The organism is Streptomyces sp. ME19-01-6, from assembly GCF_033793745.1.
In the GTDB taxonomy this organism is placed as follows: Bacteria; Actinomycetota; Actinomycetes; order Streptomycetales; family Streptomycetaceae; genus Streptomyces.
In genome coordinates this window covers 116,080-342,318 of sequence record NZ_JARAXF010000005.1, presented here as the reverse complement: position 1 = coordinate 342,318, position 226,239 = coordinate 116,080, and the positions used below count along the sequence as shown (strand labels likewise).

Below are 226,239 nucleotides of genomic sequence, written 5' to 3'. Positions count from 1 at the left end.
GTCCACTGCCGTCGCCCACAGGCCCGGTGGACAAAAAACTGATGCTGACCTGCGAGAAGGCAGTTGTCCACGGTTTCCACAGGGCCTACTACTACGACCACTCAGTTAGAGCGAGAAATTCGTTTCGAAGTGGGGCCTGTGCACAACCGGGCTCCGAGCCGCCCGACACCTCGGGCGCCGATTTGACCCCGAGCCGCACCGACTGTCGGCGGCGTACGTCAGACTGGTCTCCGGCGATTGCGCCGACGACGAAGGCCAGCAGGGCGAGCCAGCAACAGCAGGAGGCGGTTCCGGTGAAGATCCGGGTGGAGCGCGATGTACTCGCGGAGGCAGTGGCCTGGGCGGCCCGCAGCCTTCCGGCCCGTCCGCCGGTGCCCGTCCTCGCAGGGCTGCTGCTGAAGGCGGAAGACAGCAGCCTCAGCCTCTCCGGCTTCGACTACGAGGTCTCGGCCCGTGTGTCGGTGGAAGCCGATGTGGAGGACGACGGCACGGTCCTGGTCTCCGGCCGCCTCCTCGCCGACATCTGCCGCGCCCTCCCCAACCGCCCTGTGGAGATCTCCAGCGACGGTGTGCGGGTGACCGTCATCTGCGGCTCCTCGCGATTCACACTCCACACCCTGCCTGTGGAGGAGTACCCCGCCCTGCCGCAGATGCCGACGGCGACCGGCACCGTGCCCGGCGACGTCTTCGCCTCCGCCGCGGCCCAGGTGGCCATCGCCGCCGGCCGCGACGACACCCTGCCGGTGCTCACCGGTGTGCGGATCGAGATCGAGGGCGACACGGTCACGCTGGCCTCCACCGACCGCTACCGCTTCGCGGTCCGCGAGTTCCTGTGGAAGCCCGAGACGCCCGACATCTCCGCGGTCGCCCTGGTGCCCGCCAAGACGCTCCTGGACACCGCCAAGTCGCTGACCAGCGGTGACACCGTGGCCCTCGCGCTGTCCGGCTCGGGCGCCGGGGAGGGGCTGATCGGCTTCGAGGGCGCCGGACGCCGCACCACGACCCGGCTGCTCGAAGGTGACCTCCCGAAGTACCGGACGCTCTTCCCGACCGAGTTCAACTCCGTCGCCGTGATCGAGACCGCTCCGTTCGTGGAGGCCGTCAAGCGCGTCGCCCTGGTCGCCGAGCGCAACACCCCGGTCCGGCTCACCTTCGAGCAGGGCGTGCTGATCCTGGAGGCCGGGTCGAGTGACGACGCACAGGCTGTGGAGCGTGTCGACGCCCAACTCGACGGCGACGACATCTCGATCGCCTTCAACCCGACCTTCCTGCTGGACGGGCTGAGCGCGATCGACTCCCCGGTCGCCCAGCTGTCCTTCACCACGTCGACCAAGCCCGCTCTGCTCAGCGGCAAGCCGGCCATGGACGCCGAGGCGGACGAGGCGTACAAGTACCTGATCATGCCGGTGCGGCTCAGCGGATGAGCGGGAGTGGCCCACGGCTGAGCGGCAACCCCTGGGCGTAGGCTCGGACTCAGGTGCGAAACGCAATGACTACGGCATAGAGGATCACTGATGGAGCTCGGTCTCGTCGGTCTCGGCAAGATGGGCGGCAATATGCGCGAGCGCATCCGCCGCGCAGGTCACACCGTCATCGGATACGACCGCAATCCGGAGGTCGCCGACGTCCACAGCCTCGGCGACCTTGTGGACAAGCTCAAGGGACCGCGCGTGGTGTGGGTCATGGTGCCGGCGGGCATCGCGACCCAGACCACCATCGACGAGCTGGCCGAACTGCTGTCACCCGGCGACATCGTGGTCGACGGCGGCAACTCCCGCTGGACCGACGACGAGAAGCACGCCGAGCAGCTGAACGCCAAGGGCATCGGCTTCGTCGACTGCGGCGTCTCCGGCGGCGTCTGGGGCCTGCAGAATGGTTATGCGCTGATGTACGGCGGCGCAGCCGAGCATGTGGCGAAGGTCCAGCCGATCTTCGACGCGCTCAAGCCGGAGGGCGACTTCGGCTCGGTCCACGCCGGGAAGGTCGGCGCCGGCCACTTCGCGAAGATGGTCCACAACGGCATCGAGTACGCGATGATGCAGGCCTACGCCGAGGGCTGGGAGCTGCTGGAGGCCGTGGACTCGGTCACCGACGTCCGCGAGGTCTTCCGCTCCTGGCGGGAGGGCACCGTGATCCGCTCCTGGCTGCTGGACCTCGCGGTCAATGCCCTGGACGACGACGAGCACCTGGAGAAGCTGCGGGGCTACGCGCAGGACTCCGGCGAGGGCCGCTGGACCGTCGAGGCGGCCATCGACAACGCCGTGCCGTTGCCCGCCATCACGGCCTCGCTCTTCGCCCGGTTCGCGTCCCGCCAGGACGACTCCCCGCAGATGAAGATGATCGCCGCACTGCGCAACCAGTTCGGCGGCCACGCGGTCGAGAACAAGAAGTAACCAGCCCCCGTAAGGGAGCCGCCGGGGGAGGTCGGCGCGCCACCATGCATGTCACGCATCTGTCGCTCGCCGACTTCCGCTCGTACGCCCGTGCCGAGGTCGCCCTCGGGCCGGGCGTCACGGCCTTCGTGGGCCCCAACGGCCAGGGGAAGACCAACCTCGTCGAGGCCGTCGGCTATGTGGCCACGCTCGGCAGCCACCGCGTCTCCGCCGACGCCCCGCTGGTGCGGATGGGCGCGGACCGGGCGATCGTGCGGGCCGCGATCGTCGAGGGCGACCGGCAGCAGCTGGTCGAGCTGGAGCTGAACCCCGGTAAGGCCAACCGGGCCAGAATCAATAGATCTTCGCAGGTCAGACCGCGCGATGTGCTCGGCATCCTGCGCACGGTCCTGTTCGCGCCCGAGGACCTGGCCCTGGTCAAGGGGGATCCGGGCGAGCGCCGGCGCTTCCTGGACGAGCTGGTCACCGCGCGCTCGCCGCGCATGGCCGGGGTCCGCGCCGACTACGAGCGGGTGCTCAAGCAGCGCAACACCCTGCTCAAGACGGCCGCGCTGGCGCGGCGTCACGGCGGCGGCCGCGGTGCCGGGGGCGACGGGGCGCTGTCCACTCTCGACGTATGGGACCAGCATCTGGCGCGGGCGGGTGCCGAGCTGCTCGCCCATCGCCTCGATCTGATCGCCGCGTTGCGGCCGCTGACCGACAAGGCGTACGAGCAACTGGCCCCAGGAGGCGGTCCGGTCGGGTTCGACTACCGCAGCTCCGTCGGCGACGGCCTGGCGGCCACGGGCACCCGCGAGGAGCTGTACGAGCAGCTCTCGGCCGCGCTCACCGCCGCCCGCAAGCAGGAGATCGAGCGCGGGGTCACGCTGGTCGGCCCGCACCGCGACGATCTGATCCTGCGGCTCGGGGACCTTCCGGCGAAGGGCTATGCGAGCCACGGCGAGTCCTGGTCGTATGCGCTGGCCCTGCGGCTGGCCTCGTACGACCTGCTGCGTGCCGAGGTCCCTTGGGCGCCGGGCGGGCCTACCGCCGAGGCCGGAGGGGCCGGCGGGGCCGAGGCGGGGAGGCGGGCGGGCGAGCCGGTGCTGGTGCTCGACGACGTCTTCGCGGAGCTCGACGAGCGGCGCCGGGAGCGGCTGGCCGAGTTGGTCGCCCCGGGCGAGCAGGTGCTGGTGACGGCGGCTGTGGAGGACGACGTCCCCGGGGTGCTGGCGGGCGCCCGCTACGCGGTGTCCGAAGGGGAGGTGCGGCCCCTGTGACCGAAAAGCCCGCACAGCCGCCCACCCCGCCGGAGCCCTCGGGAGTCGACCTGGCGCGGGTGGCGCTGCGCGCCGCCAAGGAGCAGGCGCGCGCCCGTGGTGCGGCGGCGCAGCAGAAGAAGCAGGCGCGCCGCGGGGGCTTGCGCTCCGGCGCGCGCGCCGATGGGCGCGATCCGCTGCCGCTCGGTGCCGCGATCAGCCGGTTGATCACCGAGCGGGGCTGGGAGACCCCGGCCGCGGTCGGCGGGGTGATGGGCCGCTGGCCCCAGATGGTGGGGCCGGAGGTGGCGCAGCACTGCGAGCCGCAGCGGTACGACGAGGAGGCGCGGGTGCTGACGGTGCGGTGCGACTCGACGGCGTGGGCGACCCAGCTGCGGCTGCTGGCCCCGCAGCTGGTGGCCCGGCTCAACGCGGATCTCGGCCAGGGCACGGTCAAGCTGATCAAGGTCTTGGGCCCGGGCGGCCCGGCCCGCCGTTATGGATCGCTGCGCGCCCCCGGCAGCACGGGCCCCGGAGACACCTACGGCTGACGCGCCCCCTTCGCGCGCCCCATCCTGCGCCCCCAGGGCCACCGGGCGCGCGGGGGGTGGGGGCGGCCGTGAAGGGGGTGGCAGCTGTGGCGTCTGTCATGGTTGCCGGTGGTTGACGGCTCGAAGCGCTGAGTGGCGGTGTGAGCCTCTTGGACCCCGTCCCCAGATATGGGGAGTCGGTGGTGACCGGTTCAGGGCGGCACATGCGGACTCAGGCACCGGCAAGCCCCCATTCTTGTCGGCGCTACCGGTAGACTGAGCGAGTACGCCGTCGCCGCTTGCGCACCGAGCGCTTGCGGAAACATGTTGAACGACGCAGCCGCTCCCGCCTGCCCCGGAGACGGCTCGTGCTGTGCCAGAAAGGGCGCTTCGTGGCCGATTCCGGCAACCCCAACGAGAACATCCCGTCCGAGATCCCGTCCGAGATCCCGTCCGAGGACGGCGATGAGGCCCTGGCCTCGCCGTCCTATGACGCCAGTGCGATCACCGTCCTGGAGGGCCTGGACGCGGTCCGCAAGCGACCCGGTATGTACATCGGTTCCACCGGTGAGCGCGGCCTCCACCACCTCGTCCAAGAGGTGGTGGACAACTCCGTGGACGAGGCCCTGGCCGGTCACGCGGACACCATTGAGGTGACGATCCTGGCCGACGGCGGGGTCCGCGTGATCGACAACGGCCGCGGTATCCCGGTCGACCTGCACCCGGTGGAGAAGAAGCCGGCCGTCGAGGTCGTGCTGACCGTGCTGCACGCGGGCGGCAAGTTCGGCGGCGGCGGCTACGCCGTCTCCGGCGGTCTGCACGGCGTCGGCGTCTCTGTGGTCAACGCGCTGTCGACGAAGGTCTCGGTCGAGGTCAAGCAGCTCGGCTACCGCTGGACCCAGGACTACAAGCTGGGCGTGCCCACCGCGCCGCTGGCCAAGAACGAGCAGGTCACGGACACCGGTACGACGGTCACCTTCTGGGCCGACCCGGATATCTTCGAGACCACCGAGTACTCCTTCGAGACGCTGTCGCGGCGCTTCCAGGAGATGGCGTTCCTGAACAAGGGCCTGGCCATCTCGCTGACGGACGAGCGCGAGGCCCATGTGGACGAGGAGGGCAAGCCGCTCTCCGTGAAGTACTGCTACGAGGGCGGCATCGTCGACTTCGTGCAGTACCTGAACTCCCGCAAGGGGGAGCTGGTCCACCCCACGATCATCGGCTTCGAGGCCGAGGACAAGGAGCGGACGCTCGCGGTCGAGATCGCGATGCAGTGGAACACCCAGTACACCGAGGGTGTCTACAGCTTCGCGAACACCATCCACACCCATGAGGGCGGTACCCACGAGGAGGGCTTCCGCGCCGCGCTGACCTACTTGATCAACAAGTACGCGCGGGACAAGAAGCTACTCCGGGAAAAGGATGACAATCTCACCGGTGAGGACATCCGCGAGGGTCTGACCGCGATCATTTCGGTCAAGCTCGGCGAGCCTCAGTTCGAGGGCCAGACGAAGACGAAGCTGGGCAACACGGAGGTGAAGACCTTCGTCCAGAAGATCGTCCATGAGCACCTGGCCGACTGGCTGGACCGCTACCCCAACGAGGCGTCGGACATCGTCCGCAAGTCCATCCAGGCGGCCACGGCCCGGGTCGCGGCCCGCAAGGCCCGCGATCTGACCCGCCGCAAGGGGCTGCTGGAGAGCGCGTCACTGCCGGGCAAGCTGGCCGACTGCCAGTCCAACGACCCCGCCAAGTGCGAGATCTTCATCGTCGAGGGTGACTCCGCCGGCGGCTCGGCCAAGGCCGGCCGTAACCCGCAGTACCAGGCGATCCTGCCCATCCGAGGCAAGATCCTCAACGTCGAGAAGGCGCGGGTCGACAAGATCCTCCAGAACAACGAGGTCCAGGCGCTGATCTCGGCGTTCGGCACCGGTGTGCACGAGGACTTCGACATCGGCAAACTCCGCTATCACAAGATCATTCTGATGGCGGACGCCGACGTCGACGGCCAGCACATCAACACCCTGCTGCTCACCTTCCTCTTCCGCTTTATGCGTCCGCTGGTCGAGGCGGGCCATGTCTACCTGTCCCGCCCGCCGCTCTACAAGATCAAGTGGGGCCGGGACGACTTCGAGTACGCGTACTCGGACCGCGAGCGGGACGCGCTGATCCAGGTCGGCCGCGAGCAGGGCAAGCGCATCAGGGAGGACTCGGTCCAGCGCTTCAAGGGTCTGGGCGAGATGAACGCCGAGGAGCTGCGCGTGACCACCATGGACGTCGACCACCGCGTCCTGGGCCAGGTCACCTTGGACGACGCGGCGCAGGCCGACGACCTGTTCTCGGTCCTGATGGGCGAGGACGTCGAGGCCCGGCGCTCGTTCATCCAGCGCAACGCCAAGGACGTCCGCTTCCTCGACATCTGAGTCGGCCCCGAGCAGCCGCAGACGACAGAAGGACTTTGACCAGCAATGGCCGACGAGAACACCCCGAACACGCCCGAAGACCCCACCCAGGCGGCCGCCACCCTCCGCGTCGAGCCGGTGGGCCTCGAGACGGAGATGCAGCGCTCGTATCTCGACTACGCGATGAGCGTGATCGTGAGCCGTGCGCTGCCCGACGTCCGGGACGGCCTCAAGCCGGTGCACCGACGTGTGCTGTACGCGATGTACGACGGCGGGTACCGCCCTGAGAAGGGCTTCTACAAGTGCGCCCGCGTCGTCGGCGACGTGATGGGCACGTACCACCCGCACGGCGACTCGTCCATCTACGACGCCCTGGTGCGGCTGGCCCAGCCGTGGTCCATGCGGATGCCTCTGGTCGACTCCAACGGCAACTTCGGCTCTCCGGGCAACGACCCGGCGGCGGCCATGCGCTACACCGAGTGCAAGATGGCGCCGCTGTCCATGGAGATGATCCGGGACATCGACGAGGACACCGTCGACTTCCAGGACAACTACGACGGGCGCAACCAGGAGCCGACGGTTCTGCCGGCCCGCTTCCCGAACCTGCTGATCAACGGCTCGGCGGGGATCGCGGTCGGCATGGCCACCAACATCCCGCCGCACAACCTGCGCGAGGTGGCCGAGGGCGCCCAGTGGTTCCTGGCCAACCCGGAGGCCACGCCGGAGGAGCTGCTCGACGCGCTCATCGACCGGATCAAGGGCCCGGACTTCCCCACCGGCGCCCTGGTCGTCGGCCGTAAGGGCATCGAGGAGGCGTACCGCACCGGCCGCGGCTCGATCACGATGCGCGCGGTCGTGGAGGTCGAGGAGATCCAGGGCCGTCAGTGCCTGGTGGTCACCGAGCTGCCGTACCAGGTCAACCCGGACAACCTGGCGCAGAAGATCGCCGACCTGGTGAAGGAAGCCAGGATCGGCGGCATCGCCGACGTCCGCGACGAGACGTCCTCGCGGACCGGCCAGCGCCTGGTCATCGTGTTGAAGCGGGATGCGGTCGCCAAGGTCGTGCTCAACAACCTCTACAAGCACACCGACCTGCAGACGAACTTCGGCGCGAACATGCTGGCGCTGGTCGACGGGGTGCCGCGCACCCTCTCGCTGGACGCCTTCATCCGCAACTGGGTCACCCACCAGATCGAGGTCATCGTCCGCCGGACGCGCTTCAGGCTGCGCAAGGCCGAGGAGCGGGCCCACATCCTGCGCGGTCTGCTCAAGGCGCTGGACGCGATCGACGAGGTCATCGCGCTGATCCGGCGCAGTGACACGGTGGAGATCGCGCGCACGGGCCTGATGGACCTGCTGACGATCGACGAGATCCAGGCCAACGCGATCCTGGAGATGCAGCTGCGGCGGCTCGCCGCCCTGGAGCGTCAGAAGATCATCCAGGAGCACGACGAGCTCCAGGCCAAGATCAACGAGTACAACGCGATCCTGGCCTCGCCCGAGCGGCAGCGGCAGATCATCAGCGAGGAGCTGACCGCGATCGTCGAGAAGTACGGCGACGACCGGCGCACCAAGCTGATTCCCTTCGACGGCGACATGTCCATCGAGGACCTGATCGCCGAGGAGGACATCGTCGTCACGATCTCCCGCGGCGGCTATGTGAAGCGCACGAAGACCGAGGACTACCGCTCGCAGAAGCGCGGCGGCAAGGGCGTGCGCGGCACCAAGCTCAAGCAGGACGACATCGTCGACCACTTCTTCGTCTCGACCACCCACCACTGGCTGCTGTTCTTCACCAACAAGGGCCGGGTCTACCGGGCGAAGGCGTACGAGCTGCCGGACGCGGGCCGGGAGGCGCGCGGCCAGCACGTCGCCAACCTGCTGGCGTTCCAGCCGGACGAGCAGATCGCGCAGATCCTGGCGATCCGGGACTACGAGGCGGTGCCGTACCTGGTGCTGGCCACGAAGTCGGGTCTGGTGAAGAAGACCCCGCTCAAGGACTACGACTCGCCGCGGTCGGGTGGTGTGATCGCCATCAACCTCCGGGAGACGTACGACGGCGGGGAGGACGAGCTGATCGGGGCCGAGCTGGTTTCGGCTGAGGACGATCTGCTGCTGATCAGCAGGAAGGCACAGTCGATCAGGTTCACGGCCACGGACGAGTCCCTGCGGCCGATGGGGCGGGCGACCTCCGGAGTCAAGGGCATGAGCTTCCGCGAGGGCGACGAGCTCCTGTCGATGAATGTCGTCCGGCCCGGTACGTTTGTGTTCACCGCCACCGACGGCGGGTACGCGAAGCGGACGAATGTCGACGAGTACCGCGTCCAGGGCCGCGGCGGTCTCGGGATCAAGGCCGCCAAGATCGTGGAGGACCGCGGTTCTCTCGTCGGGGCACTGGTGGTCGAGGAGAGTGATGAGATCCTTGCCATCACGCTCAGCGGTGGCGTGATCCGTACCCGTGTGAACGAGGTCAGGGAGACGGGCCGTGACACCATGGGCGTCCAACTGATCAACCTGGGCAAGCGCGATGCCGTCGTCGGTATCGCCCGGAACGCCGAGGCCGGTCGTGAGGCTGAAGAGGTCGAGGACGAGTCCGAGACCGCGAGCGAGGCAGCCGAGGGGGCCGCGTCCGAGGCGGCCGAGGGCACACAGTCCCCGGCCGACGAGACCGAGGAGTAAGTCGTGAGTGGAGCCACGGGTGCCGCGGCGGGCGGCGGCGGAGCGGATGCCGGCCAAGGGCCGGTGCCGGGAGCCGCACCCGCCGGGAGCGGATCATCCGCTTCGGCAGGCGCCCGTGGCCCCGCCGCCGACTCCCATGGGGGGACAGTGACGGACATCAGGCAGCCGCAGCCGCCGTACGAGGGCTACCCGGGCAGCCCGCTGCCCGGTGAGCGGCCGGGCCAGGCACAGCCCGCTCAGCCGTACCACCCGCCGCAGGCGTACGCCCCGCCGAGTGGCCCGCCGAGCACCGGTGCGGCCGCCCGCGGCGCCTCAGGACAGCAGCAGACCGCGGTGCGCCGCCCGCGTACCGAGTCGGGCGCCCGTCCGGCCCCGCGCACCCGCAAGGCGCGGCTGCGGGTCTCCAGGGCGGACCCGTGGTCGGTGATGAAGGTCAGCTTCCTGCTCGCGATCGCGCTGGGCATCTGCACCGTGGTCGCCGCGGCGGTGCTGTGGATGGTCATGGACGGGATGGGCGTCTTCAGCGCCGTGGGCGGGACGATCAGTGAGGCCACGGAGTCGAAGAAGGACACCGGCTTCGACTTGGAGTCGTTCCTGTCGCTGCCGCGCGTGCTGATCTTCACCTCGGTCATTGCCGCGATCAACGTGGTGCTGGCGACGGCGCTGGCCACCCTGGGGGCCTTCATCTACAACCTGTCGGCGGGGTTCGTCGGCGGGGTGGAGGTCACGCTCGCCGAGGACGAGTAGCGGCCGTCCGTAACCGATTTTGGGACAGGGCTGGTCGTGCGCTAATCTTTCGGTGCAGCGCGGGGCTATAGCTCAGACGGTTAGAGCGCTTCCCTGATAAGGAAGAGGCCACAGGTTCAAGTCCTGTTAGCCCCACCGGCGCGATCAGCCCGGGCGGAGATCTTCTCTCCGCCCGGGCTGATTCCGTAGCGGCGCCCGGCCAGTTGGTGAAACGGTCATCAGCCGATCAATGCCGGGCATAGGTCACCGAACGGTATCGGCCGGTGTGTATCATCGGGCGCCAGAGGTCCCCTACGTCAAGGAAAGAGACGAGGTAGCGCGGTGAAGAAGCTTCTCCTGGTCGCACTGGCCGCCATCGGCGGGCTCCTCGTGTACCGCCAGATCCAGGCGGATCGCGCCGAGCAGGATCTGTGGACGGAGGCGACCGACTCCGTGCCCGCAGGTTCGGGTGTGTGAGACCAACAGCTCTGTACAGGGCCCTGACCGCTGGAGCGGTCAGGGCCCTGTCGGCTTTACTGGCGGCCGTCGCGGCAAACGCGGCAACCGCCTCCCTTGTTCACTCTTGCAAATGAAACGCTTGCATAAGCAAAGTTGAACGGGCTGTGCGGCCGGTACGACGAGGAGTGACCCGCGATGGATGACCGCAGCAAGGTCAGGACCGGCCTCGCCGCGGTGGCGGCGCTGTGCGTGGTGGCCACGACGCCAGGATCGGCCGGTCAGGCCTGGGCCGCGCCCGCGGACGGGGCCGCCGGGGCGCGGCCGTACCGGACCGAGGGGACCTCGGTCCAGGGCACCAGCGACGCCGCGGGAGCCCCGCTGCTGAAGCCGGGGCTCGGCTACGTCGACAGCATCGGCCGGGGCGAGAAGCGGCACTACAGCGTCCGGCTGGACGCCACGTCCGGCGCGTATGTCTCGGCGGTCGCGGCGCCCCGGCCGGGGGCGGGCGTGGTCTCGTACCAGGACGGCGTCAAAGTGACGCTGGAGAGCCCCGACGGCGCCACCTGCGGCAGCTCCGACCGGAAGATCGAGGCGAACGGCGTGGCCTATCCGCTCGCCGACTACGTGGCGCGCCAGGCCACGTCGGGCTCGGTGGCCTCCTGCCGCAAGGCGGGCCGGTATCTCGTCACGGTGGAACGCGGACCCGGCTCCCAGGACCCCGGCAGCTGGCCGCTGGAGCTCCGGCTGATGGTGGAGCCGCCGGTGAAGGGCGGGGACACGGGGCAGGCCCCCGAGGAGAGTTGGCGCACCACGCCGCCCGAGCTGCCCAAGGGGAAGGCACGGTCGCGGCAGGGCGGCACGGGGTTCAATGACGCGCGCCCGTTGTCCACAGGGGTGTGGGCGGATCAGATCAGGCCGGGCGAAACCCACTTCTACCGGGTGCCGGTCGACTGGGGACAGCGGCTCGGCGCCACCGCCGAACTGCCCGCCGCGAAGACCGAAGAGACGGCCGGTGTGAACGACGCACTGGGGCTTCGGGTCTTCAACCCGGCGCGCGGCCTGACGAAGAAGAGCTCCTTCGTCGCCTACGAGGGCCGGGAGACACCGGCGGAGGCGGACACCGTCCCCGTGGCGTACGGCAACCGGACGGCGCGCGCGGAGTACTCGGTGCGCACGATGAGCTTCTCCGGGTGGTACTACCTGGCGGTCACGGTGAATCCAAACGTCTCGCGGTTCTTCAAGGGCACGGTGCCGCTCACCCTGCGGGTGCGGATCTCGGGTACCGCGAAGGACGGGCCGACGTACGACGGGGACGCGGTCCGGGCGGGCTTCGGCCTCACGGACGCCGACCGGCGGGAGGCCGCCCGGGCGCCGGCCACCCGGGATGACGCCGTGGCGGTGGCCGCCGGCACGGACAAGGACCAGCTGCGGCTGGTGGGCTATGTGAGCTATGCGGTCGGCGCGCTGCTGCTGCTCGGGCTCGGGGGGTGGACGCTGGCGGCCCGGCGCCGCGCTCCGGGCGCGGCGGGCCCGGTACCCGGGCCGGGCAGGCACCGGCGGTACGGGCCGCCGCCCGCCTGGTAGTCAGCCCGCGGCCAGTAACGCCCATGTGCCGACCGCGAAGCACACGGCCGCGGCGATCAGGATCGCGATCGCCGTCTTCCGTGACGGTCCGGGACGGCGTCGGGCGGTGGGGGGAACCTGCGGCTGCGGAGCGGTGTATGGACGAGTACGAGGGTATTCGTGCTGCGCCGCCGGAGCGGGAGCGGTGGCCGGAGTGGGAGTGGGGGTAGGCGTATGCGAGGGCGGAGGACCTGGCCGCCGGCCTGGCTGTCGTGGATCGAGCGGGTTCTGCGGCGGCTGTGCGGGCCGTACGGGCCGTGGGGGCGGCGTGGGCTGTGCGGGCGCCGGCTGGGGGGTCTGAGGCTGCGGAAGGCCGGAGTACGGGGTGTGGGGGGCGTGCGGGGGGTACGGGGCGTGGGGCTGCCCGCTCGGGTTCTGCCCGCTCGGGATCTGGCCGGTGTGCGGCTGCCCGGTGTGCGGCTCGGGCGCCTGCGGTTGAGGAGCCGAGGGCGGCGGCGGGGCCAGGTGCGGCGGTACCCCGGTGTGCGGCGTCTGAGGCTGGGGCGGGGGCAGTGGGAAGCTGCCGGTGTCCGACATCGACGGCTGCGAGACGGACGGCTGCGAGGCGGACGACTCGGATGGCTGCGACAGGGACGGCGGCTGTGTCGTGGTGGGCCCCTGGGGGCCCGAGGGCTGGGGCGTCGGGCCGCTGTGCACCCCGGCCGTGTCGGTGTGGGTGTCGGTGTTGGCGGCGGTGTCTGCGTCCACCCGCCGGTTCGTCCGGAAGGGGCCCTCGGGCCCGAACTCCGCGGGGAGTGGCCCGAGATGGTCGAAGACCTCGATCACCTCGTCGTCGATGCCGGGTTCTGGCAGCATCTCGGCGGCCGTGAGAAGCGCCTTGCGCGCCCCTGTGGCCGTGCGGAACCGGTCGTCGGGATCGGGCTGCAGCAGATTCGCTATCACCTGCCACAGCGGCTCGGGCACCCCCGCGGGCGCGTTCGGCACGCCCTGCTCGAACAGCTTGATCAGGGCGTCCGCGTCCGGCTTGTGCCCGCTGAGCAGATACAGCGCCACCAGCCCGACCGCGAAGAGGTCCGCGGGGAAGTCCGGCTCCTCGCCCATCATCTGCTCGGGCGCGAAGTAACCGGGCGTCCCCATCACGAAGTTGGCCTCGGTGAGCCGGGGCTCCCCCTTCGTCAGCGCGATGCCGAAGTCGGACAGCCGCACATGCGGGCGGCCGGTCCCGGTGGCCTCCAGCAGGATGTTCGCGGGCTTGATGTCGCGGTGCACCACGCCTTCCGCGTGCACCGCCGCCAGTCCGGAGAGCAACTGGTCCAGCAGCGTGCACACATAGCGCGGCGGCAGCGGGCCGTAGTCGCCGATGAGGTGGGCGAACGAGCCGCCGCCCACCAGGTCCATGGTGAACAGCACTTTGTCGTCGTCCGCGGCCCAGCTGGCCGGTGCCAGCACATAGGGGTGGTCGATGCGCAGCGCCTGTTCCCGTACGAACCGCAGCAGGGTGTGCGCGTCGCGCTGCTGCAGCACCTTCGCCGCGACGTAGCGGCGGCGCCGGTGGTCCCAGACCCGCCATACGGCGCCCACGCCACCGCGCCCGATCGGGTCGACCAGTTCGTACCGGCCCGCGAAGATTTCACCCATCGCGCGGCCCCCGCCCACTCATCGGCTCGTCAGCAGTCCGTCAGCCCATCAGTTCTGGTGCGCCTCGTAGTGGGCGACCGCTTCGGCGGTCCGCCCGGCGCCGTACACCCGGAGAAACTCTGCCAGCTCCGGGTGGGTGGGGGCGAGGGTGTCGGCGGCGTCGATGATGTCGCCCGCGGCGGAGACCGAGCGCAGCAGCGACTGGATCTCACGGACCACGCGCCGCACGGTGGGGGCGCCGGTGCTCGCCGTGGCCTGTGTGGTGTTCAGCACGGAGCCCCCCGCGGACTTCTTGATCTCTTCCATGCGCTCGGCGGCCTCGGCGGCGCTGACCCGCCCGTCCGCCGCCTGGCTCGACAGCTCCTGCAGGGCCTGTACCCGCTGGACGACGGCCGGGTTGCCGATCTTGGCTCGCTGGCCGCTCATCAGCTGCGAGAGCATGGGCGCGGACAGACCGAGGACGGCGGCGAGGCGGGCCTGGTTGAGGCCGAGGTCGTCAATGAGACGGCGGAAGAGCGCCCCCAGGGGTTCCCCGTACCAGCTGCGCTGCAGCTCCCGTGCGCGGGCGGTGGCATCCTGCTGTGCTGCGTCCATTCGCTCTCCCCTTCGCTTCGCTGCAGCGAATCTTGCGTGGCATCCTACGGAGGGCGGTACGCGCGAGCGATACCCGGTCGGGAAAGGTGGCCACAACCAGGTATCCTGATCGGCGACGGGGCCTTAGCTCAGTTGGTAGAGCGCCGTCTTTGCATGGCGGATGTCAGGAGTTCGACTCTCCTAGGCTCCACTTCCGTCACCGGCCAGGACACCAGAGCGTGTCCTGGCCGGTTTGCCTTGCCGCCGTCCTGCCGCCGATGTCCCGCGCGGATCCCTTGGCGCGGTTGGCTCGGCGCGGGCCCCGCAGCAGCGTTCGGGGGCATTGTCCTCCCGCATGTTGCCCGGTGTTGCCGCTCTCGCAGTTGTCGCGCGCAACACCTTCCGTATGCCCCACGCTGGCCTCAACTCGGGCAAGTCGTCCGGGAGTCGTCTGGTCGGCGCGATCCGCCGTGCGGGGAGACAAGATGCGTGAGCTGCGGCCATTGGGCGAGGGTCTGAGTGACGAATGCCGGGATTTCGCCTTGGCGCTGCGCGATCTGTTCAAGGGGCTGGACGTCTCGGTGCGCAGATATGCCGCGCGCAGGTACCGCGATCCGGGCACGCTCTCGCGCTATCTGAGCGGGACGCGCATCCCGCCGTGGGAATTCGTGCAGGACCTGTTCACCGACCTCGCAGAGCGGCGGGGCACCGCGGCGACCCCGGCCGCCATCGAGCTGGTGCGGGAGCTGCACCGGGCCGCGGTGCACACGAGCGGGTCGCCCGGTCACGCGATGGAGATCCTCCAGCATCAGCTGGCGGACGCCGACCGGGAGGCCCGGACGTCCAGTGTGAAGGAGGACGTGCTGGGCGAGGCGCTGCTCGAGCGCCAGCACCGCATCGCCGATCTCGAGGTGCGGCTGAACCAGCTGGAAGCGGCATGGGCGACGGAGCGCACACGGGCGGACACGCTGGAGCTGGGCCTCCCCGATCACGCGGAGCTGATCAAGGAACGGGACATGCTCCAGCGCGAGGTGAAGCGCCTCACCGAGGAGCTGGAGGATGTGCGGTTGCGCGGGTTACTGGCGGAGGACCGCTGTCAGATGCTGGAGCGGCAGCTGGCCATGGTGGAGTCCCAGCGGCCCGCCGCGGCCCCGGAGCCGGAGGGGGTGACCGAAGCCGCCGCGGGGCCCGCGATGTCCAAGACCTGCTCGGGGCCTCGTCCGAAGATCCTCGTGGTCGACGACCAGCACAACAACCTGCTGGCCATGGAGGCCGTGCTGGCCACGCTGAACCAGGAGTTGGTGACCGCGTCCTCGGGGCAGGAGGCCCTCAAGGCCTTGCTCGACCACGACGACTTCGCGGTGATCCTGCTGGATGTGCAGATGCCGGAGATGGACGGCTATGAGACCGCGGCCCATATCCAGCGGCGGCACCGCAACCGGGACATCCCGATCATCTTCCTGACCGCGATGGGCGCCGACCCGGAGCACTCCTCCCGGGGATACGCGGCCGGTGCGGTGGACTACATCGCCAAGCCGTTCGACCCCTGGGCGCTGCGTGCCAAGGTCTCCGTCTTCACGGAGATCTTTTTGGAGAGGCGCCGGTACAGCGAGCGCGTCGCTGCTTACTGAGGGAACAGCGAAGGGCGAGGGAAGCGGTCTCCCGCCCCTCGAGGGCGTGCCGCCGGGGCCGGCGGCCGGGTGCACCGACCGGCCTCCGGCCCGGGCTCTGCGCTTGCGCCCCCGGCCCGGCTCAGCGCTCCTTCTCGTCCGTCTGCTTGTCGTCCGTCTGCTTGGCCTGGGCCTCCGGGTCGAGCGCGGACTGGTCGCTGCCGTCCACCGACGTCAGCGGTTCGCGCTCGCTCAGCTCGGTCGCCGCCGGGGGTTCGACCAGCCAGTCGGGGTTGGCCTGCCGGTCCCACCACTTCCACGCGGTGAAGACACCGGCGCCCACGAGGCCGACGAAGGCCGTGCGCTTGGCGATGCGCCCGGTCCGGTCCCTCCTGCGGCGGCGCTTGGCGAGCTTGTGGATGTCGGCCGCGGTCACATGGTCACGCAGGGCGGCCAGGGCCGCGGCGCTGCGGGTGACGGCCTCCTCGCACACCGGCCCGGCCGTGGCGCGCGCCTCGGCCACCGCGTGCTGGACGCGCGGCGCGGTGTACCGCGCGGCCCGGCGGGCCGTCTTGCGGGTGCGGGCGGCGGCCCGGGTGGCGGCGGTGTCGACCCCTCGCGGCAGGGTGCCGCGGGCCTGGGTCAGTCGCGGCGCGATATGCACGTGGTACTGGCTGCCGGCGGCGTGGCGGGCCTGGTGCGCGGCGTGTGACACCTTCGGCCCCAGCTGTACGCGAGCCGTGTGCGCGTAGCGCGCGGCGGCGTCCTTGGCCGTATCGGCGTAGGGCGCCACCACTTCCGCTGCGTGCAGAACGCTGCCCTTGGCGGTGCCGGTCGCGGCTCGCACGCTCTCCATGCGGGTCACGGGATCCTCCCCTTTCCGTCTCATGGAAGATCATGCCTATTTGTGAAGATCATGCCTGTTCCCGGGACGCCGGGCACGTGCGGCCGGGCATCCGGGGCATATACGGGTTCCCGTCCGGGCCGACCTGAATCGTGTGTGCCGCGCGCGGCTTCGTGGGTACGCGTCGTCGCGGCGTCCGTGCGAGGATCAAGGGACCGCAATGAAAACTATGGAAGGTAGATCGTGGCTGAGCAGCTCTACGCCACCCTGAAGACGAACAATGGCGACATCGTGATCCGGCTGCTGCCGAACCACGCCCCCAAGACGGTCAAGAACTTCGTGGAGCTCGCCGAGGGCACCCGTGAGTGGACCCACCCGGCGACCGGTAAGCGGGCCAAGGAGAAGCTGTACGACGGCACCGTCTTCCACCGCGTGATCAGCGGCTTCATGATCCAGGGCGGTGACCCGCTGGGCAACGGCACCGGTGGCCCCGGCTACGAGTTCGGCGACGAGTTCCACCCGGATCTGGCGTTCAACAAGCCGTACCTGTTGGCGATGGCCAACGCCGGCCCGGGTACCAACGGCTCGCAGTTCTTCATCACCGTCGCGCCGACCGCGTGGCTGACCGGCAAGCACACCATCTTCGGCGAGGTCGTCGACGAGGCGAGCAAGAAGGTCGTCGACGCGATCGTGGGCACCTCGACCAACCCGCGCACCGACCGCCCGCTCAACGACGTCGTCATCGAGTCGGTCGTCGTGGAGACCCGCGAGGGCTGATCCGAGGGCCGACCTCGTACCACGGGCCCGCACGGGGCCTTGTGGGACCGGTGGCGGGAACTCCGCGCCCCGCCTGTCCGTCTTGACGGCAGGCAGGCGGGCACGTGGGCCCGGTGCGAGCATGGAGTGCAGGGCAAGGGGAGACGATGGAGGACCAGGCGGTCTGCTGCTATCGGCACCCGCAGCGCGAGACCGGCATCAGCTGTGTCCGCTGCGAGCGGCCGATCTGCCCTGAGTGCATGATCAACGCCTCGGTCGGCTTCCAGTGCCCCGAGTGCGTGCGCGGTGGCGCGCAGGGCTCTTCCTCAGGGCCCGTCCCGGCGGGGCACCCGGTGCGGGACGCCCGGCCGCGCACCATAGCGGGCGGCGCGCTCACCGCCGACCCGCGGCTGGTCACCAAGATCCTCATCGGTCTCAATCTCGCCGTGTGGTTCGTGGCGCTGGCGATCGGCGACCGGTTTGTGAACGCCCTGGATCTGGTGGGCCGGGCATACGACCCCGGCGCGGCCGACCTGGTGGGGGTCGCCGAGGGCCAGTGGTACCGGCTGATCACCGCGACGTTCCTGCACCAGGAGCCGTACCACATCGCCTTCAACATGCTCTCGCTGTGGTGGCTCGGCGGGCCGCTGGAGGCGGCGCTCGGCCGGGCCCGCTATCTCACGCTGTATCTGCTGGCCGGCCTGGGCGGCAGCGCGCTGTCGTATCTGCTCGCCGCGCAGAATCAGCCCTCGCTCGGCGCCTCCGGGGCGATCTTCGGCCTGCTCGGCGCGACAGCGGTCCTGATGCGCCGCCTCAACTACGACATGCGGCCGGTCATCGCGCTGCTCGTGCTCAACCTGATCTTCACGTTCGCCTGGTCCGGCATCGCCTGGCAGGCCCACGTCGGCGGCCTGGTCGTGGGCACGGCGGTGGCGTACGGGATGGTGCACGCGCCGCGCGAGAAGCGCGCGCTGGTGCAGCGGGTCACCTGCACGCTGGTGCTGCTCGCGATCGTCGCGGTGGTGTGGCTGCGGACGGTGCAGCTCACCGGCTGACCGGCCGCGTCCGGTGACCGCCGGGCGCCGCGTTCGCGCCTATCGGGGATATCCACAGCGAAGTTGTCCACAGCGAGTGCCCAATCTTGTGCAAGCTGTGGAGAACATCAGTGCGGACCCGTACTCATCTGCGTTTTCGCAGGCAGAAGCAGGTGTGAGCGGTCGAACGGACGTGCCCGGCCGATCACACCGGCGTCAATGCGGCGGAAGTTATCCACAGATCTTCTGAGTTTTCCCCGGCTGTGGATAACTCTGTGGACGACCGGGGCGCGGCGGATCGGGGGAGCCGATCCTACTTCCACTGAGTGGAGACCACGAACCCGGCGGCGATGAAGCCGAAGCCGACCACGATGTTCCAGTTGCCCAGGGACTCGACGGGCATGTCCCCAGTGGTCACGTAGAAGATCACGATCCAGGCCAGGCCGATGAGGAACATCGCCAGCATCAACGGAGCCACCCACCGGCGGCCGCTGTTCAGGTTGATGCTAGCGGCCTGCTTCGCCGGCGGCGGCGTGAAGTCGTCCTTCTTGCGGATCCGTGACTTCGGCACGAGGAACTCTCCTGTCGATGCGCTGCGTGACCGCGCTGGATTGGTACGGACGGCACCGGGTCGGGGCTGGGACGGGGGACCACGCCCTTCACTCGGGGCGTCCGTTAGCGTAGTCCTTCCGCGGCGTCGTAAGGAGTAAGGGTACGTTGAGCAATTCCGCCGGCACCCCCAACCCGGGCTCCCGCCGCCCCGCCTTCCGCCCCGTCCGGCTGCTGACCGCCGCGGTCTTCGCGCTCGCCGGACTGATCTTCTGGACCAGTTTCGACACCGCCCAGGGCACCAATCTCCGCAGCGACGAGTCGATGCTGCGGCTGTCCGACCTCATCCAGGAACGCAGCCGCAAGAACGCCGGGCTCGACGACAGCACCGCCCAGCTGCGCTCGCGGGTCGACGCCCTCGCCCGCCGCGACAACGGCGCCACGGACGCCGAGCGCCGCAGGTTCGCGGCGCTGGAGCGGGACGCGGGCACCGAGAAGCTCACCGGCACGGGGCTCTCCGTCACCCTCACCGACGCCCCGCCGAACGCGACGGCGAAGATCCCCGGAGTGCCCGAGCCACAGCCCAACGACCTCGTCATCCACCAGCAGGACCTGCAGGCCGTGGTCAACGCGCTGTGGCAGGGCGACGCGCGGGGGATCAAGGTCATGGACCAGCGGCTGATCTCGACCAGCGCGGTGCGCTGCGTCGGCAACACCCTGATCCTGCAGGGCCGGGTCTACTCCCCGCCGTACACCATCACCGCCGTCGGCGACCGGGGCAAGCTGCGCGCCGCGCTGGCCGCCTCCCCCACCATCGAGAACTACCGCAGCTATGTCGAGGCGTACGGGCTCGGCTGGAAAGTCGCCCAGCACGACAGGGTGACTCTTCCCGGCTACTCCGGCACAGTGGACCTGCACTACGCCCAGCCCCGGTGAGGCGGATCCCCGCGAGGGGGTCCCGGTGAACGCGGTGAACACGGTGAACACGGTCGATGTGGACAGGTGTGCGGCCGATGAGGGTGCGACTGGTCGTCAGGACGCTCAGCGAGGTGTGCCTCACCGTCGGCACCCTGATCGTCCTCTTCGTCGTCTACGTCCTGTACTGGACCGGCGTTCGCGCGGACCGCGCGATGGACGGGGAGATCGACCGGCTGCGGGACCGATGGGCGACCGGGCCGGCCGCCGGCGCCGCGGCGACGCCGCGCCAGACCGGGCCGGAGCCGTACCGGGACGGCGCGTCCTTCGCCATCATGTACATCCCGCGCTTCGGCGCCGACTGGGTCAAGCCGGTCCTTGAGGGCACCGCGAGCGACACCCTGAAGAAGGGGCTGGGTCACTACCCGCGCACCGCCCGCCTCGGCGCCCGGGGCAACTTCGCCGTCGCCGGGCACCGCCGCACCTACGGCGACCCGTTCAAGGACTTCCCCCGGCTGCGCCCCGGCGACGCCGTGGTGCTCACCGACGGCTCGACCTGGTACACGTACCGCATCGACAAGCGGCCCTACCGCACGCTGCCCACCGACGTCGGTGTCATCGACCCGGTGCCGCGCGCGTCCGGATTTCAGGGGCCGGGCCGCTATCTGACCCTCACGACCTGCGAGCCGGAGTGGGGGCACAGCCACCGGCTGATCGCATGGGCACATCTGGACGCCACCCGTCCAGTGACCGAAGGCAAGCCGGAAGCTTTGCTCGGCTGACCCACCGGCCCCAGGCCCGGCCCTTTACTCTGGTGCTGCAGTCGACTTCTTCGTCGTGAGTAGGGATGGCATGTACGGCTGGATCTGGCGGCATCTGCCGGGCAACGCATGGGTACGGGCGCTGATTTCGCTCGTGCTCGTGCTGGCGATCGTCTTCGTGCTCTTCCAGTACGTCTTCCCGTGGGCGGAGCCCCTGCTTCCGTTCAACGACGTGACGGTTGACGAGGGAATGGCGGGCCCCCGGTGAGCGCACGCATCCTGGTCGTCGACAACTACGACAGCTTCGTCTTCAACCTGGTCCAGTACCTCTACCAGCTCGGCGCCGAGTGCGAGGTCCTGCGCAACGACGAGGTGGCCCTCGGCCACGCCCAGGACGGCTTCGACGGCGTCCTGCTGTCCCCGGGTCCCGGCACCCCCGAGGAGGCGGGCGTCTGCGTCGACATGGTGCGGCACTGCGCGCGCACCGGCGTGCCGGTCTTCGGCGTCTGCCTGGGGATGCAGTCCATGGCCGTCGCGTACGGCGGAGTCGTCGGGCGCGCCCCCGAGCTGCTGCACGGCAAGACCTCGCTCGTGACGCACGAGGGCTCCGGCGTCTTCAAGGGCCTTCCGTCGCCCTTCACCGCCACCCGCTACCACTCGCTGGCCGTCGAACGGGACACCGTCCCGGACGAGTTGGAGATCACGGCCTGGACGGAGACGGGCATCGCGATGGGGCTGCGCCACCGTCGGCTGCCCGTCGAGGGCGTGCAGTTCCATCCCGAGTCGGTGCTCACCGAGTGGGGTCACCGCATGCTCGCCAACTGGCTTGAGGAGTGCGGCGACGCGGGGGCGGTGGGGCGGTCGGCGGGCCTGGCCCCCGTGGTGGGGACGGTCGGCGGCAAGGCCGGCGAGTGACCGCACTGCGCCCCGAGCGCGAGGGCGCACACCAAGGCGCCCCGGAGCCCGACCCATACGCGCCGTACGAGCCGAGTGAGCCGCACGACGCCTATGAGGGCACGGACGCGTTCGCGGCGGCTGTGGAGCGGCTGGACGACCCCCTGACCGATCCACTGCCGAGACCCTCCCCCGGGCTCGTCCCGGGGACCGTGACCGGGCCCGCCGCCGGGCCTCCGGCGGCGCCCATGACGGGGCGTACCACGGGGCCCATGACGGGGCCTATGGCAGGGCCTCTGCCAGGGGCCGCCAGAACGCCCGCTGCCGGGCCTGTGGCGGGGCGGGCGGCGCCGTCCGTGCCGGAGGCCGCCCCGGCCTCCGAGAGGCCCCCTGGAGGCCCGTCCCGGGCCCGCCACCGCCGTGCCGCCCCCGCGGCACCCACCGGGCCCGTCCCGCCCGTCGACGCGGACGCGACGACCGTGCTGCCGCCGGTGTCCGTGGCGGGGGCTCCGGCGCAGGCGCCGGCCGGGCAGGCTTCAGGCGGTCAGGTGCCCGGCGGGCGGCGGACGGCGGGCGACGACGAGACCGTGGCGTTGCGCGCGGTCCGGGCGGGGACGGCCGACGGGCTCAAGGCCGCCGCCGCTCCCCCTCCGGGCGACGACCAGACGGTGCTGCTGCGGAAGGTCGGGGCCGGCCCCGCCGAGGCGGAGGCCGCGGACGGCCCGCAGGGGCCGCCGGCGGCGTCGTCTGGGGGTAGGGCCGCCCGGCGGCGCGCGGCTCAGGCGGCGGCCAGGCGCGGCGGCAGACGGGGCACCCGCGCGGGTGGTGATACGGGCACCGTCACCGCGGCCGGGAGCGGGCCGCGGTCGACGACGGCGCCCCGCACCCGTATGGAGGCCAAGCGCGCCGCCCGGGCGCGCAAGGACAGCCCGGCCGCCGTGGTGAGCCGTCTCGTCGGTGAGCTGTTCATCACGGTCGGCGTGCTGATGCTGCTCTTCGTGACCTACCAGCTGTGGTGGACCAACATCGTGGCCCATCAGCAGGCGAACGGCGCCGCAAACAGTCTCCAGAAGAAGTGGGATCAGGACGGCGGGGCGAACCGCGATCCCGGCACGTTCTCGCCGGGCGAGGGGTTCGCGATCCTCTACATCCCCAAGCTGGACGTCAAGGCCCCGATCGCCGAAGGGATCAGCAAGCAGAAGGTCCTCGACCACGGCATGGTCGGCCACTACGGCAGCGGCAAGCTGAAGACCGCGATGCCCTGGGACAAGAAGGGCAACTTCGCGCTGGCCGGGCACCGCAACACCCACGGTGAGCCGTTCCGGTACATCAACCACCTCAAGCCCGGCGACAAGATCGTCGTCGAGACTCAGAACGCGTACTTCACGTACGAGATGACCAGCATCCTGCCGCAGACCCAGCCCTCGAACACGGGTGTGATCGGTCCCGTGCCGCCCGGCTCGGGCTTCACGGAACCGGGCCGCTACATCACCCTGACGACCTGCACCCCCGAGTTCACCAGCAAATACCGCATGATCGTCTGGGGCAAGATGGTCGACGAGCGGCCGCGGAGCAAGGGCAAGCCGGACGCGTTGGTCCAGTGAGCGAGCACGAAGGCCGGGGAAGCCAGAAAGACCGGGAAGTCAGGAAGACCCGGACGACCGGGAAAAGGGGTATGACGCGGTGGCACGGACCGACCAAGACGAGCGGCCGGGCGAGCGGCCCGCCGCGGCCGGGCGGCAGCGCCGCCCCCGCCGGGGGCGGATAGCCACGGCCGTCGGCCTGCTGGGCGAGCTGCTGATCACCGCGGGGGTGCTACTCGCCCTCTTCGTCGTCTACTCGCTGTGGTGGACGAATGTGCTGGCCGACCGCGAGGCGAAGAAGCAGGGCGACCGGGTGCGCCGACAATGGGCGCAGCAGCAGAAGCAGGGGCCCGGCCGGCTCGACACCAAGGACGGCATCGGCTTCCTGCATGTGCCGGCGATGGACAACGGTGAGGTGCTGGTCAAGAAGGGCACCTCGACCGAGACGCTCAACGACGGTGTCGCGGGCTACTACACCAAGCCGGTGAAGTCGGCGATGCCCTGGGACAAGAAGGGCAACTTCACCCTGGCGGCACACCGGGACGGGCACGGAGCCAAGTTCCACAACATCGACAAGCTCGACGAGGGCGACCCGATCGTCTTCGAGACGCGGGACACCTGGTACATCTACAAGGTCTACGCGGAGCTGTCCGAGACCTCGAAGTTCAACGTGCGGGTGCTCAGCCCGGTCCCGAAGGAGTCGGGGAAGAAGAAGCCGGGCCGCTACATCACGCTCTCGACGTGCACGCCGGTCTACACCTCGCTCCACCGCTACATCGTGTGGGGCGAGCTGGAGCGTACGGAGAAGGTCGACGCGGACCGTACGCCGCCCAAGGAGCTGCGCTGACCACTCAGCTTCGCAGCAAGGCCCTGGATACGGGGAAGCCCCGGCCGCCCGATTCCCGGGCGCCGGGGCTTCTCGCTGAGGCGGCTGCTGCCGCGCGGGGCGCCTCCTATGTGGCGGGCCCGCCGGAGGGGCCGCCGAACGGGATGGTGCCGCCGTCGCCGTTCCCGCCGTTGTCACCGCCCCCGTTGTTGCCCTGACCACTGTCGAAGGTGGTCAGGTTGATGACCTGGCCCTTGGCCACCTGACTGCCCTCCGTCGGGTCGGAGAACAGCACTGTGGAGTCCTCGTTCTCGGATCCGGTGACGGTGCCGACGGTGAGGCCGGCGCCCTCGATGGCCTTCTTGGCGTCCTTGAGCTTCTTGCCGCGCAGCTGGGGCACCGTGACGTTGTCCTGCTGTGCGGGGGCCTTGGCGACGGTCAGGGTGATGGTCGAGTTGGGCAGGACCTCCTGGCCGCCCGGGGGGTTCTGGCTGATGACCGTGCCCGCCTCGACGTCGGCGTTCTCGACCTCCGTGGTCTGCACCTTCAGGCCCTTGCCCTCGAGCGTGGACGTGGCGTCCGCGACCTTCTGAGTGGTGACGTCCGGGACGATGACCTTCGACTGCTCCCGGGCGACCGTCAGGGTGATCTCGGTGCCCCGCGCGACCTTCTTGCCGCCCTTGGGGTCCTGGTCGGTGACCTTGCCGGGGGTCTGGTCGGACTCCTCGGTCTTCTGGGTGACCTTGAAGCCCTTGGCCTCGAGCTGCTGCTTGGCGCTCTCGTACTGGACGTTGATGACGTCGGGGACTTCGACCTTCTCGGCGGGCTTGGGGCCCTTGGACATGGTCAGCTGGACCGTGCCGCCGCGCTCGATGGTCTTGCCGCCCTCCGGGCTCTGCCTGCAGACCGTGTTCTTGGCCTCCTTGCAGAAGACGGGGTCGCCGCTCACCGCGACTTCGAGGTCCACGTTCTTGCCCTGTTGCCTGGCCTCGGAGAGGGTAAGACCGGCCAGCGACGGCACATCGACGCGGTCGCTGTTCTTACCGCCCCCGAAGATCGCCTTGCCGATGAAGATCGCCCCGACCAGCACCAGGATTCCGGCCAGGACCAGCAGGACCGTCGAGAGCCTGCCCTTCTTCTCGGGTCCGCGCCTGCGGTCGGGGCGCTCGTCGTAGCCGAATCCCCCGTCGTCGTCGCGCACCGGCGGCAGCATCGAGGTCTGGGCGCCGACGTCCTGCGACCGCAGCATGGTCGTGGGCTGGTCCTCGCCGCCGTAGCCGACCGCGCCCAGCGCGGCGGTGGCGGCGACCGGCTGGCCCTCCAGGGCCGCTTCGATGTCGGCGCGCATCTCGTCGGCGGACTGGTAGCGGTAGTCCGGGTCCTTGACCAGGGCCCGCAGGACGATCGCGTCCATCTCCGGGGTGATCTCCGGATCGAACGAGCTCGGTGGCTGCGGCTCCTCCCGTACGTGCTGATAGGCGACGGCGACCGGCGAGTCGCCGATGAACGGCGGGCGCACGGTCAGCAGCTCGTACAGCAGGCAGCCGGTGGAGTAGAGGTCGCTGCGCGCGTCGACGCTCTCGCCCTTGGCCTGCTCGGGGGAGAGGTACTGGGCGGTGCCGATCACGGCGGCGGTCTGCGTCATGGTCATGCCGGCGTCGCCCATGGCCCGGGCGATGCCGAAGTCCATCACCTTGACCTGGCCGCTCCTGGTGAGCATGACGTTCGCCGGCTTGATGTCGCGGTGGACGATGCCGTTGCGGTGCGAGTACTCGAGGGCCTGGAGGATCCCGGTGGTCATCTCCATGGACCGCTCGGGGAGCAGCTTTCTGCCGGAGTGCAGCAGCTCCCGCAGGGTGGACCCGTCGACGTACTCCATCACGATGTACGGGATCGAGACACCGTCGACGTAGTCCTCGCCGGTGTCGTAGACCGCGACGATCGCGGGATGGTTGAGCGAGGCGGCCGACTGGGCCTCTCGGCGGAACCGGGCCTGGAAGGACGGGTCACGGGCCAGATCCACCCGGAGCGTCTTCACGGCGACAGTGCGGCCGAGGCGGGTGTCATGCGCGAGGTACACCTCGGCCATGCCACCGCGGCCGAGCACAGAGCCCAGCTCGTACCGGCCGCCGAGGCGACGCGGCTCTTCCATAGCTACTCCAGCCCTCTTCCGTCATTCCCGGCCGCACCCGTGGGGGCCCGGCGGTGTGCTGCTCGGGCATACCGTACCCGGGACGCCGTGCCGGACCCGGCCTCAGTCGCTACTTGATACGTGACCGGTACGACGACGTGCGGGATCGGCACCAGGGCGTGACCGGGGTCACTTCTCGCCGGCGAGCACCGCCTGCATCACGCGCTTGGCGATCGGCGCGGCAAGCTTGCCGCCGGCGATGTCGTCGCGGACGGTGTCGGAACCCTCGACGACGACCGCGACCGCGACCGGCGAGGAGCCGTCCTTGCCCTTGGCGTAGGAGATGAACCACGCGTAGGGGTTCTTGCTGTTGGCGACGCCGTGCTGGGCGGTGCCGGTCTTGCCACCGACCGTGACGCCCGGGATCTTCGCGGCGGTTCCGGTGCCGACCTGGACCACCGTCTCCATGATGTCCTGCAGCTTGCGGGCGTTGTCCTCGGAGAGCGGCTCGCTCATCTCCTCGGGCGAGGTCTGGTCGATGACGTTCAGGTTCGGGGCGCGCAGCCTGTCGACCATGTACGGCTTCATGAGCTTGCCGTCATTGGCGACCGCGGCGGCGACCATGGCCATCTGGAGCGGGGTGGCGCGGGTGTCGAACTGGCCGATGGCGGACATGGCGTTGGACGACCGCGCGATGTCCTTGGGGTAGACGCTGGCGTCGGCGCGGACGGGGGTGAACACCTCGCTGTTGAAGCCGAACTTCTCGGCCTCCTCGCGCATCTTGTCCTCGCGGAGATCGTCACCGATCTTGCCGAAGACGGTGTTGCAGGAGTAGCGCAGGGCGACGCGGAGGCTGGCGTTCTTGCAGGGGATGTTCCCCTCGTTCGGCAAGGGCGTGTTGTCGACGGGCATTCGCCACGGCAGCGGCGAGTCGGTGGGCTCGTCGACGTCCTTGTACAGGCCGTTCTCCAGCGCCGCGGCCGCGGTGACGACCTTGAAGGTGGAGCCAGGCGGGTAGGTCTGACGCAGCGCCCGGTTGAGCATCGGGTCGTCCGGGTTCTTCTTCTTGTCGAGCGCCTTCCAGGCGGCCTCGTCCTTGTCGCCGGCCCCCGCGATGGTGGAGGGGTCGTAGCTGGGGGTGCTGGCGAGCGCGAGGATCTTGCCGGTGCGCGGGTCGATCGCGGCGACGGCGCCCTTCTTGTTGCCCAGGCCCTTGAACGCGGCTTCCTGCGCCTTGGGGTTCAGGGTGGTGATGACGTCACCACCCTTCTTCTCCTTGCCGGTGATCATGTCGATGGTCCGGTTGAAGAAGAGGCGGTCGTCGTCGCCGGTGAGGATGGAGTCCTCGACGCCCTCGATGAAGTTGGTGCCGTAGACCTGCGAGGCGTAACCGGTGACCGGCGCCCACATCTTGCCGTTCTTGTAAGTGCGCTTGTACTTGTAGTCGATGCCGTTGGTCTCGACGGAGCCCGTTATGGCGTCGCCGCCCTCGACGATGATGTTGCCGCGCGGCTGGCTGTAGCGGGCGATGTCGACACGGTGGTTGTGCTTGTGGTTCTTGAGCGAGTCGGCCTGGACGTACTGGATCCAGTTGTCCCGCAGCAGCAGGGCGAAGACGAGGAGGCCGCAGAAGATCGCGATTCGGCGCAGGGGCTTGTTCACGGTCGGACCACCTGGGTCATCTCGGCATCGGTGGAGGGGGCGGGGGCCGGCGCCGGGCGGCGGGCGGTGTCGCTGATCCTGATCAGGATCGCGATGAGCGCCCAGTTGGCGAGGACGGACGATCCGCCGTAGGCGACGAACGGCATGGTCATACCGGTCAGCGGGATCAGGCCCATCACACCGCCGGCGACGACGAAGACCTGGATGGCGAAGGCCGCGGACAGGCCGATGGACAGCAGCTTGCCGAACGGGTCGCGGGCGGCGAGGGCGGTACGTACGCCACGCTCCACGATCAGGCCGTACAGCAGCAGGATCGCCATGGTGCCGGCCAGACCCAGCTCCTCGCCGACGGTGGCGAGGATGAAGTCGGAGTTGGCGGCGAAGCCGATGAGGTCGGAGGCGCCCTGGCCGAGGCCGGTGCCGAAGACGCCGCCGGAGCCGAAGGACATCAGGGCCTGGGCGATCTGGTCGGTGGTGGCCCAGCTGGGGGGGTGTTCCTGATAGACGGCGAAGGGGTGCAGCCACGCCATCACACGGATCTTGACGTGCGGTTCGAAGGACGCCACGCCGACCGCGCCGGCCGCCGACATCAGCAGACCGAAGACGATCCAGCTGGTGCGCTCGGTGGCCACGTACAGCATGACGACGAACATGCCGAAGAACAGCAGCGAGGTGCCCAGGTCGGTCTCGAAGACGAGGATGAGGATGCTCATCGCCCAGACGACGAGGATCGGGCCCAGGTCGCGGCCGCGCGGCAGGTACAGGCCCATGAAGCGGCGGCTGGCCAGGGCCAGGGCGTCCCGCTTGACCATCAGGTAGCCGGAGAAGAACACCGCGATGATGATCTTCGCGAACTCGGCGGGCTGGATGGAGAAGCTGCCGACCCGGACCCAGATGCGGGCGCCGAAGACCGGCGGGAAGAAGACCGGGAGGATCAGCAGGATCAGCGCGCCGGCCATGGAGATGTAGGTGTAGCGCTGCAGGATCCGGTGGTCCTTGAGGAAGATCAGCACGCCCACGAACAGCGCCACGGCCATCGCCGAGTAGATCAGCTGGTTGGGGGCCGCGGCCGAGAAGACCTGGTCGGCGTTCTTGGCGCGCTGGGCCAGCCGCCGGGACTGGTCGAGCCGCCAGATGATCACCAGGCCGAGGCCGTTGAGCAGGGTCGCGATCGGCAGCAGCAGCGGGTCGGCGTAGGGCGCGAACTTACGCACCACCAAGTGGCCCACCCCGGCGAGCAGGCCGAGGCCCAGACCGTAGCTGAGCATGCCCGAGGGCAGTTCGTCGCTGAGGGCCAGGCCCGCGTTGGCGTACGCGAAAACCGGGACGATCACCGCGAAGACCAGCAGCGCCAGTTCGGTGTTGCGCCTGCTCGGCGGACCGACCGTGCTGATGGTGGTCGTATTGGTGGTACTGCTCATGGATCAACGGCCCCCTACGGCTTCACTGCTGGGTGCTGCTGCACTGCGGGACCAACTTCTGCTCTTCCTCGGAGAGGGTGGGGCCGGGCTTGGGCGTAGCGGTGGCCGAGGGCGAGGACGAGGACGAGGGCGACTTTGAACCCTTGTCGTTCGTGTTCGGCTGCTGTTGCTGTCCCGGCGCCGGCGGCGTCGTGGCCTCGCCCGCGCGGGTCGTGATCTCGTTGTCGGTCTGGGCCTTGCCGCCGGAGGCCCCGCTGGACGACTTGTTCTTGTCCTTGGTCAGGTCCTGCTGCTTCTCCTCGGCCTGGCGCTGCGCGTCCGACTTCTTGCAGGCGCTGGCGAGGGTGGCCAGGTCCTCGGTCTTGGTCTTGGCCTGGCTCAGGCTGCTGACCGCGATGGTGTCCTCGACCCGGCTGCGCTGGTCCACCGGGAGGTACTTGAGTTCGATCTCACGGTGGTCCTCATGGACCTTGTTGAGCTTGATCCAGGCGAGGTCCTGGCTGATGCCCTGGTAGATCGCCACGTGGTCGCCGTTGGCGCCGACGTAGTACTGGGTCTGCGTCCAGCGGTAGCCGCCGTAGAGGCCGCCGCCGACCACCGCCAGCCCCAGGGCGATGTACAGCGACCGCTTGACCCACTTCTTGCGGCCGCCCTTCTTGGTGGCGAAGTCGCCGTCCGCGTACGCCCCGTAGCTGCCCTCGGGGGGGCCGCCGAGCGACGGGTCGCCGCTTCCCGGCGGGCCGAAGCCCCCCTGCGCTTCCCCCGGGTGGGCCACACCCCGGTTGCGCCCGAGCTCCGCGGCGCGGCCTGCGGGGGTGTGCGCGGCGCCGCCGTCCCCGAGGGGGGTCTGGTTCTCGGCGACCGCGCCCACGATGACCGGGGTGTCGTTGAGCTGCCCGGCGAGGGTGTCGCCGCCGTCGACGTCGAGGACGTCGGCGACGATGCAGGTGATGTTGTCGGGGCCGCCGCCGCGCAGCGCGAGCTGGATGAGCTCCTGAATGGTCTCGTGCGGGCCGTGATAGCTGGCGAGGGTGTCCTCGAGGGTCTGGTGGCTGACCACGCCGGACAGGCCGTCGGAGCAGATCAGATAGCGGTCCCCGGCCCGGACCTCACGGATGGACAGGTCGGGCTCGACGTGGTCGCCGCTGCCCAGGGCGCGCATCAGCAGGGAGCGCTGCGGGTGGGTGCCCGCCTCCTCCTCGGTGATGCGCCCCTCGTCGACGAGGCGCTGCACCCAGGTGTGGTCCTGGGTGATCTGGGTGAGCACGCCGTCGCGCAGCAGATACGCGCGCGAGTCGCCGACGTGGACGAGGCCGAGCCGCTGGCCGGTCCACAGCAGGGCGGTGAGCGTGGTGCCCATGCCCTCGAGCTGCGGGTCCTCCTCGACCATGATGCGCAGCTGCTCATTGGCGCGCTGCACCGCGGTGCCCAGGGAGGTCAGGATGTCCGAGCCCGGGACGTCGTCGTCGAGCTGGACGAGAGTGGAGATCACTTCCGAGCTGGCGACCTCACCGGCGGCCTGGCCGCCCATGCCGTCGGCGATGGCGAGCAGCCGGGGGCCGGCGTAGCCGGAGTCCTCGTTGCCCTCCCGGATCATGCCTTTGTGCGATCCGGCGGCGAAACGCAGTGACAGACTCATGCGCACCTCGCCCGTCGGCTCCGGGTACAGCCCCTTGCCAACCACGCTGCCCACCCTCCGGTCGTCATGGTCGTACTACTTCCGCAGCTCGATGACGGTCTTGCCGATACGGATCGGCGCGCCCAGCGGAATCGGTGTCGGTGTGGTGAGTCGGGTCCGGTCGAGATACGTGCCGTTGGTGGACCCGAGGTCCTCGACGATCCACTGACCGTCGCGGTCCGGGTAGATCCTGGCATGCCGGCTGGAGGCGTAGTCGTCGTCCAGCACGATGGTCGAGTCATGGGCCCGGCCAAGGCTGATGGTCTGTCCCTGAAGGGCGACCGTGGTGCCCGCGAGCGTGCCCTCGGAGACGACCAGCTTGGTGGGGGCGCCGCGGCGGCCGCGGCCCGCGCCCCGGCCGGTCGGCTGCTGGCGCTGCGGCGGAGGCGTCGCCTGCCGCTGCTGCGGCCGGTCGGGGGCGCCGCGCCGCGCCGAACCGCGCTGGGTCACGCGGGTCCCGAACAGGTCGCTGCGGATGACCTGGACGGCCACGATGACGAACAGCCACAGTACGGCGAGGAAACCCAACCGCATGACCGTGAGGGTCAGCTCTGACATTGCCCCCGCTTCACCCTTCGGCTTGCCGGTAAACGATGGTGGTGCTGCCCACGACAATGCGTGAGCCGTCGCGGAGCGTAGCGCGTGTGGTGTGCTGTCCGTCTACCACGATGCCGTTGGTCGACCCCAGATCCTGGATGGTCGGGGGCGTTCCGACCCGGATCTCGCAGTGTCTGCGCGAGACGCCGGGGTCGTCGATCCGTACGTCGGCGTCGGTGCTGCGGCCCAGGACCAGGGTGGGCCGGGAGATCTGGTGGCGGGTGCCGTTGATCTCGATCCACCGGCGGGTCTGCCCGTACGGCTGCGCACCGACGCCGGGACCGCCCGCGCGGGGCGCGGAGCGGGCGCCGGGCGGCGGTGCGGAGGGCATGGGGGGCGCGCCCGCGGGCTGCGGGGGGTAGCCGTAGCCGCCGCCGGGACGCTGCTGGGGCGCGGCGGCGCCGCGGGCCCCCTGCGGGGTCTGGGACTCGCTGGACGCCAGGGTGCGGCTGCGCACACGGTACAGGCCGGTGTCGAGGTCGTCGGCCTTTTGCAGGCTGACCTTGATGGAGCCCATGAACGTGTAGCGCTGCTGCTTGGCGTAGTCGCGCACCATGCCCGCGAGCTCATCGCCGAGCTGGCCCGAGTACGGGCTGAGTCGCTCGTAGTCGGGCGCGCTCAGTTCGACGATGAAGTCGTTGGGGACGACGGTCCGGTCGCGGTTCCAGATGCTGGCGTTGTTGTCGCACTCACGCTGGAGCGCGCCCGCGATCTCGACGGGCTGGACCTCTGACTTGAACACCTTGGCGAAGGTGCCGTTCACGAGACCCTCGAGACGCTGCTCGAAGCGCTTCAGTACTCCCACGGGGCACCTCCTTCCTCAGTCGTGCTCAGTGTCGTCCTCATACTGCTTACTGATCGTATCCACGCGTCGGGAAATCGGGTGGTTCCCCTTCCTGGCCCTGCGGAGCAGTGTCACCTCTCACAAGGATCGTAGAGGTGCCTTCATGACAGTGTCCCGCAACCGGGTCGCTATCCGGTCGGGCGGGTGCGGGGGCGTCGGGAACGTGTGTGAATCCACCCTGGACGGCGTGCTAATGTTCTGGATGTCGGAAGGCACACCGCGGACAGCGACCAAACCGGAGTGATCGGTTCGGAAGTCGGCGGTGGTTCGGTCGACAGCACCCATGCGCGGGTGGCGGAATAGGCAGACGCGCTGGATTCAGGTTCCAGTGCCCGAAAGGGCGTGGGGGTTCAACTCCCCCCTCGCGCACCAGTCGGAGCGGGCCTCTCTTGTGTGACGAAAGTCGCGCCGGAGGGGCCCGCTTCGCGTTTTGGGCGCGCGGTTTCGGATGCGTGGGCTTCGACGCGTGGGCGGGGCCTCCCCCGTTGCGCGCCGACGCGGTCCTCGCTGTGCGGGGCGGCGCCAGGGTGCGGGGGAGGCCCTCGGGATCCGCTGGGCGGATGTCGCGACAGTGGTGGTCAGGTACAGGTAGGGGTCAGGCGGCGAGGGCCTTGGCCTTGGCGGCCGCTTCCTCGTGGGCCTTGGCCTTGGAGGCGTCGGAAAGTTCGACCAGATCGGCCATGGCCGGGTTGGTACGGGCCAGGGTCAGCTCCGGGACGATGAACTCGACATCGAGGGAGAGCGCCTCGGTCAGCGTCTTGCCCAGGTAGTTGAGGACGAACTCGAAGCTCTCGCGCGGGGTGCCGGGGCCGTAGCCGCCGCCGCGGCTGGCGACGACGACCGTCGGGGTGCCCGCCGTGGTGGACGGCTGGGCCATCGAGGTGCGGCCCGCGATGATCACGTGGTCCAGCCAGGCCTTGAGAGAGGAGGGGATCGTGAAGTTGTACATGGGGGCGCCGAGTACGACCGCGTCGGCCCGCTCCAGCTCGGAGGCCAGGGTGTCCCGCAGGGCGAAGGCAGCCTCGAGCTCCGGCGTGCGCTGGTCGGCGGGTGTGAAGCCCGCGGCGGCGGCGAGGCCGTCCAGGTGTGGCAGGGGTTCGGCGGCCAGGTCGCGGTAGATGACCGTGCCGCCGGGGTTCTGGGCCTCCCACTCCTTGCGGAAGGTGGCGGTGACGGCGCGTGAGGCGGAGGTGTCGGTAGGGAAGAGGGAGCTGTCGATGTGCAGAAGCGTGGGCATGGGGACCTTCCGATAACGGGGCTCGGTGCCGGGGTGGCTTGGTGGCCGGCCCGGACGGTAAGCCCGAAGAATTTCTACGTAGCCATGAATAGCATAGGAGCTTACTTTTCCGCAGTACGGGTTGAGGTGGCAGTACGCTGTGCTTCATGGCGGGAGGCGGCGGGCGCGCGGAGCACGACGAGAAGACGTGCATGAAGGTCGACGGGGGGATGACTCGCGTCTTCGAACTGCTCGGCAAGCGGTGGACCGGGCTCATCGTGACCGTCCTGATGGAGCGGCCCGCGTACTTCGCCGAGCTGCGGCGGGCCATTCCGAAGATCAGCGAGCGCATGCTGACCGACCGGCTCACGGAGTTGGTGGCGGCGGGGCTGGCGCTGCGGGAGGTCGATCCGGGGCCGCCGCTGCGGGTCACCTACCGGCTGACCGAGAGCGGCAGGGCGCTGGAGCCCGCCCTGGAGGAACTGGCTCGGTGGGCGGGGCGGTACATGCCCGAGGACGGGAAGTGCCCATAGCCAGCCCTCGCCTTCTGAGCAGGGCATTCGCGTCGGTCGGCGAGGTTATCCACAGGCCGTGACGGGTTTTCGCGGCGGGCTGTACGGTCATGGCAGTCGAAGTCTTCGGCGGCCTTCGTTCGGGTTCGGTTGTCTTCGACGTCTGCGATATCCGCGACATGGCCGGTGCCTGTGCCGGCGGGGAAACGGGGCGTGTGATGAACGGGGGGCGCTTGATGACGGACGGCGGGAGCGGTGAGGAGACGGTGCGGCGGCTGCCCCATGTCCCGGGGTTCGCCCGGTGGCCGGGGAGCGGCGCGGCCCGGCCGGAGGGGAAGGCGCTGCGGGAGCGGGTGCCCCGCTCGGCCCACCGCGAGCTGCCGCGGGGCGCGGGGCGGCCGGACGCCGTGGAGGCGGTCGAGCGGTCCAACGCCGGGCGGTTGCCGGAGCTCACGCCGATCCGGGTCGGGCGGATGGCCGCCTCCCCCTTTTCCTTCCTGCGCGGGGTGGCCGGGCTGATGGCCCACGATCTGGCGGCCACGCCGGTGACCGGCGTCGGCGCGCAGATCTGCGGGGACGCGCACGGCGCCAACTTCGGTCTGTACGGGGACGCCCGCGGCGGCCTGGTCATCGATCTCAATGACTTCGACGAGACCATCCACGGCCCGTGGGAGTGGGACGTGAAGCGGCTCGCCGCCTCGCTGGTGCTGGCCGGGCGGGAGGCGGGCGCGGACGAGGACACCTGCCGGTCGGCGGCCCATGACACGGTGGGCTCCTACCGGCGCACGCTGCGGCTGCTGTCGAAACTGCCCGCCGCCGACGCGTGGAACGCGATCGCGGACGAGGAGCTGGTCTCGCACGCGGACGCCAAGGACCTGGCCGGCACGCTGCGGCGGGTCTCGGAGAAGGCGCGGCGGAACACGAGCGCGCGGTTCGCGGCCAGGTCGACGGAGGCCGTGCCGGACGAGCGGAATCCGTCCGGGCGACCGGTGGCGCGGCGCTTCGTGGACGCGCCGCCGGTGCTGCGGCGGGTGCCGGACGCCGAGGCGGCGGCCGTGGCATCGGCGCTGGGCGAGTATCTGGCCACGCTGCCGGAGGACCGGCTGCCGCTGCTGGCCCGTTACGCGGTGCACGACGTGGCGTTCCGGGTGGTGGGCACCGGAAGCGTGGGGACGCGGTCGTATGTGGTGCTGCTGCTCGACCACCGGGGTGAGCCGTTGGTACTGCAGATCAAGGAGGCGCGGCCGTCCGCGCTGCTGCCGTATGTGCGGCAGGCCGGCTTCGAGGTGCCCGCCGTCGAGCACGAGGGACGGCGGGTGGTGCTCGGCCAGAAGCGGATGCAGGTGGTCAGCGACATTTTGCTGGGCTGGGCCACGGTCCAGGGGCGCCCCTATCAGGTGCGGCAGTTCCGCAACCGCAAGGGCAGTGTGGACCCCGTGGCGCTGGCGGCCGATCAGATGGACGACTACGGGCGGATGACGGGCGCGCTGCTGGCGCGGGCGCATGCGCACAGCGTGGACCCGCGGCTGCTGTCCGGGTACTGCGGAAAGGGGGAGGAGCTGGACGAGGCGGTCGCCGAGTTCGCGATGGCGTACGCGGACCGCACGGAGGAGGACCATGCCCGGCTTCTCGCCGCCGTGCGGGGCGGGCGGATAGCGGCCGAGTTGGGGGTGTGACACCTCCCCGGCCGGGCCGCCGCCGGACGTAGGCTGAGCGGGTGACGAACCCGGAAGCGCAGCAGCAGGCCCGGCCGCCGGTGCCGGAAGCAGAGCCCCAGGCTGAATCGCAGGAGCGATCACACACCCGGCCCGAAGCTCGATCAGAGGAGTCGTCGGAGGCGGCGGGTGTGCCGTCGGACGCGGGCACGGCCGAGGAGGCCGCGCATGCGGAGGCGGACAGGGAGGCGGAGGCCACCGCGCGGCTTGACCGGGCCGTGCGGGCGGCGGAGCAGGCGCTGATCGAGTTCGAGATCGCGGTGGAGACCTTCCGCATCGAGGTGGAGAACTTCTCCCGGCTGCACCACCAGCGGCTCGGGCCGATGTACTCGCGCCTCGACGAGCTGGACGCGCTGATCGCCGAGGCGGTGGCGGCGCGTACCGGAGACCCCGAGGACATCCGCAAGGCTCGGGAGGCGCGGGGGCTGGTGCTGCCGATGCCGGGGGTGGAGGAGCTGTTCCACGGCTGGCTCGACTCCGACGGGCTGTCGCCCGAGGGGGCCGCGATGCTCACCGAGCAGCCGGTGCAGCCGCCGCCGCGGGTGCGGCCGAGCGAGGAGGCGCGCCGTATCTACCGGGAGCTCGCCCGCAAGGCGCATCCGGACCTGGCGGAGGAGGAGGCCGAGCGGGAGCGGCGGGGGGAGTTCATCGTGCGGGTCAACGCGGCGTACGCGTCCGGGGACGAGGAGCGGCTGCGGGCGCTGGCCGAGGAGTGGGCGGCCGGTCCGCCGCCACCCGAGCGCCGGTGGAGCCGCAGCGAGGAGCTGTACGCCCGGCTGGAGTGGCTGGCCGCGCGGAAGGAGATGCTGGCCGAGGTCGCCGCCGAGCTGGAGTCCGGAGCGATCGGCGCGATGATCAAGATGGCGCCGGAGGACCCCGACGGGCTGCTCGACGAGATCGCCGAGCAGCTGCTGGCCAAGGTCGCCGAGAAGGAGAATCAGCTGGCGGAGCTGGTGCGGTAGTAGGTTTCCCTCAGCTGTCATGTCGTGTGAGAGGTGTGTGTGATGGGTTTTGCCCCGCTTCCCGAGGTGGAGGCCGCGGCGGTGCCGGCCGATGGGTTCCTGCTGGATGTGCGGGAGGACGACGAGTGGGCCGCGGGGCACGCCGAGGGCGCCCTGCATATCCCCATGGGGCAGATCGTGGCCCGGTACGGCGAGCTGACCGAGGCGCTGGGCGACGGCGCACGGGTGCATGTGGTGTGCCGGGTCGGCGGGCGGTCGGCGCAGGTGACGCAGTATCTGGTCGCCCAGGGTCTGGACGCGGTGAATGTGGACGGCGGCATGCTCGCCTGGCAGGCGGCGGGCCGCCCGCTGGTGAGCGGGCAGGCCGCCGCGGCCGACGGGGCCTTCGTGCTCTGAGCAGGCTCTAGCCGAGCGGATGGGCGGCGAGGAGGTCGCCCAGTGCCTCCTCGTGCGCGGCGGCGGGGCCGAGGGACAGCTCCAGCTGTTTGGCCCAGGCGTGGTAGCGGTGCAGCGGATAGTCGGTCGCCGCACCGAAGCCGCCGTGCAGATGCTGTGCGGTCTGGACGACGCGGCGCACCCCCTCCGCGGCCCAGATCTTGGCGACGGCGACATCCCCCGCGACGGGCAGCGCCCCGGGCGCGGCCGGTGCGTCCTCGTGGTCCGCGGCCAGCCGCCAGGCGGCCTGCCAGAGCGTGGCCTCCATCGCGCGCAGATCGATATAGCGGTCGGCGGCTTGGACGGCGACCGCTTGGAAGGTGGCGAGTGGGAAGCCGAACTGCTCGCGCTTGCTGGTGTAGGAGCTGGTCAGGGCGAGCACCGCTTCGCCGAGGCCCAGCGCGAGCGCGCAGGTGCCGGTAGTGAGGAGGTGGCGCAGCCACTCCCAGGCGCCGTCCGCCGTCAGCATCTCAAAGCCGTCCAGCCGTACGGCGTCCAGGCGGATTTCGGCGAGCCGCTCGCCGCTGGTGGAGATCTGCGGTGTGAGGGTGACGCCGGCGAGGTCGCGGGGGACGAGCGCGAGAACCGCCTTGCCCGCTCCGGTGTGGGCGGGGACCAGGACGCGGTCGGCGCTGTGCGCCCAGGGCACGGCGGTCTGAGTGCCGTCGAGGACCCAGGCGCCGCCGTCGCCGTCGGCGCCCCCGTCCTGGCGGGCCTGGACGGCGAGTTCGGCCGGGTCGTGGCCGGTGCGGCCGTGGGGCGCGACGGTCAGCACCAGCTCGCCCCGGCCGGCCCCGGGCAGTACGGCGGAGCGCAGCTCCTCCCCGCCGTATCGCTGGACGGCGAGCGCGGCCGCGGTGGACTCCAGCAGCGGCACGCGGGCCAGGACCCGGCCGGCCTCGCGCAGCACCAGGCACAGGGCGATGGGGTCGAGACCGGCCCCGCCGTACCGCGGGTCCAGGAGGAGTCCGAGCAGATCGGCGTCGGCGGCCTTGCCCCACAGCCGGCGGTCGAGGTCGTCGGCGACGGCGCCGGGCGTGAGCGCGGGGCTGGGCACCCCGTCCGGCGGGGCGGAGGAGAAGACCGCCTTCGCCGCCTCGGCGGCCGCCTGCTGCTCCTCGGTGAAGGTGAAGTCCACTGTCCGTCCTCCCGCGCCGTGGCTTGGTCTGACGGGCCGTCAAGATAGAACAGGTTCTACAAGAAGGGAACGCCTGCGCGCCCGCCCTTGCGGGCCGCGCCTTCGGCGGTCCGGCGGGGCAGCAGTTCTGAGGGGTCAGCGGTCGAAGTCCAGCTCCACGCGCTCGCCGACGGGGTGCGACTGACAGGCCAGCACATAACCGGCCGCCACCTCGTCCGGCTCCAGCGCGAAGTTCCGGTCCATCCGCACCTCGCCCGAGACCAGGAACGCCCGGCAGGTCCCGCAGACCCCGCCCTTGCAGGCGTATGGCGCGTCCGGGCGGTTGCGCTCCACGGCGTCCAGCAGCGATTCGCCCTCCCGCACCGGCCAGGTGCCCGACCGGCCGTCCAGCGTCGCCGTCACCATGCCGCGGGACGGGGCGGCGGACGGTCCCGGCCCCACGGGGATGCCCTCGCTGTCCCCGGCGTCCACATGGAAGATCTCCTGGTGGATGCGGGGGCGGGCGACCCCGAGGGCGCGCAGCGCCCGCTCGGCGCCGCGCACCATGCCGTACGGCCCGCACAGGAACCAGCCGTCCACCGACTCCACCGGCAGCAGCGCCGGCAGCAGCCCGGTCAGCCGCTCCTCGTCGAGCCGCCCGGAGACCGGCCCGGCCTGTCGCTCCTCCCGGGAGAGGACGCTCACCAGCTGGAACCGGCCTGGCCAGCGGTCCTTCAGATCGGCGGCCTCCTCCAGGAACATCGTGGAGGCGGTGGTGCGGTCAGCGCGGACCAGGCAGAAGCGGGCCTCGGGCTCGCGGGCGAGCAGCGTCGCGGCGATGGACAGGACGGGGGTGATGCCGCTGCCGCCGACCACGGCGGCGAAGTGGCCGGGCCTGGGGTCCAGTACGAACCGGCCGGCCGGGGCCATCACCTCCATGACCTCGCCGACCGCCAGCTCCTTCAGGGCATAGGTCGAGAACTCGCCGCCCTCGACCAGCCGCACCCCGACCCGCAGGGCCGAGGGCCCCTCGGACGCCAGGGCCGGTGTGCAGATCGAGTATGTCCGCCGTATCTGGGTGCCCTCGGCGAACCGCCGCACCGCGATGTGCTGCCCCGGAGAGAAGCGGAAGGTCTCGCGCAGCGCGGGCGGGACCCGCAGGGTGACGGCCACCGAGTCGTCGGTGAGCCGGTCGACCGCGATCACCCGCAGCGGATGGAAGGCGCCGTGGCGGGGCACGGGCGCCGCCACGCCTTCGGCGGCCATCACAACTCCTTGAAGTGGTCGAAGGGTTCGCGGCAGGTCTCGCAGCGGCGCAGCGCCTTGCAGGCGGTGGAGGAGAAGCGGCTGAGCAGCTTGGTGTCGGTCGATCCGCAGTGCGGGCAGCGCACCGCCAGGTCGACGGCGACCGGTCCGCCCGCGGCGCGGGCACCCGGCGGCGCGATGCCGGACTCGGCCAGCTTGCGGCGGCCCTCCGCGCTGATCTCGTCCGTCGACCAGGGCGGGGAGAGGACGGTGTGGACCGTCACCTCGGGTACGCCGTGGTCGTGCAGCACCCGCTCGACGTCCGCGGCCATCGACTCCAGCGCGGGACAGCCGGTGTAGGTGGGGGTCAGCTCGACCTCGACCCGGCCCGGCGCCATGACGCGCAGCGCGCGCAGTACGCCGAGCTCGGCCAGGGTCACCATGGGCAGCTCGGGGTCCGGCACGGCACCCGCCAGCTCGCGCAGCCGGGTCTCGAGCGGGGTCGCGGGTGCGGGCGTCACCATGACGCCCCCGGGTGGCTGCGGTGCAGATGCTGCATCTCGGCCAGCATCCGGCCGAACGGCTCGGTGTGGACGCCCTGCCGGCCGGCGCCGGCCGACCAGGTGCCGCGCCGCGGCCCCTCGGGCACGGCCAGGGTGGCCCGGTCCAGGACGGACGTCACCCGCGCCAGCCATTCGTCGTGCAGGGCGGTCCAGTCGACCTCGCACCCCTCGACCGGCTCGAACAGCTCGCCGGTGAACCGCCACAGCGCCTCCAGGCCGCGCCGCATCCGCTGATGGCTCTCGGCGGTGCCGTCGCCCAGCCGCAGGGTCCAGTGCTCGGCGTGGTCGCGATGGTAGGCGACCTCCTTGACCGCCTTGGCGGCCAGCGGGGCGAAGGGGCTCTCGCCGCGCGCCAGCCGGTCGTACAACAGCTCTTGATAGGTGGAGAAGTACAGCTGGCGGGCGATGGTGTGCGCGAAGTCGCCGTTGGGCTGCTCGACGAGCTGGACATTGCGGAAGGCGCGCTCCTCCCGCAGATAGGCCAGCTCGTCCTCGTCGCCCACCAGGGAGAGCAGCACCCGCGCCTGCCCGAGCAGGTCCAGGGCGATGTTGGCGAGGGCGACCTCCTCCTCCAGGACCGGGGCGTGTCCCGCCCACTCCCCCAGCCGGTGGGAGAGCACCAGGGCGTCGTCGCCGAGGGCGAGTGCGGCGGTCACAGGTGGCGCACCCCCTCGGGGATCTCGTAAAAGGTCGGATGGCGGTAGGGCTTGTCGGCGGCCGGTTCGAAGAACGGGTCCTTCTCGTCCGGCGAGGAGGCGGTGATCCGGTCGGACGGCACGACCCAGATGGAGACGCCCTCGGAGCGGCGGGTGTACAGATCGCGGGCGCTGCGCAGGGCCATCTCGGCGTCCGGCGCGTGCAGGCTGCCGGCGTGGGTGTGGGACAGGCCGCGCCTGCCGCGCACGAACACTTCCCACAGGGGCCACTCACCGCTGGTGCCGCCGCCGCTCATGCTCCGGCCTTTCCGCGCTTGGCCGCATACGCCGCGGCCGCCTCGCGCACCCAGGCGCCTTCCTCATGGGCCTTGCGCCGCTGGGACATGCGCTGGGTGTTGCACGGCCCGTTTCCCCGGAGCACTTCGCGGAACTCCTCCCAGTCGATCGGCCCGAAGTCGTGGTGGCCCCGGTCCTCGTTCCACCTCAGGTCGGGGTCGGGGAGGGTCAGGCCGAGCGCCTCGGCCTGCGGGACGCAGATATCGACGAAGCGCTGGCGGAGCTCGTCGTTCGAATGGCGCTTGATCTTCCAGGCCATGGACTGGGCGGAGTGGGCCGATGCCTCGTCCGGCGGGCCGAACATCATCAGCGAGGGCCACCACCAGCGGTCCACGGCGTCCTGAGCCATCGCGCGCTGGGCCTTCGTGCCCCGGCTCAGGCTCAGCAGCAGCTCGTATCCCTGGCGCTGGTGGAAGGACTCCTCCTTGCAGATCCGGACCATCGCCCGGGCGTACGGCCCGTAGGAGCAGCGGCACAGCGGCACCTGGTTGGTGATCGCCGCGCCGTCCACCAGCCAGCCGATGGCGCCCACATCGGCCCAGGTGAGCGTGGGGTAGTTGAAGATCGAGGAGTACTTCTGGCGGCCGGAGTGGAGCTTGTCGAGCAACTCGTCGCGGCTGGTGCCCAGGGTCTCGGCGGCGCTGTAGAGATACAGGCCGTGTCCCGCCTCGTCCTGGACCTTGGCCATGAGGATGGCCTTGCGGCGCAGCGAGGGCGCCCGGCTGATCCAGTTGGCTTCCGGCTGCATGCCGATGATCTCGGAGTGCGCGTGCTGGGCTATCTGTCTCACCAGCGAGGCGCGGTATTCGTCGGGCATCCAGTCGCGGGGCTCGATGCGCTCGTCAGCGGCCAGAGCGGCGTCGAACACCGTCTGATACGCCCGCGCGTCAGCCGCCATCGTCGTCATGCGAAGCCCCTTCGCCGTCTCGCCGGGGCTGCCGCCCGGCCCGACCGACCGATCGTTCGGTCCAATGGTGTGCCGGGGGAACGTAGGGTGTCAAGCCTGTGGATAACTACGGGGCCTGTGCCCCGCACGCGCTCATCGGTACCGTTCCGGGGCGTAAGGGCCGAGGGAAGCGCGGAAGGCGCGGAGAACGCGGCGGCATGGTGCGCGGCCGGGACCACGGGATCGGGGCGGGAATGGCGGATACGGGGCGAGCCATTACGGGGCGAGCCATGGAGAAAGGGGCGGAAGGCGAGGAAGGGGAGGGGGAGGCGGGAGTGGGGAGGCCGCCGTCGTTGCCCTCGCAGCTCGTCGTGGCGGTGGGCCTCGCGGTGACCGTGGCCGCCGTGGCCGTCCACCTCGGGATGGCCTTCCTGAACGTCTCGCCGCCCAACACTGTCAGCAAGCAGCACGGCCAGGCGATAGACGACTACATATATCCAGAATTCGAACGGAACTGGAAGCTCTTCGCCCCGAACCCCCTGCAGCAGAACATCGCCGTGCAGGTGCGCGCCGAGATCCGCACCCCCGAGGGCGGCACCGCGACCACCAAGTGGCGCGACCTGTCGGCCCAGGACGGCGCGGCCATCAGGCACAACCCGCTGCCCAGCCACACCCAGCAGAACCAGCTGCGCCGCGCCTGGGACTTCTACCTTCTCTCGCATGACGCCCAGGAGCGGCCGAACGGGCTGCGGGGACAGCTCTCGGCGCAGTATCTGCGGCGGCTCGCGATCCTCCGCCTGGGCCTGAAGCAGGACGGCGGCACCGTGCAGCGGATCCAGCTGCGCTCGCTCACCCGGCAGCTGGCCGCGCCGCCGTGGAGCGAGGAGAAGATCGACACCCGGCCCATCCGCCGGGAGCTGCCCTGGTGGACGGTCACCGCCGACGACCTGCCGGAGGCGAAGCGCCGGTGACGACCCCCGCCCTCCCGCCGCAGCCGCCGCAGCCGCCGCTGCCCCCGCACCCTCCCCGCCCTTTCCTGCCCCCGGCGCCGCCCCGCGCCAAGGCCGCCGCCCGCCTCGAGGCCGCCGTCATCCGCGCCCACGCCCGCGTCACCGGATCGGCGCTCGGCCCGTACCAGACCGCCGTCGTGCGCATCGGCTTCTCCTTCACCTGGCTGCTGTTCCTGCTGCGCGAATGGCCCCACCGCCAGGAGCTGTACGGGCCCGAGGGGCCATGGAGCTGGGAGATGGCACACCAGCTCATCGACGGCAACGGCGCCTTCAGCGCGCTCATGTGGTCAAACAGCGGCCTGTGGTTCGAGACCGTCTACGGCCTCGCCATCGTCTCCAGCGCGCTGCTCCTGCTCGGCTGGCGCACCCGCACGATGTCCGTGCTGTTCATGCTCGGGGTGATCTCCCTGCAGAACCGCAGCGTCTTCGTGGGGGACGGCGGCGACAACGTCATCCACCTGATGGCGATGTATCTGACGCTGACCCGGTGCGGGCAGGTGTGGTCCCTGGACGCCCGCCGCGCGGCGCGGCGCGGGCCCGGCGCACCGGTGCCGCGGGACGCTACCGGGATCGTGCTGTGGGCGCTGACCGGGTCGGCCCTGCTCTGGGCGCAGCTGTTCACCGAGGCCCGCCTCGACTGGACGGCCTACGGCCCGCTTCCCGGGGTCGGCTGGGCCACGGCGCTGTGGGGGGTGTGGGCGGTCCACGGCGTCTGGTGGCTCGTCCGGCGCCATGCCCCGGGTGAGCCGCGCACCCTCCTGGGCATCCTCGCCAACCTCGCGCACAACGGCGCGGTGGTGGTGATCATGGGCGAGGTCTGTCTGCTGTATGCCTCAGCCGGCTGGTACAAGGTCCAGGGTTCGCGCTGGCAGGACGGCACCGCGCTCTACTACCCGCTGCACCTGGACTACTTCTCGCCCTGGCCCGCGCTGGCCGATGTGCTCGCCGGCAGCGGCCTCCTGGTCATGGTGCTCACCTACGGCACCGTCATCGTGCAGGTCGCCTTCCCCTTCACGTTGCTGAACCGGCGGGTCAAGAATGTGATGCTCGTCGTGCTGGTGCTGGAGCACCTCGGGATCGCGGTCCTGCTGGGGCTGCCCTTCTTCTCCCTGGCCATGATCGCGGCGGACTCGATCTTCCTCCCGACGAACTTCCTGCGCTGGGTCGGGAGGCGGGCGGACCGGACGCGTAACCGCGTCCGCCGGGCGGGGGAGACCGTCGCGGGCCGACCGTAGGCTGTTGGACATGGGTGACGACGAGGCCGTGACGGCCGTGCGGCGGTGGCGCGAGGCCGCTGGCGGGACCGTGCTGCTGGATGGCTTCCATGCGCTGAAGCACGCGCTCCGGTTCGGCGCCGAGGTGCGGATCGCGGTCACGAGTGACAAGGCCGCCGCGCTCGCTCTCGCGGACGACCTGGCCGAGGACCTGACCGAGGTGGTCGAGGAGCGTCTCGTCGAGGTGTCGGCGAAGACGCTGCGCGACCTTGTGCCGAGGGTCCATCCGACGGGGGTCGCCGCGCTGGCGGTCAGGCGCGATCGGCGGGGGAATCTGGACGAGCTGGCGGGGCCGTCCAGATCGGCGCCGGTCGTGGTGCTGGACAACCCGCGCAACCTGGGGAACGTGGGGGCCGTGGTGCGGCTCGCCGCCGGGTTCGGGGTCGCGGGGGTGGTGACCACGGGCGATATCGACCCCTGGCATCCGAACGCCGTCCGGTCGGGTGCTGGGCTGCACTTCGCCACCGCCGTGGAGCGGCTGGCGAGCGATGACCTTCCGCCGGGGCCGCTGTACGCCCTGGACCCGGAGGGGGAGGACATCCGGTCCGTGGCCATCCCCGATGACGCGCTGCTCGCGTTCGGGTCCGAGCGGCACGGGATCTCGCCGGAGGTGCGCAAGCGGGCCACCAGGCTGGTGGCCCTCCCCATGCGGCCTCAGGTGTCCAGCTACAACCTGGCCACCAGCGTGGCCATGGCGCTGTTCCACTGGGGAGGGCCGGCCCAGCTGTAGCACTACAGCGGGCGGCGGACCTCGACCATGCGGAAGCGGGAGGCCACGAACGCCCCGTCGCACAAGGCGGCGTTGGCCGAAGCGTTGCCACCCGTGCCGTGGAAGTCCGAGAAGGCCGCGGTCTGGTTGACATAGACCCCGCCGGTCAGGTTCAGCGACAGCTGCGCGCACTCCTCCAGACACGCCTCCTCGACCAGCCGCTCGGCGTCCGGGGAGGTGGTGTACGCGCCGACGGTCATCGCGCCCTTGTCCCGGATGGTGCGGCGCAGCAGGTCGACCGCGTCCGCCGTGGAGTCCATGGCCACGGCGAAGGACACCGGGCCGAAACACTCCGATAGGTAAGGCGCCTCCGCGTCGGCCGCCTCCCAGAACTTCCGGGCGCCGTCGGCCTTGACGATCACGGGGGTGCGGACCGTGGCGTCGGGGAAGTCGGGGTGGGCCACCGGGCGGGAGGCGAGGGCGGTCCCGCCGAGGCCGGGGGCGGCCTCCAGCCGCTCCTTGACCCCGGCGTTCACGATCGCGCCGAGCAGGGCGCTCGCCCGCGCGTCGTCGCCCAGCAGCCGCTCGACGGCCGCCGCCAGGTCGGCGACCACCTCGTCGTACGACTTGGGGCCGGTGTCCGTGGCGATGCCGTCGCGGGGGATGAGCAGGTTCTGCGGGGTGGTGCACATCTGGCCGCAGTACAGGGACAAGGAGAAGGCCAGATTGCCCAGCAGGCCCTGGTAGTCGTCGGTGGAGTCGATCACGACCGTGTTGACGCCGGCCTTCTCGGTGAAGACCTGGGCCTGGCGGGCGTGGGTCTCCAGCCAGTCGCCGAAGGCGGTGGAGCCCGTGTAGTCGATGATGCGGATCTCGGGGCGCACCGCGAGGACCTTGGCCAGCCCCTCGTCCGGGTGCTCCGCGGCCAGGGCCACCAGATTCGGGTCGAAGCCGGACTCCCGCAGCACCTCGCGCGCCACCCGGACGGTCAGGGCCAGCGGCAGCACGGCCCGGGGGTGCGGCTTGACCAACACCGGGTTTCCCGTCGCCAGGGAGGCGAACAGGCCCGGGTAGCCATTCCAGGTCGGGAACGTGTTGCACCCGATGACCAGGGCGACGCCGCGGGGGACGGCCGTGAATGCCTTGCGCATCCGCAGCGGGTCGCGCTTGCCCTGCGGCTTGGTCCACTCGGCCGCGGCGGGGGTGCGCGTTTGCTCCGCGAAGGCATAGGCCACCGCCTCCAGGCCGCGGTCCTGGGCATGCGGCCCGCCGGCCTGGAACGCCATCAGATACGCCTGCCCGCTGGTGTGCATGACGGCATGGGCGAACTCGTGCGAGCGGGCGCTGATCCGGGCCAGGATCTCCAGGCAGACCATGGCGCGCGCCTCGGGACCCGCGTCCCGCCAGGCCGGCATCCCGGCCCGCATCGCCGGGAGCAGCACCTCGATGTCCGGGTGCGGATACTCCACCCCCAGCTCGATGCCGTACGGCGAGGTCTCGGTGGCGGTCCAGCCGTCCGCGCCGGGCTGGTCCAGCTCGAAGCGCCGACCGCGGAGGGCGTCGAAGGCCGCCTGGCCCTCGGCGGGGCTCAGGCTTTCCCGCCCGCTCTCGTCGGCCCCTCCGTAAGCCTTCGGGTGCTCGGGGTGCGGCGACCAGTACGCGCGGGTACGGATGGCCTCCAGGGCCTGGTCGAGGGTGGGGCGGTGCTGCTCGGTCAACTGCGCTGTGGTGAGTCCGGCGGTCACGACTGACCAACTCCTCGTCGAGCTGGGATTGAGCTGAGCGGGAGACGACGGCCCGGCCGTCAGAGTTAGAGTAACCGAACGATCGGTCGGGACAAGAGGGCCTGGCGCACCTGTGGATAACTTCGTCCGAGAGGATCAGCGGCATGACTGCGATCGACCGGAGGATCGACCCCGCCGGCACCGTCGCCGTGGTCGGCACCGGCACCATGGGCCAGGGAATCGCGCAGGTCGCGCTGGTCGCCGGGCATCCCGTACGGCTCTATGACGCCGCCCCCGGCCGCGCCGCGCAGGCCGCCGACGCCATCGCCGCCCGCCTGGAGCGGCTGGTCGCCAAGGACCGGCTCGCCCCCGCCGCCCGGGACGCCGCCCTGGGCCGGCTCGCCCCGGTCGCCGGGCTCGCCGGGCTCGCGGACGCCGAGCTGGCGATCGAGGCGATCCTGGAGGACCTGGGCGCCAAGCAGCAGCTGTTCACCGCCCTCGAATCGGTCGTCTCCGACAGCGCTCTGCTCGCCACCAACACCTCCTCCCTGTCCGTCACCGCCGTCGCGGGCGCCCTGCGGCGCCCCGGCCGCCTCCTGGGTCTGCACTTCTTCAACCCCGCGCCCCTGCTGCCGCTGGTCGAGGTGGTCCGCGGCTTCGCCACGGACCAGGCCGCCGCCGACCGGGCGTACGAGACCGTCGCGGCCTGGGGCAAGACCCCGGTGCGCTGCGCCGACACCCCCGGCTTCATCGTCAACCGGATCGCCCGCCCCTTCTACGCCGAGGCCCTCCGCGTCCACGAGGAGGGCGCCGCCGACCCGGCCACCGTCGACGCCGTGCTGCGCGAGTGCGGCGGGTTCGTGATGGGCCCCTTCGAGCTGACCGACCTGATCGGACAGGACGTGAACGAGGCCGTGACCCGCTCCGTGTGGGAGGCGGTGTTCCACGACCCGAAGTTCACCCCGTCCCTCGCCCAGCGGCGGCTCGTCGACGCGGGCCTGTACGGGCGCAAGTCGGGCCGGGGCTGGTACGACCACGCCGAGGGCGCGCCGCCCCCCGAGCCGCACACCGCCGAGCCGTGCCGGGCCCCTTCGACGGTCGTGGTCCACGCGGGATTCGGGCCGGGGTCAGGATCCGGACCGGCGCGGGAACTGCCGCGGCTGATCGAGGAGGCGGGCATCACGGTCACCCGGGAGGACCCGGTCGGCGACGCCCCGTCCGGAGGCTTCATCGCCCTGCCCGACGGCACCCGCCTGACCCTCACCGACGGCTCGTCGGCCACCGCGGGCTCCCCGGTCCCGTGCATCCGGTTCGACCTGGCGCTGGACTACCGCACCGCCACCCGGATCGCCCTCGCCCCCGGCGAGACCGTCTCCCCCGAGGCTCTGCGGGCCGCGATCGGGCTCTTCCAGGCGCTCGGGAAGAAGGTCAGTGTCATCCAGGACGTCCCCGGCATGATCGTGGCCCGCACGGTCGCGATGCTCGCCGACTTCGCCATGGACGCCGCCGCGCGCGGTGTGGCGAGCCCGGAGGACATCGACACCGCGATGCGGCTGGGAGTGAACTACCCACTCGGGCCGCTGCGTTGGGGGAGCGAGCTCGGTGCGCGCTGGGTGCGCGACGTAATGTTGAACCTTCATCAGGCCTATCCCACCGGCCGCTACGCCCCGTCCCAACCGCTGATGCGACGCGCGGTCGCCGAAGAAGAACAGTTCTCATCATGACCATGCCGAAGCGCGACACCTACACCCCCGAATCGCTGCTCGCGGTCGCCGTGGAGGTGTTCAACGAGCGTGGCTACGACGGCACCTCCATGGAGCATCTCTCGCGCGCCGCGGGGATCTCCAAGTCGTCGATCTACCACCACGTCAAAGGCAAGGAAGAGCTGCTGCGGCTGGCCATAAGCCGCGCCCTCGACGGGCTGTTCGGCATCCTCCGGGAGCCGGGCGCGCGCGACGGGCGGGCGGTCGAGCGGCTTGAGCATGTGACCCGGCGCACCACCGAGGTGCTGATGGCGGAGCTGCCGTACGTCACCCTGCTGCTGCGCGTGCGCGGGAACACGGACACCGAGCGGTGGGCCATGGCCCGGCGGCGGGATTTCGACCACGAGGTCGCCGAACTGCTCAAGCAGGCCGTGGCGGACGGGGACCTGCGGCCGGATGTGGACGCCCGGCTGGCGACCCGGCTGCTCTTCGGCATGATCAATTCGATTGTGGAGTGGTACCGGCCGGGCCGGGGCGGGGCCGCGACCACGGACGAGGTGGCCGACGCGGTGGTCCGCACGGCCTTCGCCGGCCTGCGTGTCTGAGGCCCCCTTTTTTTGCGGGCTGGGTTCGCCCGGTCGTCAGAACGCGGAGTCGAGGTCGGTTTCCTCGAAGACCAGCAGCGTCCGCGTGCTCAGCACCTCCGGTATGGCCTGGATGCGGGTGAGGACCAGCTCGCGCAGTGAGCGGTTGTCCTCGGTGTGGACCAGCAGCAGCACATCGAAGTCCCCGCTGACCAGGGCGATGTGAGCGGCCCCCGGAAGCTGTCTGAGTTGTTCGCGGACCGTGCGCCACGAGTTCTGCACGATCTTCAAGGTGATGTACGCCGACGCGCCCTGACCGGCCCGTTCCTGGTCCACCCGGGCGCTGAAGCCGCGGATCACCCCGTCGTCGATGAGGCGGTTGATACGGGCGTAGGCATTGGCGCGCGAGACGTGCACCCGCTCGGCGATAGAGCGTATCGAGGCGCGGCCGTCCGCCCGGAGCATGCGCAGGATGTCGCGGTCGATCGGGTCCAGGGGACGGGCGGGGGGCTTGTCGCCCGGATTGGCCATCTGTTCGCCCCGCATACCGCCCCGCCTCCCCTTCATGGACGTCCTGGCCACATCTCATGCTGTGCCGAACCGTTTGTCCACAGGCTGAGGCCGCCTGTAGCCAAAATGCGTCATCGACCGAACAATCGGTAGGGAGGGGCCTGCCCGCCCCGTCAGCTCTCTGCCCGCAGGAGGTCGCACCATGACGGTCCTTGAGCAGCCCGGTGCCTATCGGCCCACTCCCCCGCCCGCCTGGCAGCCGCGGGTCGACGCCGCGCCGCTGCTGCCCGACGCGGAGCCGTACCGCCTGCTGGGCACCGATGCCGCGGCCGATATCGACCCCGCCCTGCTGACCCGGCTCTACGGAGAGCTGGTGCGCGGCCGCCGGTACAACACGCAGGCCACCGCCCTGACCCGGCAGGGCCGGCTCGCCGTCTACCCCTCCTCCACCGGTCAGGAGGCCTGCCAGGTCGCGGCCGGGCTGGTGCTGCGCGAGCAGGACTGGCTCTTCCCCAGCTACCGCGACACCCTGGCCGCCGTCGTCCGCGGGCTCGACCCGGTGCGGGCCCTCACCCTGCTGCGCGGCGACTGGCACTCCGGCTACGACCCGCGCGACCACCGGGTGGCCCCGCTGTGCACCCCGCTGGCCACCCAGCTGCCGCACGCGGTCGGCCTGGCGCACGCCGCCCACCTCAAGGGGGACGACGTGGTGGCGCTCGCCCTGGTCGGCGACGGCGGCACCAGCGAGGGCGACTTCCACGAGGCGCTCAATTTCGCGGCGGTGTGGCGGGCCCCCGTCGTCTTCCTCATCCAGAACAACGGCTTCGCGATCTCCGTCCCGCTCGCCAAGCAGACCGCCGCCCCCTCCCTCGCCCACAAGGCCGTCGGATACGGCATGCCCGGCCGGCTGGTCGACGGCAATGACGCGGTGGCCGTGCACCAGGTCCTGGGCGAGGCCGTCCGCCGGGCGCGCACGGGCGGCGGCCCCACTTTGGTGGAAGCCGTCACCTACCGCATCGAGGCCCACACCAACGCCGACGACGCCACCCGATACCGCTCGGACGCCGAGGTGGAGGCCTGGCGCGCGCACGACCCCATCACCCTCCTGGAGGAGGCGATGCGCGACCGCGGCCTGCTCGACGACCAGGCCGTACGGGCCGCGCGCGACGCCGCCGAGCGGCTGGCCGCCGATCTGCGCGAGCGGATGCACCAGGACCCGGCCCCGGACCCGATGGACCTCTTCGAGGACGTCTACGCAGAGAAGACCGGCCAGCTGCGCGAGCAGGCGGACTTCCTGCGCGCGGAGCTCGCCGCGGAGGAGGGCGAGCGATGACGACGACCGCGGTCAAGCCCGCCACCATGGCCCAGGCCCTGGGCCGCGCGCTGCGCGACGCGATGGCCGCCGACCCGGCCGTGCACGTCCTCGGCGAGGACGTGGGCACGCTGGGCGGCGTCTTCCGGATCACCGACGGGCTCGCCAAGGAGTTCGGCGACGACCGCTGTACGGACACGCCGCTCGCGGAGGCGGGCATCCTCGGCACCGCCGTCGGCATGGCCATGTACGGGCTGCGGCCCGTCGTCGAGATGCAGTTCGACGCCTTCGCCTACCCGTCCTTCGAGCAGCTCGTCAGCCATGTCTCCCGGATGCGCAACCGCACCCGCGGCGCCCTGCCGATGCCCATCACCGTGCGGGTGCCCTACGGCGGCGGCATCGGCGGCGTGGAGCACCACAGCGACTCCTCCGAGGCGTACTACATGGCGACGCCCGGCCTCCATGTGGTCGCCCCGGCCACCGTCGCCGACGCGTACGGGCTGCTGCGCGCCGCCATCGCCTCCGACGACCCGATCGTCTTCCTCGAACCCAAGCGGCTCTACTGGTCCAAGGCCGAATGGTCCCCCGACCACCCCGAGGAGGTCGCCCCCATCGGCCGCGCCGTGGTGCGGCGCCCGGCCGCCGGCGGGCGGACCGCCACCCTCATCTCGTACGGGCCCTCGGTGCCCGTCTGTCTGGAGGCCGCCGAAGCGGCCTCGGCCGAGGGCTGGGACCTGGAGGTCGTCGACCTGCGGTCGCTGGTGCCCTTCGACGACGAGACGGTGTGCGCCTCCGTCCGCCGGACCGGGCGGGCCGTCGTCGTCCACGAGTCCACGGGCTTCGGCGGCCCCGGCGGGGAGATCGCCGCCCGGATCACCGAGCGCTGCTTCCACCACCTGGAGGCGCCGGTGCTGCGCGTCGCCGGATTCGACATCCCCTATCCGCCGCCGATGCTGGAGCGGCACCATCTGCCCGGCGTGGACCGGGTGCTGGACGCGGTGGCCCGGCTGCAGTGGGAGTCGGAGTGGACCGAGGGGAGGGCGGTGTGATGGCGGAGGTGCGCGAGTTCACCCTGCCCGATCTGGGTGAGGGGCTCACCGGGGCCGAGATCGTGCGCTGGCTGGTGGAGGTCGGCGATGTCGTCGCGGTCGACCAGCCGGTCGTGGAGGTCGAGACCGCCAAGGCGATGGTGGATGTGCCCTGCCCGTACGGCGGGGTGGTGACCGCCCGCTTCGGCGAGGAGGGCACCGAACTGCCGGTCGGGGCGCCGCTGCTGACGGTCGCCGTGCCGACTGCCGGGGGTGGGACGCCGATCGCCGGGGGCGGGTCTGCGGCTGCCGAGGGCGGGTCCGGCAATGTGCTGGTCGGCTATGGCACCTCGGCCCCGGCCGGCCGGCGCCGCCGCGTCCGCCCGGCGCCGCCGACCCCGGCCTCCGGCCCGGCCGACGCGCACCCCGTGCCGCCGGCGGGGCCCGGCTCGGGCGCCGCCGGCGCGGCACGGCCCGCGCCCCGCCCGGTCCCCGTCATCTCGCCGCTCGTCCGGCGGCTGGCCCGGGAGCACGGCCTGGACCTGTGCGAGCTGCGGGGCTCCGGGCCCGACGGGCTGATCCTGCGCGCAGACGTAGAAGAGGCCGTGCGTGCCGCGCGCACCGCACCGGCCGCACAAGCCACACAGGCCCCGCCGGCCGCCGTCGGCGTCGCGCGGACGGCCGCGCGGGAGGCCGACGGGAAGCGCGTCCCGGCGCGGGGCGTGCGCGGCGCCGAGAAGCTGGCCCGCAGCCGGCGGGAGATCCCCGACGCGACGTGCTGGGTGGACGCCGACGCGACCGAGCTGCTCGCCGCCCGAGCGGCCATGAACGCGGCGGGGCCCAAGATCTCCCTGCTCGCCCTCCTGGCCCGCATCTGCACGGCGGCCCTCGCGCGCCACCCCGAGCTGAACTCGACCGTCAGCGAGGGCGAGATCACCCGCTGCTCCGACATCCACCTCGGCTTCGCCGCACAGACCGACCGCGGCCTTGTGGTCCCCGTGGTGCACGACGCGCACGCGCGGGACACGGCCGGGCTGTCCGCCGAGATGACCCGCCTGACCGAGGCCGCCCGCTCCGGCACCCTCACCCCCGCCGAGCTGACCGGAGGCACCTTCACGCTCAACAACTACGGCGTCTTCGGGGTCGACGGCTCGACGCCGATCATCAACCACCCGGAGGCCGCGATGCTCGGCGTCGGCCGGATAGCGGCGAAGCCATGGGTGCACCAGGACCAACTGGCCATACGGCAGGTGGTGCAGCTGTCGCTGACCTTCGACCACCGGGTCTGCGACGGAGGCACCGCGGGCGGCTTCCTGCGCTATGTGGCCGACTGCGTGGAACACCCGGCAGTCCTGCTGCGGTCGGTGTAGTCGCCGCGGCGTGCGGTCGCAGCGGCAAAGGCAGTACTCGGCTGTCACGGGGACATACTCATGGGGTGACCTATGACGCTGTGATCCTGGCCGGAGGCGCCGCCCGGCGGCTGGGCGGCGCCGACAAGCCGGCGCTGCGGGTGGGCGCCCGGCCGCTGCTGGACCGGGTGCTCGACGCCTGCCGGGACGCCGACCGGACCGTCGTCGTCGGCCCGCGCAGACCGACCGCGCGGCCCGTGCACTGGACCCGCGAGGAGCCGCCGGGCGGCGGGCCCCTCACGGCCGTCGACGCCGGGCTGCGCCGGACCACGGCGCCTGTCGTCCTTCTGCTCTCCGCGGATCTGCCGTTCCTCACGGGCGAGACCGTCGGGGCGCTGGTCAAGGGCCTCGGGGAGGCCGAAGGGGTGCTGCTCACCGACTCCGACGGCCGAGAGCAGCCCCTGGTCGCGGCGTACCGGGCCGAGCCGCTGCGCCGGGAGATCGCCGTGCTCGCGGCCGAGCACGGCGGCCTGACCGGGCTGCCCCTGCGGCTGCTCACCGCCGACTTGAAGCTCGGCCGCCTGCACCACCCCACCGCCTCCTTCGACTGCGACACCTGGGAGGACATCACCACCGCCCGCGCACGGATCAGGGAGCATGGACACGTGTTGGACGAATGGATCGCCGCAGTCAAGGCGGAGCTGGGCATCGACCTCGATGTCGACACCGCCGCCCTTCTCGACCTCGCCCGGGACGCCGCGCACGGCGTCGCCAGGCCCGCCGCGCCGCTGACGACCTTCCTCGTCGGCTACGCGGCCGCCCAGCAGGGAGGCGGCCCCGAGGCGCTGGCCGCCGCCACCGGCAAGGCGGCCGCGCTGGCCGCCCGGTGGGCCGAAGAGGCCGAGTCGGCGGGATGACGGACCGGGACCCCCGCGGCGGCGACGCGCTGGACCGCGAGTTCGACGAGGCGCTGGCGCTGGCGAAGGACCAGGGCACGTATCAGCGCCGCCCTGAGGCATGGTCCGAGGGGTCTGAGCCATGGTGGGACCCGGCACCGCAGGACCCGGCCTCCCAGGACCCGGCATCTCCGGGCCGGGCAGCACCGCAGGACCCGGCATCCCGGGACCGGGCACGGGCACGGGCACCCCAGGACCCGGCACCCCAGGACCCGGCACCCCAGGACCCGACACCGCGGCGCGAACGACCCTCCGAAGCCCCCGCCCACCACCGGCCCGCCCACCACCGGCCCGGCACCCCCTGGCCCGACGCCCGCGCGATCGCGGCCCGCGCCCCCCTGAGGGCCGCGGCCAAGGCCGCCCCCGTCCCCCGGCCGCTCCCCGAGGCCCTCGGCCACGTCCTGGCCGCCCCCCTCACCGCCCTCACCGATCTGCCGTCCTTCGACACCTCCGCCATGGACGGCTGGGCCCTCGCCGGCCCCGGCCCCTGGCGGCTCCCCGCCACCGGCCACTCGATCCTGGCCGGCCACGCCGAGACCGACCCGCTCCCCGACGGCCATGCGATCCGCATCGCCACCGGCGCCCGCGTCCCGCCCGGCGCCACCGCCGTGCTGCGCACCGAGCACGGCACCGCCGAGCACGGCACCCCCGGCGACGGCTGGCTGTACGCCGCCCCCGCCCACCCCGTCACCCCCGGCCAGGACATCCGCCCCCGCGGCCAGGAGTGCCGCAGCGGCGATCTGCTGCTCCCCGCGGGCGCCCTGATCACCCCGGTGATACTGGGTCTGGCCGCCGCCGCCGGGTACGACGAGTTGCCGACCGTGCCCCGGCCCCGCGTCGAGATCCTCGTCCTCGGCGACGAGCTGCTGCGGCAGGGCCTCCCCCACGACGGCCGTATCCGCGACGCGCTCGGCCCGATGCTCGCCCCCTGGCTGCGCGCGCTCGGCGCCGAGCCGCTGGCGACCCGCCGTCTGGCCGACGACGCGGAGGCGCTGTACGAGGCCGTGGCCGGATCCACCGCCGATGTCGTCCTGACCACCGGCGGTACGGCCGCCGGCCCCGTCGACCACGTCCACCCCACGCTGCGCCGGCTGGACGCCGAGCTGCTGGTCGACGGGGTGGCGGTGCGCCCCGGCCACCCGATGCTGCTGGCCCGTCTGGCCCCGGACAAGCACCTGGTGGGGCTGCCCGGCAATCCGCTGGCCGCCGTGTCCGGCCTGCTGACCCTCGCCGAGCCGCTGCTGCGGACGCTGACGGGCCGTCCGGTGCCCACCCCCTGCCCGGCCCCGCTGTCCGCCGCCGTCCACGGCCACCCGCGCGACACCCGCCTGGTCCCGGTGGTCTTCCGGGACGACGAGGCGCGTCCGCTCCGCTTCAACGGCCCGGCCATGCTGCGCGGCATCGCCGTCGCGGACGGTCTGGCCGTCATCCCGCCCGGGGGCGCGGACCGGGGCGGCGAGGTCGAGGTCCTGGACCTGCCCTGGGCCACGGCGTGGCCCGGGCCTCAGGAGTAGCCTCGCCGCCATGCATGCGATCACCATCCCCGAACCCGGCGGCCCCGACGCCCTCGTGTGGGCGGAGGTCCCCGACCCCGTACCCGGCGAGGGCGAAGCCCTGATCGAGGTCGTGGCCGGCGGCGTGAACCGCGCCGATCTGCTGCAGCGCCAGGGCCACTACCCCCCGCCCCCGGGCGCCCCCGACTACCCCGGCCTGGAGTGCTCGGGCCGGATCGCGGCGCTGGGCCCCGGCGTCAGCGGCTGGGCGGTGGGCGACGAGGTGTGCGCGCTGCTCGCGGGCGGCGGTTACGCCGAGAAGGTGGCGGTGCCCGCGGGGCAGCTGCTGCCCGTGCCGTCCGGCCTCGACCTGGTCACCGCGGCCGCCCTCCCCGAAGTGACCGCGACCGTCTGGTCGAACGTCTTCATGGTCTCCCACCTGCGGCCGGGCGAGACCCTGCTGGTGCACGGCGGCTCCAGCGGCATCGGCACCATGGCGATCCAGCTCGCGAAGGCGGTCGGCGCGCGGGTCGCGGTCACGGCGGGCAGCGCGGAGAAGCTGGCGGCCTGCCGTGAGCTGGGCGCCGACATCCTGATCGACTACCACGAGCAGGACTTCGCCGAGGAGGTGCGCGCGGCCACCGAGGGCGCCGGAGCGGATGTGATCCTGGACATCGTCGGCGCGAAGTACCTCGCCCGGAACGTGGCCGCGCTCGCCACCAACGGACGGCTGGCGATCATCGGCCTGCAGGGCGGCGCGAAGGCCGAGCTGAACCTCGGCGCGCTGCTGGCCAAGCGCGGCGCCGTCACGGCCACCAGCCTGCGCGCCCGCCCCCTCACCGAAAAGGCGGCGATCGTCGCGGCGGTGCGCGAGCACGTCTGGCCCCTCGTCGAGAGCGGCCGGGTGCGCCCGATCGTCGACCGTACGATCCCGCTGCGCGAGGCGGCCGAGGCCCACCGCGTGCTCGAGCGGAGCGGCCACGTCGGCAAGGTGCTGCTGACGGTCTGAGGCGGCTGGATGGTCTAAGCCCTGGGCGGCCCCGGGTGCCGTGCCCATGCCGTCGTGTGACGCTGAATCCGTCATGCGACGGCTCGGCACGGGAGGGTGACGACCGTGAGACCTGCGCTGCGTACGCTGCGTACGCTGCCGGCGGTGCTGGTGATGGCCGGTGTGGGGCTGCTGGCCGCCCCCGCCGTGGCGCGCGGCGACGACAACGACGAGCTGGCGGGGACCCGGGCCGGAGAGGGCCGGGCGCACCCCGGGCGCACCGAGAAGCCCGGTGCCGTACCGCCCGCCGGGTCGGTCGGGCCCGCGCCCTCGCGGCGGGCCCGCGAGGACACGGGACAGCGGCGGGAGGGGCAGCGGCGGGAGGGGCAGCGCAAGGGGGGCCAGAGGACGCAGACGCAGCGGCCGCAGGACTCGTACGGCGACGCGTACGACTCCACCGACTCCGCCGACCCCGCCGACTCCGCGCAGACCGACGCCGTGCCCACCGGACGGGCGCTGCGCGTGCTGCCGCTGGGCACCGGCCTGGCCCTGATGGGGCTCGGCCTCGGGCTGGCGTTCCTCGGCCTGCGGCTGCGCCGCCCCTGAGGCCGCAACCCGAGAGTCGACGAAGGCGTCCGAGAACGGAGCCGAATCCTGACCACCCTCCCCCTCCCTACGGTCGCGCGTGCGGAACAATGGGGGTTATGAACCAGCCGATGAACGAACGATCGCAGGAGAGCCCGCACGTCCTCATCGTCGGTCCGGACGGCATGGCCCTCGGGAGCGCCATTTCTGGCGACAGCGGTGACGACGAGTCGCGCGAGGTTCCCGTGACGGACATGGTCGAACAGCCCGCCAAGGTCATGCGCATCGGCAGCATGATCAAGCAGCTTCTGGAGGAAGTCCGCGCGGCGCCTCTCGACGAGGCCAGCCGGGTCCGCCTCAAGGAGATCCACTCCAGCTCGGTGAAGGAGCTGGAGGACGGCCTCGCGCCCGAGCTGATCGGCGAGCTGGAGCGCCTCTCCCTCCCCTTCACCGACGAGGCGGTCCCGACCGAGGCCGAGCTGCGGATCGCCCAGGCCCAGCTGGTCGGCTGGCTCGAGGGCTTGTTCCACGGCATTCAGACGACGCTGTTCGCCCAGCAGATGGCGGCGCGCGCGCAGCTGGAGCAGATGCGCCGGGCCCTGCCGCCGGGCATCGGCGGCGAGGACGGGGAGGGCGGGCCGCAGCACGGCGGCGCCCGTTCGGGCCCGTACCTTTAGCCGCCGGCTTTACTTCTCCTTCCCTTGCCTACGGCGGGCCGTCCCTTACCTACGGCGGGCCGTCCCCGGGATTCATGAGTCTTTGGGGGCGGCCCGCCGCCGTCTTGCCCCGGCACCCGCGAAATGGCCCATCGCCTCGCCCCCGGATTGTCCCCTGACAGTGGTCCGGTCGCTGCCTAACCTGGCCTGGTCGTTGATCAGCCCAGAGCAGAGAGAGGTCTGCCACCATGCGCATCTTCGTCGCGGGAGCCACGGGCGCCGTCGGCCGCCGCCTCGTCCCGATTCTCGTCGCGGCGGGGCACGAGGTCACCGGTGGTACGCGCACCCCGGAAGGAGCGGAGCGGCTGCGCGCGCTGGGGGCCTCGGCCGCACGCGCCGACGTCTTCGACGCCGACAGCGTGTACCGGGCCGTCGCGGCCGCCGCCCCCGAGGCGGTCATCCACCAGCTGACCGACCTGGCGAACGGCGACCGCGCCGCGAACGGGCGGATCCGCAGGGAGGGCACCCGCCATCTCGTCGACGCCGCCAAGCGCGCCGGGGTCACGCGCATCGTCGCCCAGTCCATCTCCTGGGCCTACGCACCCGGCGACGTCCCGGCCGACGAGTCCACCCCGCTCGACGTGGCGGCGGAGCCGCCGCGGGCCGGGATGGTCGGCAGTCTGCGGGCGCTGGAGGAGGCGGCCGCGGAGATCGAGACGCATGTCGTACTGCGCTACGGGACCTTCTACGGCCCCGGGACCTGGTACGCGCGGGGCGGGCCGCTGGAGGCCGCGCTGCGCGGCGAGCAGGCGGCGGGGGATCCGGTGGCGGCGCTGATCGGTCCGGTCGTGGCGGGCGACGCGGTCAGCTCGTTCGTCCATGTCGAGGACGCCGCCCGCGCAGCGGCGGCCGCGCTGGACTGGCCGAGCGGCCCGGTCAACATCGTGGACGACGAACCCGCGCCGGCCCGCGTGTGGCTGCCGGCGTTCGCGGCCGCGGTGGGCGCGCCGGCGCCCGTCCCCGCCGCGCACGGCGGCCGGGAGGGCTGGGAGCGGGGGGCCGACAACACCTTCGCCCGTCGCCGACTCGGCTGGCGGCCGCTCCACCCGACCTGGCGGACGGGCTTCACGGCGCTGTGAGCCGGCGCAACGCAAAAGGCCGGGGCCCGGCGGATGCCGGGCCCCGGCCTGAGCACAGAACCTGGGATACAGAACCTGAGATGAGGAAGGGCTCAGCCCGGCAGCCCGGTGGAGACCGTCAGCTCGATGGTGTCGGTCTTCGGGTCGTACGGCTCGTAGTTGCGGTACGTGTAGTTGAGGACGGTGCCCTTGCCCCACAGGTTCTCGTCCTCGGTGGTCACGCTGTACTTCCAGCCCGCATCCCGGATGCACTTCTTCACCGAGTCGATGTAGATGTTCTGGAAGTCGGGCACGTTGTAGGCGCCCTTCTGCTCGTACGACTCCGACGCGTCGGTGCACTTCTCCGGGTCGATGATCTTGGTCTTGTCGCCCATGCGGAACCCGGACGGAGTCGAGGACGCCGTGGCGGTCTTGGTGTCCTTGCCGTCGCCGCCCGCCTGCTCGTCCGTGGACCCGCCGCTGAGGGCGATCACCAGGATCACGGCGACGACCGCGATCGCCGCGACGACCGCCGAGCCGATGATCACGCGCTTGTTGCCGTTGTCGCCGCCCTGGCCGCCGCCCGAGGGCGGGGCCGAGGCGGGCGAGACGGTGTACGGCGGCGGGGTGTTGGCGCCGCCCTGCGCCGCGTACGGCGCGGGGGTCGGCGCCGGGGTGTGGTAGCCCTGCTGGGCCACCGGCTGGGTGGGCGGCGGCGGGGTGGAGGGGCCGAACCCGCCGAACCCGCCGGAGTTCTGCGGCTGGTACGGGGTCTGGACGCTCCCGAGGCCGGGCCCGGGGGGCTGCTGGTTGACCGGCGGGAAGACCGCCGCGCCCACGCCGGAGCCGCTGCGGGCCGGCGGGCCGCCGCTGATGATGATGGGGGAGGCGCCGGTCTGGCCGGTGCGCGAGACGCGGGCGCACTCGTCGCGCATCGCCTCGGCGGTGGGGAACCGCTCGTTCGGATTCTTCTTCAGGGTGCGGGCGACCAGCGCGTCCACCGCCGGGGGGATGGACTGGTTGATCGAGGAGGGAGCGACCGGCTCCTCCTGGACGTGCGCGTACGCGATGGCGAGCGGCGAGTCCGCGTCGAACGGCAGCCGGCCCGTCAGCAGCTCGAAGAGCATGATGCCGACGGAGTACAGGTCGCTGCGGGCGTCCACGCCGCGGCCGAGGGCCTGCTCGGGCGAGAGGTACTGCGGGGTGCCGACGACCATGCCGGTCTGGGTCATGGAGGTGACCCCGGACTGCATGGCGCGGGCGATGCCGAAGTCCATGACTTTGACCACATTACGCTTGGTCATCATCACGTTACCGGGCTTGATGTCGCGGTGGACCAGCCCCATCTCGTGGCTGATCTCCAGCGCGGCCAGCACGTCGGCGGTGATTTTCAGCGCTTTTTCCGTGGGCATCGCGCCGTACTGCCGCACATCGGCGTCGAGGACGGCGCGCAGCGGCAGCCCCTCGACGTACTCCATGACGATGTACGGCATCACGGCGCCGTCGATCGTGTCCTCGCCGGTGTCGAAGACGGAGACGATGTTGGTGTGGGTCAGCTTGGCGACCGACTGGGCCTCGCGGCGGAAGCGCTCGCGAAAGGACTGCTCGCGGCCCAGTTCGGAGTGCAGGGTCTTGATCGCTACCTGGCGGTCGAGGACGCTGTCGTAGGCCAGGTGAACGGAGGCCATGCCTCCCTCGCCGAGCAGGTCCCGCAGTTGATAGCGGCCGCCGGCGAGCGACTTCCCCTCGTAGCGGCCCGGTGCGCCCTGCTGGCTCATTTCTTACGTCCCCCTCGGCGCACTCACTATCTTGACGCGCACGATCTGACCCATTGATCTTCTTGTCGATACCCTGGCCCAGTCTGCCCCAGGCCGGGGGCACGTCAAGCGACGTGCCCGTTCCGTGACCGGATGCGCAAGAACCCGTCACGCGATTTGCATGCCCTCCACTACAACAGGTTGGATGGCCGGTCCATCAGGAACCGATGCGCGGCACGAACCCTGTAGCGTGCCCTAGCAGGAAACCGTACCGCCCGCGAGCGGGGCGATCACGACAGACCCCCACCCAGATGAGACGGCGAGGACCGATGGCACCGACCCAGAGCGCCCAGGGGCCCTCCGAACCTGACGCCACCGGGTCCGGATTGTCGGACTCTCCGGAGGCGTGGGGTAACGGCGGGCTGGTCGGCGACGGCCGCTACCGGCTCACCGGCCGCCTCGGCCGCGGCGGTATGGCCGAGGTGTTCGCCGCCGAGGACGTGCGGCTCGGCCGTACGGTCGCGGTGAAGCTGCTCCGCGCCGACCTGGCGGAGGACCCGGTCTCCAAGGCCCGCTTCACCCGCGAGGCCCAGTCGGTCGCCGGGCTCAACCACCACGCCGTCGTCGCGGTCTACGACTCCGGCGAGGACGTCGTCGGCCATGCCGGGTCCATGCAGAGCACCGTGCCGTACATCGTCATGGAGCTGGTCGAGGGCCGTACGATCCGCGATCTTCTGGTCAACGCCGAGGCGCCGCCGCCCGACCAGGCGATGATCATCGTCTCGGGGGTGCTGGAGGCGCTGGCCTACAGCCACCAGCACGGCATCGTGCACCGTGACATCAAGCCGGCGAACGTGATCATCACCCACAGCGGCGCCGTCAAGGTGATGGACTTCGGCATCGCCCGCGCCCTGCACGGGGCCGCCTCCACGATGACCCAGACCGGCATGGTCATGGGCACCCCGCAGTACCTCTCGCCGGAGCAGGCCCTCGGCAAGGCCGTCGACCACCGCTCCGACCTGTACGCCACCGGCTGTCTGCTCTACGAGCTGCTCGCGCTGCGCCCGCCGTTCGTCGGCGAGACCCCGCTGTCGGTGGTCTACCAGCACGTTCAGGACATGCCGGTGCCGCCGTCTGAGGTCTCCGGCGGCGTGGTGCCGCCGGAGCTCGACGGGCTGGTGATGCGCTCGCTGGCCAAGGACCCGGACGACCGGTTCCAGAGCGCCGAGGAGATGCGCGGCCTGGTTCAGTACGCCCTGCAGATGCTGATCGACGCGGGCGGCCACACCGGCACCTGGAACACCGGCCCGGTCATCCAGCACCTGGGCGGTTCCACGGGTGCCATGGGCATGGCCGGCACCACCGCCCTGCCCCACCCCGGGCACGGCGACACCAGCCAGCAGCCGATCCTGGGGGGCCGGCACCACGACGATGCTGCCGGCGGCTACGACGGCGGGTACGACAACGGTTCCGGCGGCCGCGGCAAGCTGTGGCTGCTCGCCGTGCTCGCGATGATCGCCATCGCGGCCGGGGTCGCGTTCGCGTTGAACTACGGCGGCGGAAACGACGACAAGAAGCAGCCGGCCACGGTGGAGACGTCGACCACGCAGTCGCCCACCGAAGAGCCGACCGAGAAGCCGACGGACACGCCGACGGAGACCAGCTCGCCCACGGAGACCTCCGGGGACACGGGCGGCGTGACCGGCTCCGCGGAGCCTTCGTCGCCCACGTACACCGAGCCCACGACGACGCCCCCGACGGACACGCAGACCGACGAGCCGACCGACGAGCCGACCGACGAGCCGACCACCCCGGGTGGCGGCGGGGAGACCACCCCGCCGACGACTCCGCCGACGACGCCCCCGGCCACCGGCCCCACGGAACCGACCGGTGGGGGTGACGGGCTGACCGGCTGACCGGGACGTTCGGAGATTCAAGCGGGGCGCGCCTTTGCGAAGGCGCGCCCCGTCGCGTACGCCCGTGCCAGGGGTGAGTGCCAGGAGTCAGCGGTGTCAGCCGCAGAAGGCGTCGCGGACCGCCTCGTACTCCCGCGTCCACCACACCGCCAGGGCCGCCGCCGCGGGGAACAGCGGATCGGCGCGCCGGTCCCCGTCCTGGTAGCGCCAGCGCAGCATCCAGAAGTCGTTGAGCCGCTCCCACCACACCCGGTGCACGGCCGCCGCCATCTCGGCGGGCCCGGCGCCCGTCGCATCGCGGTAGGCCCGGGCGTACGGCCGCACCTTGTCCAGCTCCAGCGGGCCGCCCGGCCGTACGAAGAAGATCGCGGCGGCGCGGACCGCCTCCTCGGCGCGGGGCTGCACTCCGAGCCGGTCCCAGTCGACGATCGCGGCGGGTTCCGTGTCGCGGTAGAGAAGGTTCAGCGGGTGGAAGTCGCCGTGGACCCAGCCGGTGGCCGGAATGGCGTCGGCCTCCGGGCGGCGGTGCGCGTGCCGCTCCAGCAGTGCGCGCCGTTCGACCAGGCGGTGCTCGGCGAGTTCGTCGAAGGGGTCGCGCCGGCGGCGGCCGCGGGCGAGGGTGAGCAGCCGGTCGATGAGCGCGAAGGTGTACTCGGGGTCGGCCGAGGCCTCGGGGGGCCGGCGGTCGGCCGCGCGGGCCACCACGACTTGCTCCAGACAGGTGTGGACGAGCCCGAGCAGCCCGCCGAGCCGCCACGACTGGGGGGCGGTCAGCTCGCCGCCGACCCGGTGCCGCCCGTCGACCCAGGGGTGCAGGGCGTAGCAGCGGCCGCCGATGACCGCGACGGTGCGGCCGTCGGCGTCGGGGACGGGCGGGGCGACGGGCACCCCGAGCCCCTCCAGCTCCTTGGTCACACGGTGCTGGCGGTCGATGGCGGCGCGGTCCCCGTCCAGGTGGTGTTTGAGGAAGAACCGGCCGCGGGTGGTGGCCAGGCGGTAGCCGCGGTTGAGCAGGCCCTCGGCGACGCGCTCGCAGGACACCGCCTCGCCGGGGCCGTCGTAGCGGCGCAACAGCGCGCTCAGGGTTTCCCCGTCGGGAGCGGTCTCGGCGGAGGTTACATGTGAGCGCGGCACGCGCCAGATGTTAGATCAACGAGCGCGGGCGGCACGGCGCGAGTTGACGCGAGGGTCCGCTCAATGCTTCCGGGGCTGTGCTTCCGGCCAGTGCTTCGGCTCAGTGCTTCGGTTCAGTGCTTCGGTTCAGTGCTTCTGCGGCTGGGTCTTCCGGTCCCCGGCCGGGGACCGGTCCCGCGCGTGGTCCCGCGCCTGGTCCCGCGCCGGGGGCTGGGCGGGGGCGGGGGCCGGGGCCTGCGCCTGGGCCTGCAGCCGGGCCACGTACGCGGCGGCCTGCGAGCGGCGCTCCATGCCGAGCTTGGCCAGCAGCCCGGAGACATAATTCTTGATCGTCTTCTCGGCCAGATGCAGCCGCTCGCCGATCGCGCGGTTGGTCAGCCCCTCCCCGATCAGCACGAGGATCCGGCGCTCCTGCTCGGTGAGGCCGGCGCTCCGGTCGTCGGCCGACGTGCCCGTGCCGGTGCCCACGCCCGCCCCGGCGCCGGTGCGCAGCCGCGCCGGCATGCGGGCCGTGGCGGCCGGGTCGAGCAGGGAGCGGCCCGCGGCCACGTCCCGTACGGCCGCGAGCAGTTCGCCGCTTCCGACATCCTTGAGGACATAGCCGAAGGCGCCCGCCATGATCGCGTCGATGAGGGCCGCGTCGTCGGCGAAGGAGGAGAGCATCAGGCACCGGATGTCCGGGTGGCGGGCGCGGAGCGCGCGGCAGACCTCGACGCCGCTGCCGTCCGGCAGCCGTAGGTCCAAAAGGGCGACATCGGGGTGCGCCGCGGGGATGCCGGCCAGGGCCTCGGCCACGGTGCCCGCCTCGCCGACCACCACCATGTCCGGCTCACCCGAGAGGAGGTCATGAACACCGCGTCGTAGGATTTCATGGTCGTCGAGTAGGAAAATACTGATTTTTCCTTCTTCGCGCACGAATCCAGTTTCACACACCACGTCTTCCCGGGTCTTCGCGTGTCTTCCCGCGTCCATCAATGTCTTTTCGCGCCGTTGGCCGGGGAGATAACGTGCCGTTGTTCCGGCGGGCTGCGGGGCTGTGACCAGTGGTTGTTCCACTTCTGCGTGATTTACTTGGAAATCCAAGCAAAATTGCAGGTCAGAAGGGGTTTCGCAGAGATGCCAACCACTGGGTAACGTGCCCTTTGCAGGGCCAGCCGCCGGGATACCTGTCACGCCCGGTCGGTCTTCGGCGCACCCACCCCGTGCGCTGTCGCCGAGCGAGCGAGCCGCAACTGGCCGCCGGCGGATCCCGGGGGCCGGACAGACGGAGGAGCACACGTGACCGTGGAGAGCACTGCAGCGCGCAAACCGCGCCGTAGCGGAGCCAAGCGCACCAGCGGGAAGCGCGGCGCCAACCAGCCCGAGCTCGTCCAGCTGCTGACCCCCGAGGGCGAACGGGTCGAACACCCCGAGTACTCCCTGGACCCCACCCCCGAACAGCTGCGCGCCCTGTACCGGGACATGGTGCTGACCCGGCGCTTCGACGGTGAGGCCACCACGCTGCAGCGCCAGGGCGAGCTGGGGCTCTGGGCCTCGCTGCTGGGCCAGGAGGCCGCCCAGATCGGTTCCGGTCGCGCCCTGCGGGACGACGACTACGTCTTCCCCACCTACCGCGAGCACGGCGTGGCCTGGTGCCGCGGCGTGGACCCGGTGAACCTGCTGGGCATGTTCCGCGGCGTGAACCACGGCGGCTGGGACCCCAACAGCAACAACTTCCACCTCTACACCATCGTCATCGGCTCCCAGACGCTGCACGCGACCGGCTATGCGATGGGCGTGGCCAAGGACGGCGCCGACAGCGCGGTCCTGGCCTACTTCGGGGACGGGGCCTCCAGCCAGGGCGACGTCGCCGAGGCCTTCACCTTCGCCGCGGTCTACAACGCCCCGGTGGTCTTCTTCTGCCAGAACAACCAGTGGGCGATCTCCGAGCCCACCGAGCGGCAGACCCGCGTCCCGCTCTACCAGCGCGCCCAGGGCTTCGGCTTCCCGGGCGTACGGGTCGACGGCAATGACGTCCTGGCCTGCCTCGCGGTCACCAAGGCCGCGCTGGAGCGGGCCCGCACCGGCCAGGGCCCCATGCTCATCGAGGCCTTCACCTACCGGATGGGCGCCCACACCACCTCCGACGACCCGACCCGCTACCGCCGGGCCGAGGAGCGGGAGCTGTGGGAGACCAAGGACCCGATCCTGCGGCTGCGCACCCACCTGACCGCCCAGGGCCTGGCGGACGACGCGTTCTTCGCCGGGCTGGAGGAGGAGAGCGACGCGCTCGCCAAGCGGGTGCGCGACGTCGTACGGGCCATGCCCGACCCCGACGACATGGCGCTCTTCGAGCACATCTACGCCGACGGGCACCCGCTGGTCGACGAGGAGCGGGCGCAGTTCGCCGAGTACCAGGCTTCGTTCGCTTCCGCCGAGGAGGGCAACTGACATGGCCGCCCAGAAGATGTCGCTCTCCAAAGCGATCAACGCGTCGCTGCGCAAGGCGCTGGAGACCGACCCCAAAGTCTTGATCATGGGCGAGGACGTCGGCAAGCTCGGCGGGGTCTTCCGCATCACCGACGGCCTGCAGAAGGACTTCGGCGAGGACCGGGTCATCGACACCCCGCTCGCCGAGTCCGGCATCGTCGGCACCGCGATCGGGCTCGCGCTGCGCGGCTACCGCCCGGTGGCGGAGATCCAGTTCGACGGGTTCGTCTTCCCCGCGTACGACCAGATCGTCACGCAGCTCGCCAAGATGCACGCCCGGTCGCTGGGCAAGGTCAAGATGCCGGTCGTCATCCGCATCCCGTACGGCGGCGGCATCGGCGCGGTCGAGCACCACAGCGAGTCGCCCGAGGCGCTGTTCGCGCATGTCGCCGGGTTGAAGGTGGTCTCGCCCTCCAACGCGTCCGACGCCTACTGGATGCTGCAGCAGGCCATCGACAGCGACGACCCGGTGATCTACTTCGAGCCGAAGCGCCGCTACCACGACAAGTCCGAGGTCGACACGGCCGCGATCCCCGACCCGCTGCACGCCGCCCGGGTGGCCCGGGCCGGGACCGACCTGACGCTCGCGGCGTACGGCCCCATGGTCAAGGTCGCGCTCGACGCCGCCGGCGCGGCCGCCGAGGAGGGCAAGTCGCTGGAGGTCGTGGACCTGCGGTCGATGTCGCCGATCGACTTCGACACCCTCCAGCGGTCCGTCGAGAAGACCCGTCGCCTGGTCGTCGTCCACGAGGCACCGGTCTTTTTGGGCACTGGCGCGGAGATCGCCGCACGGATCACCGAGAGGTGCTTCTATCACCTTGAGGCCCCGGTGCTGCGGGTCGGCGGTTTCCACGCCCCGTACCCGCCGTCGCGGCTGGAGGACGAATACCTCCCGGGCCTCGACCGGGTGCTCGACGCCGTAGACCGCGCGATGGCGTACTGAAGGGCTTGAGGAGAGTCGTGACCATGGCTGCAACCGATCAGCGCTTCCGTGAGTTCAAGATGCCCGATGTGGGCGAGGGCCTCACCGAGGCGGAGATCCTCAAGTGGTACGTGGCGCCGGGCGACAGGGTCGCCGACGGCCAGGTGGTCTGTGAGGTAGAGACCGCGAAGGCGGCGGTCGAGCTGCCGATCCCGTTCGACGGCGTGGTGCACGAGCTGCGCTTCGGCGAGGGCACGACGGTGGACGTGGGCACCGCGATCATCTCGGTGGACACCCAACCGGGCGCGGGGGACACGCTTGGGGAGCCCGCCGCCGCGCAGGCCGCCCCTGCCGAACCCGCCGAGCCCGTTGAAGCCACCGAAGCCGGCGAGGCTGCCCGGGCTGCCGAGCCGGGGGGGCGCCAGGCCAACCTGGTCGGCTACGGCGCGGCGCCCTCGTCCACCAAGCGCCGCCCGCGCAAGCCGCGGCCCGGCGTCGGGGCGGCGCCGCCCGCCGGGGGCGTCCCGGCCCAGCCCGCCCCCGCCCCCGCTGCCGCCGCCCCGGCCCCGGCGGCCCCTGCCCCCGCCCCCGCCCCCGCGCCGCCGCGGGCCGAGCTGAACGGCCACGCCAAGGCCGCGCGCCCGCTGGCCAAGCCCCCGGTCCGCAAGCTCGCCAAGGACCTGGGCGTCGACCTGGAGACGGTCACCCCGACCGGCCCCGAGGGCACCATCACCCGCGAGGACGTCCACGCGGCCGCGGCCCCCGCGCCCGCCGCCGTGGCCGAGCCCGTGGCGGGCCCCGCCGTGGCGGCCGAGGCGGAGGCGGCCCCGGCCTCCTTCGCCGGCCGGGAGCGCCGGGTGCCGGTCAAGGGCGTACGGAAGGCCACCGCCCAGGCGATGGTCAGCAGCGCCTTCACGGCCCCGCATGTGACCGAGTTCATCACCGTCGACGTCACGCGCACGATGAAGCTCGTCGCCGACCTCAAGCAGGACCCGGACCTGGCCGGGCTGCGGGTGAACCCGCTGCTGCTGGTCGCCAAGGCCTTCCTGGTGGCCATCCGGCGCAACCCGGACATCAACGCGGCCTGGGACGAGGACGCCCAGGAGATCGTCTACAAGGACTACGTCAATCTCGGCATCGCGGCCGCCACGCCCCGGGGGCTGATCGTCCCCAACATCAAGGACGCGGGCTCGCTCACCCTGCCCGAACTGGCGGCCGCCCTCGGCGAGCTGGTCTCCACCGCCCGCGAGGGCCGGACCAGCCCGGCGGCGATGTCCGGCGGCACGGTCACCATCACCAACGTCGGCGTCTTCGGCGTCGACACCGGCACCCCGATCCTCAACCCCGGCGAGTCCGCGATCCTCGCCTTCGGCGCGGTCAAGCTCCAGCCGTGGGTCCACAAGGGCAAGGTCAAGCCGCGCCAGGTGACCACCCTCGCGCTGTCCTTCGACCACCGCCTGATCGACGGCGAGCTGGGCTCCAAGCTGCTCGCGGACATCGCGGCCATCCTGGAGAACCCCAAGCGCCTCATCACCTGGAGCTGATTCCCGACCGATCCTTTATTCCGGTTTATTCCGGTTCATCCCGGCTCGTTATCCAGGCTCGCGCCTTTATCCCGGCTCGCGGCCCGGCTGCTTCCCGCAGCCGGGCCGCGAGCGTGACGGCCGCATTCCACATCCCGGACGGTCCATGCCACGCATACCTGTTGTATCTATGATGTGCGCATGCCTCCCGCCCCCGTCCCCGTCAGCCCGACCGCCAAACAGCCGCCCGCCGCCGAACGCGTCTACGCGTATGTCAAACAAGCCGTCCTCGGCCGCCGCTACGAGGGCGGCACCCTGCTGACCGAGGGCGATCTGGCCGAGGCCGTCGGCGTCTCGCGCACGCCCGTGCGCGAGGCCCTGCTCCGGCTCGAGGCCGAAGGGCTGCTCAAGCTCTATCCGAAGAAGGGCGCCCTGGTGCTGCCCGTGTCCGCGCAGGAGATCACGGACGTCGTCGAGACCCGGCTGCTGGTCGAACAGCACGCCGTCGCCAAGGTCGTCCCGGCCGGTCCGAGGCTGATCGCCCGGCTCGAGGAGCTGCTGGAGGAGCAGAAGGGGCACGCGGCGGCAGGGGACCTGGGCGCCTTCGCGGTCGCCGACAGGTGCTTCCACGCCGAGATCGTCCGGGCCGCGGGGAACGGCATCCTGGCGCAGCTGTACGACCAGCTGAGGGACCGCCAGCTGCGGATGGGCGTGGCCACCATGCACGCCGAGCCCGGCCGCATCGCCAAGAACATCACCGAGCACACCGAGATCCTGACCGCCCTGCGCTCCGGAGACGCCACGGCCGCCGCCGGGCTCGTCGAGCGCCACATCAGCTGGGTGAACAACCTCGCCCGGGGTGAGGAGCGATGACCTCCATCCGGCTGCCCGGCGATCCGCCCGGCGGACGGCGTGCCGCCGCCGTCTGGGGCATCGGGGTCGCCGTCTACTTCATGGCCATCACCTACCGCACCAGCCTGGGCGTGGCCGGCCTGGACGCCGCCGAGCGGTTCCACATCAGCGCCTCGGCGCTGTCGACGTTCTCGATCCTGCAGGTGCTCGTCTACGCGGGCATGCAGATACCCGTGGGCCTGATGGTCGACCGGCTGGGCACCAAGAAGGTGCTCACGCTCGGCGTCGTGCTGTTCACCAGCGGCCAGCTCGGCTTCGCGCTCTCCCACTCGTACGGCTTCGCGCTGGCATCCCGCGCGCTGCTCGGCTGCGGTGACGCCATGACGTTCATCAGCGTGCTGCGGCTGGGCTCGCGCTGGTTCCCGGCCCGCCGCGGGCCGCTGATCGGGCAGGTCGCCGCGCTGTTCGGGATGGCGGGCAACCTGATCTCGACCCTGGTGATCGCCCAGACGCTGCACACCCTCGGCTGGACGCCGACCTTCGCGGGCAGCGCGATCGGCGGCGCGCTCGTCCTGGTCCTGGTGCTGGCCTTCCTGAAGGACCACCCGGAGGGGTACGAGCCCGTCCCGGCCACCCACTCCGGGGCCGGCTTCGTGCGCCGGCAGATCGCGGCGGCCTGGCGCGAGCCCGGCACCCGCCTCGGCATGTGGGTGCACTTCACCACCCAGTTCCCCGCGATGGTCTTCCTGCTGCTGTGGGGGCTGCCCTTCCTGGTGGAGGCCGAGGGGCTCTCCCGCGCGTCCGCCGGCGAGCTGCTGACCCTGGTGGTGCTCTCCAACATGGCGGTCGGCCTGGTCTACGGACAGGTCATCGCCCGGCACCACGCCGCCCGTGCGCCGCTCGCCCTCGGCACGGTCGGGGCCACCGCGCTGCTGTGGGGCGCCGTGCTGGCCTGGCCCGGCGACCACGCGCCCATGTGGCTGCTGATCACGCTGTGCGTCGTACTCGGCGCCTGCGGTCCCGCCTCGATGATCGGCTTCGACTTCGCCCGGCCCGCGAACCCGCCGGAGCGGCTCGGGACCGCCTCGGGCATCGTCAACATGGGCGGCTTCACCGCCTCGATGACCACCCTGCTGGCCATCGGCGTGCTGCTCGACGCGACCGGGGGCAACTACCGTGCCGCCTTCGCCTCGGTGTTCGTCCTGCAGGTCCTCGGCGTCACCCAGGTGCTGCGGCTGCGCGGGCGGGCGCACCGCCGGGAGCGCGAGCGCGTCGTCGCGAGCCGCGTCGAGGCGGTGCACGTACCGGCGTGAGCGGCCTCGGGGTGCCTCGGGCGGGCGCCTCAGGCCGTGACCGCGAAGTGGGCCAGGATCGCCTCGGCCAGCTGCTGGTCGCCCTCGATCTTCACCTTGTCGGCGACCGCTTCCGGCCGCACCCGCCCGCACGCCAGGCGCAGATACGTCTCCCAGTCCACCGCGAGCGTCACGCTCGGCCCCAGCGAGACGCTGCCGTCGATGGTGGCCCGGCCCTCCGCGTCGACCCGGACCGTCCGCATGAACTCCAGCGGGCCGTGCACATCGAAGACCACCGCCGACCCGGGCGCCGCGCCCGCGTCCTCGGTGACCACCTTCGGAAGCGCGGCCAGCAGGCGGTCCCGGGCGATGACCGCACCCGGCGAGTCCAGATTGCCCGGCTGCCCGAGCGCCCGCCGCAGGTCCTGCTCATGCACCCATACGTCGAAGGCCCGCGCGACCAGGGCCCTCTCCAGCGCCATCTCGCCCCCGCCGGGCCAGCGCACCATGGCGTCCGGCTGGCGCTTCTCGTTCCGCAGCTGCCGCGTGCGGCGGATGATCGTGTACTCCAGCTCGGAGGTCATCTCCGGCGCGGTGTGGCAGCGCCGTACATCGACCTGGACCTCCATGTAGCGCGCGTGCTCGCTGGTGACGTGGAACAGGTCGCGCGGCAGCGAGTGGATCGGGCGCGGATCGCCCAGCATCTCGCATTCGAGGCCGATGACGTGCGAGACCACGTCGCGCACCGACCATCCCGGGCACTCGGTGGCCCGGTTCCACTCCCCTTCGACGAGCGGATTCACCAACTCGAATATCGCTTCGACGGAATGGGTCCAGGCGTCGATGGAAGTCTGCAGGCTGGGATGGACGGTCACGGGACCCCTCGGGCGGTTCGTACGCGGGCTGGGTGCTTGTGTGTGCGTTTAAGTTACGCTGCGCACGAGCACCCCGGGAGTGCTTTCGGGTCTGATCGTAGGCCCGGATGGGCCGCTGGGTCGCTGAGAGCGGTGGTAGGGTGCGCGCCTCGCCGCCGCAGATCCGGATGAATTCGGACGGGCCGGTCGAAATCCCTGGGATGTCACCTCAGCCGGCGATATGGCGGTAGCCGGTGACCCTTTCGGGCGCGGGCAGGGGGGCCACCTGGACGGTGCGGCCGGTGCCCGGGGCGTGGATGACCTTGCCGCCTTTGATGTAGAAGGCGACGTGGCCGTGTCGTCGGTGTTGTGCTCACTGTCGGCCGACGCCCCGCGAGGACGGTCAGCACCGCCCGGGCGGCGGTGCGCACCGCCGCCCGGGCCGCCACGGCCGGCGGCCCTTGCCGCGCGGCGCGCGGCTTGGCGTTGGGCGGCCGATGACGACCCGGTACGGCGCTTGGCGGCCCGTAGGTCAGAGCTGGTCACCGCCGATGACGATCGGTCCTGTGGTGTCCGTCGAGGAAGGGTCCGGGGCTGGGCGCGACGGGCTGGAAGGGCCCGCTGCGCCTGCGCCCTTGGGGAAGCGAATCTTCTGGCTGGAGGTGTAGTACCGCGTGCGTACCCCGGTGATGTTGCCGAGGTGGGTGATGCGCTCCTTGCAGTTGGACCAGCGCTGGTACCGCGTGACGGCGTGGGTCTCCTGATAGATGCCCCGCTTGGCGATGAACCTGCTGCGTGCCGGAACGTTGTACTCGATGGCCTCGCTCGCGGAGGTGCTGGCCATGAGTCCCAGCTCGTAGCCGAGGTGGTCGCCGAGACCCTTCAGCGCCTTCTTCTGCTTGGCGGCGGTGAGGCTCAGCTCACCGGTGATGAGCCCCGATGCCTGATCGGCTCGGGTGAAGGTGAACGTGTGCTTCTGGGCGGCATCGGCCCTGTTCTCCCAGTCGACCGTCTCCGCGCTCACCCATCCGCCGCGGACCTTGGCGTAGCGCCGCTTGTCCATCGGGGTGCAGGGCTCGTCCCCGAGAGAGCTGTTGGCGTTCTGCCCGGCGAGGGCGACCTGGTCGGCAGAGCCGTTGCCGGCCGGCGGGGCGGCGGTGGTGGCGAGGAGGTTGGTGGTGGCGCCGAGGGCGAGGCCGCCCGCGAGCACGCTGGACGCTACAGCGCCGATCACCACGGCGCGGGTCTTGCTGATACGTGAAGTGCGCATGCTGATGCTCCCTTGGGTTGCGCAGATCGAGTGGAGTGCGGATGCGGACAAAGGCACGGACCAGACGTGCAGGGGTCCGGTGGCCTGGCGTTGCTTGCCTGCCGTCGTCGACATCGGTGGATGGCATGGCGGGCCCGGCAGCATGGGGCGGCGCCTTCGACGGGGCGCTGCTTGGTGGTGCGGGGCGGTGAGCAAAAGCCTCGGGGTCTGGGACGCGCTCGGCAACGGTTTTGGGCGTCCGGGACAGTCCAGGCGCGTCCATCCAGGTCAGCGGGGTGTCCGGCCCAGTCCACCGCCGCCTGCGACTCTGGACAGCCGGGGCAGCACGCCGCGAGCGAGCAGCCGCATCCATCCTCCGCGAAGGTGACAGCCGAATCTGCTGGGGCGCCCTGCGTTCTTCGACACAGCAAGGGATGGGCCTCGTACGCGAGCCCTGCACGGACCAGGCCCGGAACACGCCACCCAACCAGAGACTCCGCCTGGAACGGATGGACAGCGGAAACTATCGGCTGCGCCTCCTCCACATCGGTCTGTGTGCCGGGCTCGCCGGTTATGGCGAAGGGTCCTCATTGAGGCAGGCCAAGTGCGACGGTCTGGGGCGGCAGGTGTTCGAGTTCAGCAAGACCTGAGGAGTCAGCGTCCAGAACCGGCGACAGGCCAGGCCGATGGTCCGCGGCACGCAGTGTCCGTAGGGGCTTGACCTGGGCAGACAGGGCCGGACTGTCCCGGACGGCCCAGGCGTTGCCGGACGCCCTCGCACGGCAGCAGCCTCCCTCTCGTGCCCCGCGCCAGGGGCCCGCAGGAGGAGGTTGTGATGGGAAAGCACATACGGACCGCTCGGTCCCGGCCGGCATCACGCCCCGCCCACTCCGAGGAATCCACCGGGTGGCGGGAGCAGTTGGCCACCGTGGCCCGGGCGGCGGTGGGCACCGGCGCCGTAGTGGTCCTGGCCGTGCTGGCCATCCTCGCGGGCGCTTTGCTGGCCGTCCACGGCCCGGGCAGTGGCGGCGCCGCCCAGTCGCCTTCCCGGCAGGTCACCTTGGGCCCGCCGCCGAAGGCCAAGGCCCCGGCTGCCCAGCCGAAGCACAAGACGGACAACCGGACTCCCAAGGCACGCCCCGGGGCCGCCAAGACCGCCAAGCCGAAGACCGTGGTCCTGGTTCCTGGCGACACCCTGTACGGGCTCGCCAACAAGCACCACACCACCGTCAAGACGCTGCAGCGCCTGAACAAGCTGGGCTCCTCGACCCTCATCTACGCGGGTGACACCCTGCGCCTGCCCGGGACGGTCGCGGGCGCCGCCGAGGAACCGGCCTCGGCCGGCGGCAAGACCGGCCCGCCCGCCCCCAAGCACACCACCCACGACACCGACGACGACAGCGGCGAGAAGCCCGCCGAAAAGCCTTCCATGAAGCACAGCAAAGGCCGGGCGGCGAAGGCCATCGCCTACGCACGGGCTCAGCTCGGCAAGCCCTACGTCTGGGGCGGCACCGGCCCCCGCGGCTACGACTGCTCGGGCCTGACCATGCGGGCCTGGCAGGCCGCCGGGATCACGCTCCCCCGCACCACCTGGTCCCAGCGATACGCCGGGAAGGCCACCACCCGGGCCGCGCTGGTCCCCGGCGACCTGGTCCTGGCCTACGGCGACGGCCACGTCGCCCTCTACATCGGAGGCGGCAAGGTCATCCACGCCCCCCGCCCCGGCAGCACCGTCACCATCGCGCTCCTGCCGCCAGCCGCGCAGACCACCGGCTACCGCCACATCGCCGGAGGCATCCCCAGCTGACCGTCCCGGACGCCCGGGACCGTTGCCGAGCGCCCACCGAAGACAGGACCTCGTCAGCAAACGGGAGTTGAGAGAATTCCGGCATGGAATTCGACGACCCTGCCGAGATGCGCCGGGAGTGCACCGAACGGCTCGGCGAGAAGGCCGGCCGACAGTTCGCGGCCATGGCCCGCCGCGGCTTCCGGCTGGACCCGACGACGGACGACGCCCAGGCCACCGGCCGCTGCCGGCTCGGCGGCCCCGCCCTGCTCGAACCGGGCACCCCCTGGCCCGAGGTCGGCGGCATCCCGCTGTCCCTGCACGCCGTCCTCGACACCGACGCCCTCGCCCCCTGGCTCGGGGACGAACTGCCCACGCGGCCGGGCCTGCTCAACTTCTTCTATCTCGATCCGGACCTGCCGTACGAGAAGTACTCGAGGCTGCACGACGAGCCCGAGGCGTGCCGCGTCATTCCTGCCGATCCGGCACGGGCGGTCGAGACCGCCGCCCCCGCACCGGCGCGGAGCTATCCGGCCACCCCCGTCCACGCGGCCGGGGTCACCATGCTGCCGGACTCCTGGGACGTCAACGACCGCGACGTCGAGTACGACCGGGACGAGCACTGGGGCGCGAGCTCGCTCATCCTCGACGCGATGGGCGACCTCGACGGGAACACCTCCGGTCACCACTGCGCCTTCGGCTGGCCCGACACCTCGTACGCGTTCTGGGTGACCTCTCGTGATGCCGACGGTCCGGCGGTCCATCTGCTCCAGCTCCCGGAGGACTCGGAGCTCGGATGGGGCTGGGGCGACGCCGGGACGATGTACTTCACGATCCCGGCGAAGGCGTTCGCGACAGGGGATTTCAGCAAGGCCCAGGCGGACATGCGCTGCTGCTGAGCCCCGCCCCACACGGCGGAGCAGACCCCGCCGTCGCCGCCGAGATTCCGTCCGGTCAAGGCGACCGGACGGGATCTCGGCTTTCCGGGGCTTGTCCCACGTCGGCGGCACAAGCCCGGAGACTCACGCTGACCTGCGCAGACGATCCTGGACGGGCCGGACGCCCTGAACCGTTGCCGGACGTGCCGGACACCCCGAGGCTTTTGCCCATCGCCCCGCACCGCCGGCCAGCGCCCCCGTCGAAGGCGCCGCCCCGCGTACTGCCGGGCCCGCCCTGCCGCTCACCGGTGTCGACGACCGCAGGCAGGCACGACAGGAGCCGGGGATCGTCCGCGAGAGGGCGCTCGGTTCCCAGAACCCACTCATTCTTCACCGAATCCATCGGCGACCACCGCGGCTGGACCGCCAATCCCGTGGCCTCCTCCAAGGTCACGATCGCCTGGAACACCGGCACCGGCGAAGTCGCCGTCTATGTCCACAAGTCCTGCGTCGCCGGCACCTCCCTCCCCAACGGGGGCTCGGTGCAGGCCGGGTGCCAGGACGCCAAGCCCGTCGCGTTCGTCGCGGGCGCGGCCTCCGTGGGCGACTCCTCCTCGGACGCGCGCAATCTCATCAGCGTCTCCCGCACCGGCTCGGGCGGCCTGTCCGTCGGCTTCTCCGCGGTCAATTTCATAGCGAGCAAGCTCGGCCGGATCAACGGACAGCTGACCCTGTCCCCGTACGAGGACACCTTCCGCGTCACGCTCAAGGCCGACAGGTTCCCGGCGTGGGAGTTCATCCGCTACCCCCACTTCGTCCAGGGCGCGCCGATCGGCGAGGCCAAGGTCATCGCCATCCGCGACCAGACGCAGATCGGCGACCTCACCAGCGGACGGCAGTCCACCTGCACCAGCACAGGAAGCGAGACCCTGCGCTCCGAGAACCCCATGTCCTGCTGACCCGGCCGGGGTACACCGGCACAAGCCGCAGCGCCAACCCGTTGTGGCAGCCTGGGGGCCTTTTAAAAGATTAAAACATAATCCCGGATTCTTGGATTTCCTGAACCAATGTGCACACTTCCTATTAGCGTGGAAACGTGCACCAACACACCACAGCTGACCTGTACTTGCGCCTTTCCCTTGACCGGGAGGGCAAGACCGCGATCGACCGCCAGGAAGTCGACTGCCGGGCTTGGGCGCAGCACAATGGACTGACTGTCCGCAAGGTTCATATTGACCGTGGGCGTTCCGGCTACAAGAACGTCAGCCGCAAGGGGTTCGACGCAGCGATCACAGCCGTCACGGCCGGAGTCGTGGGCGTTCTGGTCGTCTGGAAGCTCGACCGTCTGTCCCGCAAGGGTATCGGCGAGGTCGGCAAGGCGCTGGACGACATAGGCCGGGTCGGCGGACGGCTGGTCTCCGTCATGGACGGCCTCGACACTAAGAACGACGGTGCCCGGGTCACCATCGCGATGCTGGCGGAACTGGCGTGCAGCGAGTCGCGCAATCTCGGTATGCGTGTCGGCAGCGCCAAGCGGTACCTGCGTCAGCGGGGGCAGTGGATCGGCGGTCAGCCACCTTACGGACTCCTGGTGGACCCCAAGAGGAAGAAACTCGTCCACGATCCCGAGACCGCCGTCTACGCCCGCCTGATCGCTGATGAAGCGCTGTCAGGGAAGGCCCTCGTCCATATCGCCCGGCTGCTGAACGAGCACGGGGTGGAGTCGGCTCGCGGAGGTGAATGGAACTCGTCCAGCGTCATGCAGCTCCTTCGCTCGCCGGCCTTCGCCGGTCTCATGCCGCAGACCGAGTACGAGGAGCAGGCGGACGGGACACGCAAATACATGAATCGGGTCTTTCCCTATCGAGACCCGGAGACGCTGGAAACCGTGAGTATCGGCGAGGGGATCATCACGGTCGGGGAACGTGAACTCATCCTCCGCCAACTCGAAGCGCGCACATTTCCGTTGGCGGGGAAGCGGCATGGTCACAAGCAAGGCAAGTCCCTGCTCACCGGCATAGCGCGCTGCGGGCTCTGCGGCGCCCGGATGAGCAAGGCCGGCACGTCATACCAGTGCTCCAGCCATCGGATGGGGCGAGGATGCTCCGGCGTCTCGGCTCGGGTGGAGAGCATCGACGACTACGTGACCCGGGCCTTCCTGTCACGCTTGCCGTCCCTGGAGCCTCAGGACCCACTGCTCGCCGTGATCGCCGATCGCTGGGTGCAGAGGGAGGACCCGGAGGTGTTCGCGAAGCGTGAAGCCATCGAGGCGGAAATCGTGGACGAAGAGGCCCGCCTGGCGGACCTGGAAGACGCTCGGTACGTCCGGGGCGAGTTCGATGGCGCAGACGCCATCGTCCGGTACCACCGGCTCGCCGGACGACTGCGTACCCGAATCCAAGGGTTGCGCGCAGATCTGCTGCGGATGCCAAACCCTTCCGCTGACATCTCCCCGCTTCTGGATGCGGGCCTGCTGCGTGAAGCCTGGGAAGCCGACGATGCGGCCGGAAGGCGTGAGCGCCTTGGCCTTGCGATCGATCGCGTGGAAGTCCGGAGAGGGAGGGTGGGGGTGAGGTTCGACGGAGACGAGCGCTGCCGGATCGTCTGGGCGACGAGGGACGGCGCTGGGGCGGAGTCAGCAGGTGGCGAAGTGACGGAATGACGGTCGGACCTTCTTCCGGGAGTTCTCGGAAGTCGCCGTGGAGGGGTCGCGGTGAGCGGGCGGCTGACTGTGTCGTGCCGGCGTGATCCTGCGTTCATGACCGGATGGCAAGCTGGAAGCGTGAACGATGCCGCCCCGGTGCCCACCCCTACGCCCGCGCCCCGCCGACGTGCCCGTGTCCGTGCCCCTGAGCTGATCGGCAATGGAGGCTGGATCAACACTGGCGGCAAGGATCTGAAGCTTGCCGACTTCCGAGGTCGCACATTGATCTTGGATTTTTGGACGTTCTGCTGTGTGAACTGCCTGCACGTCCTGGACGAGCTGCGCGAGCTGGAGGAGAAGCACCGCGACACCGTCGTGATCGTCGGTGTGCACTCGCCGAAGTTCGTCCACGAGGCCGAGCACCAGGCGGTCGTCGACGCCGTCGAGCGCTATGAGGTGCACCACCCCGTGCTCGACGACCCCGAGCTGGCCACCTGGAAGCAGTACGCGGTGCGGGCCTGGCCGACGCTGGTCGTCATCGACCCCGAGGGGTACGTCGTCGCCCAGCACGCGGGCGAGGGGCACGCACACGCGCTGGAGACGCTGGTGGCCGAGCTGGAGGCCGAGCACGGGGCGAAGGGCACGCTGCGGCGCGGCGACGGGCCGTATGTGCCGCCGGAGCCGGTCGCCACCGAGCTGCGCTTCCCCGGCAAGGCGCTGCTGCTGCCCGGCGGCACCTTCCTCGTCTCGGACACCACCCGGCACCAGCTGGTGGAGCTGGCGGCGGACGGCGAGAGCGTGCTGCGGCGGATCGGGGCCGGTGAGCGGGGGTTCGCCGACGGGCCCGCCGATCAGGCGCGGTTCAGCGAGCCGCAGGGTCTCGCGCTGCTGCCGGACGGCACGGTGATCGCCGCCGACACGGTCAACCACGCGCTGCGCTCCCTGGACCTCGCGACCGGCGAGGTGCGGACCGTCGCCGGGACCGGGCGCCAGTGGTGGCAGGGCTCCCCGGCCGCCGGGCCCGCCCGCGAGGTCGATCTGTCCTCGCCGTGGGACGTGGCCTGGTTCGCCGGCCGGCTGTGGATCGCCATGGCGGGCGTCCACCAGCTGTGGACGTACGACCCGGCGGACGGGATGGTGCGCGCGGCCGCCGGGACGACGAACGAGGGCCTGGTCGACGGGCCGGCCGCCGAGGCGTGGTTCGCCCAGCCGTCCGGGCTGGCCGCGGCCGGGGACCGGCTGTGGATCGCGGACTCCGAGACCTCGGCGGTGCGGTACGTCGAGCGGGACGGTCGGGACGGTGAGGACGGCTTCGTGGTGCGTACGGCCGTGGGCACCGGGCTGTTCGACTTCGGCCACCGCGACGGCCCCGCCGAACAGGCACTGTTCCAGCACCCCCTCGGCGTGACCGCGCTGCCCGACGGCTCGGTCGCCGTCTCGGACACCTACAACCACGCGCTGCGCCGCTTCGACCCGGCCTCCGGCGAGGTCAGCACCCTCGCCACGGATCTGCGCGAGCCGTCCGACGCCGTGCTGGTGGACGGCGACATCGTGGTCGTCGAGTCGGCGCGGCACCGGCTGACCCGGCTGCGGCTGCCGGAGGAGGCCGTACGCGTGGCGGCGGTGGCCCACCGCACCCGGCGCGCCGCCACCGAGATCGCCCCGGGGACGCTCCGGCTCGACGTCGTCTTCCAGGCCCCCGCCGGGCAGAAGCTCGACACCCGCTACGGCCCCTCCACCCGCCTGCTGGTCAGCTCCACCCCGCCCGAGCTGCTGGCCCAGGGCGAGGGGGCCGGTACGGAGCTGAGCCGCGAGCTGGTGCTGGCGGACGGGGTGACCGAGGGCGTGCTGCACGTCTCCGCGATGGCCGCCTCCTGCGACGACGACCCATTGAACGAATACCCGGCCTGCCATGTGCACCAGCAGGACTGGGGCGTCCCGGTCCGGGTCACCGACGGCGGGGCGACCCGGCTGCCGCTGGTGCTGGCGGGGATGGACGAGCCGTCCTGACGGGGTACGGGTCAGTCGGGACAGTTGGGGAGCTTGGTGTACTGCACTTGCTCCGGGCGGATCCGGATGCCCGGGATCCACATCCGCTTGCCGTCCTTGGAGACGCGGAACCACATGCTGCTGTGTCCGCCCGCCTCGTCGGTGACCGTGACGCCGTTGGCGATGCGGCAGTCGGCGCGCAGGACGTCGCCGTGCCACGCTCGGCCTGCGATGTTCGCCGGGCGGTAGGCCATGTACGGATCCTGGGCCAGGCCCAGCGCACAGTCGCGGGTGCGCTTGTTCTGGCAGGCCCGCTCGGTGTTGTACACGGTGATCCCGGCGTCACCCAGGTGCGAGGGGGCGGCCGCGGGCGGCTCCTCATCGGACGACCGGAGGGCGATGAGCATGGTCGTGGCTCCGGCGATGACCACGGCCGTGCCCATCGCCGCGAGCGTGAGCCGCAGTCGGCGCCGTGACGTCCGGTCCTCCGGGGATGGCGGCGAGGCGGCCGCCCCGGACGCGCCGTCCGTTTCCACGAGAGGCTCGGCCTTGTTGGCGGAGGCGGCCTCGTTGGCCCGGTGCAGCAGTTCCACCAGTGCGGGTAAGCGGTCCTCGGCGGTGAAGGAGAGCTTGCCCCACTGGACCAAGAGCCGCTCGTCGGGGAGGCTCTGGCCGCGCAGATAGCGGGAGAGGGAGGAGCGGCTGGCGGGCAGCCGACCCTCCAGTTCCTTGAGGCTCAAGCCCAGTTCGCCATGCATGTGGCGCAGTGCGGTCACGAATTTCCGTACTGGGTCGGCGAGGTCCTCGGGAAGCGGGGCGAGTGGCTTTCGTCGTGGGTTCTCGGAGGGATTCGGATGTGCTGCCATGCCCTCATTGGAGCATCTTGAACATGAACATGCCGAGCGACACGTCCGCCCCCCCCCGCGGCGGACGTGTCGCTCGTTACAGGAACGGGATCAGGAATGCATCAGTCCGCGAACTTCAGCGGCCGGTAGGGCTTGTACTCGCTGCCCGGCTCCAGTCCGTACCTCCGGGTCGTGTGATCCGTCCCGAAGTCGCCGCGCTGCTCGTACGACGTGTACGAGGTGTGGGCGGCGTCGTTCCACTTCTCGAACATCACGACATGACGGGTGTTGTTGTCACCGGACGCGTCGATGAGCAGATCGCCGGGCTGGAGGTCGTTGAGGGCGATCGGCTTGGTGATGCTGGAGCTGGCGAGGCCCACGGTGTTGGTGCCGGGCGCCTTCAGGCCCAGCGCCATGGAGACGTAGCCCGAGCAGTCCTGGCGGTAGCCGTCCTTCCACATCTTGGCCTGGCTGTACGGGACCCGAGTACCGTTGTTCGCCGTGAGCCAGGTGGACGCGCGCTGCAGCGTCTCGGCGCGGGTGCCGCCGGTCTGCGGCGGCTTCGGCGGCTCAGCACCGTTCTGCACGGGGACTCCGGGCAGCGAGTCCTCCGGGATGTCCACCGCGACGACGGTCAGGAAGCCGTTGACCGGCTTGGTGATGTGCGCCATGTAGGTCGAGCAGGCCCCGTCCTCGCACACCCTCTTCCCGGTGTTCACCTGATAGTCGGCGCTGATGCGGTCCTGGCCCGGGGCTCCCTGGTTGATCATGCCGACGGAAGGGGAGCCAAGATCGGCGGTCTGATGGACCACCCAGCGCGTGCCCCAGGTGGGGAAGTCGGCGGCGGCGGCCGCCTTGGTGCCGAACTCCCCGGTCGTCGTCTTCAGCTTGATGCCGGTGCCCTTGGCCTCGGTGTCGCGGCTGGCTTTCGTATCGCTGCTCACGGCGCTCTTATCGGCCGACTTGCCCGCCTTCGCGTCCTGGCCGCCGCTGTCCTCACCGCTCGAGCAGCCCACGAGTCCGGCGGCGCCGATGCCCGCCGCGGCGATCGTGGGGAGGAGCTTGTGCAGGAGGGTCCGGCGTCGGCCGGGGCCTGTGGAGTGCGTCATGTCTGGATTCCCCCTTCGCGGAGCGCCGACTGGCCGTCGGAGCCGCTCGGTCGAGACTGCCGCGCCGGTCGGCCGCGGCGACGGAAACCACTCTCGGCCGAGCTGGAGGGAACTTTGGCGATCACGCCGTCTTATGGGACGTCCCATCCCGTCGCACCCTTCTGACCTGCTGGGACGTGGCAGGGGGCGGCCGGGAACGGGACACGGACGGCGGTGATGTGGGACATGACGAGACGTCCTCCACCGCGCCGGGGGACGTCCGGGGCGCGCAGCCGGGGAAGACGGCTACCCGTTCTGCGGGGTGGCGGCGCGCCATGGCAGGACGGCCCCGCCGGAGTGGGGCCTCCTGTCGGGGAGCCGGGGGAGGCGGCTTCCCGGGCCAGTGGGCCGATGTCGCGCTGCTCACCGTGTCGGGGGCCGCGGTCGGAGCCGGGGCCGGACGCGCCGCCGTTCTTGGGCGCGACCAGGCTGCCGCTGGTGCTGGCGGGTATGGACGAGGACGACGCCGTCAGGGCGTGAGCACCAGACGCCCGCGCAGGCCGCCCGCCGCCAAGCGGCGGTGGGCGGCCGCGGCCTGATCGAGTGGGAGGGCGCCGGCCACGCGCAGGGTCAGGCGGCCGGCGGCGGCCAGCGCGGACAGCTGGGCCAGCGCGGTGCCGTCCGCCGCGATCCAGTGGTTGGCCGACCGAATGCCCCGCAGCCCGACGGGCGCGTCGGCCGCCACCGCGGCGAACGCCCCCGCGTTCCGTACGGCCGCGAGCGCCGGCACCCCGACGCCCGCCGCGTCCAGGGCCCCCGCCACGCCGCCCGGGACGACCGCCCGTACCGCCGCCGCCAGGTCCGGCGCGTCCCGCGCGACGAACCACTCCGCGCCCAGCTCTCGCACCAGCTCCTCATCCGCCGCGCCCGCGACGGCCACCACCCGCAGCCCGCGCAGGGCGGCCAGTTCGACCGCGAACCCGCCGACCGCACCGGCCGCGCCCGTCACCAGCAGCGTCGCTCCGTGGGGCAAGTCCAGTGCGTCCAGCGACTGCCAGGCCGTCAGGCCGTTCAACGGCAGTGTCGCCGCCGCCGCGGTCGGCAGGCCCTGGGGCGCCGGGGCCACCGCCGTCGCGTCCAGGACGACGTACTCGGCGTAGGTGCCCAGCGAGACGTCCAGCAGGTCCCGCAGCCCGATCACCGGGTCGCCCGGGGCGAACACCCGCACTCCGGGCCCGATGGCATCCACCACACCCGCGACGTCCCAGCCCAGCCCGGTCTCCGCGCGCGGCGCCATCCGTCCGGCCGCGACCAGCGTCCCGGCGCGGGTCAGCAGGTCCACGGGGTTGACGGTCGCCGCCGCCACCCGGATCCGCACCTGTCCGGGGCCCGGCTCGGGCAGGGGCACCTCGGCGATCTCCACCGCCTCCGGCCCGCCGTACGCCCGTACCAGGGCGGCACGCATCATGTTCGGCTCGGTCATTGTTCCCAGCTCCTCACCTCGGTCGGGGGTTGACCACGCCCGCCCAACCTAGGGAGAGTTGCTCTCCAGAGGTAAGTACGCACTTGGAAGTGCCTAACCCACGTCGAGGAGAGTGACCGTGGCCACCCGGACCGTCGCCCAGCGCAGGGCCGAGGCCCGCGCCGCCTACGACGCCTTCATCGCCGAATGCCCCACCCGGCACCTGCTGGACCGCATCGCCGACAAGTGGGTCAGCCTCGCCCTCGCCGCCCTGGCCGACGGCTCCCTGCGCTACGGCGAGTTGTCCCGCCGACTGGCCGGAGTCAGCCAGAAGATGCTCACCCAGACCCTTCGCAATCTGGAACGCGACGGTCTGGTCACGCGAACGGTCACCCCTTCGGTGCCGGTCCGGGTGGACTACGCCCTCACCCCGCTCGGCGAGAGCCTGGCCGGGCTGATGCGGTCGGTCAAGGAGTGGGCAGAGGCGCACATGGACGAGGTCCTGACCGCCCGAGCCGCCTACGACACCGACGTCGGCACCGACACCGACACCGACGTCGGCACCGGCACCGGCACCGGAGCGCCTGGTAGCGGATGACACGGCGGCTCCGCCGTCACTAGTCGTAGTACCGCTGTTCCTCGACGACCGGTGCGGCTGGGCTCGGTGCCCGGGTGCGCCGGTGTTTGAGGACGCTGACGTAGGCCGTCATCCCGATGAAGCCGACGGCCATGAGGATCAGTCCGATGAGGTGGACGTTGAAGCCGTCGGTCTTCACGTCCACGGCGAAGGTGAGGATGGCCCCCACCGCGATCATTCCTATGCAACCGCCCAAGCCCATGGGTCGTGCCTCCGAACTGCGTTGACTACTTCGGGCTGGTCTCGCGCGGGTACCCGGGTCGGCGACGGCCAATCCGCCCGAAGCCGACGGCCCCCGCCGCAGGGCAGCGGCGGGGGCCATCGGGACGGGAAGCCGGGGGGAGGCGGCTCCCCGGGTCTGTGGGCCGGGGCGGTCGGCCGGGCGCGTCAGTCGAGCGCGTTGGCCAGGTCGCTCTGCCAGTACGTCACCTGGGCGCTGCTGTCGATGTAGACGGAGCCGCCGGGCAGTTCGACCGACTTGGAGTCATCGGAGCCTTCGAGGAACACCTCCAGGGAGGTGGCCTTGTACCCGTTCTGGCCCGAGCCGTCGGCGGACGAGGTGCGGATCCCGGCGTATGCGGTCTCGCCGGGGGCGAGGGTGACGACGGCCTGCGGCTTGCTGTCCTCGTACACCGGGGTTGCGGCCTGGGCGTCCGCGCCGAACTTCAGGCGGGGGAAGCCGAGCATGTTGCAGTCCACGCCCGCGTGGTTGTTGACCTCGAGCACCATGTAGTTGACCGGCCGCTGGACGGACTTGACGCCAATCGTCAGCTTGTTGATGTCGCAGGGGCCGATCTCCTGCTCGGAGTTGTCCGAGCTGTTCGAGCCACCCTTGGAGGCCCCGCTCTGCTGGGCGTCGCCGCCCTTCTTCGCGCCGCTCGTGGCGTCGGAGCCGCCGGAGCCGTTGGAGCCGTTGGAGCCGCCGGAGCCGTTGGAGCCGCCGGAGCCGTTGGAGCTGCCGGAGCCGCTGGAGTCCGACGTCTGGTCGGCCGGGGCGGAGGTCGAGGCGTCCGACTTCCCCTCGGTCTTGGTGCCGGTGCCCTCGCTGCTGTTGCAGGCGGTGAGGGTGAGGGCGGCGACGGCGGTCAGGCCGGCGGCGGCGAGGCGCAGGGTGCGGGCGCGGCGGGCGGTGAAGGCGGTGAGCGACATGGTGGGTTCCCCCCAGTGGGACTTGGCCGTTTCCGGTGTGGCTCTCTCGGTACGGCTCAAGCCTCTCGTCCCCCGCTGTCGTTCGGCTGCCGCGCCACTGCCGCGCGGCTGCCGCCCGCTAACGCCCCACTAACGCCCCGCTGCTCCCCCGCTTTCACCGCTTTCCGTCGCCATCCCGCCCGTCCTCGCTGTCCTGGGCGAAAAGTTTCACCAGGTCGCTCATCACGTAGCGATTGGTGGCCTCCTCGTCCAGCAGATGCATCTCCGCCAGCCGCTCCAGACCGTCCTGGATCAGCTCGGGGTCCGCCCCGGCCAGGGCGGCGGCCTCTGCGGTGTTGACCTCCCGGGCGAAGCCGGTGCCCAGGGTCCGCAGCAGCCGGGCGTCGTCAGCGGAGAGGCGCGCCACCGAGTTCCGCAGCGCCGCGGCGACCCCGGCGTCCTCCGCCGACAGCAGCGCGAGCCGCCGCCGCTCGTCGCGGAGCGCCGTGGCCAGCCGGACCAGCCGCCAGCGCGGCCGGGACAGCAGCTGGGCCGAGGCGGCGCGCAGCGCCAGCGGCAGCCCGTCGCACAGGGCCACCAGCTCATGCGCGGCCTCCGGGTCCTCGGCGACCCGGTCGGGCCCGAGCAGGGTGCCGAGCAGGGCCACCCCGTCGTCGGGCCCGAGCGCGTGCAGGCGTACGGGGCGGGCGGCGTCGGTGGCGATCAGCCCGTCGAGCCGGCTGCGACTGGTGACCAGGGTGGCGCAGCCGGGCCCGCCGGGCAGCAGCGGCCGCACCTGCGCCGAGCTGCTGGCGTTGTCGAGCACGACCAGCAGCCGGCGGTCCGCGACGAGCGACCGGTACAGCGCGCCGGCCGCCTCCGGGGAGGGCGGAATGCGGTCCGCGGGTGTCCCCAGGGCGAGCAGGAATTCGCGAAGCACCTCGGCGGGCGCCGCCTCCTCGCCGCCGCTGAACCCGCGCAGATCCGTGAACAGCCGCCCGTCGGGGAACGCGTCCGCGTGGACGTGGCCCCAGTGGACGACCAGGCCCGTCTTGCCGACCCCGGCGGGCCCGGTGACGACCGTGATGCCGCCCTCCGGGAGGAGGCCGGTGGGGGCCGCGCCGTAGGCCGGGCCGCCGGGCTCGGCGGCGGGCAGGGTGAGCCGGGTCAGGCCGGTCAGCTCGCGGTCGCGGCCGAGGAAGCCTGCCGGAGGGCGGGGGAGCAGCTGCGGTCCGGTCGTGGAGGGCCGGTGGGCGGCCTGGGCCTGGCCCTGGGCGGGGATTTGGGCCTGAGGCTGGGCCTGGGCCTGAGGCTGCGCCTGGGCCGGGAGGGGGTGCGGCGCGGTGGGCTCGGCGGCGGCGCGCGGGGGCCCGGCCGTGGGGGCGGCGCGCAGGATCTCCTCGTACGCGGCGCGCAGCCGCTCCCCCGGGTCGACCCCCAGGTCGTCGGCGAGGAGCTCCCGGGTGCGGTGGTACCAGGCGATCGCGTCCGACTGCCGTCCGATGCGGTACAGCGCCAGCATCAGGGCCGCGATGAGCCCTTCGCGCAACGGGTTGGCCCCGGCCGCCGGGTGCAGTACGTCGGCCGCCTTCTCGTACTGGCCGAGTACTCCGTGGGCGCGCGCCAGGGCCTCGACGGCGGCCAGCCGCCGCTCCTCCAGGGCGTGTGCCGCGGCGGCGAACGGCGGACTGGCCACGGTGCCGGTAAGGGCCGGGCCGCGCCACAGGTCCAGTCCCTGGCGCAGCAGATCCACGGCCTGTTCGGGGGCGGTCTCGGGGCGGGCGAGGGAGACCAGTTGGGAGAAGCGCTGGCTGTCGACGAGCTGTTCGGGCATCCGCAGCTGGTAGGCGGAGCCGTGGGTGGTCAGCTCGACGCCGTGGGCGTCGGCGCCCGCCTCGGCGAGCGTCGCGCGCAGCCGCGAGACATGGCCCTGGATGACGGTGCGGGCGTGTTCGGGCGGCTCCTCCTCCCACAGGCAGGTGATCAGCTGCTCGACGGGGACGGTGGCGTTGGGCCGCAGAAGCAGCATGGCGAGCATGCTGCGCCGCTTGATCGGGCCCAGCATGACCTCTCCGGTTCCGGTGGTCACGGCCACCGGACCGAGTAGAGAGAAGTCCAATTCAGTTCTCCAGGAAGGCGGTCATCGCCTTGGTGAGCAGCTGTGGGTCGCGGGCGCCGCACAGCTCGCGGGCCGAGTGCATGGACAGGATGGCCACACCTACGTCGACGGTGGTGATGCCGTGCCGGGCCGCGGTGATGGGGCCGATGGTGGTGCCGCACGGCATGGCGTTGTGCGAGACGAAGGTCTGCCAGGGCACGCCCGCGCGCTCGCAGGCGGCGGCGAAGACGGCCCGGCCGCCGCCGTCGGTGGCGTACCGCTGGTTGACGTTGACCTTGAGGATCGGGCCGCCGTTGGGCAGCGGGTGGTGGCCGGGTTCGTGCCGTTCGGCGTAGTTGGGGTGGACGGCGTGCCCGGTGTCGGAGGACAGGCAGACCGTTCCGGCGAGGGCGCGGGCCTTGTCCTCGTACGCGCCGCCGCGGGCGAAGACCGAGCGCTCCAGCACATTGCCGAGCAGCGGGCCCTCGGCGCCGGTGTCGGACTGGCTGCCGTTCTCCTCGTGGTCGAAGGCGGCGAGGACGGGGATGTACGGCAGTTCGGGGCGGGCGGCGACGGCGGCGAGCGCGGCCGTGGCGGAGTGTACGGACAGGAGGTTGTCCATCCGGGGTCCGGCGATCAGGTCCTCGTCCCGGCCGAGGTAGGCGGGCGGGTCGACGCTGTGCGCCATCAGGTCCCAGCCGCCCACCTCGGCGGCCGGAACCCCGGCGGCCTCGGCGACGAAGCGGATCAGAGCGCCCTCCTCGACGTCGCCGAGGCCCCAAATGGGCGTCATATGACGCTGCTTGTCGAGCTTGAGTCCCTCGGTGTTGACGCCCCGGTCGAGGTGGACGGCGAGCTGGGGAACGCGCAGCAGCGGCCGGTCGACGGCCACCAGGTGGTGCGAGCCGTCCTTGAGGGTGAGCCGGCCGGAGATGCCGAGGTCGCGGTCGAGCCAGGTGTTCAGCAGCGCGCCGCCGTAGATCTCGACGGCGATCTGCCGCCAGCCGTGCGCGCCGGTGTCGGGAATCGGCTTGACCCGCAGATTGGGGGAGTCGGTGTGGGCCCCCACGATCCGGTACGGCGTCGAAGGTCTCGCTCCGTCGGGCACGTACCACGCGATGATCGCGCCGCCCCGCAGGACGTATGTGCCGCCCGTCCCGCCGTCCCAGGGCGCGGTCTCCTCGACCTGCCGGAATCCCGCCTTCTCCAGCCGCGCGGCGACACTCGCCACCGCGTGGTACGGCGATGGGGCGGCGGCGAGGAAGGACATCAGGTCGTCGGTATGGCCGCGATCGAAGTCGGAGTGCGCGCTCATGTGTCCAGCATAGATACGGGATCCGCCCAAGGCCCGCGTTGCTCGGGCAACTGTGCGACCGGTCGGCGGCCGACGGGTGCTCACGCTGCGCCTTTCGCGGGATCCCGCTGAGCCGATCAGATGAAGGAAGGCCTTCCGGCGATACGGAGAACGCCAATCATTCCATATCCCTCATAGCTGTGCAAAACCGCACTCAAGGGGATACCGGATGCGCGCCCTTCGTCAGTTTCTCGTCGTCCTCGGAGCGTTGCTCCTGCTTTCCGCCGGGGCCCCGGTCATGGCGATGCCCGGCACGCCGGCCGCGACCGCCCTCAGGGCCCCGGAGGACCCGAAGGACCAGAGGGGTACGGAGCCCGCACCCTGCCCCATCACGGATCGGGTCGGGGCTCATACTCTCCCGCCCCCTGAGTGGCAGAGGTACTACCGGGACGACTGGCGGCTGGGCCCGGCGGAACTTCCCCGCAGCGGGCCGATCGGCAAGATGCTCAAGGGCTACCAGCGGCTCGACCACCTGACGTCCGCCAACTTCCTCGCCTGCTACTGGGACGACGCGACCTCCGGCTGGTGGTTTCCCTCCCCGGACGGCTGGGTCCTCATCAACGGGACGCCGCTGCACGTCACCGTCACCCTGCAGCCGGGGCAGAAGGTCGACCTCTTCGGCAGCGGCTTCGGCCACTTCCTCGCCCCGGCCGGGACGCCCTACGCCGAGCGCGCGCTGCCGCCCAGCAACCTCAACACCCTTGATCCGGCGTACCCCTTCGGCTACCACCTCTACGAGGTCGTGGAGCCCTTCACGGTGGAGGCGGGTCCCATCAGGCCCTGGTTCGGCCAGCCGGGAGGCGGCCTGCAGTACCTCACGACTCCCTCGATCCCCCAGCTCGTCGCGACCGGCAAACTCCGTACCCTCAACTGACCGGCCCCAGCGCGGTGAACAGGCGGGAACTCGTCCGGGCCCTCCGTGCAGACCGGGTCCCCGACGCCCTGTACGACATCCCGGGTGTGCACGACATCCCGGTCCAGCCGGACGCGTACTACTTCCTGCGGCCCGCGACGGGCGACGGGTGGGTGGTGGGACTGCGCGAGCGCTCGCGGGAGCGCGATATGAGCTGGTTCCGCTCGGAGGACGCGGCCTGCCGCGACCTGCGCGCGAAGCTCACCGCGCTCCCGCCGCCGCCCGCCGGGGCGCGGGAGCAGGTCGAGGACGTGCTCGGGCAGGGCGCGGAGATCCGGCGGCAGGCCTGGCAGGACTTCGAGCGCGCCCTGCGCGAGCGGGACGGGCGAAGCGAGGACGGCGAGCATGGGCGCGGTGGGAACGGGCCCGGCGGTAACGGGCGCGGTGGCGCGGGGCCGTGACGCGCCGGGCACCCCGCGCGGGGCGCCCGGCTCGATCGGAGGAACCAGAGAGGAACCAGACGGGGAGTCAGGGACGGAACGGCGTGCTCAGAAGGCCGCCTCGGCCAGGTCCATCAGGGAGCCGTCGACGGACTCGGCCACGGCCCGCTGGACCGCGACGCCCGGCAGCACCTCCTGGGCGAAGAACTTCGCGGCCGCGATCTTGCCCGCGTAGAAGGACGCGTCCTTGGCGGAGGCGCCGGGCAGCTTGTCGGCGGCGATCGCCGCGCCCTTGATCAGCAGATAGCCGATGATCACATCGCCGGAGGCGAGCAGCAGCCGGGTGGCGTTCAGACCGACCTTGTAGATGGAGGTGACGTCCTGCTCGGTGCCGGCGAGGTCGGTGAGCATGGTGCCCACCAGCCCCTCCAGGTCCCCGGCGGCCTTGGCGAGCGCGTCGCGGGTGGCGGCGAGCTCCTCCCCGCCGTCGGCCTCGGCCAGGAACTTCTTGATCTCCTCCGAGATGACGGTCAGCGCCTGACCCTGGTCCCGGACGATCTTTCGGAAGAAGTAGTCCTGGCCCTGGATGGCGGTGGTGCCCTCGTAGAGGGTGTCGATCTTGGCGTCCCGGATGTACTGCTCCAGCGGGTACTCCTGGAGGTAGCCGGAGCCGCCGATGGTCTGCAGGGACTGCGCCAGCTGCTCGTACGCCTTCTCCGAGCCGTAGCCCTTGACGATGGGCAGCAGCAGGTCGTTGAGGGCGTGCGCGGCGGAGGTGTCCTCGCCGGCCGCCTCCAGGGCCTGGATCTCGTCCTGGACGGAGGCGGTGTAGAGGACGAGCGAGCGCAGGCCCTCCGCGTACGCCTTCTGCGCCATCAGCGAGCGGCGCACATCGGGGTGGTGGGTGATGGTGACGCGCGGGGCGCTCTTGTCGGTGAAGGCGGCCAGGTCCGGGCCCTGGACGCGCTCCTTGGCGTACTCCAGCGCGTTCAGATAGCCGGTGGACAGCGTCGCCATCGCCTTGGTGCCGACCATCATCCGGGCGAACTCGATGATCTTGAACATCTGGCGTATGCCGTCGTGCTTCTCACCGAGCAGCCACCCCTTGGCCGGGTGGTCCGCGCCGAAGGTCAGCTCGCAGGTGTTGGAGACCCGCAGGCCCATCTTGTGCTCGACGTTGGTCGCGTAGGCGCCGTTGCGCTCGCCGAGCTCGCCGCTCTCCCAGTCGAAGTCGTACTTCGGGACGATGAAGAGGGACAGCCCCTTGGTGCCCGGGCCCGCCCCCTCAGGGCGCGCCAGCACGAAGTGGATGATGTTCTCCGAGAGGTCGTGCTCACCGGAGGTGATGAACCGCTTCACGCCCTCGATGTGCCAGGTGCCGTCCTCCTGCCGGACCGCCTTGGTGCGGCCCGCGCCGACGTCCGAGCCCGCGTCGGGCTCGGTGAGCACCATGGTCGCGCCCCACTGCTTGTCCACGATGTGCCGGGCGATGGCCAGCTGCTCCTCGGTGCCCTCGTCATAGAGCACTCCGGCGAAGGAGGGGCCGCAGGCGTACATCCAGATCGGGGTGTTGGAGCCGAGGATCTGCTCGGCGCAGGCCCACAGCAGCGAGCGCGGGCAGGCGCTGCCGCCGAGGTCCTCCGGGACGCCCAGGCGCCACCACTCGGCGTCCATGTACGCCTGGTAGCTCTTCTTGAAGGACTCGGGCACCGGCGCGGTGTGGGTCTTCGGGTCGAAGACCGGCGGGTTCCGGTCGGAGTCCGCGTAGCTTTCGGCCAGTTCGTTCTCGGAAAGGCGGGAGATCTCGGAGAGCACGCTCTTGGCGGTCTCGACGTCCATCTCCTCGAACGGGCCCGTGCCGTACAGCTTGTCGCGCCCGAGCACCTCGAAGAGGTTGAACTCGATGTCGCGGAGATTCGACTTGTAGTGCCCCATGGCGAACAGCTCCGTAAGGCTCGGGAGGCGGCGGACCTCTTCATTGGCATCGCGTGATCGATCGTCGATCGCCATAATGCTACCCGCGGGTAATAAAGGGCAACCCCCAATCGGGCAACTGTGACGCACTGCGCTTCGGCGACTCAGTACGCTTCTGCGCATGTACGGCTATGACCAGAACGCGAGCGCAGGGCAGGGTTACGCGGCGCCGCCGCCTCCGCCGCAACAGCAGCCGCCTCTGTCACACCACCCACAGCCGGGTGCCGGCTATGGCGAGCAGCCGCTGTACCCGGAGCCCTCCCCGCCGTCCCTGGCCGACGCGGTGCGCGCCTTCACCACCGGCTCGATGGCGGCCGAGGACTTCCAGCAGATCTTCGCGAGCTCCAAGGTGTACTGCCCGCGCGGTGACAACCCCGGGTTCCTCGCGCTGCACAACACCCAGCAGCCGGTGATCCCCATGTTCACCTCGCTCAAGGAGCTGCGCCGCTACGCCGGCAAGGAGTCCAAGTACTTCGTGATCACCGGCGCCGAGGTGATCGACCTGCTGCCCACGGGCTACGGCTTCGTCCTCGACATGGAGGGCGATCACCGGATGGTCTTCGACGCGAAGGCGGTGGAGCAGATGGTCGACTTCGCGATGCGGCGGATGTATGGCTGAGCGTCGCCAGGCGCTCACGCCGTGTGCCCGGCCGGCGCGGGGAGGCGGCCGGGAAATAAAGGACCTCTTGCGGGTCGTTCACCTTTCAACTAAGTTGAATCCTGAACGACCGAGGAGGCCGTCATGCCAGCTGTGACTGTAGACAACCCGTTGACCCTGCCCCGCGTCGCGGCACCCGCCGACGCCAAGCAGCGCCCCGTGCTCGCCGTCACCACCGCTCCCAGCGGTTTCGAGGGTGAGGGCTTCCCGGTGCGGCGCGCCTTCGCCGGCATCGACTACAAGCACCTGGATCCGTTCATCATGATGGACCAGATGGGCGAGGTGGACTATCAGCCTGGTGAACCGAAGGGGACACCCTGGCACCCCCACCGGGGCTTCGAGACCGTCACGTACATCATCGACGGGATCTTCGACCACCAGGACTCCAACGGCGGTGGCGGCACCATCACCAACGGCGACACCCAGTGGATGACGGCCGGGTCCGGCCTGCTGCACATCGAGGCGCCGCCGGAGCACCTGGTCATGTCCGGCGGCCTCTTCCACGGCCTCCAGCTGTGGGTGAACCTGCCGAAGAAGGACAAGATGATGCCGCCGCGCTACCAGGACATCCGCGGTGGCCAGGTCCAGCTGCTGACCTCCCCGGACGGCGGCGCGCTGCTGCGCGTCATCGCCGGTGAGCTGGACGGTCACAACGGACCCGGCATCACGCACACCCCGATCACGATGGTGCACGCGACGCTGGCGCCGGGCGCCGAGATCAACCTGCCCTGGCGTGAGGACTTCAACGGCCTCGCGTATGTGCTCGCGGGCCGCGGCACCGTCGGCGCCGAGCGCCGCCCGATCCACCTCGGCCAGACCGCGGTCTTCGGCGCCGGCTCCTCGCTGGCCGTGCGCGCGGACGAGAAGCAGGACTCCCACACGCCGGACCTGGAGGTCGTCCTCCTCGGCGGCCGGCCGATCCGTGAGCCCATGGCGCACTACGGGCCGTTCGTGATGAACACCAGGGCGGAACTCCAGCAGGCGTTCGAGGACTTCCAGAAGGGCCGCCTGGGGACGATCCCGGCCGTGCACGGGATGTCCGAGGGCGGACTGTAGGGCTTGCTCATCGCTCTGGTGACGGAGGTGGAGCCCCAGGGATCGGCTCTGAGGGGTGGTGCCCGGCCGGGTTCTCAGCGCCGCGCCGTGATGGAGGGTTCGGGGGCTGCGCAGATCGCCATGCGCGGTCTGCTCAGCACTATCAACAAAACACTTTCTTCACCTCTGGCACCGGAGGCTGCGGACGGCCTACGCGAGCGGCGGCAACTCCGGGCCATCGCCCGGCTTCATGCCGAGCGCCAACGAGGCATAGACCCCGCATAGACACCGTGATCGCCATTTGTGGTGATTTTGAGACGACGACACGCCGACGCCACGGCGTGTCGTCGTCTCAAAATCACGGCACAATGCACCTCGCCGGAGTGATCACCCATGGCAGATGGCCCCTGGCACGCCGACTGGACGTTCGTCAGCACCTCCGGCGTCACCACAGGAACCGCCGACCACCCCCGGTACGTCGTACTCGCTGGAGATGATGCGGGATCTGGCCGGGCAGGACTGACGAACCGGTCGTCGTCGCCGAGGTGCACGGCGCCAGCGTAGGAGGCCGCACTCGCCTGCCCCGGCTGCGCGCCGAGCTTCCCGCTGCAACGGGACACGCTCGCTGAGATCGCCGCCCTGCGCCGCGCCCGACAGCAGGGCAGGGCCTGATGACCGCCCGGATGTCCTCGTAGTGCCGTCTCGCGAACCGAGACCCCCGGTACGCCGAGGTGAGCGAGTGGTTCCGCATCCCCCGGTCTCTCCTGGTCGGGCCGTGTGGGTGCGCCTGCCACAAGGAGCGGGCTTGCCCATCCGATGTAGGCAAGCCCGGGAGCCCTGAGCGCACGGCCGTAGACCGATGGGCGCCCGGAGTTCCGGCTCCCCGTGCCGGGTGTGGTTGTCTGCTGTCCCGTCCCAAAGGATCTGGTCTGCAGGGACCGCTCCGACCTGGGGCGACCAGGTCACGTGAGACGTAGGGACGCCGAAATCCCAGTTGTTCCGGTGCGGAGACAACGGATGCCGCCGGTCATCTCCGTTGTTCTGGTTCGCCTGGGATGTTCGAGCCGACAGCCTGAGGACGGAGCGGCGGGGCGCGGAAGCCCGGAGGGCCCCGCCTCACGACGCGCGACCGCCGGTAGGGCGGTCGGGACAACGAGGGCCGACTACGCCTCGCCGGTGGCGAACAGCTCAAGGTGCCCGCACTTGGGGCAGCGGAACGCCTCTATCTGCCGCCGGGGCCGGCCCATCCGCTTGGCACCCCCGAAGACTCCCCGCTCCAACGCGCCCTCGATCCAGCGCGCGTACCCGCGCGAGTGCTCGCCGGCGTCCTCGATGAAACCCTCCATCAGACCGACGGTGCCGCAATAGGTGCACGTGTAGTTGTTCATCCCGTGAGTGTAGGAAACGGTGCGGCCAGGACGGATCCGTAGCCGTCGGCTCCTGCCCGGCTGGGACTGCGGAGGTCCAGGACCACAGTCGGTACGCCTGCGCATCCGTCAAGTAACAACGGGCTCCGCACAAGTCGGCGTGTCCCGTCTCATTAGATCTCGCAGAAGCGGGGCCGTTGACCTGGGGTATGGCAGGTCGGAGTGGGACGACTGCCTGCGCGACCGTCACCAAGGACTGTGCGGGCCGCTACTTCGTAAGCTTCGTGGTGGACACCGCACCGGGCATCCTTCCCGAACTGGATACCGAGGTCGGCATCGACCTTGGACTGTCCACCTTCGCCGTGCTGTCCGACGGCACCCGCATCCATCCCCGAAGTTCCTGCGCCACGCGGAGAAGAAGCTCAAGTTGCAGAAGGACCTCAGCCGGAAGGCCAAGGGGTCGAAGAACCGGGCCAAGGCCCGTACTCGGCTCGCGCGGCAGCACGCCCGGGTGGCCGACCGCCGCCGGGACTGGCGATCGGACGCTTCGAGCCGACCTCGCAGGTCTGCTCCGCCTGTGGCGTCAAGGACGGCCCCAAGCCCTTGCATGTCCGGGAATGGACATGCAAGGAGTGCTGGACCTTCCACGACCGCGACGACAACGCCTCGAAGAACACCCTGGCCGCCGGACGGGCGGACAGGCTAAACGCCTCGCAGAGCGCAGGTAAGACCAGGGCGAAAGTCCCGGCACAGCGCGTTGAAGCAGGAAGCCACCCAGACGGTCACACGACCGTGGCAGGAATCCCCGGACTTTAGGCCGGGAGCACGTCAATGGCCGTGCAGCCAGATCCGCAGCGGACCGACCGGCTCGAAGCCATGGCGGATGGCTGCCGCCAGGTCGTCGCCCTGCTCGTAGCCGACCACCGCCAGGGTGGGGAACAGCCGGTTCACCGCGTCCAGTACGACCGGCCAGGCCGCGTCATGGCCGCCGTCCAGCGCGAAGACATTGGAGATCCCGACCACGTGCTCGCTGCGGCTCGCAACCGCTCCGGCGACGACTCGGCCGTCACCGGCCTGTCCGGCGAGCACGAAAGTGGCGGGATCGTCGAGCAGTTCGGGCCGGAAGAGGTTCGCGTTGCCGCGCCCGTTGTCCCAGGCGAGCGCCCAGGCGTGCAGGGTGTCCGGGTCGCCCGCCACGTCCCAGGAAAGATCCGATGCGGGGGCGGGCGCATTCGGTGGGCGGTGGATCCACTGCGCCTCGAACAGTACCTGGAAGCCGATCTCCGTCAGGTCGAGGTCAGCGAAGCTGTCCTTGACGGAGGCGCCGGGTGTGGCGGTGTCGATCCGGGCCGCCAGCGCGGCCAGGTCGGCGCCCGGCACCAGCGTCACCGCGTCGGGGTAGTAGAGCGGCGTGCGAGACGGAGCGGCCCACACCTGTGCCCCGAACTCGCCCGCCAAGCCGTGCGATCGGATCATCGCTGCGCACCAGTCGGCGTTGTTGCGGGCGGCTGTCCGGACCAGGATCTGCTTCGGAGTTGGCACGAGTGCGGATTATGACGACTCCGGACGGGCTCGTCGAACGGTTTTCCGCTGACTCCAAGAGGGACGCTCCGCCCGAAAGCCCGTCAGTCGGCCTTCAGGGAATTGCGCGACGTCAACAAGGGCAGCTGATCGAGACCGATGGCGAGACGTCGCGCCGCTTCGAAGGGCAGTTGGGGGTGGTTTCTCCAGTGTCGTGAGGCGGACAGGAACCACTTGATCAGGCGGTCGCGAGCGTCGACGTAGACCAGTGCGCTGGACGGGTGGGTGCGCATGCCCCTGACCTGTGTGTTGGGTGAGACCCGTCAACTCAGTTCGTTGAGGCAGGACAGCAGGTTGCCCCTCTCAGTCAGCCCGAGGCACTTGGGGTGACTGCGGGACACTGCTGGCCGAGGTGGTCTCGGTGATCAGCCGGGCAACGCGAGCAGGGTCGATTTGCCCGGTGTCAAGGACCTTGCCTGCTCGGCTGAGCCAGGGCAGGGCGTCCCGGTAGGCGGCGAGGTGGTCGAGTCGCCACTGACGAGCCTTGGGGAACTGAGCATTCGTTTCGCTGTCCGTCTCGATCCGCTCGGCGAGGGTGTCGTGATCGGCGTGGAGTACGAAGTGGTGGACGGGCATGCCGGTCTTTTCGAGGCCAGTGCGGATCTCTGCCCAGTACTGCTCGATGAGGACGGACTGAGGGACAACGAGGACCCCGCCGACGTAGTCGAGGAGCTGGGAAGCCGTTTCCACGACCAGGTGACGCCATGGCGGCCAGTGCTGGAAGTTCCCCACCTGCGGGAGGTTTTCGACGTGCCGGAGCATGTAGCCGACCTGTTCCGCGTCGAAGATCCTCGCCTCGGGGATGAGCTTGACCAGCTCGTGGGAGGTGGTCGTCTTTCCCGAGCCAAAGGTTCCGTTCAGCCAGATAATCACTGGGCGAGCCTAGCCATGTGGCCACAGTGGGTATCACGGGTCCAGCTAATTCTCGGGGCGTAGCGGGTCTCAGCAGCGATGGCCCGGGCTCAGCGCGTCCGGGCCCGCCCCGTCCGGTGAGGACTTCCAGAAGGGCCGGCTCGGCACGATCCCCGCGGTGCACGGGATGTCCGAGGGTGGAATGTAAGGCTCGCCGGGACGAAATACGAACGAGCCCCGTCCGGATATGGACGGGGCTCGTGCGCGCTTACGCGGCGGTCGCCGCGCGGCTTTCAGTGGTGTCTCAGTGTTGCCTGGCGCGACGCTTCCGGGTCACGAATGCGAATGCCGCGCCCGTGCCGGCCAGCAGGGCACTGAGGGAGATGATCTCCAGCAGGTCGGAACCTGTGTTGGCCAGCGAACCGCCGCCTCCGCCGGTCTGGGGGCCCGGCTTGTTGGGCGGCACAGACGCGGGCGGCTCATGGGTCGGCGGCTCATGGGTCGGCGGCTCGGACGACGGCGGAGTGGGCGTCGGCGTAGGAGTCGGCGTTTCCTTCTGGATGTACACGCCGGCGTCGATCGTGTGATCGACCTCTCCCGGCTTGTCCGGCGCCGTGACAGGTGCCTGTCCGTCGCACAGCTGCCCGGTCTTCGGCGGGGTCACATTCGAGTCATGTGCCCGCTTGTCTCCGGCCCGCGGGAGCGTGAACCGCAGCTCGGTGGCCGATGGCTGATCCGGCACCTTGCTGGTGTCCGCGGTACACACATCGAACTCCACCGTGTACTTCGCACCCGGCTTGAGCTCGTAGTCGGCGCCGACTCCACCGAAGTAGTACTCGCCGGCGGCATCGGTCTTGGTCGTGGCGACCTGCTTGCCGTCGGAGTCCAGCAGGTTGATCGTCGCGTCCGGCAGCGGCACCTCGTTGGCACCCTCGGGATCCTGGATCCCGTTGTGGTCGCCGTCGAACCACACCCGGTTGCCGATCTGGATCGGCGCGTTCGCCGCTTCATACGCGATGTCGCCGAGCCCACCGGCCTTACCGAACCCGGTCTGTTCCCGGCTGACGAACTGGTACGCGTTGGCGGCCGGAGCGTTGCCCGGGCCCTGACCGGTCGTGACGTTGTGGTAACCGGTCCCGGAGGTTGCGACGTTGACGGTCGGGTCGAACTCCGTGCTGACGACCCACTGCTGCTGCGGAATGTAGGCCACCGACCCCAGCGCGGTCTCTGCGTGAACTCCGTTGCCAAAGAAGTCGCCCGGGAAGTACTCGACGACACCTGCGTCCTGGCCGCCACCGGTGGCGGGGGTGGCGTGGTTGGGGCAGTTTCCAGTGCCTTCCCACGCGTATCCACCGGTGGGAGTGGCACAGGCCATGTTGATGTCGCCGCCGGCCATGCCGTTTTCCGGGTCGTCGTTGAGCGGCCTCGGGTCCAGTCCACCCCAGCCCATGACGTCCATGAACCTGTCGCGGAAACCGAGGACCATCGAACCGTCGCGGGTGAAGGCGAGGGAGGCGAGCTCCGGCTGCGGATCGATGAAGACGTTGCCCACCTTCCGCTCGTCCCACGTGGCCAGGGAGGTGTTCCACGGGTTCCAGTGGGTGGCCTGGTCGACGTCGTTGGAACCGAAGACGGAGCCGCGCTTGGCGGTGAGCGGCTGGGTCAGCACGGTGTCGAACTGTTCGCCGTCGTAGGTGTAGACGACGGCTTTCAGGTCTTCGCGCTTCTGTGTGCTCTCCGCGCTGCACACGCCACCGACGTAGAGCTTCTTGTCGTGGACCTGGAGACCGAACGGCCGCCAGTCGCCGGAGCTCGCGCAGCCCGGGTCCGGGATGCGCACCGTCGCCTCGGGCCGCGAGGCGGTGTCCCCCGTCGCGTCGAAGCTCACCAGGCTGCGGGTCAGCAGGTTCACCGCGTACAGCGTCGAGCCGTCCTCCGACAGGGCCAGGCCGCCGATGCTCTCCTTCCCCGGCGCATTGGTGAACCCGGCGTCCTTCTTCATGTTGGTGGCGTCGTGCGGTGTCACCGCGGCGCCCGGCACCTTCGCGAACAGGGTCGGCGTCCCACCGCTGGTCGGCGTGGTGTAGATCGCGTTACCGCCGCCCGGCCCGTACGGGGTGTACCGCCGGGCGAACGCGCCCTGGAACACCCGCTTCTGGTACTTGTCGTAGGCCAACGCGAACGTCGTGCCCACCTGGGCCTGCGTGTTGAGCGTGGTCGGGCACGCCGTGTCGCCAGGACACGTACCTCGTTTGTCCGTCCCGAACGCCACCAGTGCCCGGGTGTCTTGCGCGTCGGCAGTGTTCTGGATCGGCACGAAATACCGCGAGTCCGGCAGCGTGTAATCCGCCGGGTTCCAGACCCCGGTAATGACCGAGTCGTCCTTGCCGTCCGACACGTTCACGAACGTCGTGAAGCTGTCGAAGTGGTTTTCCGCCGTCGAGGCCGGAGCCGCCTGCAGATACTTGTCGTACGGCGTCGGGATGGTGACGTCGACGCGGTACTGGCCGCCGGTCAGCTCGGTGGACTTGGAGATCACCACCTTTCCGGTGGCATCCGTGGTGCCGGTGACCCGATGGCCGGCGGGGTCGGACACCTCGACCTTCATGCCCCGCTGCGGCACATCCATGGTCGTGTTGATCACGCCGGTGCCGAAGAAATCCCGCAGCACCTCAACGGTCAGGGTTCCATCGCCAGTCGAAGCGGTGGCCGTCCCAGCCGTGGCGCCCATGGCGCTGCCCACCAGCAAGAAGCCGCACAGGCCCACTCGTGCCAGCGGGGCCGTACGCTTCCCGGCTGTCCGGTTTAATCTTCCATGCACTTTTCGCACAGCCATCACTCTCCCCTCGTGATGTGAACCGAACACCCGCTTCCAGCCGCACATCCGCTTCGCGGCCCCGGGTGACGCATCGGTCATGAAAAGGGCCCACCGCTGTTTCGGTGGGCCCCGTCGTTCTTGGTCGTCTTGGCGGATGCGGCGAATTCAGGGACTCGGGAATGCCTTCCCCAGGCCAGTGGCACTCGTCCTCGCTTCCCCACGCGGAAACAGCACAAGAGTCTGAGTAGTCATCCTGAACCGCCCTACCAGCGACGATACTGTAGCGGGTGGCCGCCAAGATCGGGGGGAGCAGATGATGAAAGAGCGGAACAAGTTATCAATGCGTCACGTGTGGCGTATGAGAACAAAACAAGGTCCCTCACAGCGCGCGGCCGGCCGGCGCCGATGGCCGCGGCCACGCTGGGTGGCAGTCGGCATCGGCGGTGTGGCCGTCGCGGTGGTCACGTTCCTGGTCGTCGGCAGCGACTCCGCCCCTACCGGTCCAAGGGCATTGACCTCGGATGAGGCGAACCGTCTGGCGGTCACGCGGTTCCGCAACTACGAGGCGGGCGGGCGCGCCGTGACGATCAACGTGCCGGGCACCGCTGGTGGGCTGACCATCACCGGATCCGTCGACTACCGCGGCAAGGTCGGTTACGGCGTGGTGCACGGCGCCGGGCGCGATACGTCCAGCGACGGGCTGATCCAGTGGACGGCCACCACCGTGTTCGTCCACCCGATGACGAACACCCCGGCCAAGGCACCGGCACGGCCGCCGGGGTCGGGCTGGTACAGCCGTCCACTGCAAGGGACCGGCAGTTCGCTGGACAGTTCGCTGGCCATCGCGCTGAAACTCGGCAGCGACCGGCCGGACAATGCCGAACTACTGCCGCAGAACGGTGCCGCCTGGGTGGGAGAGGACCGGCTGGACGGCCATCAGGTGGACATCATGACCGGGCCGAGGGCCGCCCGTGCCACGACCGGTACGGCGAGTGCCGTGCCCACGTCCGGTACGGCGGGGGCGGATGCCGTGCGCTACTGGATCGGCTCGGACGGCACCATGTACCGGGTTCGCGTCGGCGTGGCTTCCGCGCCGCAGCCGGTGGTCATCGCTTTCGACACCCACAAGTACGTGCCGGTCCGGAAGGTACCCGGAGTCGCCCCGACGCGGTAGCCGCCGCTCAGGACGTCCGCACCCGCGCGCCCGTGGCGAGCAGTGCCGCCGACGGCAGCCGGATGTCCGCCGTGTCCGGGAGCGCCGGAACGGCCGGGACAGCGGTGGCTCCCGTGGTGGTGGCCTTCGGGAACTGCGGCTGTCGCTTGGGTGCCGCCACATCGGTGAACGGGATACCGCCGGGTGCCGTCGGCTTCGCCCAGGTGCCGGACGGCGAGGGCGACCGGGCGGGACGCGGGCAGGCCGCGGTGGTCGCGAGCCGGGCGGGCACCGTCTTTCGCAGATCGTTGCCGCGCAGGCAATTGCCCCCTCCCTTCGTGGCGGTGGGGAACGTCCAGCCGACGTCAACGCTGTTGGCGGCGAAGGTGTTGTCCAGGATCTGGTTGCCGTTCGGCGGTATGTCAGCGGTCGCGGTGATCACCAGACCGGCGTTGCTGTTGTCGGCGATTCGGTTGCGGACGAACCGGTTGGCGGTGCCGCCGTCGACGCCGATGCCGATGCCCCATCCGCCGTCGGCCTGTTCGGGGGTGGCCGCCTGCTGGTTGGCCGCGATCAGGTTGCCCGCGATGACGGCATCCTTCTGCGGGAGCAGCTTCTCCTGGTGGTCGGAGTTGGTGGTGAGTCCGACCCGGTTACCGACAAGGCGGTTACCGACCACGTACATGTCGCCACTGGCGTTGGTGCCTTCGTAACCGACCGCGTTGAGCTCGGCGATGTTGTCCCGCACCACGATGCGACAGGGCTTGCACTGTCCGACATAGATCCCCGAGTCGGCCGAGCCTGACGTGTACGAGTGCTCGATGACGCCGTTCTGCGCGGAGAACGCGTAGATGCCGTACAGCCCGTTGCGGGTCGCGGTCACGTGGGAGACCAGGAACGATTTCAGGAAGGTGACGGGTTCGTCGCCGGTGTCGTAGCCGCCGGACTGCCCCGGCATTCCGGCGGCGGCCTTCGCCGAACCGGTGACCAGGACCCCGTTCTGGGTGTTGTTCCGCACGGTCAGGTTCTGCACGGCCACCCCGGGAGCGGTGACGACGATGCCGTTCGGCTGCTGCAACCGCCCGTCGATGACGACCTTGTCCCGGGACTCGCCGCGAACAGTGATGCGAGCCTTGGATATCTTCACCGACTCGTGGTACGTGCCCGGCGCGACCAGCACGAGATCGCCGGGACGGGCCAGAGACACCGCGGCCGAGATCGTCGGGGCGTCAGCCGGCACTTTGATCGTCACGTGCTCACCGGACGGTCGTCGGCCGTCGTCCGACCCGTCGTCGCCTCCACCGCAGCCGACCAGTACGGGCGCCAGTGTGCCGAGCACCGCGGCTACCAGGCGAAGACGGAGATGAGGCATGGCCTCATCCTGGCACGGCGTCGGCCAAGTCGCAGGCCCCGATACGGATATGGCACAGTTCACACTGTGCGCCAAGCCGACTCCAACCCGTCACGCCGCTTGTTTCTCGGTGCCACCGGTGCTGTGACCGCCGCCGGCCTCTCCGCCGGGTGCCAATCGGATTCCGCCCGGCCGGACCGGTCCGAGGCCCCCGCGCCGACCCCGCCGGTGTCACCAACGGGCCGGTACCAGGCGGGCATCACGCTTCCGCAGCCGGCCCAGCGGAACCTGCTGGCCGTGGTGGCCGACCTCGTTGACGCCGCCTCTGTCCGTCCGTTGCTGGCCGAACTCGGCGAGGCCATCAGCGAACTCACCAAGGGGACCGACGCACGGCTGATGGGCCTGCCGCCGGGCGATCTGACCGTGACGATCGGAGTGGGCCCCCGACTGGTGCGCAAGGTCGATCCTGCCCTGCCCGGCGCGAAGGACCTCCCACGGTTCTCCCGCGAGCAGATCGCCCCACGGGCACGCGGCGGCGACCTGCTGATACAGATCTGCGCCGACGACGCCTTGGTGATACCGGTCGTGACTGCCGCGCTTCTGGAGCAGGCCGGTGACCGGATACGCGAACGCTGGCGGCAGTCCGGAGTCCGTGGTTCGAACGTGCCGGTGGCCAAGGGCCGTGCCGCGCCACGGAACCTCTTCGGTTTCGTCGACGGCATCGTGGGCCCCCATACGAAAGCCGAACAAGAACGCGACCTGTGGTTGGCCGGGCCGGCTCCGGTCGCCGGCGGCACCCTCGCCGTACTACGGCGCATGGAACTCGACCTGCCGCGGTTCGCCAAGCTGTCCGTCGCCGAACAGGAAGCGGTCTTCGGCCGGCGCCGGGCCACTGGCGTGCCCCTCTCCGGTGGCACCATCGCCTCGGGCCCGGACCTCGGCGCCAAAACGCCGGACGGACGCTATCTCGTCCCGGTGGACTCCCACGCCCGCAGGGCGCACTCCACCGCGGTCGGCGTCGGCCTCATGCTCCGTCGCTCCTACAGCATCGACGGACCCGCCCCCGGCCTCCTCTTCATGAGCTTCCAGAACGACATACGGACCTTCACCAACACCCTCACCCGTATGGACAATTCCGACGCCCTGCTGGAATTCACGACCACGACCGCCAGTGCGAGCTTCCTGATACTTCCCGGTTTCGACGGGCAACACCCGCTGGGTTCCCGGCTCTTCCGCTGAACAGGTCGCATCACGCGCGGAGGGCCGACCCGTCCGGCCCCGCCTCGTACAGCTCGTACCAGATGCATTTGCCGTCGCCGCGCGGGTCCACCCCCCACGCGTCGGCGAGCACCTCCATCAGCATCAGCCCGCGCCCCGAGGACGCCAGTTCGCCCGGGCGGCGGCGGTGCGGGAGTTCGTCGCTGCTGTCGGCGACGTCCAGGCGCAGCCGTCTGGCCCCGGGGCGTCCGCTGACCTCGGCGACCAGGAGGGCGTCGCCGTCGGTGTGCACCAGGACGTTGGTGACCATCTCGGAGAGCATCAGCACCGCCGACTCCACCTGGTCCCGGTCGGTCCAGTCGTGGAGCATGTCGCGCAGCTGCTGCCGGGCCTCGGCTATGCGCTCCGGCTCGACCTGGGCGACCGTGAGGGCCGTGCGCCGCACCGGGGCCGAGCCGGGGCCGACCAGGCACACTTCGGCGTCGCGGCGGATCAGCAGCAGGGCTATGTCGTCCTCGCGGCGGTCGGCGAGGTGGCCGGTGGTGTGGTGGGAGGGTGGCCCGTGCACCGCCTGGACCAGGGCCTCGGCGAGCGCGTCGAGATCGTCGGCGTCCACGGCGTCCGGGGCGGTGCGCTCGAAGACCGCCCGGATCCGGTCCCAGCCCGACTCCATGTCGTGCCCGCCGGTCTCGATCAGCCCGTCCGTGCACATCAGCAGCGTCTCGCCGGGCTCCAGCACCACCCGGGTGGTGGGGTAGTCGGTGTCCGGGTCGATGCCCAGCGGGGGACCGCCCGCGGTGGGGCGGATCATCATGGTGCCGTCGGCGAGCCGGACCGCCGGGTCGGGGTGGCCCGCGCGGGCGATGTCCAGCGTGCCGGCGACCGGGTCCACCTCCATATAGAGGCAGGTCGCGAAGCGCGGGTCGTGGGCGGGCTCGCCGCCGGGGCCAGGCGGCTCGGTGAGCCCGGCCAGAAAGCGGGAGGCGCGGGAGAGGACCGCGTCGGGGTGGTGGCCCTCCGAGGCGTACGCGCGGACCGCGATCCTCAGCTGCCCCATGATCCCGGCGGCGCGCACATCGTGGCCCTGGACGTCGCCGATGACCAGCGCGGTACGCCCCGAGGGCAGCCCGATCACGTCGTACCAGTCGCCGCCCACCTGCAGCCCGCCGCCCGTCGGCACATAGCGCGCGGCCACCGTGAGACCCGGGATGGCCGGCTTGTCGGCGGGCAGCATCGAGCGCTGCAGGCCGTCCGTGAGCTCGCGCTCCGTCTCCTGGAGCGAGGCCCGCGACAGCGCCTGGGCGAGCATCCGCGCGACCGTGGTGAGTACCGAGCGCTCGTCGGGCGAGAAGGACACCGGGTGCGCGAAGCTCGCCATCCACGCGCCGATCGTGCGGCCCGCGACGATCAGCGGCAGAAAGGCCCAGGCCCGGCGGGTGACCGGCCGGGTGTGCGCCCAGGAGCCCGGGAACCGGTCCCGGTAGTCCTCCGGGCCGGGCAGATAGATCGCCCGGCCGGTGTGGATCACCTCGGCGGCCGGGCAGTCGGCGTCCAGCGGCTGGGCGGTGAGGGGGCGCTCGTCCCCCGCCGGGTCCCCGTGGCGGCCGATGAGCGAGATCCGGTCGCCCTTGATCCCGAAGACCGCCAGGCCGTCCGGTGAGAAGCCCGGCATCGACAGGCCCGCCGCCACCCGCAGCACCTCGGCGGTCGAGGGCGCCTCGGCGAGCGCCCGCCCCGCGTCCAGCAGGAACGCCTCGCGACCCCGCCGCCAGTCGCCGGTGACCGGGGCCAGGGCCGCCGCGGAGGCGCCGGGCAGCGTCTCGGGCACCTCCTGCATGGTGCCGATCAGGTCACAGCCGTTCTCGGCGCCCCGTCTGCCGGGGGCATCGCCGTGGATCACCGGTCGGCACCGGCTGCGCACCGTGCGCAGCACCCGGCCCTTCTCGTCCACGACGCGCACCCGGGCCTCCGCGAGCGTGCCCTCGGCCACCGCGAGATTCACGATCGCCTTGATCTCCACCCAGTCCACCGGGTGGAAGCAGGCGCGGGCGGCGGATTCGGGGAGGGTGACGGGCTCCGCGGGCAGCCCCACCAGCCGGGCCGCCTCCGCGTCGTAGCTCACGGCGCCCGAGACGGTGTCCCAGCGCCATAGGCCGGTCGCGAGGGCGGCGAGCAAATCCTCGGTGCGCATTGAGTCACCATATGGGGATATACGGCGGCCTTACCAGTGAGGGGCGCGGCGCCGGTAGGCTTGCCGAGAAGCTTTTCGAGGGTGCGTACGCTTCCCCGACCAAACGACCGCCCAAACGACTTGGATGAACGATGCATCGGTACCGGTCCCACACCTGCGGCGAGCTCCGCGCCGCTGACGTCGACACCGACGTGCGGCTCTCCGGCTGGCTGCACAATCGACGGAACCTGGGCGGCATCCTCTTCATCGATCTTCGCGACCACTACGGCCTGGTCCAGCTGGTCGTTCGCCCGGACACCCCGGCGAACGAGGCGCTGAGCTCGATAAGCAAGGAGACCGTCGTCCGCGTGGACGGCAGGGTCATCGCCCGTGGCGCGGAGAACGTCAACCCAGAGCTGCCCACCGGCGAGATCGAGGTCGAGGTCACCGCCGTCGAGGTGCTCGGCGGCGCCGACCCGCTGCCCTTCACCGTCTTCCCGGAGGACGGGGTGAACGAGGAGCGGCGCCTGGAGTACCGCTTCCTGGACCTGCGCCGCGAGCGCATGCACCGCAACATCATGCTGCGCTCCGCCGTGATCTCCGCGATCCGGCAGAAGATGACCGCGCAGGGCTTCAACGAGCTGGCGACCCCGATCCTGTCCGCCACCTCGCCCGAGGGCGCGCGGGACTTCCTGGTGCCCTCCCGGCTGCACGCGGGCAAGTTCTACGCGTTGCCGCAGGCCCCGCAGCAGTTCAAGCAGCTGCTGATGATCGCGGGCTTCGACCGCTACTTCCAGATCGCGCCCTGCTTCCGCGACGAGGACGCCCGCGCCGACCGCTCGCCGGGCGAGTTCTACCAGCTCGACGTCGAGATGAGCTTCGTCGAGCAGGAGGACGTCTTCCAGGTCATCGAGAAGGTGATGACCGAGCTCTTCGAGGAGTTCGGCGGCGGCCGCCATGTCACCTCGCCGTTCCCGCGGATCCCGTTCCGCGAGGCCATGCTGAAGTACGGCTCCGACAAGCCGGACCTGCGCGCCCAGCTGGAACTGGTGGACGTCAGCCATGTCTTCGCCGACTCCGGCTTCAAGGCGTTCGCGGGCAAGCATGTGCGGGCGCTGGCCGTGCCGGACACCGCCGACCAGCCGCGGAAGTTCTTCGACCAGATGGGCGAGTTCGCGGCTCTGCAGGGCGCGAAGGGGCTGGCCTGGGTCCGGATCGGCGAGGACGCCAAGCTGACCGGGCCGATCGCGAAGTTCCTCACCGAGGACGACGTCGAGAAGCTGATCGCCGAGGTCGAGGGCAAGCCGGGCACGGCGGTCTTCTTCGGTGCCGGTGAGTTCGACGAGGTCTCCAAGATCATGGGCGCGGTGCGGGTCGAGGCCGCGCGCCGGGCCGGGCACTTCGAGGAGAACGTCTTCCGCTTCTGCTGGATCGTCGACTTCCCGATGTTCGAGCGGAACGAGGACACCGGCCAGATCGAGTTTTCGCACAACCCCTTCTCCATGCCGCAGGGCGGCCTGGAGGCGCTGCGGACCAAGGACCCGCTTGACATCCTGGCCTGGCAGTACGACATCGTCTGCAACGGTGTGGAGCTGTCCTCGGGCGCCATCCGGAACCACGAGCCGGACGTGATGTACGAGGCGTTCGAGATCGCGGGCTACTCGCGGGAAGAGGTGGAGCGCGAGTTCGGCGGCATGCTGCGCGCCTTCCACTTCGGCGCCCCGCCGCACGGCGGTATCGCCCCCGGTGTGGACCGCATCGTGATGCTGCTGGCCGACGAGCCGAACATTCGCGAGACCATCGCCTTCCCGCTCAACGGCAACGCGCAGGACCTGCTGATGGGCGCGCCCAGCGAGGTGGACGAGGCGCGGCTGCGGGAGCTGCACCTGTCGATCCGCAAGCCGCAGATCAAGCAGGCGGACAAGGGCGGCGAGAAGGCCGGCGAGAAGGCGGCGGGCGAGCCCGGCAAGTAGCCACGAGTTCGGCTGAGCCCCCGTCCGGGCCCCGGCCCGGGCCCGATCTGTACCCCGTCTGGACCCCGCTTTCCGCTTCCGGCGGAACGCGGGGCAACCAGGTGCCCGTCCCAACCGGTTCCCTGAATGTGAATGACAATCTGAGTGTCGTAACGATGTCCGCCGCATGGGTGGAGCGGGCGGTACGGACCGGGGCCGGGCCGCGCCGCCGCCCGGCCCGCGGGGCCGCGGCCCTCGTGTCGGCGGCCCTCGCCATCACCGCGCTCGCCGGTTGCGGGGCGTCGGCGGGCACCCCGTCCGGCGGTGCCGAGCCCAGAGCCGGCGCTGCTGCCGACGGTGCTGCCGGGAAGCGGAGTGCGGCACCCGGACCCGCCGCCACGGCCCAGCGGCCCGCCCCCGCCGCGCTGCGGAACGATCTGCCCGGGCTCGGCCCCCGTACTCTCGCCCAGGTGCCCGACAACGCCCGCCAAGTGGTGGTCGTGACCGGCGAGGGCCGCGACTCCTCCCGCTCGACCGTGGTGTTCTACCAGCGGCGCAACCCCGGCGGCGACCCGGACATGGCCGCGGGCGCCGACTGGCGGGCCGTCGCCACCTGGGACGCGCACAACGCCCGCAAGGGCTGGACCGACCACCACATCGTGGGCGATCTCCGCTCCCCGATCGGCGTCTTCTCCCTCACCGACGCGGGCGGCCGCCTCCCGAACCCCGGCACCCGGCTGTCGTACGACCAGTCCAGCGGCTTCACCATCAACGGCACCGGCTTCGAGGGCGAGCCGCTCGCCGGGTCCTTCGACTACGTCGTGGCCATCAACTACAACCGCAAGGCGGGCACCTCCCCGCACGACTGGACCAGGCCGCTGGGTCAGAAGCGGGGCGGCGGCATCTGGTTCCATGTGGACCACGGCGGGCCCACGCAGGGCTGCGTCAGCATCTCCAAGAAGCACATGAAGAAGCTGCTGCTCCTCCTGGACCCGGAGCGGCACCCCGCCGTGGTGATGGGCGACGCGGCCTCGCTGGCCCGCTGACCGAGGGCGTCCTTTCCGGGGCCACACGGGTTTCACAGCTTCCTGAGATGTCCCTGCCACGTTGCGCTTCTAGCGTCGCCTGCCATGACTGAGGACTTCAGCGAAGCCCGGAACGAAGCCCGGAACGAAGCCCGCAACGACGGCGCCCGGCATACGGGCCCCGCGCACAAGCGCGACATGAGCAGACGCCGGGTGATCGTCGCGGGTGGCGCGGCGGTCGCGGCGACTGGCATCGGGGCGGCGCTCGCCGCCGGCGCGTCGGCGAGCGAGACCTCCGCGACCTCCGGCTCCGCCTCTCCCTCCGCGACCTCGACGGCCACATCCGGGGAGGTCTGCTACCGGCTCACCTCGGAGACCACCGAAGGCCCGTATTACATCGACGCGGACAAGATCCGCAAGGACATCACCGAGGGCAAGGAGGGCATCCCCATGACCCTCCGGCTCAAGGTGATCGACTCCGAGACGTGCACACCGCTGCGGAAGGCGGCGGTCGACGTCTGGCACTGCGACGCCCTGGGGCTCTACTCCGGCTACGAGAGTTCCAGCACCGGCGGAGGTGGCGGGACCCCGCCCACCGGGACCCCGCCCACCGTTCGCTGCTCTTGCGCTGTCCGGCTCCGGTGCGAGGGGCGAGCCGGACAGCGCGCGATGCGGCTCGGGCGTGGCGGGCGGTCTTCCTTCGGGCCCGGGGCCCGTGGTCAGCCGAACTGGCCCGGCTGGTAGTCGCCGGCGGGCTGCTGGATGATGACGTTCATCCGGTTGTAGGTGTTGATCAGGGCGATGAGGGACACCAGGGCGGCCAGCTGGTCCTCGTCATAGTGCTTGGCGGCGTTCGCCCAGGCCTCGTCGGTGACGCCGCCGGCCGCGTCGGCGATGCGGGTGCCCTGTTCGGTCAGTTCCAGGGCGGCCCGCTCGGCCTCGGTGAAGACCTTGGCCTCCCTCCAGGCCGCGATCAGGTTGAGGCGTAGCGAGGTCTCCCCGGCGTGCGTGGCGTCCTTGGTGTGCATATCGGTGCAGAATCCACAGCCGTTGATCTGGCTGGCGCGGATCTTCACCAGTTCCTGCGTCGAGGCCGGCAGCGTCGAGTCCGAGACGGCCTTGCCCGCCGAGTTGAGGTACTTCGCGAACTTGGCGGCGACGGGGTTGGCGTAGAGGTTGATCCGGGCGTCCATGGTGATCTCCTTGCCGTTTCGACGGTTACACAGCACTGACGGAACGGCCCGGCGGGATGTGACAGCCGGATGACCATGTGGATGTGATCTGCGTCTCACCGCTAGTACACGAAGTGCTCGGTCAGCCGCCGGTCCACACCGCACGGGTCCGTCCGCTCCGCGCGAGCGGCCCGGTGCACCGCGCGCAGCAGGCGTCTCGGCGTGGCCCGGTGCTGCCACAGCACGGCCCGTACGCCGTACTCCACGACCGTCATCAGCTCCGTCTCGCGCAGCTCCCCCGTGATCAGCACCACCCGCTGCTCGCCGCCCCGCACCAAGCGGCGCAGCTCGGCGCCCGCGCGGGCGTCCAGGCGCTCGGCGAGCATGACGGCCACGGTGCCGCGCGGCTCATCGCTGAACGGACGCGGACGGTCGATCAGTTCGACGGTGGGCTCCTGCCGCAGATGACGCACGACCCCGGCCCGCGAGAGCGGGTCGGGGCCGTGGACCGTCACCGTGACACGTGGTGCGTCGGGCACTGCGCTCCTCGACCTCCCTATGAATGGACTCCACAGATTGGTCGAACGCGCTAAACGAACGGTTGTCGAGCGATCAACGGCGCGAAGGGGTGGCGGGCCCGGCCCGCCACCCCTTCGCGCCGCACTCTCTTGCCGCTACTCGACGGGCTTCCCCTCGGTCGCAACCTCCGCTGCCACCCCGCCGTCGGCCTGCTCCGGCGCACCGCCGAAGCGCTCCCGGTAGGACTCCAGGTCCTCCTCGGTGATCTTCGCGAAGAGCACCGGCGGCACGGTGAAGGCCGTACCGGCCGGGACGAAGGCGAGCGCCTTGGCCTCCTCCTGGCCCACCCACTGCGCCGCGTCGTCCGCCAGCGAGAACGCCGACCGCATGGCCCGCGCGGAGGCCGGGATGAACGGCTCCGAGACGACCGCGTACAGGTGGATGAGGTTCATCGCCGTACGGAGCGTGAGGGCCGCGCCCTCCTGGTCGGTCTTGATCTCCAGCCAGGGAGCCTTCTCCTCCAGGTAGGAGTTGCCCGCGCTCCACAGGGCGCGCAGCGCGGCCGCGGCCTTGCGGAACTGCAGCGTCTCCATGTGCTCCTCGTACTCCGCGAGCAGCCGCGCGATCTCCTCCCCGAGGCGCGCCTCGGCCTCCCCGGCGGCCTTTCCGGCCGGGACCTCGTCGCCGAACCGCTTGCGGGAGAACGACAGCACGCGGTTGACGAAGTTGCCGAGGGTGTCCGCCAGGTCCTTGTTGACCGTGGCCGCGAAGTGCTCCCAGGTGAAGGACGTGTCGTCCGACTCCGGGGCGTTCGCCATCAGGAAGTAGCGCCAGTAGTCGGCGGGCAGCAGCTCCAGCGCGGCGTCGGTGAACACCCCGCGCTTCTGGGAGGTCGAGAACTTGCCGCCGTAGTACGTCAGCCAGTTGAACGCCTTGACGTAGTCGACCTTCTTCCACGCGTCGCGCGTGCCCAGCAGCGTCGCCGGGAACATCACCGTGTGGAACGGGACGTTGTCCTTGGCCATGAACTCGGTGTAGCGGACCGTCTGGTCCGCTTCGTACCACCACGACTTCCAGTCGCGGTTCGCCGGGTCCTGGTCCGACCACTCCTTCGTCGCGCCGATGTACTCGATCGGGGCGTCGAACCACACGTAGAAGACCTTGCCCTCGGCGGCGAGGTCCGGCCAGGTGTCGGCCGGCACCGGCACGCCCCAGTCCAGGTCACGGGTGATCGCGCGGTCCTGCAGCCCCTCATTCAGCCACTTGCGGGCGATCGAGGACGCGAGCGTCGGCCAGTCCTTGCCGTGCTCGTCCACCCACGCCGCGACCTCCCCCGCCAGCTTCGACTGGAGCAGGAACAGGTGCTTGGTCTCGCGGATCTCGAGATCGCTGCTGCCGCTGATCGCCGAGCGCGCATCGATCAGGTCCGTCGGGTCCAGCACGCGGGTGCAGTTCTCGCACTGGTCGCCGCGCGCCTTGTCGTACCCGCAGTGCGGGCAGGTGCCCTCGATGTAGCGGTCGGGGAGGAAGCGGTCGTCGGCGTTCGAGTACACCTGGCGGATCGCGCGCTCCTCGATGAAGCCATTGGCCTTCAGCTCGCGCGCGATGGTCTGGGTGATCTCCACGTTCTCCGGCGAGGAGCTGCGGCCGAAGTAGTCGAAGGCCAGACCGAAGCCGTCGTAGACCGCCTTCTGCGCGTCGTGCTGCTGCGCGCAGAACTCGTCCACCGGCAGGCCCGCCTCCTTGGCGGCCAGCTCGGCGGGGGTGCCGTGCTCGTCCGTGGCGCAGATGTACAGGACGTCGTGGCCTCGCTGGCGCATATAGCGGGCGTAGACGTCGGCCGGGAGCATGGACCCCACCATGTTGCCCAGGTGCTTGATCCCGTTGATGTAGGGAAGGGCGCTGGTGATGAGGTGTCGAGCCATCGCGGGCTGCTCCCGGGTCGATGCAGTGGGTGACATGTCGCTCTGTGAGCGCTCTGTGAGCTATGTGCCGAGCTGCTCTGTGAGTCGTCATTATCGTATCCGAGCGACGGGGGCCACCCGCGCGGCGATTTTCGTGCCGCGCGGGTGGCCCCCGCGTCGTCGCTGCCCGTTCCGGGGCCGGATCCCGGCCCCGGAACGAGCCCCCGATCAGCTCAGCACGCCCGCCTCACGCGCCTCCCGCAGCCACTCCGGGAACTCCACCATCAGCTGCCCGTACAGCTCCGCGTCCGCCAGCGCGCGCGGGTCCTGGCCCGCGTGGAAGAACCCCGCGTTGTCCACCACCCGCTTGTCCGGCACCGACAGAACGTCCAGTTTGCGGAGGAAGTCGAACCCCTTCGCCTCCGGGTCCCCGAACCCGATGAACTGCCAGAAGATCGGCAGCCGCGCCGCCTCGCACAGCGCCTTCTCGGCGGCGGCCTTGCTGGTGGGCGCGCCGTCCGTCTGGAAGATCACGAACGCGGGGTCGGTGGCGCCGGACGCCTGGTAGTGGTCGATGACCGCCTTGATCGCGTGTTGGTAGTTGGTGCGCCCCATGTGGCCGAGCGAGGAGTGGAGCTCCTCGATGCGGCCGCTGTAGTTCGCCAGCTCGACGTCGGCGGTGCCGTCGACGTCGGTGGAGAAGAACACGACCGGGACGGTGCCGTCGTCGTCGAGGTTCGCGGAGAGGGCGAGGGCCTGCTCGGCGAGGTGCTGGACGGTGCCGTCCTTGTAGTAGTTCCGCATCGAACCCGACCGGTCCAACACGAGATACACGGCCGCCCGGCGCCCCGCGAGCCCCTTCTGCGCCAGGGCCTCTGCGGCGCTCTTGTACAGGCTGACGAGCCCGGGCGCGCGGGTCTCCACGTCGGCGAGGGGGATGGCGGCGCCTCCGTCGTCGGTGGCCTTGGGGGTCGCGGTCGCATCGGTGGCGGGCTTCCCGGCCTCGGTCTCCTGCTCCGGCGGGGCCGTGGCGGCTGCTGCGGTGGGCTCGGCGTCGGACGCGGTCTCGGCCGACTCGGTGGCAGCGTCGGCCTCGGCCTTCGGCTCGGCGGCCGGGGCGGGGGCGTCGGCGGGCTTGGCTGCGGCTTCCGCTTCCGTCTCGGCCGTCTGCTCGGCGGCGGTCTCCTGCTCCGGCTGCGTTTCGGCGGCCGTTGCCTCTGCCTCTGCCTCTGCCTCTGCCGGAGCGTCGCTGTCCGTCTTCGGCGCGGGGTCGTCGGCGGTAGCCGCCTCGGCGTCGGCCGTGGCCTGGTCCGCTACGGGCTCGGCCGTCGTCGGGTCGGCCGGAGTGTGGGCGTCGCTGGTGGTGGCCTCGGCGTCGGCGGCGGGTTCGGCCGTATCGGCCGCTTCCTGCTCCGGCTCCGCTTCGGCGGTGGCCGCCGCCTCGGCTACCTCGGCCGTGACCGGCTCGGCCGTGGCTTCAGCCTCGGTCCCGGCCGTCTTCTCGGCCTCAGCGTCCTTCTTCGGCTCGGCCGAGTCGTCGTCGGCGGGCTCGGCCGTTTCGGCTGCGGCGGGCGCGGTTTCGGCCTCGGCGGCCGGGGCGACCGTTTTCTCGTCGTCGGCCTTCTGCTTCGGCTCGGCCGTTTCGGCCACCGTGCCGGTGGGTTCCGTTTCGGCGGCGGTCCCCTTGGTGTCGGGCGCTGTCGCGACCGGCTCGGCCAGGTCAGTTGCGGCTTCCGCGTCCGGCTTCGCCTCGGCGGACTTCGCGGCCCGGTCCTTCTCCTCTGCCTCCGGTGCGGGTTGCGCGCCGGCGTCGGTGGAGGACTCCAGGATCTCGTCCAGGGTCTTGAGCGGTTCGGTCAGAGAGGGGTGGTGGGCTGCCGCCTCTTCGTCGCCCGTCTGCTCCGCGGTCGCGGTGGACGGCGCGGTGGTGGACGAGGCAGGAGCCGGGGCCGCAGACGCCGGCTTGGGCTCGGGGGCGGGCTCCGGGGCAGGCTCGGGCGCGGGGGCGGGCGGCTCCTGGGCGTCCGGGACAACTGCCGCCTCCGGCGCAGCCGAAGCGTCGACCCGCGGCGTGCGGGAGCGTCCGAAAACTTTGCGCAGTAGGTCCCGTATGGCCATGGGAGATACCTCATCACGTGTCGAGTCCGGGGCATGGCGGTGCATGTCCGTGGTGCCGAAAGGCTAGCGGGCCGCTCAGCCGTACTCAGCCGCCGATTCCGGTTACCCGCCGTTCACTCCTGATTCAGGCGACGGTCGCCGGTCCGCGGCTCTACGCCCATAGCTTCGCCCCGGATGGGGTCACGACACCGTGTCGGCGCGGGTTGCGTGCCGGACGGCTCATTCGCGAAATCCATGCGTGCAATCCGTACGGAGGGTAAGACGTGCGCAAGCTCCTGCCGCTCATCAGCTCGCACCCGGGCGGTCGTTCCGCTCTGACCTGCCGGTACCGCTGTGGTGACGCCTGTTTTCACGAGGTGCCGAACACCAGCGACAACGCCTACATCGGTGATGTCATAGCGGGTGCGCTGTCCCGCCGTTCGGTGCTGCGCGCCGGCGCGGTGGTCTCGGTCGCGGCCGCGGCCGGGGTGACCGCGGTCGGCCGCCGCGCCGGAGGCCGCGGCGGCCGAGGGGGCCGCCGCGGCGACCGTCGCCGAGAAGGGGGCGGGCAAGGCCGCCCGCGGCCTCCGCTTCTCGCCGGTCGCGCCCAACACCACCGATGCCGTCGTGGTCGCCCAGGGCCATGACCAGAATGTGGTGATCCGCTGGGGCGACCCGATCCTGCGCGGGGCGCCCGCGTTCGATCCGGCGACCCAGTCCGCGCAGGCGCAGGCGGGCCAGTTCGGCTACAACAACGACTACATGGCCGTGCTGGACATCCCGCATGAGCGCGACCGCCAGTTGCTCGTGGTCAACCACGAGTACACCGACGAGGTGCTGATGTTCGCCGGGTACGACGCGGCGAACCCGACCCGTGAGCAGGCCGAGATCGCGTGGGCCGCGCACGGCCTGTCCGTGCTGGCGACGGAGGAGGACCGCAGGCTGGGCAAGCTGACCGCGGTGCCGCGGCACCGCCTCAACCGCCGGATCACCGCGACGACGCCGTTCGAGGTGACGGGTCCGGCCGCGGGCAGCAAGCTGCTGCGGACCTCGGCGGACCCGAGCGGCAGGCGGATCCTGGGCACGCTGAACAACTGTGGTGGCGGTATCACCCCGTGGGGCACGGTCCTGTCAGGTGAGGAGAACTTCAACCAGTACTTCGCAGGCGGCGGCTCGGTGACCGACCCGACCACCGCCGCCCGCCTCAAGCGCTATGGCATCGCGGGCGCGGCCACCGAGCGCAAGTGGGAGCGTTTCGACAAGCGCTTCGACGTGGCGCGGGAACCGAACGAGACCAACCGCTTCGGCTGGGTCATCGAGATCGACCCGTACGACCCGGAGTCGACCCCGCGCAAGCTGACCGCGCTGGGCCGGTTCAAGCACGAGGCCGCCGAGCCCCGGCTGACCGCCGACGGCCGGCCGGTCCTGTACATGGGCGACGACGAGAAGTTCGACTACTTCTACAAGTTCGTCTCGTCCAAGCGCATGATGAAGGGCACCAGCCGGGCGGCGCGCGAGCACAACCGCACGCTGCTCGACGAGGGCACGCTGTACGTCGCCAAGTTCACCGGCGACAGCCCGGCCGCCGAGATCGACGGCACCGGGAAGCTGCCGAAGGACGGCGAGTTCGACGGCTCGGGCGAGTGGATCCCGCTGGCGAGCGGCACGACCTCGTACGTCGAGGGGATGACGGCCGAGGAGGTCTACGTCTTCACGCGGCTGGCCGCCGACAAGGTGGGCGCGACGAAGATGGACCGCCCCGAGGACGTCGAGCCCAGCCCGCGCACGGGCAAGGTGTATGTCGCGCTCACCAACAACAGCGACCGCGGCAAGGCGGGCAAGGCCCCGGCCGACGAGGCGAACCCGCGCAACGGCAACAAGCACGGCCAGATCCTGGAGCTGACCGAGCGCTGGAGCGACCCGGCGGCCCGCCGGTTCGGCTGGCGGCTGTTCCTGGTCTGCGGCGACCCGGCGGACCCGGGCACGTACTTCGGCGGCTTCCCGAAGGACCAGGTCTCCCCGATCTCCTGCCCGGACAACATCACCTTCGACGCGCACGGCAATCTGTGGATCTCCACCGACGGAAACGCGCTGGGCAGCCACGACGGGCTGTTCGGGGTGGCGACGGCCGGCAGCAGGCGCGGTGAGGTCAAGCAGTTCCTGACCGTCCCGACCGGTGCCGAGACCTGCGGGCCGATCGTGCAGGACCGGCGCGTGCTGGTGGCGGTGCAGCACCCGGGCGAGGTGGACGGCGCGAGCGTGGAGAAGCCGGCGTCCACCTGGCCCGACGGCCCGGGCAAGCTGACCCGTCCGTCCGTGATCAGCGTGTGGCGGCGCGACGGCGGGAACATCGGCGTCTGACCCGGCCGGAGAATTCTTCGGAATTCGACGCGGCGGAATTGTCTCCGAGATGTTCACGAGATGTGCCCGAGATCAATTCAACTGGCGGACAGATCAGTTGTGTTCGGGCGGGAAACACCGTCCGGAAGCGTCTCGCGGGACAATTCCGCCAATCGCCGCCGCGGTACGAGCAGTGAACGGCCCCTCGTACGGGTTTTCGCCCAGGGGTCGCGCTCCAGCCGGTCGCCGAAGGTGCGCAGGGTCCAGCGGTCGGCCGTCAGCTCGGGGTCGTCCAGTTCCTCGGCGGCGATCGGCGCGGCGACCGGGGCGCCGCGGCGGGCGCGCACGGCGTACGGGGCCACCGCGGTCTGCGCGTAGCCGTTGCGCTGGGTGTCGAGATAGAGGCGGCCGCCCCGCTCGGCCTTGCGGGGCTCGGTGGTCAGCCGGTCGGGGTGGCGGGCGGCGAGCAGGTCGGCCGCGTCCCGCGCGAAGTTCCGTACGGAGTCGAAGTCCGCGCGGCGGTCGAGCGGGACGACCACATGCAGCCCGCGTGAGCCGGTGGTCATCAGCAGCCCGGGCAGCCCGAGCTCGCCCAGCAGCCCGCACACCCGCCGGGCCGCCCAGCGCACCTTCTCGAAGTCCGCGTCCGGGGGCGGGTCGAGGTCGAGCACGAGGCGGTCGGGATGGTGCGGCCGGTCCGCGCGGGAGAGCCAGCGGTGCGGGGTGAGACAGGCCTGGTCGGCCAGGTACACGAGGGTGGCGACGTCGTCGCACACGACATGGGTGACCTCCCCGTCCTCCTTGGGCACGACGGCCCGGCGCACCCAGTCCGGGAAGTAGTCGGGGGCGTTCTTCTGCATGAGCGGGCTGCCGCCGATGCCGTCCGGGTGGCGTTCCATCATCAGGGGGCGTCCGCGCACCTGGGGGAGGATGAGCCGGGAGACCGCGCGGTAGTGGTCGACGAGGTCGGACTTGGTGATTCCGTCGTCGGGGAAGAGCACCTTTTCCGGGCGGCTGATCGGGACGGTGCGCCGCCCGGCCCTGACCGCGGCCTTCGTGCCGGACTTCGTATCGGTGCCGGTCTTCGTCTCGCTCATATCCGCGGCGAGTAACCGCACCCGCCATGCGTAAACAGGATTGGTGCGGTACACGCATAGGGATGGTAAATCCGCGCTTATCCGAAATGAGCCCAGCGCGACTTACGACAGCCCCGTGATCAAGCGTCCCGGGGCTAAACTCGTGAGTCCATAAATCGGGGAGAGTTGGGAAGCGAGAGGATTTCATGGCCACACCCGGGCCGCTCGGACCACCGACGGCCAACGGGCGAAGCAGGCTGCTGCAGAGCCCACTCGCCCTCATGGACACCACGATGGACCAGCTCCGTACGTTGATCGTGGTCCATGAGACAGGTACCGCGCTGGGCGCCGCACGGGTGCTCGGCCGGGAACAGTCGAGCGTGCAGAAGCAGCTGGACACGATGAACCGCAACTTCCGGGATCTGTGCGGCGAACCGCTCGTCCTCAAGCAAGGGCGCGGCAAGGACGTGCTGTTCACCGGCACCGGCGAGGCCTTGGTCGAATTGGCGCGCGGCACGCTCGGCGACTGGCTGGAGGGCATCCACGAATCCCGTCGCCGCCTCGGCAAAACCCTGATGGTGGGCACCACGCGCTTCACCCTCGGCTATCTCGCGGGGGCCGGTGAGCGGGTGGCCCAGGAGTTCGAGCGGCGCGCCATCGAGCTGAAGGTCGGGCATGTCCGCACCCGTGACGTGCTGGGCAAGCTGCGCGCCAAGGAAGTGGACCTGGTCTGCGGCTCCGTGGTGACCAGGCCTGAGGGCGACAACGAGCTCGACGCGTTCGATGTGATGGAGTGGCGCCGCAGCGGGGTGTCGCTGCTGACGAACCTGCCGCATTCCCGGCTGCCCGGAGAGACCGTCACCAGCAGCGAGCTGCGCACGCTTCCGCTCGTCGTCTCGGCCAGCGGGCTGATGGCGGGGGTGCTGCACACCTGGTTCGGCGCCGACTACCGCAACAAGCTGCACATCGCGGCCGAGATCGACACCGTCACCTACGGCTTCGAGCTGCTGCGCTCGGGCCTGCTGCGCGGCTGCATGCTGGTCACCACGGGCGTCGCCGAGGCCGCCGGCGATCCGCGGGTCGCGTACGGGCGCGGGATGCGGGCCGTCGAGCTGGTCAACGACACCGGGCCGCGGCTCGAGGTGCTGCTCGGCGCCTTCACCCGCCACGGGGAGCGCGCCCACTACGAGCCGAGCCATCCGCTCAATCTGCTGTGGGACGCGCTGGCCCTGGAGAACGAGCAGTGGCGGCGGGAGCAGCGCTGGCCGACGGAGGGCCTGGAGCCGGACCCCTTCGAGCTGGCCAACTCCTACAACCCGAGCGAGAGCTGAGCCGCCCGGACGCGGACCGCGCCGCGGGGTCAGTGCAGGTCCAGGTCGACCAGCAGCGCCCGGTGGTCGGTGTCCGGCAGGTCCAGGAAGCGGGCCGCGCGGGGCCGTAGCGCGTCGCTGACCAGGACGTGGTCGATCTGGGCGCCCAGTGCCGGGGCCGTCAGACTCGGCCAGCTGGGCGTCCGCGACATGCCGACCGTCCGCGCGCTGTCCCGCATCCCGGTGTCGAGGAGGGAGCGGAAGGCGGCGTGGTCCTGGGTGGCGTTGAAGTCACCCGCGATGAGGGTGGGTGCGCCGCCCCGGTCGGCGGCGTACGCGCGCAGCCGCCCCAACTCGGTCCGCCAGACGTCCAGCTGCCCCGGCATCGGCGGCATCGGATGGGCCACCTGCACATGGACCCGCCGCCCGGCGACCCGTATGACGGCGCCGGGCATCGCCAGCTTGCCGGACACCCCGGCCTCGGGGGTGAGCGGGTGGGTGCTGAGGATCGCCGAGCCGTGTGCGGCGTCGCCGGCGACGGTGACGACCTTCCGGTACGGGTAGGCCTCGCGCAGGGCGGCCGAGTCGAGCGCCGCCCCGCAGCGGGTGTCGCACTCCTGGACCGAGACCAGGTCGGGCTCCTCCCGCCGTACCGCCTCGACGAGCCCCTTCGTCGCCCCGCCGAACTCCAGGTTGGCGGTCAGCACGCGCAGCTGCGCCACCACCGGGCCGCGCGGCCGGGGCGCCGGGCCGGCGGCGGCAGCGGAGTCGTAAGGCTGGATGAACCAGCCGGTCACCGCGGCCGCGGCCAGCGCCCACGCGCACCCCAGCGGCCAGCGCGCCGCCACCGCGAGCCCCAGGCCGAGCAGCGCGGGGACCAGCAGCCAGGGCAGGAAGGCCAGCAGCTGGGGCACGGGCGTGATCCCGTCGCTGTCCGCGGCCCGGCAGCCCAGCACCAAGCTGACCACGGCCAGCGGCAGCGCCGCGCACCAGGCGGCCACCCGCCGGGCCCGCCCGCGCGGGGGCCGCGCGAAGCGGCGTATGAGCCGTATCAAGCGGCGTACGGGGGGTACGGGCTCGGCGGCTCGGTCCTCCGCGACTTTGGTCTCCACGCTTGGCCTCTCAATTCGGCAGAAGCCTCATTCTCCCGTGCGCCTCGGGTGGGCCCGGATACCCCTGTGGCGCGGCTGTGGGAAGGGGACGGAGGTCACTGATGGTGTGGCGGTCCTTACTTTGTGAGCATTGACACGTCGTCAGGTCCTCTGGCATGTGCCAAAATTCCTCCTCATGGCAGTGGTTGAGCAGACGGTCGCACCCGAGCGCCTCCTGGCGGTCGAGCAGGCGATCGACGCGTTCGCCGAGGGCGGCTTCGTCCTCGTCCACGACGACTTGGCCAAGGAGCACCGGGGCGTCCTGCTGCTCGCCGCCGAGCATGCGCACGAGGGTGCGCTCAAGCAGCTGCTGGACCACACCTCCGGCATGGTCTGCGTGGCCCTGCCCCATGAGCGCGCCGAGCGGCTGCGGCTGCCGCGGATCGTGGCGGAGGAGGAGAGCACCGGGCTGCTCAGCAACGCCTTCACCGTCCCCGTCGATCTGCTGGGACCCACCACCACGGGCCTGTCCGCCCTGGACCGCGCGCTCACCGTCCAGGCACTGGCCGATCCCCACACCACCCCCGAGCAGCTGGGGCGCCCGGGGCATGTGTTCCCGGTGTGCGCGGTGCCCGGCGGGGTGATGGAGCGGCAGGGCAACGCCGAGGCGGCGGTCGACCTGTCGCGGCTGGCGGGGCTCTCCGGGGTCACCGCGATCGGCGCGGTCGTCACGCCGGACTGGGAGCCGGCGGGCTATGAGGACCTCAACCGGCTCGCGGCCAGCAGGCTGCTGCCGCTGATCTCGGTGGCCGACCTGGTGGCGTACCGGCTGGCCCGCAAGGCCCTGGCCCGCAAGGGCCTGTCACCGCTGGATCTGGGCCGCTAGGTCATGGGCCGCTAGGCCCTGGGGCGTTCACGCGCCGCGCAGCGCCAGCACCGTCTCGACCGTGTCCGCCTCCGCCGCCGGCTTGTCCTCGCGGTAGCGCAGCACCCGCGCGAAGCGCAGCGTCACCCCCGCCGGATAGCGGGAGGACCGCTGCAGCGAGTCGAAGGCGACCTCCACGACCAGCTCGGGCCGCACCCGCACCACCCATCCGTCGTCGCTGACGGCCAGCCGCAGCAGCGCCTCCGTCTGCCAGCCGAGCAGTTCGTCGGTCAGGCCCTTGAAGGTCTTGCCGAGCATGGCGAAGGTGCCGTCCGGGCGGCGGGCGCCCAGGTGGAGGTTGGACAGCTTGCCGGTGCGGCGGCCGTGGCCCCATTCGGCGGCCAGCACGACCAGGTCGAGCGTGTGCACCGGCTTGACCTTGAGCCAGGACGCGCCGCGCCGGCCCGCGCTGTACGGGGCGTCGAGGGACTTGGCCATGACGCCCTCGTGCCCGCGGGCCAGTACGTCGGCGGCGAACTCCCGGGCCGCCCGCCGGGTCGCCTCGTCCCGCGGCTCCTCGGCCACCAGCCTGCGGACCCGCCGGGCGGCGGGGGCCACCCGGGCCAGTTCGGCGTGGCGGTCGCGGGCGGGCAGGTCGAGCAGGTCCCGGTCGTCGACGCCGAGCAGGTCGAAGAAGACGGGGTAGAGCGGCAGCGAGGCGCTCGCCCCGGCCACGTCGAGCCGTGCGCCGACCCGGCCGGAGATCTCCTGGAACGGCCGGGGCCTGCCTTCGGCGTCGAGGGCGATCACCTCGCCGTCGAGGACCGCCCGCTCCACCGCCAGCTCTCGGGCGGCCGCGACCACCTCCGGCAGGCGGTCGGTGATCTCGTCGAGGGTGCGGGTGTAGACGCGTACGGTCTCCCCGTCCCGGTGCACCTGCACCCGGATGCCGTCCAGCTTCTCCTCGACCGCGCAGGGGCCGAGCCGGTCCATGGCCTCGTCCAGGTCCCGCGCGCTGTGGGCGAGCATCGGCAGCACCGGCCGCCCCACCTCAAGACCGAACGCGGACAGCGCCGGCGGCCCGTTCTCGATGAGCGCCTGGGCGACCGAGCCCAGTGAGCCGCCGAGCATCACCGCGCGGCGCACCTCGGCGGGGGGCGCGCCGACCGCCGCCGACAGCCCCTCGACGGCGAGCGCGTCCAGCGCGCCCTGGCGCAGCTCCCCGCCGATCAGCCCGTACAGAAAGCGCTGTTCGTCCTCGGTGGCGGCGGACATCAGCCGGGTGACCAGCCGCTTGCGTTCGGTGGTGGCGCCGGTGCCGGAGACGGCCGCGACGCGGTCCAGGGCCTGGTGGACGTCGAGCACCCCGAGTCGGGGCCCGGCGGCCGGTTCGGGGCGTACCCGCAGACCGGACCAGCCCACTCCGACGCGGCGTTGCGGCAGCCTGCCCGCGAGGTAGGTGATCACCACGGGCGCCTCGGCGGGCTCCACGCGGCTGAGCAGCCGGGCCAGGGCCGCGATCTTCTCGGAGCGGGCGGCGGTGGCCGCGACCTCGCGGGAGGTACGGGCGACTTCAGCCAGCAGCATGGCTTCAGCCTCGCCCTTTCCGCGCTCCCGCGCACCCCGGCCGCGTGCGGTGCCCCTGCTTCCCCCGCGCTCCCCGCGGCCGGACGGTCTACATTGGGCTTGAGCGAGCGGCTCACCCAGGGGTGCGAGGTCGCGGCCCTCGGCAGGGCGCGAGCAGGGAGCAGGCCACGGGACACCAGATCGACTACGAAACTCTCTTCGAGGCCACTCCGAGTCCGAATCTGGTGGTGGGTCCCGATCTGGTGATCGTCGCGGTCAATGAGGCGTATCTGAACGCCACCCGGACCAGGCGCGAGGACCTGCTCGGCCGCCATATCTTCGACGCCTTCCCCGACAATCCGGCGGACCCGCAGGCCACCGGGACCCGCAATCTGGGCGCCTCCCTGAGACGGGTCCTGGCGACCGGCGAGCGGGACAGCATGGCGCTGCAGAAGTACGACATCCCCGTCCGCGAGGGCTCGGGCGCGGGCGGGGAGAGCGGGGGCGGGAAACAATTCGAGGAGCGGTACTGGAGCCCGATCAACATCCCGGTCCTCGCCCCGGACGGCTCGGTCCAGCTGATCATCCACCGCGTGGAGGATGTGACGGACTTCGTCCGGGAGCGCGCGCGGGCGCCGCTCACGCGCACCGCGGAGATGGACGCCGACCTCCACACCCGGGCGCGCGAGCTGCAGGAGCTCAACGAGCGGCTGCGGGAGGCGCACGCCCGGGAGCGGGCGACGGCGCTGGCTCTGCAGCAGGCCATGCTGCCCGCGCTCGTCCCCGGTCTGCATCTGCGCGTGGGCGTCCGCTACCAGCCCGCCGTCGGCTCGCTCAATGTGTGCGGCGACTGGTACGAGGTGATCGAGCTGGCCGACGGCCGGATCGCGGCGGCGGTGGGCGATGTGGTGGGCCAGGGCCTTGAGGCCGCCTGTGTGATGGGACAGCTGCGCAGCGCGCTGAGCGCGGCGATCCAGGCCGTCGGGGGGCCGGCCAAGGCGCTGGAGACGCTCGGCCTGTACGCGCGCTCCGTCGAGGGGGCGCTGGCCGCGACCGCCGTGCAGGCCGTCATCGACCGGTCGGAGCGGACCATCTGTTACAGCTGCGCCGGCCATCCGCCGCCGCTGCTGCTGCGGGCCGAGGGCGATGTCGTACGGCTCGACGAGGCCACCGACCCGCCGCTGGGCGCCCGCCCCGAGCATGTGGACCGACCTCAGGCCACCCTCCCGTACACCCCGGGCGGCACCCTGGTCCTGTACACCGACGGGCTCATCGAGCGGCGGGGCGAGGACATCGACATGGGGCTCGACCGGCTGGCCCGGAGCCTGGCTTGGCACGGGGCGCTGGATCCCGAGCGCCTGGCCGACGCGCTGCTGGCCGACCTCGGCGTCACGGGCGGGACCGTCGCCGACGACACGGCGCTGGTGGTCATCGGCCTGTGACCTGCGGGCCCTGTCCCTGCTGTCCCTGGGTTTGTGCCTGTCCCTGTGCCTGTCCCTGCGGCCGTTCGGCCATCCCCGCGCACAGCGCCCAGATGACGAGGGCGTCCAGGATGAGCAGCGTCACGGCCCAGACCGGGTAGTAGGGCAGCCACAGGAAGTTGGCGATCAGGCTCAGCCCCGCCAGCACCACACCGGTCACCCGGGCCCACATGGCACCGGTGAACAGGGCCGCGCCGGCGATCACGGCGAGGGCGCCGACGACCGCGTGGACCCATCCCCACCCGGTGAGGTCGAACGCGAAGGCGTAGTGACCCGTGACCACGAACACCTGGTCGTTGCGTATGGCCGCGATCCCCTGGCTGAGGGCCATGAGTCCCGCGAAGATCATCATGACGGCCGCGAAAACGATCCATCCGCTCACCGCCGCCCGGTGGTGCACACCCGGGGCGGCTTGTGGCTGAACTCCACCGACCTGACTGGCCATTGCGGGCTCCTTCGTTCCTGCCGACCGACGGCCGAATGGCCGACGATTTCCGGCAATTGTAGCTAATTGCACCTTTTTCAGGTTTGCATACGCCGTCGAGGTCGGCACCCGCGGAACGCGGGGTGGCTCGCCTTCCGGGAAGCCGCGGTGTAGATGTAGGTGTATGGCCCGGTTTAAGGGTCGATCGTGGGTGCCTGCTGCCCGTATGTTCCCCGGTCGGCGCCCACGGAGTCGGCGGCGTGAGCGCCCAGAGGCGGCGGGGCGGCGCCCTGGCTCCTGGCTGAGCGCGCTCAGCGTCGCCGGCCAGGTTTTTCTGCTGCAGCTGGCGATCGTGCTGCTGCTGGTCGCCGCCGCGTCCATCGCGCTCGTCCTGCAGGTGAGGCACGACGCCACCAACGAGGCCCGCAGCCGGTCGCTCGCCGTCGCCGAGACCTTCGCCGGCGCACCGGGCATGGCACCCGCGCTGCGCTCCCACAACCCGACCGCGATCCTGCAGTCGCGCGCCGAAGCGGCGCGCAAGGACTCCGGGGTCGACTTCATCGTGGTCATGAACACGAACGGGACCCGCTACACCCATCCCGATACCTCGCGGATCGGCCGGCACTTCCTCGGGAGCTACCGCGCCGCCGCGGAGGGCGGCACCGTCACGGAGACCTTCACCGGCACGCTCGGCCCCTCCGTACGCGCCGTGGTGCCCGTCACCGACGGCCGGGGCAAGGTCATCGGCCTGGTGGCCACGGGGATCACGGTCAGCGAGGTGAGCGGCCTGGCCGACCGCCAGGTGCCGCTCCTCATCGGCGCGGCCGGCACCTCGCTCGCCCTGGCCACCGGCGGCACCGCGCTGGTCAGCAGCCGGCTGCGGCGGCAGACCCACGGCCTGGACCCGGGCGAGATGACCCGGATGTACGAGCACCATGACGCGGTGCTGCACTCCGTACGGGAAGGCGTGCTGATCGTCGACGGCGACGGCCGGCTGATGCTGGCCAACGACGAGGCGCGCCGCCTGCTGGAGCTGCCCGAGTATCCGGAGGGCCGGGCCGTCACCGAGCTCGGCCTGGAGCCGCGGATGGCCCGGGCGCTGGTGTCGGGGCAGGTGGTCTCGGACGAGGTGCTGGTGGCCGGGGACCGGCTGCTGGCGGTCAACAACCGCCCCACGGACCGGGACGGCGGCCCGCCCGGCAGCGTGGCGACCCTGCGGGACTCCACCGAGCTGCGCGCCCTGTCGGGGCGGGCGGAGGTGGCGCAGAAGCACCTCAAGCTGCTGTACGACGCCAGCGTGGAGATCGGCACCACGCTCGACGTCGGCCGGACCACCGAGGAGCTGGCCCAGGTCGCGGTGGGGCGGTTCGCCGATTTCGTCACGGTCGACCTGGCGGGGCCCGTGCTGCGCGGCGAGGAGCCGCTGGCGGTGGGCGGCATCGAGATGTGCCGCGCGGCGGTCCGGGGCATCAGCGACGACCACCCCTTCTACCCGGTGGGGACCCGTTTCTCATTCGTCTCCTCCACCCCGCAGGCCTGGGGCTTCGGCAGCGGGCGGGCGGCGGTCGAGCCGGACCTGAGGGAGGCCGGCGGATGGCGGGCCCAGGACCCGGAACAGACCGGCCTGGCCATCGACTACGGCGTCCGGTCGCTCGTGACGGTGCCGCTGCGGGCCCGGGGCGTCATGCTGGGGATGGTCAGCTTCTGGCGCATGGAGAAGAGCGGCCCCTTCGAGGACGACGAGATCTCCCTCGCCGAGGAGCTGGCCTCCCACGCCGCCGTCTGCGTCGACAACGCCCGGCGGTATACGCGGGAGCACACGATGGCGGTGACGTTGCAGCGCAGTCTGTTGCCGCAGGTGCTGCCGGAGCAGAGTGCGCTGGATGTGGCGTACCGGTATCTGCCGGCGGAGTCGGGGGTGGGGGGTGACTGGTTCGATGTGATTCCGCTGCCGGGGGCTCGGGTGGCGCTGGTGGTGGGTGATGTGGTCGGGCACGGGCTGCACGCCGCGGCCACGATGGGGCGGCTGCGTACGGCCGTGCACAACTTCTCCACCCTCGACCTGCCGCCCGACGAGATCCTCTCCCACCTGGACGACCTGGTCGCCCGGATCGACCAGGACGACGACACCGCCGCTGCCGCCGCCGGCGGCCTGGAGGGGGCCGAGGGCGGCGGTGCGGGGATCACCGGCGCCACCTGTCTGTACGCGGTCTACGACCCGGTGTCCCGGCACTGCGCGATGGCCCGGGCCGGACATCCGCCGCCCGCGGTGGTCGCCCCGGACGGCTCGGTGGAGTTCGTCGATCTGCCGGCCGGGCCGCCGCTGGGCCTGGGCGGCCTGCCCTTCGAGACGGCCGAGCTGAACCTGGACGAGGGCAGCCGGCTGGTGCTGTACACCGACGGGCTCATCGAGGACCGCAGCCGGGAGATCGACGTCGGGCTCGACCTGCTGCGCGACGCCCTCGCCCACCCCGGCCGGACACCCGACCAGACCTGCGCGGATGTGCTCGACGCCGTGCTGCCCGCACGCCCCGCCGACGACATCGCGCTGATCGTGGCCCGCACCCGGGTGGTGGGAGCCGACCGGGTGGCGAGCTGGGACGTCCCCTGCGACCCGGCGGCGGTGGCCGAGGTGCGGGCCGCGGTCATCCGGCAGCTGGCGGAGTGGGACCTGGAGGACCTGGCCTTCACCGCGGAGCTGGTACTCAGCGAACTGATCACTAATGCGATCCGCTATGCCGCGGGTCCGATCCGGGTGCAACTCCTACGCGATCGCAATCTCATCTGCGAGGTGTCCGACACCAGCAGCACCTCGCCGCATCTGCGGTACGCGGCGATGACGGACGAGGGGGGCCGCGGGCTGTTCCTGGTCGCGCAGTTCGCGGAGCGCTGGGGCACCCGCTATACGGCCGAGGGCAAGGTCATCTGGGCGGAGCTGGCGCTGCTCTGACACCCCCTCCCCGTGCGCCCCTCGCACCGATCGGCCCCAGGGGGCCTCACGGGCTTCGGGGCGCTGCGCCGGACTCCGTCCGCCGGCCTGGGGAGGCGCGACCCCTCAGCCCGCACGTTCGCGTTCGCGACGTTCGGTGGATGACATACCCTGATTCTGGCAACGCTGGACGCTCCAGCGTCGACAGAAAACGCGTCATGTGGGTGGACGTGCGGGCCGGAACGGATCATTCTGATGCCCGGCGTTTGACGAGGGTTCAGCGGCCGCCGCAGGGGTCATTCGGGGTTTGCCCCGACGTGCTGACCAGATGTCAAGGTCCGATTGGCGAGCGGGCCGGTCAAAAGTCTGTGTGCGGTACTACGATGTGCCGCTCATGGCTCGAAACCGCCCTCAACCCTCGATCGCGCCCCTGAGGACCTGAGAGATGTCAGCACATATAACCAGCCAACCCGTCAAAGGGCTCTCCATGACGCGGCAGGCCCTGGCCGTACCGCTGCTGGCCGCCGTCGTCGTCGGCGGCGTGGGGGCTTGGGTGACGGCCGAAGTGCCCTCCGCCAACCGGATGTCCGTCGGCGTGTTCTGCGGCGTGGTCGCCGTCCTGCTGTATGTGGCCGCCGCGTTCGCCGCGGCCCGCGCGCAGGCCGTGCGGCGGCTCCAGGAGCGCGTGGCGGCCGTGGAGGCCGACGCCGCGCGGCGTACGGCGGCGATGGAGGCCGAGGCCGCCAGACTCGCCGATGCAACGATTCCTCATGCGGTGCGGAGTCTGCGCGAAGGGGACTCGGCGGACACCGTGCTCTCCTCGCTGGCCTCCCCCGCCAGCCAGGCGCACAACCGGGTCCTCAAGACGCTGGTGCGGGAGGTGGCCACCGGTGAGCGCATGCGTGCCTCCGCCATGGCGGCCTGCGCCAACGCCGCCGGCCGCGTGCAGGCGCTGGCCACCAGCATGCTCGCCGACCTGCGGGAGATGGAGAACCGGCACGACGAGGCCGTCCTCGGCGACCTGCTGAAGCTCGATCACACCACCGCGCAGGCAGGCCGGATCGCGGACAGCATCGCCGTCCTCACCGGCGCCCGCTCCGGGCGCCGCTGGACCAAGCCGATCGTCATGGAGAGCGTGCTGCGCGGCGCGGTCGGCCGGATCAGCGCCTATCAGCGGGTCCGGATCCACTCGGCCAGCACCGCCGCGGTCGCCGGTTACGCCGCTGAGGGCGTCATGCACGCCCTCGCCGAACTCATGGACAACGCCGCCACCTTCTCGCCTCCCACCGAGGAGGTGCATGTGTACGTCCAGGAGACGCACACCGGCGTCGTGGTGACGGTCGAGGACGGCGGGCTCGTCATGGGCCCGGCCGCGCTGGCCCGCGCCGAGAAGGCCGTCTCCTCCCAGACCCTGGACCTGACGACGCTCTCCGGAACCCGGCTCGGGCTCGCGGTCGTGGGGCAGCTGGCCCGTAAGCACAACCTGACGGTCTCCTTCCGGCCCTCCTCGCGCGGCGGCACCGGCGTGGTCGTCCTGATCCCGCAGCAGCTGATCACCCATGTGAGCCAGGACGCCGCGACCACCTCGGGCCGCGCGGCCAGGACCGCGGCGCCCCGTCCGGCCCCCGCCCAGGCCCCCGCTCAGGGCGCGAGCCGCTCCGGCGCCGTCTCCAGCGCCCCCTCCGCCCGGACCGCCGCCCCCGCCCGGCCCGCTCCGGCCGCCGCCGCACCGAGCCCGAACGGCCAGGCCGCCGGCGCACCGAGCCCGAACGGCCAGGGGGCCGGCGGACTGCCCAAGCGCCGCCGCGGCGAGACCCTGGCCGCGGCCGGCCGGCCCACCCCGGCCGAGGCGCCCAAGGCGCCCTCCGCCAAGCCCCGCCCCGACGCCGCCCGCTTCGGCGCCTTCCGTCAGGCCACCCGCGGCGGTTCCCCCTGCCCGCCGCCCGCGGCCGAGTCCGCCCCGCGCGCCGACGACCAGGCGGCCGAAGTCTGTCCGAACCCCGAGACGTCTCCCGAGAACGACCAGCCGTGACAGAAGGAACCCCGATGAACACCACAGATCGCAGCTTGGACTGGTTGCTGGAGAACCTGCTGAAGAAGACCCCCGGCGCCCGGCACGCCTTGGTGCTCTCCAGAGACGGTCTCAAGCTGTGCCTCACCTCCGGCCTGTCCCTGGACCAGGCCGACCAACTGGCGGCCATCGCCTCGGGGATCCAGAGCCTGTCGCACGGCGCGTCCATCGAGTTCGGCGACGGGAGCGGCGGCGTCCGGCAGTCGATGACGGAGTTCCACGGCGGGATCCTGTTCATCGTGGAGGCCGGTGAGGGCGCCCACCTCGCGGTCATCGCGGAGGACGAGGCCGACGTCGGCATCATCGGCCACAACATGAACGAGCTGGTCGAGCAGATCGGCGACCATCTGCGCGCCGCGCCCCGCGTGGGCGTGAGCGATGGCGGCGGGGTCACAGCATGATCCGAGGGGCCGTCGACAGCGAGGATCCGGACCGGCTGTACACCGTCACCGGTGGCCGCAGCAAGGTGGACGAGAGCGTGTTCGACATGGTCACGCTCATCGTCAGCGAGAGCGAGCCCACCGCGGGCATGCAGTCGGAGCACGCCAAGATCCTGCGGATGTGCCACCGTCCGCTGGCGGTCGTGGAGATCTCCTCGTACCTGGCGCTGCCGGTCAGCGTGGTGAAGATCCTGCTCTGCGACCTGCTCGACACCGGAAAGATCACCGCTCGCCATCCTCAGGCGGTCCGCCCCGGCACGCGGCTGCCCGAGCCCGAGATGTTGAAGAAGGTGCTCGTTGCACTCCAGAACCTCTGATCACCCCGTGCGCGAGCACCTGAGCGAGAGCGCGCGCGACGGCCTCAAGATCGTGATTGTCGGGGGCTTCGGGGTCGGAAAGACCACCATGGTCCGGTCCGTCAGCGAGATCCGCCCGCTGAGCACCGAGGAAACCATGACCCAGGCGGGCCTGGGGATCGACGACGCGTCGCAGGTGGAGAGCAAGACCACCACGACCGTCGCCTTCGACTTCGGCCGCATCAGCCTGGATGAGCAGATGGTGCTCTATCTGTTCGGCGCCCCCGGCCAGGAGCGGTTCTGGTTCCTGTGGGACCGGCTGTTCATGGGCACCCTGGGCGCGGTCGTGCTGGTGGACACCAACCGGCTGTCCGACTCCTGGTACGCCATCGACCGGCTCGAGTACCACGGCACGCCGTTCATCGTGGCACGCAACAACTTCAGCGAGCCCAAGCACAGCCTGGAAGAGGTGCGTTCGGCCCTCGACCTGCCCCCCGATGTCCCGTTGATCGACTGCGACGCCCGGGAGCGCGACTCCAGCAAGGCCGTGCTGGTCGCCCTCGTGCGCCATCTCTACTCCCTCTCCACTATGTCCACCTCCTCCTCTGCCGCCCGGGAGAGCACCGCGTGACCACCCCGGACCCCACGCCCGTATCCGAGGCCCCCTTCGCCCCCGCCGGGCCGCTGTGGCCCGAGCAGCCGGACGCCGTGCCGCTGGAAGCCGCACACTTCCGGCACAGCCAGGACGAGCTCTACCGGCAGCTCCGCCGCGACCACGGCCCCGTCCTGCCCGTCCTGCTCGAGGGCCAGATCCCCGTCTGGATGGTGCTCGGCTACCGGGAGATGGTCCGGGTCACCACCGACTCCAACACCTTCGCCCGCGACTCGCGCCGCTGGCACTCCTGGGACAAGGTCCCGCCGGACTGGGAGCTGATGACGTTCGTCGGCTACCGGCCGACCATGCTGTTCACCGAGGGCGCCGAGCACGAGCGGCGGGCCGAGGCGATCATCGACAGCATGGAGGTCGTGGACCCGTACGAGCTGCGCGCGCTGTGCGAGCGCGTCGCGGACAACCTGATCGACACCTTCGCGGGCCGTGGCCACGCCGATCTGATCACCGACTACGCCTGCCAGATCCCGCTCCGGGTGCTGAACCGGATGTACGGCCTGGGCCCGGCCGAGTCCGACGAACTCCAGCGGGTCACGGTCGACCTGGTCAGCGGGGTCGGTGGACCGGAGGCGCACCAGAACATGGTCGACCGGATGGTGGCGCTCCTGCAGCAGTCCCGGGCGAACCCGGACCGGACGAACATCGCCACCGTCCTCGCGTTCCACCCGGCGGGCCTCACCGACGACGAGATCATCAACGACCTGCTGGGCAACGTCTACGCCGCCCACCAGCCCACCACCGACCTGATCGGCAACGCGCTCCGGCTGATGCTCACCGACGAGCGGTTCGCGGTCACCATGTCAGGCGGGCGGCGCAGCGTCGGCCAGGCGATCAACGAGGTGCTCTGGGAGGCCGCCCCGGTCCCCAACTGGGTCGGCCGCTGGGCCGCTGAGGACACCATGCTCGCCGGACGCCACATCAGGAAGGGCGACTGCCTGATGCTGAGCCTCGCCGCGGCCAACGCCGACCCCGACGTACGGCCGGACTTCCGGGCCGGCGCGGGCGGCAACCAGGCCCACATGGCGTTCAGTCACGGCACGCACGGCTGCCCGCAGGTCGCCCGCGACCTCGCCGAGGCCATCGCCATGGCCGCGATCGAGGTCCTGATCGACCGGCTCCCGGACGTGTCCCTGACCGTCGCCCCCGAAGAGCTGGAGTGGCGCTCCGCGCTGATGATGCGCGGCGTGTCCGCCATCCCGGTGGAGTTCACCCCCACCTCCCGCTGAGCACCTCCCACTGAACACTCCCGCCCGGCTCCTGCCCAAGGTGCCCCTCCGAGAGGAGGAGGGGCACCCCCAGCGGTGGCTGGGGCAGCCTTGGGAGGAGTGCCCTGGGGCGCCCGAGGGGCGGGTTACGACACGGGCTTGGCGCCGCGCTCCTTGAGCATGTCGTTCATCAGCTGGATCTCCGACTGCTGGCTGTCGACCATGCCCTGCGCCAGACGCTTGACGGTCGGGTCCTTGGCCAGTTTGACCGCCCCCTTGGCCATGTCGATCCCGCCCTTGTGATGGGCGATCATCAGCCGCAGATACATCACCTCGGCGGCCCGGCCCTTGGACTTGCGCAACGCCTCCAGCTGGGTGTTGGTGGCCATGCCGGGCATGAGGGACCCGTCGTGCGGCTTGTACGTGCCGTCCATCGCGCCCATGGACCCCATCGAGCCGTGGTCCATGGACTCGTCCGAGGACAGGTCCTTCATCCAGGTCATCGGGGGGTCTTCCGAGGTCTTGGAGAGCCCCCACAGATTCAGCCAGCCGAGCATCATCCCGCGCTGGTTGGCCTGGGTGTTGATGATGTCGTACGCGAGGCGGCGCACATCCTCGTCGTCGGTGGTGTCGCGCACGATGAACGACATCTCCACCGCCTGCTGGTGGTGGATGGACATGTCCCGGGCGAAGCCCGCCTCCGCGGAGGTGTCGGTGGGCTTCGACGGCCCGGTCGTGCCGTCCGAGCGGTCCGCCGTGAGCCACAGGACGCCCACCGCCACCAGCGTCAGCAGGGCGAGCGCGGCGGATATGCCCGCGATCAGCGGCTGGCGTCCCGCGCGGCCGGTGTCCGCCACCTGGCCGGTGTCCGTCATTCCGCCTTACCTCCGGTGCACGCGGCGCCCTCTTCAGGGGTCTGCTTGCCCTGCACGTAGTCCTTGAAGAACGTCGCCACGCGCGGGTCGTCCGCCGAGTCGACCTTCAGCTGGAGACCCCATGCGTTGAGCAGTATCGGGGCGTCCTGGTCCTGGTAGGGGCTCATCAGGGAGTACGGGGTCGCCTTCACGCGCTTCTCCAGGGCGGTCACGTCCTTGGCCGGCGCCTTGTCGGTGTAGGTGACCCAGACGGCGCCGTGCTCCAGGGCGTGCACCGCGTTCTCGTTGGTTATCGCGTGGTCGTAGACGTCGCCGTTGCAGTTCTGCCAGACCTGGTTGTGGTTGCCGCCGACCGGCGGCGACATCGCGTACTTGACCTTGCCCTCGACGTGGGTCCGGCCGAGGTTCTTCCAGGTCTTCATGCCCTTGAAGGTCCCGGTCTTGACCGTCGTCATCGTCACCGCCTTGGCCTTCTCGTCCTTCTCCTTGGTGGCGTCGATGATGAAGTAGCCGCCGACGACCATCCCGATGACGATCACCGTGCACGAGACGATCGTGATGACGCGGTAGCGGCGGTCGCGCGCCCGCTCGGCGCGGCGCAACTCCTCGATCTTCTCGCGGCGTGCGGCGGCCGCGTTTTTCGTCTTCGATCCCTTGGAAGCCATGGGTTGTCCTTGTCCTTGCACTGGAGGAATGAGTGATGTGCGGATCCGGATACCGGCGGCCTTAGGTGCGAAGCACTTGGAGCTGGTGGAGGCCGGGGGCGCGGACGGCGTGGTCGGGCGGGGCCCGGGTGGCATCCGTGTCGTGCGGGCGGTCGCGCGGGAGGAGCTCGGCGAGCGCGGGCGGGGGGACGGGCGCGGGCACCACGCCCTGACTCACCCCCCGAGGGCCGGCCACGCAGTTGTCGCCGGCGCCGCCCGCGCTGTCCGCCCCGGGTGTCCCGGGCGTCCCGGGGGCCTGCGCCGCGACGACGGCGTGCGCCGTGGTGGAGGCGTGCGCTGTGGCAAAGGCGTGGTCCATGGCGGCCGCGTGCTCCATGGCCGGGTGGAGGAACGAGGGCGCCAGCCAGAGCGCGACGGTGAGCAGCGGGACGGCACAGCGGAGCACCGAGAGCACGGTGGCTCGCACCGTGCCGCCCGGTATTCGGCTCGCGTCGCGCTGTCTACTCATCGCGCCAGATCGTAACCACTGGGCCTGCCGCGGCTGAATGGGCAAAGGCCCGGCGGGGTGCCGGTCCTTCGCCCATCGCTCACGCGCCTGTGGGTCACCCCTCGCTTTGTCCCGCTTCAGCCCTTGCCGAGGAGCTTGTTCAGCACGGTGATCTCCTCGCTCTGGGTCTTGATGATGTCGTCGGCCATGGTCTTGGCGGGGCCGTAGGCACCCTTCCGCTTCTCGGTGCCGGCCATCTCCACCGCGCCCTGGTGGTGCTGGACCATCAGCTTAAGGAACGCGGTGTCGAAGGCCGCGCCGGACGCCTTCTTGAGCTCCTCCATGTCCTTGGAGCTCATCATTCCGGGCATGCCCTCGTGCTGGGAGTGATCCATGCCGGGCATCGCCTCCGGGACGTCCTCGCCCCAGGCCTCGAGCCACCCGGACATCGTACGGATCTCGGGGTCCTGCGCCTTCTTGATGTCGGCGGCCAACTTCTTGACCTGGCTGGAGGAGGCCCGGCTGGCGGCCAGACCGGCCATCTCCACAGCCTGGCGGTGGTGGGGGATCATCCCCTGCGCGAAGCTCACATCGGCCTTGTTGTGCCTGCCGGACGGGGCGGACGCGCTCGCGCTCGCGCTGGTCTTCGTCGAGTCGTGGCCGGAGTGGCCGCCGCTGCCGCCGTCGTCGCTGCCGCAGGCGGTCAGGGTCAGGGACAGAGCGGCCGTGGCGGCCGCGGCGGTGAGCGCCGTACGGCGGGTGAGGGAACGCATGGTGGAACTCCTGAGGAAGTGTTGGGGTGTTTCTGGACATGCCGAACCGGCGCCGGACCCACCCGGGATCGGGAGGGTCGGCGGCGCGAGGGCGTGTCCTATATCCGCAGGAGTTGGAGTTCGGCCAGGGTGGGCGGCGCGCGCCCGTCGGCCGGGGACGGTGCCGTACCGGGCCGGGCCGTCGCGACGTCATGGCCGCAGTCGGCCACGGGGGTCGAGGGGGGCGCGGACAGCGTGGGCCCACCGCCGAGCGCGGGCGACGCGCAGGTCGGATCGGCGTGATGGGCATGCGAGCCGCCGCACGCGCCGTCGCAGCCGCTATGGGCGGCGGGGGCGGTCACGACGGTCGTCATGGCGGCGGGGTGCTCATGGGCGCCCGGCATCAGACCGCCGGCGGGCCCGAGGGCGTGCATGCCCAGCAGCCCGGCCAGAAGCCCGAGCACGAGCAGCGCGCGCCACCGCCACGCGGGCGGCGACGGACGGCACTCGGCAGGGCTCGGCACGGGCCCATGCTAGGGGGGCGGATGGGTCAGTCGTGGCGGGGGATACCGGAGAGCTCGTGGTCCGCGTGGTTCAGGGCCTCGGCGACCAGGCGGGCGAGATGCCCGTCCTGCAGGGCGTAGACGACGCGGCGGCCGTCCTTGCGGGAGGCGACGAGCCCCGCGAGGCGCAGCTTGGCCAGGTGCTGGCTGACGGCCGGGCGGGCGGCGCCGCAGGCGGCGGTCAGCGTGGTGACATCCGCCTCGCCCGCGCTCAGGGTGTGCAGCAGGGCGAGCCGGGTCCGGTCGGCGAGCAGGCCCAGCACCTCGGCTGCGCGGGCCAGTTGCTCGCCGCTCGGGACTCGCGGGTGCGAACCGTGCGCATCTGATAGGTGCATGCGTGCGCTCATACGCACATAATGGGGCTGGGCGATCCCCATGTCCAGGCACGCCGTGCCCCGCTGCGCACCACCGTCCGCGTCGGAGGACCTGTTATGACCGACCACCACCACGACCAAGGGCACCGCCACGACCACGGCCACCCCCACAGCCACCACCAGGGCCGTACGAACGCCTGGGCGCGGTGGCGCCACCGTGCGGGGCATGTGCTGCGACCCCACTCCCACGAGTCCGCCGACCGGACCGACCGCGCGCTGGAGTCCTCCGCGCAAGGCATGCGCGCGCTGTGGACGTCGTTCGCGGTGCTCGGAGCGACGGCCCTGGTCCAGGCCGCGGTCGTGGTGGCCTCCGGATCGGTCGCGCTGCTGGGCGACACCGTCCACAACGCCGCCGACGCGCTGACCGCCGTGCCGCTCGGCGTCGCCTTCGTCCTCGGCCGCCGGGCCGCCACCCGCCGCTTCACCTACGGCTACGGGCGCGCCGAGGACCTGGCGGGCCTCGCGATCGTGCTCACCATCGCCGCCTCCGCCGCCTTCGCCGCCTGGACGGCCACCGACCGTCTCCTGGACCCTCAGGCCGTCCACCATCTGCCCGCCGTCGCCGCCGCGGCCGTGGTCGGGTTCCTCGGCAACGAATGGGTGGCCCGCTACCGCATCCGCGTCGGCCGCGCCATCGGCTCGGCCGCCCTCGTCGCGGACGGCCTGCACGCCCGTACCGACGCCCTCACCTCCCTCGCCGTGCTGCTCAGCGCGGGCGGCTCGGCACTCGGCTGGCGCCTCGCCGACCCGCTGGTCGGCCTCGCCATCACCGCCGCGATCCTGCTCGTCCTGCGCGATGCCGCCCGCGAGGTCTTCCGCCGCGTCATGGACGCTGTCGACCCGGCCCTGGTCGACGCCGCCGAACGCGCCCTGCTGGCCGTCCCGGGCGTCCGCGGCATCGGCGAACTGCGGCTGCGCTGGATCGGCCACCGGCTGCGGGCGGAGGTCGCGGTGGTGGTCGGCGGAGACCTGACCGTACGCCAGGCCCACCAGGTCGCCGTGGAGGCCGAGCACGCCCTGCTCCACGCGGTCCCCCGCCTCACCGCCGCCCTCATCCACGCCGACCCCACCCCGCTCCCGGGCACACCGGACCCCCACGCCCGGCTGGCCCACCACGCGACGGCCTGAGCGCACCGACGGCAACAGCCCATACGGCCAATGCAGCTGTTAGCGTGGCCTCGTTGAGCGATGGGGGCGGAGACAACAGATGGCGTCGGACACTTTCCACATCGGCGGGGATCTGACGGTACGGCGGCTCGGCTTCGGAGCCATGCACCTGCCGACCGAGCCCGCTGCCGACCGCGAAGCCGCCATCGCGGTCGCCCGACGGGCCGTCGAGCTGGGCGTCACGCTGATCGACACCGCCCATCTGTACGGCGGGGGAGCCAACGAAGAACTGCTTGCCGAGGCCCTGCACCCGTACCCCGCCGGGCTGCTCATCACCACCAAGGTCGGCGTCGCGCGGACGGGCCCCGGCGGCGAGTGGCGGCTGGACGGGCGTCCGGCCATCCTGCGCGACCAGGTCGAGCAGGCCCTCCGCCGGCTCCGGGTCGAGCGGATCGAACTGCTCCAGCTGCACCGCATCGACCCGGAGACACCGCTCGCCGACCAGCTCGGCACCTTGCGGGAGCTCCAGTTGGAGGGCAAGGTCGGCCGGCTCGGGCTGTCCGAGGTCACCGTTGCCGAGCTCGGCCAGGCGCGGGAGATCGTCGATGTCGTCAGCGTGCAGAACCGCTACAACCTGCTCGACCGCGAATACGAGCCGGTGCTCAGGGCCTGCGAGGCGGCGGGGATCGCGTTCCTGCCGTGGCGGCCCGTCGCGGCGGGGGTGCTGGGGGCCAGGGCGGAGATCGCCACCATCGCGGACGAGCTCGGCGCCACCCCCACGCAGGTCTCCCTCGCATGGCTCCTCGACCACTCGCCCGTCATCCTCCCGATCCCCGGCACCGCCCGGATCGACCACCTGGAGGAGAACCTCGCCGCGACCCGTGTCACCCTGACCTCGTCACACCGCGAACGCCTCGACCGGCTGGCGGCTGAGCAGGCGCGGGCCTAGGCAAACTTGGACATCCAGACAGTCATCTTGACTCCGCAGCACAGGATTCCGGACGACTGGGCGGCGGATCCCTGGGCCGAGGTGCGGCCCTGATCGACGGTGTTGACGTCCTGAAGGAGGACCACCCGGAAGGGGTGGCACTCAGTTGCCGACACTGGACGGGGCCGGCCGAGATTGCCTTTTGGTGTGGTGAGCCGCTACGGCCGCCACAGGCGAACGCTCTCGCACTGGCGCCGCCCGATGTAGGTCTACCCGGCCCCGGCACGGTCTGCCTCGGACACGATCGCCAGGGCCGGCCGCACGTTTCCCGGGCGCGGTTGTGGCTGCTACGGGGTGAAGCGAACCGTCACGTTCGCCCAGCCGTCCGGGCTCGCGTAGTGCCATGCGCCGGTTTCGTCGGCCGAAAGCATGGCTTCGGAGTACAGGGCTCCGACGAGGAGTTTCCAGGGCTCGGCTCTCTTGGCGGTTTCAGTGCGCGCCAGATCACGCAGCGACTTGTCAGCGGCTTGGAAGATGGCCGTGCGGATATCGAAGTACCGTGCGTGGTCGACTGTTCCTGTGGTGACGCCGGATGTGCTGATGAACGTCCATGTGGCGTGCCAGGGTCCATCTGCCATGGGGAATCACTCCGGCTAAGTGCTCTGTGTCGTGACTTTGCGGTGAGTATGAGACGACGACACGCCATGGCGTCGGCGTGTCGTCGTCTCATACTCACCGCAAATGGCGGTCAGGGCGGGTGATCACCCCGGCAGGGGCCATGCCTCGCTGGCGCTGGGCGTGAAGCTGTGCGATGGCCTGTAGCTGTCGCCGCTCGTACGCCGTTGCGGGGCGCACCGAGGCACAGTGCGATCGCCATGTGAGGCCGGTGGGGCGGGTGAGGCAGACCATCGGCCCATCGAAGTCGGTGATGGTCGCGGGCATGTCGTAATGCCGGTCGTAGACCACCATGCCGACCTCAAGACGGGGCAGGATGCGGGTCCAGCCCGCACCGCTCACCGCTTCCCCCTGGCGCGGCATCGGGCACACGGGAGCCGGCACGGTGGCAGATCGGCCCCCGGCGGGATGAACACGACGCCGGAGTGCGCGTCCAGCGCCCCGCCGTACCGTGTCCACCATCCTGTGGGGGAGCCCTTGTAGGCAGTGTCCGCGAATGCGTCGGCGTCCGTCCGGGTGGTCGTCTCGGCCGGGGAAGTGTCGGCGCTGGCGGCTGGCGCGTGGTTCACTGCAGCCCCCGCTCCACTGTCTCCGTCGGCCGATCGGGGAACCTGCCGTTATGGACGCGCAGTTGGCGCGGCTGGCCGAGTTCGCCAGGCTGCCGAACACTGTGCTCCAGGTCGCCCCGTTCGAGATGGGGACTCGTCGGCCGTTCAATCTGCCGCTCTACATCCTGACGATGGCGGACCGCTCGCTCATGTCGTACGCCGAGTCTGCCCAGCGGGGGCATCTCGAACGGGACAACAGGTTCGTGCTGCCCATACTGACGGCCTACCATCAGCTACAGGCCGAAGCGCCCTCTCAGACAGAGTCTGTGGCCATGATCAACCAGCTGCGAAAGGGCACCCCGTGACGACGGAATCCCCCCGTTGGTTCAAGTCCTCGTACAGCGACAACGGTGGCGCTTGCGTGGAGGTCGCCGCCAACCTCGTCGCCTCGCGCGGCGTGGTCCCCGTCCGTGACAGCAAGGAGCCGCACGGCCCGGCGCTCACCTTCGAGGCGTGTGCCTGGTCGTCGTTCGTGTCGGCCGTCAAGCGCGGGGAGTTCCCCGCCGCCTGACCACCGCAGCAACGAGCCATCGAAGCGACCGGCCCCCGCCACCGGGGGCCGTCGTCATGTCGGCACGTGAGTGACGTGGCGACCGCGCGCCCTGTTTCGGGACCATGCTTGAGGAGACCAGATGGCGCGAGTGAACTTACGTGCTGCGTTCATGCGCGGTACGGCGTCCACCGTCACGGCGCAACGGGTATTCACCAACCGCCTCAACGAGACGACCGCGTTCACTCGCTCGTTGGAAGAGCTTCACGAGGTACTGGACGCGGCGGAACATGAACTCCAAGGCATGTTTGCGGCGCCCAAGTAAGGATCGGGCTGTTTTCGAACGGGCGGTAGGCGACAATACAGATCAACGAGGGACCACAGGACGGTTCCACCAGCCAGGCGGGGGACACATGATCTTCGTTGTTTCTATGGTGGTCGTACTCGCAGCCGCGGTCGGGGTGTGCTTGGCCGTACTGCGGCGCAGAGGCGGTTCGGGGGAGCGCGGGGCACTGGAGCGTGCGGCGGCGGCCCAGGGACTCGCACGGGGGCTGAGCACCGCGAACGCCACGAGGCAGAATGTGGGGCCCTATGGGCCCTGAATCTGACCGCAGTCGGCCAACTGCGCCACAACATGGCCCTCTGGCGGATAACTGCTGTCCGGCCGTCCCGACCCTGTACTCAGCTTCGACACCGCCGCGACTGTCACTGAACTCCACAGCGGGGGCTATTGACCCCGTTTCCAGCCTGATTGTCCCGTATCCGATGAAACGGCCTCAACGCACAGACCACGCGCAGGCTGAGACGTCAACGCAGGTGGGTCAGGGCTGCGGCGGCGACCGACGCCCCCGCGGGACACGTTCCATCCTGCGCTACGCCGCGGTCCGGAATGGTCGTGGTGCCGACCAAGTGGTGTGTGTCGTGCAGGGCGACGAAGATGAAGCAGATCCCCTGGAATTCGGACTGCACTGCCTGGTGCTGCCCCACCGGCACCTGCGTGACGCGCCCGTTCTTGGTCATGGTCTTCGCGTAGGACAGTGGTAGATCCAGTGCGAGGCTGACGTTCTGGCCTGCCAACTTCCACGCGCACGACGTCCCGTTCTTGCCGGATTCCTGTTTCCCCTTGCCGCTGATTCTGAGGGCGGCGAGGTCGCGCCCGTCGAGAGCGCGGCACGGCCGCGCCGCCAACTGAGCCTGGGTGTACCTGCTCGGCTGCGGTGCGGCTGAGGGCGAGGCGGAGGCGGGGGGTGAGGCGGGGGGTGAGGACGAGGATGTCGGACGGGGGGACGATGGCTGCGACGCGCCCTGCCCACTCGAACATCCGGCGCTGAGCAGGCTCACGGCAAGTGCGAGCACAAGGCCGCCTGTTCGGCGGGAACGCCCGCCCCGGGCGCGCTGATCGGGATCGAATCGCAGCATATCGGGACGGTAGTGGCGCTGTGCCGGGACCGGTCCCGGCGGTGGCTGTTCGGGCCGGATCGGCATCGCAACGCCGGCGCAGGCCGCCGCTTGGCCAACCCCACCTCGAAGCACGCCGCAGACTTTCCGCAGGCTTGGATCCGTGTGGTCAACCGGTCACCTTCGCGAAGAACGCGGCCACGTTCGCCACGGTCCGCGCGATCTTCTCCTCCAGGGTGAGTGACTCCTGGATCCGTCCGTCGGCGCCCGCGCTCTTCTTGCCGCGCACGTACAGCGAGCAGGCGAGGTCGCTGCACATGTAGGTGCCGACCGAGTTGCCCTGCTGCCCGGCCTGCCGGGCCTTCGGCGCGACCATCAGGGAGACGCCGCCCGTGTGGGAGGTCAGGCACACCGAGCACATGCCGCGCCGGATCTGCCAGGAGGCGGGGCTGGGGCAGCGCAGCTGGAGGGCTTTCGGGCGGCCGTCCAGGGTGGTGACGAGGTAGGCGCGCTCGGGGGACTGAGGGTCTCGCCAGCCGAGGAAGTCCAGGTCGTCCCAGGGCCGGTCGCCCAGGTCGCGCGGGATGGAGAGGCGCTTCGCCTCGCCCTTGGTGCAGTTCACGAACGCGGCACGGATCTCTTGCTCGGTCAGTGGCTTCATGAGAGCCAAGCTAATTTGCCTAATACTCCTAGGCAAATCAATAATGTGTTCTGTCAAATGAGGGGAAGGGTATGGCAAATGCAGGACTGACCATGGAGCGCCTGACCCGGGCGGGGGCGGAGCTGGCCGACGAGGTCGGGTTCGACCAGGTGACCGTCTCGGAGCTCGCCAGGCGCCTCGACGTCAAGGTCGCGAGCCTGTACTCGCGCCTGAAGAGCTCCCAGGACCTCAAGACCAGGATCGTCCTGCTCGCCCTGGAAGAACTCGCCGACCGGGGCGCCTCCGCTCTGGCCGGGCGGGCCGGCAAGGACGCCCTGGCCGCCTTCGCCGACGTCTACCGCGACTATGCCCGGGAGCACCCCGGCCGCTACGCCGCGGCCCAGCTCAGGCTCGATCCGCAGACGGCGGCCGCCAGCGCGGGTGGCAGGCACGCGCAGATGACGCGGGCGATCCTGCGCGGCTACGACCTGCCGGAGCCGGACCAGACGCACGCGGTCCGGCTCCTGGGCAGCGTCTTCCACGGGTACGTCAGCCTGGAGATGGGCGGCGGGTTCAGCCACAGCGCCCCCGACACGGAGGAGAGCTGGGCGCGGATCGTGGACGCGCTCGACGCCCTGCTGCGGAACTGGCCCGCGCCCTGACCGCCTCAGGCCTCAAGGCCCAGGGCTCAACCGGCCCCCACCCGCGTCGCCTTGGGAAGCGCCGCCCGCGCGGGCAGCACGCTCGCCGCGAGCGCCAGCACCAGGCAGCCCGCGACCGCCCCCGCGACGGGCGCGGCGGGCACGACCAGCGAGACCGGGGCGCCGAGGCTGCCGCTGAGGCCGGCGCGGATGCCGAGCAGGGAGGGGAGCGCGGTCAGGGCGCCGAGGACGGAGCCGAGGGCGACCACGAAGGTGGTCTCCGCCGCGACGGTCCCCAGGACTTGGCGGGTCGTCGCGCCGGACAGGCGCAGCAGGCGCAGGTCGCGCAGCCGGTCGGCGGTGGACATCAGGAGGGTGTTGGCGACGGCGATGCCCGTGCAGCCCGCCGACATGGCGACCAGCAGCAGGGTGAAGACCTCGACCAGGCGGTCCTCCTCGGCGTCCGCGCGGTCCGCGTACGCGGCCACGCTCATCTCCTCGGCGCCGAGCCGCCGCAGCGCGGCGGGCGACGCGGCCGGGCCGGTGCGGTGGACGACGTCGGTGAGGGCGGTGGGGTCGTGGGAGCGGACCGTGGCCCGGGGGAGCAGCGCGGTGTACGGGGTGGGGGCCGTACGGTCGGAGAGGACCGCCACGATCCGTAGCCTCTCGGTGCTGCCGTCCTCGAAGGTGACCTCGACGGCGGTCTCTCCGCCCAGCGTGGCCAGCGCCGACTCGGTCACGGCCATGGTCCCGGGGCCGCGCAGCCGGGCGAGCGATCCGGAGACGGCCCGCAGCCGGTGGTGGACGTCGGCGAAGGCGGCGGGGTCGATGCCCGCGGCCTCCAGAGGGGTTTTGGCCGCGCCCCCGTAGACGGTCGTGGCCAGCAGCCCCGTCCCCGGGACGGATTCGGCGGCGGCGTCGGACAGCCCCGGGGTGCCGCCGCGGGCGACGACGGCGGCCTGGGCCCGTACGGAGACGGTGTCGCGGGTGGCGTAGGAGTGCACGGAGGTCTGGGTGTTGCCGGTGATCAGGACGACGAAGCCGACGGTGGCCAGCACCGGAGCGGTCGTCGACGCCGTACGCCGCACCGCCGCCAGCATGCCCTCGCGCACCAGCATGCCGCCCGCGCCACGGCGGCGGGCGAGCGGCCGGGAGACGGCGCGTACGAGCGGGGGGACCACCGCGGGGACGAGCAGGGTCACGCCGGTGATCAGGCCGACGGCCGTGCACAGGGCGAGGGTTGTCATGTCGGTCGGGTCTGCGAAGGCCGACCCGACCGCGGCCGCGCAGCCCAGGGCGGTGAAGGCGATCCCGGTCAGCGCGCGGGCGCGGGTCATCGGGCGGTCGTCCGCGGCGGCCTCGCGCAGCGCCTCCAGCGGGCCGGTGCGGGCGGCCCGGCGGGAGGCGGACCATACGGCGGCCAGCGCGACGGCCAGACCGGCGGCGAACGTCGCCGCGAGCACCCACGCCTGGCGGCGGACCGCGAAGCCGGGCGGCAGGAAGCCCGCGTCGGTGAGCACGTCGCCCAGAGCGGGGGCCAGTGCCGCGCCGAGCAGGGCCCCGGCCGCGGCGCCGACCGCGCCGACGGCGAGCGCCTGCCCGTACAGCAGGCGGCGCAGCTGGCGTCCGGTGGCGCCGACCGCGCGCAGCAGACCGAGTTCGCGGCGGCCCCCGGCCACGCTGAAGGCGAACGTCGAGGCGACGACGAAGACCGTCGCGAAGGCGGACAGCGCGCCCATGGCGGTCAGCACCTGGCCGCCGATCCAGCGCGTCTTGGCGTCCCGTACGGGGGCCAGTTCGCTCCGCGCGGCGCCGGCGAGCACCGTGCCCGCGCCCCTGGCCACCGAGTGCGCCACCGAGCGGACCGCCGAGCGGGCCGCCGTCGCGACCGCGCTGGGGTCCGCGCCTTCCTCGGTCAGCAGCCCGATGACCCGCACCCCGCCGGACAGCGCGGCCGCGCGCTCGTCGGTCAGGTAGTAGCCGGGCCCGTCGACCGTGCCCGAGACGGTGAACCGTCCCGTCCCGGCCGCGGTCAGCAGCGTGATCCGCTCGCCCGGCCGGGCCCCCAGGGCGCGGTCGAGGGCCACCTCGTCGGGCCGGTGCGGGGCACGGCCGGCGGTGAGCCGGTACGGGGCGAGGGCCGCGCCGGACCAGCCGTGGCCCAGCCGGTCGCCCTTCCGCTGTCGGCCCACCGGCTCCCCGCCCACGACCGCCTGGGCGTAGAAGGACTGGTCGGGCACGGCACGCCGCACCCCGGGCACGGCGTCCAGCGCCCGGCTCAGCTCCTTCGTCTGCCGGGCGGACCAGGGGGCCCGCTCCAGGAACACCCCGTCGGGGCCGGTGCCCTGAGCGCTTTGGACGAGCACGGGGGCGCCCGCGTACCGGCCGGGCACCCCGCCGTCCCCCGACAGCAGGATCAGCGCGCTCATGGTGAGGATCGCGACGCCCAGGCACAGGGCGGTGAACGAGCCCGCGAAGGCCGTACGGCGCGCCCGTACGGTGGCGACGGCCAGGCCGAGCATGCCGGCCCTCCTTTTTCCGGCCCTCATGCCGCCGCCTCCAGCACCGACATCCGCGCGGCGATGGCCGCCGCCCCGGGCCGGTCCGCGATCTCGTCGGCGACCCGCCCGTCGGCCAGGAAGACGACCCGGTCGGCCCACGCGGCCGCGGCCGGGTCGTGGGTGACCATGACCACGGTCTGCCGGTGGCGGTCGACCAGGCCGCGCAGCAGGCCGAGTACGGCGCGCGAGGTGGTGATGTCCAGCGCGCCGGTCGGCTCGTCGGCGAAGAGCACCGCGGGCCGGGTGATCAGCGCCCGGGCGACCGCCACGCGCTGCTGCTGGCCGCCGGAGAGCCGGTCCGGGCGGTGTCCGGCGCGGTCGGCGAGGCCGACCTCGGCGAGCGCGGCGGCCACCTGCGCGGGGTCGGGGCGGTGGCCCGCCAGGCGCAGCGGGAGGGCCACGTTCTGCTCGGCGGTCAGGGCGGAGACCAGGTTGAAGGACTGGAAGACGAAGCCGATCCGCTCCCGGCGCAGCAGGGTCAGGGCCGTCTCGTCCAGCTCCCCGGTCTCCGTGCCACCGATGACGACGCGGCCCGCGGTCGGCCGGTCGAGCCCCGCCGCGCAGTGCAGCAGCGTGGACTTGCCGGAGCCGGAGGGGCCCATCACGGCGGTCATGGTGCCCTCGGCGAAGCCGAGCGTGACCTGGTCGAGGGCGGTGACGGCGCGCTCCCCCGTCCCGTACCGCCGGGAGACACCGTGCAGTTCGACGGGGTGGGCGGAGGGGGTGGTTGTGGTGGTTGTGGGCATGGCGTCGAGTGAACCGGCGCGGGGCGGGGCGGCACACGGGTGGCCGGGCTAGTCCCGATACTCCATCTGGCACTACTGTGCGCGGCCCGCCGCGCGGTTACGGTCGAGCCGTGATCCCCCGAGACCCCCTGGAAGCGCTGACCCGCGGGCCCGTCGGTTTCCTCCGCTCCTCCTGGCCCTGGCGGTCCGCCGGCTATCTGCTCGCGGGCGGGCTGCCGGGCGTCGTGTGCGGGCTCGCGGTGGCGGGCGTGGCCGCCTCCTGGGCGCGGATCGGCGCGGCGACGGCCGTGGTGTGCGCGCTGCTCGTGCTGGGCTGCGCCACCGTCGCGGCGCGCCCGTGGGAGCGGCGGCGGCTGCGCCTGGTGGCGCCCCACATGACGGTCGGCCCGGCCCGCTCGCCGCTGCCCCGCGACGCGGCCGCCTGGCGCGAGATCGGCCATGGCGCGCTGTCCGTGCTGGCGCTCGGCTGGGTCGATCTGGCGGTGGTCCTGGTGTCGCTGGGGATTCCGGGCGCGCTGCTCGCCGCGCCGCTGCAGCCCGAGGCCCCGCCGTGGGCGCGGCTCGGCGGCCCGCTCGCGGGCGCGCTGCTGCTGCCGGTGGCCGCGTATCCGATCGCCGCCTGGGCAGGGGCGCGGACGGCCGTGTCGCTGGCCGTACTGGCCCTGGGCGACGCGGAGCTGACGGAGGTGCGGCGGTCCCGGGCGCGCCTGGTGGACGCGTACGAGGCGGAGCGGCGCCGCATCGAGCGGGATCTGCACGACGGGGCCCAGCAGCGCCTGGTCGCGCTGACCATGAAGCTGGGCCTGGCGGGGCTCGACCTGCCCGCCGGATCGCGCGCGGCGCGCGAGGTGGCGGAGGCGCACCGGATGGCCAAGGACGCGCTCGTCGAGCTGCGCGAGCTGATCCGCGGGGTGCATCCGCAGGTGCTGACCGAGCGGGGGCTGCCCGCGGCGGTGCGGGACGTGGCGACGCGTTCGGCCGTGCCGGTGGACATGGATATCGACCTGGAGCGGCGGCTGCCGCCCGCCGTGGAGGCCGCGGGCTACTTCGCGGTGTGCGAGGCGCTGGCCAATGCGGCCCGGCACAGCGGCGCGGCCCGGCTGCGGGTCGGCGGGCGGCTGCGCGGCGGGGTGCTGGTGCTGGAGGTGGGCGACGACGGGCGCGGGGGCGCGGACCCGGCCGCCGGGACCGGGCTGACCGGGCTCGCCGACCGGGTCGCGGCCGTGGACGGCAGAATGCTGCTGTCCAGCCCGGTCGGCGGGCCGACCCGGCTTCGAGTGGAGATTCCGTGCGGCGACTGAGCGTGGTGATCGCGGAGGACGCGGTGCTGCTGCGCGAGGGCCTGGTGAGCCTGCTGGAGCGGTTCGGGCACCGCGTCCCGGCGGCCGTCGGCGACGGTCCTTCGCTGGTCGCGGCCGCTCTGGAGCACGAACCCGACCTGGTGATCGCTGATGTGCGGATGCCGCCCGGCTTCACCGACGAGGGGCTGCGGGCGGTGCGCGAACTCCAGGCGCTGCGCCCGTCCCTGGCCGTTGTGGTGCTGAGCCAGTACGTCGAGCAGACCTTCGCCGAGGAGCTGCTGGCGGCCCGGCGCGGCGCGGGCACCGGCTATCTGCTCAAGGACCGGGTCGGCGACGTCACCGAGTTCACCGACTCGCTGGCGCGGGTGGCCGACGGCGGCACGGTGATCGACCCCGAGGTGGTGCGGCAGCTGCTGGCCCGCGGGCGGGACCCGCTGCGCCGCCTCACCCCGCGCGAGCGCGAGGTCCTGGCGCTGATGGCCGAGGGCCGCTCCAACTCCGCGGTGGCCCGGGCCCTGGTGGTCACCGAGGCCGCGGTGGCCAAGCACATCGCGAACATCCTGCTCAAGCTGGATCTGCCGCCCGCCCCCGACGACCACCGCAGGGTGCTGGCGGTGCTGGCGTATCTGCGGGGCTGAGGCGGGGCCGGCCCGGCGCTGTTCAGGTCCAGGGAACCGTGTGGAGCCGCCCGGGCCGGTACTCGTCGCGGCCCGCCGGGAGAGCCATGACGGACGCGCTCGCGAGGGCGGCCGGGGCATCGCGTGAGGGGGCCGGGGCGGGGCGCGTCTCCAGCGTCCGGAGCCGGTCCAGCAGAATTCCCTCGCGCAGCGCCCAGGGGCAGATCCGCAGCTGCTCGATGCCCAGGACCTCCATCGCGGCCTGCGCGACGACCGCGCCCGCCAGGGCCTGGTGGGCGCGGGCGGCGGAGATGCCGCGCAGCCGGGCGCGCTCGGCGTCGTTCCTGGCGGCCAGCCGGGGCACCCAGGCCGTCAGCAGGTCCCGGTCCAGGACGCGTTCGGCATACGGGCCGGCCTTGGCCTTCGGCGCGCCGGTCAGCCGGGCCAGCTGGGCGAAGGTCCGGGAGGTGCCGACGCGGGTCCGCGGCTTCGGACGGTCGCGCAGCCCCTCGGTCGTCTCGCTGATGACGGACCGTACGAACTGGCGCAACGCCTTCACGTCCCGCTTCTTCACCGGGCAGGTCTCGGGCAGATGATGGCGGGTCAGCCGGCCCGCCCCCAGCGGGACGGACAGCGCGACGGCGGGCTCGGCGTGGCTGCCGCAGGCGATCTCCAGGGAGCCGCCGCCGATGTCGAGCAGCAGCAGCTCCCCGGCCGACCAGCCGTACCAGCCGCGCGCCGCGAGGTAGGTGAGCCGCGCCTCCTCCTCGCCGGTCATGAACGTCAGCCGGACCCCGGTCGCGTCCTCGACCTCGGCGAGCACGGTCGGCCGGTTGGCGGCGTCCCGGATCGCCGAGGTGGCGAACGGCACCAGCGTCTCCACGTCGTGGGCCTCGGCGACCGCGACGGCCTCCGTCACCGCGGCGACCACCCGCTTGATGGCCTCCGCATCGATCACCCCCTGCCGGTCGGTGGCCTCCGCCAGCCGCACCGGCCGTTTGAGCGAGGTCACCGGTTCGGGGGGACCGCCCGGCGTGAGGTCGGCGATGCCGAGGTGGGCCGACTGGGAACCGATGTCGAGCACTCCGAGACGCATGCCTGGTGACTGTCCGTTCCCTGGAATTTCACTCATTGTTTCCTTTCGGTCGGAAGGTTCCCGGCCACGCGGCCCGTGATTCCGGGCGTGGTGCGGGTCGGCAGGAAGGTGTCAGCAGGGCGGGTGGTACGCGACGATCCTGCTCACTGGCCGTCAGCGGCGCCGCGGCGGGGCCCGTGTGTCAGTTGACAACGCGATCCGGCCCGGAACCAATGGGGAGATCGGGCCGGATTCGCGCCGTGTCTACGATCGTGCCCATGACCGTGACAGCGAGAGGCAGCGAGGCACAGTGATGAGCGAGTCGATTTCTCCGGGGGCCTTGGCCGTGCGCTATCTGGGAGGGCCCACGGCGACCCTCGACATCGGTGGCGTACGACTGCTGACCGATCCCACCTTCGACCCGCCCGGGGAGTACCCCATCGGCGAGCGCAAGCTCGTCAAGTCCGCCGGCCCGGCCGTCGCGACCTCCGGTCTCGGCCCCGTCGACGCGGTGCTGCTCTCGCACGACCAGCACCCGGACAACCTCGACCGCGCGGGCCGCGCCTACCTCGACCACGCGGACCTGGTGCTCTCCACGGCGTCCGCGCGGGAGCGGCTGGGCGCGACCGTGACGGCGCTGCCGAACTGGGAGAGCTTCGAGCTCCCGCGCCCGGGCGGCGGCACGCTCCGGATCACGGGCGTCCCCGCCCAGCACGGCCCGGACGGCACCGAGCACCTGGTCGGCGAGGTGACCGGCTTCGTGGTGTCGGGGGGTGGGCTGCCGACGGTCTACGTCAGCGGCGACAACGCCTCGCTGGACGTGGTGCGCGCGATCGCCGAGCGGTTCGGGCCGGTGGATGTGGCCCTGCTGTTCGCGGGCGCCGCCTCGACCCCGCTGGTCCCCGGCGGCTTTCTGACCCTGCCCAGCGACCAGGCGGCCCAGGCGGCGGAGATCCTCGGCGCGCGGCAGGTGGTCCCGCTGCACTTCGAACACTGGGCGCACTTCACCCAGGGCGCCGACACGTTGGTCGAGGCCTTCGAGGCGGCCGGGCTCGGCGAGCGGCTGCACCTGCTCAAGCCCGGCGAACGCGTCGAGCTCTAACGGGTATCGCAGGGGCGACCGTTGAGGGCGAGGTCGGTGGGTGCGGCGTTTCCGGCGTCCCAGGAGCCGAGGAAGCCCACTTCGAGGGCCTCGCCGCCCCGGGCGGTCTCGTTGTAGTCGGCCGGGGTGACGGTCACCTTGCGCCCGTGCTGGACGAATTCGCCGTTCCACATCTGGGTGATCCGCTGTCCGTTTTCGAACTCCCAGCTCAGCCGCCAGTCGCGGACCGTCTTGCGGGGCGTGAGGGTGACCTTCGCCTGGAAGCCGTCGGGCCACTCGTTGTCCAGGGTGTAGCGGGCCGTGCAGGTGACCCCGGCGGGCTCGGGGTGGTGGGAGGGCTGCTTCTCGGACGGCTTGTCCGGGGACGAGCCATCGCTCGGCGACGGCGCCTCGGACGGGGGATGCGACGGGCCGGTCCGGTGGCCGACCGTGCTGGTGCCGGAGGTGGGCGGGACTTGGGACTGGCTGGGGGCGCCCTTCGACGGGAGGGTGGGGCCGACCGTCGGCATGGCACCGGGTCCCGTGCTGCCGTCGGGCGGGAGCCCGTCGTCCTGCTCCGCGTCGGTGTTGGTGTAGGCGATGACGGCGATCACGGAGACCGCCGCGGCCGCCGCCAGGATCCCCGCCGCCCTCGTCCTGGCGCCCTTCCTGGGCCTGCGCCGCCGGCCCCCGCCGCCGCCCAGCCTCCGGCCCGGCGCGCCGTGCGTGCGGATCACCCCGGTCGCGCCGAAGGCGCCCGTCGCAGGGGCCGTGCCGGTCGTGCCGGTCGTACTCGCTGGGGCGAACGGGTCGGTGGCACCGGTCGTGCCGAACGGGTCGAACATCTCGAACGCGTCGTCCGCGCACCCGGCCTGCGTCGCGTGGGCCGGGTCCCCCGGACCCGCGGCCGCGCCGAACAGGTCGAAGGTGTCGAAGGTGTCGTTCGTGCGCGGTGTCTCAGCCGCGCGGGCCGCGCCGGCCGTACGAGCCGCCGAGGCCGCCCCCGCCGGGCGCCCCGTACGGGACTTCCCGCGCCCGCCCCGCATCCCCTTGACGCGGTCCCACAGCGGCGGCCCCACACTGCGTGCGAGCGTCTGCAGGCGCTTGCCGCCGGTGTTCTCGGCCGCGACCCTGCGCCGCCGCTCCAGATAGGGCAGCCCGCCCCAGCCGAGGACGCCCCCGGCCAGGGCGCCGGGCAGCCCGCTGCCGTGCAGATAGAGGCAGGCGGCCGCTTCCTTGCAGTGCGTACAGCGGGCGAGGTGCTGCCACAGGTCGTCGGGCGCGGCGGCGTCCGGCGAGCGGGTGGCGGCGTCCAGCAGCCCGGCGTAGCTGCGGCACTCCTCATTGGCGAGCGCGTCGACGTGGTTGCGCTGGCACAGCTCGCGGAACCGGGCGCGGACCCGGGCGATCTCCTCGTCGGCGTAGGCGGAGTCCCACCCCAGCCGCTGGGCCACCGTGGTGAGGGACTGCGACTCCACTTCGACGGACCACAGCAGATCGGCGTCCGCCTCCGGGAGGTCCCATAAGCCGCGCAGCGCGAGCGGTTGTTCCCGCCGGGGCGTGGCGTAGCGTCTGGCCCGGTCGGAGGTCAGCCAGATGCGTAAGCCCGGATCGAGCCGGTCGCCGGCCTGCTGGGCCTGCCAGTCGGCGGCCGTTTTCCGTACGGAGCTCAGGAGCAGCGGGAGCCATGGCAGGCGCGGCCCCCATGCCCGCGTCCACGAGGTGCGGGTCTCCCGGATGCCGCGCCGGAACGCCTCGGTGGCCAGCCGCATTCCGTCCTGCGGGCTGGTGGTGCACAGGTTCGCGTAGTCGAGTACCGCGTCCCAGTATTCGGAGAGCAGAGCGGTCTCGGATATGGCGTCAGGGGATGACTGGTGGGGCATGGAGGTGGTTTCCTCACTGACGAACAACGGCGCCCCCGCCGGGCAACACTCTTATCAGGCCGGGCAGCGGCTGGCCAAGGGCCAGTGTTTTTTTCGGAGTTGAGGGTTGTTCCACTGTGGAGCCGCCCGAGCCTTTCACGGTTCCGTCACAAGTGGCAAGATGCGGTCGCCACGTGCCTCGCGCACATGTCCACGGCATGTGGCGAGCGCCCCGGACGTGGCGAAACCCCCGGCCGGGCCGGGGGTCTGGTCTGTACCTGACGCAACGTCAGGGAGCGTTGCGGAACGTATGTCAGAGCGTCGGCTGGGGCCAAGCCGCCCCTCAGCCGGTCCGGCTCTCGCGCCATTCCCGCACGACGCCGTCCACATCGAACGGCACCAGATTCAGCGGCGGGCCCGCGGGTGGCCGCCGCAGCGCCTCGCGGATCTTGTCGTTGATGTCCGACAGGGTCCGCCGTACCTCGGCCTCGGACCCGGCCCCCCGCGCCGCGGCCAGCGCTTCCTCCGCCTCCTTGCGCAGCACGAGCGCCGGGGGCAGGAAGGACAGGCCCTCGCGGGCCATCTTGTCCTTGACCCACCACATCGCGTCGTACGGCTTGTCCAGGCCCGCGAGCGGCTTGCCCCTCCCGGGCAGATCGTCGAAGTCGCCCCGCGCCTCCGCCTCGCGGATCTGTCGGTCGGCCCATGTCTCGAAGCTGATGCCGGGCGGCTTGCGTTCGGTCACAGTGTGCTCCTCCCTCGGACGCTCCGGTCACTCCCATGATGCCGAACGTGGCGCCCCGGGCGGTACCGAGCCAGACCGGAACACCTGGCGGTAGGTCTGCGGCGAGACGCTGGTCAGCCGCCGGAAGTGGTGGCGCAGATTGGGCGCGGTGCCGAAGCCGGTGCGGCGCGCCACGCTCTCGACCGGATCGTCGGTGGTCTCCAGCAGCTCCTGCGCCAGCCGCACCCGCTCCTGCAGGACCCACTGCAACGGCGTGGTCCCGAGGGCGTCGCGGAAGCGGCGGGCGAAGGTGCGCTCGCTCATATGCGCCGCCGCGGCCAGCCCGGCCACCGTCAGCGGCTCGTGCAGCCGCTCGCGCGCCCACTGCAGGACCGGCGCGAGGCCCTCGCCCCCGCCCGCCCGCGGCCGGGCCGGGAGCCTGGCGTACTGCGTCTGCCCGCCCTCCCGGTGCGGCGGTACGACCATGCGGCGGGCCACCTCGTTGGCCACCGCCGCGCCGTGGTCCCGGCGCACCAGATGCAGACACAGGTCGATCGCGGACCCGGTGCCGGCCGAGGTGAAGAGGGAGCCGTCCTCGACGTAGAGGGCCGTGGGGTCGAGGTCGACGTCCGGGAAGCGGTGGGCGAAGTCCGCGGCGTTCATCCAGTGTGTGGTCGCCCGGCGGCCCGACAACAGCCCGGCGGCGGCCAGCACGTACGCGCCGTTGCAGATGGAGACGATCCGCCGGCCCAGCTCATGGGCCTTGCGCACCGCGGCGACCAGGCCGGGCGGCGGGGCCAGCTGGACGGCCCGGGAGCAGGCGGCCACCACCACGGTGTCCGCGTCGAGCAGGTCGTCGAGGCCGTACGGGGTGGGGATGCCCAGGCCGGCCGCGGTGCGCAGCGGGCCTGGCGCGGCGGCGCACAGGCGCAGCTCGTACCACGGGTCGACGATGTCCGCGCGGTCGAGACCGAAGACCTCGCAGGGTACGGCGAGCTCGAAGGTGGGGGCGGCGTCGGCCACCGCGACGGCCACGACGTGTGGGGACGGGACGGCGGGGCGGGACATGTCGGCGTCTCGGGCCATGGCGGGAATTTAGCGCATGATGGCATGTCCGCCGATGGTCGCCCGGTGATCGCATCGGCCAGGCTGCCCGGCATGAGCGAACCACCGCCACCGCCACCCCACCGCCCCGCGTCCGCCGGGCGGCTCACCGCGCTCCAGGGCACCGCGCTGTACGTAGGGGCGGTGCTGGGCACGGGCGTCATCGCGCTGCCCGCGCTCGCGGCCGAGACCGCGGGCCCCGCCTCGCTGCTGGCCTGGCTGGCCCTCGTCGTGGTGTCCGCGCCGCTGGCCGCCACCTTCGCCGCGCTCGGCGCCCGCTACCCCGACGCCGGGGGTGTGTCCACGTACGCCCGTCTCGCCTTCGGCGAGCGGACCGCGGCGGTGGTCGGCTGGTGCTTCTACCTCGCGGTGCCCCCGGGCGCGACCGCCGCGGCGCTGTTCGCCGGCTCGTACACCGAGGCCGCCGTGGGCGGCGGGACCGCGACCCGCACGGTCACCGCCGCGGTGCTGATGGCCGTCGTCACGGCCGTCAACACCGCCGGGCTGCGGGTGACCGGGCGGCTGCAGCTCGCGCTGTCGGGGCTGCTGATCGCCCTGCTGCTGGGCGCCGTCGCGCTGTCACTTCCGCAGGCGCGTGGAGACCACCTCGAGCCGTTCGCCCCGCACGGCTGGGCCGCGATCGGCCCGGCGGCGGCGCTGCTGGTGTGGAGCTTCGCGGGCTGGGAGGCGATCACCCACCTGGCGGCGGAGTTCCGCGACCCGGCCCGGGACCTGCCCCGGGCCACCGCGGCCGCCGTCGTGATCGTCGGGGTGCTGTATCTGTCCGTGGCGTTCGCCGTCGTCGCGGTGCTCGGCGCGGGCGCGGCCCACGCCGACGCCCCACTGGGCGAGCTGATGGCCCGCGGCATGGGCGGCAACGCCCGGCTGCTCGCCGCCGCGGCCGCCCTCCTGCTGACCCTCGGCACGATGAACGCGTACTACGCCGGCGCGGCCAAGCTCGGCGCGGCCCTCGGCCGGGACGGCGCGCTGCCGGGGTGGCTGGGCCGCGGCGGCAGCGCGGGCGAGATACCGCGCCGCAGTCTCGGGGTCGTCTCGGCGCTGGGCTTCCTCAGCCTGCTCGTGGTGACCGCGGCCCACGCGGACGCGCGGCCCCTGGTGCTGCTCACCACGGGCTCCTTCGTCACGGTGTACGCGATCGGGGTGGCCGCCGCGCTGCGCCTGCTGCCACGGCGCGGGGCGATCCGCGCCGCCGCCCTGACGGCGCTCGCCGCGGTCGCGGCGCTGCTGGTGATGTCGGGCCGGTATCTGCTGTGGCCGCTCGGCGTGGCCGGTGCCGCGCTGCTCTACCAGCGGCTCAAGGGGCGCGGGCACACAGGGCGGGGGAAGGCAGGGCGGGGGAAGGTCGGGAGTGTCCCCGATGAGTCGGACACCCGCGTCGAAGTGGCGGAAACGGGCTGAACGCACCCAGCCTCCGGGCCCCCGGTGCCCCGCGTTCCGGTTGGCGGGTACCGTGCCGATCAATGGCCGGTAGGCAGGCCGCTGCGACGGTGCACGGGGGTAACTGCGCGTGGGATTTGGGGATTTCGTTCCGGATGGCTTCGAGGACTGGGTCGATGACCGGGTCGAGGATGTCGGTGGGGCCATCGACGTCGCCGGGGACCGGACGGCGGACCGGCTGGATGACTTCGGCTGGGAGAGCGGTGCGGACTGGGTCCGGGACAAGTCCGATTCGGCGGCGAACGCGCTGGGGGCGGATGTCGAGGAGATGCAGCTGGGGGAGAGCGAGGATGCCAAGAAGCTGATCCACGGCAGTCCGTCCAAGCTGCGCTCGACCGCCGGCCATCTCACCGATTTCAAGGCCGCGTTCAACAATGTGGGCAAGGGGCTGCAAGGGCTGGGGTCGCGGTCGTTGAAGGGGAAGGCGGCGGATGCCTTCCGGGAGAAGGTGTCGGTCGAGCCGAAGAAGTGGTTCACGGCGGCGGACGCGTGTGAGAAGGCGTCGGGGGCGCTGGAGCGGTTCGCGGGGACGGTGGAGTGGGCGCAGGGTCAGGCGGAGGAGGCGATCCGGCGCTACAAGAAGGGGAAGAAGGCGTCGGAGGACGCCCGCTCCGCGCATAACGACAAGGTGAGCGCGTACAACAAGGCGGCGGACGCGTACAACGCGCTGTCGGCCGAGAAGCGGGACCCTGCCTCGCTGCCGGACAAGCCGGGTGCGTTCCACGATCCGGGTGCCGCTGATATCAAGGCCGCGCAGGAGTTGTTGGAGGAGGCGCGGCGGCAGCGGAGTGAGGCGCATGGGGTGGCGAAGGCGGCGGTGGAGGCGGCGCGGGACGCCGCGCCGAAGAAGCCGTCGTACGCGCAGCAGGTGGGGGACGGGCTCCAGGGGATGGCACTGGACACCAACCACTTCCTCGGTGGTGTGGTGAAGGGCACGGCGGGTCTGCTCAACTTCGTCCGGCAGGTGAATCCGCTGGACCTGTACAACATCACCCACCCCGCCGAGTACGTGACGAACCTCAACAACACCGCTGCCGGTCTGGTGCGGCTGTCCAATGACCCGGGTGCGGCGGTCAAGGGCATGTGGGACGCCTTCAAGAAGGACCCTGCCGAGGGGCTGGGCCGGCTGGTGCCGGAGTTGATCGGCACGAAGGGGCTGGGTGGTGCGAAGGCGGCCGTCACGGCCGCCGAGCGGCTGCCCGCCGCCGTGGCCAAGGCCGAGCGACCCGCTCTGCAGACGCTGAGCGAGGACGGCGCGGCGCCGCACGCCACGCCGGATATGGCGAAAACCGCCGATGGTACGGATCCGGTGGACTTGGCTTCGGGGCGGATGTATCTGCCGCAGCGGGATGTGGCGTTGCCGGGGGCGTTGCCGCTGGTGTTCGTGCGGCGGGCGGAGTCGGGGTATCGGGCGGGTCGGTGGTTCGGGCCCATGTGGTCGAGCACGGCCGATCAGCGGCTGGAGATCGGTGCGCGGGGTGTGGTGTTCGTCGCCGAGGACGGGCTGCTGCTGTCGTATCCGCACCCGGCGCCGGGCGTGCCGACGCTGCCCGAGCTGGGGCCGAGGTGGCCGCTGGAACGCACGGCAGAAGGCGACTACACACTCACCGACCCGGACACCGGCCGCACCTGGCACTTCACCGGCCCGGAAGGCGGGGGCGACGGCGAGGCCCTGCCTGCGGAGATCAGCGACCGCAACGGCCACCGCCTGACCTTCGAATACGACGCGCAGGGTGCCCCGACCGGCATCGTCCACAGCGGCGGCTACCACCTGAAACTCACCACCAGCGACGGCCGCATCACCGCCCTCCATCTCGCGGGCGCCGCACCCGACGGCAGCGACCAGGAGCTCGTCCGCTACGCCTACACCGACGGCAACCTCACCGACGTCACCAACTCCTCCGGTCTGCCGCTGCGGTTCGAGTACGACACGGAGCGCCGGATCATCGCGTGGATCGACACCAACGGCCGCCGCTACGACTACGTCTACGACAACCGCGACCGCTGTATAGCCGAAGGCGGCACCGAGGGCCACATCTCCCTGCGCATCGACTACGGCCCCACGGATGAGCGGACGGGTTACCGGGTCACCACCGTCACGACACCCGAGGGCCACGCCACCCGCTACCTGGTCAACGACCGCTGCCAGGTCATCGCCGTGACCGACCCGCTCGGCCACACCACTCGTATCCGGCGGGACCGCTACGGCCGGATCCTGGCCCGTACCGATGCCCTGGGCCGGACCACCGGCTGCACCTACGACCCGGCCGGCCGGCTGACCTCCCTGACCACCCCCGACGGCGCCCGGCGAACGGCCACGTACAACGCCCTGGGCCTGCCGGCGGAGGTCCTCCAGCCGGACGGGGCCACCTGGCGCTATGAGTACGACGACCGGGGCAACCGCACCACGGTCACCGACCCCTCGGGCAACACCACCCACCACACCTACGACGACCACGGCCATCTGGCCTCGGTCACCAACGCGCTCGGCGACACCGTGCAGATGCGCTGCGACGCGGCCGGGCTGCCCGTCGAGATCACCGACCCGCTGGGCGCGGCCACCACCTACCACCGTGACGCCTTCGGCCGCCCCACCACCATCACCGACCCCCTCGGCGCCACCACCCGCCTGGAGTGGACGGTGGAAGGCAGGCTGACTCGGCGCATCGCCCCGGACGGCACCCAGCAGAGTTGGACATACGACGGCGAGGGCAACCTCACCGCTCATATGGACGCTGGCGGCAGCCTGACCACGTACGAATACACCCACTTCGACCTGCTGACCGCCCGGACCGGCCCGGACGGAGCCCGCTACGAGTTCACGCACGACACCCAGCTACGCCTCACCGAGGTCACCAACGCCCAGGGGCTGACCTGGACATACACCCATGATGAGGCTGGGCGCCCGCTCAGTGAGACGGACTTCGACGGCCGCACCTTCACCTACGCCTACGACCCGGCGGGCCAACTGATCTCCCGCACCAACCCCCTGGGCCAGACCATCTCCCTCGAACGCGACGTCTGTGGCCGGGCCGTGCGCAAGGACGCCGACGGCCAGGTCACCACCTTCACCTACGACCCGGCCGGGCGAATGCTGGAGGCCGTCGGCCCGGACGTGGCGCTGACGTACCGGCGGGACCGTATGGGCCGGGCCATAGCGGAAGTCGTCGGCGATCGGGTCCTCACCCGAACCTTCGACGCCCTGGGCCGCCCCGTGCGCCGCACCACCCCCTCCTGCGCGAAGTCCACGTTCGCCTACGACGCGGCGGGCCGCCGCACCACGCTGACCACCTGCGGCCACACCCTCGACTTCACGTATGACGCGGTAGGCCGGGAGACCACCCGCCGACTTGGGCCTACCGCATCACTCGCGCAGATCTGGGACCCGGCCGGACGGCTGTCCGAGCAGACCTTGACCGGCCCGGAGGGCGGAGTCCTCCAGCACCGCGCGTACGCCTACCGCCCCGACGGCCACCTGACCGCCATCCACGACCAGCTGCGCGGCCCCTGCGCCTTCGACTTGGATGCGGCGGGCCGGGTCACCACCGTCCGGGCCGAGGGCTGGACCGAGACTTACGCCTACGACGAGGCGGGCAACCAGACCCACGCCACCTGGCCCACCCACCACCCCACCCAGGACGCCACCGGCCCCCGCACGTACACCGGCACCCGCATCACCCGCGCCGGACGCGTCCGCTACGAACACGACACCGCCGGCCGCCTCACCCTCCGCCAGAAAACCCGCCTGTCCAAGAGGCCCGACACCTGGCGCTACACCTGGAACGCCGAAAACCGCCTCACCACCCTCACCACCCCCGACGGCACCCTCTGGCGCTACCTCTACGACCCCCTCGGCCGCCGCTCCGCCAAACAACGCCTCGCCGACGACGGCGAAACGGTCCTCGAACAGACCGACTTCACCTGGGACGGCCCCACTCTCGTCGAACAGACCACCACCACACCCGACCTCCCCGATCCGACCACCCTCACCTGGGAACATCACGGCTTCCGCCCGCTGACCCAGACCGAGCGGGTCACGGACCCCACCACCCAGCACGAGATCGACCGCCGCTTCTTCGCCATCGTCACCGACGTCGTCGGCACCCCCACCGAACTCGTCGACGAGAGCGGCGACATCGCCTGGCAGACCCGTACCGCCTTGTGGGGCACCACCACAGATGACCGCACCAGGCCGACGCACACCCCTCTGCGCTTTCCCGGCCAGTACTTCGACCCCGAAAGCGGCCTCCACTACAACCACCACCGCTACTACGACCCCGAAACCGCCCGCTACACCACCCCCGACCCCCTCGGCCTCACCCCCGCCCCCAACCCGGTCGCCTATGTCCCCAACCCCCACAGCGGGATCGACCCCCTGGGGCTCTCCCCCTATGAGGACGGCATCGATTGGGACCAGCCGCGGAACTCGCTGGGACCACGCCCGGACGGCGAGCTCGTATTCGCCGGTCATGGTGGTATCGAGACCGACCTCCCGGTGTTCGAGGTGCCCGAGGGCACGAGGGTCGCCGTGTACGCGGACGACGGCGAACCCCTGATGGGCTGGCAGGCGGATGCCATCATCGACGGAGATCCGCGCATGGTGCCGGTATGGACCTACGAGCCGGGAGCCATGATGCCGGACTACATTCTGGGTCCGCTGGAGGACGGCATCCCCTACGGGACCGCCATCGTCACGGAGAAGAATCCGGTCCGTCTGTCGTTCATGCTGGATCCGCATATGGGCCGGGTGCACTGGGCCGCGTGCATGAAATTCTTCCCCCCGGAGTGAACGGCCGGTACACGCACAAGGAGCACCCGACATGACCGACCCCGTCGAGCTGGTGTGGCCCACCACCCTGGACGAGGAGCTGCGCGCCAGGACACACCGGATGATCCACGCCGTCACCGAGACCGGCGGGGCCATCGGCTACCTCGCGCCACCCGCCCGCGCGGAGACCGACGCCTGGCTCGACGGCGTCCTGGCCGACGTACGCACCGGGGACGCGGCGCTCGTCCTGGCCACCTTGGAGCACGGCTCGGGCGAGGTCCTGGGCTGCGCGCTGTGGCGGCGCCGCGCCACCGTGGCCAGCTACCGGCACAGCGCCGAGCTCCAGCAGGTCATGACCCACCCCACGGCCCGGGGCCGGGGCATCGGCCGGCTCCTGGTGTCCGCGCTGATCGACGACGTACGCGCGGCCGGTCTGGAGCTGCTGCTCCTGGGGGTGCGCGGCAACAACCACGGCGCGATCGCCCTGTACGAGGACCTCGGGTTCCGGGAGTGGGGCCGGTTGCCGAGCGGGATAGCCGTCGGCGACGAGCGCTTCGACGACGTCAAGATGTACCTGGAGCTGGGCCGCCCCGACGGGGTCGCGGAGCACGGCTCGGCGGCGGTCGGCGCGGGGGCCTCGGCACGCCGCGTGTGACACCTGGACGGAGGCGAACGCGGGGCGGTTGCGGTGAGTATGGGACAGCGACACGCCGACGCCACGGCGTGTCGCTGTCCCATACTCACCGCAAAGTCGATTGATCACCCTGGCCAATATCAACACGCCGTGCGCCATGGGCCACCGGACGAGCCACCTCGGCGTCCTGGTCATCAGGCCTGAAGTCGAGATGCAGTCGGCTCTTGGCCTTCTTGCTCTCATCAAGCCGGACGAAGTCCAACCCCGGCAGGCGATCCGGCTCCGGGCGGATCTCGAACTCCTCATCGGCCATCCGCTGGGCTTAGACCTGCCAGGGCCTCGAAGAGCAAGCACGCAGGTCTCCCTCATCGGGCCGAGCCCGAGCGCCTTTCCCCTCGCGGAGCGGCGGGCGAGCCCCCGACGGCACAGCTCACCCGATGGCTTCCAGCACCGTGGCGTTGGCGAGCCCTCCCGCCTCGCACATGGTCTGCAGCGCGTACCGCGCGCCGCGCTCGCGCATGGCCCCGACCAGGGTGGTCATCAGCCGCGCGCCGCTGGCACCCAGCGGGTGGCCGAGGGCGATGGCGCCGCCGTTGACGTTGACCTTGGCGGGGTCGGCGCCCGTCTCCTGCTGCCAGGCCAGGACCACGCTGGCGAACGCCTCGTTGACCTCGAAGAGGTCGATGTCCGCGAGGTGGAGCCCGGCCCGGCGCAGCACCTTTTCGGTGGCCGGGATGACGCCGGTGAGCATCAGCAGCGGATCCGAGCCGGTGACGGCGAAGCTGTGCAGCCGGGCCTTGGGGCGCAGGCCGAGCCGGGCCGCGGTCTCGCTGCTGGTGATCAGCAGCGCGGCCGCGCCGTCGTTGACCGGGCTGCTGTTGCCCGCGGTCACCGACCACTGGATCTGCGGGAACCGCTCGGCGAACCCGGGGTCGGCGAAGGCCGGCCGCAGCCCGGCCAGCACCTCGGGCGTGGTGCCGGGCCGGATGGACTCGTCCGTGTCCACCGTGTGTTCGCCCGTGACCAGGGGCGCGAGCTCGGCGGCGAACCGTCCCTCGGCGGTCGCCCGGGCCGCCTTCTGGTGGGAGGCGGTGGCGAACTCGTCTATCTGCTCCCGCGTGAGGGACCACTTGGCGGCGATCAGCTCGGCGCTGATCCCCTGCGGAACCAGTCCCTCGGGGTAGCGGGCCGCGATCCCGGGCCCGAACGGATCGGCGCCCTCCGGCACGTTCGACCACATGGGCACCCGGCTCATGGACTCCACCCCGCAGGCCACCACCAGGTCGTACGCCCCGGAGATCACCCCCTGCGCGGCGAAGTGCACGGCCTGCTGCGAGGACCCGCACTGCCGGTCCACGGTCGTCGCCGGGACGGAGTCGGGGAACCCGGCCGAGAGCCATGCGTACCGGGTGGTGTTCATGGCCTGCTCGCCCACCTGGTCGACGCATCCGCCGATCACGTCGTCGACCAGAGCCGGGTCCACCCCGCTCCGCTCGACGAGGGCGCCCAGCGTGTGCGCCAGCAGCTCCACCGGATGCACCTCGGAGAGCGCGCCGCCCGGTTTGCCCTTGCCGATGGGGGTGCGGACGGCTTCGACGATGACGGCGTCGCGCATGGCGATCGCCTCCTCTTCCAGCGAGGACGGGATGAGTTTGTTTTTCCAACGCACGTGGCTACTGAAGAGTAGCAAGCGGTGTCGGGGCATCACAACCCATGTCCTCCGTCGGGCAGGGCACGGCCCCGGTGCTGTCCGCGGACAACTGGCGTTGTCCACCGTCCATCCCGCCCCTGACCTGCGGTGTGGCCACCGGCATCAGGTGGCCAATCCCTGCGGTGCGCACGGTGGTGCCCGGGCGGAAGCGTCCGTCAGGTCCCGGTACTCGATGCACCGCGCGACCAGCGGCCGGCCTTCCGCCTCCCCGCTCCATCAACCAGGAGGCACCTCGATGAAACGCACCTTCCTCTCCCGGCGCCGTCGCGGCGCCGGCGGGCCGGCCGGACGGACACGCTCCGCGGTCGGGCAGCTGTCCGCCGCCAAGAAGGTCCTGTTCCTGCTCGGCGCGGCCGCTCTCGCCATCGGCACCCCCGCACAGGCCGAACCGCCCCAGACCGCGTCCGCTGAGCCCATCGCCATGGGCCAGATCGTGTCGGCCAAGGACAGCGTCTACGCCCTGGCCGCCGACCACTCCGCCGTCTACGAGTGGTCCTCCGATACGGTCAACTGGCAAAAGGTGGGTGGAGCCGCGAAGGACCTCTACGCGAGCACCGACACCGTCTACGCCACCGACCCGGCCACCGGCGACATCCACAAGTACAACGGCGAGCCCGACCAGTGGACCCGCATCGGCGGCCCCGGCACCACCTTCGCCGCGACCAGCGAGCACCTGTACGGCATCAGCCCCGAGGGCGGCGGCGTGTGGGAGTACACCGGCCAGGGCGACACATGGACCAAGGTCGGCGACCCCGCCAAGAACCTCTACACCGGCCCCGCCGCCGCCCTGTACATCACCGACCCGGCCACCGGCGACATCAGCACGTACGAGGACGGCCAGTGGGCCAAGATCGGCAGCGCCGGCGCCGGCTTCGCCGTCACCGACCACAACGTCTACAAACTGACCTCCGACCGCTGCTGCGTCTGGGAGTACGAGCCCGAGCGCAGCCAGTGGAGCAAGATCGGCGGGCCCGCCGGCGAGATCTTCGGCAGCAACACCCTGTACGCCACCAACCCCGACACCGGTGACCTCTACAAGTACAACGGCCGGCCCGAGCGGTGGAACCGCGTCGGCGGGCCTGCCGCCGCGTTCACCACCAGCGGTGACCACCTCTACCGGCTCGCCTCCGACCACCGCTCCGTCCAGATGTACAGCGGCACCGGGGCAAACGACCGGTGGACCGATCTCCACGCGCCGACCGCCCCCGCGGCCTCGGAGGACAAGCTCGTCCGGCTCGACAGCCTGACCCAGGAGGGAGAGGACGCCCGCAACGCCTGGTACGCGGCGCTCTTCCAGCACCAGGACGGCACGCCCGACCGCTATGAGTTCGACTGGTCCACGAACGGGTGCAACGCGCCCGCTCCGGACACCATCGGCGGCTTCGACTTCACGTTCGCCTGCTACCGGCACGACTTCGGGTACCGCAACTACAAGGCCCTGCTCGGCAAGGAGTCCTTCCACAACAGCCTGAACGGGCGCTCAGTGAAGGACCGCGTCGACCGCATTCTCCTCCAGGACCTGAACAGCATCTGCGAGAGCCGGGACTGGCCTGTCGACCACACCGCCGCCGAGCGTGCGCTGTGCCGCCAGGCAGCCACGCTCTACTACCAAAGCGTCCTGGCAGCAGGCCTGCTCGAAACCCGGTGACCCGCTGAACCACACCTCGCCCGGCCGGCACTCCGCCGGCCGGGCCAACCACACTCCGCCCGGTGGGATGGTTACGGTCAGGCAACGCGAGGGTGAGGCCCCGGGAAACCGGGGAGGATGTAGCCGTGAGCGTGGCGCATCGGGCCATGGAGAGACTGCGGGAGTGGCCGGACCTCGACGTGGGCCCGGCCTGTTGTGGCATGGGCCGCGCGGTGCGGACGGCGGAGTGCGAGATCGTGCACTTCCACTCCGACCGGGACGCCGATCTGCACCTTACCGAACCGGCCATCCGCCACCTGGCCGCCCACCTCGGGCGGTCGACGGCGATCCGGCTGGTGCCGGAGTCGCAGTGGGTGACGGTGCATCTGGACACCGAGCGGGACGCGGATGTGCTGTTGTGCCTGGTCAGCGTCGCGTTGCAGGCGCATGCGCGGTGTGCTGGGGCCGCGCCGCACCGGTGCAATCTCAACCGGGTGACGTTCCCGGACCGGAGGGACTACCAGATGTGCTGACACGGGGCCGCCATCCGGTGGTCCTCCGGCCGTCGCACCTCAGCGGATCTCGACCCTGCCGCCCTCGTCCGCCGGGCGCTGCCCGCCGCTCTTGTCCGTTTCGCCGTCGGGCGACGCCAGGTTGCGCCGCACCGAGTCCAGGATCGTCAGACCCTGCCCGACCAGGCTCGCCGCGATCTCGCCCAGTCCGTCGGCGCCGTTGAGGACGTTGACGTTGGCTCCGGAGAGCCCGGCGGCGGCCTCCTTGACGATCTGCGGCAGTTGGTCGATGAGCATGCGGTCCAGCGCCACCCGGCCGTGCGAGGCCGCGGCCTCCGCCTGGATCCGCATCCGCTCCGCCTCGGCCAGCGCCAGCACCCTGATCCGCTCGGCCTCGGCCTCGGCGGGCTTCACGATCTCGGCCACCAGCTGTTGCTGGCGCAGGTCGGCGGCGCGCTGGGCCAGTTCGGTCCGCGCGGCGAGCACCTCCTGCTGCGCATGGGCCTCCGCCAGCGGCCCGGCCTGCGCGGCCTGGGCCTGTACGCGCTCCACCTCCGCCGAGTACTCCGCCTGCACCACGGCGGTCTGCCGGGCGTATTCGGCCTGCTTCCGCGTGGCCGCCTGCTCCGCCTCGGCCGAGGCCTGCGCGGCCTGGGCCTGGGCGATCTGGGCCTGGCGCTGGATGGCCGCCTTGTGCGGGGCCGACATCGCCGCGATGTAGCCGGTGTCCCCGTCGTCGATGGACTGGATCTGCAGGGAGTCCACGATCAGACCGATCTTCGCCATCTCGGCCTTGGAGGTGTCCAGGACCTCGGTGGCGAGCTTCTGCCGCTCGGTGATGATCTCCTCGACGGTCATCGAGCCGATGATGGCGCGCAGGTGTCCGGCGAAGATCCGGCCCGTCAGCACCGACATCTGGTCCTGGTCGGAGAGGAATCGCTGGCCCGCGTTGACGATGCTCTCGGTGTCGTTGCCGACCTTGAAGGCGATCACGGCACGGACCGTCAGCACGATGCCCTGCTTGGTGACACAGGTATCGGCGACCTCCGCCTCGCACATCGCCAGCGTCAGGAACCGGGTCTTGCGGAAGACCGGGAGCACGAACTTGCCGTGGCCGGTCACCACACGGAACGGTGCGCCTCCCTGGCCACGCCTGCCACCGGATATGAGCATCGCCTGGTCGGGGGCGGGAACGCGGTAACCGAACATCTTCGTCTCCTCAGCCGGCGTTGCCGGCCTCGCCGGCCAACGCGCTCAATGGATCAGCCCACTCGACGACATCGACCTGGCGCGCGCCGCGGGAATCGATCACGAGCACGGACGCACCCTCGGGCAAGGGCTCGTCGGACCAGGCGAGGAAGGTTTCGGAGCCGCCTCTGATCCGTACCAGGACCTCGCCGGGCCCCGCGGATCCGCGCGTGCCGATGACCAGCACGCCGGTGCAGCCGCGTACGGCATCGTCCGTCGCCATGGATGGCCACGCCCCCCTCGTCCTGCTGACGTCGAGGCTCGGACATTACGCCCGTGGCGTCAACGCCTCGGACCGGGGTCGGTGTCCCGGAAGGGGGCCGGTTCCGGGGCTCAGGTCCGCGCGAGGTCGGTGTGGTCCGGGTGGTGCGGCCGGACGCACAGGTCCACGAGGCGGGCGCGGTGGTCCGGCCGGTCCGAGAGCCAGCGGCCGAGCTGGTGATCGGCGCCGCCCAGGACCAGTTTGGAGAATCGGGAATTGGCCCGGAGGGCCTGCTCGATCCCAGCCGTGACCTCGGGCGGGATGATCTCGTCGTGCTCGGGGACCACCAGGACGGAGCGGCCGGTGAAGGCGCCGAGCACATCGAAGACCGTGCTGGGGCGCCAGCTCTCGGGCCGGCGGATCAGCTCGGTGAAGCCGTCCCCGAACGGCACCGGCCACGCCTCGGGCCCGTACGCCGCCGGGGCGCACAGGCAGATCGCCTCGACCCGGCCGCCGAGCCGGGACGTCAGATCGGCGACGGTCTGGCCGGACATGCTGAAGCCGACCAGCATCAGCGGGCCGCCGTCCGGGGCGAACGCCTCGATGACGCCGAGCGCCTGGCGGAGCCTCCGCTCCAGGCTCAGCTCTTCCAGGTTTCCGGAGCTGCCTCCGTGTCCGGAGAAGTCGAACGCGAGGGAGGGGTGGCCCGCCGCGGCGAAGTCGCGGGCGAGCGGGATGCTCCGCTCCTTGCTGCCGATTCCGGCCCCATGCATGATCACCACGCGGGCGCGGCCGGTGCGGGACGCGGCGGGCTCGGCGGGCTCGGCGGACGCGGTGGGCTCGAACGAGGTGCAGCTGAGGGCTTCGCCGTCGGCGTGGTGGACGAATTCCACGGACACTCCCGCTGGTCGGATGCGGCGGCATCGCCGTTTCGGCGTGAGCGTACTGGAGACAACAGCGGGCCCCGTCGACCGCGTTCGGTCGGCGGGGCCTCGCGTGAGGGGAAGCCGCGGCTCAGGCCTTCGCGGCGCCGGCTTCCTTCGCCAGGTGGGCGAGCACGTCGGTCAGCTGGCCGGTGACCTCGGCGTCGTCCGACGGGTGCTGCTCGGCGAAGCGGGTCAGGGAGCCGGGGATGGAGAGCTTGATGTCCTCGACGACGGTGCCGCCGGCGATGCCCACGGACTTGCGGATGTCGTCATGGGCCCATACGCCGCCGTACTGGCCGAAGGCGGTGCCGGCGACGGCCACCGGCTTGCCGGAGATGGCGCCGGCGCCATACGGGCGGGACAGCCAGTCGATCGCGTTCTTCAGCACGCCCGGCATGGTGCCGTTGTACTCGGGCGAGAAGAACAGGAGGGCGTCGGCCTCGGCGGCCGCGGCGCGCAGCTTGGCGGCCGCCGCGTGGACGGAACCCTCGACGTCGATGTCCTCGTTGTAGAAGGGGATGTCGGCAAGGCCCTCGTGGATCGTGATCTCGACGCCCTCGGGGGCGAGCTTCACGGCGGCCTCGGCGAGCTGGCGGTTTGTCGAGCCGGCGCGGAGGCTGCCGACCAGGGCGAGGATGCGAACAGACATGATTCTCCAAGATCGATAAGCGCCCGCAACGCGGACCGTGTTAGTTGAAGGTTATAACAGATAACCGGACCGCGGTCCACTTTAATGTAACCGGACCGCGGTCCGCTACGATGAGGGATCGTGAATCCGCCAGCGCCGCCCCGGCCCCCAGCCCAGCCCGCGTCGTCCCCCGAGGACGCGACGGCCGGGCGGTCGCTGCTGCCCCTGGCAGGCCAGGAGCCGCCGATGCGGGCCGACGCCGCGCGCAACCGGGCCCGGCTGCTGGAGGCCGCCGCCCGGCTGGTCGCCGAGCGCGGGGCGGACAAGGTGACCATGGAGGCGGTCGCCTGCGCCGCGTCGGTCGGCAAAGGGACGGTCTTCCGGCGCTTCGGCGACCGCACCGGTCTGCTCCAGGCCCTGCTCGACCACTCCGAGCGCGCCTACCAGCAGGCGTTTCTCACCGGCCCGCCCCCGCTCGGGCCCGGCGCCCCGCCCGTCGAGCGGCTGGAGGCGTTCGGGGTGTCCACCCTCCGCCAGATGTGCGCGTATCTCGACCTCTACCTGGCCGGCGATCCGCCTGCCGACCGCCGCTTGGGCGTCGCTCCGCGCCAGGTCCGGCTCACCCACATCATCATGCTGCTGCGCGAGGCGCGGGTCGACGGCGACGTGGAGCTGCTGGCGCAGACGCTGATGGGCTATCTGGAGCCCGCCCTCATCCACCACCTGAGCCGGCAGCGCGGCATGGAGCCGGCCCGGCTGGAGGCGGGCTGGCGCGACCTCGTCGCCCGTATCGTCAAGCCCGCCACGTGAGCCGCCGGCGGCTGAGTCCGTACTCACCCTCTGACTCGCGGATAAGCCTTAGCATGACGCGCTGTCGCGTGTGCGTGCCGACAGTTCCGAGAGCGTCGAGAAGGCGAGAACGCCGTTGAGTGGTTTGCCGGGCCGCGGGGGGCCGATGGTGCTGGATCCCGACGAGGGGGCCCACTCCGTGCAGCGCTGGTCGGCACGGCTGTCCCTGGCCGCCGCCGCGCTGGGGCTGCTGCTGCCGATGATCTTCGCCGGGACCGCCAGCCTGATCCTGTTGGCGGTCGGGCTCGGCGGCATGGCGGTCACCGCGGCCGCCGTCTGGTGGGTGCTGACCCGCCGTGGCGTGGCCCGGATCGCGGCGGCCGTCCTGGCGGTGGCGGCGCCGCTCACCGTGATCGGGTTCTACGACATGCGGAACCTGCTGTGGGTGGTCATGGTCTCCCTGGGGCTGTGGGGGGTGGCGGTCTGGGCGGGGCGGGCCGCGATCCGCAGCACCGGTTTCGGCGCCGTAGCGGTGGCGGAGTACCCGACCCCCGCGCCGCGGAGCCCCTTCCTGATCATGAACCCGCGCTCGGGCGGCGGAAAGGTGGGGCGGTTCGGGCTGAAGGAGAAGGCCGAGCGCCTGGGCGCGCGGGTGGTGCTGCTCGACCCTGACCACCCGCAGGACGTGGCCGCCCTGGCCCGCGAGGCGGCGGACGCGGGCGCCGATCTGCTGGGCGTCGCGGGCGGCGACGGCACCCAGGCGCTGGTCGCGGCCGTCGCGGTGGAGCGCGGACTCCCCTTCCTGGTGATCTCCGCGGGCACCCGCAACCACTTCGCGCTGGACCTCGGCCTGGACCGCGAGGACCCGTCGGCCTGTCTGGACGCGCTCACCGACGGCGTGGAACTCCGGGTCGACCTCGGCTACGCGAACGAGCACCCCTTCGTCAACAACGCGTCGTTCGGCGCGTACGCGGCGGTCGTGCAGAGCCCGGCCTACCGCGACGACAAGGTGCGCACCACCCTGGAGCTGCTGCCCGACCTGCTGACCCGCCAGCGCGGCCCCCGGATGGTCGCGCAGGCCGACGGGGTCAAGATCCCCGCTCCCCAGGCCCTGCTGGTCAGCAACAACCCGTACCGCACCGGCGACCCGGCCGGGCTCGGCCGCCGCGAGCTGCTGAACTCCGGCAGGCTCGGCGTCCTCGGCATCAAGGTCGACAACGCCGCCCAGGCCGCCGGGCTGCTGCGCGGCCGGAAGGCGGCGGGCCTGACGGTGCGGACCGCCCAGGAGGTGCTGGTGGACGCCGACTGCGAGGAGATCGAGGTCGGGGTGGACGGTGAGGCGCTGCTGCTGCCGGTGCCGGTGCGCTGCCGCATCGCGCCCGGCGCGCTGCGGGTACGGGTCCCCAGGGCCCGGCCCGGGGTCCCGGCGGTGAAGCCGCCCATGGACTGGCGGCGGCTGCGCAAGCTGGCCGCGGTGGTGGGGCGTACGGCGGTCGGCAGGCGCGGGTTCTGACGAAGTCATTTCCGGCCGGGGCCGAAGCGGTCGGCGAGCCAGTTGCTGAACGCCTCGACGCGCGGGCGGTGGCGGGTGTTCTGGAAGGCGCGGATCAGCCAGCGCCCGTCGGCGCCGCGCGTCATGACGTACGTCTGCACGGACATGGCCCGCGCGGAGGGCTTGGTCCGCTTGCCCTTGAGGACGGCGCCGCGTGAGTGGACGAGGGCGGTGTCGGGGCCGAGGAAGGCCAGGTCGTCGATCTCGGCGTACAGCCGGGAGCCCTTCAGTACGCCCTCGAAGAGCCCGCGGTGTCCGTCGGCGATGCCGTTCCGGCCGGCCATGCGGCCGCCGAAGAAGGTCACGTAGTCGGCGTCCTCGGTGAAGGTGCGGGTGAACGCCTCGGTGTCGCCCCAGGCCCGGCTGTTGGCCTCGAAGAGGGCGCGGACGGCTGCGGTGTCGGTGGTCGTCAGGGTGCTCATGGGCGCTCCTCCGGGGCTGATAAACTTGCTTGCGTGCATGCAATATATGCAGGTGTGCATTGAATCGGCAAGGGGTGTGGCACGACATGACGGACGACATGGCGGAAGAGAGGCGCGACACCATGGCCGACCAGGAACGCGGACCGCTGCTCGGGGAGTTGGCGGGCGTCTACCGCGGCTATCTCACCGCGGTCGTGCTGCACGGGCAGGCGGCGGCCGACGCCCTGGGGCAGAACCCCACCGACCTGTACGCCCTGAACGCGCTGGAGCTCGCGGGCCCGCTCACCACCGGCGTCCTGGCCGAGCGGATCGGCCTGTCGCAGAGCGCCACCACCCGCCTCGTCGACCGGCTGGAACGGGCGGGCTGGGTCCGCCGCGGCCCCGACCCGGCCGACCGGCGGCGGGTCGTGGTGGCCGCCGTGCCCGTACCCGAGGAGGAGGACGAGAAGGCGTTCGGCCCGGCCCGCCGCCGTATGGCCGAGGTCTTCGCCGGCTTCGGCGACGACGAACTGGGCATCCTGCGCCGCTACTTCGAACAGGCGGCGCCCGCCCTGCGCGCGGCGACGGCGGAGACGAAGGGCCTGGAGCCGGCCGAGCCCACTGACCGGCCCCACTGACCGGCCGCCTGGACCGCGCGGCCGGGACGACCGGCGCCGCCCGGCTGGTTGACCGACTGGCTAACCTGACCCGGTGACCACCGAGCTGACCCTGCTCACGCGCGTATCGTGCCGAGGCCGCGCGATCAACGGGCCCCGGCTGCGCGGCCTGCTCGCGCTCCTCGCGGGCGAGCCGCGCACCGGCTGCGGCACCGCCCGGCTGGTGGACGGGCTCTGGCCGGAAGACCGGCCGGAGAACCCGACCAAGGCGCTCCAGATCCTGGTCTCCCGCGCCCGCTCCCAGCTGGGCGCCGACGTGATCGCCAGCACCCCCACCGGCTACCGCCTCGCCCTGCCCGAGGACCAGGTCGACAGCTCCGCCGTCCTGCTCAGCGCGGCCGCGAGCGCGCGGCACGCGCGCGTCGGCGACCACGCCGCGGCGCTCGCGCACGCCGAGGCGGGCCTCGCGCTGTGGGAGGGCGCACCGGGGGGCGAGGCCGGCGGCGCGGCGCAGGGCGCGGCGGCCGGGGACCCGGTGGCCGCCCTGCGCGCGGAGCGCGCCACGACGTACCGGACGCTGGCCCGCGCCCGCGCGCTGTCCCTGTCCCGCCTCGGCCGCCGGGCCGAAGCGGCCGAGCCGCTGGCCGACCTGGCCCGCGAGCGGCCGCGGGACGAGGAGGTGCTGCTGGAGCTGTTGCGCTGCGAGGCGGCCACCCTCGGCCCGTCCGCGGCGCTGGCCAGGTACGACACATACCGCCGCGCGCTGCGCGACGAGCTCGGCACCGACCCCGGCCCCGCGCTCCAGGCCGTGCACGAGGAACTGCTGCGGGGCGAGGCGCCGGTGGTGCGCCACGGCATCCCGTACGAGCCCAACCCGCTGCTCGGCCGCGACGAGGACATCGCCGCGGTGGCGGGTCTGCTGGACGCCTCCCGGGTCGCCTCGGTCGTCGGCCCCGGCGGACTGGGCAAGACGCGCCTGGCACACGCGGTGAGCCGCCGGGCGGGGCAGCGCGCCGTGTACTTCGTCGGGCTCGCGGGCGTCACCTCCGAAGACGACGTGGTCAGGGAGGTCGCCTCGGCCCTCGGCGTCGGCGAGGCCCCGCACGCCTCGGTCGGCCATCTGGGCCTGCCGACGGATGTTCTCAGCGGCATCCTGGCCGCCCTCGGCTCCGGGCCCGTGCTGCTGGTGCTGGACAACTGCGAGCACGTCATCCGCGGCGCCGCCGAGCTGGTGCGCCATCTGGTGTCCTCCACCCGGGACCTGCGGGTGCTCACCACGAGCCGGGCGCCGCTGGGCCTCTCGTCGGAGGCCGTGTATCTGCTGCCGGAGCTGAGCCTGGCGACGACCGTCGAGCTGTTCGAGCAGCGGGCGCGGGCGGTACGGCCCGGCGCCGACCTGCCCGCCGGCGCGGTGGAGGAGCTGTGCCGCCACCTGGACGGGCTGCCGCTCGCGGTGGAGCTGGCGGCAGCGCGGGTGCGGGTCATGGCGGTCGCCGAGATCGCCCGCCGCCTGGAGGACCGGTTCACCCTGCTGCGCGGCGGCGCGCGGGACGCGCCGAGCCGCCACCGTACGCTGCACGCCGTCGTCGACTGGAGCTGGAACCTGCTGGACGCCGCCGGGCAGGCGGCGCTGCGGGCGCTGTCCGTGTTTCCCGGCGGATTCACGGCGGACGCCGTGCTCCACCTGTTGGATGACGACGGCGACGCCATCGAGGTGTTGGCGGACCTGGCCGACCAGTCGCTGCTGAAGGTGGCCGACACCCCGTCGGGGGCGCGCTTCCGGATGCTGGAGACCGTACGGGAGTTCAGCACCGCCCACCGGGAGGCGGCCGGCGAGACCGACCGCGTGATCGGCCGTTTCCTCGCGTGGTCCCGCGACTTCGGCACGGCCCACCACGAAAAGCCCCACACCCCCGACCCCTTCGCCGCCATCGACCGGATCCGGGCCGAGCAGGACAACCTCGTCCACGCCCTGCGGCACGGGCTGGCCCGGGACGACGGCGCGTCGGTCGCGGCGACGGCCGCCGTGCTCGCGAGCCTGTGGACCGTCGAAGGCAACTACACGCGCGTCGCCACGCTGGCCGCGGAGACCAGCCGTCTCCTGTCGCACTTCCGGCCCGAGCGGGGGTCCGACCCCGCGCTCGTCGAGGTCACCCGGACCGCCACGGCGCTGTTCACCGCGAACACCTTCACCGTTATCGGGCTGCACGCCGGCCGCCCGCTCGCCACCCTGCGCCGGCTGCCGCCCGCCCCGCCCGACACCCTCGCCCGCGCCGTCGCGACCGTCCTGGCCGCCGCGCCCGAGGTGCTGGGCCCGGACCCCGCCCCGCTGCGCGCGCTGTGCGACAGCGACGAGCCGCTGCTGGCGGGTGTCGCCAACGCCGTCGCGAGCTATGTCCTGGAGCGGGCGGGCGACGTGGACGGGGCGCTGCGGGCCGCCCGGGGGATGCTGGACGCGTTCCGGGGCCGAAGCCCTGGCTGGGTCCTGGTCCTCGCCCACTCCCGGATCGGGGAACTGTGCCTGCAGGCCGAACGGGGCGAGGAGGGCAGGCGCAATGGGGAGGAGGCGCTGCGGCTGCTGGAGGAGAGCGTGCCGTGGGGGGACGCATCCGGCCTCAGGGCGGCCCTGACCCTCGTCAATCTGCAACTCGGCGCCGTCGACGAGGCGGAGCGCTGGCTGCCGCTGACCACGCCGGACCGGGAGGAGGAGACGGTCGGCGTGCTCATCTTCGACTTCGGCATGCGGGCGGAGCTGCTGCTCGCGCGCGGGGACGCCGAGGCCGGCTGCCGCCAGTGGCGGCGGGCCGTCGAGGCGTCGGAGAGCGACGAGAACGCGCTCTACCGCACCGATCCGCCCGGCCTGGAGCCTTGGACCCTGGAGGTCGAGGCCGCCGCCGTGGTCGCCCACGCCCACCACGGCCGCCTCGACCTGATCGAGAAGACCGTCGGCCGACTTCCCCACAAGCTGTGGACAATGCTCAGCCACCCCGTCGAAAAGCCCCCGGCCTACCTGATGGACCTCCCGGTGTGCGGCGCGCTGCTGCTGGCCCTGGCCAGGGTGGAACTCGACCGCGCCGAGCGCACCGGGGACGAGGGGGCCCGTACGTCCGGCGCGCGGTTGATCGCCCTGGCCGAGCGGTTCCGCTTCCTGCGCGGGTTCCAGCCGACCATGTCCTCGGCCCGTGCCCGCCACGCGGCCGAACAGGCCGACAGGGCGGCGTACGCGGACGCGGTGTCCTCGTACGCCGCCCTGGGGCCGGATGAGCTGCGGGCCACGGCCCTGACGGCGATCGCGCCTCTGACGGCCGCTCGGCGGGAGTACGGCGGTCATGGCGGGCACCGCCGGGGCGCCTAACGTCCGGGCTCCCGCCTGAACACCGCCCGCGCCCAGAAGAATCCGACCAGAGTGAGCCCCACGCACCAGGCCACCGCGATGATGCCGCTGTTCCCGATCTCCGTGCCCATCAGCAGCCCCCGCAGCGTCTCGATGATCGGGGTGTAGGGCTGGTACTCGGCGAACCAGCGCAGCCCGGTCGGCATCGAGTCCGTGGGGACGATCGCACTGCCGAGGAAGGGCAGGAACTGCAGCGGCATGGGCGCGTTGCTCGCGGTCTCGGGGCTCCTGCACACCAGCCCCATGGCGGCCGACAGCCAGGTGAGCGCGATGGTGACCAGCGTCAGGAGGCCGAAGGTGGCAAGCCACTCGACGGCGGTGGCGTTCGGCCGGAACCCCATGAGCAGCGCGAGCCCGGTGACCAGCGCGATGGCGACCAGCGTCTGGAGCACGCAGCCGACGACATGCCCGACCAGCACCGACGACCGCGAGATCGCCATGGTGCGGAACCGGTTGATGATGCCCTCGGTCATGTCGACGGAGATGGCCACCGCCATCGCCAGCGATCCGGAGGTCGCCGCCATCAGAATGATTCCGGGGGCGGCGTAGTCGATGTAGTCCGTGTCGCCGGCCGATTCGCCCATCGGGCCGACACCGGTGCCCAGCGCGCCACCGAAGACGTAGACGAACAGCAGCAGCATGACGATCGGCATCGCGGCGACGGAGATCGTCATGGCGGGGTAGCGCAGCGCGTGCTTCAGGTTGCGCCGCAGCATCGTCATCGAGTCGCTGAGGGGGCGGGTCAGGGCGCTGCTCATCACGCGTTCACCTTCCGTGCGTCGGTCTGTGCGGTGGCGGGCTGGTCGATCGGGTTGCCGGTGAGGGCGAAGAAGACGTCGTCCAGGTCGGGGGTGTGTACGGACAGCTCCTCGGCCTCGACCGACTCGGCGTCCAGCCAGTCGAGCAGGGACCTCAGCTCGCGGACACTGCCGTCGCTCGGCACCTGCAGGGTGAGCGCTTCGTCGTCGCGCGACACCTCGCCGAAGGCGCGGGCGGCCCGTTCCAGATCGCCCGGCTCGGCGAACCGCAGCCGGACATGCCCCCCGGGAATCCGCCGCTTGAGCTCCTCCGCGGTCCCCTCCGCGACCAGCGTCCCGCCGTTGAGCACCGCGATCCGGTCGGCGAGCTGATCGGCCTCCTCCAGGTACTGCGTGGTCAGGAACACCGTGACGCCGCCCGCCACCAGGTCCCGGATCAGCTGCCACATGGTGTGCCGGCTCCGCGGGTCGAGGCCGGTGGTCGGCTCGTCGAGGAAGATGATGCGCGGCTCGCCGACCAGCGTCATCGCGATGTCGAGCCGCCGCCGCATCCCGCCCGAGTAGGTGGCGGGCGTCTTCTTGGCCGCCCCGACCAGGTCGAACCGCTCCAGCAACGCCGCGGCCCGCCGCCGCCCCTCGCGGCGGCCCAGGTGATGCAGGTCCGCCATCAGGAGCAGGTTCTCCTCGCCGGTGAGCAGATTGTCCACCGCCGAGAACTGCCCGGTCACCCCGATCGCCGCCCGTACCGCGTCGGGGTCCTTGGCCGGATCGTGCCCGGCGACACGGAACTCACCGCCGTCGGAGCGGATCAGCGTGGACAGGATCTGGACCATGGTGGTCTTGCCGGCGCCGTTGGGCCCGAGCAGCGAGAAGACCGTCCCCTCGGGGATGTCCAGATCGATGCCGTCGAGCACCACCTGCTCGCCGTACGACTTGCGCAGCCCGGTCGCCGTGATGGCCCCGGTGGATCGGGAAGTTGTCATGCCCCGAGGGTGGGGGCGGCCGGGTTCACGGCGGTTTCACGGCGGTTTCAGCACAGGCCCTGGCCCGTAGGTCCGAGCGCGACCCGTCAGCGACGCCGGCGGGCGTTGAGCCGGGCGGCCTGGCGCGTCAGGTAATCGCGCTCGGCGAGGCTGGGTGCCTTCTGGGCCGCCTCGGCGTACAGCCGTGCCGCCGTCGCCAGGTCGCCGTCGCGCTCGTGGAGGTACGCCGCCACCGCGGCGTGGCGGGGCAGGGAGTCGTTCAGCGCCGCGAGCGCCGCCAGCCCGGCGCGCGGTCCGTCGGCCTCGCCGACGGCCACCGCGCGGTTGAGCCGGACGACCGGGCTGTCGGTCAGGCGTACGAGCTCGTCGTACCACTCGACGATCTGCACCCAGTCGGTCTCCTCGGCGGTGGGCGCGTCGGCGTGGAGTGCCGCGATGGCGGCCTGGGCCTGGAACTCGCCCAGCCGGTCGCGGGCGAGGGCCGCCTGCAGGATCTCGACGCCCTCGGCGATCGACCCGGTGTCCCACCGGCCGCGGTCCTGCTCGGCGAGCGGCACCAGGCTGCCGTCGGGCGCGGTCCGGGTGGCGCGCCGGGCGTGGTGGAGCAGCATGAGGGCGAGCAGCCCCGCCACCTCGGGGTGGTCGATCGCGGCCGCGAGCTGCCGGGTGAGCCGGATGGACTCGGCGGCGAGGTCGACGTCGCCGGAGTAGCCCTCGTTGAAGACCAGGTAGAGGACGCGCAGCACGGTGGCCACGTCGCCGGGCTGGTCGAACCGCACGCCGGAGACGGTGCGCTTGGCCCGGCTGATGCGCTGCGCCATGGTCGCCTCGGGCACCAGGTAGGCCTGGGCGATCTGGCGGGTGGTGAGCCCGCCGACGGCGCGCAGGGTGAGCGCGACCGCGGACGACGGGGTCAGCGACGGGTGGGCGCACAGGAAGTAGAGCTGGAGCGTGTCGTCCGCGGCGGGCGTGGGGCCGGGCGCCGGCTCCTCGTCGACGAGGTCCTCACGCCGGCGGCGGGCGGCGTCCGCCCGGGTGGCGTCGAGGAACCGGCGCCAGGCCACGGTGACCAGCCAGCCCTTCGGGTCCCGCGGTTGGTCGGCCGGCCAGACGCGGACCGCCTCGACCAGCGCGTCCTGAACGGCGTCCTCGGCCGCCGCGAAGTCGGCTCCGCGGCGGACGAGGATCCCGAGCACGCTCGGCGTGAGGCTTCGGAGCAGGGCCTCGTTCATCGATGAGGGCACTCGGTGATGGTGGGCGGCGCGGCCAGGAACGGGCGCACCTCGAGCCATTCGTGGATCGGCTCCCCGCCCGCCCCGGGGGCGGCCGACAGCTCCCCGGCCAGCTCGACGGCGCGCTCGTAGCTGTCGACGTCGATCACCATCCAGCCGGCGATGAGGTCCTTGGTCTCGGCGAACGGGCCGTCGGTGACCGGCGGGCGCCCCTCGCCGTCGTACCGGACCCACGCCCCTTCGGGGGCGAGCGCCTGACCGCCGACGAACTCGCCGGTCTTCTCGAGCCGGGCAGCGAAGTCGTTCATGTACTGCATGTGTGCCGAGATCTCCTCCGGCGTCCACTGGTCCATCGGCACGTCGTTGACCGCAGCCGGAGCGCCGCGGTAGTGCTTGAGCAGCAGGTACTTGGCCATCGTGTTTCTCCTCGGTGCTGATGCGACCCATTGTGGTCGCGCTCACTACGGGGACGGAGCCGGTCGCGGGTTCTCGACATCGCCGGCCAAATTTTTTTGGGCTTCTGTAAATGAGCCGGGGTCTGTCCCCTGTCGCGTCTTTTGCCAAGTCTTGTGCACCCGTTTCCCGCCGCGTAGCCGACGGACGGGCGAGCGGTCATACGATCAGTCGGCCTCGGGTGGGGAACGGGTTTTCTGACCGCGTTCGTCCGTATGACGGGCGGTATCTGTGCTGCCGTTGTCCGGCCGCTTCTCCCTGTCCGGGTGCGAGACGACCCTCACTGACAGGAGACCTGAGTGTTCGCTGCCCAGAAGCGGGCGGGGCGGAGAAGACGGGCGCGAAGAGCGCTCCCCGCCGCTGCCGTCGCGGTTGCCGCCGGCCTCGCCGCCGCCCTTACCCTCGCGCCCGCCCACGCCGCGCTCGCCCGCACCGCGCCCACGCCGGTGACGGCGGGCGACGACGCGGCCCCCTCGCACAGCGAGCTCCTCACCCGTATCAAGGGCGCGCTCAAGGCGGACCAGCGGCAGGCGCCCACGCCGTCGAAGTCGTCGTCGAGCGCGGCACCCTCGGCGGACGCGACACCCTCGGCGGACGCCACCTCGCCGTCCGGCAGCGCCTCGCCGTCGAATACCGCCGACCCCAAGATCATCAGCGGTACCGAGACCACCATCACCATCGCCCCGTGGATGGCGCAGCTGTGGTACTCCGACGACAAGGGCACCGCCGACACCTCGGACGACATCGGCTTCTTCTGCGGCGGCACGGTCGTGGCGCCCACGAAGATCCTGACCGCGGCGCACTGCGTCAAGGGTTACGACTGGAACGCCAACGGCGCCGTCATCACCGGCACCGCCCAACAGCCGACGGACAACAGCGACGGCTCGGTCGACGTCCACGGGGGCACCGTCTCCGGGGTCTGGCGGCAGTGGAACCACCCGTCGTACAGCGCGACCACCATCGACAACGACATCGCGGTGCTGACGCTGCCCAGCCCCGTCACCGCCAAGCCCGCCCCCATCACCACCTCCAACGACACCGCGTCGTACGCGGCGGGCACCAACGCCACCCTCTACGGCTGGGGCCGCACCAGCTCCACCAGCCAGGACATCTCCGAGACGCTGCGCACCGCCACCCTGCCGATGGTCTCGGACACCACCTGCGCCACCACCTACGGCACCCAGTTCATCAAGGGCCACATGGTCTGCGCGGGTCAGCCGGCCACTGGCTCGGACACCGGCACCGTCGCCGCCTGCAACGGCGATTCGGGTGGCCCGCTGCTCGTCGGCGGCAAGGTCGTCGGCGTGGTCTCCTGGGGGGCGACCGACTGCGTGGCCGAGGGCTCGTACAGCGTGTTCACCAAGGTGAGCACGTACGTCGGGGCGGCCTACCCGCGCATCGACGACAGCAACCTGAACGGCGACGCCAGGGCCGACCTGTTCGTGCGCCGCGCCTCGGACAACACGGCCTACGAATACGACTCCAAGGGCACGTCGTTCGCCACGCGGGTCTCCTGGGGCTCGTACAGCGACAAGAACGTCGTCCTGCAGACCGACCTCAACCGGGACGGCTTCCAGGACCAGATCATCCGCCGCTCCTCCACCGGGGCGATCTACTGGCGCCACTGGGTCCCGGCCAGCGGCAGCTGGACCACCACCCTGGTCTTCGGCAACTGGTCCACCCGTACCAAGGTCGTCGCGCCCGGCGATGTGACCGGCGACCAGCTGCCCGACCTGCTGTCGGTGACCGCGAGCGGCACGCTCTACATCTACCCGGGCAAGGGCGACGGCACCTTCGCCTCCCCGGTCGCGGTCGGCACCGGCTGGAACCAGTACAACCGGCTGCTCGGCCACGGCGACTTCACCGGCGACGGCAAGCCCGACCTGATCGCCCGCAGCAGCAGCAACTCGTACGTCTACCTCTACCCGGGCACCGGCAAGTCCGGCTCCGGGGCGTTTGCCACCCGGATCCACGTCCGTACGTGGAGCCAGTACAACGCCTTCGACACGGTGGGCGACATCACCGGCGACGGCAGAGCCGACCTCGTCGCCCGCACCCCCGCCGGCACGCTCTACCTCTACCCGGGCACCGGCAAGGCCACGTCCGACCTCTTCGGCACGCCGGTCACGATCGGCACGGGCTGGCAGCAGTACAACCTCTTCGGCTGAACCGGTACACGAACGGGGCGGCGTACTCCGACGGGTGTCGGTGTACGCCGCCCTCGGGTGGGACGACTTGCGGGAGGCGGCCCGCGTTGTCATCGCGGCTATTTCGGGTCGTCGTTGAACTTCGAGGTCGACCAGCGGTAGCCGAGCACCGCGAGCCCCAGGCACCAGGCGATGGCGAGCCATCCGTTGTTGCCGATCTCGGTGCCGAGCAGCAGGCCGCGCAGGGTCTCGATGGCGGGCGTGAAGGGCTGGTATTCGGCGATCGGCCGGAACCAGCCCGGCATCGCGTCGACCGGGACGAAAGTGCTGGAGATGAGCGGCAGGAAGATCAGGGGCATGGCGTTGTTGCTCGCGGCCTCGGCGTTGGGGCTGATCAGGCCCATGCCGACCGCGATCCAGGTGAGCGCCGTGGCGAAGAGCACGAGCAGTCCGAACGCCGCCAGCCACTCCACGACGGTGGCATCGGTGGAGCGGAAGCCGATGGCCACGCCGACGGCGCCGACGAGCACCACGCTGACGATCGACTGCAGCACGCTGCCGACGACGTGCCCGACGAGCACCGAACCGCGGTGGATCGCCATCGTCCGGAAGCGGGCGATGATGCCCTCGGACATGTCGGTGGAGACGGAGACCGCCGTCCCGATCGTGGTGGAGCCGATGGTCATCAGCAGGAGGCCCGGGACGAGATACGCGACGTACTCCGAGCGATCGGCGCCACCGCCGCCGATGCCCGCGCTCATGGTGTCGCCGAAGATGTAGACGAAGAGCAGCAGCAGCATGATCGGCGTGAGCAGCAGGTTCAGGGTGAGCGACGGGTAGCGCCGGGCGTGCAGGAGGTTGCGGCGCAGCATCGTGGCCGAGTCGCGCAGGGCGAGAGAGATCCGGGTCGGGCGGGCGGGAGCCAGGGGGGAGCTCATCGGACGGTCTCCTTGGGCTGGTTGTTCTGGGTGGGCACGTCGGCGCTGCCGGTCAGGGCGAAGAAGACGTCGTCGAGGTCGGGGGTGTGCACGCTCAGTTCGTCGGCCTCGATGCCGGCCGCGTCGAGCCGGTCGAGGATGGAGCGCAGCTCGCGCTGGCTGCCGTCGCTGGGGATCTGGAGCGCGAGGGCCTCGTCGTCCCGGGTGCCCTCGTGCAGGGCGGAGGCGGCGCTCCGGTACGCGGCCGGGTTGGTGAAGCGGAGCCGGACGTGCCCGCCGGGGATGAGCCGCTTGAGTTCCCCGGCGCTGCCCTCGGCGGCGATCTTGCCGTCGTTGAGGACGGCGATGCGGTCGGCGAGTTCGTCGGCCTCCTCCAGGTACTGGGTGGTGAGGAAGACGGTGACGCCGCCCGTGACCAGCTCCCGGATGATCTGCCACATGTTGTGCCGGGAGCGTGGGTCGAGGCCGGTGGTCGGCTCGTCGAGGAAGATGATCCGCGGGCTGCCGACCAGGGTCATGGCGATGTCGAGGCGGCGCTTCATGCCGCCGGAGTAGGTGGAGGCCGGCTTCTTCGCGGCCTCCACGAGGTCGAAGCGCTCCAGCAGTTCGGCGGTGACCTGCCGTCCCTCGCGCTTGGAGAGGTGGTGCAGGTCCGCCATGAGGAGCATGTTCTCCTCACCGGTGATCAGCCCGTCGACGGCGGAGAACTGCCCGGTGACACCGATCGCGGCACGCACCGCCTGCGGATCGGCTGCCAGGTCGTGGCCGCCGACGCGGATCACGCCGTCATCGGCGCCGATCAGGGTGGACAGGATCTTGACGGCGGTGGTCTTGCCGGCGCCGTTCGGGCCGAGGAGGGAGAAGACCGTTCCTTCCGGGACGGCCAGGTCGACGCCGTCGAGGACGGCCTTGTCGCCGTAGGACTTGTGCAGCCCGTACGCCGCGATGGCCAAGTCGGTCATGGTGGGTGCTCCTGCTTGAGAGACGGCGGGCGGGGATCAGAGGCTGCGGGCGGTGATGTCGCCGTGGGAGGTGGTCGCGCGGATGTTCAGGTCGGCGGCGCCGTCGTTCTTGAGCGCGTTGTGAATCCGGCCGTGGCCGGTGCCGGCGTCCAGGGAGGCGGACACCCCGTGGGCGGTACCGACCGACACATCGCCCATCTGAGTGGTCAGTACGACCGTGCCGCGCATCGCCTCGGCGATGTGGATGTTGCCCCTTTGCGTGCTGATCTCCGCGGGGCCGCCCAGGCGGCCGACCGAGACATCACCGTCGGCGGCGGTGAGACGAATGCTCGCGGCCTCGTCGATCTTGGTCGCGCCGAGCGCGCCCTCGAAGACGACGTCACCGAGGCGTCCGACGGCCCGGAACTCGGCGGCGGCCGCCTTCGCCTCGACGCGGGAGCCGACGGGCAGCTGGACCGTCACCTCGATGGATCCGGAGGGGCCGAAGTACTGGTTCTTCGCCGCTGGGGCCGCGATCCGCAGGACGCCGTCGCCGTAGGCGACCTCGATCTGCTCCGCCGCCTTGACGTCGCGGCTCTTGGCGGCGTTCGCGGGCAGGACCTCGACCGTGGTGTCGGCGCGGTCGGCGGCGATGAACTGGATGCGTCCCGCGGGGATGTCGAGAACGGTGGTCACCGGGGCGGAGGTGTCGAACTTCTGCATCATGCTCTCCTGTGTTCGTTGCTGTTTCCGATGAGGGAAAAGCTACGTTGCATTCAGGAATCCAGCAACAGAATCGTTGCGCGCAATCGGCATTCATGCAGGTAGAAGCCGTGATTTCGTTGCAACGGTTCTGAAGGTAACGCAACATCGGCCACCTGCTCGTTGCAATGGGGTGGAAGTGAACGCTATGCTGGAGGCACCAGGGACCACGAAGGAGACCGCGATGCCGGGAGGCAGGCTCACTCAGCAGGAACGTCAGCAGATCGCACTGGGGCTGGCCGACGGCCTCGCCTACGCGGAGATCGCCAGACGCCTCGACCGCCCGACCTCGACGATCACGCGTGAGGTGATGCGTAACGGCGGCCCCACCGCCTACCGCGCCGACCTCGCCCACCGTGCCACCGAACACCGCACCCACCGCCGCCGACAGGTCACACCCCGAGGGCCGCAGACACCCGAACTGGCCCACGGGCGCGACGCCGAGGCCGTGCGCGAGTACGAGGAGACGTTCACCACCGTCCTCATGCAGGCGGGCACGCCCAAGATGATGGCCCGGGTGCTGGCCAGCCTCTACACCAGCGACGCGGGCAGCCTCACCGCGGCCGAACTCGTCCAACGCCTCCAGGTCAGCCCGGCGTCCATCTCCAAAGCCATCGCGTTCCTCGAGAGCCAGGGCCTCGTGCTCCGTGAACGTGACGAACGCCGCCGTGAGCGCTACATCGCCGACGAAGACGTCTGGTACCAGTCCATGATCGCCAGCGCCCGCGGCACCATCCAGCTCGCCGAAGTCGCACGACAGGGTGTGGGTGTCCTCGGCCCCCACACCCCGGCCGCCACCCGCCTCGAGAACATCGCCCGCTTCCTCGACTTCGTCTCCGAGAGCATCACCCGCGCCGCGGACCAGGCCCGCGAAGTCCTCCACACGAAACCCGAAACGACCTCAGACGGCACTGCCGAGCCAAATTCGGACCGCGGATAGACAGCCGCCGAGATGAGCAGGGAAGACGGGGAAGACAAGACCGAGACAGCCTGCCGGATCTGCGGGTATGACGACGGCGAGCCGGTGTTCGACGAGTACGGCGTCCCGCAGTACGTCATCTGCCCTTGCTGCTACAACGAGTCCGGCATTGGCGATGACAACATCTCGCAGGTCCGTGAGGTGCGCGGCTACTGGGTCGCCGGCGGCGCCCCATGGCACGAGCCGAAGCTGCGGCCGGCTGACTGGGATCTGCTGAAGCAGCTCGCCAACATCCCGCCCGAGTGGCGCTGACCGTCGTGAGGCGGCTCGGCCCAGGGGATCCCGCGATCGGTGCCGACGTCGGAGGGCGGCCAGCAGGCGGGACAGGTACTCGACGACGTGGCGCGGAACGTCGAGCGCGGCAGCATAGCGGGCGCGGCGATTCCGCGGCCGCGGCGTTCGGCCCGCCAGGCGGTCACGACCGGTTCGACCAATGCCGCCCGGGGTTCATGAGCTCGGCCAGGTTGCTCGGCGCGGTGTCGTCCCCGGCGCCGACAAGCCGACGGAACAGAGCGACGGCTCTTTCGGGATCATATTTGGCGATGCTGCGCCCGACTTGATTAAGCGATTCGCTACCTCCGTCGAGCAGGGCCTGGCGAAAGAGCGTCATGGCCGCTTCGGAATCGCCGCGTTCCTCCAGAATGTCGGCGAGGTTCGCCAGAGCGTCGGCGTGGCCCGCTTCGGCTGCCCGACGGTAGAGCGGTTCCGCCTCTTCGAGGTCCCCTCGCTCGTCGAGTCGCGCCGCGAGCTCGAAGGCTGCCTGGAGATTTCCCGCTTCAGAGGCCTGACGGTAGACCTCATCCACTTCTTCCTCTTCGGAGAGCGCTTCGAGCACGCTCACCAGGTTGTTGCACGCGTCTTCATCTCCGCGGTCCCTATCGAATACCCGCCACAACAGCTCCACCGACTCTCCGTCCGGCAGCTGCACATCCGTGGAGAGGAGCACGGCCAGATCGGTCAGTATGTCCGCGTCGTCGGGGTTGGTTTCCAGGATTCGTCGGTAGGTCTCCTCGAGTTCGCCGCGGAGCGGATCCAATATGTCGTAGTCGGCGTCGGCTTTGAGAGCGGCGTGGTACGCCCGCTCCAGCCTCAGGGCCCTGGCCTCGTCCGTTTCCTGACTCACGCTGCTTCCTCCGGCGTCGCACTCGAGTTCAAAATTGCGGCGAACCCTACCCTTGAGTCATTTTCAAAGCTGGCTACGCTGTGTGATCGCGTGGAGGGCCTGTGCCCGCACTGCCATCTTGGCCGACCGGGCCGCTGTGGTCATGCGCCCGGACCTTCAGATCCACCGCACGCTGCCGCATCACACCATGTAGCACACGATGAGCACAGCCACCGAGAAGGCCAGCATGCCCAGGCAGTTGAGCCAGAACTCCTGCTTGAGGAACCGCGCCCGGAAGTGCGCATACGCCGCACATATGAAGTACCCGATGACGGCGACGTTCGTGGTGAACGCGACACCGGGGTACTTGAGGCCGACTGCCAGTCCAGCCGCCGCCAGGAGCTTGATCACGACGAGGATCCACCACCAGTCTCGCGGCAGCCGGACCCCGTCGAGACACCGCCGGATGAAGCCCGGCGGCCGCAACGACATCACGGCGTCGCCGAACAGGACGAGCGCCAGCAGTGCCGTGAGCCACCAGTAATGGGGTGTGTCGGTCATTTGTCTCCTCCTTCACGGGCGATCACGACTTCGATCACCTCATGGAGCTGCTCGATCGCGTCGTGCTCACTGATGGCACCGTTGGACACGGTCATGAGGATGCCGAGATACGAGAAGTAGCTGACGCGCGCCCCACGACCGGCATCGACTCCGGACAGACCCGCTCGCGCGAGCACTCCATCGATCTCGGCGATTAGAGACAGCGCGAGGTTCTGGAAGATCGCCGACTCGCGTTCTCCTCGCACGATGATTGCCGCGTACTCGCGCGAGAGTTCCGCGTCGCGTGCGAAGTAGCGGATGAAAGGCTCGAAGAGAGCCATGACCGCGTCTACCGCGACGTCCGCGGTCAGCGGGCCGGAAGCTGGTCCGTCGGCACCTTTTCTCTCTTGGTGTACGGCATCGATCCAGCGGTCGAAGATGGCGACCAGGAGAGCGTCCTTGTCGCCGACCGACATCACAGTCCCGGTGCTGACTGCCGCATCGGCAGCGATCTGACGGACCGTTGTGTCACCGAATCCTTGCTCGCGGAACAGCCGCTCGGCTGCAGCCAGCACCTTCTGTCGCGTCGCCTCCCGCTTCGCGGCGCGAGACTGAACAGGTTCAGTGAACATGTTCAGGAAGCTACGTGGTCGAATCCCTGGGAGCAACACCCTTCGGAAGCCTGATCTCCGTTCTTGCCGAAGATCTGGGCGATAATCGGCGGGAAGTGAGAACCCTGGGGGAAGTGGAAGGGCCTGTGAACGTACATCTGTTGGGGACAGGTTCCGGGGACGGGTGGCCCAATCCATGGTGCGTCTGCCGGTCTTGCCAGTGGGCACGGCAGACTCCCGGAGCTTCCCGCGGGCAGACGAGCGTCCTGGTGGACCGCACACTGCTGATCGACACCGGAAGCGCTCGGCGCGCGGGAGTCCCCTTGGACATGGTGCGGACCGTGCTCTTCACACACGCTCATCCCGACCACGCCGATCCCCAGCCGCTGCTGTGGAGGCAGGCTGCCCAGGCACGCCAGGGCGTGGTCGGCCCGCTGGAGATCGCCGGCCCTCCCGCGGCGCTCGAGGTGTGCCGCGACTGGGTCGCTCCCGGCGACCCCGTCACCTGGACACCGCTTCTGGCCGGTCAGGAACGGCGGCTGGCCAGCGGTCACCAGGTGCGCGCGCTGGCCGCCAGACACTGGAGCCATGACCCGCACGTCGGCCCGGCCCTGCTGTACGACATCGACCAACGTCTCCTGGCCGCTTGGGACACCGGGGCACCGCTGCCGCCTGCCGACCACCCCACCTACGAATTCATCCTGCTCGACTGCAATGACGGCCTGCTGCCCGGCTTCAGCGAGCACCACAACCTTGATGCCTTCGCCCGCACCATCAGTGAACTGCGCGTCCAGCAGGCCATCGACGACCGCACCCAGATCGTCGCCGTCTCGCTGGGGTGCGCCAACCCACCGGGACCCGAACTCGACGGCATTCTCGCCCGCATGGGCGCGACAGCGCCGTTCGACGGGACGTTGCTCACCTCCAGCCCACTGGGCAAGCCGAAAGACACCGGGGAGTAATCGTTGGACACGGAAGCACTGCTCGGCCTGGCCCAAGGCCACCACGAACGCACCGCTCGGCCCTTGGGCACCCGGGAGGTCAGCGGGCACCTCGTCAAGGTGTACGCACTTCAGGCGCCCGACCGCACCGTAACGGAACAGGACACGGCTGCCGCCCTGCGGATCGCCGCGGCGCACCTGGAGCTGGGCGGCACCCGCGGGTCCCTCGGTCTGGCTGTCCTGATCGTGCACGCCGGTGGCGACGGCGACTATGTCCTCGTCCACAGCTGGATCGAGGGGTACATGTCCGACCTGGCTGTCTTCGCCGGACCAGTTGGGCAGCCCGGACAGCTCCGCCCGGGCCGAGTCGGCCTGGCTCCCTGCGTCTGGGAAGCGGCCGTCCTGGCCCACGAACGCGATGCGTTCTCCCGGCACATCCTGGACGGCAGCGGCCCGATCCCCGACCGGCTGGCCGCCTGGAGCGCGGACACCATGACAGGAGGCATCCGGTGAACGGCACCCCGACCGTGCGGAACGCACGCCCGGGCGATCTCCCGCGGGTCGCCGAACTGGCCGCCGAACACGCCGTCTACGAACGAGCCGCGCCCCCTGTGCCCGACCTCGTGCAGCGGCTGGAGACGCTCCTCTTCTCCGACCCGGCACCACGGCTGCGCTGCCTGGTGGCGGAGGTGCCCGGCGGGGAGGTCGTCGGCTACGCCACCTGCGCGCCCGAACTCTCCACCTGGCAGGGTGGCGAATACCTCCACCTGGACTGCCTCTTCCTCAGCCCTGCTCACCGGAGTTCGGGGATCGGCGTGCTCCTCATGGACGCCGTGACGGCCGAGGCGAGGCGCCTCGGCCTCACCGAGATCCAGTGGCAGACCCCCGAATGGAACGCGGGGGCCGCACGCTTCTACGACCGCCTCGGCGCACAGGCCAAGGCCAAACTCCGCTACGGCCTGACCGTCCCCAGGGGATGATGCCGGACTCTTCAGAAGAGGGATCAGGCCGCCAACTCAATGACTGCGCGAAGAACTCAGTTCGAGTGCCGGCGACCGTCCCGGACCCACGTCACCACAACCAGAGCTGCGGTGACGTACATCAGGACGCTGAAGGTGGCCACTGATTCGACGTACTGCTCGTAGCCGGTCGCGCGCAGTTGAAGCGCCAGGGAACCAAGCGCAGTCCCAAGCGCCGCGGTAGCGCCGGCCATGGCGACGAACGGGGCCTTCGTCATGGGTGCTTCCTCCAAGCCGCGAGACGATTGATCAATACCGAGACTACATGCAAGGTGACGTCACCGCGGAAGCGGTTGTGGACGGTCGACCATGCGCCAAACTCCCCTCGGGGGGCGTCCGTCAGTTGCACGCGCGTCACGGAACAAGACCTATCGGTCCAGGTCTCGCCACGAGAGCGCATCGTTGCTTTGGAGCGGCCCAGCCGCGCCGGCGGGCCGGCTACGGCGCCTCGGCCGCCGCGCCCACCTGGCTAGACCGGCCGCACCTGCCAGCCCCACTTGAGGCCGCCGAAGATCTTGACGATTCCCCGGCCCGACGTGTCCTTGCGACCGGTGTCCTGGGCGAGGAAGACCTCGGCCATGAACTCGCCCTCCAAGGAGAAGTTCCCGTCCAGGGAAAAGACGGCCTCGTCGTGGAAGTTGCAGACCTGGGTGCCGTTGACCGAGGTCAGGCCCCCGTCCATGGAGAACGGGTTCGCCCGGTGCAGGTTGTCGACTTCGCTTGGTCTGCTGTCGAAGCCAGAGGAGCGGACCACCTGGATCCACTGGATCGAATCCTGGATCCCAGGGTCGCCACGTCGGACGTCCGGGTCGTAGACGACGTAAACCCCGCCGCCGAAGCTCGTCCCCGGCTGCTCCGCCGTCGGCTCGCCGGCGGTGACGCTGTACGACTGGACCCTGAACTCTCCCTCGCCCGGAAAGCCGCCCTGGTAACGGAACGCGTAGAAGTCACCGAAGGCATCGGCCAGCGTCTGTTCGAACGCAATGGCGGTATCGGCCGGGACGTCTTCGTAGACGGGATCCGGCGCGTCGCTGTCCTGTCCGAACGGCAGGAGGCTGATCCGGTACCGCGTGCCGTTGAACGTGAAGTCCTGCGTGGCGATGTGCCCGCCGATTGTCCCCGTCGCCTTGCCGGGGTGCGGTGGCCAGCCCGTGGCCTGGCTCGGCCGGTAGTCGAGGACAAGGTGACTGGCGGAGCGCGGAGCCGTAGCGCGGACGGCCCGGGGGGTGACGGGTTTCGCGGCGGCAGAGACGGGGGCGAGTCCGGACAGCCCGATGGCAGGTCCTGCGGCAAGCAGGAAGCGCCTCGAGAGACGTGACGGAGTGTTAAAGCGCATACGAGAAGACCTCCGGGTCGGGAATGGGTGACATGAGGGGGAACAGAGACGGGCGGCCCGCGCTCATTCCGCGTGGGCGGGCAGGGTCACCGTCACGGTCAGACCGCCGCCCTCGCGGGGGTGGGCCGTGACGTCGCCGCCGTGGGCGTGGGCGATGGAGCGGACGATGGACAGTCCGAGGCCGGCGCCCTTGGCGGTGACCAGGCGGTCGGTGCCGAGGCGGCGGAAGGGCTCGAAGAGGGCGGGGAGTTCGTACGGGGGGACGGCGGGGCCGGTGTTGCTCACCTCGACCTCCACCTCGGCCCGGCCGTCGTCGTCGCCGGTGTCGCGGGTGTGGCAGGTGACCTGGACCCAGCCGCCGCCGTCGTTGTCGGGGGTGTTGTGGCGGATGCCGTTCTCGACGAGGTTGTGCACCAGCCGTTCGAGCAGCAGCGCGTCGCCCGTCGTGGGGGCCGGGGCGGGCTGCTGCCGTACGACGACCCCGGCCGCCTCCGCCTCCCGCGCGGTCTGTCCGACGACGTGGTCGACGACGTCGGAGAGGTCGACCGGCCGCCGCTCGGTGATCTCGTTCTCGGAGCTCGCGAGCAGCAGCAGGCCGGTGATCAGCCGCTCGTGTCTGGTGTTGATCTCGAGGAGGTTCTCCCCGAGCTGTTTGACGTCCTCGGAGGCGGTTCTGCGGTGCATGGCCACTTCGACGAGGGCCCGCCCCAGGGTCAGCGGGGTGCGCAGTTCGTGTGAGGCGTTGGCGACGAAGCGGCGCTGGCCGTCGAAGGACCGGTCGAGCCGTTCGACCATCGTGTCGAAGGTGTCGGCGAGGTCCTTGACCTCGTCGTCGGGGCCGCGCAGGGCGATCCGTTCGTGCAGGCCGCGGTCGGCGGCGGGGGCGCTCGCGATGCGGCGGGCGGTGTCGGTGACCCGGTGCAGCGGGGCCAGCACCCGGCCGGCGGCGAGCCAGCCGAAGCCGGCCGCCGCGCCGCCGACGACCAGGAGGGCGAGCCCGCCCTGGGTGACGAGCGAGGCGGTGGCGGCGGCGTTCAGCCGGTCGCGTTCGTCCTGGACCCACTTCTGCGCCGACTCGTTGGTGAGGACACGGCCGTCCCCGGTGATCACCTGATTCTCGGGCGGGCCCGCGGCGGGGCCGTCGGTCTTCATGCTGCGGGCGAAGATCTTCAGGCCGCCGCCGACGAGCTGCTGGTTGAACAGCGCGTAGGTGACGCCGAGCAGCACCACACCGGCCGCGAGGAACAGGCCGCCGTAGATCAGGGTCAGCCGGGCCCGCAGGCTGACGCGGCGTGGCCGCAGAAGACGCGTCATGGGATCCGGTACCCCACGCCCGTGACGGTCTCGACGACCGGCGGATCCCCGAGCTTGCGGCGCAGCTTCAGCACGGCGAGCCGGACGGCCCCGGTGAACGGGTCGGCGTGCTCGTCCCAGGCCTTCTCCAGCAGCTGTTCGGCGGAGACCGCGCTTCCGTCGGCCCGCAGCAGCTCGGTCAGCACGGCGAACTCCTTCTTCGACAGCGGTACGTAGCGCCCGTCCCGGAACACCTCGCGGCGGGCCGGGTCCAGGGTGATGCCGGCCCGGCGCAGCACCGGAGGCGCGGCCGGGCGGCTGCGGCGGCCCAGCGCCTGGACGCGGGCGGCGAGTTCGGCGAAGGCGAAGGGCTTGGTGAGGTAGTCGTCGGCGCCGAGGGAGAGCCCGGCGACGCGGTCGGCGACGTCGGCGGCGGCGGTGAGCATCAGCACGCGCGCCGTCGCCCCGGCCCCGGCCAGCTCGCGGCAGACCTCGTCGCCGTGCACGCCGGGGAGGTCCCGGTCCAGGACGACCACGTCGTAGTCGTTGACGGTCAGCCGCTCCAGCGCCGCGGTGCCGTCGTACGCGACGTCGACCGCGTGCGGCTCGTCGCGCAGCCACTCCGTGATCGCGTCGGCGAGCAAGGGTTCGTCCTCGACCACCAGCACCCGCATACGTCCCCCTGTCCTTGCGCACAGTCCTTCCGCGCGAGGGTCATGGTGCCCGTGGCCGCGTTTCCTCGCCGTTAGCGCGCGCTGGAAACGCGGGGGAAACGCGGCCTGCTCTTGCATCCACTCCGTACGGATCGAGCAGAAGGAGAGACGACGCGATGAGCAGGCGGATCCTCGGCATGGCCGCGGCCGTGCCACTGGCGCTGACCCTGGCCCTGGCCCTGACCGGGTGCGGCTCCGACGGCGGTGGCGACGGCAAGGTGGCCTCGGCCGGCGGCGCGAAGAAGAGCGGGGGCGCCGACTCGGGCGCGGGCCTGAGTCCCCAGGAGATGGGGGTCAAGTTCGCGCAGTGCATGCGCGAGCACGGCATCGACATGGAGGACCCGGAGCCCGGGAAGGGGGTCACTCTCGACATCCCGCCGGGCACCCCCAAGGGGACGGTGGAGAAGGCTCAGGAGGCCTGCCGCGAGTACGACCCGGTGCAGAACGGGGGCGGACGCAAGCCGGACGCGAAGGCGCAGGAGAACATGCGCAAGTACGCCCAGTGCATGCGTGAGCGGGGTGTGGAGGAATTCCCGGATCCGTCGACGGAGGGCGGAATCCGGCTCGAAGGAACGGTCATGGACGACCCGGACTTCAAGAAGGCCGAGAAGGCGTGCAACAAGTACATGGGCGGCGGCGGCACTCTGCACAAGGAAAAGGGCTGATGGGGGAAGCCGCCGTGGACAGCGCGCAAGAGCGGGAACCGGCGCTCGAGCAGAAGGGGCAACGCGAACCGGAGCAGGCGCCGGAGACACCGGCCCCGGCACCGGAGACACGGGCCCCGGCACCGGGGGCCCGTCGCCGCAAAGGCCGCGGCCGCGGCAAGAAGATCGCCCTCGCCGCCGCCGTCCTCCTGCTGGCGGGCGTCGGCGCCACCGCCGCCACGCTCGGCCTGGGCGGCCGCGCCTCGGGCGACCAGGCGGCGGGCGAACTGCCGCCGAACACCGCCGAGGTGACCCGCCGGACGCTCAAGGACACCCAGAGCGTCGACGGACAGCTCGGCTTCGGCCCGGCGGCCACCCTGGCCGCCCGGCGGCCCGGCACGGTCACCGGGGCGCCCGAGGCCGGGGACCGGATCACCCGCGGCCAGGCGCTGTACGAGGCGGACGGGCGGCCCGTGACGCTGATGTACGGCTCGACGCCCGCGTACCGCCCCATGAAGACGGGCACCGAGGGCGTGGACGTACGCCAGCTGGAGAAGAACCTCAGCGCGCTCGGCTATACGGGCTTCACGGTCGACGACGAGTACACCGCCGCCACGGCCGAGGCGGTGCGCGCGTGGCAGGAGGACCTGGGACTCGCGGAGACCGGGTCCGTGGAGCTGGGGAGCGTGGTGTTCGCGCCCGGCGCGGTCCGGGTGGACAGCGTGGCGGCCCGTAAGGGCGACACGGTCGGCCCCGGCGGCAAGGTGCTGTCGTACACCGCCACCGAGCAGGCCGTCACGGTGGAGCTCGACCCCGCCGACCAGCGGCTGGCCAAGGAGGGCAGGGAGGTCGAGGTCGTGCTGCCGGACGACCGGACCGTCAAGGGCACCGTTCAGGACGTCGCCACGGTGATCGAGCCGGGCAACGGGCAGGGGGAGGAGGCGAAGACGAAGGTCGAGGTGGTCGTCGGGTTCAAGGACGAGGTGGGCCGGAAGGCCGCCGACGCCTACACACTGGCCGCGGTGCACGTCGACTTCGCCTCCGAGACCCGCGAGGACGTGCTCACGGTGCCGGTCGGCGCGCTGCTGGCGCTCGCCGAGGGCGGCTTCGGCGTGGAGGTCGTCCACGGCTCGACCTCGTCGTATGTGCCGGTGACCACCGGCCTGTTCGCCGACGGCCGGGTGGAGATCTCCGGCGAGGGCATTGCCGAGGGCACGAAGGTGGGGGTGCCGAAGTGATCCGTCTGACGGATGTGACCAAGACCTACCCCGGCGGGGTCACCGCGCTGGGCGGCGTCAGTCTGGACATCGCGCCGGGCGAGCTCGTCGGCATCGTCGGCCCGTCCGGCTCGGGCAAGTCGACGATGCTGCATATTCTCGGCACCTTGGACCGGCCCACGACCGGCGGCGTGCGCATCGACGGATACGACGTCGGCGCGCTCTCCGACGCCAGGCTCTCCGCGCTGCGGGCGAGCCGCATCGGCTTCGTCTTCCAGCACTTCCACCTTGCCACCGGCACCTCGGCGCTGGACAACGTCGCCGACGGGCTCCTGTACTCCGGGCTGTCGGTGGGCGAGCGGCGTCGGCGTGCCGCCCTGATGCTGAACCGGGTCGGGCTCGGCCACCGTGTGCACCACGAGCCGCACGAGCTGTCCGGCGGCGAGCGCCAGCGCGTCGCCATCGCCCGCGCGGTGGCGGGCGAACCGGCCCTGCTGCTGGCCGACGAGCCGACCGGCGCGCTCGACTCCGTCTCCGGCGCCGAGGTGATGCGGCTGCTGCGGGAGCTGCACGCCGCCGGGACCACCGTCGTGATCATCACGCACGACTGGGAGATCGCCGACAGCCTGCCGCGGCAGGTGCGGATGCGCGACGGCCGGGTGGTGGCGGGCTGATGGCCACGGACACCCACCCGGATCCACCCACGGACACCCACCCGGGTCCACCCACGGAGGCCCGTACGGAGGCACTCCCGGAGGCCCGTACGGACCGTCGCGGGGGTGCGGTCCGGCGCGCCGACGCGCTCCGCCCCGCCCGGCTGCGCCCCCGCGACGTGGTCACGGTCGGCGCGGTGGGCCTGCGCACCCGTCCGCTGCGGGCCTTCCTCTCCGCGCTGGGCATCGCCATCGGCATCGCGGCGATGGTCGCGGTGGTCGGCATCTCGTCCTCCTCCCGCGCCGATCTCGACCGCAGCCTCGCCGCGCTGGGCACCAACCTGCTGACGGTCTCGCCCGGTTCGACGATGTCCGGCGGCCAGGCCCGGCTCCCGGACACCGCGGAGGAGATGGTGGCGCGGATCGACCCGGTGTACGCGGTGTCGGCCGTCGGCAAGCTCACCAACACCAAGGTCTACCGCACGGACAAGATCCCCGAGGCGGAGACCAACGGCATCGCCGCCTACGCCGCCCGCACCGACCTGCGCGCCACCCTCGGGGCCAAGCTCCGCGCCGGCGCCTGGCTCAACGGCGCCACCAGCGCCTACCCGACGACCGTGCTCGGCGCCACCGCCGCCGAACGGCTCGGGATCGGGCAGGTCGGCCCGGACACCCGGGTCCTGATCGGCGGCCGGTGGTTCACCGTCATCGGCGTCCTCGAACCCGCCCCGCTCGCCCCGGAGCTGGACACCGCGGCCCTCGTCGGCTGGCGCGCGGCCGAGGCCGAGCTGTACTTCGACGGGCGCCCCACCACCATCTACACCCGCTCGCAGGACTCCGCGGTCGAGTCGGTGGCGTCCGTCCTGGGCGCCACCGCCAACCCCGAGGCGCCCGGCGAGGTCGAGGTCTCCCGGCCCTCCGACGCCTTGGCGGCCCAGCAGGCGGCGGGCGAGGCCTTCACCGGGCTGCTCCTCGGGTTGGGCGCGGTGGCGCTGCTGGTCGGCGGCGTCGGGGTGGCCAACACGATGGTGATCTCCGTACTGGAGCGCCGGGCGGAGATCGGGCTGCGCCGCTCCCTGGGCGCGACCCGGGGCCAGATCCGCACCCAGTTCGTCGCGGAGTCCCAGCTCCTGTCCGCCCTGGGCGGAGCGGGCGGGGCGCTGCTGGGCGCCACGGTCACGGCGGGCTACGCGCTGTCGCAGGGCTGGCCCGTCGTGGTGCCGCCGTGGGCGCTGCTCGGCGGCCTGGCCGCGACCCTCGCCATCGGCGGCCTCGCCGGTCTCTACCCGGCGCTCCGCGCCTCCCGGCTCTCCCCGACGGAGGCCCTGGCCATGCCGTGAGCCCCGCCGTACGGGAGCCGTCCGCCCGGTGTCCGCGGTGCCCGCGGTGTCCGCGGTGTCCGCGCCGGGCGGGCGGCTCAGGGGACGCGGGCGTCGTGCCGGGACGTCGCCCACGCCGTCAGCAGCCGCAGCGCGGTCTCGGACGGGGAGCCCTCATCCACGGTGTGGGCGATCAGCGCCTGGTCGGGGTCGTCGGGCAGGCGCAGGGTCTCGAAGCCGAGGTCCAGCTCGCCGACCACGGGGTGGCGGTAGACGTACCGTCCGTGCGTCTTGTCCTTGAGCCGGTGCTCCGCCCACGCCGCGCGGAACTCGGCGCTGGCGCCGGAGAGTTCGTCGAGCAGCGCCGCCGTTCCCGGGTCGTCGGGGTGGCGGGCGGCGTCGAGGCGCAGATAGGCGGCCACATCGTCGGCCTTGCCGCGCCAGTCGGCGTACAGGCTGCGCATCCCCTCGTCCAGGAAGACCAGGCGGGCCAGGTTGCGCTGCCCGGGCGGCAGGGCGCCGAAGTCGGTGATCAGGGCCGCGGCGAGCTGGTTCCAGGCGAGGACGTCGGTGTTACGGCCGACGATGTACGCCGGGACGTCACCCACCGAGTCCAGCAGCCGCCGCAGCCCCGGCCGTACGCGCTGCGGCCGGTCCGCGTCGTCCGCCCGGTCCGCCTCCGACCAGGGGCGGGCCAGCCGGTAGAGGTGTTCGCGCTCCACGGTGTCCAGCCGCAGGGCCCGGGCGACAGCGTCCAGGACCGCCTCGGAGAAGTGCAGGGTACGGCCCTGCTCCAGCCGCACGTAGTGGTCGACGCTCACCCCGGCCAGCTGGGCCAACTCCTCCCGGCGCAGCCCGGGGACCCGCCTGCGGCCGCCGTAGCCCGGCAGCCCCAGCTCCTCGGGCCGCAGCCGGGCCCGCCGGGACCGGAGGAATTCGCCGAGCTCCGCGCGTCTGTCCAGTGCCATGCGGCAAGTATCCCCGGCCCGCGCTCGTCGCGGGGCGGCCCAGCCTGGTCATGCCGTGCCCAGGCACCGGCTGCCACTGGGTACGCCGTGGCGGGGCGGCGAGAGTTGGTCTCGCCGGAACGGTTCCGGCGCACCGGGCGCCCCGCAGGGCACCCGATCACTCTCGTACAGGAGACACCCACACATGAGCGCGACCACCGCGGGCGGCCTCCCCGCCCTTCCGCTCGGCACCACCGGCATGAACATCACCCGGCTCGGCTTCGGCTCCTGGGCGGTGTCCGGGGCCAACTGGTTCTTCGGCTGGGGAGCCACCGACGACGCCGAGTCGATCGCCGCGATCCGCCACGCGGTCACCTCCGGCGTCAACTGGATCGACACCGCCGCCGTCTACGGGCTCGGCCACTCCGAGGAACTGGTCGGCAAGGCCGTCGCCGGGCTGCCCGAGGCCGAGCGCCCGTATCTGTTCACCAAGGTCGGTCTGGTCTGGGACCCGGCCGATCCGCAGGCCGCGCCCCGGCGGATCATGAAGCCCGCCAGTGTGCGGCGTGAGATCGAGGACTCGCTGCGGCGGCTGGGCGTCGACCGGATCGACCTGTACCAGGTGCACTGGCCGGACACCGGCGAGTCGCTGGAGTACGCCGGCGACGGCTCCGGCGCGGTGTCCCCGAACGCCACCCCGCTGGAGGAGTACTGGCAGGTCATGGCCGACCTGAAGGCCGAGGGCAAGGTCCGGGCGATCGGCCTGTCCAACCATTCGCCCGAACAGTTGGAGGCCGCCGAGCGGATCGCCCACGTCGACGTCATCCAGCCGCCGTTCTCGGCCATCAACCGCTCGGCCGCCGCCGAGATCGCCTGGGCACACGCCCATGACACCGGCGTGATCGTTTACTCCCCGCTCCAGTCCGGGCTGCTGACCGGCGCCTTCTCCGCCGAGCGCGTGGCGAACCTGCCCGCCGACGACTGGCGCGCCGCCCACGCCGACTTCACCACGGGCCTGGCCGCCAATCTGCGGCTGGCCGACGCGCTGCGGCCCGTCGCCGAGCGGCACGGCGCCTCGGTCGCCGAGGTGGCCATCGCGTGGGCGCTGGCCTGGCCCGGCATCACCGGGGCCATCGTCGGCGCCCGCAAGCCCGGTCAGGTCGACGGCTGGATCGGCGCGGGCGGCGTGGAACTGACGCGCGCCGACCTGGACGAGATCACCTCCGCCATCACCGCCACCGGCGCGGGCACCGGCCCGGCCCGCCCCTGACGGCCGAAGGGAGACCCGGTATGTCCCTCGTCGTGGTCGCCGAGTGCGTGGCCGAGCCCGGGCAGGAGGACCGGCTGCGCACCGCCCTGGAGGCGATGATCGAACCGTCCCTGGAAGAGCCCGGCTGCCTCGCCTACCGGCCCTACGCCGATCCCAACAACCCCGGTCACATGGTGGTGGTGGCGGAATGGACGGGCCCCGAGGCCCTCGCCCGGCACGGCGCCACCCCGCACTTCCGCCATGCGCGGCAGGTGCTGGACCTGGTGCTCGCCGAGCCGATGGCGGTACGGAAGCTGGTGGCCGCGCGGCCGGCGGGTGCGCCCCGGGCCGGACGCGCGGATGGACCTCAGGACGTGGCGTCTTCGGACGTGGCGTCTTCGGGCTCGGTGTCGTCCGACTTGACCTCCTGCGACTTGACCTCCTCCGACTTGGCCTCCTCCGACTTGGCCTCTTCGGACCCGGCGTCCTCGGGCTCGGCGTCCTCCGGCTTGGCGTCCTCGAAGTAGGCGTCCAGCACCTCGTCGAGCTCGGCCGTCCACTTCTTGAGGACGCTCCTGGCCGATGCCACGACATCGGCCGAGTACCAGCGGCGGGCGGTCGTGTAGACGGTGACGGAGAACCGGCGCCCGAAGCGCGGGGTGTCGATCTCGACCGCGCCGATCTCGTCCCAGTCGAAGTCGGCCGTCTCGCCGTCCAGCTGGAACGTGACGCCGCGGCGGCCGGCGGCGATCGAGCCGCGGTGGTCGGAGGCCTCGAAGGCGGGGCCTCCGGCCTCCTCCTCGTCTCCGTCCTCGGCCTTCGCCTCGGCTCCGGCTTCGTCTTCGGCGGCTTCGCCGGTGTCCTCTTCGGCCGCGTCCGCGGACTCGGCCCGCTCGTCCTCGGCGGGCTGTTCGACGTCCGCGGCCTCGTCGGGGACGGCGTCCTTGAGTGGGGACTCGGCCTCCTTGGGCTCTTCAGGGCGCGGGGCCGTGATGCCCGGGATGTACGCCGGATCGAACCCGGCGGCGGGCACGGGCGGGGTGCTCGGTCCTATGCGTTGCTCCACGGCGGGCAGTATGGCCGATAAACCTGTGCCGGGAACAGCTTCGCAGGCGGTGCCCGGACAACGAAACGGACAACAAAACGCGGAAAGCCGCGATAGGGAGTGGGCATGGAGCTGCGCTGTGCGGTGCTCGACGACTTCCAGGGGGTGGCCTTGACCAGCGCCGACTGGTCGCCCGTGCTGGACCGGGTGGAGGTTGTCGGCTTCACCGAGCACTTCGGCACCGAGGACGAGCTCGCCGCGGCTCTGGCCGACTTCGACCTCGTCGTCACGCTGCGCGAGCGCGTCCCCTTTCCCGGCTCGCTGTTCGACCGGCTGCCCAAGCTGAAGCTGCTGATCGCCTCCGGTATGCGGAACTCGGTGATCGACTACGCCGCTGCCGAGCGCCACGGCGTGACGGTCTGCGGCACCGCCAGCTCCTCCACGCCGCCGGTCGAGCTGACCTGGGCGCTGATCCTCGGCCTGGCGCGCGGCCTGGTCGTCGAGAACACCGCGCTGCGCGCGGGCGGGCCGTGGCAGAGCACGGTCGGCGCGGATCTGCACGGCCGTCGGCTGGGGCTGCTGGGCCTGGGCAAGATCGGTAGCCGGGTGGCTCGGATCGGGTCGGCCTTCGGGATGGAGGTGACGGCCTGGAGCCAGAACCTGACCCGGCAGCGAGCCGACGAGGTCGGTGTGGCGCTCGCCGGGTCCAAGGAGGAGCTGCTGGCCTCCAGCGACGTGGTCTCCGTCCACCTCGCGCTGAGCGACCGCACCCGCGGCCTGCTGGGCGCCGCCGAGCTGGCCCTGCTGAAGCCGACCGCGTACCTCATCAACACCTCCCGGGCCGCCATCGTCGACCAGGACGCGCTCATCGCCGCCCTGCGGCGTGGCGCCTTCGCCGGGGCGGGGGTCGATGTGTTCGACGTCGAGCCCCTGCCGGCGGACCACCCCATGCGCACCGTGCCCCGGCTGCTGGCCACCCCGCACCTGGGCTATGTCTCTCAGGACAACTACCGCAGGTACTACGGCGATGCCGTCGAGGACATCCGGGCCTTCCTCGACGGTTCCCCCGTACGCCTCCTCGGCTGATGTAAGGCCACGGCCGCCGCGGAGTTCAGCTTGATCTCGCGAGGAACCCCGGTCGTTCACGACCGGGAGGAATCGCATCCCGTGATGGCGACGCGGAGCGTCGCGGCATCGTCTCTGCCGGGTGGGAAGCACCCGCATCGCAGCCCTGGCGGAACCGAGGAGGGCGAACGTGTATGCGATTGTGTCGCACGTGCGGGTGACTGGTGTGCGGAACTGAAATGTCTGTACGCCTGACCGTCCCACGAGTGGCTGATCGGCCCCGGCCGGCCCCTGGACACCGACCGGTACTTCGTCATCGTGCCGAACCTCTTCGGCAACGGTCTCTCCTCCTCGCCCTCCAACACGCCCGCGCCCCAGGCCGGGGCCGACTTCCCCCGCATCACCATGCGCGACAACGTGCGCGCCCAACACCACGTGGCCCACGGCTACTTCGGCATTGAACGCCTTGAGCTCGTGATCGGCTGCTCCATGGGCGCGCAGCGGACGTACCAGTGGGCGGTCTCGTATCCGGGCATGGTCGCCCGCGCCCTGCCGTTCTGCGGATCGCCGAAGACCGCGCCCCACAACTCCGTGTTCCTCGAGGGGCTTCGGGCGGTGCTCACCGCGGACCCCGAATGGCGCCGAGGCCGCCTGGCTCCGGGGTACGAGGCGGGGCTCCGGGCCTTCGCCAGGGTCTACGCCGGATGGGGCTTCTCGCAGGCGTTCTACTGGAACGAGCGCCACCGCGCGCTGGGGTTCGACTCCCTCGACGACTTCCTCACCGGCTTCTGGGAGCCCAACTTCGCCGGGCAGGAGACCAACGACCTGCTCGCGATGTTGTGGACCTGGCAGCACGCGGACGTCGGCGCGACCGAAGGAGCCGGTGGGGCCGTCACCAAGGCGCTCGGCACCATCACCGCCAAGACGCTGGCCATGCCGGCGCAGAAGGACCTCTACTTCCCGCCCGAGGACGAGGCCTGGGCATCGGGTCACATCCCGGGCGGTGAGGTACGCGTCATTCCCGGCGAGTGGGGCCATCTGACGGGTTCCGGAGCCAACCCCGACGACGTCGAGTTCATCGGCCGGGCCGTACGGGAACTGCTCGCGTCACCGGAGGGAAGCTGACTCAGCCCCCCTCACGCGTCCCGGAACCGCAGCCGCGCCCAGCCCAGGGCCAGCGCCGCCCCGGCCCAGGCGGCGAGGACGCCGAGCCCCGCCCACGGGCCGAGGGGGGCGGGGCCGGTGCCCGGGAGGGTGGTCTGGACGGCGAGGCCGGCGGTCATCGGCGAGGCCTTCTCGACCAGGTGGAGGGCGTGTGCGGACATCGGGACGACCTTCGTGGCCAGGAACGGGCCGTACAGCAGGGCCGCCGTGGCCCCGACCGCGACCCCGGTGTGCCGGAGCACGGCGGCCACCCCGGTGCCCAGCAGCGCTACCAGAGCCAGGTAGAGCAGGGTGCCGACGGCCGCCCGCCACAGCGCCGGGTCGGACAGGGCGGCCGTGCGGAGGCCCTGCCCGGCCGGCACGGCACGCCCGGCCAGCAGCGCCCCGAGCACCCCTGGGGCGCCGGCGGCGAGCACCGCCGCGGTCACGACGGCCGCCTTCGCGGCCAGGACGCCGGTCCGTCCCGGGTGCGCGGCCAGCGTCGTACGGATCACCCTCGGCTGGTACTCGGAACCGACCACCGCCACCCCGACCGCGAGGGCTGCGAGTTGCGCGGCGTATACGCCCGACAGGGCGAGCGCCACCGGGTCCGCCGGGGTGCCGCGGGCGCGCCCCTGGCCCGCGGCGGTGAGCGCCGTCACGCCCGCCATGAGCGCGGCCAGGGCCGCCAGGGTCCACAGCTGGGACGGCACCGTGCACAGCTTGGTCCACTCCGCGCGCAGCGCCCGCCCGGCGCGCCGCGCCTCACGCATCGCGCCTGCCCTGCACCCGGAACGCGGCACCGAGCGCCACCGCCGTGTACCCGCCCAGCACGGCGAACCCGCCCCAAGGGCTGATCGCGTCGCCGAGCTGGTGGATCGTCTGAAGTATGGCCAGGCCCGCGATCGGGGTGGCCCGGTTGACCCAGGTGTTGACGCCGATCGAGCTGACCTGGGCGACGATCGGAAGCACCAGGAACACCGCGAAGAGCAGGATCACCGCCCCCGCCGTACGCCGCATCAGCACGCCGACGCCCAGGGAGAACAGCGCGACCAGGGCCATGACGGCCGCCGTGCCGACGACCGTGCGCAGCACCGTCGGGTCGCTGAGGGACGGGTCGGGGAAGAGCGGCGGTCCCATGCCGTTGCGGCGCTGGATCGGCCGGGTGAGCAGGAGGGAGGTGACGGCGGCGGCGAGCCCGGCGGCGAAGACGGTGGACGCCAGCACGACGGCCTTGGCGGCCAGCGCCCGGGCGCGGCGCGGGGAGGCGCTGAACGTCGTACGGATCGTGCCGGTCCGGTACTCGGAGGTCATGGCGAGCACGCCCAGCGCGATCACCGCGATCAGCCCGAACTGCGTCCCGGAGAGGCTGTTCTTGACCCGGTCGAAGCCGTGGAGTTCGCTGCCGACGCCCGCCATCCCGATGCGGCCCAGGTCGCCGCTCCCGGTGACGGTGAAGGTGCCGCCGTCGCGCCGCAGGGTGCCGGGGTGAGGGGACGCCGTGCGGATCTCGACGGGCGGCCCATGGGTGACGGGGGCCTCGGCCACGTCCGTCAACTGCCAGTCACCCGGCGCGGAAGCCCCTGCCTGAGCCAGGGTGACATGGTCGAAGACGGCCTGACCGGTCGTGGGGCGGAAGCCGCCCAGGATGTTGCCGGGCCCCGCCAGACGCTCGTGGTTGCGCCCGTGGGAGGCCACGAACAGCCCCGCCTGGGCCCGCGTCGGCAGCGCGCGGGCGGTGAGCCTTCCGACCTTCCGCCATACGCGGCCGTCAGCGGACTCGTACCCGGTCACGCCCCGCCCCGAGCGGCTCAGCCGGAGCCAGACCGGGGCGTGCGTGGCACCGCCGCCGGTGACCTCCGTCTCCGCGTCGGCCAGCATCCGTACGCCGTGGTCGGGGGTGACCATCAGCGCGACATACGAGGAGCCACTGGCCGTGGACGCCTTGATCACGACACCGGACTTGGCCCAGGGGGCGCTGTCCTTCTGCCGTGCGACGCGCGCGGTGACGCTGCCGTCGCCGTCGAGCGCCCGGTGTACGAAGCTGAAGTGGTCGACCGTCTGCGGGGCGTCGTTGGCGTTCCCGTGGCCGCCCTGCGCGGAGAGGTAGCCGATGAGCACGGTGAAGGCGAAGGCGGCCAGCAGGGCGACGGCGGTGCTGCGCACCGACACCAGCTTGGTCCACTCGGCGCGGATCGCGCGGATCACGAGGCCTCCCGTGCCCGGAACTCGGCGGCCTCTCGGGTCAGTTCGAGATAGGCCTCCTCCAATGAGGCGCGGTGCTGCGACACCTCCGAGAACGGCAGCCCGCCCTCGGTGAGCAGGGCCACCACGCGCTCGGCGGGCAGCCCGTCCACCGTGAGCCGGTCGGGCCCCAACACCGCCACCTCGGCCCCGGCCCCGGTCAGCGCCGTCACCGCCGCCGCGCGGTGCGGGGTGCGCAGCGTGACGCGGCCCCGGGACGCGGCGGCCAGCAGCGTCGCCACATCGGTGTCCGCGAGCAGCCGGCCGCGGCCTATGACGATCAGATGGTCGGCGGTGTCCTCCAGCTCACTCATCAAGTGGCTGGAGACCAGGACGGTGCGCCCCTCGGCGGCCAGCGACCGCAGAAACCCGCGGATCCACTGGATGCCCTCCGGGTCGAGCCCGTTGACCGGCTCGTCCAGGATCAGCACCGGCGGATCGCCCAGCAGCGCCGCCGCGATGCCGAGCCGCTGCCGCATGCCGAGCGAGAAGCCCCCGGCCCGGCGCCGCGCGGCCGAGGCGAGGCCGACCAGCTCCAGCACCTCGTCGACGCGCCGCGCGGGCAGGCCGGTGTACCGCGCCAGCCACAGCAGATGGCTGCGCGCCCGGCGGCCGGGGTGGACCGCCTCGGCGTCCAGGAGCGCCCCGACGACCTTCAGCGGCTCGCGCAGCGAGGCGTACGGCCGGCCGCCGATCAGGGCGGAGCCCCCGTCCGGGGCGTCGAGCCCCATCACCATCCGCATCGTCGTCGACTTCCCCGCGCCGTTCGGCCCGACGAAGCCGGTGACCCGGCCGGGCCGCACCGTGAACGTCAGCCCGTCCACGGCCGCCGTGGGCCCGTAACGCTTCCGCAGGTCGTTGGCCTCGATCGAGAGGCCCGTCATGGTTTCCGCCATGCCCAGGGACGCTACGCAGCGGTGTTCGGCGGGCCGTCACGCCGGTGGGGAATCTTTGCCGCCCGGGTGTCCCCCGCACGGGGGACGGCAGGGGGCGCCGCCCGCCGCATAATGACCGGCGTGAGGTGGAGAAAGCCCCTGGCCGGTGTCGCGGCGCGGGTTGCGGCGGCGCGGTTTGCGGCCGGGCGCGAGGCGGCGGCGTGGGCCGCGACTGGACGCGAGGCGGCTGGGCGCGTCGCTGACGGGCGTGGGGCGGCTGGGCGTGGGGCGGCGGTGGTGCGGCGCGCCGACGCGGCGGCGCACGCCGCTGACGGGCGCGGGGCAGCCGGGCGCGTCACGGCTGGGCGCGTCGCGGCTGGGCGCGGAGCGGTGGCGCGCGTCGTGGCCGGGGGTGCCGCTGACGGGCGCGTCGCTGCCTGGCGCGTCGCGGCCGCGCGCGTGGTGGTGGCGGTGCGGCGGCTCGGCCGCGCCCCGGACCTGCCGCTCGTGGCGGCCGCGACGCTGTGCGCCGCCGGGCTGCTCCAGGCCCTCGCGCACCTCGACGACCGGAACCGCGCCGACATCCCGCTCACCCTGGCCCTGGTCCTCGGCTCGACCGCGCCGCTCGCCTTCGCCCGCGGCCAACTGCTGCCCGCGACCACGGCGGTGACGGCAGCGGTCCTGCTGACCCCGCTGAGCGGCCGGCTGCCCTGCCTGGCCGCGCTGCCCGCCCTGGCCGCGCTGCTCCATCTGACCGGTCTGCGCGGCTCGCCGCGCACCGCGCTGCTGTTCGCCGCCCCCTTCGTGGCGTACGCGGTGGGCCCGGCCTCCTCGGCGGCGGGCGGCAAACCGTTTGGCGTGGCGCTGCTGGCGGGCGCCGCGGCCGCGCTCGCGGCCGGCGCGGCACGCCGGGCCGGTGGGGAGGCCGCCGCCCGGTCCGCGGCCGAGGGGGCGTACGCGCACACCGCGCTGGAACACGCGGCGCGCGGCGAGCGGGCCCGGATCGCCCGGGAACTCCACGACGTCGTCGCCCACCACATCTCCACCCTGTCCGTACAGGCCGAGACCGCCCGGCTGACCACCCCCGGGCTGCCGCCGCTGGGCGCCGAGCGGCTGCTCGCGATCGGCGACACGGCCCGGCAGGCGCTCACCGAGATGCGCCGCCTGCTGGGCGTGTTGCGCGACGACGCGTCGGCCGAGGTGCCCGCGCGCCGGCCGCAGCCCACTCTCGACCAGCTCCTCACCCTGGTCGACGAGGCCCGCGACACCGCGGGTGGCGGGGTCCGGCTCGTCGTACGCGGCCGGATCGCGCCCCTGGAGCCGGGCCTGGAGCTCACCGCCTACCGCATCGTCCAGGAGGCCCTGACCAACGCCCGGCGGCACGCCCCCGGCGCGCCGGTCGATGTCGAACTCCACTACGCCGAGGGCGCGCTGCGCGTCACCGTACGCGACGTCGGCGCCGGCCCCGCCCCATCCGCCCCCGCCCCCGACGGCGGCCACGGCCTCCTCGGCATGCGCGAGCGCGTCGCCATGGCCGGCGGCACCCTGCGCGCCGGGCGCGGCCCGGCGGGCGGCTTCGTCGTCGCGGCCGAACTGCCGCTGCGGGAGGCGGCGGCCGCATGACCGTACGCATCGTCATCGCCGACGATCAGGACGTCGTGCGCGCCGGGTTCGGCGCGCTGCTGGACACCCAGCCCGACCTGACCGTCGTCGGCAGCGCCGCCGACGGCGCCGCGGCGGTCGGTGTCTGCCGCGAGACGCACCCCGACCTCGTCCTGATGGATGTGCGCATGCCGGTCCTGGACGGCATCGAGGCCACCCGCCGCATCGTCGCCGGCGCGGGGGCCAGGGTCGGCGGTGGCCCGCGCATCGTCATGCTGACCACCTTCGACCTCGACGAGTACGTCTACGACGCCCTGGCCGCCGGCGCCAGCGGCTTCCTCCTCAAGGACATGACCGCCGAACGGCTCTTCGAGGCCGTACGCGTGGTCGCCGCCGGAGAGGCCCTGCTCGCCCCGACCGTCACCCGCCGCCTCATCGGCGAGTTCGTCCGCCTGCGCCCCCACACCACAGAGCCCACCCCGCTCGCCCTCCTCACCCCGCGCGAGACCGAGGTCCTCCGCCTCATCGCCGAGGGCCTGTCCAACGCCGAGATCGCCACCCGCCTCACGGTGAGCGCCGAGACCGTCAAGACCCACGTCAGCCGAGTCCTGGCCAAACTCGGCGCCCGCGACCGCGCCCAAGCCGTCATGCTGGCCTATGAGTTCGGGCTCGTCGTGCCCCGCTCGGGTGGGCCACGGAAGGCGCCCTGGTAGCCCTGCCATTGCGGATCGATCTCGTATCGCGATCGATGAGGTGACAGACATGCATGAGCTGCAGTACGAGTTCTCGCCCTCCTGAGCAGTGCCGTCGGCCGCTCAGTCCAGGGAAGCCAACGCACTCACCACAAGAGAACGTGCCGCGGCTCCCCGCGCGGCTCCCTGTGAAAGTCGTTCAAATGCTTGCGCGTACAACTCGACTTGACTGGGCTGTATGAGCGTCAAAGCGGCGTCCAGCGTGTCCGCATGAACCCTGGTGTCGTCGAAGATCGTGAAGGTAGGCATGGGCCACATGGTTCTCTCTGCCGAGAAGGGGATGATGCCCACAGCGACGTTCTGGAGATCCATCACCCCGAGGAGATGACCGAGTTGGGCCGCCATGGTGTCGGCGCCGCATATCCGGTACCGCAATACTGACTCTTCCACTATGAAGGAGAACCGGCGCGCGCCATTTCTCAGTACCGCGTTCCGTCGTATGCGTGCCGCCACGGCATCACTCACGTCGTTCGGGGTTCCTCGGAAGTCTGCGATGGACGACAGCAGCGCGGTGGCGTACCCGGGCGTTTGGAGGAACCCGGGGATCACGTCGGAGACATAGACGCGGAACACGCCGGTCTGCTGATACAGGCCCCCTGTGGACTCTTGTAGGCGGCGAAGGCCGCTCCGCTGGAGTCGCCTCCACTGAACATGAGCGTCAGCGGATTGCCTGTTTGCCGCGATCAAGTCAGAGGTTTGATCGTCTGCGCCGCAGGCTCGGCACCATGCTCTGATGTCCGCGTCAGAGGGTGGTGTCTTGGCGTTCTCTATTCGGGATGACTTCGATTCCGACCAGCTGCACCTGGCGGCCAGCTCCCGCCCGGTAATCCCCGCGTCCCTTCGAATCTCGCGCAGGCGGCTGGCGAGATCTTCGCGAGCCTTCTGAACGCTCGAGGACGGGTGTGGGGGCATGGAGCCGGCTTTCGTCAGATCTCGTACAGGTGGTGCGGGATCGCTCGCTTCCAAACTGCCTCGAAGGCGGTGAGGCACAGCTTCACGGTCTCCGCGTCTGCTGTGATCTCGTCCTCCACCACCACACCGTCACCCGAGAAGTGGTGCACTCTGAGCAACGCGTCATCGAACAACCAGAAGTCGTTTCCGGGCAGAGGGATGTTCGTGGTCAGACGCCGGGGCAGCCACCGTACCTCCTCACCCGCCGTGACGTTGGCGTGGGTGACGTAGTGCTCCCACCGGACGTACTCCGATACGGGCTCGGAGACGACTCGGGCCCGGCGGATCGCCACACCCCGGGCGACGGTGTCCGCGATCAGCTGATCGTAGGGATGCCACCAAGATTCGCGATCCTCCCAGTTGATCCGTTCGCCGGACCGCCATGCCTCGAACCGTTCCGTGGGAGCGTAGGAGTCTCGCAGCTCCAAATGGACGGCCGACCGCTCGGTCTGGCCAAGCAGCTCAGCGAAGCTGGGCACGCTCGACGGCATCGCACGCCTCCCTGATCATCGGGATCACCCGCGCTGGGATCCTGACGATCGCTTCTCTGTCGGGCACCGGGCCGTTCGCGGGGCTGCTTCCCTCGCACATATGAGACGCGCACGCCCGACACCGAAGGCTGGCGCGGAGTCCCGTTCCGGCACCCCCGGGACCTGACTGTGGTCGCCCAGGACGATGGCGGTAAGCACGACGGTGGGCCCATTCCCCCGGAGGCGCCCCGCGATCCCGCACCGCAGGGCGGCGGCCAGGGCGGCAAGCAAGCCCCTGGCGGTACCTGTGGCTGAGTGAACCGGCCCCGCCCGTGTGCTCTCCCCGTGGCGCGTGGGCGGGGCTTACGTCCGGCTGTCGCTACTTCGCCACGAACTGCGTCAGGATCGCCTGCACTTCATAGATGTCGACGCCCTTGGTGAAGGTCTTCTCGATCGGGGCGGCGCTGCCGGAGATCCAGATCTTGAGCTCGGCGTCGAGGTCGAAGGTGCCGGCGGTCTCCACCGCGAAGTGGGTAATGCTCTTGTACGGGACCGAGTGGTACTCCACCTTCTTGCCGGTGATCCCCTGCTTGTCGACGAGGATGAGCCGACGGTCGGTGAAGAGGATGGTGTCCCGTATCAACTGGTACGCGGCCTGCACCTGCTCGCCCTGCCCCAGCAGCCGCTCGTAGTCGCGCTGCGCCGCCGCCGGGTCGACGGTGTGTGCGTTGCCGAAAAGCGCCATGACAGCCCCCATTTGTCGTCGTTGTGAGATCTCCGTATGTATACCGCCAACGGTGCCGTCTCCGGTGCAGGGAGGCCCGCGGAAGACGCTTTCCGATAGCTCCGCCGGGCCGCACGAAGTAAGCGGACTGAGATACTCCAGCCATGGATGCCGGGATATCGGGATGACGGGGAACGGGACGCGACCGGATACAGCGGTGCCTGCGGGGACCGCGTCGGCGTATGCCATGGCCTGGGGGCTGCGTTCGGCGGCGGTGGCGGACGTCGAGGCCATCGCGGAGTTGCGGGCCACGGTCATGCGTGCGGATCTGGAACGCCTCGGACGCTACGACGAGCACCGGGTACGGCAGCGGCTGCGGGACTCGTTCTCCACGCAGTACACGTCGATCATCATCGTCGACCGTGAACTCGCGGGATGCGTCACGGTCCGGCCCGCCGAAGGCAGGCAGTGGCTGGAGCACTTCTACCTTGCTCCGCACCGGCAGGGCCGAGGGCTCGGATCCGCTGTCCTGCGCACGGTGCTGGAGCGGACCGACGCGCAGGGGGCGACCGTGGGTTTGAACGTCCTCCAGGGCAGTGCCGCCCGTCGACTTTACGAGCGCCATGGATTCGTCGTGGAAGCCCAGGACCCGGTCGACGTCTTCATGGTGCGCCCGCCGGGGGCGAGCACCGCGGCGAAAGCCTGACCTGCGGCAGCGCGGCGGCCTCGACGGAAGGCTGAGATCGGGCGGGGGGCCGTGGCGGGGCCGGTGTGGAAGTCGGTGAGCGGCAGCCGGCCGGCGGTCCGGTCGTGGCGTACGAGATAGCCGTCGCCGACCAGGGCGGGGCCGATGCGGTGGAACTCGCGGCCCACAGCCGGGTGTTTGGCGCGACCTTCCGCGCCACGACGTACTGCCCGCCGGACGGGGTGCGCTCCACGGTGGCCAGGGTGCCGCCCGCGAAGTCGATGCTCCAGACGCCGTCCGTCCGGATCGGCAGCGGGGTGTCCGCGGCGCTCGCGCTGATGGTCGCGGTGGTGGCCGCGACGAGGGCCACGACGGCGGCCAGTAACGGACGTGCGGGGCGTCTCAAGGGGGCCTCCCCCTCAGCGGGGCGGCGACTGACATTTGTCACTGCCAGGCGGTGATGGCCGAATCTGCCCGCCGCGGCGGACGAACGGCAGGATCGAGGTGTCAGCAGGAAGCGCGACACCGACCACCAAGGGACGGACGGACATGAGCGGCGTCATCACCTCCGAGCGGGACCAGGACCAGGCCACTGCCACGGCGCCCGCCGCGGACCTCGCGGACGTCAAGCCGCTGCCGGTGTGGTTCTTCGCCTTCGAGGGCGTGTGCGGCGCGGCCTACGACCTGTGCCAGGCGTGGTACGGCGCCTGGATGGTGATCGCCGCCTTCGCCGCCGTCAACATCGTGGTGGGGCTGACCGTGCTGCGCCGCCGGATGAAGCTGGTGCGGGCGATGTTGAAGAACTCCCGTACCCGGAAGATCGCCTTCGGGCTGATCGCCCTGCGCATGGGCGCGCATCTGGCGCTTGGGGCGGTCGGCGCCGAGGTGACGTCGGTGGTGGGGCACCTGGTGTTCGCCACGGTGATGTGCGGGTCCACGATGGCGCTGCTGTACGTCGACCAGCGCGTCACCTTCAAGGCCCTGGGTCTGCGGACCGCGCCCGCGGCCTGAGCCGGCCCCGCGTGCGGGGGCGCGATGACGCGCGGCTGCGTCTGGCCGCGGCGCCCTCACAGGTGGTCGGCGGGGCGAGGAAGGGGCGCAGCGGTTGCCGTGCGGTGGCTTCGGCCAGCCGGGGGAGTGGGCGTCCGGGGGCGAGGCGGGCGGTCAGCCAGCCCCATGCGGCGAGGGTGACGGGGGCGAATCGTTCGGGGGCGCAGTGGGTGGCGTCCTTGACCACCCACACGGTGGTTCCGGGGCGGCCGGCCAGCCCGGTGGTGTCGCCCAGGGGGATGTAGGGGTCGTCAGCGCCGTTGACGGCCAGGAGGGGGGAGCCGCCGGGCTGGTCGAGGACCCCTTGCTCGCGCAGGGAGAACCGGGCGAGCAGGTCGTCGATCAGCTCCGTCTCGGGCATCGCGTCCAGGTGGAGGGCGTTGCCGATGATCCCGGCCATTCCGCAGGGCAGGTTGGGGATGTCGATGCGGCTGCCCGACGCGCCGGTCGGGCCGCCCAGGTCGATCGCCGCGTCGACGTGGCCGCCGAGCGCGAGCTTGGCGGCCCAATGGCCGCCGAAGCTGATCCCGTGGAACCCGATGGGCTGTTGGTACAGGCGGCGCAGCTCCGCGACGAGCCTGGTCAGGATCTGGTCGGCTTCGGGTGAGAGCGGCGCGGTCGACTCGCCCGTCCCGGGCATGTCCACGGCGGCTACCAGCAACCCGGTCGCCAGCGCGGTGGCCACCGCCAGCCGGTGCAGATCCATTTTCCAGGTGTCCACTCCACCGCTGAGGATCACTATTCCTGGCCGGGCCATCCGGCGCCGCTGGAAGAGGTGGACGGGGACGGATTCGGGTACGTCCAGGACGCGGCGTTCGAACCGGACCGGGAACCGGGGAGCGGCGTGCAGGTACGCGTCGAGTTGCCGCTCGTGAGCTGCCGTGCGGTCGGCCGTCGCCAGGCAGGGGAATCGCGCCGCGCCCCAGCACAACGAGGCCAGCAGCGGATCGCCCGCACGGTGCGCGCGTTCGGCCTCCGCCGCCCACACCGGGACCCAGCCGTCCTTCCCGGTGCCCCACATGTCGCCGATCCGCGACCGGGCCCGTGCGACGACCGCCCCGGGGATGCCCAGGGCGGTGAACTGGCGGGTCCGCTCGTGCAGGAGCGCATCAGGCGCCACGGGGAAGGTGAACATGGCCTCTAGAATGCGAGTAATCCTCAGTTCCTGACAACTCGCATGGGACCGGCCATCTCCACACCCCGCAAACGCCCACGCCAGAAGCGGTCACAGCAGACCTACGACGCGATCCTGGACGCGGCTGCTCACGTTTTCGAGGACCTCGGCTACACCGGAGCGACCACCAACAAGATCGCGGAACGGGCCGGGGTGTCCATCGGCTCGCTCTATCAGTACTTCCCCGACAAGGACGCACTGCTCTATGCGCTCGGTGAGCGTCACATGCACGGCCTGGCAGCCGAGTTGGCGTCCGTCATGGCCGGCCTTCGCGCGTCCGCTCCACCCGCCGACCGGACCGTCCGAACCCTCTACGAGACGGTGGCCGCACTCCACAGCACCGATCCCCGCCTGCACCGACTGCTGTACGACCAGGCTCCGCGGCCGGCCGCGGCCTCCGCCCGGCTCCGCGCGTTCCAAAGCGCCATGGCCGCCGAAGTCGAGTACCACCTGCGCCGGCTCGACCTGGGCGCTCCCGATCCGGTCCTCACCGCCGTGCTCCTGGTCCAGGCCGCCGAGGCCCAGATCCATGGCGCGATCCTCGACCCGCCACCCGGCCGCACCACCGCCGACTGCCTCGAGACCGCCATCGCCTTGTGCCTGGCCGCTCTGGGAGTCCGGCCACCGAACTGAAGCGACCCGGCAGGGGTGGGGGCAACCCCCTGCCGGGTCCGTGGTGTCAGTCGCGCCTGCGGCCGGTCAGCCGCATTTGCGGCCGCTGTTGATGCAGGTCACGGCCTGCTTCATCAGCTTCGACGACATCACGTTGATGAAGTCGCCGTGGTCGGTCACCGGCTTGTGCAACTGCTCGGGGAAGCTGTCAACCGCGAAGTTCCTCGCGTTTGGCGCGAGCTTGTAGGTGATCCGCTGGACGAGCTGCGGAATGGCCTTGAACCCCTGCTGGCACGAGCCGTCGGCGCGGGCGAACGCCACATGCGTACGGTGGTTCGCGCTGTCGGCGTTCTTGCCGTCCCAGCAGCTCTGGAACGTGAACGTGCGCACCACGTTGCTGCCCTTCGGGCACAGCGGGTACTTGTCCTTCAGCTGGCGGTTCTCGAATCCGGTGCAGCTCCAGGACGCGTTGGCGTTGGCCGTTCCGTTGGTGAAGGCCTTGGCGTCGCCGGTGATGATGCGCAGGAACTTGGGCATCTCCACGACCTTGGAGACGGGGTTGCCCTTGAAGCTGAGCTGTACGGAGGTGGGCCGCAGGATGCGCCCCACGTTGCCCTCCGTCCCGCCGCCCGGGGCGCCCGCGTCGAACTCCTTCGTCCCGTCCTGGAGTCGCAGGACCGGCCAGTAGTGGGTGGAGCGGTCGCCGTTGGTGCAGGTGGTCCCGGCGGATTCGAGGACCTGGTTGGAGGCGAAGGCGTCGGTCTTCAGGTTGCCGACGTAGTCGTGCATGTGGTGGGCGCCGTTGCTCACGCCGGGGGCCACGATGACGTTGTCGGAGTTGAAGTGCTTGTTCTCGTTACGCCCGCAGCGCGAGGAGAAGGTTCCCTTGGAGCCCTTGGCCTGCACGCGGGGGTTCTTGACGTTGGGCTTGACCTTGCGGATGTCCACGAAGTCCGCCCGCTGGGGGCCGGTCTGCTGCTGACCGCCCGCGGCCGGGGCCGCGCCCGCCGCCGCGGGGGTGTCCGGTGCCGCGGCCTGGGCGCCCGCGGCGGCCGTCTCGTCCTGCTTGACCGTGCAGGACGCGAGCGAGTCCAGGCCCGACGGGCGGGCCGAGACCTTCTCGATCTCGGTGGCGATGCGGTCGAGGGTCTGCCGTCGCTCGGAGGTCAGCGGGTCCAGCACGCGGGTGCGTACGAACTCCTGGTCGGCCGTCGCGCCCTGGGCCATGAGCCGCTGGTAGGCATCGGCGACCTGGCTGTCCATCTTCGCCAGCTCGTCGTTCACGGCGGGCCGCGCCTGCTGGGGCACGCTGGACAAGCTGGTCGCGACATCGGGGCACTTGACGGTCATCCCGGCGCGCGCGGCCGCCTGCTGCGCGGGGGTCTCCTTGGCGGCCGAGGCGTTGTTGTCGGTCATCAGGAGCGCTCCGCCCCCCACGGCTAACGCCGTCGCACCGACCACGGACATCACGATCACTCGGGACCGCTTATGTCTCTTCCTGCTCTTCACCGGGCCGCCCCTCATCGGTTGTCGTCGCATACCGAGGAGATACGTAAACGGGGGCGGTTCTGCTCAGTCGCCGTCGGGGTCCTGCCGTCCACCGGGGCTGACCAGCCCGGTTTCGTACGCGACGACCACGGCCTGGACGCGGTCGCGGAGCCCGAGCTTGGCGAGGATGCGGGCGACATGGGTCTTGACGGTGGCCTCGGAGAGATGGAGGCGGGCGGCGAGTTCCGCGTTGCTCAGGCCCTGGGCCAGCAGCCGCAGGACCTCCGCCTCGCGCGGGGTCAGGGCGGCCAGGTCGCGGTGGAGCGCGGAGGTGTCGGGGTCCCGGCGGGCGTGCCGTTCGACGAGGCGGCGGGTGATGGCCGGGGCCAGCAGCGCGTCGCCGGAGCGGACCATGCGGACGGCGGCGACCAGATGCTCGGGGGTGACGTCCTTGAGGAGGAAGCCGCTGGCCCCGGCGGACAGCGCCGCGTAGACGAAGTGGTCGAGGTCGAACGTGGTCAAGATGATCACGCGTGGTTCGCCGGGGGCGCCGGTCAGGATGCGCCGGGTGGCCTCCAGGCCGTCCACCTCCGGCATCCGGATGTCCATCAGCACCACATCCGGCCGGGTGCGCCGGACCGCCTCGACGGCCTCGGCACCGTCCGCCGCCTGGGCGACCACGTCGATGCCGTCGGCCGCCAGGATCATCGTGAAGCCCGTACGGACGAGCGCCTGGTCGTCGGCGACCACCACGCGCAGCGGCCCGGTCACATCTCCTCCAGGGGGATCGTTGCTTCGACGCGGTAGCCGCCACCGGGGCGCTGCCCGGTGTGCAGGGTCCCACCGTAGACGGCCAGCCGCTCGCGCAGGCCGATCAGCCCGCGTCCGCCGCCGGTCGCGGCGGACGGGCTCGGGGTGCCGCCGGTGTCGGTGACCTCCACCCGCAGCCGCTGGTCGCCGTAGGCGACGGTGACCTCCGCCGTCGATCCGGCCGCGTGTTTCACGGTGTTGGTCAGCGCCTCCTGCACCACGCGATACGCGGCGAGGCCGACCCCGGACGGGACGGGGTGCGGGGTCCCGGACACGGTCAGCTCGACCGGCAGCCCGGCCTCCCGCACCCGTGCGACCAGCGCGTCCAACTGGCCCAGGCCCGGCTGTGGCGCGAGATCCGGGGTGGCACCGCCGGTGCCGGTGCCGCCGCCGCTGTCGGCGTCGTCGTCGTCGTCCATCGTCAGCAGCCCCATGGCGTGCCGCAGTTCGGCCATGGCCGCCCGACCGCTCGCCTCGACCGCGAGCAGCGCCTCGCGGGCCCGGTCGGGGGTGGTCGCCATGACCTTGCGGGCGGCCCCGGCCTGGATGACCATCACGCTGACGTTGTGCGTCACCACGTCGTGCAACTCGCGGGCGATGCGGGCGCGTTCCTGCTCGGCGGCGCGGCGCAGCTCCTCGGCCCGCTCGCGCTCCAGCGCGGACATCCGCGCGTGGCTCTCGCCGGCCCGCAGCTGCCAGGCGCGCAGTCCGTTGGCCGCCACCACGATCGGCACCAGGATCAGCAGCGGTACGTACTCGTTCTGGACGATGGGGAGCGTGCCGTCCGCGAGCCTGCTCAGCGCGAACACCGCCACCGGCAGACTCGCCAGCGTGGCCACCCGGTAAGGACTGTAGGCCGCGGCGCCGTAGGCGGCGAACACGCAGGCGTACGAGGTGATCCTCGGCGCCTCGGTCGGCGTCAGCGCGACCGCGACCGTCACGACCCACAGCACGGCGAGCGGATACCGGCGGCGCAGCGCCAGCGGCGCCGAGGCGGCGACCGCCAGGGCCGCCGAGCCGAACCAGCTTCCCTGCTCGTCGGGGGGCGGGGGCCCGCCCAGGGGCGGTGGCGGCGCGGGCGGGGGCGGGGGCGGCGCGGGCGGGGGCGGCCCGGCGGGGTCCCACGGCTCGGCCACACCGTCGGCGCCCTGGTCGACGGGTCCGTCCGCGTACTCCAGGGCGTACTGGAGGGCGGCGATGCCCAGGACCAGCGCCAGCACCACGTCGAAGACCTGGCTGCGGCGGGTGGGGCGGGGCAGCGGGCCGGTCGCGCGCTTCAGCGGCCCGGCCAGCTGGCACAGCCGGGCCGTCAACGGCACGTTCATCACCGGCTCATTCTCGCCACCCGACCGGGTCCGCGACATCCTCCCGCCGGCCCCCGGGGCGCCCGCCCGTACATCGCTCGCCTACATCGCGGGGATGACACCGGCCGCCCTCATCCCGGCGCGGTACCGGAAATGACCCGGCCGAGCGACGTGCCCCGGCAGGGCGCGCGCCTAGCGTCCAACCGCGCAACACGCGTACGTACCGAGGGAGACGAGCATGACCACGCCGGTGATCGAACTGCGGGATGTGAGCCGCGGATACGACGGGGGGCCGCCCGCGCTGGACGACGTGTCGCTGACCGTGCGGGCCGGGGAGGCCGTCGCGATCCTCGGGCCGTCCGGCAGCGGCAAGTCCACGCTGCTCAACCTGATCGCGGGCCTGGACCGGCCGGACGCCGGAACCGTCACCGTGGACGGCGTGCGCGTGGACACCCTGGGCGAGGCGGCGTCGGCGCGCTTCCGGCGCGCCACGATCGGCATGGTCTTCCAGTTCTTCAACCTGCTCGACGACCTGACCGTCGAGGACAACGTCGCCCTGCCCGCGCGGATGGCGGGCCAGTCGCGCCGCGCCGCGCACCGGCGCGCGGCCGAACTGCTCCAGTCGCTCGGCGTCGACCGGCACGCCGGCGCCTACCCGGGGCGGCTGTCCGGCGGCGAGCGGCAGCGCGTCGCGGTGGCCCGGGCCCTGGTCAACCGGCCCGCGCTGCTGCTCGCGGACGAGCCGACCGGCGCGCTGGACACCGCCGCCGGCGAGGCCGTCCGCGACCTGCTCACCGAGCTCAACGCCGCGGGCCAGACGGTGGTCCTGGTGACCCATGACCTCGGTCTTGCGCGGTCCTGTACGACGCGTACGGTCCGGCTCGTCGACGGCCGGATCGCCGCGGAAGGGCACACCGTCATGGCGGAGGGGGCCCGATGAGCGCCCTGGGCCAGGTGGTGCGCTCGGGGGTGCGCCGCCGCCGGGTGCAGAACGCCGTGATCGGGCTGGCCACCACGATGGCGGTGACCGCCGCCGTCCTGTGCGCCTCGCTGCTCGTGGCCTCCAGCGCGCCGTTCGCCGACGCCTTCGCCAAGCAGCGCGGCGCGCACCTGTCCGTGCAGTACGACGGGGCCAAGGCCACGGCCGCGCGGCTGGCCGCGACCGCCGACGCCCCCGGGGTCACCGCGGCGGCCGGTCCCTTCCCGACCGCGTCGGCCACCCCGAGCCTCGACGGCCAGGAGCTTCCCCCGATGTCGGTCGTCGGCCGCGCCGACCCCGGCGGCGGTCCGGTCGACCGCGCCACCCTGACCCAGGGGGTCTGGGCCACCCGGCCGGGCCAGATCGTGCTGTCCGCCGAGGCCGGAGTTCCCCCCTCGCCGCTGGGCCTGCGGCTGAGCTTCCCCGACCTGCCCGGCGACCCGACGCTGACCGTGGTCGGCGTGGCCCGCTCGGTCAGCCGCACCGCCGACGCCTGGGTGGCGCCGTCCCAGATCGCCTCGCTGACCGCGCCCGGCGCGCGAGCCGGCTACCAGATGCTCTACCGCTTCGCCCACGCGGACACGGGCGCCCGGGTCGCCGCGGGCCGCGCCGCGGTGACGGCGGCGGCTCCCGCCGGGGCGCCGGCGGGAGCCCAGTCCTGGTTGAGCGTCAAACGGGAAGCCGAGCAGGAGACCGCGCTGTTCGTGCCGTTCCTCGTCGCCTTCGGCGTCCTCGGCCTGACCATGGCGGTGCTGGTCGTCGGCAACGTGGTGGCCGGCGCGGTCGGCGGCGGGCTGCGGCGGATCGGCGTCCTCAAGGCGCTCGGGTTCACCCCGGCCCAGGTCGTACGCGCCTACATGGCCCAGGCCCTGATCCCGGCCGCGTTCGGCACGGTGGTCGGCGTCGTCGCGGGCATCCTCCTGACCCTCCCCGTCCTGTCCCAGGCCGAGGAGGCCTACGGAACCGCCGCGTTGACCATCACCCCATGGGTCGTGGTCGCGGTGGCCGCCGGGGCGCTCAGCCTGGTGGCGGTGACCGCCTGGGCGAGCGCCGCGCGGGCCGGGCGGCTGCGGGCCGTCGACGCGCTCGCCGTCGGCCGCTCCGCGCGCCCGAGCCGCGGCCGGGCGGCGGTCCGGCTGACCGCACGGCTCCCGCTGCCCCGCCCGCTCGGCCTCGGCCTGGCCCGCCCCTTCGCCCGCCCCGCCCGCGCGGCCGCGATGGTCGCGGCCATCGCCTTCGGCGCCACCGCCGCCACCTTCGCCGTGGGCCTGGCCATCTCGCTGAACCAGGTGCAGGACGCCAGGGACCACGACAACGCCGACGTCACCGTCGACGCCATGACGGCCCCCGGCCCTGACGGAGCCCCCGGCCCGGACGGAGAGCCCGGCCCGGACGGAGAGCCCGGGCCTGACGGAGAGTCCGGGCCGCATCGCAAGGTCCCGGACGGCCCGCCGCGGATCACGGCCGATCCCGCCGCGATCACCGCGGCGATCAAGGCCCAGCCGGGGACCCGTGCGTACTACGCCACCGCCACCGCCGAGGTGACCGTCGCCGGGCTGTCCGGCACCACCGATCTCCACACCTTCGACGGGGACGCCTCCTGGGCCAACTACCAGAAGGTCTCCGGCAGGTGGTTCGACAAGCCGGGCGAGGCCGTCGTACCTACCCAGTTCCTCGCCGCCACCGGCACCCGGCTCGGGGGCACCGTCACCCTGAACCACGACGGCACGCCGGTCCGGGTCCGGATCGTGGGCGAGGTCTTCGACCCGCGGAACCAGGGCATGAACGTCCTCACCGACGCCGCGACGCTCGCCCCCGCGAGCACTTCAGCCGAGAGCTACCGCATCACCCTCAAGCCCGGCACGGACGCCGCCGCCTACGTCACCGCCCTGAACTCCGCGCTCGGCTCGCTGGACGTCACCGCGCACGCCGGCCCCTCCGGCGGCGAGAGCGAGGTGATCATCATCCTCGACGCGCTGGCCGCCCTCCTCACCCTGATGCTCGTCGCCGTCGCGGGCATGGGCGTGCTCAACGCGATCGTCCTCGACACCCGCGAACGCGTCCACGACCTCGGCGTCCACAAGGCGCTCGGCATGACCCCGCGGCAGACCGTCACGATGGTCCTTTCCTCGGTCGTCGTGGTGGGTCTTGCGGGCGGCGCCCTCGGCGTCCCGGCCGGACTGGCCCTGCACGCGGCGATCATCCCCGCCATGGGCCACAGCGCCGGCCTCACCCTCCCCACCGCGGCCATCGACGTCTACACCCCGCCCGAGCTGCTCCTGCTCGGCCTCGGCGGCCTGCTGATCGCCGTCACCGGGGCCCTCCTCCCCGCGGGCTGGGCCGCCCGGACGCGCACGGCCACCGCGCTGCGCACGGAATAGAACGGGAGCGGGGAGCGGGGCGGGCGCCCAGCCGCGCCCGCCCGGCCCCCGGCGCGCCGCCCGGTCAGCCCGTCGCGCCCCTCAGCAACAGCAGACTGTCCCCCCACGAATCCACCACACCCCCGTGCCCGGCGGCCCTGGCGGCCGCCTCGACGCGCCCGAACAGCGCCCGCTGCGCGGCGGCGTCGCCGGTGGCGGTGATCTGCCGCAGGGCCGTCAGCAACTCCCCGGTGTCCCAGCCCTCCAGCGGTCGCCGCGCCAGCTCCCACTCCAGGAACTTGTTGTACGGGCGCAGCCGCCGCCGCAGCGTGAAGAGCGCCTCCAGCGCGTAGCCGACGCTGTCGGCGGCGTCCAGGTGGGCGGCGAGGAGGTGGCCGTCGCGGTGGTTCTTCAGCGACCGGTAGAGGGAGTTGACATACGCGTCCAGCCACCCGTCGGCGGCGGCGCGCGCCTCGTCGGCGCTGACGGTGGTCTTCTCCGCGAGGAGACGCGCGATCCCGGTCCCGCCGTCGAGCCGGTCGAGCACGACACGGGCGTGCAGCAGGGCGTAGCGGTCGAATGCTGCCGGGCTGCCCGGCAGCGCGTGGCGGCGGAACGCGGCGAGCGACATGACGATCAGGTCGAGCCGCTCGGAGCGGTAGCCGTCGAGCGCCTTGAGGTCCATCGCGCCGTCGGCCCCGTTCTCGGCCTCGTCGTCGAGAACGACGAACAGGTCGTGGTCGGAGTGGCGGGTGGCCATGCCCTCATGGGCCTGGGAGCCCTTGAGGACGAGGCCGAGCACGCGGGGGTCGGCGGTGGCGCGGGCGACGAACGCCTCATAGGTCAGGGTGATGGGACGCGGGGTCATCGGCGGATCTCCAGGCGAAGGCGCCTCGGCTGCGCCGGGGCGCGGAAGGTCGAGGTCAGGTCGCGGCCGTGGCGTCATGCGCCACGGCGAGGAGATCAACGCACGCCCCGAGGCTACCAGCGCCCCCGGTTGTCCCAGGTGCGGCAGCCGGCCCCGGGACTTCCAGCTCTGTCCTCGGGGGAAAAGTGGCGAGGGGTGTTCGCCCTTGTTCTTGCCGGAGGAGATGACGAGCTTCTGGGCGACCTGCGGGACGGGGCCCCTTGGCCCGCAGGGATTGCGCGTAGGCGGCCATGTCGTCAAGCCGGGCCGGCAGCGGGGCGGCTCCTCACTCCACCCGAGCGGTGGGCGACGGCGGGTAGTCGTCAACGGTCATGGAGTTGTAGAGGCGTGCGCTCTTGGTGGTGAGGCGGAGGAGGGCGCGGCTGGGCCCCGCGGGCAGGGCGGAAATCAGGCGGGCGCCCTGGGCCAGTCCCTGCACGCCGAGGCGTGAGGTGGGGATCAGGGTCTTCGCCGCACTGAGCGCGGCCGCGCGGCTGCCGCGCACGTGCTCCGCCATCGTGCGCTCGTAGGCGGGGAAGGCGCGCTCGTGGTCGCCGCCCGCCCGTGCCAGCTCTCCGGCGAGGACGTACGCGCCGACGACGGCCAGGCTGGTGCTGCCGCCGACGGCCGGGCCGGGGCAGTAGCCCGCGTCGCCGACGAGCGTCACCCTCCCATGCGACCAGGTGTCCATGCGGAGCTGGGTGATCGAGTCGAAGTAGAACGCCGGGGTGCGGTCGAGCTCGTCCAGCCAGCGGTCCACGTCAGGGTGCATGCCGGCGAACGTACCGCGCAGCAGCTCCTTCTGCCGGGGAACATCGTGGTGGTGGTAGTCGAGCTCGCGCTCGCTCCGGAACAGGAACAACGCCCGCGCGTCGCCGAGGTGCCGCGCGCCGTACATGCCGGCGGTGCGGCCGACGCCGACGTGGATGAGGAGCTCGCCGTCGAGCCCGGAGACGTTCGGCAGGGACAGCACTCCGAGGTATGCCCCGATGAAGGCGTTGAAGCGGGACGCGTCGCCGAAGACGAGGCGGCGCACGTTGGAGTGCAGCCCGTCCGCGCCGACGACGAGGTCGAAGCGGCGCGGCGCGGCGTTTTCGAACCGCACCTCGCCGTCGGGCGAGATCGCGGTGATCGAGTCGCCGAAGAGGTACTCGACGTCGTCGCGCGCGGCGTCGTAGTAGATCTCGCTCAGGTCGTCGCGCATGATCTCGACGTGCCGGTCGGAGGTGGCACTGAAGATCTTGGAGAGGTCCACCCGGACGGAACGCCGTGCGCCCTCCCGGTGGACAGTCATCCGGTGGGCGCCGGTGGCCCGTTCCTCGACGCGCGGGAGCACGCCCATCTTCTCCGAGATGTTCATCGCGGGCCGGAACAGGTCGACCGCGTGGCCGCCGGTCTTGCGCAGAGTCGGCGCGCGCTCGACAACGGTGACAAAGAAGCCGTGCCTGGTGAGCCAGTACGCCAGCACCGGACCGGCGACGCTGGCGCCGGAGACGAGAATCCGCATGGCACCCCTCCTTGCCATTCAGTCCACCCGTACGGCGTGGATCGTGGTGAAGGCCAGCAGCGGGGTGGCGGTACGCGGGGGATCCTCGAGTATGGGTGAGTGTCCGAGACCGGGCAGCAATTCGACTCTCGCGCCCGGAACGGCGCGGTAGTCGGCGGCGGATGAGGATCGCCACCTGCGGTCGTCCTCGCCGAAGATCACCAGTAGCGGCTTGCCGAGGGCCGTCAGCCGGTCCGGGAGCGCCTGCTGCTCCAGGTAGCCGCGGGTGGCCTGCATCGTTGCGGTGAGCGTGTGGTAGGTCATACAGCGCACCTCGTCCAGGAGCTCTGGTGGGATCTGGTAACCCGCTCGGCTGAAACCGGTGCTCGCGAACCCGCGGATCTGCTCGTCGGTCGGCGGCCACTGCGAGGGGCCGATTGCGGCGGACTGCGGTGCGATGAAGGCGCCCAGGCTGGGGCCGGTGTTGATGAGCGCGAGCGCGGCCACCAGGTCGGGTCGCTGTTCGGCGAAGGCGGTGGCGACCGCGCCGCCACTGGAATGACCGACGATCACGGCGTGCTCGACGCCGAGCCGGTCCAGTGCCGCGCCGACCCGGCGTGCCTGGTCCGGAAGCGCGTAGCTGCGGTCGGCCGGTTTGGCCGACCGGCCGTGCCCGAGCAGGTCGATCCGGATGACGTGGTGAGATCCGGTCAGCATCGGAACCAGCGAGTCCCACGAGCGGGTCGAGGATGCGGACCCGTGGATGAGCAGGAGTGCGGGGGCGTCGCGGGGGCCGTCCTGGCACACATGGATGTCGCCGTCGTCCAGCGACAGGGTCGAGCTCTCGGTGGCCCCGGCGCCGCCGTTCACGTGCGGTCCGCCGTCAGAAACAGTCATGAGCCCACTGTCGCCGCCGGTCCCAGCCGGCGGATTGGATAAATGTTCCCTTCAACCGGCTCACGTAGCATGGGGCGGTGCGGACTTTCATGCACGGTGCGGCTGCGTGGGACGTCGCATGCCCGCAGCGTCCCAGCCAGTTGGCCGGTCTCACCATGGCCGGGTTCCGCGTCCGTGACCTGGACGCGCTCCGGATGGTCCCGCACCCGGCCGTGACGCTGCTCCTGGAGTTCGGCGCCGGCTCGCCCGTCCTTGACTGGGCCGCCGGGCGGCAGCAGCGGGGAAGCCTGGTCGCCGGGCCCGGGCTCGGGTCCGGAGGCGCGGTCCAGGTGCGGGGAGAGAACGTCGAGTGCGTGCAGGTGCGCCTGTCCCCGGTGATCGCACGCGCGGTTCTGGGCGCCTCCCCCGCCGACCTCGACGGCGCCGTCGTCTCCCTGGACGACCTGTGGGGCCGGGAGGCGTCCCGGATCCGCGAGCAACTCGGCGATGTCTCGTCGTGGCAGGGTCGCTTCGCGTTGACGGACGCGCTGCTCGCCCGCCGGTATGCGGCTGGGCCGCCGGTGGACCCGGAGGTGGCCTGGGCCTGGCACCGGATCGTCGGCAGCCGTGGCCTGGCCCGGGTCGACGGACTCGCGGCCGAGGTCGGATGGAGCCGTAAGCGCCTGTGGTCCCGGTTCCGGTCGCAGCTCGGCCTGCCGCCCAAACGCGCCGTGAAGCTGGTCCGCTTCGACCATGCCGCCCACCGCTTGGTCGCGGGTGAAGGCGCGGCCCGAGTCGCGGCCGACGCCGGCTACGCCGACCAGTCCCACCTGCATCGGGATGTCATGGCGTTCACCGGGGCAACCCCCGCGACCGTGGCCGGGGAGCCGTTTCTCGCCGTTGACGACATCGCATGGCCCAGCCGCGGAACACTCGCCAAGCCTCATGTCTCCAGGGATTTGCGGCTCGGTCGCCGACCGGAGGTGAGACGGCTACCGGTGTGAACGTCGCCGGGGTCACCTGCGCAGGGCGGGTCCGGCGGCGCCTTCGACGCTGGAATGCCGGGTCAGAACAGTGTGACGCCGATCAGAATCGCGATGACGAAGGCCACGAGACCGGCGATCAGACTCGCCACCCTCGGCCGGCGACGGACGAGTTCGCGGGCGCCGCGCCGCTTCGCGGGTGCGGACGCGGGTGCGGACCGGGGCGTGGGCGCGGGCGTGGGCCGGTGTCCGCGGGCCGGGCGGGCAGCGGTCGGCGGCAGGCGGTACGTGGCCACGGAGGGCGCCTCGGGCGCATGGGGCGGGGCGGCTGTCGGCCCGGCCGTCGGTGTCGCGGTGCCGAAGACCTGGGCGTGCGGGGGCGGGCCCGGCATGGGCGCGGAGGCCGGCTCCGGCATGGGTTCCGGGCGGCCCTGCCAGGCGCCGGAGCCGAACCAGTCGGCGATCTGCTGTGCGGTGGGTCTGTCCTCGGGCTGCTTGGCGAGCATGCCGAGCAGGTAGTTCTCGAACGCGGGCGGCAGGGCGGCGCCCCGTTGGCTGGGCGGCACGGGCGGGGCGTCGACGTGCTGGGCGAGCGTGACGGCGGAGGTGTCCGCCTGGAACGGCGGGGTGCCGGTGAGCAGTTGGTAGAGCAGGCAGCCCAGGGAGTACACGTCGGAGGCCGGGCTCGCGGGCCGTCCCAGGGCGCGCTCGGGGGCGAGGTAGAGGCTGGTGCCGATGATCTGCCCCGCCGTGGTGAGCGCGGTGGCGGGGTCGTCGACGAACCGGGCGATCCCGAAGTCGCCGATCTTGACCGTGCCGTCGGCGTCGGACATCAGGTTGCCCGGCTTGATGTCCCGGTGGACGATCCCCGTACGGTGCGCGGAGGCCAGCCCCGCGGCCGCCTGGGCGGCGATGCCCGCCACCCGCTCCGCGTGGAGCGTGCCCTGGGCGGTCAGCTCCTGGGCCAGGCTTCGGCCTTCGACGAGCTCCATCACCAGGTAGAAGCGGCCGTCGCGCGCCCCGAAGTCGAAGACGCCCACAATGTTGGGATGGCTCAGCCGGGCCGCCGTCTGGGCCTCCAGCCGGAAGCGGGCCGCCGCCTGCGACGCGGGGTCGTCCCCGAGCAGCAGCTTGACGGCCACCGTCCGTCTGAGCACTTCGTCGGTGGCCCGCCAGACCTCGCCCATTCCACCGCGGCCTATGGGCGTCTCCAACCGGTACCGATCCGCCACCAGCACGTGTGCACCAACCTTGATCCTGATCGACCCTGAGCAAACCGACGCCGACGGACAGCTGCACCGTACGAGGAGGTAGGTGGTGGGGGGACCGCGACTGAATCAGAGTACCGAGCGCGGATAGCCTGCCGGTATGCGAGCGGTCGACAGAGCGGACCTGACGGGGCGGGCGCGGCTGCGGGAGGCGGCGCTCGAACTCTTCGCGGAGCGCGGGTTCGAGGCGACGTCCACGCGGGCGGTGGCAGCAGCCGCGGGGCTCTCCCCGGCTCTGGTGACCCGGCACTTCGGCTCGAAGCAGGGGTTGCGGGCGGCGGTGGACGAGTACGTACTGGGGCGGATCGGCGAGGCGCTGGGCGGCCTGGACGCGGAGGGCGCGGACGGCGGTGCGCTGATGGCCTCGCTGGGGGAGGTCTCGGCGCGGCTGTTCGGGGCCGATCCGGTGCTGCGCGGCTATCTGCGGCAGGCGCTGCTGGAGGACAGCGAGGCGAGCGCGGCGCTGTTCGGGCGGCTGCTGAGCGGGGCGCGCGGGGAGCTGGAACGGCTGCGGAAGGTGTCCGGCGAGTCGGCGCGAGGGGCTGACGAGGAGTGGGCGCCGTTCCAGCTGCTCTGTCTGATCCTTGGGCCGCTGCTGCTGGAGCGGGTCATGCAACCGAACGTGAGCGCCCCGATGTTCGCCCCTGAGGTGCTGGCCCGCCGTAGCGCGGCCAATCAACGGCTGCTGCTCTACGGTCTGTTCGGGCTCGACGGCACGTAGGGCTGTCCTGAGGTCCGATACGGGGGACAGCCCTACCGCGCGAGTGTGCATCTGTACACCATCCTCAACACATGCGCACCAAGCCTTCTGCTCCACCCCGGTTCGCCTGGCTGGACAATCTCCGTATCGCCGTGACCGTCCTCGTCGTCGTGCATCACGCCGCCCAGGCGTACGGCCCGGGCGACTGGTGGTACGTCGAGGGCCGACCGCGCTCCGGGGCGCTGGCCACGCTGTCCGCGCTGGACGGCACGTTCGCGATGAGCCTGTTCTTCTTCGTCTCCGCGTACTTCGTGCCCGCGTCGTACGAACGCCACGGCGCCCGGGCCTTCCTGGCATCCCGGCTGCGGCGGCTCGGCATCCCCCTGGTCGTCGGGGCGCTGACGATCGTCCCGGGGCTGATGTACGCGTACTACGTCCACTACCGCGGCTACGCCCCGATCTCCTACCCCCGCTACTTCGCCGACGTCTATCTGGGGCTGGGGGAGAAGCCGGCCGGCTGGAGCGGCCCGTCCTGGCCGGATCTTCAGTTCGCCCACCTGTGGTTCATCCAGAACCTGCTGGCGTACAGCGCCCTGTACGTGGCGTGCCGGCAGGCCGCCCGGCTCGCCCGGCGGCGGCGCACGGGCCGCGACGCCGCGCGCCGGGAGGGCGGCCGGATACCGGGGCACGGCGCGCTGGCGCTGCTGACCGTGGCGCTCGCGGTGGCCACCTGCGCCGTGCGGCTGCGCTACCCGTTGGACACCTGGGTGCCCTTCCTGGACTTCCTCCAGGTGGAGCCCGCCCGGCTGCCGCTCCAGGGAGGCTTCTTCCTGCTCGGCGTGGTGGCCCACCGCCACGGCTGGCTCGAGCGCTTCCCTGCCCGGGTCGGCCGGGCCTGGTTGGCGGGGGGCCTCGGCGGGGCCGCGCTGCTGTTCGCCGTCGGCCCGGATGCCGCCTGCTTCGCCCCGGGAGGCTCCGGATGGCGGTCCGTGCTGTGGTCGCTGTACGAGAGCGCCCTGTGCGTGGCGCTGTGCGTCGGGCTGCTCACCCTCTTCCGCGAGCGCTGCGCGGGCTCGGGGCGGCTCCGCCGCGAGCTGGCGGCCGGTTCGTACGCCGTCTACATCATTCATCTGCCGATCGTGGTGGCCGTGCAGTTCGCCCTGGGGAGCGACGGCCTTCCGGCGCTCGGCGCCTGGGCCCTGACGGCGGTCCTGGCACTGGGCGTGGCGTTCCCGGCCGCCGCCGGGCTGCGCCGGCTGCCCGGGTTCCGCTCGGTGCTGTGACGCCGCGTTCGGCCAATGCAAGTGACTTTGTGGTGAGTTTGAGACGGCGACACGCCGAAGCGACGGCGTGTCGCCGGGGCCAACTCCCCACAAGTACATGCCGCGTCAGGGCGCCAGAGCGGGGGGTACGTCCATG

Annotated in this window: 207 protein-coding genes, 3 tRNA genes and 5 pseudogenes; 115 read left to right on the top strand and 100 right to left on the bottom strand. The window is 71.6% G+C overall.

What is annotated here, in order from left to right; genetic code table 11:
• The first annotated feature begins 293 nt into the window (after positions 1 to 293).
• The 10 genes from dnaN to PV419_RS14915 all read left to right on the top strand — a co-directional run bounded on the left by dnaN (position 294) and on the right by PV419_RS14915 (position 12,011).
• Positions 294 to 1,424 (top strand): DNA polymerase III subunit beta, encoded by a 1,131-nt coding sequence (dnaN, locus tag PV419_RS14960; RefSeq protein WP_319688781.1) that lies wholly within the window; start codon positions 294 to 296, stop codon positions 1,422 to 1,424.
• Between the two features lie 90 nt (positions 1,425 to 1,514).
• Positions 1,515 to 2,393, top strand: a complete 879-nt coding sequence (gene gnd / locus PV419_RS14955) for a phosphogluconate dehydrogenase (NAD(+)-dependent, decarboxylating) (protein WP_319688779.1) — start codon at positions 1,515 to 1,517, stop codon at positions 2,391 to 2,393.
• Positions 2,394 to 2,437: 44 nt separating this feature from the next.
• The gene (gene recF / locus PV419_RS14950; RefSeq protein WP_319688777.1) at positions 2,438 to 3,652 is read left to right on the top strand and encodes a DNA replication/repair protein RecF; all 1,215 of its coding nucleotides are present in this window, start codon (positions 2,438 to 2,440) and stop codon (positions 3,650 to 3,652) included.
• Positions 3,649 to 4,182, top strand: coding sequence for a DUF721 domain-containing protein (locus PV419_RS14945; protein WP_319688775.1), 534 nt, complete (start codon positions 3,649 to 3,651; stop codon positions 4,180 to 4,182). The genes recF and PV419_RS14945 overlap by 4 nt, the downstream gene beginning before the upstream one ends.
• Before the next feature lie 347 nt (positions 4,183 to 4,529).
• Entirely contained in the window at positions 4,530 to 6,584 is a 2,055-nt protein-coding gene (gyrB, locus tag PV419_RS14940) for a DNA topoisomerase (ATP-hydrolyzing) subunit B (RefSeq protein ID WP_319688773.1), read from the top strand.
• Between the two features lie 45 nt (positions 6,585 to 6,629).
• Positions 6,630 to 9,242, top strand: a complete 2,613-nt coding sequence (gyrA, locus tag PV419_RS14935) for a DNA gyrase subunit A (protein WP_319688771.1) — start codon at positions 6,630 to 6,632, stop codon at positions 9,240 to 9,242.
• Positions 9,243 to 9,389: 147 nt separating this feature from the next.
• The gene (locus tag PV419_RS14930) at positions 9,390 to 9,989 is read left to right on the top strand and encodes a DUF3566 domain-containing protein (protein ID WP_319688769.1); all 600 of its coding nucleotides are present in this window, start codon (positions 9,390 to 9,392) and stop codon (positions 9,987 to 9,989) included.
• A 61-nt stretch (positions 9,990 to 10,050) separates the two neighbouring features.
• Positions 10,051 to 10,124, top strand: a tRNA-Ile gene (locus tag PV419_RS14925).
• A 186-nt stretch (positions 10,125 to 10,310) separates the two neighbouring features.
• Complete coding sequence (locus PV419_RS14920) at positions 10,311 to 10,445, top strand: DLW-39 family protein (protein ID WP_003958712.1); 135 nt, start codon at positions 10,311 to 10,313, stop codon at positions 10,443 to 10,445.
• Between the two features lie 177 nt (positions 10,446 to 10,622).
• Entirely contained in the window at positions 10,623 to 12,011 is a 1,389-nt protein-coding gene (locus tag PV419_RS14915; protein WP_319688767.1) for a hypothetical protein, read from the top strand.
• Here the strand turns inward: PV419_RS14915 and PV419_RS14910 are convergent, their stop codons facing one another.
• Positions 12,012 to 13,649: a serine/threonine-protein kinase gene (locus PV419_RS14910; protein WP_319688765.1), complete on the bottom strand. Its 1,638-nt coding sequence runs from the start codon at positions 13,647 to 13,649 to the stop codon at positions 12,012 to 12,014. It abuts the gene before it with no gap.
• A 48-nt stretch (positions 13,650 to 13,697) separates the two neighbouring features.
• Positions 13,698 to 14,243 carry a DNA-binding protein gene (locus tag PV419_RS14905; protein ID WP_319688763.1) on the bottom strand — a complete coding sequence of 182 codons (546 nt, stop codon included), beginning with the start codon at positions 14,241 to 14,243 and terminating at the stop codon, positions 13,698 to 13,700.
• 117 nt (positions 14,244 to 14,360) lie between these two features.
• Between PV419_RS14905 and PV419_RS14900 the strand changes: the two genes are divergently transcribed.
• Together PV419_RS14900 and PV419_RS14895 are read left to right on the top strand one after the other, a co-directional pair.
• Positions 14,361 to 14,433, top strand: a tRNA-Ala gene (locus PV419_RS14900).
• A 274-nt stretch (positions 14,434 to 14,707) separates the two neighbouring features.
• A complete protein-coding gene (locus tag PV419_RS14895; protein WP_319688761.1) occupies positions 14,708 to 15,853 on the top strand; it encodes a two-component system response regulator in 1,146 nt (381 codons plus the stop codon).
• A 121-nt stretch (positions 15,854 to 15,974) separates the two neighbouring features.
• Here the strand turns inward: PV419_RS14895 and PV419_RS14890 are convergent, their stop codons facing one another.
• A complete protein-coding gene (locus tag PV419_RS14890; protein WP_319688760.1) occupies positions 15,975 to 16,697 on the bottom strand; it encodes a DUF5324 family protein in 723 nt (240 codons plus the stop codon).
• Positions 16,698 to 16,919: 222 nt separating this feature from the next.
• Between PV419_RS14890 and PV419_RS14885 the strand changes: the two genes are divergently transcribed.
• Positions 16,920 to 17,453, top strand: a complete 534-nt coding sequence (locus PV419_RS14885; RefSeq protein ID WP_319688758.1) for a peptidylprolyl isomerase — start codon at positions 16,920 to 16,922, stop codon at positions 17,451 to 17,453.
• Between the two features lie 146 nt (positions 17,454 to 17,599).
• The gene (locus PV419_RS14880) at positions 17,600 to 18,487 is read left to right on the top strand and encodes a rhomboid family intramembrane serine protease (protein WP_319688756.1); all 888 of its coding nucleotides are present in this window, start codon (positions 17,600 to 17,602) and stop codon (positions 18,485 to 18,487) included.
• A gap of 292 nt (positions 18,488 to 18,779) precedes the next feature.
• Here PV419_RS14880 and crgA read toward each other — a convergent pair whose 3' ends face one another.
• Entirely contained in the window at positions 18,780 to 19,037 is a 258-nt protein-coding gene (crgA, locus tag PV419_RS14875) for a cell division protein CrgA (protein WP_030827826.1), read from the bottom strand.
• Between the two features lie 146 nt (positions 19,038 to 19,183).
• Here crgA and PV419_RS14870 point away from each other — a divergent pair, with 146 nt between their 5' ends.
• From PV419_RS14870 to PV419_RS14845, 6 genes are all read left to right on the top strand, one after another.
• On the top strand, positions 19,184 to 19,951 hold the full coding sequence (locus tag PV419_RS14870; protein ID WP_319688751.1) for a DUF881 domain-containing protein: 768 nt from the start codon (positions 19,184 to 19,186) through the stop codon (positions 19,949 to 19,951).
• A 77-nt stretch (positions 19,952 to 20,028) separates the two neighbouring features.
• Positions 20,029 to 20,712 carry a class E sortase gene (locus tag PV419_RS14865; protein WP_319688750.1) on the top strand — a complete coding sequence of 228 codons (684 nt, stop codon included), beginning with the start codon at positions 20,029 to 20,031 and terminating at the stop codon, positions 20,710 to 20,712.
• A 55-nt stretch (positions 20,713 to 20,767) separates the two neighbouring features.
• Entirely contained in the window at positions 20,768 to 20,959 is a 192-nt protein-coding gene (locus tag PV419_RS14860) for a hypothetical protein (protein ID WP_319689107.1), read from the top strand.
• A complete protein-coding gene (locus PV419_RS14855; protein WP_319688748.1) occupies positions 20,956 to 21,606 on the top strand; it encodes an aminodeoxychorismate/anthranilate synthase component II in 651 nt (216 codons plus the stop codon). Before PV419_RS14860 ends, PV419_RS14855 begins: the two co-directional genes overlap by 4 nt.
• Positions 21,603 to 23,189, top strand: a complete 1,587-nt coding sequence (locus tag PV419_RS14850; protein ID WP_319688746.1) for a class E sortase — start codon at positions 21,603 to 21,605, stop codon at positions 23,187 to 23,189. The genes PV419_RS14855 and PV419_RS14850 overlap by 4 nt, the downstream gene beginning before the upstream one ends.
• 79 nt (positions 23,190 to 23,268) lie before the next feature.
• Positions 23,269 to 24,015, top strand: a complete 747-nt coding sequence (locus tag PV419_RS14845) for a class E sortase (protein WP_319688744.1) — start codon at positions 23,269 to 23,271, stop codon at positions 24,013 to 24,015.
• Between the two features lie 106 nt (positions 24,016 to 24,121).
• Here PV419_RS14845 and pknB read toward each other — a convergent pair whose 3' ends face one another.
• From pknB to PV419_RS14815, 6 genes are all read right to left on the bottom strand, one after another.
• Entirely contained in the window at positions 24,122 to 26,146 is a 2,025-nt protein-coding gene (gene pknB, locus PV419_RS14840; protein WP_319688742.1) for a Stk1 family PASTA domain-containing Ser/Thr kinase, read from the bottom strand.
• A 168-nt stretch (positions 26,147 to 26,314) separates the two neighbouring features.
• Positions 26,315 to 27,787: a penicillin-binding transpeptidase domain-containing protein gene (locus PV419_RS14835; RefSeq protein WP_319688740.1), complete on the bottom strand. Its 1,473-nt coding sequence runs from the start codon at positions 27,785 to 27,787 to the stop codon at positions 26,315 to 26,317.
• On the bottom strand, positions 27,784 to 29,208 hold the full coding sequence (locus PV419_RS14830; protein ID WP_319688739.1) for an FtsW/RodA/SpoVE family cell cycle protein: 1,425 nt from the start codon (positions 29,206 to 29,208) through the stop codon (positions 27,784 to 27,786). The genes PV419_RS14835 and PV419_RS14830 overlap by 4 nt, the downstream gene beginning before the upstream one ends.
• Positions 29,209 to 29,230: 22 nt before the next feature.
• Positions 29,231 to 30,847, bottom strand: coding sequence for a PP2C family serine/threonine-protein phosphatase (locus PV419_RS14825; protein WP_319689081.1), 1,617 nt, complete (start codon positions 30,845 to 30,847; stop codon positions 29,231 to 29,233).
• A 75-nt stretch (positions 30,848 to 30,922) separates the two neighbouring features.
• Entirely contained in the window at positions 30,923 to 31,444 is a 522-nt protein-coding gene (locus PV419_RS14820) for an FHA domain-containing protein (RefSeq protein ID WP_319688737.1), read from the bottom strand.
• 10 nt (positions 31,445 to 31,454) lie between these two features.
• Positions 31,455 to 32,288 (bottom strand): DUF3662 and FHA domain-containing protein, encoded by an 834-nt coding sequence (locus PV419_RS14815; protein WP_319688735.1) that lies wholly within the window; start codon positions 32,286 to 32,288, stop codon positions 31,455 to 31,457.
• Positions 32,289 to 32,612: 324 nt separating this feature from the next.
• On the opposite strand from PV419_RS14815, the gene PV419_RS14810 reads away from it, so the two are divergent.
• A tRNA-Leu gene (locus PV419_RS14810) sits at positions 32,613 to 32,699 on the top strand.
• A gap of 223 nt (positions 32,700 to 32,922) precedes the next feature.
• Here PV419_RS14810 and PV419_RS14805 read toward each other — a convergent pair.
• Positions 32,923 to 33,564, bottom strand: a complete 642-nt coding sequence (locus PV419_RS14805; RefSeq protein ID WP_319688733.1) for an FMN-dependent NADH-azoreductase — start codon at positions 33,562 to 33,564, stop codon at positions 32,923 to 32,925.
• 146 nt (positions 33,565 to 33,710) lie between these two features.
• On the opposite strand from PV419_RS14805, the gene PV419_RS14800 reads away from it, so the two are divergent.
• The 4 genes from PV419_RS14800 to PV419_RS14785 all read left to right on the top strand — a co-directional run bounded on the left by PV419_RS14800 (position 33,711) and on the right by PV419_RS14785 (position 37,128).
• The gene (locus PV419_RS14800) at positions 33,711 to 34,076 is read left to right on the top strand and encodes a helix-turn-helix domain-containing protein (RefSeq protein WP_319688731.1); all 366 of its coding nucleotides are present in this window, start codon (positions 33,711 to 33,713) and stop codon (positions 34,074 to 34,076) included.
• Positions 34,077 to 34,291: 215 nt separating this feature from the next.
• Positions 34,292 to 35,731, top strand: coding sequence for a DUF2252 domain-containing protein (locus PV419_RS14795; RefSeq protein ID WP_319688730.1), 1,440 nt, complete (start codon positions 34,292 to 34,294; stop codon positions 35,729 to 35,731).
• A gap of 170 nt (positions 35,732 to 35,901) precedes the next feature.
• The gene (locus PV419_RS14790) at positions 35,902 to 36,732 is read left to right on the top strand and encodes a hypothetical protein (RefSeq protein WP_415925311.1); all 831 of its coding nucleotides are present in this window, start codon (positions 35,902 to 35,904) and stop codon (positions 36,730 to 36,732) included.
• 42 nt (positions 36,733 to 36,774) lie between these two features.
• Complete coding sequence (locus PV419_RS14785) at positions 36,775 to 37,128, top strand: rhodanese-like domain-containing protein (protein ID WP_319688727.1); 354 nt, start codon at positions 36,775 to 36,777, stop codon at positions 37,126 to 37,128.
• A gap of 7 nt (positions 37,129 to 37,135) precedes the next feature.
• On the opposite strand, the gene PV419_RS14780 is transcribed toward PV419_RS14785, so the two are convergent.
• The 6 genes from PV419_RS14780 to paaA form a co-directional block, all read right to left on the bottom strand.
• On the bottom strand, positions 37,136 to 38,305 hold the full coding sequence (locus tag PV419_RS14780; RefSeq protein ID WP_319688726.1) for an acyl-CoA dehydrogenase family protein: 1,170 nt from the start codon (positions 38,303 to 38,305) through the stop codon (positions 37,136 to 37,138).
• A 135-nt stretch (positions 38,306 to 38,440) separates the two neighbouring features.
• Positions 38,441 to 39,550, bottom strand: a complete 1,110-nt coding sequence (locus PV419_RS14775; protein WP_319688724.1) for a 2Fe-2S iron-sulfur cluster-binding protein — start codon at positions 39,548 to 39,550, stop codon at positions 38,441 to 38,443.
• Positions 39,550 to 40,053, bottom strand: coding sequence for a 1,2-phenylacetyl-CoA epoxidase subunit PaaD (gene paaD, locus PV419_RS14770; protein WP_319688722.1), 504 nt, complete (start codon positions 40,051 to 40,053; stop codon positions 39,550 to 39,552). Before paaD ends, PV419_RS14775 begins: the two co-directional genes overlap by 1 nt.
• Entirely contained in the window at positions 40,047 to 40,748 is a 702-nt protein-coding gene (paaC, locus tag PV419_RS14765; RefSeq protein ID WP_319688720.1) for a 1,2-phenylacetyl-CoA epoxidase subunit PaaC, read from the bottom strand. Before paaC ends, paaD begins: the two co-directional genes overlap by 7 nt.
• Positions 40,745 to 41,044, bottom strand: coding sequence for a 1,2-phenylacetyl-CoA epoxidase subunit PaaB (paaB, locus tag PV419_RS14760; RefSeq protein ID WP_319688718.1), 300 nt, complete (start codon positions 41,042 to 41,044; stop codon positions 40,745 to 40,747). The genes paaC and paaB overlap by 4 nt, the downstream gene beginning before the upstream one ends.
• Positions 41,041 to 41,991, bottom strand: a complete 951-nt coding sequence (gene paaA / locus PV419_RS14755) for a 1,2-phenylacetyl-CoA epoxidase subunit PaaA (protein WP_319688716.1) — start codon at positions 41,989 to 41,991, stop codon at positions 41,041 to 41,043. The genes paaB and paaA overlap by 4 nt, the downstream gene beginning before the upstream one ends.
• A 332-nt stretch (positions 41,992 to 42,323) precedes the next feature.
• On the opposite strand from paaA, the gene PV419_RS14750 reads away from it, so the two are divergent.
• From PV419_RS14750 to PV419_RS14740, 3 genes are read left to right on the top strand one after another with little or no spacing between them, the layout of a single operon-like run.
• Positions 42,324 to 42,941, top strand: a complete 618-nt coding sequence (locus PV419_RS14750; RefSeq protein ID WP_319688714.1) for a DUF5819 family protein — start codon at positions 42,324 to 42,326, stop codon at positions 42,939 to 42,941.
• A complete protein-coding gene (locus PV419_RS14745) occupies positions 42,938 to 44,215 on the top strand; it encodes an HTTM domain-containing protein (RefSeq protein WP_319688712.1) in 1,278 nt (425 codons plus the stop codon). The genes PV419_RS14750 and PV419_RS14745 overlap by 4 nt, the downstream gene beginning before the upstream one ends.
• A 10-nt stretch (positions 44,216 to 44,225) precedes the next feature.
• Entirely contained in the window at positions 44,226 to 44,984 is a 759-nt protein-coding gene (locus tag PV419_RS14740) for a TrmH family RNA methyltransferase (RefSeq protein WP_319688710.1), read from the top strand.
• A gap of 2 nt (positions 44,985 to 44,986) precedes the next feature.
• Here the strand turns inward: PV419_RS14740 and paaN are convergent, their stop codons facing one another.
• Positions 44,987 to 46,708: a phenylacetic acid degradation protein PaaN gene (paaN, locus tag PV419_RS14735; protein ID WP_319688708.1), complete on the bottom strand. Its 1,722-nt coding sequence runs from the start codon at positions 46,706 to 46,708 to the stop codon at positions 44,987 to 44,989.
• 143 nt (positions 46,709 to 46,851) lie between these two features.
• Here paaN and PV419_RS14730 point away from each other — a divergent pair, with 143 nt between their 5' ends.
• Together PV419_RS14730 and PV419_RS14725 are read left to right on the top strand one after the other, a co-directional pair.
• Positions 46,852 to 48,411: a 3-hydroxyacyl-CoA dehydrogenase gene (locus PV419_RS14730; RefSeq protein ID WP_319688706.1), complete on the top strand. Its 1,560-nt coding sequence runs from the start codon at positions 46,852 to 46,854 to the stop codon at positions 48,409 to 48,411.
• Positions 48,408 to 48,995 (top strand): TetR/AcrR family transcriptional regulator, encoded by a 588-nt coding sequence (locus PV419_RS14725; protein WP_319688705.1) that lies wholly within the window; start codon positions 48,408 to 48,410, stop codon positions 48,993 to 48,995. The genes PV419_RS14730 and PV419_RS14725 overlap by 4 nt, the downstream gene beginning before the upstream one ends.
• A 36-nt stretch (positions 48,996 to 49,031) precedes the next feature.
• On the opposite strand, the gene PV419_RS14720 is transcribed toward PV419_RS14725, so the two are convergent.
• Positions 49,032 to 49,520 carry an Lrp/AsnC family transcriptional regulator gene (locus PV419_RS14720; RefSeq protein WP_319688703.1) on the bottom strand — a complete coding sequence of 163 codons (489 nt, stop codon included), beginning with the start codon at positions 49,518 to 49,520 and terminating at the stop codon, positions 49,032 to 49,034.
• A 166-nt stretch (positions 49,521 to 49,686) separates the two neighbouring features.
• Here PV419_RS14720 and pdhA (PV419_RS14715) point away from each other — a divergent pair, with 166 nt between their 5' ends.
• The 9 genes from pdhA (PV419_RS14715) to PV419_RS14675 all read left to right on the top strand — a co-directional run bounded on the left by pdhA (PV419_RS14715) (position 49,687) and on the right by PV419_RS14675 (position 58,990).
• Positions 49,687 to 50,817 carry a pyruvate dehydrogenase (acetyl-transferring) E1 component subunit alpha gene (pdhA, locus tag PV419_RS14715; RefSeq protein WP_319688701.1) on the top strand — a complete coding sequence of 377 codons (1,131 nt, stop codon included), beginning with the start codon at positions 49,687 to 49,689 and terminating at the stop codon, positions 50,815 to 50,817.
• Complete coding sequence (locus PV419_RS14710) at positions 50,814 to 51,845, top strand: alpha-ketoacid dehydrogenase subunit beta (protein ID WP_319688699.1); 1,032 nt, start codon at positions 50,814 to 50,816, stop codon at positions 51,843 to 51,845. Before pdhA (PV419_RS14715) ends, PV419_RS14710 begins: the two co-directional genes overlap by 4 nt.
• On the top strand, positions 51,845 to 53,194 hold the full coding sequence (locus PV419_RS14705) for a dihydrolipoamide acetyltransferase family protein (RefSeq protein ID WP_319688698.1): 1,350 nt from the start codon (positions 51,845 to 51,847) through the stop codon (positions 53,192 to 53,194). The genes PV419_RS14710 and PV419_RS14705 overlap by 1 nt, the downstream gene beginning before the upstream one ends.
• Positions 53,195 to 53,259: 65 nt before the next feature.
• Positions 53,260 to 54,090, top strand: a complete 831-nt coding sequence (locus PV419_RS14700) for an NTP transferase domain-containing protein (RefSeq protein WP_319688696.1) — start codon at positions 53,260 to 53,262, stop codon at positions 54,088 to 54,090.
• A complete protein-coding gene (locus PV419_RS14695) occupies positions 54,087 to 55,643 on the top strand; it encodes a molybdopterin molybdotransferase MoeA (protein WP_319688695.1) in 1,557 nt (518 codons plus the stop codon). The genes PV419_RS14700 and PV419_RS14695 overlap by 4 nt, the downstream gene beginning before the upstream one ends.
• A 10-nt stretch (positions 55,644 to 55,653) precedes the next feature.
• Positions 55,654 to 56,631 (top strand): NAD(P)H-quinone oxidoreductase, encoded by a 978-nt coding sequence (locus PV419_RS14690; RefSeq protein ID WP_319688693.1) that lies wholly within the window; start codon positions 55,654 to 55,656, stop codon positions 56,629 to 56,631.
• 105 nt (positions 56,632 to 56,736) lie between these two features.
• A complete protein-coding gene (locus tag PV419_RS14685) occupies positions 56,737 to 57,216 on the top strand; it encodes a hypothetical protein (RefSeq protein WP_319688691.1) in 480 nt (159 codons plus the stop codon).
• A gap of 98 nt (positions 57,217 to 57,314) precedes the next feature.
• Positions 57,315 to 57,872 carry a bacterial proteasome activator family protein gene (locus PV419_RS14680; RefSeq protein ID WP_319688689.1) on the top strand — a complete coding sequence of 186 codons (558 nt, stop codon included), beginning with the start codon at positions 57,315 to 57,317 and terminating at the stop codon, positions 57,870 to 57,872.
• Between the two features lie 227 nt (positions 57,873 to 58,099).
• Entirely contained in the window at positions 58,100 to 58,990 is an 891-nt protein-coding gene (locus PV419_RS14675; protein WP_319688687.1) for an NAD(P)-dependent oxidoreductase, read from the top strand.
• A gap of 92 nt (positions 58,991 to 59,082) precedes the next feature.
• Here PV419_RS14675 and PV419_RS14670 read toward each other — a convergent pair whose 3' ends face one another.
• Positions 59,083 to 60,747, bottom strand: a complete 1,665-nt coding sequence (locus tag PV419_RS14670; protein ID WP_319688685.1) for a protein kinase domain-containing protein — start codon at positions 60,745 to 60,747, stop codon at positions 59,083 to 59,085.
• Positions 60,748 to 61,055: 308 nt separating this feature from the next.
• Here PV419_RS14670 and PV419_RS14665 point away from each other — a divergent pair, with 308 nt between their 5' ends.
• Entirely contained in the window at positions 61,056 to 62,642 is a 1,587-nt protein-coding gene (locus PV419_RS14665) for a protein kinase domain-containing protein (protein ID WP_319688684.1), read from the top strand.
• A 96-nt stretch (positions 62,643 to 62,738) separates the two neighbouring features.
• On the opposite strand, the gene PV419_RS14660 is transcribed toward PV419_RS14665, so the two are convergent.
• Together PV419_RS14660 and PV419_RS14655 are read right to left on the bottom strand one after the other, a co-directional pair.
• Positions 62,739 to 63,776 carry a phosphotransferase gene (locus tag PV419_RS14660; protein ID WP_319688682.1) on the bottom strand — a complete coding sequence of 346 codons (1,038 nt, stop codon included), beginning with the start codon at positions 63,774 to 63,776 and terminating at the stop codon, positions 62,739 to 62,741.
• Positions 63,777 to 63,902: 126 nt separating this feature from the next.
• A complete protein-coding gene (locus tag PV419_RS14655; protein WP_319688680.1) occupies positions 63,903 to 64,691 on the bottom strand; it encodes a response regulator transcription factor in 789 nt (262 codons plus the stop codon).
• Positions 64,692 to 65,054: 363 nt separating this feature from the next.
• On the opposite strand from PV419_RS14655, the gene pdhA (PV419_RS14650) reads away from it, so the two are divergent.
• The 5 genes from pdhA (PV419_RS14650) to PV419_RS14630 all read left to right on the top strand — a co-directional run bounded on the left by pdhA (PV419_RS14650) (position 65,055) and on the right by PV419_RS14630 (position 70,855).
• Positions 65,055 to 66,206 carry a pyruvate dehydrogenase (acetyl-transferring) E1 component subunit alpha gene (gene pdhA / locus PV419_RS14650; protein WP_319688678.1) on the top strand — a complete coding sequence of 384 codons (1,152 nt, stop codon included), beginning with the start codon at positions 65,055 to 65,057 and terminating at the stop codon, positions 66,204 to 66,206.
• Between the two features lies 1 nt (position 66,207).
• Positions 66,208 to 67,188, top strand: a complete 981-nt coding sequence (locus PV419_RS14645) for an alpha-ketoacid dehydrogenase subunit beta (protein WP_319688677.1) — start codon at positions 66,208 to 66,210, stop codon at positions 67,186 to 67,188.
• 23 nt (positions 67,189 to 67,211) lie between these two features.
• Complete coding sequence (locus PV419_RS14640; protein WP_319688675.1) at positions 67,212 to 68,711, top strand: dihydrolipoamide acetyltransferase family protein; 1,500 nt, start codon at positions 67,212 to 67,214, stop codon at positions 68,709 to 68,711.
• A 180-nt stretch (positions 68,712 to 68,891) separates the two neighbouring features.
• On the top strand, positions 68,892 to 69,563 hold the full coding sequence (locus tag PV419_RS14635; protein WP_319688673.1) for a GntR family transcriptional regulator: 672 nt from the start codon (positions 68,892 to 68,894) through the stop codon (positions 69,561 to 69,563).
• A complete protein-coding gene (locus PV419_RS14630) occupies positions 69,560 to 70,855 on the top strand; it encodes an MFS transporter (RefSeq protein WP_319688671.1) in 1,296 nt (431 codons plus the stop codon). The genes PV419_RS14635 and PV419_RS14630 overlap by 4 nt, the downstream gene beginning before the upstream one ends.
• 29 nt (positions 70,856 to 70,884) lie before the next feature.
• On the opposite strand, the gene PV419_RS14625 is transcribed toward PV419_RS14630, so the two are convergent.
• Both PV419_RS14625 and PV419_RS14620 read right to left on the bottom strand, forming a co-directional pair.
• Positions 70,885 to 71,709: a maleylpyruvate isomerase family mycothiol-dependent enzyme gene (locus tag PV419_RS14625; RefSeq protein ID WP_319688670.1), complete on the bottom strand. Its 825-nt coding sequence runs from the start codon at positions 71,707 to 71,709 to the stop codon at positions 70,885 to 70,887.
• A 511-nt stretch (positions 71,710 to 72,220) separates the two neighbouring features.
• Positions 72,221 to 72,958 (bottom strand): hypothetical protein, encoded by a 738-nt coding sequence (locus PV419_RS14620; RefSeq protein ID WP_319688669.1) that lies wholly within the window; start codon positions 72,956 to 72,958, stop codon positions 72,221 to 72,223.
• Between the two features lie 488 nt (positions 72,959 to 73,446).
• Here PV419_RS14620 and PV419_RS14615 point away from each other — a divergent pair, with 488 nt between their 5' ends.
• From PV419_RS14615 to PV419_RS14590, 6 genes are all read left to right on the top strand, one after another.
• On the top strand, positions 73,447 to 73,587 hold the full coding sequence (locus PV419_RS14615) for a hypothetical protein (protein WP_319688667.1): 141 nt from the start codon (positions 73,447 to 73,449) through the stop codon (positions 73,585 to 73,587).
• Positions 73,588 to 73,772: 185 nt separating this feature from the next.
• The gene (locus PV419_RS14610) at positions 73,773 to 74,744 is read left to right on the top strand and encodes an NlpC/P60 family protein (RefSeq protein WP_319688665.1); all 972 of its coding nucleotides are present in this window, start codon (positions 73,773 to 73,775) and stop codon (positions 74,742 to 74,744) included.
• Positions 74,745 to 74,827: 83 nt separating this feature from the next.
• Positions 74,828 to 75,622, top strand: coding sequence for a YwqG family protein (locus PV419_RS14605; protein ID WP_319688663.1), 795 nt, complete (start codon positions 74,828 to 74,830; stop codon positions 75,620 to 75,622).
• A 413-nt stretch (positions 75,623 to 76,035) separates the two neighbouring features.
• Positions 76,036 to 76,560 carry a hypothetical protein gene (locus PV419_RS14600; protein WP_319688661.1) on the top strand — a complete coding sequence of 175 codons (525 nt, stop codon included), beginning with the start codon at positions 76,036 to 76,038 and terminating at the stop codon, positions 76,558 to 76,560.
• A 137-nt stretch (positions 76,561 to 76,697) separates the two neighbouring features.
• Positions 76,698 to 78,263 carry a recombinase family protein gene (locus tag PV419_RS14595; RefSeq protein WP_319688659.1) on the top strand — a complete coding sequence of 522 codons (1,566 nt, stop codon included), beginning with the start codon at positions 76,698 to 76,700 and terminating at the stop codon, positions 78,261 to 78,263.
• A 120-nt stretch (positions 78,264 to 78,383) separates the two neighbouring features.
• The gene (locus tag PV419_RS14590) at positions 78,384 to 80,255 is read left to right on the top strand and encodes an NHL domain-containing thioredoxin family protein (protein ID WP_319688658.1); all 1,872 of its coding nucleotides are present in this window, start codon (positions 78,384 to 78,386) and stop codon (positions 80,253 to 80,255) included.
• A gap of 11 nt (positions 80,256 to 80,266) precedes the next feature.
• On the opposite strand, the gene PV419_RS14585 is transcribed toward PV419_RS14590, so the two are convergent.
• The 3 genes from PV419_RS14585 to PV419_RS14575 form a co-directional block, all read right to left on the bottom strand.
• Positions 80,267 to 81,100 carry an XRE family transcriptional regulator gene (locus PV419_RS14585; RefSeq protein WP_319688657.1) on the bottom strand — a complete coding sequence of 278 codons (834 nt, stop codon included), beginning with the start codon at positions 81,098 to 81,100 and terminating at the stop codon, positions 80,267 to 80,269.
• 101 nt (positions 81,101 to 81,201) lie between these two features.
• The gene (locus PV419_RS14580) at positions 81,202 to 82,188 is read right to left on the bottom strand and encodes a hypothetical protein (protein ID WP_319688656.1); all 987 of its coding nucleotides are present in this window, start codon (positions 82,186 to 82,188) and stop codon (positions 81,202 to 81,204) included.
• Between the two features lie 508 nt (positions 82,189 to 82,696).
• On the bottom strand, positions 82,697 to 83,650 hold the full coding sequence (locus tag PV419_RS14575) for an NADP-dependent oxidoreductase (RefSeq protein WP_319688654.1): 954 nt from the start codon (positions 83,648 to 83,650) through the stop codon (positions 82,697 to 82,699).
• A gap of 118 nt (positions 83,651 to 83,768) precedes the next feature.
• Between PV419_RS14575 and PV419_RS14570 the strand changes: the two genes are divergently transcribed.
• Entirely contained in the window at positions 83,769 to 84,227 is a 459-nt protein-coding gene (locus PV419_RS14570; protein WP_319688652.1) for a helix-turn-helix domain-containing protein, read from the top strand.
• A 19-nt stretch (positions 84,228 to 84,246) separates the two neighbouring features.
• On the opposite strand, the gene PV419_RS14565 is transcribed toward PV419_RS14570, so the two are convergent.
• The 4 genes from PV419_RS14565 to PV419_RS14550 all read right to left on the bottom strand — a co-directional run bounded on the left by PV419_RS14565 (position 84,247) and on the right by PV419_RS14550 (position 88,807).
• Entirely contained in the window at positions 84,247 to 84,468 is a 222-nt protein-coding gene (locus tag PV419_RS14565; RefSeq protein ID WP_319688650.1) for a hypothetical protein, read from the bottom strand.
• A 185-nt stretch (positions 84,469 to 84,653) separates the two neighbouring features.
• On the bottom strand, positions 84,654 to 85,415 hold the full coding sequence (locus PV419_RS14560; RefSeq protein WP_319688647.1) for a DUF4232 domain-containing protein: 762 nt from the start codon (positions 85,413 to 85,415) through the stop codon (positions 84,654 to 84,656).
• Between the two features lie 154 nt (positions 85,416 to 85,569).
• The gene (locus tag PV419_RS14555) at positions 85,570 to 87,489 is read right to left on the bottom strand and encodes a BTAD domain-containing putative transcriptional regulator (protein ID WP_415925305.1); all 1,920 of its coding nucleotides are present in this window, start codon (positions 87,487 to 87,489) and stop codon (positions 85,570 to 85,572) included.
• Between the two features lie 25 nt (positions 87,490 to 87,514).
• On the bottom strand, positions 87,515 to 88,807 hold the full coding sequence (locus tag PV419_RS14550; protein WP_319688643.1) for a M18 family aminopeptidase: 1,293 nt from the start codon (positions 88,805 to 88,807) through the stop codon (positions 87,515 to 87,517).
• Positions 88,808 to 89,015: 208 nt separating this feature from the next.
• Here PV419_RS14550 and PV419_RS14545 point away from each other — a divergent pair, with 208 nt between their 5' ends.
• Positions 89,016 to 89,720 carry a TNT domain-containing protein gene (locus tag PV419_RS14545; protein WP_319688641.1) on the top strand — a complete coding sequence of 235 codons (705 nt, stop codon included), beginning with the start codon at positions 89,016 to 89,018 and terminating at the stop codon, positions 89,718 to 89,720.
• 14 nt (positions 89,721 to 89,734) lie between these two features.
• Positions 89,735 to 90,160, top strand: coding sequence for a hypothetical protein (locus PV419_RS14540; RefSeq protein ID WP_319688640.1), 426 nt, complete (start codon positions 89,735 to 89,737; stop codon positions 90,158 to 90,160).
• A gap of 87 nt (positions 90,161 to 90,247) precedes the next feature.
• On the opposite strand, the gene PV419_RS14535 is transcribed toward PV419_RS14540, so the two are convergent.
• On the bottom strand, positions 90,248 to 92,074 hold the full coding sequence (locus PV419_RS14535; protein WP_319688639.1) for an acyl-CoA dehydrogenase: 1,827 nt from the start codon (positions 92,072 to 92,074) through the stop codon (positions 90,248 to 90,250).
• A 160-nt stretch (positions 92,075 to 92,234) separates the two neighbouring features.
• Between PV419_RS14535 and PV419_RS14530 the strand changes: the two genes are divergently transcribed.
• The gene (locus tag PV419_RS14530) at positions 92,235 to 92,732 is read left to right on the top strand and encodes an SseB family protein (RefSeq protein WP_319688637.1); all 498 of its coding nucleotides are present in this window, start codon (positions 92,235 to 92,237) and stop codon (positions 92,730 to 92,732) included.
• 123 nt (positions 92,733 to 92,855) lie between these two features.
• Positions 92,856 to 93,827, top strand: a complete 972-nt coding sequence (locus PV419_RS14525) for a pirin family protein (RefSeq protein WP_319688635.1) — start codon at positions 92,856 to 92,858, stop codon at positions 93,825 to 93,827.
• Between the two features lie 1,142 nt (positions 93,828 to 94,969).
• Here the strand turns inward: PV419_RS14525 and PV419_RS14520 are convergent.
• Entirely contained in the window at positions 94,970 to 95,194 is a 225-nt protein-coding gene (locus PV419_RS14520; protein WP_319688633.1) for a hypothetical protein, read from the bottom strand.
• 221 nt (positions 95,195 to 95,415) lie between these two features.
• Here PV419_RS14520 and PV419_RS14515 point away from each other — a divergent pair.
• Positions 95,416 to 95,989 (top strand): annotated as a pseudogene (locus tag PV419_RS14515) (transposase); the annotation flags it as partial.
• A 12-nt stretch (positions 95,990 to 96,001) separates the two neighbouring features.
• Here PV419_RS14515 and PV419_RS14510 read toward each other — a convergent pair.
• The 4 genes from PV419_RS14510 to PV419_RS14495 all read right to left on the bottom strand — a co-directional run bounded on the left by PV419_RS14510 (position 96,002) and on the right by PV419_RS14495 (position 100,337).
• Positions 96,002 to 96,715 carry a hypothetical protein gene (locus tag PV419_RS14510; protein WP_319688632.1) on the bottom strand — a complete coding sequence of 238 codons (714 nt, stop codon included), beginning with the start codon at positions 96,713 to 96,715 and terminating at the stop codon, positions 96,002 to 96,004.
• A gap of 83 nt (positions 96,716 to 96,798) precedes the next feature.
• The gene (locus tag PV419_RS14505; RefSeq protein WP_319688630.1) at positions 96,799 to 96,987 is read right to left on the bottom strand and encodes a hypothetical protein; all 189 of its coding nucleotides are present in this window, start codon (positions 96,985 to 96,987) and stop codon (positions 96,799 to 96,801) included.
• Between the two features lie 70 nt (positions 96,988 to 97,057).
• On the bottom strand, positions 97,058 to 97,627 hold the full coding sequence (locus tag PV419_RS14500) for an AAA family ATPase (RefSeq protein WP_319688628.1): 570 nt from the start codon (positions 97,625 to 97,627) through the stop codon (positions 97,058 to 97,060).
• Positions 97,628 to 97,910: 283 nt separating this feature from the next.
• Positions 97,911 to 100,337, bottom strand: coding sequence for an SdrD B-like domain-containing protein (locus tag PV419_RS14495; RefSeq protein WP_319689079.1), 2,427 nt, complete (start codon positions 100,335 to 100,337; stop codon positions 97,911 to 97,913).
• Between the two features lie 544 nt (positions 100,338 to 100,881).
• Here PV419_RS14495 and PV419_RS14490 point away from each other — a divergent pair.
• Positions 100,882 to 101,598, top strand: a complete 717-nt coding sequence (locus PV419_RS14490) for a hypothetical protein (RefSeq protein ID WP_415925310.1) — start codon at positions 100,882 to 100,884, stop codon at positions 101,596 to 101,598.
• Between the two features lie 7 nt (positions 101,599 to 101,605).
• On the opposite strand, the gene PV419_RS14485 is transcribed toward PV419_RS14490, so the two are convergent.
• Positions 101,606 to 102,949 (bottom strand): nitrous oxide reductase family maturation protein NosD, encoded by a 1,344-nt coding sequence (locus PV419_RS14485; protein WP_319688624.1) that lies wholly within the window; start codon positions 102,947 to 102,949, stop codon positions 101,606 to 101,608.
• A 66-nt stretch (positions 102,950 to 103,015) separates the two neighbouring features.
• Between PV419_RS14485 and PV419_RS14480 the strand changes: the two genes are divergently transcribed.
• The gene (locus tag PV419_RS14480) at positions 103,016 to 104,167 is read left to right on the top strand and encodes a Dyp-type peroxidase (protein WP_319688623.1); all 1,152 of its coding nucleotides are present in this window, start codon (positions 103,016 to 103,018) and stop codon (positions 104,165 to 104,167) included.
• A 10-nt stretch (positions 104,168 to 104,177) separates the two neighbouring features.
• On the opposite strand, the gene PV419_RS14475 is transcribed toward PV419_RS14480, so the two are convergent.
• A complete protein-coding gene (locus PV419_RS14475; protein WP_319688621.1) occupies positions 104,178 to 106,337 on the bottom strand; it encodes a SpoIIE family protein phosphatase in 2,160 nt (719 codons plus the stop codon).
• Between the two features lie 131 nt (positions 106,338 to 106,468).
• Here PV419_RS14475 and aspS point away from each other — a divergent pair, with 131 nt between their 5' ends.
• From aspS to PV419_RS14460, 3 genes and pseudogenes are all read left to right on the top strand, one after another.
• On the top strand, positions 106,469 to 108,289 hold the full coding sequence (aspS, locus tag PV419_RS14470) for an aspartate--tRNA ligase (RefSeq protein ID WP_319688619.1): 1,821 nt from the start codon (positions 106,469 to 106,471) through the stop codon (positions 108,287 to 108,289).
• A gap of 155 nt (positions 108,290 to 108,444) precedes the next feature.
• A complete protein-coding gene (locus PV419_RS14465) occupies positions 108,445 to 109,314 on the top strand; it encodes a hypothetical protein (protein WP_319688618.1) in 870 nt (289 codons plus the stop codon).
• 177 nt (positions 109,315 to 109,491) lie between these two features.
• Positions 109,492 to 109,905 (top strand): annotated as a pseudogene (locus PV419_RS14460) (dioxygenase); the annotation flags it as partial.
• Between the two features lie 107 nt (positions 109,906 to 110,012).
• Here the strand turns inward: PV419_RS14460 and PV419_RS14455 are convergent.
• From PV419_RS14455 to PV419_RS14440, 4 genes are all read right to left on the bottom strand, one after another.
• Positions 110,013 to 110,486, bottom strand: coding sequence for a carboxymuconolactone decarboxylase family protein (locus PV419_RS14455; protein ID WP_319688617.1), 474 nt, complete (start codon positions 110,484 to 110,486; stop codon positions 110,013 to 110,015).
• A 101-nt stretch (positions 110,487 to 110,587) separates the two neighbouring features.
• Entirely contained in the window at positions 110,588 to 111,004 is a 417-nt protein-coding gene (locus PV419_RS14450; RefSeq protein ID WP_319688615.1) for a DNA-binding response regulator, read from the bottom strand.
• Positions 111,005 to 111,139: 135 nt separating this feature from the next.
• Complete coding sequence (metG, locus tag PV419_RS14445) at positions 111,140 to 112,909, bottom strand: methionine--tRNA ligase (RefSeq protein WP_319688614.1); 1,770 nt, start codon at positions 112,907 to 112,909, stop codon at positions 111,140 to 111,142.
• Positions 112,910 to 113,116: 207 nt separating this feature from the next.
• Positions 113,117 to 115,006, bottom strand: coding sequence for a VWA domain-containing protein (locus PV419_RS14440; RefSeq protein ID WP_319688613.1), 1,890 nt, complete (start codon positions 115,004 to 115,006; stop codon positions 113,117 to 113,119).
• 263 nt (positions 115,007 to 115,269) lie between these two features.
• Here PV419_RS14440 and PV419_RS14435 point away from each other — a divergent pair.
• Positions 115,270 to 117,346, top strand: a pseudogene (locus tag PV419_RS14435) (PhoX family protein).
• A 77-nt stretch (positions 117,347 to 117,423) separates the two neighbouring features.
• Here the strand turns inward: PV419_RS14435 and ligD are convergent.
• Positions 117,424 to 118,422, bottom strand: a complete 999-nt coding sequence (gene ligD, locus PV419_RS14430) for a non-homologous end-joining DNA ligase (protein ID WP_319689077.1) — start codon at positions 118,420 to 118,422, stop codon at positions 117,424 to 117,426.
• 260 nt (positions 118,423 to 118,682) lie between these two features.
• Here ligD and PV419_RS14425 point away from each other — a divergent pair, with 260 nt between their 5' ends.
• On the top strand, positions 118,683 to 119,732 hold the full coding sequence (locus PV419_RS14425; protein WP_319688611.1) for a LysR family transcriptional regulator: 1,050 nt from the start codon (positions 118,683 to 118,685) through the stop codon (positions 119,730 to 119,732).
• A gap of 29 nt (positions 119,733 to 119,761) precedes the next feature.
• Here PV419_RS14425 and PV419_RS14420 read toward each other — a convergent pair whose 3' ends face one another.
• Positions 119,762 to 120,823 (bottom strand): endonuclease/exonuclease/phosphatase family protein, encoded by a 1,062-nt coding sequence (locus PV419_RS14420; RefSeq protein WP_415925304.1) that lies wholly within the window; start codon positions 120,821 to 120,823, stop codon positions 119,762 to 119,764.
• Positions 120,824 to 120,998: 175 nt separating this feature from the next.
• On the opposite strand from PV419_RS14420, the gene PV419_RS14415 reads away from it, so the two are divergent.
• Positions 120,999 to 121,688, top strand: a complete 690-nt coding sequence (locus PV419_RS14415) for a 3,4-dihydroxy-2-butanone-4-phosphate synthase (RefSeq protein WP_319688610.1) — start codon at positions 120,999 to 121,001, stop codon at positions 121,686 to 121,688.
• Positions 121,689 to 121,715: 27 nt separating this feature from the next.
• Here PV419_RS14415 and PV419_RS14410 read toward each other — a convergent pair whose 3' ends face one another.
• The gene (locus tag PV419_RS14410) at positions 121,716 to 123,254 is read right to left on the bottom strand and encodes an ATP-dependent DNA ligase (protein WP_319688609.1); all 1,539 of its coding nucleotides are present in this window, start codon (positions 123,252 to 123,254) and stop codon (positions 121,716 to 121,718) included.
• A 227-nt stretch (positions 123,255 to 123,481) separates the two neighbouring features.
• Here PV419_RS14410 and PV419_RS14405 point away from each other — a divergent pair, with 227 nt between their 5' ends.
• Positions 123,482 to 124,675, top strand: a complete 1,194-nt coding sequence (locus PV419_RS14405) for a PP2C family protein-serine/threonine phosphatase (protein WP_415925303.1) — start codon at positions 123,482 to 123,484, stop codon at positions 124,673 to 124,675.
• Here PV419_RS14405 and PV419_RS14400 read toward each other — a convergent pair.
• On the bottom strand, positions 124,662 to 125,159 hold the full coding sequence (locus PV419_RS14400; protein WP_319688605.1) for a hypothetical protein: 498 nt from the start codon (positions 125,157 to 125,159) through the stop codon (positions 124,662 to 124,664). The genes PV419_RS14405 and PV419_RS14400 overlap by 14 nt on opposite strands.
• 163 nt (positions 125,160 to 125,322) lie before the next feature.
• Between PV419_RS14400 and PV419_RS14395 the strand changes: the two genes are divergently transcribed.
• The 6 genes from PV419_RS14395 (at position 125,323) to PV419_RS14370 (ending at position 132,770) form a co-directional block, all read left to right on the top strand.
• Positions 125,323 to 128,088, top strand: a complete 2,766-nt coding sequence (locus PV419_RS14395; protein ID WP_415925302.1) for a SpoIIE family protein phosphatase — start codon at positions 125,323 to 125,325, stop codon at positions 128,086 to 128,088.
• A 424-nt stretch (positions 128,089 to 128,512) separates the two neighbouring features.
• Complete coding sequence (locus PV419_RS14390; protein WP_319688604.1) at positions 128,513 to 130,099, top strand: sensor histidine kinase; 1,587 nt, start codon at positions 128,513 to 128,515, stop codon at positions 130,097 to 130,099.
• Positions 130,100 to 130,113: 14 nt separating this feature from the next.
• The gene (locus PV419_RS14385) at positions 130,114 to 130,539 is read left to right on the top strand and encodes a roadblock/LC7 domain-containing protein (RefSeq protein ID WP_319688602.1); all 426 of its coding nucleotides are present in this window, start codon (positions 130,114 to 130,116) and stop codon (positions 130,537 to 130,539) included.
• Positions 130,536 to 130,895, top strand: coding sequence for a DUF742 domain-containing protein (locus tag PV419_RS14380; RefSeq protein WP_319688600.1), 360 nt, complete (start codon positions 130,536 to 130,538; stop codon positions 130,893 to 130,895). The genes PV419_RS14385 and PV419_RS14380 overlap by 4 nt, the downstream gene beginning before the upstream one ends.
• Positions 130,876 to 131,505, top strand: coding sequence for a GTP-binding protein (locus PV419_RS14375; RefSeq protein ID WP_319688598.1), 630 nt, complete (start codon positions 130,876 to 130,878; stop codon positions 131,503 to 131,505). The genes PV419_RS14380 and PV419_RS14375 overlap by 20 nt, the downstream gene beginning before the upstream one ends.
• Complete coding sequence (locus tag PV419_RS14370; RefSeq protein WP_319688597.1) at positions 131,502 to 132,770, top strand: cytochrome P450; 1,269 nt, start codon at positions 131,502 to 131,504, stop codon at positions 132,768 to 132,770. Before PV419_RS14375 ends, PV419_RS14370 begins: the two co-directional genes overlap by 4 nt.
• A 125-nt stretch (positions 132,771 to 132,895) precedes the next feature.
• Here the strand turns inward: PV419_RS14370 and PV419_RS14365 are convergent, their stop codons facing one another.
• From PV419_RS14365 to PV419_RS14340, 6 genes are all read right to left on the bottom strand, one after another.
• Positions 132,896 to 133,624 (bottom strand): DUF305 domain-containing protein, encoded by a 729-nt coding sequence (locus tag PV419_RS14365; protein ID WP_319688595.1) that lies wholly within the window; start codon positions 133,622 to 133,624, stop codon positions 132,896 to 132,898.
• Positions 133,621 to 134,289, bottom strand: coding sequence for a DUF3105 domain-containing protein (locus tag PV419_RS14360; protein WP_319688593.1), 669 nt, complete (start codon positions 134,287 to 134,289; stop codon positions 133,621 to 133,623). Before PV419_RS14360 ends, PV419_RS14365 begins: the two co-directional genes overlap by 4 nt.
• Positions 134,290 to 134,350: 61 nt before the next feature.
• On the bottom strand, positions 134,351 to 134,797 hold the full coding sequence (locus PV419_RS14355; RefSeq protein ID WP_319688591.1) for a hypothetical protein: 447 nt from the start codon (positions 134,795 to 134,797) through the stop codon (positions 134,351 to 134,353).
• Positions 134,798 to 134,913: 116 nt separating this feature from the next.
• A complete protein-coding gene (locus PV419_RS14350; RefSeq protein ID WP_319688590.1) occupies positions 134,914 to 135,549 on the bottom strand; it encodes a DUF305 domain-containing protein in 636 nt (211 codons plus the stop codon).
• A 98-nt stretch (positions 135,550 to 135,647) separates the two neighbouring features.
• A complete protein-coding gene (locus tag PV419_RS14345; RefSeq protein WP_319688588.1) occupies positions 135,648 to 136,052 on the bottom strand; it encodes a DUF6153 family protein in 405 nt (134 codons plus the stop codon).
• Positions 136,053 to 136,078: 26 nt separating this feature from the next.
• Positions 136,079 to 136,438 carry a metalloregulator ArsR/SmtB family transcription factor gene (locus PV419_RS14340; RefSeq protein WP_319688586.1) on the bottom strand — a complete coding sequence of 120 codons (360 nt, stop codon included), beginning with the start codon at positions 136,436 to 136,438 and terminating at the stop codon, positions 136,079 to 136,081.
• An 84-nt stretch (positions 136,439 to 136,522) separates the two neighbouring features.
• On the opposite strand from PV419_RS14340, the gene PV419_RS14335 reads away from it, so the two are divergent.
• Both PV419_RS14335 and PV419_RS14330 read left to right on the top strand, forming a co-directional pair.
• Positions 136,523 to 137,593, top strand: a complete 1,071-nt coding sequence (locus PV419_RS14335; protein WP_319688584.1) for a cation diffusion facilitator family transporter — start codon at positions 136,523 to 136,525, stop codon at positions 137,591 to 137,593.
• Positions 137,594 to 137,672: 79 nt separating this feature from the next.
• Complete coding sequence (locus PV419_RS14330; protein ID WP_319688581.1) at positions 137,673 to 138,521, top strand: aldo/keto reductase; 849 nt, start codon at positions 137,673 to 137,675, stop codon at positions 138,519 to 138,521.
• A gap of 326 nt (positions 138,522 to 138,847) precedes the next feature.
• Here the strand turns inward: PV419_RS14330 and PV419_RS14325 are convergent, their stop codons facing one another.
• Together PV419_RS14325 and PV419_RS14320 are read right to left on the bottom strand one after the other, a co-directional pair.
• Positions 138,848 to 139,138, bottom strand: coding sequence for a hypothetical protein (locus PV419_RS14325; RefSeq protein WP_319688580.1), 291 nt, complete (start codon positions 139,136 to 139,138; stop codon positions 138,848 to 138,850).
• A gap of 94 nt (positions 139,139 to 139,232) precedes the next feature.
• On the bottom strand, positions 139,233 to 139,538 hold the full coding sequence (locus PV419_RS14320) for a hypothetical protein (RefSeq protein ID WP_319688578.1): 306 nt from the start codon (positions 139,536 to 139,538) through the stop codon (positions 139,233 to 139,235).
• A 223-nt stretch (positions 139,539 to 139,761) separates the two neighbouring features.
• Here PV419_RS14320 and PV419_RS14315 point away from each other — a divergent pair.
• From PV419_RS14315 to PV419_RS14305, 3 genes and pseudogenes are all read left to right on the top strand, one after another.
• A pseudogene (locus PV419_RS14315) lies at positions 139,762 to 140,088 on the top strand (Scr1 family TA system antitoxin-like transcriptional regulator); the annotation flags it as partial.
• Positions 140,085 to 140,294, top strand: coding sequence for a DUF397 domain-containing protein (locus PV419_RS14310; protein WP_319688576.1), 210 nt, complete (start codon positions 140,085 to 140,087; stop codon positions 140,292 to 140,294). The pseudogene PV419_RS14315 and the gene PV419_RS14310, both read left to right, overlap by 4 nt.
• A gap of 121 nt (positions 140,295 to 140,415) precedes the next feature.
• The gene (locus PV419_RS14305; protein WP_319688574.1) at positions 140,416 to 140,598 is read left to right on the top strand and encodes a hypothetical protein; all 183 of its coding nucleotides are present in this window, start codon (positions 140,416 to 140,418) and stop codon (positions 140,596 to 140,598) included.
• 482 nt (positions 140,599 to 141,080) lie between these two features.
• Here PV419_RS14305 and PV419_RS14300 read toward each other — a convergent pair whose 3' ends face one another.
• Together PV419_RS14300 and PV419_RS14295 are read right to left on the bottom strand one after the other, a co-directional pair.
• Positions 141,081 to 141,692 (bottom strand): DUF3558 family protein, encoded by a 612-nt coding sequence (locus PV419_RS14300; protein ID WP_319689071.1) that lies wholly within the window; start codon positions 141,690 to 141,692, stop codon positions 141,081 to 141,083.
• Positions 141,693 to 141,840: 148 nt separating this feature from the next.
• A complete protein-coding gene (locus PV419_RS14295; RefSeq protein ID WP_319688572.1) occupies positions 141,841 to 142,332 on the bottom strand; it encodes an FBP domain-containing protein in 492 nt (163 codons plus the stop codon).
• A 71-nt stretch (positions 142,333 to 142,403) separates the two neighbouring features.
• Between PV419_RS14295 and PV419_RS14290 the strand changes: the two genes are divergently transcribed.
• Positions 142,404 to 142,973, top strand: coding sequence for a TetR/AcrR family transcriptional regulator (locus tag PV419_RS14290; protein WP_319688570.1), 570 nt, complete (start codon positions 142,404 to 142,406; stop codon positions 142,971 to 142,973).
• A gap of 26 nt (positions 142,974 to 142,999) precedes the next feature.
• Here the strand turns inward: PV419_RS14290 and PV419_RS14285 are convergent, their stop codons facing one another.
• Both PV419_RS14285 and PV419_RS14280 read right to left on the bottom strand, forming a co-directional pair.
• Positions 143,000 to 145,474: an FtsX-like permease family protein gene (locus tag PV419_RS14285; RefSeq protein WP_319688568.1), complete on the bottom strand. Its 2,475-nt coding sequence runs from the start codon at positions 145,472 to 145,474 to the stop codon at positions 143,000 to 143,002.
• Between the two features lie 23 nt (positions 145,475 to 145,497).
• Positions 145,498 to 146,259, bottom strand: a complete 762-nt coding sequence (locus PV419_RS14280; RefSeq protein WP_319688566.1) for an ABC transporter ATP-binding protein — start codon at positions 146,257 to 146,259, stop codon at positions 145,498 to 145,500.
• A 110-nt stretch (positions 146,260 to 146,369) separates the two neighbouring features.
• Between PV419_RS14280 and PV419_RS14275 the strand changes: the two genes are divergently transcribed.
• Complete coding sequence (locus PV419_RS14275) at positions 146,370 to 147,560, top strand: sensor histidine kinase (protein WP_319688564.1); 1,191 nt, start codon at positions 146,370 to 146,372, stop codon at positions 147,558 to 147,560.
• A gap of 5 nt (positions 147,561 to 147,565) precedes the next feature.
• Positions 147,566 to 148,198 carry a response regulator transcription factor gene (locus PV419_RS14270; protein ID WP_319689069.1) on the top strand — a complete coding sequence of 211 codons (633 nt, stop codon included), beginning with the start codon at positions 147,566 to 147,568 and terminating at the stop codon, positions 148,196 to 148,198.
• A 22-nt stretch (positions 148,199 to 148,220) separates the two neighbouring features.
• On the opposite strand, the gene PV419_RS14265 is transcribed toward PV419_RS14270, so the two are convergent.
• The gene (locus PV419_RS14265; protein ID WP_319688562.1) at positions 148,221 to 149,273 is read right to left on the bottom strand and encodes a hypothetical protein; all 1,053 of its coding nucleotides are present in this window, start codon (positions 149,271 to 149,273) and stop codon (positions 148,221 to 148,223) included.
• 292 nt (positions 149,274 to 149,565) lie between these two features.
• On the opposite strand from PV419_RS14265, the gene PV419_RS14260 reads away from it, so the two are divergent.
• Positions 149,566 to 150,354, top strand: a complete 789-nt coding sequence (locus tag PV419_RS14260; protein WP_319688560.1) for an MBL fold metallo-hydrolase — start codon at positions 149,566 to 149,568, stop codon at positions 150,352 to 150,354.
• Here the strand turns inward: PV419_RS14260 and PV419_RS14255 are convergent.
• The 3 genes from PV419_RS14255 to PV419_RS14245 form a co-directional block, all read right to left on the bottom strand.
• Complete coding sequence (locus tag PV419_RS14255; protein ID WP_319688558.1) at positions 150,351 to 152,216, bottom strand: cellulose-binding domain-containing protein; 1,866 nt, start codon at positions 152,214 to 152,216, stop codon at positions 150,351 to 150,353. The two genes, PV419_RS14260 and PV419_RS14255, sit on opposite strands and share 4 nt — an antisense overlap.
• A 322-nt stretch (positions 152,217 to 152,538) precedes the next feature.
• Entirely contained in the window at positions 152,539 to 152,940 is a 402-nt protein-coding gene (locus PV419_RS14250) for a DUF1992 domain-containing protein (RefSeq protein WP_319688556.1), read from the bottom strand.
• 27 nt (positions 152,941 to 152,967) lie between these two features.
• A complete protein-coding gene (locus PV419_RS14245; RefSeq protein WP_319688554.1) occupies positions 152,968 to 154,005 on the bottom strand; it encodes a GlxA family transcriptional regulator in 1,038 nt (345 codons plus the stop codon).
• Between the two features lie 72 nt (positions 154,006 to 154,077).
• On the opposite strand from PV419_RS14245, the gene PV419_RS14240 reads away from it, so the two are divergent.
• From PV419_RS14240 to PV419_RS14230, 3 genes are all read left to right on the top strand, one after another.
• Complete coding sequence (locus PV419_RS14240) at positions 154,078 to 155,442, top strand: APC family permease (protein ID WP_319688552.1); 1,365 nt, start codon at positions 154,078 to 154,080, stop codon at positions 155,440 to 155,442.
• Between the two features lie 109 nt (positions 155,443 to 155,551).
• Complete coding sequence (locus PV419_RS14235) at positions 155,552 to 160,270, top strand: putative T7SS-secreted protein (RefSeq protein ID WP_319688550.1); 4,719 nt, start codon at positions 155,552 to 155,554, stop codon at positions 160,268 to 160,270.
• Between the two features lie 31 nt (positions 160,271 to 160,301).
• On the top strand, positions 160,302 to 160,904 hold the full coding sequence (locus PV419_RS14230; RefSeq protein WP_319688548.1) for a GNAT family N-acetyltransferase: 603 nt from the start codon (positions 160,302 to 160,304) through the stop codon (positions 160,902 to 160,904).
• A gap of 85 nt (positions 160,905 to 160,989) precedes the next feature.
• Here the strand turns inward: PV419_RS14230 and PV419_RS14225 are convergent, their stop codons facing one another.
• Both PV419_RS14225 and PV419_RS14220 read right to left on the bottom strand, forming a co-directional pair.
• Complete coding sequence (locus PV419_RS14225; RefSeq protein WP_319688546.1) at positions 160,990 to 161,196, bottom strand: VOC family protein; 207 nt, start codon at positions 161,194 to 161,196, stop codon at positions 160,990 to 160,992.
• 117 nt (positions 161,197 to 161,313) lie between these two features.
• Positions 161,314 to 162,498 carry a thiolase family protein gene (locus PV419_RS14220; protein ID WP_319689066.1) on the bottom strand — a complete coding sequence of 395 codons (1,185 nt, stop codon included), beginning with the start codon at positions 162,496 to 162,498 and terminating at the stop codon, positions 161,314 to 161,316.
• 331 nt (positions 162,499 to 162,829) lie between these two features.
• Between PV419_RS14220 and PV419_RS53270 the strand changes: the two genes are divergently transcribed.
• The gene (locus tag PV419_RS53270) at positions 162,830 to 164,242 is read left to right on the top strand and encodes a phospholipase A2 (protein WP_415925301.1); all 1,413 of its coding nucleotides are present in this window, start codon (positions 162,830 to 162,832) and stop codon (positions 164,240 to 164,242) included.
• A 125-nt stretch (positions 164,243 to 164,367) separates the two neighbouring features.
• The gene (locus PV419_RS14210) at positions 164,368 to 164,754 is read left to right on the top strand and encodes a luciferase family protein (RefSeq protein WP_319688544.1); all 387 of its coding nucleotides are present in this window, start codon (positions 164,368 to 164,370) and stop codon (positions 164,752 to 164,754) included.
• Between the two features lie 39 nt (positions 164,755 to 164,793).
• Here PV419_RS14210 and PV419_RS14205 read toward each other — a convergent pair whose 3' ends face one another.
• The 4 genes from PV419_RS14205 to PV419_RS14190 all read right to left on the bottom strand — a co-directional run bounded on the left by PV419_RS14205 (position 164,794) and on the right by PV419_RS14190 (position 167,758).
• Entirely contained in the window at positions 164,794 to 165,942 is a 1,149-nt protein-coding gene (locus PV419_RS14205) for an SPFH domain-containing protein (protein ID WP_319688542.1), read from the bottom strand.
• A gap of 10 nt (positions 165,943 to 165,952) precedes the next feature.
• A complete protein-coding gene (locus PV419_RS14200) occupies positions 165,953 to 166,204 on the bottom strand; it encodes a hypothetical protein (RefSeq protein ID WP_319688540.1) in 252 nt (83 codons plus the stop codon).
• 110 nt (positions 166,205 to 166,314) lie between these two features.
• The gene (locus PV419_RS14195) at positions 166,315 to 167,076 is read right to left on the bottom strand and encodes an alpha/beta hydrolase (RefSeq protein WP_319688538.1); all 762 of its coding nucleotides are present in this window, start codon (positions 167,074 to 167,076) and stop codon (positions 166,315 to 166,317) included.
• Positions 167,077 to 167,197: 121 nt separating this feature from the next.
• Positions 167,198 to 167,758, bottom strand: coding sequence for an NADPH-dependent FMN reductase (locus PV419_RS14190; RefSeq protein WP_319688536.1), 561 nt, complete (start codon positions 167,756 to 167,758; stop codon positions 167,198 to 167,200).
• 225 nt (positions 167,759 to 167,983) lie between these two features.
• Between PV419_RS14190 and PV419_RS14185 the strand changes: the two genes are divergently transcribed.
• Together PV419_RS14185 and PV419_RS14180 are read left to right on the top strand one after the other, a co-directional pair.
• Positions 167,984 to 168,547 carry a helix-turn-helix domain-containing protein gene (locus PV419_RS14185; RefSeq protein WP_319689064.1) on the top strand — a complete coding sequence of 188 codons (564 nt, stop codon included), beginning with the start codon at positions 167,984 to 167,986 and terminating at the stop codon, positions 168,545 to 168,547.
• Between the two features lie 145 nt (positions 168,548 to 168,692).
• Positions 168,693 to 170,039 carry a diacylglycerol/lipid kinase family protein gene (locus PV419_RS14180; protein WP_319688534.1) on the top strand — a complete coding sequence of 449 codons (1,347 nt, stop codon included), beginning with the start codon at positions 168,693 to 168,695 and terminating at the stop codon, positions 170,037 to 170,039.
• Between the two features lie 5 nt (positions 170,040 to 170,044).
• On the opposite strand, the gene PV419_RS14175 is transcribed toward PV419_RS14180, so the two are convergent.
• Positions 170,045 to 170,500, bottom strand: coding sequence for an SgcJ/EcaC family oxidoreductase (locus PV419_RS14175; protein WP_319688532.1), 456 nt, complete (start codon positions 170,498 to 170,500; stop codon positions 170,045 to 170,047).
• A gap of 86 nt (positions 170,501 to 170,586) precedes the next feature.
• Here PV419_RS14175 and PV419_RS14170 point away from each other — a divergent pair, with 86 nt between their 5' ends.
• Together PV419_RS14170 and PV419_RS14165 are read left to right on the top strand one after the other, a co-directional pair.
• The gene (locus PV419_RS14170; RefSeq protein WP_319688530.1) at positions 170,587 to 171,117 is read left to right on the top strand and encodes a MarR family winged helix-turn-helix transcriptional regulator; all 531 of its coding nucleotides are present in this window, start codon (positions 170,587 to 170,589) and stop codon (positions 171,115 to 171,117) included.
• Between the two features lie 73 nt (positions 171,118 to 171,190).
• Positions 171,191 to 174,451: an ATP-binding protein gene (locus PV419_RS14165; protein ID WP_319688528.1), complete on the top strand. Its 3,261-nt coding sequence runs from the start codon at positions 171,191 to 171,193 to the stop codon at positions 174,449 to 174,451.
• Here PV419_RS14165 and PV419_RS14160 read toward each other — a convergent pair.
• The 4 genes from PV419_RS14160 to PV419_RS14145 form a co-directional block, all read right to left on the bottom strand.
• Complete coding sequence (locus PV419_RS14160) at positions 174,448 to 175,248, bottom strand: ABC transporter permease (RefSeq protein ID WP_319688526.1); 801 nt, start codon at positions 175,246 to 175,248, stop codon at positions 174,448 to 174,450. The two genes, PV419_RS14165 and PV419_RS14160, sit on opposite strands and share 4 nt — an antisense overlap.
• Complete coding sequence (locus PV419_RS14155) at positions 175,248 to 176,231, bottom strand: ATP-binding cassette domain-containing protein (protein WP_319688524.1); 984 nt, start codon at positions 176,229 to 176,231, stop codon at positions 175,248 to 175,250. The genes PV419_RS14160 and PV419_RS14155 overlap by 1 nt, the downstream gene beginning before the upstream one ends.
• Positions 176,232 to 176,317: 86 nt before the next feature.
• Positions 176,318 to 177,463, bottom strand: coding sequence for an RNA polymerase sigma factor (locus tag PV419_RS14150; protein ID WP_319689062.1), 1,146 nt, complete (start codon positions 177,461 to 177,463; stop codon positions 176,318 to 176,320).
• A complete protein-coding gene (locus PV419_RS14145; protein WP_319688522.1) occupies positions 177,460 to 177,879 on the bottom strand; it encodes a YciI family protein in 420 nt (139 codons plus the stop codon). Before PV419_RS14145 ends, PV419_RS14150 begins: the two co-directional genes overlap by 4 nt.
• 336 nt (positions 177,880 to 178,215) lie before the next feature.
• Between PV419_RS14145 and PV419_RS14140 the strand changes: the two genes are divergently transcribed.
• Entirely contained in the window at positions 178,216 to 180,084 is a 1,869-nt protein-coding gene (locus tag PV419_RS14140; RefSeq protein WP_319688521.1) for a trypsin-like serine protease, read from the top strand.
• A gap of 98 nt (positions 180,085 to 180,182) precedes the next feature.
• Here the strand turns inward: PV419_RS14140 and PV419_RS14135 are convergent, their stop codons facing one another.
• Genes PV419_RS14135 through PV419_RS14125 form a run of 3 tightly spaced genes read right to left on the bottom strand, consistent with a single transcriptional unit; the run spans position 180,183 to position 182,665 of the window.
• Positions 180,183 to 181,001: an ABC transporter permease gene (locus PV419_RS14135; protein WP_319688519.1), complete on the bottom strand. Its 819-nt coding sequence runs from the start codon at positions 180,999 to 181,001 to the stop codon at positions 180,183 to 180,185.
• Entirely contained in the window at positions 180,998 to 181,963 is a 966-nt protein-coding gene (locus PV419_RS14130) for an ATP-binding cassette domain-containing protein (RefSeq protein ID WP_319688517.1), read from the bottom strand. Before PV419_RS14130 ends, PV419_RS14135 begins: the two co-directional genes overlap by 4 nt.
• Positions 181,964 to 181,999: 36 nt before the next feature.
• Positions 182,000 to 182,665, bottom strand: a complete 666-nt coding sequence (locus tag PV419_RS14125; RefSeq protein WP_319689060.1) for a DUF4097 family beta strand repeat-containing protein — start codon at positions 182,663 to 182,665, stop codon at positions 182,000 to 182,002.
• Between the two features lie 223 nt (positions 182,666 to 182,888).
• On the opposite strand from PV419_RS14125, the gene PV419_RS14120 reads away from it, so the two are divergent.
• On the top strand, positions 182,889 to 183,644 hold the full coding sequence (locus tag PV419_RS14120) for a GbsR/MarR family transcriptional regulator (protein ID WP_319688515.1): 756 nt from the start codon (positions 182,889 to 182,891) through the stop codon (positions 183,642 to 183,644).
• Between the two features lie 12 nt (positions 183,645 to 183,656).
• Positions 183,657 to 183,935, top strand: coding sequence for a hypothetical protein (locus PV419_RS14115; protein ID WP_319688514.1), 279 nt, complete (start codon positions 183,657 to 183,659; stop codon positions 183,933 to 183,935).
• 163 nt (positions 183,936 to 184,098) lie between these two features.
• On the opposite strand, the gene PV419_RS14110 is transcribed toward PV419_RS14115, so the two are convergent.
• From PV419_RS14110 to PV419_RS14100, 3 genes are all read right to left on the bottom strand, one after another.
• Positions 184,099 to 184,806, bottom strand: coding sequence for a tetratricopeptide repeat protein (locus tag PV419_RS14110; protein WP_319688513.1), 708 nt, complete (start codon positions 184,804 to 184,806; stop codon positions 184,099 to 184,101).
• Between the two features lie 180 nt (positions 184,807 to 184,986).
• Positions 184,987 to 185,346 carry a DoxX family protein gene (locus PV419_RS14105; RefSeq protein ID WP_319688511.1) on the bottom strand — a complete coding sequence of 120 codons (360 nt, stop codon included), beginning with the start codon at positions 185,344 to 185,346 and terminating at the stop codon, positions 184,987 to 184,989.
• On the bottom strand, positions 185,343 to 185,957 hold the full coding sequence (locus tag PV419_RS14100) for a TetR/AcrR family transcriptional regulator (protein ID WP_319688509.1): 615 nt from the start codon (positions 185,955 to 185,957) through the stop codon (positions 185,343 to 185,345). The genes PV419_RS14105 and PV419_RS14100 overlap by 4 nt, the downstream gene beginning before the upstream one ends.
• A 248-nt stretch (positions 185,958 to 186,205) precedes the next feature.
• On the opposite strand from PV419_RS14100, the gene PV419_RS14095 reads away from it, so the two are divergent.
• The 3 genes from PV419_RS14095 to PV419_RS14085 are packed head-to-tail and all read left to right on the top strand — an operon-like array spanning position 186,206 to position 187,857.
• Positions 186,206 to 186,898 (top strand): MBL fold metallo-hydrolase, encoded by a 693-nt coding sequence (locus tag PV419_RS14095; RefSeq protein WP_319688507.1) that lies wholly within the window; start codon positions 186,206 to 186,208, stop codon positions 186,896 to 186,898.
• A gap of 3 nt (positions 186,899 to 186,901) precedes the next feature.
• Positions 186,902 to 187,390, top strand: coding sequence for a hypothetical protein (locus PV419_RS14090; protein ID WP_319688505.1), 489 nt, complete (start codon positions 186,902 to 186,904; stop codon positions 187,388 to 187,390).
• Positions 187,387 to 187,857, top strand: coding sequence for a GNAT family N-acetyltransferase (locus PV419_RS14085; protein ID WP_319688503.1), 471 nt, complete (start codon positions 187,387 to 187,389; stop codon positions 187,855 to 187,857). Before PV419_RS14090 ends, PV419_RS14085 begins: the two co-directional genes overlap by 4 nt.
• A gap of 56 nt (positions 187,858 to 187,913) precedes the next feature.
• Here PV419_RS14085 and PV419_RS14080 read toward each other — a convergent pair whose 3' ends face one another.
• From PV419_RS14080 to PV419_RS14065, 4 genes are all read right to left on the bottom strand, one after another.
• Positions 187,914 to 188,114 (bottom strand): SCO3870 family protein, encoded by a 201-nt coding sequence (locus tag PV419_RS14080; RefSeq protein ID WP_319688500.1) that lies wholly within the window; start codon positions 188,112 to 188,114, stop codon positions 187,914 to 187,916.
• 251 nt (positions 188,115 to 188,365) lie between these two features.
• Positions 188,366 to 189,232: a hypothetical protein gene (locus PV419_RS14075; RefSeq protein ID WP_319688498.1), complete on the bottom strand. Its 867-nt coding sequence runs from the start codon at positions 189,230 to 189,232 to the stop codon at positions 188,366 to 188,368.
• 63 nt (positions 189,233 to 189,295) lie between these two features.
• On the bottom strand, positions 189,296 to 190,546 hold the full coding sequence (locus PV419_RS14070) for a HAMP domain-containing sensor histidine kinase (RefSeq protein ID WP_319688496.1): 1,251 nt from the start codon (positions 190,544 to 190,546) through the stop codon (positions 189,296 to 189,298).
• Positions 190,543 to 191,199: a response regulator transcription factor gene (locus PV419_RS14065; RefSeq protein WP_319688494.1), complete on the bottom strand. Its 657-nt coding sequence runs from the start codon at positions 191,197 to 191,199 to the stop codon at positions 190,543 to 190,545. Before PV419_RS14065 ends, PV419_RS14070 begins: the two co-directional genes overlap by 4 nt.
• A gap of 155 nt (positions 191,200 to 191,354) precedes the next feature.
• Here PV419_RS14065 and PV419_RS14060 point away from each other — a divergent pair, with 155 nt between their 5' ends.
• The 4 genes from PV419_RS14060 to PV419_RS14045 are packed head-to-tail and all read left to right on the top strand — an operon-like array spanning position 191,355 to position 195,092.
• Complete coding sequence (locus PV419_RS14060; protein ID WP_319688491.1) at positions 191,355 to 191,903, top strand: hypothetical protein; 549 nt, start codon at positions 191,355 to 191,357, stop codon at positions 191,901 to 191,903.
• A complete protein-coding gene (locus PV419_RS14055; protein ID WP_319688489.1) occupies positions 191,903 to 193,120 on the top strand; it encodes a peptidoglycan-binding domain-containing protein in 1,218 nt (405 codons plus the stop codon). Before PV419_RS14060 ends, PV419_RS14055 begins: the two co-directional genes overlap by 1 nt.
• Entirely contained in the window at positions 193,117 to 193,773 is a 657-nt protein-coding gene (locus tag PV419_RS14050; protein WP_319688487.1) for an ABC transporter ATP-binding protein, read from the top strand. The genes PV419_RS14055 and PV419_RS14050 overlap by 4 nt, the downstream gene beginning before the upstream one ends.
• A complete protein-coding gene (locus PV419_RS14045) occupies positions 193,773 to 195,092 on the top strand; it encodes an ABC transporter permease (RefSeq protein WP_319688485.1) in 1,320 nt (439 codons plus the stop codon). The genes PV419_RS14050 and PV419_RS14045 overlap by 1 nt, the downstream gene beginning before the upstream one ends.
• Positions 195,093 to 195,169: 77 nt before the next feature.
• Here the strand turns inward: PV419_RS14045 and PV419_RS14040 are convergent, their stop codons facing one another.
• The gene (locus PV419_RS14040) at positions 195,170 to 196,039 is read right to left on the bottom strand and encodes a helix-turn-helix transcriptional regulator (RefSeq protein ID WP_319688483.1); all 870 of its coding nucleotides are present in this window, start codon (positions 196,037 to 196,039) and stop codon (positions 195,170 to 195,172) included.
• A gap of 184 nt (positions 196,040 to 196,223) precedes the next feature.
• On the opposite strand from PV419_RS14040, the gene PV419_RS14035 reads away from it, so the two are divergent.
• The gene (locus PV419_RS14035) at positions 196,224 to 197,288 is read left to right on the top strand and encodes an aldo/keto reductase (protein ID WP_319688481.1); all 1,065 of its coding nucleotides are present in this window, start codon (positions 196,224 to 196,226) and stop codon (positions 197,286 to 197,288) included.
• A gap of 20 nt (positions 197,289 to 197,308) precedes the next feature.
• A pseudogene (locus tag PV419_RS14030) lies at positions 197,309 to 197,527 on the top strand (putative quinol monooxygenase); the annotation flags it as partial.
• Between the two features lie 107 nt (positions 197,528 to 197,634).
• On the opposite strand, the gene PV419_RS14025 reads toward PV419_RS14030, so the two are convergent.
• A complete protein-coding gene (locus PV419_RS14025; RefSeq protein WP_319688479.1) occupies positions 197,635 to 198,333 on the bottom strand; it encodes a hypothetical protein in 699 nt (232 codons plus the stop codon).
• Between the two features lie 105 nt (positions 198,334 to 198,438).
• Here PV419_RS14025 and PV419_RS14020 point away from each other — a divergent pair, with 105 nt between their 5' ends.
• Together PV419_RS14020 and PV419_RS14015 are read left to right on the top strand one after the other, a co-directional pair.
• Entirely contained in the window at positions 198,439 to 199,398 is a 960-nt protein-coding gene (locus PV419_RS14020) for a D-2-hydroxyacid dehydrogenase family protein (protein ID WP_319688477.1), read from the top strand.
• Positions 199,399 to 199,647: 249 nt separating this feature from the next.
• On the top strand, positions 199,648 to 200,502 hold the full coding sequence (locus PV419_RS14015) for an alpha/beta fold hydrolase (protein WP_319689058.1): 855 nt from the start codon (positions 199,648 to 199,650) through the stop codon (positions 200,500 to 200,502).
• Positions 200,503 to 200,513: 11 nt separating this feature from the next.
• Here the strand turns inward: PV419_RS14015 and PV419_RS14010 are convergent, their stop codons facing one another.
• The 3 genes from PV419_RS14010 to PV419_RS14000 are packed head-to-tail and all read right to left on the bottom strand — an operon-like array spanning position 200,514 to position 203,648.
• Positions 200,514 to 201,293: a hypothetical protein gene (locus tag PV419_RS14010; RefSeq protein ID WP_319688475.1), complete on the bottom strand. Its 780-nt coding sequence runs from the start codon at positions 201,291 to 201,293 to the stop codon at positions 200,514 to 200,516.
• The gene (locus tag PV419_RS14005) at positions 201,286 to 202,728 is read right to left on the bottom strand and encodes an ABC transporter permease subunit (protein ID WP_319688473.1); all 1,443 of its coding nucleotides are present in this window, start codon (positions 202,726 to 202,728) and stop codon (positions 201,286 to 201,288) included. Before PV419_RS14005 ends, PV419_RS14010 begins: the two co-directional genes overlap by 8 nt.
• Complete coding sequence (locus PV419_RS14000; protein WP_319689056.1) at positions 202,725 to 203,648, bottom strand: ABC transporter ATP-binding protein; 924 nt, start codon at positions 203,646 to 203,648, stop codon at positions 202,725 to 202,727. The genes PV419_RS14005 and PV419_RS14000 overlap by 4 nt, the downstream gene beginning before the upstream one ends.
• 132 nt (positions 203,649 to 203,780) lie before the next feature.
• Here PV419_RS14000 and PV419_RS13995 point away from each other — a divergent pair, with 132 nt between their 5' ends.
• Entirely contained in the window at positions 203,781 to 205,262 is a 1,482-nt protein-coding gene (locus tag PV419_RS13995; protein ID WP_319688472.1) for a histidine kinase, read from the top strand.
• A complete protein-coding gene (locus PV419_RS13990; protein WP_319688470.1) occupies positions 205,259 to 205,954 on the top strand; it encodes a response regulator transcription factor in 696 nt (231 codons plus the stop codon). The genes PV419_RS13995 and PV419_RS13990 overlap by 4 nt, the downstream gene beginning before the upstream one ends.
• Before the next feature lie 102 nt (positions 205,955 to 206,056).
• On the opposite strand, the gene PV419_RS13985 is transcribed toward PV419_RS13990, so the two are convergent.
• The 3 genes from PV419_RS13985 to PV419_RS13975 form a co-directional block, all read right to left on the bottom strand.
• A complete protein-coding gene (locus tag PV419_RS13985) occupies positions 206,057 to 206,905 on the bottom strand; it encodes a helix-turn-helix transcriptional regulator (protein ID WP_319688468.1) in 849 nt (282 codons plus the stop codon).
• Between the two features lie 14 nt (positions 206,906 to 206,919).
• Positions 206,920 to 207,435 carry a DUF6879 family protein gene (locus PV419_RS13980; protein WP_319688466.1) on the bottom strand — a complete coding sequence of 172 codons (516 nt, stop codon included), beginning with the start codon at positions 207,433 to 207,435 and terminating at the stop codon, positions 206,920 to 206,922.
• 358 nt (positions 207,436 to 207,793) lie between these two features.
• Positions 207,794 to 208,159: a PH domain-containing protein gene (locus PV419_RS13975; RefSeq protein ID WP_319688464.1), complete on the bottom strand. Its 366-nt coding sequence runs from the start codon at positions 208,157 to 208,159 to the stop codon at positions 207,794 to 207,796.
• 226 nt (positions 208,160 to 208,385) lie between these two features.
• Here PV419_RS13975 and PV419_RS13970 point away from each other — a divergent pair, with 226 nt between their 5' ends.
• The 3 genes from PV419_RS13970 (at position 208,386) to PV419_RS13960 (ending at position 209,834) form a co-directional block, all read left to right on the top strand.
• On the top strand, positions 208,386 to 208,844 hold the full coding sequence (locus PV419_RS13970) for a GNAT family N-acetyltransferase (RefSeq protein ID WP_319689054.1): 459 nt from the start codon (positions 208,386 to 208,388) through the stop codon (positions 208,842 to 208,844).
• Between the two features lie 65 nt (positions 208,845 to 208,909).
• Positions 208,910 to 209,284 (top strand): hypothetical protein, encoded by a 375-nt coding sequence (locus PV419_RS13965; protein ID WP_319688462.1) that lies wholly within the window; start codon positions 208,910 to 208,912, stop codon positions 209,282 to 209,284.
• An 88-nt stretch (positions 209,285 to 209,372) separates the two neighbouring features.
• On the top strand, positions 209,373 to 209,834 hold the full coding sequence (locus PV419_RS13960) for a hypothetical protein (protein WP_319688460.1): 462 nt from the start codon (positions 209,373 to 209,375) through the stop codon (positions 209,832 to 209,834).
• On the opposite strand, the gene PV419_RS13955 is transcribed toward PV419_RS13960, so the two are convergent.
• Positions 209,797 to 211,008, bottom strand: coding sequence for an alpha/beta hydrolase (locus PV419_RS13955; RefSeq protein ID WP_319688457.1), 1,212 nt, complete (start codon positions 211,006 to 211,008; stop codon positions 209,797 to 209,799). The genes PV419_RS13960 and PV419_RS13955 overlap by 38 nt on opposite strands.
• Before the next feature lie 42 nt (positions 211,009 to 211,050).
• Here PV419_RS13955 and PV419_RS13950 point away from each other — a divergent pair, with 42 nt between their 5' ends.
• Positions 211,051 to 211,680, top strand: a complete 630-nt coding sequence (locus PV419_RS13950) for a TetR/AcrR family transcriptional regulator (RefSeq protein ID WP_319688455.1) — start codon at positions 211,051 to 211,053, stop codon at positions 211,678 to 211,680.
• 66 nt (positions 211,681 to 211,746) lie between these two features.
• On the opposite strand, the gene PV419_RS13945 is transcribed toward PV419_RS13950, so the two are convergent.
• Genes PV419_RS13945 through PV419_RS13935 form a run of 3 tightly spaced genes read right to left on the bottom strand, consistent with a single transcriptional unit; the run spans position 211,747 to position 215,282 of the window.
• Positions 211,747 to 213,183, bottom strand: a complete 1,437-nt coding sequence (locus PV419_RS13945; protein ID WP_319689052.1) for a DUF1996 domain-containing protein — start codon at positions 213,181 to 213,183, stop codon at positions 211,747 to 211,749.
• A gap of 48 nt (positions 213,184 to 213,231) precedes the next feature.
• Entirely contained in the window at positions 213,232 to 213,918 is a 687-nt protein-coding gene (locus PV419_RS13940; RefSeq protein WP_319688453.1) for a response regulator transcription factor, read from the bottom strand.
• Positions 213,915 to 215,282 (bottom strand): sensor histidine kinase, encoded by a 1,368-nt coding sequence (locus PV419_RS13935; RefSeq protein ID WP_319688451.1) that lies wholly within the window; start codon positions 215,280 to 215,282, stop codon positions 213,915 to 213,917. Before PV419_RS13935 ends, PV419_RS13940 begins: the two co-directional genes overlap by 4 nt.
• A gap of 217 nt (positions 215,283 to 215,499) precedes the next feature.
• Here PV419_RS13935 and PV419_RS13930 point away from each other — a divergent pair, with 217 nt between their 5' ends.
• Positions 215,500 to 216,201 (top strand): ABC transporter ATP-binding protein, encoded by a 702-nt coding sequence (locus tag PV419_RS13930; protein ID WP_319688449.1) that lies wholly within the window; start codon positions 215,500 to 215,502, stop codon positions 216,199 to 216,201.
• Positions 216,198 to 218,621: an FtsX-like permease family protein gene (locus PV419_RS13925; RefSeq protein ID WP_319688447.1), complete on the top strand. Its 2,424-nt coding sequence runs from the start codon at positions 216,198 to 216,200 to the stop codon at positions 218,619 to 218,621. Before PV419_RS13930 ends, PV419_RS13925 begins: the two co-directional genes overlap by 4 nt.
• 64 nt (positions 218,622 to 218,685) lie before the next feature.
• On the opposite strand, the gene PV419_RS13920 is transcribed toward PV419_RS13925, so the two are convergent.
• The 3 genes from PV419_RS13920 to PV419_RS13910 all read right to left on the bottom strand — a co-directional run bounded on the left by PV419_RS13920 (position 218,686) and on the right by PV419_RS13910 (position 221,890).
• Positions 218,686 to 219,468 (bottom strand): hypothetical protein, encoded by a 783-nt coding sequence (locus tag PV419_RS13920; RefSeq protein ID WP_319688445.1) that lies wholly within the window; start codon positions 219,466 to 219,468, stop codon positions 218,686 to 218,688.
• A gap of 325 nt (positions 219,469 to 219,793) precedes the next feature.
• Positions 219,794 to 221,014, bottom strand: coding sequence for an FAD-dependent monooxygenase (locus PV419_RS13915; protein WP_319688443.1), 1,221 nt, complete (start codon positions 221,012 to 221,014; stop codon positions 219,794 to 219,796).
• Positions 221,015 to 221,032: 18 nt separating this feature from the next.
• Positions 221,033 to 221,890 (bottom strand): alpha/beta hydrolase, encoded by an 858-nt coding sequence (locus PV419_RS13910; protein WP_319688441.1) that lies wholly within the window; start codon positions 221,888 to 221,890, stop codon positions 221,033 to 221,035.
• A gap of 77 nt (positions 221,891 to 221,967) precedes the next feature.
• Between PV419_RS13910 and PV419_RS13905 the strand changes: the two genes are divergently transcribed.
• Entirely contained in the window at positions 221,968 to 222,873 is a 906-nt protein-coding gene (locus tag PV419_RS13905) for a helix-turn-helix domain-containing protein (protein ID WP_319688439.1), read from the top strand.
• Between the two features lie 62 nt (positions 222,874 to 222,935).
• Here the strand turns inward: PV419_RS13905 and PV419_RS13900 are convergent, their stop codons facing one another.
• Positions 222,936 to 224,090, bottom strand: coding sequence for a serine/threonine-protein kinase (locus tag PV419_RS13900; protein ID WP_319688437.1), 1,155 nt, complete (start codon positions 224,088 to 224,090; stop codon positions 222,936 to 222,938).
• Positions 224,091 to 224,220: 130 nt separating this feature from the next.
• On the opposite strand from PV419_RS13900, the gene PV419_RS13895 reads away from it, so the two are divergent.
• The gene (locus PV419_RS13895) at positions 224,221 to 224,841 is read left to right on the top strand and encodes a helix-turn-helix domain-containing protein (protein ID WP_319688435.1); all 621 of its coding nucleotides are present in this window, start codon (positions 224,221 to 224,223) and stop codon (positions 224,839 to 224,841) included.
• A 71-nt stretch (positions 224,842 to 224,912) separates the two neighbouring features.
• Entirely contained in the window at positions 224,913 to 226,103 is a 1,191-nt protein-coding gene (locus PV419_RS13890) for an acyltransferase (protein WP_319688430.1), read from the top strand.
• The last annotated feature ends 136 nt before the right edge of the window (positions 226,104 to 226,239 follow it).

Coding starts and splice junctions, on each gene's coding strand:
- paaB (WP_319688718.1), bottom strand. CDS start 41,044: ATGAGCGGCGGCGGCACCAGCGGTGAGTGGCCCCTGTGGGAAGTGTTC.
- recF (WP_319688777.1), top strand. CDS start 2,438: ATGCATGTCACGCATCTGTCGCTCGCCGACTTCCGCTCGTACGCCCGT.
- PV419_RS14565 (WP_319688650.1), bottom strand. CDS start 84,468: ATGGGCTTGGGCGGTTGCATAGGAATGATCGCGGTGGGGGCCATCCTC.
- PV419_RS13950 (WP_319688455.1), top strand. CDS start 211,051: ATGGGACCGGCCATCTCCACACCCCGCAAACGCCCACGCCAGAAGCGG.
- PV419_RS14665 (WP_319688684.1), top strand. CDS start 61,056: ATGGCACCGACCCAGAGCGCCCAGGGGCCCTCCGAACCTGACGCCACC.
- pknB (WP_319688742.1), bottom strand. CDS start 26,146: ATGGAAGAGCCGCGTCGCCTCGGCGGCCGGTACGAGCTGGGCTCTGTG.
- PV419_RS13915 (WP_319688443.1), bottom strand. CDS start 221,014: ATGCGGATTCTCGTCTCCGGCGCCAGCGTCGCCGGTCCGGTGCTGGCG.
- PV419_RS14265 (WP_319688562.1), bottom strand. CDS start 149,273: ATGCGTCTCGGAGTGCTCGACATCGGTTCCCAGTCGGCCCACCTCGGC.
- PV419_RS14035 (WP_319688481.1), top strand. CDS start 196,224: ATGAGCGCGACCACCGCGGGCGGCCTCCCCGCCCTTCCGCTCGGCACC.
- PV419_RS14525 (WP_319688635.1), top strand. CDS start 92,856: ATGCCAGCTGTGACTGTAGACAACCCGTTGACCCTGCCCCGCGTCGCG.
- PV419_RS14520 (WP_319688633.1), bottom strand. CDS start 95,194: ATGAACAACTACACGTGCACCTATTGCGGCACCGTCGGTCTGATGGAG.
- PV419_RS14320 (WP_319688578.1), bottom strand. CDS start 139,538: ATGCCGCGCCAGGGGGAAGCGGTGAGCGGTGCGGGCTGGACCCGCATC.
- PV419_RS14495 (WP_319689079.1), bottom strand. CDS start 100,337: ATGGGCGCCACGGCTGGGACGGCCACCGCTTCGACTGGCGATGGAACC.
- PV419_RS14775 (WP_319688724.1), bottom strand. CDS start 39,550: ATGGCCGCCGAAGGCGTGGCGGCGCCCGTGCCCCGCCACGGCGCCTTC.
- PV419_RS13975 (WP_319688464.1), bottom strand. CDS start 208,159: ATGGCGCTTTTCGGCAACGCACACACCGTCGACCCGGCGGCGGCGCAG.
- PV419_RS14070 (WP_319688496.1), bottom strand. CDS start 190,546: ATGACGCGTCTTCTGCGGCCACGCCGCGTCAGCCTGCGGGCCCGGCTG.
- PV419_RS14060 (WP_319688491.1), top strand. CDS start 191,355: ATGAGCAGGCGGATCCTCGGCATGGCCGCGGCCGTGCCACTGGCGCTG.
- PV419_RS14355 (WP_319688591.1), bottom strand. CDS start 134,797: ATGAGTAGACAGCGCGACGCGAGCCGAATACCGGGCGGCACGGTGCGA.
- PV419_RS14285 (WP_319688568.1), bottom strand. CDS start 145,474: ATGCTCGGCCTGGCCGTCGCCACCGTACGGGCGCGCCGTACGGCCTTC.
- PV419_RS13925 (WP_319688447.1), top strand. CDS start 216,198: ATGAGCGCCCTGGGCCAGGTGGTGCGCTCGGGGGTGCGCCGCCGCCGG.
- PV419_RS14395 (WP_415925302.1), top strand. CDS start 125,323: ATGGCCCGGTTTAAGGGTCGATCGTGGGTGCCTGCTGCCCGTATGTTC.
- PV419_RS14820 (WP_319688737.1), bottom strand. CDS start 31,444: ATGTCAGAGCTGACCCTCACGGTCATGCGGTTGGGTTTCCTCGCCGTA.
- PV419_RS14670 (WP_319688685.1), bottom strand. CDS start 60,747: ATGAGCCAGCAGGGCGCACCGGGCCGCTACGAGGGGAAGTCGCTCGCC.
- PV419_RS53270 (WP_415925301.1), top strand. CDS start 162,830: ATGAAACGCACCTTCCTCTCCCGGCGCCGTCGCGGCGCCGGCGGGCCG.
- PV419_RS14300 (WP_319689071.1), bottom strand. CDS start 141,692: ATGCTGCGATTCGATCCCGATCAGCGCGCCCGGGGCGGGCGTTCCCGC.
- PV419_RS14410 (WP_319688609.1), bottom strand. CDS start 123,254: ATGCTGCTGGCTGAAGTCGCCCGTACCTCCCGCGAGGTCGCGGCCACC.
- PV419_RS14175 (WP_319688532.1), bottom strand. CDS start 170,500: ATGAGCACCCTGACGACCACCGACACCGCAGCCGTCCGCGCCCTCTTC.
- PV419_RS14830 (WP_319688739.1), bottom strand. CDS start 29,208: ATGAGCAGTACCACCAATACGACCACCATCAGCACGGTCGGTCCGCCG.
- PV419_RS14125 (WP_319689060.1), bottom strand. CDS start 182,665: ATGCAGAAGTTCGACACCTCCGCCCCGGTGACCACCGTTCTCGACATC.
- PV419_RS14305 (WP_319688574.1), top strand. CDS start 140,416: ATGGCGCGAGTGAACTTACGTGCTGCGTTCATGCGCGGTACGGCGTCC.
- PV419_RS14690 (WP_319688693.1), top strand. CDS start 55,654: ATGCATGCGATCACCATCCCCGAACCCGGCGGCCCCGACGCCCTCGTG.
- PV419_RS14560 (WP_319688647.1), bottom strand. CDS start 85,415: ATGTCGCTCACCGCCTTCACCGCCCGCCGCGCCCGCACCCTGCGCCTC.
- PV419_RS14180 (WP_319688534.1), top strand. CDS start 168,693: ATGGTGCTGGATCCCGACGAGGGGGCCCACTCCGTGCAGCGCTGGTCG.
- PV419_RS14170 (WP_319688530.1), top strand. CDS start 170,587: ATGACGGACGACATGGCGGAAGAGAGGCGCGACACCATGGCCGACCAG.
- pdhA (WP_319688701.1), top strand. CDS start 49,687: ATGACGGTCCTTGAGCAGCCCGGTGCCTATCGGCCCACTCCCCCGCCC.
- paaA (WP_319688716.1), bottom strand. CDS start 41,991: ATGACGACGATGGCGGCTGACGCGCGGGCGTATCAGACGGTGTTCGAC.
- PV419_RS14045 (WP_319688485.1), top strand. CDS start 193,773: ATGGCCACGGACACCCACCCGGATCCACCCACGGACACCCACCCGGGT.
- PV419_RS14295 (WP_319688572.1), bottom strand. CDS start 142,332: ATGAAGCCACTGACCGAGCAAGAGATCCGTGCCGCGTTCGTGAACTGC.
- PV419_RS14385 (WP_319688602.1), top strand. CDS start 130,114: ATGAACACCACAGATCGCAGCTTGGACTGGTTGCTGGAGAACCTGCTG.
- PV419_RS14290 (WP_319688570.1), top strand. CDS start 142,404: ATGGCAAATGCAGGACTGACCATGGAGCGCCTGACCCGGGCGGGGGCG.
- PV419_RS14710 (WP_319688699.1), top strand. CDS start 50,814: ATGACGACGACCGCGGTCAAGCCCGCCACCATGGCCCAGGCCCTGGGC.
- PV419_RS14895 (WP_319688761.1), top strand. CDS start 14,708: ATGCGTGAGCTGCGGCCATTGGGCGAGGGTCTGAGTGACGAATGCCGG.
- PV419_RS14020 (WP_319688477.1), top strand. CDS start 198,439: ATGGAGCTGCGCTGTGCGGTGCTCGACGACTTCCAGGGGGTGGCCTTG.
- PV419_RS14255 (WP_319688558.1), bottom strand. CDS start 152,216: ATGCCCCACCAGTCATCCCCTGACGCCATATCCGAGACCGCTCTGCTC.
- PV419_RS13910 (WP_319688441.1), bottom strand. CDS start 221,890: ATGACTGTTTCTGACGGCGGACCGCACGTGAACGGCGGCGCCGGGGCC.
- PV419_RS14530 (WP_319688637.1), top strand. CDS start 92,235: ATGTACGGCTATGACCAGAACGCGAGCGCAGGGCAGGGTTACGCGGCG.
- PV419_RS14325 (WP_319688580.1), bottom strand. CDS start 139,138: ATGGCAGATGGACCCTGGCACGCCACATGGACGTTCATCAGCACATCC.
- PV419_RS14190 (WP_319688536.1), bottom strand. CDS start 167,758: ATGTCTGTTCGCATCCTCGCCCTGGTCGGCAGCCTCCGCGCCGGCTCG.
- PV419_RS14130 (WP_319688517.1), bottom strand. CDS start 181,963: ATGACCGACTTGGCCATCGCGGCGTACGGGCTGCACAAGTCCTACGGC.
- PV419_RS13920 (WP_319688445.1), bottom strand. CDS start 219,468: ATGACCCCGCGTCCCATCACCCTGACCTATGAGGCGTTCGTCGCCCGC.
- PV419_RS14200 (WP_319688540.1), bottom strand. CDS start 166,204: ATGGCGACGGACGATGCCGTACGCGGCTGCACCGGCGTGCTGGTCATC.
- PV419_RS14455 (WP_319688617.1), bottom strand. CDS start 110,486: ATGGACGCCCGGATCAACCTCTACGCCAACCCCGTCGCCGCCAAGTTC.
- PV419_RS14365 (WP_319688595.1), bottom strand. CDS start 133,624: ATGACGGACACCGGCCAGGTGGCGGACACCGGCCGCGCGGGACGCCAG.
- PV419_RS14360 (WP_319688593.1), bottom strand. CDS start 134,289: ATGGCTTCCAAGGGATCGAAGACGAAAAACGCGGCCGCCGCACGCCGC.
- PV419_RS14550 (WP_319688643.1), bottom strand. CDS start 88,807: ATGAGCGCGCACTCCGACTTCGATCGCGGCCATACCGACGACCTGATG.
- PV419_RS14905 (WP_319688763.1), bottom strand. CDS start 14,243: ATGGACGCAGCACAGCAGGATGCCACCGCCCGCGCACGGGAGCTGCAG.
- PV419_RS14680 (WP_319688689.1), top strand. CDS start 57,315: ATGAACCAGCCGATGAACGAACGATCGCAGGAGAGCCCGCACGTCCTC.
- PV419_RS14000 (WP_319689056.1), bottom strand. CDS start 203,648: ATGACGGGCCTCTCGATCGAGGCCAACGACCTGCGGAAGCGTTACGGG.
- PV419_RS14630 (WP_319688671.1), top strand. CDS start 69,560: ATGACCTCCATCCGGCTGCCCGGCGATCCGCCCGGCGGACGGCGTGCC.
- PV419_RS14795 (WP_319688730.1), top strand. CDS start 34,292: ATGACGGACGGCGGGAGCGGTGAGGAGACGGTGCGGCGGCTGCCCCAT.
- PV419_RS14280 (WP_319688566.1), bottom strand. CDS start 146,259: ATGCCCACAACCACCACAACCACCCCCTCCGCCCACCCCGTCGAACTG.
- PV419_RS14220 (WP_319689066.1), bottom strand. CDS start 162,498: ATGCGCGACGCCGTCATCGTCGAAGCCGTCCGCACCCCCATCGGCAAG.
- gnd (WP_319688779.1), top strand. CDS start 1,515: ATGGAGCTCGGTCTCGTCGGTCTCGGCAAGATGGGCGGCAATATGCGC.
- PV419_RS14245 (WP_319688554.1), bottom strand. CDS start 154,005: ATGGCCCGAGACGCCGACATGTCCCGCCCCGCCGTCCCGTCCCCACAC.
- aspS (WP_319688619.1), top strand. CDS start 106,469: ATGCATCGGTACCGGTCCCACACCTGCGGCGAGCTCCGCGCCGCTGAC.
- PV419_RS14580 (WP_319688656.1), bottom strand. CDS start 82,188: ATGACGCACTCCACAGGCCCCGGCCGACGCCGGACCCTCCTGCACAAG.
- PV419_RS14865 (WP_319688750.1), top strand. CDS start 20,029: ATGAGGGTGCGACTGGTCGTCAGGACGCTCAGCGAGGTGTGCCTCACC.
- PV419_RS14225 (WP_319688546.1), bottom strand. CDS start 161,196: ATGGCCGATGAGGAGTTCGAGATCCGCCCGGAGCCGGATCGCCTGCCG.
- PV419_RS14390 (WP_319688604.1), top strand. CDS start 128,513: ATGTCAGCACATATAACCAGCCAACCCGTCAAAGGGCTCTCCATGACG.
- PV419_RS14645 (WP_319688677.1), top strand. CDS start 66,208: ATGGCCGCCCAGAAGATGTCGCTCTCCAAAGCGATCAACGCGTCGCTG.
- PV419_RS14675 (WP_319688687.1), top strand. CDS start 58,100: ATGCGCATCTTCGTCGCGGGAGCCACGGGCGCCGTCGGCCGCCGCCTC.
- PV419_RS14705 (WP_319688698.1), top strand. CDS start 51,845: ATGGCGGAGGTGCGCGAGTTCACCCTGCCCGATCTGGGTGAGGGGCTC.
- PV419_RS13960 (WP_319688460.1), top strand. CDS start 209,373: ATGAGCGGCGTCATCACCTCCGAGCGGGACCAGGACCAGGCCACTGCC.
- PV419_RS13970 (WP_319689054.1), top strand. CDS start 208,386: ATGGCCTGGGGGCTGCGTTCGGCGGCGGTGGCGGACGTCGAGGCCATC.
- PV419_RS14805 (WP_319688733.1), bottom strand. CDS start 33,564: ATGCCCACGCTTCTGCACATCGACAGCTCCCTCTTCCCTACCGACACC.
- PV419_RS14635 (WP_319688673.1), top strand. CDS start 68,892: ATGCCTCCCGCCCCCGTCCCCGTCAGCCCGACCGCCAAACAGCCGCCC.
- PV419_RS14615 (WP_319688667.1), top strand. CDS start 73,447: ATGGACAGCGGAAACTATCGGCTGCGCCTCCTCCACATCGGTCTGTGT.
- PV419_RS14350 (WP_319688590.1), bottom strand. CDS start 135,549: ATGCGTTCCCTCACCCGCCGTACGGCGCTCACCGCCGCGGCCGCCACG.
- PV419_RS14485 (WP_319688624.1), bottom strand. CDS start 102,949: ATGCCTCATCTCCGTCTTCGCCTGGTAGCCGCGGTGCTCGGCACACTG.
- PV419_RS13980 (WP_319688466.1), bottom strand. CDS start 207,435: ATGCCGTCGAGCGTGCCCAGCTTCGCTGAGCTGCTTGGCCAGACCGAG.
- PV419_RS14240 (WP_319688552.1), top strand. CDS start 154,078: ATGAGCGAACCACCGCCACCGCCACCCCACCGCCCCGCGTCCGCCGGG.
- PV419_RS14800 (WP_319688731.1), top strand. CDS start 33,711: ATGGCGGGAGGCGGCGGGCGCGCGGAGCACGACGAGAAGACGTGCATG.
- PV419_RS14605 (WP_319688663.1), top strand. CDS start 74,828: ATGGAATTCGACGACCCTGCCGAGATGCGCCGGGAGTGCACCGAACGG.
- PV419_RS13945 (WP_319689052.1), bottom strand. CDS start 213,183: ATGAGGGGCGGCCCGGTGAAGAGCAGGAAGAGACATAAGCGGTCCCGA.
- PV419_RS14340 (WP_319688586.1), bottom strand. CDS start 136,438: ATGAGCGCACGCATGCACCTATCAGATGCGCACGGTTCGCACCCGCGA.
- PV419_RS14545 (WP_319688641.1), top strand. CDS start 89,016: ATGCGCGCCCTTCGTCAGTTTCTCGTCGTCCTCGGAGCGTTGCTCCTG.
- PV419_RS14610 (WP_319688665.1), top strand. CDS start 73,773: ATGGGAAAGCACATACGGACCGCTCGGTCCCGGCCGGCATCACGCCCC.
- PV419_RS14910 (WP_319688765.1), bottom strand. CDS start 13,649: ATGGGTGAAATCTTCGCGGGCCGGTACGAACTGGTCGACCCGATCGGG.
- PV419_RS14640 (WP_319688675.1), top strand. CDS start 67,212: ATGGCTGCAACCGATCAGCGCTTCCGTGAGTTCAAGATGCCCGATGTG.
- PV419_RS14440 (WP_319688613.1), bottom strand. CDS start 115,006: ATGGCCATACGGGACCTACTGCGCAAAGTTTTCGGACGCTCCCGCACG.
- paaD (WP_319688722.1), bottom strand. CDS start 40,053: ATGGTGACGCCCGCACCCGCGACCCCGCTCGAGACCCGGCTGCGCGAG.
- PV419_RS14040 (WP_319688483.1), bottom strand. CDS start 196,039: ATGGCACTGGACAGACGCGCGGAGCTCGGCGAATTCCTCCGGTCCCGG.
- PV419_RS14105 (WP_319688511.1), bottom strand. CDS start 185,346: ATGACCGACACACCCCATTACTGGTGGCTCACGGCACTGCTGGCGCTC.
- PV419_RS14115 (WP_319688514.1), top strand. CDS start 183,657: ATGAGCAGGGAAGACGGGGAAGACAAGACCGAGACAGCCTGCCGGATC.
- PV419_RS14915 (WP_319688767.1), top strand. CDS start 10,623: ATGGATGACCGCAGCAAGGTCAGGACCGGCCTCGCCGCGGTGGCGGCG.
- PV419_RS13985 (WP_319688468.1), bottom strand. CDS start 206,905: ATGCCCCCACACCCGTCCTCGAGCGTTCAGAAGGCTCGCGAAGATCTC.
- PV419_RS14075 (WP_319688498.1), bottom strand. CDS start 189,232: ATGCGCTTTAACACTCCGTCACGTCTCTCGAGGCGCTTCCTGCTTGCC.
- PV419_RS14055 (WP_319688489.1), top strand. CDS start 191,903: ATGGGGGAAGCCGCCGTGGACAGCGCGCAAGAGCGGGAACCGGCGCTC.
- PV419_RS14475 (WP_319688621.1), bottom strand. CDS start 106,337: ATGCGCACCGAGGATTTGCTCGCCGCCCTCGCGACCGGCCTATGGCGC.
- PV419_RS14695 (WP_319688695.1), top strand. CDS start 54,087: ATGACGGACCGGGACCCCCGCGGCGGCGACGCGCTGGACCGCGAGTTC.
- PV419_RS14825 (WP_319689081.1), bottom strand. CDS start 30,847: ATGAGTCTGTCACTGCGTTTCGCCGCCGGATCGCACAAAGGCATGATC.
- PV419_RS14725 (WP_319688705.1), top strand. CDS start 48,408: ATGACCATGCCGAAGCGCGACACCTACACCCCCGAATCGCTGCTCGCG.
- PV419_RS13930 (WP_319688449.1), top strand. CDS start 215,500: ATGACCACGCCGGTGATCGAACTGCGGGATGTGAGCCGCGGATACGAC.
- PV419_RS13890 (WP_319688430.1), top strand. CDS start 224,913: ATGCGCACCAAGCCTTCTGCTCCACCCCGGTTCGCCTGGCTGGACAAT.
- gyrA (WP_319688771.1), top strand. CDS start 6,630: ATGGCCGACGAGAACACCCCGAACACGCCCGAAGACCCCACCCAGGCG.
- PV419_RS14620 (WP_319688669.1), bottom strand. CDS start 72,958: ATGCGCACTTCACGTATCAGCAAGACCCGCGCCGTGGTGATCGGCGCT.
- PV419_RS14160 (WP_319688526.1), bottom strand. CDS start 175,248: ATGAGCAGCGCCCTGACCCGCCCCCTCAGCGACTCGATGACGATGCTG.
- PV419_RS14400 (WP_319688605.1), bottom strand. CDS start 125,159: ATGGCCAGTCAGGTCGGTGGAGTTCAGCCACAAGCCGCCCCGGGTGTG.
- PV419_RS14575 (WP_319688654.1), bottom strand. CDS start 83,650: ATGACCGAGCCGAACATGATGCGTGCCGCCCTGGTACGGGCGTACGGC.
- PV419_RS14415 (WP_319688610.1), top strand. CDS start 120,999: ATGGCAGTGGTTGAGCAGACGGTCGCACCCGAGCGCCTCCTGGCGGTC.
- PV419_RS13895 (WP_319688435.1), top strand. CDS start 224,221: ATGCGAGCGGTCGACAGAGCGGACCTGACGGGGCGGGCGCGGCTGCGG.
- PV419_RS14335 (WP_319688584.1), top strand. CDS start 136,523: ATGACCGACCACCACCACGACCAAGGGCACCGCCACGACCACGGCCAC.
- PV419_RS14785 (WP_319688727.1), top strand. CDS start 36,775: ATGGGTTTTGCCCCGCTTCCCGAGGTGGAGGCCGCGGCGGTGCCGGCC.
- PV419_RS13935 (WP_319688451.1), bottom strand. CDS start 215,282: ATGAACGTGCCGTTGACGGCCCGGCTGTGCCAGCTGGCCGGGCCGCTG.
- PV419_RS14380 (WP_319688600.1), top strand. CDS start 130,536: ATGATCCGAGGGGCCGTCGACAGCGAGGATCCGGACCGGCTGTACACC.
- metG (WP_319688614.1), bottom strand. CDS start 112,909: ATGGCTCGACACCTCATCACCAGCGCCCTTCCCTACATCAACGGGATC.
- PV419_RS13955 (WP_319688457.1), bottom strand. CDS start 211,008: ATGTTCACCTTCCCCGTGGCGCCTGATGCGCTCCTGCACGAGCGGACC.
- PV419_RS14205 (WP_319688542.1), bottom strand. CDS start 165,942: ATGTTCGGTTACCGCGTTCCCGCCCCCGACCAGGCGATGCTCATATCC.
- PV419_RS14730 (WP_319688706.1), top strand. CDS start 46,852: ATGACTGCGATCGACCGGAGGATCGACCCCGCCGGCACCGTCGCCGTG.
- PV419_RS14120 (WP_319688515.1), top strand. CDS start 182,889: ATGCCGGGAGGCAGGCTCACTCAGCAGGAACGTCAGCAGATCGCACTG.
- PV419_RS14065 (WP_319688494.1), bottom strand. CDS start 191,199: ATGCGGGTGCTGGTGGTCGAGGACGAACCCTTGCTCGCCGACGCGATC.
- PV419_RS14145 (WP_319688522.1), bottom strand. CDS start 177,879: ATGGCCAAGTACCTGCTGCTCAAGCACTACCGCGGCGCTCCGGCTGCG.
- PV419_RS14465 (WP_319688618.1), top strand. CDS start 108,445: ATGTCCGCCGCATGGGTGGAGCGGGCGGTACGGACCGGGGCCGGGCCG.
- PV419_RS14155 (WP_319688524.1), bottom strand. CDS start 176,231: ATGACAACTTCCCGATCCACCGGGGCCATCACGGCGACCGGGCTGCGC.
- PV419_RS14150 (WP_319689062.1), bottom strand. CDS start 177,463: ATGAACGAGGCCCTGCTCCGAAGCCTCACGCCGAGCGTGCTCGGGATC.
- PV419_RS14740 (WP_319688710.1), top strand. CDS start 44,226: ATGGGTGACGACGAGGCCGTGACGGCCGTGCGGCGGTGGCGCGAGGCC.
- PV419_RS14260 (WP_319688560.1), top strand. CDS start 149,566: ATGAGCGAGTCGATTTCTCCGGGGGCCTTGGCCGTGCGCTATCTGGGA.
- PV419_RS14330 (WP_319688581.1), top strand. CDS start 137,673: ATGGCGTCGGACACTTTCCACATCGGCGGGGATCTGACGGTACGGCGG.
- PV419_RS14880 (WP_319688756.1), top strand. CDS start 17,600: ATGGAGGACCAGGCGGTCTGCTGCTATCGGCACCCGCAGCGCGAGACC.
- PV419_RS14185 (WP_319689064.1), top strand. CDS start 167,984: ATGCGGGCCGACGCCGCGCGCAACCGGGCCCGGCTGCTGGAGGCCGCC.
- PV419_RS14100 (WP_319688509.1), bottom strand. CDS start 185,957: ATGTTCACTGAACCTGTTCAGTCTCGCGCCGCGAAGCGGGAGGCGACG.
- ligD (WP_319689077.1), bottom strand. CDS start 118,422: ATGAGCGAGACGAAGACCGGCACCGATACGAAGTCCGGCACGAAGGCC.
- PV419_RS14425 (WP_319688611.1), top strand. CDS start 118,683: ATGGACACCACGATGGACCAGCTCCGTACGTTGATCGTGGTCCATGAG.
- PV419_RS14230 (WP_319688548.1), top strand. CDS start 160,302: ATGACCGACCCCGTCGAGCTGGTGTGGCCCACCACCCTGGACGAGGAG.
- PV419_RS14080 (WP_319688500.1), bottom strand. CDS start 188,114: ATGACGAAGGCCCCGTTCGTCGCCATGGCCGGCGCTACCGCGGCGCTT.
- PV419_RS14505 (WP_319688630.1), bottom strand. CDS start 96,987: ATGCGCACCCACCCGTCCAGCGCACTGGTCTACGTCGACGCTCGCGAC.
- PV419_RS14535 (WP_319688639.1), bottom strand. CDS start 92,074: ATGGGGCACTACAAGTCGAATCTCCGCGACATCGAGTTCAACCTCTTC.
- PV419_RS14720 (WP_319688703.1), bottom strand. CDS start 49,520: ATGCGGGGCGAACAGATGGCCAATCCGGGCGACAAGCCCCCCGCCCGT.
- PV419_RS14135 (WP_319688519.1), bottom strand. CDS start 181,001: ATGAGCTCCCCCCTGGCTCCCGCCCGCCCGACCCGGATCTCTCTCGCC.
- PV419_RS13990 (WP_319688470.1), top strand. CDS start 205,259: ATGACCGTACGCATCGTCATCGCCGACGATCAGGACGTCGTGCGCGCC.
- PV419_RS14010 (WP_319688475.1), bottom strand. CDS start 201,293: ATGCGTGAGGCGCGGCGCGCCGGGCGGGCGCTGCGCGCGGAGTGGACC.
- PV419_RS14585 (WP_319688657.1), bottom strand. CDS start 81,100: ATGGCAGCACATCCGAATCCCTCCGAGAACCCACGACGAAAGCCACTC.